Genomic DNA, 230686 nt, shown 5'->3' with positions numbered 1-230686 from the left:
GCGCAAGCCGCCGCCGCTGATTGAAAAAGATGACGCCCGTGTGCGCCACGAGTCGCTGCTTTCCGGGACCGTTGCCACCCTGATTTTCGTCATCTTCCAGATAAGCGACCTGAGCGACTCACTGTCCGCGCTGATGGCCGGGGTATTGATTCTGTTTCCCATGCACTATCGCGGCGCGGTGATGAGTTCCCTCTGGCGCGTGGTTGGCGTGGTGCTGGGCTGCCTCTACATTCTGGTCGTCCAGCTTATCCTTTACGATCACAGCAGCCATATGCTGCTGATGATGCCGCTTATTGGCCTTGGGCTGGCATTTGGCGCGCGGCTGCACGTGATGGAGAAGGTCGGTGCCGGGGTCGGGTTTTCCAGCATCACCACCATCGGCATTATGTTCGGGCAGAACATGCACCCGGACAGCGACCTGGTGTTCAGCGATCTCTATCGCATTACCTCGGTGACCTTTGCGCTGGTGGCGACCCTGACAATGGTCTTCCTGGTGCATTTGATCCTCAATCGCTTTGCCCCTACGCGCTATGTGATCGCGCCGCCTGAGGCGAATTAATGCGCGAGCACGGCAGGCAATTGCGAGAGTAAAAACAGGATCAGGCCAATGGTCCCGCCCACCAGCGTGCCGTTCACACGGATGAACTGCAGGTCTTTGCCGATGTTAAGCTCAATCTGGCGCGACATGTCTTTGGCATCCCAGCTCTTGACCGTGTCGCTGATATGCCGCGTGAGGAACGCGGCAAAATCCGGTGCTACGCGGTGCGCCGCCTGCTCCAGATGCTCGTTCAGCGATGCCTGCAGGCTGGCATCGTTCGACAGCGTTTCACCAAACCACAGTCCGGCGTTGGCGATGCGCTGCCTGACGCGCGAGTCCTCGCTTTGCATATCCGCTTTCAGCCACTGACGCAGGTCGGCCCACATCTCGCCCAGATAACGGTTAAACGCCTCGTCGTTCTTCAGATAGTGCTTGATGTTATCGGCTTTGGCGGCCATTTCCGGATCGTTTTTCAGGTTGTCGATAAACTTCAGCGTGGCGCGGTCAAACGCCTGGCGGATCTGGTGCGTGCGGTCGTGGCTGATATCATCCAGCAGCGTATTCACCGCATTCGACACCATCTCCGCACTCTGATCGCCGAGCCACTCGGTAGGCAGCACCATGGCCTTGCGCGGATGCTCGGTCTTCAGCCAGTGCACAATCTGGTCGGCGATAAAGTCCCGCGTGCTGTCACGCTGGATAAGCGCGATCAGGCGGTTGATGATGGCGTCCAGCAGCACCTGATGGCGATTGTTCCGGGTCATGCTCTCCAGCATCACCGCGCTGGTTTCGGTGAAGTCGACCTTGTCGATGGCCTTGTGCACCGCCCGTTTGAGCAGCCGCTGAATGCGTCCGTCGTCGGTCAGTTCAAGAAAACCGCTCATTACCTGAATCAGATGCAGCCCGACGCGCCGGGCGTTGTCGGGCTGGCTGAACCAGGTGCCAATCATCTGTGCCGGTTCATAGCGGCGGATCAATGCCACCAGCGACTGGGTATCGAGAAACTTTTCCTGCACGAACTGACCCAGATTGTCGCCAATGCGGTCTTTGTTGCGCGGAATGATCGCCGTATGGCGTGAGATAAACGGGATAGGCACCCGGCGAAACAGCGCGACGACGGCAAACCAGTCCGCCAGTGCGCCGACCATCGCCGCCTCGGCAATGGCCTTTACGCCGCGCACCCAGAAGGTTTGCGGCAGGAACAGGGTGGTGATAAACGCCGCGGCGGCAATCAGCAGCAGCGACAGCGCCAGCAGCTTGGCGCGTTTAAGTTCAGCTATTTTTTCCATGGCTTAAGAATAGAGGGAGGCGGGAAGAAAATGCAAAAAACGCCACACGACCCACCCACCAAACGCCATCAGCACCACGCCAGCGGTTCGCTCAATCAGCCAGAGTGCACGGCTGAGCGTCCGCTGAACCACGGGCAAGCCCATCAGCGACACCAGTGCTAAATCCCAGACCAGCACCACCATTACCATCCAGACACCGCAGGTTGACTGCTGAAGCAGCGTGACATCCGGCCCTAACAGCGCCGTCATGAGCGCCAGATAAAAAAGCGCATTCTTCGGGTTTAACAGTGCCGAACCGAGCCCCAGCAGGATTTGCTTACGCAATGAGGGGCACCGCTGATGAGTCTCATTGAGCGCAAGCGTCTGTGGGCGGCTGCGCGCCAGCCGCGATCCAATCCAGAGCAGGTAGAGCGCGCCGGATAATTCGATAAGGGTAAACAGCCACGAAAACGTGCGCAGGGCGCTCCAGCCGATAATCACCAGCACAATATAGAGCGCGTTACCCGCGGCGATACCGAGGCACAACCCGGCACTGCCGCGCAGCCGGTAGCGTGCGGCGTAACCGACCAGCAAAAAGAAATCCGGACCGGGGCTTAACAGGGCTACAAAATGCGCCAGCGCCAGGGCGAGAAAAGCGGAAGGGAAGAACAGTTCCATCGTGACCTCCAGAGCAAAAACGGAGATCACCTTACGGCGTTACGTATCCTGATTATTGTCTGATATTGATCGGCCCGTCGCGTACTGGCGAGGCGTGGCGGCCGTGTAGCTGACGAAGGTTTTATGGAAATGGCTCTGGTCGGCAAACCCGCTCTGGTAACCGACATCGGCGAGCTCATCCCCCGCACGCAGTCGCGCTTTGGCGTATTCCACGCGAGAGATGCTGAGAAAGCGTCCTGGCGTCAGGCCGGTGTCCTGTTTAAAGGTGCGGATTAACGTCTCTTTCCGCAGTGAAAATCGCCGGGCAAGGTCGTCAAGGGAAGGCGGAGCGGTGAGGTTCGACAGAAACGCCTCTTGCACCTGCTGACTCAATGAATGGGGCTTATCTGTACGGCCTGTAGAGGGAGGAAGGGCGCAAAGCAGTGCGTTCAGGGAGGCCGCGGTCATGTTCTCAACCACGTCAAGATAGTGATTAAACAGCGCTTGATCGCGAATGACCTGCAGTGCCAGCGAAAGGTCAGTGTCGATATACAGCATATGGTAGCTGCGTGGCTGCCCCGCCACCGGGTTGCAGCTGTGGGGCGCATGCGCCGGAATGACGATGATGTCGCCAGGGGTCAGGATATACTCCCTGTCATGGACTGTGCAGCACGTCTGGCCTTCCAGGATCGCGCCAATAGAGAGCTGTGGGTGACAATGACGTTTATACGCCTGGGTGCTCTGCCACGTGCTGCGCAGCTCGTGGCCGCAGGCGCGATGAAAGGTCTGGCGGATGTGTCGGGTCTCGGTCATGGGGAACTCCTGTCAGGAACGTTTTTTATACCATGCCCGCGCGACATGTTGCAGTACCACGCTAAGAACCTTCCGGATATACCCAACTTTACGTCCATCGCCAGTCATATTGTCTACCCTTAATACCCTAAGCGGTAAAACAAGGAGATTCGACATGGCTTACCAGACAGTAAATCCTGCCACAAACCAGCTCATCAAAGAATATCCCTCCCATACCGACGCGGATGTTGAAGCGGCGCTGAAGGCGGCCGATGCGCTTTACCATTCGGACTGGGCAAAAGGCGACATTAACCAGCGCCTGCCGGTACTGCGTAAACTTGCGGACCTCATCGACGAACGTACGGAGGATCTGGCCAAAATTGCCAGCAAGGAGATGGGGAAGCTCATTGAGCAGAGTCGCGGTGAAGTGAAACTGTGCGCGCAAATCGCCCGCTACTACGCGGATAATGCCCAACGGTTCCTCGCCCCGGTGAAGTACGACTCCGAACTCGGGGAAGCGTGGGTCGAGCACCACCCTATTGGCGTGCTGATGGCCGTTGAGCCGTGGAACTTCCCTTATTACCAGCTGATGCGTGTCCTCGCCCCGAACCTGGCGGCCGGTAACCCGGTGATCGCCAAACACGCCAGCATCGTGCCGCACTGTGCAGAGACGTTTGCACATCTGGTGCGTGAGGCCGGTGCACCGGAAGGGGCGTGGACCAACCTGTTTATTTCGTCGGATCAGGTGGCGAACATCATCGCCGACGATCGTGTACAGGGTGCCGCGCTGACCGGTTCCGAAAAAGCGGGTAGCGTGGTCGCGGCGCAGGCGGCGAAGCACATCAAAAAATCGACCCTGGAGCTGGGCGGTAACGACGTCTTTGTGGTGCTGGATGATGCCGATCTGGAGAAGGCCGTGAAGACGGGCGTGAATGCCCGACTCAATAACGCCGGCCAGGTCTGTACAGCGGCGAAGCGTTTCATCCTGCATGAGAAGATTGCGGATGCCTTCCTCGCGAAATTCACCGAGGCATTTAAGCAGGTGAAGATTGGCGATCCGCTGGACGAGAGCACCACCCTGGGGCCGCTGTCCTCTCAGGATGCGCTGGACACGTTGACCAGACAGGTCAACGAGGCGGTGAAAAACGGCGCGACGCTGCATTACGGTGGCAAACCGGTGCAGCGTGACGGGTGCTTCTTTGAGCCGACGATCCTGACGCATATCTCGCGCGACAACCCGGCCTACTTTGAGGAGTTCTTCGGCCCGGTGGCGCAGATCTATGTGGTGAAAAATGATGACGAAGCGGTCGCACTGGCGAACGATTCCCACTATGGTCTGGGCGGCGCGGTGTTCAGCAAGGATATCGAGCGGGCGAAGAAAATGGCGTCGCGTATTGAGACCGGCATGGTGTATATCAACTGGCTCACCGATACCGCGCCAGAGCTGCCGTTTGGCGGCGTGAAGCGATCCGGTTACGGACGCGAACTGTCGGACCTGGGGATCAAAGAGTTTGTGAACCAGAAGCTGGTGGTGGTGCGTAAGTAACTCCGCGAATAAAAAACCTGCCATTCGGCAGGTTTTTTTTGGGGTTATTGCACTTCAATCTTGTCCCAGCCGCTTTTGAACATGCAGCTGTCGACTAAGGTATCCCGGCGATATTCATTCGCGTCTTCAACCGTGTAGCTCGTGGAAATATCCTTTTTCTTTTTCGATTTGTCCATTTTTTCCGAGCTCGAACCGGTCACAACATTGTCCGGGGGCAGATCAATCAGGGCCTGTGCTTCGCATTCCGTGAGCTTTTTATTCATCTCAGCGTCACTGACTCCCGGTTTCACCCATTTATACTGGACGCAACCGGTGAGCAGAAGCGTGATGCTCAGAACGCAAAGCGCGGTAATGCGGTGTTTCATCAGAAGGTGACTCCACCGCCTACATATGCGCCGTCGATCAGCGTGTGGCCAGGACGACCGTCTTTGCCGTCAACGCTTACGTGACGATAACCCACTTTCAGCGTCACAGGCGTGATTGGCGTCCAGCTCACACCGCCGTTGGCTTCCACGTAGTTTTTCACGCTGTTGTTCAGACCTTCTGGTGCGGCATACCCTTCGCCAAACACGTGGATGCTGTCGGTCAGCGCAACGTTAATACCGCCACCGATGGGGAATGCCACGCCGTTATCGCCTTTTTTCGGGCCAAGGTAGATTGCTTTGGCACCGGCATTCAGCATCACCGGGCCCACTTCCAGGTTGTAACCGGCGCCAACGCCACCTGTTTGCGTGCCGTCGTCGGTGTTTTTGAGCCAGTTGCTTTCAAGGTACACACCGGATGAGGATTTACCCATTTCCAGATTAAGGTTAGTAAAGTTTTTACCTTGCTCAATCGTGCCGCCCATAGCCAGTGCAGAACCCGACAGGACGGTCAGAGCAGAAAGAAGAAGAACATTCAGTTTTTTCATGTTTTATGCCTCGTCATTAATTTCATCTGAGGCCACCTTAACAAGCGATGTTTATGACTGCAAATGTGATTAAGGTCGTGTTTTTATGCTGTTTTTGTTAATGGCTGGCTTTTGAAATGTTGCTTTCATGTTTAGTTATCGCCGGGTCAATATGTATTGCCTGGACGTTTAGGACAGGTTTAGTTTTTTGACTAAATAGACACTGAACGAGACAGAGGATAACCGTTTGACATGAATTAATTGGCTTTCTAATAATTTCCAGAAACATTTCAAATTTTACACTTTGTGGTTTAGTTTTACATTTCTGGCGGTTCATGCGCCTGCAATTGCCTGCCCGCGTATCTCTGCGGTGTCATTTTCCTGACACGTTTGTTCTTTACGTTGTTGGCTTCACTTTCTGGATACTAACAATATGAAAAGAAAAATTATTCCTGTGCTTATCGGTTGTGCGCTCTCTTTCTCTGGCCTGGCGGCGCAGCCCACGGCCGAGCACTATGTTGTCAGCTTCCCCGAAGGCACGCGCGTGAGCTACAGCGGCGCGTTTGCCGGTGCATTCCCGAAGGGACTCCCGGTCGGGATTGGCTCTGGCCTGCTGTTTACCGGTAAACAGGGCGATACCCTGACGTTTGCGACCGTGACCGATCGCGGTCCGAATGCGGATTCGCCGAAAGTGGGGAAAGACGAAGCCAAAATCTTTGTCACGCCCGATTTCGCTCCGCTGCTGATGACGATTCGCGTACAAAATGGCAAAGCGGAGGCCGTCGATGCACGCCCTCTGCATGACGATAAAGGCGAGATCAACGGTCTGCCGCTGCAAAGCGGCGTGATTGGCTCGACCAATGAAGTGGCGTTCAGTGACACGTTAAAGGTGCTGAAGGGCGACAATCGCGGGCTGGATACGGAAGGTATCACGCCGGACGGTAAAGGCGGTTACTGGCTGTGCGACGAGTACGGTCCGTTCCTGATTAACGTCGACAGCAAAGGCAAGATCCTGGCGATTCACGGTCCGCAGGCGGCGGAAGGCGAGAAATCCATCGCGGGCGGCTTGCCGAATATTATTAAATGGCGTCAACCAAACCGGGGCTTTGAAGGACTGACCCGTATGCCGGACGGGCGTATCATTGCCGCGGTGCAAAGCACGCTGGATATCGACGGCAAAAGCAAAAAACAGGCGCTGTTTACCCGCCTGGTGAGCTTCGACCCGGCGACCGGGAAAACCGCGATGTACGGTTATCCCATCGACAGCGCGGCCTACAGCAAAAACAGTGACGCCAAAATTGGCGATATTGTGGCGCTTGATAACCAGCACCTGCTGCTGATTGAGCAGGGCAGCGATAAAAACGATGGCATGCGCAACCTCATCTACAAGGTGGACCTCAGCAAGGCGAGCGATCTGACACGCTTCGATAAGCCGGGCGAATACCCGGAGTTTGATGACGAGAACACGCTGGCCCAGCGCGGTATTTCGCTGGCGGCTAAAACTCAGGTCGTGGATTTGCGCGCGCTTGGCTGGCAGCAGGAAAAGGCCGAAGGGTTAGCGCTGATTGACAACAAAACGCTGGCGGTCGCGAACGATAACGACTTTGGCGTGAAGGTGGCGATGGAAAATCCGGTCGAGGGCAAGAAGCTCAAGGATTATCGGGTGAATTCGCAAGGTGTGCTCACGATTGATGATAAACCGGTTGCGACCACCCTCGCCGTGAAGCCGCTGGCGAAGCCGGCGTCAGAAAGCGAACTGTGGATTGTGACGCTACCCGAGGCGCTGAAATAATCTCCCAGCCCTCTCCTCAACTGCGGAGAGGGCTGCGTTCGTACGGTTATTTGCGCAGGGCTGCAAACGCTGTCCGGATCTCGTCTTCCGGGAGCTGTAGCCCAATAAACACCATGACGCTTCGCGGCGTTTCATCTCCCCACGGTCTGTCCCAGTCCGCGCTGTACAGCCGCTGTACGCCCTGGAACAGCAGGCGGTTCGGTTCGCCATCAATCCACAGCATCCCTTTGTAGCGCAGCAGCCTGTCGGCAAAAGAGAGCAGCAGGTTTTCCATGACGCGGGAGACGTCGCTGATATCCACCGGGTAATCCAGCTCGACCACAATCGACGAGACGTCGTTTTGCTTATCTGCCATAAAGTGGAAGCGCGGCGTCGAGGTGACATGCTCTTCCAGCATAAAGCCGTTGGTGTTGAACAGCTGCGAGAGATCGATATCACCGTGCGTCGCGATGTAAATCGGCGCCCGCGAGTTGATACGCGTCAGGCGCTCGCGCAGTTTTTCGCTGTCGCCCGCCACGTCGGTTTTGGTCAGCAGGATGCGATCGGCGTAGCCCACCTGCGACTGGGCGAGGGTGAACTGGTTCATCTGTTCGTCGGCATGAACCGCGTCGACCAGCGCAATGACGCCGTCCAGCAGGTAGCGCTGGCAGAGGATCTCATGGGCGAAAAAGGTCTGAATAATCGGGCCGGGGTCGGCCATACCGGTGCATTCAATCACCAGGCGATCAAAATCGATTTCACCGCGATCGCGGCTGTCGAGCAGATCCAGCAGGGCATCTTCTAATTCATTCGAGCGGGTGCAGCAGATGCAGCCGTTAGTCAGGGTTTTGATCTGCGTGGCGCGATCGCCAATCAGCTGATCGTCGACCGAGACTTCGCCGAATTCGTTTTCGATCACGGCGATTTTGAAGCCGTGCTGCGCGTTCAGAATGTGGCGCAGCAGGGTGGTTTTACCGGCGCCAAGGAAACCGGTCAGCAGGGTGACGGCAATCGGGGTCATGGTCTCTCCTTTAGCAGCAGCGTACGCCGCCTTCTCCACTCCCGCCGTAGCGCGCTTCCTGACGCTCGCGGAAGAATTCGGTATAGGTCATGTACGGTTTATCCGGATGGTTGGTCTTCATATGCTCAACGTAGTTGTCATAGTCCGGAATGCCAATCAGCATTTTCGCCGCCTGACCGAGGTATTTTTTCGCTTCGCCTAAGTTACCAAACATTGTGCCTTCCAGATAGAAAAAGCCCGGCTGGGGCTGCCGGGCGTTGTTTCCCTTCACCCTAACCCTCTCCCGCAGGGAGAGGGATGCGAGGGCGGATTAGTGGTGTGAAGAGGTCTTCACGCCGCCTTCCGGTACCGGGACATACGGGGTTTCTTTATCCGTACGACCCTCGGCGTTACGCACGTTCAGCCAGGTTTTGATGCCGTAGAAGATGATGCTGTACACCACCACCAGGAACAGAATGCTCAGACCTGCGTTGGTGTAGTTGTTCACCACGATATGGTTCATGTTGGCAATCTGCTGGGCAGTGAGGTCCGCGCCGCCTGCGGCAATTTTCTCTTTGTACTGGTTAGCCATGAAGAAGAAGCCTTCCAGCTGCGGATTGGCGCTGAACAGTTTCAGACCAAGCGCCCAGGTGGTGCAGAGCAGCAGCCACAGCGCAGGGATCACGGTGACCCAGATGTATTTGGTGCGTTTCATCTTCACCAGTACAACGGTGCCAAGAACCAGGGCGACAGCGGCCAGCATCTGGTTAGAGATACCGAACAGCGGCCACAGGCTCTTCACGCCGCCCAGCGGGTCGACAACGCCCTGATACAGCAGGTAACCCCACAGACCCACGCAGCCTGCGGTTCCCAGAATACCCGCCACCAGAGAGTCGGTTTTTTTCAGGAACGGCACGAAGTTACCCAGCAGGTCCTGCAGCATAAAGCGTCCCGCACGGGTACCGGCGTCCAGCGCGGTGAGGATGAACAGCGCTTCAAAGAGAATACCGAAGTGGTACCAGAAGCCCATGTCCGCCCACGGCAGCACTTTGTGGAACACGTGTGCGATACCCACTGCCAGCGTCGGTGCGCCACCGGCGCGGTTCAGGACTGACGGTTCGCCAATGTCTTTCGCGGTCTGCATGATCTGCTCAGGCGAAATCACGAAGCCCCAGGAGCTGACGGTTGCGGCAGCATGTGCGCTCGCATCTTTCAGCTGCGCCATGATCAGCGCCGCGTTATCACCGCCCATCTCATGCAGGTTTGGCATGGTAATGCCCAGTCCTGCCGGAGGGGTGTTCATCGCGAAGTAGAGGCCCGGTTCGATGATGGACGCGGCAACCAGCGCCATGATCGCCACGAAAGACTCCATCAGCATTGCGCCGTAGCCAATCAGACGCGCGTCTTTTTCGTTAGCCAGCAGCTTCGGTGTGGTACCGGAAGCAATCAGGGCGTGGAAGCCAGAGACCGCACCGCAGGCAATGGTGATAAACAGGAACGGGAACAGCGCACCTTTCCACAGAGGACCGGTACCGTCGATGTACTGGGTCACTGCCGGCATTTTCAGATCCGGGTTAATTACCAGGATGCCGATCGCCAGACCGACGATAACGCCGATTTTCAGGAAGGTCGCCAGGTAGTCACGCGGTGCCAGGATCAGCCAGACCGGCAGCAGAGCGGAGACAAACGCATACCCAATCAGCGCGAAGGTGATGGTGGTGTCCTTGAAGGTCAGCGCCGGGCCCCAGTATGGGTCGTGCGCAATCACGCCACCGAAGTAGATGGATGCAACCAGCAGCACAATACCAATCACCGATACTTCACCCACGCGACCCGGGCGGATAAAGCGCATGTAGATACCCATGAACAGCGCAATCGGCACGGTAGAGCAGACGGTGAAGACCCCCCACGGACTTTCGGCCAGCGCTTTCACCACGATTAACGCCAGCACCGCGAGGATGATGATCATAATCAGGAAGCAGCCGAACAGCGCGATGGTCCCCGGCACGCGGCCCATCTCCTCTTTGACCATCTCACCCAGAGAGGCGCCGTTACGGCGAGAAGAGATAAACAGCACCATAAAGTCCTGCACCGCCCCGGCCAGCACTACGCCCGCGAGCAGCCACAGGGTACCAGGCAGGTAGCCCATCTGCGCGGCCAGAACCGGGCCGACCAGCGGACCCGCACCGGCGATAGCGGCAAAGTGGTGACCAAACAACACGTAGCGGTTGGTGGGCACGTAGTTGAGACCGTCATTATTAATGACCGCCGGAGTGGCACGCGTCGGGTCGAGTTTCATGACCTTCTGCGCGATGTATAAGCTGTAGTAGCGATAAGCAACAAGATAGACGGAGACAGACGCAACGACGATCCACAGGGCGCTTACGTGTTCGCCCCGGCGTAGTGCGACAACCGCCAGACAAAAAGCGCCGAGGATCCCGAGTAACGCCCAGGGCACGTGCTTCAGTAGTTTTTTCGTATCCATAGTAAGACCTGGTTTTTTATGTAATGAAAAAGGGTCAGGGTTCGTTATGAGGAGGTATTGATTAATGCTGGAGCGATCGTGCCAGAACCACGCGCGTGTAAAGACAGGTAAATGAATGAGCGGTTGAAAGGGCCAGGTGAGCGGTCAAAGAGGGCGGCGAGTGGTTCCGTCTCGCCGCCGCCGGGAGAAATTATGTGATTGAGATCACGTGGTTATCTGCTGTGCGCTCTACCGCCAGATAATTTTCCAGCGTTTTAAGCAGCTTCTCTTTTAGCCAGTTGGGCTCCAGGATTTGAATGTTCGGCAGCCAGTAGAACAGCAGCGGCAGGATCTGGTTCTCGTGTGCCGCCTGACAGCGCAGCGTGACGCCGTTGTGCTGCTCACCGACAAGCTCTTGTTCCGGCAGCAGGTCGCGGCGCATAAAGTAATGTGAAATAGTATCTTTAATGAATATTTTCACTTCGAAAGTGTCTTCCGACACCCACGGATCAAGGCTTTTTTCCAGCAGCCCGAGCGCATTTTCTTCCGGCGTGAAGGTTTTTTGTTGAATATCAAACCAGCTAATCTGACTCAACGAGAAGGATTTTAGCCGGCTATTCTCGGTGGCTTGTAAATACCATATATTTTTATTGTTAATGAGTTTATAGGGATTAATCAGGCGGGTTTTACCCTTATAAACGATCTGGCATACATTACGATTCTTAATCGATTTCTCGATTTTCGATAAATAGCGATGAATATCACGTTCTACCGTGTGCTCTGCTTCGTTGCCAAGAATAAGAATATGATTTTCGTCAACGCGTGTTTCAAGTTTCTGCCAGAATTCCGTATTTCTTTCCGGGAAAAAGCTATCGGCATTCAGGAAGTTAGCAATCGTGTGATGTAATCCTTGTCCACCGGGAGATTGTGCGGAATGGATCAGACGATACAGTCCGTTACCGGTATGTTCCACAATAGGTGAAAGCGCATTTAAATCCCGGTAGACGGTGCGCTCGGTAATTTTAAATTTTTCCATGAGCGCACTGCGGTTTACCACACCATTTAAATGTAACTCAACCAGAATATCGACCAGACGTTCAGCCGAGCGGCTCCGCGTCGATTTAGCCATAAGGTCTTCCTGTATATTAGGGTATGCGCTGAATGATGCGGGTCGCACTGACATGTATTGTCAGTATTCAGACACAGAAAATTTCTCTTATGGCTATATAACGGCGTGATTAAGCGGAAACCTTAGGAATTTTTGTGGAAATTGGCGCTGGCCGGGAAACGGCCAGCGCAGGAGGGGGTCACACTGCGGCTTCAGTCTCCATCATGACGGGGTGGAAACGGCGTTTAAAATAGATCAGGCCGTGTCCCGCTTCGCTCAGAATGATGTTTTTAATTTCAACGAGATAAACCAGATGGGTGCCGATGGTTTGCACCTGGCTAATCTCGCCTTCAAGGCTTGCCAGCGCGCCCTTCAGCACCGGTTGCCCCTGCGGACCTTTCTGCCAGCAGGAGAGGGCAAAGCGATCGTCCATTGCCATGCCGGTCATCCCGGCGAAGTGGCGGGCCATGATCTCCTGCTCATGGTTCAGCACGTTGACGCACAGCTTACCGTTACCCTGGAAAACCGGGTTCATGGCGCTGTTGGCATTGATGCAGACCATCAGCGATGGCGGGGTGTCCGTGACCGAACAGACGGCGGTGGCGGTAATGCCGCAGCGTCCTGCATCGCCCTCGGTGGTGACAACATTAACCGCCGCCGACAGGCTGGCCATCGCATCGCGAAAACGCAGGCGTTGTTCTGTATGCATTGAAACCTCCCGCTGCGTTATTTCAGCAGCTTATCCAGCATGTTGATATCGGAATTATTGTGCAGGTGCGGCACTGTCCAGCCATGCTGGTCGTACTCGGACATGCAGCGGTCGACCATTGCCATCATTTTGTCCATGTTGCCAGAGCTCTGTGCCTGACGCAGACACTGCAGACGGATTTCGTCCTGGCTGCCGGAGTAGTTGATCTCATACAGCTCGTGACGACCACCAAACTCGCTGCCGATGGCATCCCACATCAGTTTCAAAATCTTAATGCGTTCCACGTGATCCATGCCGTTGGAGCCGCGCACGTATTTCGCCAGATACTGGTCGATCTGCGGATTGTTCAGGTCTCGCGCGCTGGACGGCAGATAGATCAGGCCGCTGGTGACGTTACGCTCGATGATGTTCTTGATCTTCGCATAGGCCATCGGGGCCATGACGCGGTAGGTCTGCAGCGCCGCGTGATCCGGCAGATACGCACCATTCACCCACGGTGTGGCTTCAGAACACATGGAGTCGCTCAGCGCCCAGAACATGTTGCGCCAGGCCACCACTTCCCCGAGATCCGCCTGCACGCCGCGGAACTCCAGGGTGCCGGTACACTCCAGCGATTTCTTCAGCAGCGCGGTAATGAAATCGAGCTTCACCGCCAGACGTACGCAGGCCTGCAGCGGGTACATGCGGGCAAAACCGCCTTCCATGGTCCAGCGACGGCAGCGATCGAAATCGCGGTAGATCAGCACGTTTTCCCAGGGGATCAACACATGATCCATCACCAGGATCGCGTCGTTTTCGTCGAAACGGCTGGAGAGCGGGTAGTCGTACGGAGAGCCGGTCGCACCTGCCACCATTTCGTAAGAGGCGCGAGAGATCAGCTTCACGCCTTCGGCGTCCATTGGCGCAACGAACATCAGCGCGAAGTCCGGGTTTTCGCCCATCACCTGCGCGGAGCCAAAACCGATCATGTTGTAGTGAGTCAGCGCCGAGTTGGTTGCCACCACTTTTGCGCCGCTAACGATGATCCCGGCGTCGGTCTCTTTTTCCAGCTTGATGTAGACGTCTTTTACTTCGTCCGCCGGTTTGTGACGGTCGATGGGGGGGTTAACGATGGCGTGGTTGAAGTAAAGCCCGGTTTCCTGAATACGGGTGTACCAGTTGCGGGCGTTCTGTTCGAACTGGCCGTAGAACGCCGGATTGGCACCGAGCGCGCAGCCAAACGCCGCCTTGTAGTCCGGGGTGCGGCCCATCCAGCCGTAACTCAAGCGCGACCACTCGGCGATGGCGTCACGCTGCTGACGCAGGTCGTCGGCACTTTTTGCCACGCGGAAAAACTTATGGGTGTAGCCGCCGCTGCCGGTATCGGTGCCCCAGCACAGCGTGTCCTGCATGTCAGGCTTGTGCAGCGCATCGTACATCTGCGCGATGGAGGCTGCCGCATTGCGAAACGCCGGATGAGTGGTCACGTCTTTGACGCGCTCGCCGTAGATATAAATCTCGCGGCCATCCTGCAGGCTTTTTAAATACTCTTCACCGGTTAACGGACGTTTGGCATCAGCGCGGAAATCTTCAGGCTTCATAGGGACCTCGTATCGGAATAGTGATGTTAAATTTATGTTTTGTTTTTGTTGTTTAATTGAAGCCTGAGCGGGGGTGAACGTGAAGGGACGATTGGGACAACGGCTGGTACTTTTCGCATATGATCGCAGAGTGTGATTTCCCTCACCCTGAACCCGGGGGAGGGTCAGGGCTGGGGTGGGGTGACAGACGACACCGGTACTTTTTGTGCCCGATACGCGCTCGGCGAACACCCCACTAACCGATTAAAAAACCGGGCAAAATAGGCCGGGTCTTTAAACCCCAGCTGCCAGGCGATTTCGCTGACCGCGCTGTCGGAGAAGAGCAGCATCCGCCTCGCTTCACGCAGCTGACGGTCAAAAATCAGCCGCTTCGGCGGGCGGTTGGCGAAGCGCCGGCAGATATCGGTCAGACGCGATTCGGTCAGGTGCAGTTCGCTGGCATATTCCGGCACCGTCCAGTGCTCATGAAAATGGACGTCAATCAACTGGGTAAAGCGCTGGAACAGTTTCAGCTCGCCGCGCATGCCGCTGGCGGCGTGATCGTCGAGCTTCGCGTTGCGCAGCAGCAGGGTGAACACCGCCTGGGCTAACAGAACCAGCGTGTGTTCGCGCCCGGGCAGTTGTTCCGTAGATTCCCGGGCAATCAGCGGCCAGTAGTGCTTCAGTGCCGCCAGTTCGTCCGGCTTATCGGCCAGCGACAGGCAGATCCCCGGCAGGCCAAAGGCTTCCCGCGTGCCGGGGTAGAGCACTTCCAGCAGCGGCCAGATCAGATCCTCGCGCACCGTCAGAACGTGCCCGTCGCTGTCGGATTCGGTAATAAACGCGTGCGGTACCGACGGGGGGGTGAGCACAAACAGCGGAGCCTGCACCGAGTAGCGGTGATCGTCGAGCTGCAGTTCGATCTGTCCGGTATCCAGAAAGTGCATCTGAAAATACTGGTCGTGACGGTGAGCCTGCATGTCGCGGCCAAAAAAGGCCGCCATGCGGGCGAACGACTGATAGTGAACATCATCCGTTCCCAGACTTTCGTCGTACTCTTTGCTGATGTCGATATTCGCGATCGGGTTCTGGCACATAGCCGCTCCTTACGGGATTTTCTGCGCCGCCATACCCGGCTCGTGCTCAAGGCTTTCCCGCTGCGTCATCGGGATACGTGTCAGCACCAGCGCGCCGACCACCAGCAAGCCGGCAACAAACCACAACCCGGAGCTGAAGCTGCCGGTGCTGTCACGCAGAATACCGATCAACAGCGGGCTGACGGCGGATCCGACGTTACCGATGGCATTGATCACCGCCAGTGCGACCGCCCGCGACTGCAGGCTAATAACCCGATCCGGCGTGGTCCAGAAGATCGCCATGGCGGTAAACGATCCGGTTGAGGCCATGATGATGCCAAGCAGCTGGATCAGGCTGTGGTGGGTCGCCGAGGCCAGTAACCATCCTGCCGCCGCAAAGAGATACGGCAGAATGGTGTGCTTTTTTCGCTCTTTCAGCCTGTCGGAGCGGCGGCTCCACCAGATCATCCCGATGATGGTGCAAAACTGCGGGATCGCCGCCAGCAGGCCAATCACAATGTTGCTGCTGCCGGTGTTAAAGCTCTGCAGGATCTGCGGCGTCCAGATATTAATCGCGCTCAGGGTGTTCGTGAGGCAGAAATAGGCCAGGGTATAGAGCAGCACGGCCGGAGTAAACACTTCGCGCAGCGTCGAACGCGGCGTGACGGGGCGGGCGATGGCCGACTCCTGCTCGCGGGCGATCATTGTTTTAAGCGCCTGCTTTTCGTCGTCATCCAGCCAGCTGGCCTGATCCGGCGTGTCGTTCAGGTAGAACCACGTCACTACGCCGAGCACCACGGACGGTAGCCCCTCCAGCAGGAACAGCCATTGCCAGCCTTTCAGGTTCCACAGCCCGTCCATGGCCAGAATATAACCGGAGAGGATCGAGCCGAGCATCATGGTCACCGGCATGGCGATCATAAACAACGCATTGGCGCGGGCGCGGTGGTAGGCAGGGAACCACCAGGTGAGATAGACGAGGATCCCCGGCAGGAATCCGGCCTCGGCAATGCCCACCAGCATGCGCAGCACATAGAGCGTGTGCGGGCTGGTGGCGAACATGGTGCAGGTGGAAGCGATGCCCCACACCACCATGATCCCGGCGATCCAGCGCCGGGCGCCGACCTTCGCCAGCATGATGTTGCTGGGGATCCCACATATCACGTAGGTGACGTAAAACAGGGTGGCGGCCAGGCCAAACATGGTCGAGGTGAGGCCCAGATCTTTGCCCATCGTCAGCCCGGCAAAGCCGATGTTAATGCGGTCAAGAAACGAGAAGACAAACAGGATAAAGAGAAACACGATCAAACGACGAAACAGCTTCTGAATAACGCGGTGTTCTACAGCTTTATTATCATGGGTTTGCAGGGTAGAGGTCGTCATGTTGCGCTCCACATCGTACGTTTAGTAGACGGATTTATTGTTATTTACTGACGTAACCGGGATATCGATAAAACGTGCCGCCAGCGCCTCGGCGCTGCGTGCAAGCAGGGTGGTGTCGACCCCGACGGCGACAAACAGCGCGCCAAGCTCGAGGTAGCGTTTTGCCAGCGGCTCGTTAGCCATCAGGATGCCGGGCGCTTTGCCTGCCGCACGGATCTGCGCAATGGCCTTCTCGATGGCGGCCTGGACTTCCGGGTGCTGCGGATTTCCGGCAAAGCCCATGTCGGCGCTCAAATCCGCCGGGCCAATAAACACCCCGTCCACGCCTTCCACGTCGAGGATGTGCGGCAGATTTTTCAGCGCCTCGCGCGTTTCAATCTGCACCAGCACGCACATGGCATCGTTAGCGCGCTGCAGGTAATCAGGAGTGCGGTTCCAGCGCGAGGCGCGAGCCAGCGCGCTGCCCACGCCGCGGATCCCCGCCGGTGGATAACGCGTGGCGCGCACCGCCAGCCGGGCTTCATCGGCGTTTTGTACCATCGGCACCAGCAGGGTTTGCGCCCCGACGTCCAGCAGCTGTTTGATCTGGACCGGGTCGTTCCACGACGGGCGTACCACCGGCTGGCTGGCGTAAGGCGCGATCGCCTGCAGCTGGGTCAGGACGGTTTGCACGTTATTGGGCGCGTGCTCTGCGTCGATCAGCAGCCAGTCGAAACCCGCACCGGCCAGCAGCTCGGCGCTGTAACTGCTGGTCAGCCCCAGCCACAGGCCGATTTGCGGTTTTCCGGCGCTCAGCGCCGCTTTGAATCTGTTTTCCATGGTGGTCTCCTAAACAAAACGGCAGCTGATGGAGCCCATCTTGCCGTAGTCCACGTGGAAGGTATCGCCCTTGCTGGCCGGCACCGGGCGGGTAAATGAACCGCCGAGGATGATTTGGCCAGGCTCCAGCTGAACGTCGTACGGCGCGAGTTTATTGGCAAGCCATGCCACACCGTTGGCCGGGTGGTTGAGCACGCCCGCGGCGACCCCGGTCTCTTCAATGACGCCGTTGCGGTAGAGCAGGGCGGAGATCCAGCGCAGATCCAGCTCGTCGGGCTTAATCGGGCGACCGCCAAGGATCACACCTGCGTTGGCGGCGTTATCGGAGATGGTGTCGAACACCTTGCGTGGACGCTGGGTCTCGGGATCGATGTTGTGGCAGCGGGCGTCGATCAGCTCCAGCGCGGGGATGACGTAATCCGTGGCGTTGTAGACGTCGAACAGGGTGCAGTTTGGGCCGCGCAGGGGTTTTGCCAGCACGAAGGCCAGCTCCACTTCGATGCGCGGGACGATAAAGCGGTCGGCAGGGATATCACTGCCGTCGTGGAAGAACATGTCGTCGAGCAGAGCACCGTAGTCCGGCTCGCTAATCTGCGAGCTGGCCTGCATCGCTTTGGAGGTGAGGCCAATCTTGTGGCCTTTCAGCACGCGACCTTCGGCGATTTTCAGGCTCACCCATTCGCGCTGTACGGCGTAGGCGTCATCAAGGGTGATCGTCGGGTAGTCGAGCGAGATCTGGCGGATCTGCTCCCGGGACTGCTCCGCCTGATGCAGACGATGGGCGATCAGGGTATGGGTGTGTTTATCGAGCATGGCGATTTCCTGTTGTTGCCGGGTGGCGTGCTGCTCACCCGGCTTGCGTTCAAAGCCGTTGTCGGCCCGGTAAGGGCGCTACTTAAACAAAGCGTGCACGTTGTTTTGTTTGTAATTGAGCGTCGGGTGCAGCTCGTCTATTTCAAAAGAGAGCGCCAGATAGCGCGATGCCATCAGGTCGGCGAAGTGGGTTTTAATCAGCTCAAACAGTGCCTTTCCCACCGCTTCCCGGCTCTCCAGACTGCGCCCGGCGCCAATCTTCAGCGTCATATGCACAAAGGCGTAATCGTGCTTACCGTCGGCCATCTGCCAGGTGTCCAGCCAGTGCGCGCGGCTACGGATACCGCCGAGTGGGAAGATTCCCGTGGCGGCAAGCGCGTCGTTCACTTTGGCGAACAGTCCAGGCAGGTCAGCCTGCTCGCGGATGTTGTCAGTGCATTCAGCAATAAAGTGCGGCATGGTGGCTCCTTACGCGGACGCGGGCAGGGGGAAAACGGCGTTAACCTGGCCGGTGCCGGAGCTGGGGAACAGCTCGGTGAGGAACTCCACCTTGCCGTCGTATGTGTCCCAGCCGAGCATCCCCAGCAGCATCACCGTGTCGTGCATGTTGCCCTCGCCGTAGCAGTAGTGGGCATACTCCGGCAGCATGCTGCAGAACTCCCTGAACTTGCCTTCACGCCACAGCTTCACCACGCGTTCGTCCATCTGACGGTCGAACTCGCGGGTGTAGCTGTTCATTCCCTCTTCGGCGCGCTGGTCGTCGATAAAACGGTGCGACAGCGAACCGCTGGCGAGCACCGCCACGGTGCCGTCGTATTTCTGAATCGCGCTGACGATGGCCTCGCCCAGCCTGCGGCTGTCGGCGAAGTCATGGACGGTGCAGAACGCGGCGATAGAGATCACTTTGAAGTGCTTATCGCTGTTCATGTAGCGCATCGGTACCAGCGTGCCGTACTCCAGCTTGAGGCTCGGGATGTTGTGCGCTTTGGCACGTACACCGAGTTTCACCGCTTCGTCGGCGATAAGCTGGCCGAGTGCCGGGTTACCGTCGTAGTCGTAGGTCATGTCGCGGATAAAATGCGGCAGCTCGTTGCTGGTGTAGATGCCGGAGAAATGATCCGCGCAGTTGATGTGGTAGGCGCTGTTCACCAGCCAGTGGGTATCGAACACAATGATGGTATCGACGCCCAGCTCCCGACAGCGCTTGCTGATTTCTTTATGTCCGTCGATGGCGGACTGGCGGCAGCCGTGGTTTTTTCCCGGCAACTCAGAGAGGTACATTGAAGGAACGTGGGTAATTTTTGCCGCTAACGCTAACTTGCCCATACTCAGATCCCCCATTTTGGAATCGGATGGTCGCCCATGGAGATGCAGACGTTTTTCATTTCAGCGAACACCTCGAAGCTGTATTCGCCCCCTTCGCGCCCGGTACCGGAAGCCTTCACGCCGCCAAACGGCTGACGCAGATCGCGCACGTTCTGGGTGTTTACAAACACCATTCCGGCTTCGATATTGCGCGCCAGGCGCAGCACTTTGCTGACGTCCTGGGTCCAGATGTATGACGCCAGGCCGTACTCCACGTCGTTAGCCAGACGCAACCCTTCGGCTTCGTCCTTAAAAGGCAGCAGGCAGGCAACCGGCCCGAAGATCTCTTCCTGGGCCACGCGCATCCGGTTGTCGACGTCTGCCAGCACGGTCGGGCGCAGGAAGTTGCCGTTTTTCAGGTGAGCAGGGAGATCGGTGGGTTTGTCAGGGCCGCCCGCCAGCAGGGTCGCGCCTTCTTCAATGCCAAGACGGATATAGCCGGAGACTTTTTCCCAGTGCTGCTGGCTGATCAGCGCGCCAACCTGAGTGTTCGGATCGGTCGGGTCACCCACGCGCAGACGGTTCGCGCGCTCGGCAAAGCGTCTGACGAATTCCGGGTAGATGCTCTGCTGAATGAAAATGCGTGAGCCAGCAGTGCAACGCTCGCCGTTGATGGAGAAGATGGTGAACAGGGCGGCGTCCAGCGCGCGTTCGATATCCGCATCTTCAAAAATCAGCACCGGAGATTTCCCTCCCAGCTCCATGGAGTATTTCTTCAGTCCGGCGTTTTTCATGATGTTGCGTCCGGTGGCGGTGCCGCCGGTAAAGGAGACGGCGCGCACGTCGTGGTGACGTACCAGCGCATCGCCCGCCGTTGCGCCATAGCCCTGCACCACGTTCAGCACGCCCGCCGGAATACCGGCCTCCAGCGCCAGCTCGCCCAGACGGTCGGCGGTCAGCGGGGAGAGCTCAGACATCTTCAGCACCGCAGTGTTGCCCAGCGCCAGGCACGGCGCAACCTTCCAGGTGGCGGTCATAAACGGCACGTTCCACGGCGACACCAGCGCGCAGACCCCCACCGGCTGCACCAGGGTGTAGTTGAGCATCTTGTCGTCGACCGGGTAGGTTTTACCGTTCATCTGCTGGCACACTTCGGCGAAGAACGCGAAGTTGTGCGACGCGCGTGGAATAAGCACGTTTTTGGTCTGGTGGATCGGCAGGCCGGTGTCGGCGGTCTCGAGGGCCGCAATCTCCGGAACGTGTTGATCGATAAGATCTCCGAGGCGACGCATCAGGCGTGCGCGCTCTTTCATCGGCAGGTTAGCCCACGTCGGGAATGCCTCTTTGGCCGCCGCCACGGCCTGATGAATTTCAGCCTCACCGCCGGACGCGACCTCCGCCAGCACCTCTCCGGTGGCCGGGTTAGTGGTGTGGAAGTAATCACTTCCTGCGACGTTTTTACCGTTAATCCAATGGTTTATTTTTTTCATTTTGCAGTCTCCTCACTGACAATGCGGTTCACCAGGCGGCCCACGCCCTCCACTTCCACGACCACTTCGTCGCCTGGCTGTACGTCAGACAGACCCTTTGGCGTGCCGGTGGCAATCATGTCGCCGGGCTGCAGGGTCATAAACTCGCTGAGATAGGCAATCAGGAACGGGATGCTGAAGATCAGATCGGCAGTGGTCCCTTGCTGGCGCAATTCTCCGTTCACGAAGGTACGCAGGGTTAAGTTATGCGGGTCGGGAATGGCCTCTTTCGGCACGATATGCGGGCTGAGGGGGGTTAACCCGTCGCGGCTTTTCACCCGCAGGTTCGGGCGGTAGTAGTTTTCCAGGTAGTCACGGATGGCGTAATCGTTGCAGACGGTATAGCCCGCGACATAGTCCATCGCCTCGCGCTCACTGACCTTGTGCGCCGTTTTGCCGATGACCACCACCAGCTCCGCCTCGTAGTGCATGTACTCAATGTTGTTCGGGCGGACCGAGGTCTGGTTATCGCCGGTCACGGTGTTGGGGGCTTTGATAAACACCAGCGGTTCCGTTGGCGGCGTAAACGCCAGCTCACTGGCGTGATCGGCGTAGTTCAGACCAAGCGCGAACAGCGTGGCGTGCGGATGTGGGCCTTGCGCATGGGCGACCTCGCGTTCATCAACCACCGGGTTTTCCAGGGACGGGAAGCCTTTCGCCAGAATGCGTACGCGATCGCCCGGCTGCAGCGGGACGCGCGAGTGTGGGGTGCCGAGCAGAATGGCATCGCCCGGACTGAGGGTGGCGAACTCGCTCAGGGCGCTCAGCAGTTCGGCGGCATTGCGCTGCAGGTCAGCGGTGTTCCAGTGGTCCGCTTCCCGGCCGTTAATTTCGGTGACGATGGTCAGGTTATCAACGTGGTCGACGGCGACCAGCTCTCCCAGCGGACAAAAGCCGTCGCGGCATTTGGCCTTGATGGCAGGGCGATAAAAACTCTCTTCCGGCAGGCTCACCTCGTTGGCAAGCGCGTAACCGGCGATGTACTCCGCCGCCTCGTCCACGGGAACGTTACGCGCCGTTTTGCCCACAACCAGCGCAACCGTGGCACCGCTTAACACGGTTTCTCCCTGCGGGAAGGGAATGGGGTCGCCCGTGCGGATCACGGTGTTATGCGGTTTGATAAACCACACGGCGGTTTTTGGCGGCGTGTTGTAGGGGGCTTTTTCAAACGCGTCGCGCCAGGCATCGCGCTGGCTCTGGTGGTTCAGCGCTACGGCAAAAACAGTACCTTTCATTCACTTACTCCTCAGGCCGGACGTCCGGCCTGTGATTTCATTAATATGTTAATGATCTGGTTGTATGCCTTTGCTGTTTATTTCGCAACCAGAAGTGAATAATTTGTGATATGAATAACAATAAATTTACATAAAGAGATTAAAGGCTATATTTATCATTGCGTTAATAAATCAGGCTTGTTTCTGTTAGACTTTTTGTCGTAAAACGCGTTGTGTGTAAAACCAGCAGAACTGAATTGTTCATGTGTTAATGATTACCGGGAGAGGCTATGCATGATTCATTAACTATCGCCCTGTTACAGGCGCGGGAAGCGGCGATGTCTTACTTCCGCCCGATTGTGAACCGGCATAACCTGACCGAGCAGCAGTGGCGCATCGTGCGCGTGCTGGCCGAACATCCGTCGATGGATTTTCACGATCTGGCGTTTCGCACCTGTATCTTGCGTCCCAGCCTGACGGGCATTCTGACGCGCATGGAGCGTGACGGTCTGGTGCTGCGCCTTAAGCCCGTAAACGATCAGCGCAAGCTGTACGTATCGCTGACCAAAGAGGGGAACAGGCTATACGAGCGTGCCCAGGCGCAGGTGGAAGAGGCGTATCAGCAAATCGAGGCCGAATATACGCCGGCGAAGATGCAACAGCTGACAGCGCTGCTGGAAGAGTTTATTGAACTGGGGAACCGGCATATCACAGCGCGCGAAGAAGAGTAAAAACCACAAATTTAAGGATGATTTTCGTAAAGTTTTCCCTTTCCAGGCCGAAAATCCTGTTATCTGTCTGATGGAAAGCGAAAACATGTTAAACCGTATCAAGATTGTCACCAGCTTAATGCTGGTATTAGCGATATTTGGCCTTTTACAACTCACATCCGGTGGTCTTTTCTTCAATGCCCTCAAGCATGACAAAGAGAATTTCACCGTCCTGCAAACCATTCGCCAGCAACAGTCCACGCTGAACGCCAGCTGGGTTGCCCTGCTGCAAACCCGTAATACCCTGAACCGTGCGGGTATCCGCTACATGATGGATCAGAGCAATATCGGCAGCGGCGCGACCGTGAACGATCTGATGCAAATTGCGGCGGCTTCTCTGAAACAGGCAGAAAAAAACTGGGCTGAATACGAAGCCCTGCCACGCGATCCGCGTCAAAACGACGCCGACGCGACGGAGATCAAACGTAACTACGATATCTACCACGGTGCACTGGCGGAGCTGATCCAGCTGCTGGGCGCGGGCAAAATCAACGCCTTCTTCGATCAACCTACCCAGAGCTATCAGGATGGTTTTGAGAAGCAGTACGTGAACTATCTGCAGCAGAACGACAAGCTGTATCAGATGGCGGTGGAAAACAGCAATAGCTCCTACAGCCAGGCAATCTGGGTGCTGATTAGCGTACTGATTGCGGTGCTGGTGGTGATCGTGGCCGTGTGGCTGGGTATCAAGCAGGCGCTGATTTCGCCACTTACCCGTCTTATCGACAACATTCGTCATATCGCCAGCGGCGATCTGGTGAAGCGCATCGAGGTGCAGGGCGCTAACGAGATGGGTGAACTGGCCGACTCGCTGCGTCATATGCAGGGCGAGCTGGTCCGTACCGTTGGCGATGTGCGTAACGGTGCTAATGCCATCTACAGCGGCGCGAGCGAAATCGCGATGGGTAACAACGATCTCTCTTCCCGTACGGAACAGCAGGCCGCATCCCTCGAAGAGACCGCTGCCAGCATGGAGCAGCTGACGGCGACCGTTAAGCAGAACGCCGAGAACGCCCGTCAGGCGAGCAACCTGGCGCTGAGCGCGTCTGAAACCGCGCAGAAGGGCGGTAAAGTGGTGGATAACGTGGTGCAAACCATGCGTGACATCGCGGGCAGTTCGCAGAAAATTGCCGACATTATCAGCGTGATCGACGGCATCGCGTTCCAGACCAACATCCTGGCACTGAACGCCGCGGTAGAAGCGGCACGTGCGGGCGAGCAGGGCCGCGGATTTGCCGTTGTTGCGGGTGAAGTCCGTAACCTGGCACAGCGCAGCGCCCAGGCAGCACGTGAGATCAAGAGCCTGATTGAAGACTCTGTTGGCCGCGTGGAAGTCGGGTCTACCCTGGTAGAAAGCGCCGGCGAAACCATGGGCGAAATCGTTAATGCGGTAACCCGCGTGACGGACATCATGGGCGAAATCGCCTCTGCGTCTGATGAGCAGAGCCGCGGTATCGATCAGGTGGGTCTGGCGGTGGCTGAGATGGATCGCGTGACCCAGCAGAACGCCTCGCTGGTGGAAGAGTCTGCCGCGGCGGCAGCGGCACTGGAAGAGCAGGCGAGCCGTCTGACTCAGGCCGTGGCCGTGTTCCGCATTCAGCAGGAGCAGATGAAAGCCCGCGAGCAGGCTTCAGCGAAAACCGCTGCGGCCCCTATGATGGCGCGTAAAGCCGCGACCACCGATGCGGGCGAAAACTGGGAAACGTTTTAATCCTGCCACAGTGCCGGGGGGCGGCTACGCCTGACCCGGCCTTTAATGGGGCGTTTTGCAGGCCGATATCACAGAGGCAGGCGCATGGCACAGCGGGAGTCATACGCGAAACCGTGCGCCGCTTCTTCCTCTCTTTTCTGACGCAGTTCAGGCGTTAGCATCGTCACCGTTTCAAACCCGAGTCGCGCATAAAACGGCGCATTCCACGGCACCTCGCAAAAGGTGGTCAGCGTCAGCGATGTCAGCCCCAGCGTGCGGGCATGGTCTGCGGCGCAGGCGATAAGTCGCCGACCTATTCCTCTTCCCTGCCACTCCCGATGAACCGAGAGTTCGACAATAAACAGCGATGACGGATGGGCTTCTGCAAGGATAAACCCGACGGGCAGGTCGTTTGCCAGCGCCAGCCAGCTTAACCCGCGTTTCGCGTAATCAAGATGATGTTCCGCGCAAATGACGTCGCCGTCAGCAAGCCAGGCCAGTTCGGGGACGTCCCGAAAACGCTCGCCTGCCGCGCGCTCGATGGCGGGCAGGGCTGCAACATCTTTGGGCGTCGTCGGTCGAAAGAGAATGTTCATGGCGGAAAGTATACCCCGACCAGCCGCACCTATTCTGAACAAATCAGGACCGGCGCATAGAAATTGCTGATCACCAGCGCGTCTTCCGGCGTGCGTTCAATCTTCAGGAGTCTTTTGTTCCCCGGCGTCAGGCCGGCGACGTACTTTTCAAAGACCCCCGGTGGCAGGGTGTCATGGCTAAAGCGCGCCACGCTTTGTATGAATATTTCATAGAGTGAACCCTCAACGTGCCGCCACGTAAACATCTCCTGGCGGGAAACATCCCAGTGATGTGGCTCGTTAACCACGTCGCCGTTAAGCGTAAGGTACCCTGTGTTGTCGGGCTGAAAGCGCAGCGTAACCTCCCCTTCAAAGGAAAAATCATGATCGTCATGTCGGGCTGAAAATGTCAGGTTTCCTGCACAGGTTCCGGACAGCGGAGGCGTGTAGACGTACCACGCCAGCGTCACACCAATCAGCAACAGATTGAGCGCCAGAATAAGCCACACTTTTTTTTGTTTCATATCACCACTCGTAAAAGTAAAGCGTTCGGCAGGCGCTGGCTTTACCGTCCGTGAGAGAACACTGGGAAAGGACCAGCCGCCCTTCGTGGCCATAGAAAAGTGTTCTCTGGATGTGCATATAGAAAATAGAGTTTTTCAGGCAGGGCAGATTACCTTCGCGCTGAAGCGTCTGCGCCAGCGCCATGGCCTTAGTGTGAAACACATCTGCCAGCGGGGAGAAGGTGTAGACCGGACAGGTGCCAATGTGGGTGAGCAGATGAGTGTCACTGTACTGGTGCGCCTGTTTCGTCAAACAGGCGCCGATGCACAGCGCCACGACCATCAGCGTAAGTACACCGCAGAATAGCCATTCTGGCTGAATGCGTCGTGAGGCCGGGACCGCCTCCTCGACGGGAAAATCGTCCTCCAGGGGCGTTACCGCGATATCAGCACTGAGCATAAAGCCCGTTTTCGGCACGGTGACGATAAACAGGGTGTCGGGCAGCAGGCTCGACAGCATTTTGCGCACAATACTGATGTATTGATTTAACGAATTGTTGGACCCCTGGAGCCCACGTTGATCCCAGACATCACTCAGAAAGGTGTCACGTTCGACGACGTTGCCGTGATGCTGAACCAGCAGCTTCATGATGGCGTTGGCGGTACAGGTGAGGATTTGTCTGTCCAGATCGGGTGCATTGATAAGAGAAACAGAACCGTCTTCGTCGTTATAGACGATGGCGTCAGCAAGCAGGTATTTCATAAGTTATTGTAATACAGAAAAAATAACAAAAAAGAAGATAAGGCTGTGCCTTGTCGGACATAACACGCTGGCTATTTTAGCACCATTGTTACCGATAACATTGATCCAGACAAGATTTAAAGCAATTTACTCGTGTAGTCGGATTACCACGTCATCCCAACGTGGCGGGAAGGGCATAGCGAGACAGCAGCGCCAGCATCAACAGCCAGAGAATGAGACAGGGAAGATGACGCCGCATGATCTTATTTCCCGACGTGATTAGCCGTGCAGTGACAAACACGATGCCGGGTAGTCGAGCAGGAAGAGTTTGCGATGGAATTCCGCCAGGTTCTGGCAGTGAAATTTGTTCATCGCGTTACGCTTATGGGTGTAGATCGTTTTCGGGGATTTATTCAGGATCTGCGCGATGCGAACCGGGCTGAACCCGTTGCGGAACAGCATGCAAACCCGAAGCTCCTGGCAGGTGAGCGTGGCGTTTTTTACGCTTGCGAACGGGGTGTTCTGAAAACAGCGGCTGAGCTGCGCGAGTGACAGGTTTCCCGCCACCACGTGGACACGCTCACCCCCCAGAATGATTTTAATATCGTTGACGCGGGACGCATCGGTGAATACCAGCCACCCTTTTTTGACGCGGATATTCAACATCAGTTGCCGCAGGGGCAGGATGCCCTCAGGGCTCACGTCGTTAATCCAGAAAATTTCAGGACAGGGGTCCACACTCTGCGAGATGAACGTCTTCAGGCCCAGCCACAAGAAGGCATTGCCGCTTAAAACGATGACCTTATAGTCGGCATTCAGTGTCTGCGGCATCAGGGTTTTTTCCCCTGGTAGCGCTGGTCGTACTCCGCTGCGCTGTGCCAGGGTGGATTCGAACGTATTGCCGGTTAGCATGATAAAAAGTGGGTAACTCTCTCAGGGGGTAAGGAGTTACATATTCTGAGATATGATTTCTTTCTGGTGAATTTATAAATAGAAATGAGAGATATATGGTGTCTATATCTTATTTTTAATGGTTTTATAGGATTATATATTTACATAAAGCGCCCGACAGAACGCCGGGCGCAGAAGGGATCAGCTCTCTTTACTGACAATTTTAATCTCTACCATCCCGATGCCGAGCTCGCGCGGTGAATGGCCAAGAATATTTCCCTCATTCGTCGGCTGCGGGTCCGGCGGAACAATCACCAGCGTATTGCTGCGGGAAGGATTATCAAAATGCAGCGTGGTGGTGGTGACGTCATTTCCCAGCGTCAGCGTTTGCTCTTTATCGCCCACACGCACCGGGATGGGACGGTTCGCGTTTGGACCATAGGCCCGGGCGGTGATCACCAGGTCGAATTTTTCCGGCAGAGGATGCGCGTACTCAATCTTCACTTCACTGCCCAGCTGCGCATTAGACCAGCGCCCCCAGGATTCCGGACGCGAGATGCCGCTGAACTGTTTGACCTCTTCCGGTGCCCCGGCCACGTTGAAGATAAAGCTGTCTGCTTTATAGCGAATATCGTTATCCACGATTTTCAGCATGTCGACATTTCGCTGATAGCGCGCGGTATCGATGACCGTATCGTTGAATGCGGTTTTGCCTTTCCATTGCGCTTTATCGACATGCTGCACGGTTTGCTCCCCGCCAAGCTGTCCCTGAGATACGCACCAGTCGGTTGAGAGAGCCAGTGGCTGGGACCAGAGCTGGCCCATTTTGTAGCACCTGTCGACCCAGACAAAATTATCGCGAGGGGCGAAGTCGGCCAGCTGGAAACGCAGCGGCGCAGAGTATTCGCTTTCCGGCAGCGGTTCGACGCGCGTATCCGACACGCGCAGCAGCAGCGGCAGACGGAAATGGCTGCCGGAGAAGGCAATCGTGTTTTTATCCTGATCGATGGTGAAGTCTTTCATCTCTTTCGGGAAGTTCCACAGGCGGATGATGTCCGGCTTCCACGCGAGGATTTTCTCCTTCATGTTGAGGAACACTTCCGACAGTGACTGCCCCGAGAGCGTACTGCGGCCAAGGCCAATAAAGTTATCCCCGCCCAGAATGTCCAGCACGGTTGCGCCGTTATCCATGGAGTTGCGTTTGGTGGCGATCACATCCTGTTGCGGCTGGTCGCCGCGCAGAATGAAGAACAGATTGCTGCGATCCTGTTTGCTGAGCTGATCCCAGGCGCTGTTTTTCATCGCCAGATGGTCAGATGAGACGACGATGACCGTGTTTTTAAAATACGGCGAGGCTTTGATTTTCTCGACCAGAGCGGCGATATGCTCCTGGCTGCAGGTTACCGCGCTGAACGACGTGTTGTTTTTGCCGTCAATCTCATAGCGTTTGCGCTTACAGGTGCGCGAGACAAACCCGTCCGGATGGTGGGTATCTACCGTCAGGGCAAAGAGGGAGAAACGCTTGCCGGCGCGGGACAGTTCCTCGAACTTTTTCCAAGTTTCGTCCAGTACCGTGTCGTCGTAAAAGCCCCAGTCGTTGCGGTAATGCGGGTCGGCAACGGTCGTTTTTAACTCTTCTGAGCCATACAGATGGTCAAAACCGTGGGATTTCAGGAACACGTCTTTTCCGGCAAAGCGCAGGTTGGCCCCCTGTACGAAGTAGTTTTCGTAGCCGGAGTTTTTCAGGATATCGCCGAGGCAAACGTTCTGCGGGAAGAAGCTCGACATTGAGGCCGAGGCATTACCCTCAAAGGGGGCGAAGAGCGGGATACCGCACTGCGAGGCAACCATTCCGGCGATGGTGTAATCCGTACCGGGCAGCTGCGCGGTATGGCTGAAATCAAGGCTTTCGTTTTTCACCGCGCCCAGCTCCGGCGTCAGGTTCGGGAAAGCATTGTTATCAAACCAGGTGCGTTCCAGACTCTCGCCGTAGATATATACCAGGTTAAGCTTCGGGTTGGCTATTTTTTTGGACGGCTCTTTATACCAGGCCATGAAATCCGGGTCGCCGTCGCGCGACTGTGACTTTACCAGCTCGGTTATCTGATGAAATGCCGGGCTGGCATCCACGGACGCCAGCGCCAGACAGAGTGCCAGCAGGCTGTAGCCGCCATGATGCGGAAGATGTCGACGGCGGCGCAGCACCCAGGCCAGGGCACCAAAAATAATCACCAGCGCCGCAATCAGCCCAAGCCCGGGAAGAATGTATTTACCCACGCCCGCGCCCGTCAGGCTATTCGTCAGCGTGTAGAGCACCGCATCGTTAATGCCGTCACCGGTAAAGTAATCGCTGGCGTATAAGGTAATGTTTAAAATAATAAAAATGCCGAGCACCACCAGCGTGGCGATAAACCACCAGGTGTTACGGCCCGCTTTGCAGGCGTAAACGCCGACAGAGGCCAGAAAAAGGACAAGGGACATTAACTCTGACAACAGTCTATCCTCATGACGCCAGGCGCTTAGCTGGCTAACTGATTATTTTTTGGGTTATACAATGTAATTGCGTTGTCGTGTAGCTGCAATTTTAGTGTCACGAAAGTGTGCTGTTGTTAGGATTTGGTTTAGAAAATCGTTTTTTTGAAGGGGGTCGCATCCTGACATACGGACGCTCAGACGGTGGCAGGCAGGAAAAAGACGGCTTTAACGCCGCGTTAAAAGAGTAACGTCTTAAACGCGGCGTGTAATGGCAATACAGGCGGGGATCAGGAGATGAAATTAACGCCTTGTTTCAGCACCAAATCGCAGGCTTTGGTTTTCACCTGTTTCGCCAGCGAGGAGTTGCCGATGGTGCTCAGGTTGAGCTGTTGACCGTTTTGCGCATTCAGCAGGCCCTGAATACCATCCATATAGTTGGTGTCCTGTTTCTGCTCCTGTGTATCCAGACCGAGTTTGCCCAGCACCTGATTTTTCACGTTTTGCGCGTCGGTCACGGAGGCCAGTTTTTGCTTCGCGCAATATTCCAGAATCCCCGCGGCGTTGTTCATTGTGCCTGCGCTCAGGCTCTGGGCGCTGTTACCCAGCAGGCCGGTAAGGGAAGAGGCTGACAGCCCGCCCTGGGTGCTGCTGCTCTCTTTGGTCAGTTCGCTCGCTGCGCTGGACAGCGAATCCTGCCAGGATGCGGCCTGTGCCGCGCCGGTAACCAGCAGGGCGCCTAATACGGTGCTGAAAAGAAACTGTTTTTTCATAATGGCTTACTCAAAAAAGGTCCGTTTTGGGGCGAAAGTGGAGTCAGTATATACCTCCGGGCCACCGGTCTTTCCTGGAAATATCTTAATACTCTTTACCGGTGACACGGCTGCGGTAACTTTCCCAGTCGAAGATGACATACAGACTGTTCCCGAGCTTCATGCGATCCATGACGCGTTCGCCCAGCAAGCGGGTCATTTCGTCGATGTTGTGGTTAGTCAGCATGCCGGTGGGGCGTTTGGAGGAAGAGCGGCGATCGACAATCTGGTTAATGATCACTTTTTCATAGCGGGATTCGGTCTGGACGCCAATCTCATCAATAACCAGTAAATCGACATTACTCAGGTCGTTAAGCAGTTGCTCTTCGCTGGTTTCGCGGTTGCTGAAGGTGTCTTTCATGGCGGACATGATATCGGCCACGGTGATGATCAGCACCGATTTCCCGCGCAGCAGCAGCTCGTTACAGATAGCGGCCGCCAGGTGGTTTTTCCCCGTGCCAGGCTTGCCGCTAAAAATGAAGCTGGCGATATTACCGTCGAATTCATCCACGTACTGACGCGCGGCAGCGAGTGCATTCATCTGCCCGTTGGTCTCAATTTTATAGTTATCAAATGAGCAGTTCTGGTGCAGGGGGCGAATACCGGAACGGTTAAAGGTGCGCTGCATTTTCATCGCCCGGTTTTCGCGGGCCAGCGCGGCGGCGCGGATCTTACCCTGTTCTTTTTGCCACGCCAGGAGTTCTTCACCCGTCGTGAAGGCGGGCTTCACGTTGGCTGGCATCATCTTTTGCAGACGTTTCATCAGGTCGCCGACGTTCTTCATTTCGCACCTCGGAATCCATTAGGGATCTGTTTATCCGGTTCGGAAAACGCGTTGATATCACGTTTTGGCTGGCCGTTATTGCTGGCGCGATTAATTTGCAGATGACGCGCGAGCTTCTGTTGCCACTGAATATGAGTGAATACTTTGCCTTCCGCCTGCCACCAGGCGGTAAACGCGGCCAGTTCTTCGGGGGTAGCCGGTTGCGTTAACGCTATGCCCCACAATGCCGCCTGCCGTTGAAAATCAGCATCAGGTTGCCAGCCCGCATACAGGGCAAATTTTCCCATGGGAACGGCCATGGGGACGTTAACCGGCTCGTCAAAGAACTGGTTATCGAGGGTTACGTCGCTCGCCGGGCGGGACAACTGCGCTTCAATCTCCAGAAGCTGTGCCAGACGTTCCGGTGTGATGGCATAAAACGCCGGAGCGTTGTCAGCAAATACCGCAACCGTGCCGCCTTCGGCGTGGGTCAGCACACCGCGGGGATCGCGCATAAAGGCATCAATACCAGCAATGCTGGTGGTCAGAATTCTGGAGGACATAACGCTTACTCTACTGATAACTACGGGCGTGATATGGGCTTATGGTAGCACAGAGAGCGGGAAGGGAAGGAGGGGTTTTCCCCGGCGGCGCGATGCCTGCCGGGGCGACAACGGCTGGTCTGATAAGCGTAACGTCATCAGGCAGTTATCAGGCGATAATGTTCAGCGTTACGTCGATGTTACCGCGGGTCGCGTTAGAGTACGGACACACAATGTGTGCTGCATCGACCAGTTTTTTGGCTTCTGCAGGATCCATACCTTCAACGTGGATGTTCAGTTTTGCTTCGATACCAAAACCGGTTGGCAGCGGCCCAATCCCCACTTCGCCTTCTATAAAGGCCTCTTTCGGCAGGGTAAATTTGTCGCGAGCGGCTACAAACTTCATGGCACCCAGGAAGCAGGCAGAGTAGCCGGCAGCAAACAGCTGCTCAGGGTTGGTGACGTCACCGCCCATGCCGCCCATCTCTTTTGGCACGCCGAGTTTAACATCCAGTACGCCGTCGGAAGAGGTCGCACGGCCATCACGGCCTCCGGTTGCTTTTGCTTTGGCAGTGTAGACAACTTTTTCTAAAGACATGGCAGATTCCTCATCTTACATTAATGTGCGCTATTAAATAGCGTGCGATATATATGGGTAAATAAATACGCGTAAAGTATAGCCTTACGCGCGTTGGATCTGTTGTCGCAAACGTTCCAGCTGTTGTTTAAGTGACAGCATGGTCTCAGTATCACACTGGGCGGCGCATCCCACTGCATGGGGGATCCCGGAAGCCTGCTGCTGAAGATGACGTCCCGCATCGCTCAGGGTGACGGCGACCTGACGCTCGTCTTTACGTGAGCGGTGGCGGTTTATCAGCCCCGCGCTTTCCAGACGCTTCAACAGCGGCGTCAGCGTGGCAGAGTCAAGGAACAATCGTTCACCGATGTCCGACACCGTAATGTCATCCTGCTCCCACAGCACCAGCATCACCAGGTATTGCGGGTAAGTCAGGTTCAGCGGTGCCAGCAGTTGCCGGTACAGCTTGTTCAGCGACAGATTTGCTGAATAGAGAGCAAAGCAGAGCTGGTTATCCAGCAGGAGCGCAGCGGTCGTGTCGTTCGTTTTCGCGTTCATGAGATGAATATAGATAGTGTACGATTTAATTGCAAGCTATTTTATGGGCAAGTATAACGGAGCGCCACCTGAACGGCCATTTTACGGTAGTGCTGGCGCTGTGCCTGTTCGTCCGCACCCTCTTCAAACAGCAGGGTGAAGGTGTAGCTGTTGGCAACGTAGTGGAAGCTGAAACTGCTGATCAAACGATGCAGATCGCGGGCTTCAACCGTCTGATTGAATAACTGCTTTTCTTTCCCGCGACGGAGGATCGCTTCCAGCAGATCAAGCGCGCTGCGGTTGACCTGGCGGAGGTAGCTGGACTGCTGCATAAAACGGCCACGCTGCATGTTTTCCATGCAGATAATGCGGATGTAATCCGGGTGGTCGGCATGGTAGTCAAAGGTGGCTTCAACCAGATGAACCAGTGCTTCGACAGGGGGCATTCCCGCCAGGCTGAGCGCCTGTTCACTGGCGCGGATCTGGGTGTAAACATACTCCAGTACGAGAAGATACAGGTTCTCTTTGTTTTTGAAGTGGTAAACAACCATGCGTTTGGTGGTGCCGGCTTTCTCCGCAATTTGTTCCATGCGGGCACCGTTCAACCCGTATTCGGCAAACAGCGTGATAGCGCTCTGAAAGATTTTCTCTTTCAGGCTGGATTCTTCATTGTGCTCGGGGAGTTCGCTGCCTGGGTTAGCCACATCCTTTCCTTATCGTCACCAAACGGATTGGAGTGATTATCCTCACGGCAGCGTAATAACACAAATCTCAAACCCGTGGACGTTTGCGGTACAGCCACAGTCCGGGGATCGACAGTCCGATAGAGAGCGCACCGACAATGGACGAAGCCTTAAGAAAGTTGCTCAGAAGGAGGATCATTTGCGGTTCGGTGTAGCCGAAATGGCTGATTTTCACCGCGGAAATCATGGCCGTATAGGCAGATATGCCGGGGAACATCGGGATAACGGCGGCGACGGTGAACACCTTGGGATGCGCCAGATACCAGCGCGACCACTGAATTCCGATGCTACCGACCAGCATTGAGGCCATAAATGTTGACCATTCAATGTTGAATCCCGCCGTCATCATCACCATTCGCGAGCCATGACCAATAGCACCCAACAGCGCGCACCACGGTAGCGCGCGTTGCGGAACGTTAAAGACCATCGCAAAACCGACGGCAGGGATCGCGGCCAGCAGCATATCCTGCGCCAGCGCCAGCAGAAAATCGATCACGCCCATCCGCGTAACCCCCAGAGTGTCATGGCCATTACCACACCAATGCAGGTTGCAAGCGTCAGCAGGCTGGCAATCGCCCAGCGTGCCAGACCGGTATTGATGTGCCCCTTAAACATATCGGCTACGGCGTTAATCAACGGGAAGCCGGGCACCAGCAGAAGCACGCTGGCCGCCATGGCAATCGTCGGCGTGTTGGCAAACTGCGGCAGACGAAGCAGCAGGCCAGACACCGTGGTGGCGACAAAAGCGGTAATGCAGAAATTAATTTGCGGGTGGAGTTGGCGGTGCGTCAAGAGCTGGCGCACGTACATGGCGATACTGCTGGCGAAAAAGGTGATGACCGCGCCGTCCCAGCCGCCTTTGTTGAGCTTACAAAAACAGGCGCAGGACAGCCCGACCATTAACACCACCAGCCAGCGGGGATAACGTAAGGGCTTAATCTGGTTGAACCGTTTTTCAATGTCGTGCAGGTCGAGAAGCTTATGCTCAGCAAGAATGACAATATGCTGGACCTCGGTTACAACGTGCATATTGATGCCGCGGTCGTGGTTTTTGCGGGTGGAGGTCAGGCACTGACCGTCTTTTATGGTGGTCAACACGATAGCATTGGATGAAATGGCGCTCTCAACGCTATCCATACCCAGCGCCAGCCCCAACCGGGTGGAGAGTTCCTCGACCAGCGCGCTTTCCGCCCCGTGCTGGAGCAGAAAAAGACCGCACTGAATACAGAGCCGCGTGATGGCACGCTGCGTTGATCGATCTGCCTGCATGTCATGTCCTGAAGAGAAGGTGAATAGCTTGCCTGATGGCCCGTCATGCTTACTTTTAGCACAAACTGCAGTGCCTCTAGCTGTGGGTCAGATCAAGATTTATGCAAACAGTTGCGGGCTGTCTGGCGGCGGGATGCGGTTTTGGGTCATAAATATGATGAATTATTAATTGAGAAATATAAGATATTTATATTTAGTTTTACTAAGTTTATATTTTAATTATTTTAAGGCCTTTATAATTAAATTTATCTGTGCTTTGTGAGATATTACCGCTGTTTTAGGCATTTCTTAAATGAAGCACACATCTCATCTTCTGCTTGTATTAATCAGTTTTACACTCAGGGACGAATACACTTATACCTTGATGCGTTTTAACGTTACTCATCATATGAAAATGGACACGGAGGGTCTATGTCGTCATTGAATGGTAAACATGGCGTCGTCATTAGCAGAATACCCGTAATGCAAAACGGGTTGGGGGGCGTGATGACACGCCATTTTGCCGATTTTGATTTAACGTTTTGCCGTTCGCTGCAGGAATTAACCCTGCTGCAGTTACGGCGTGCAGACGTCATTATCGCTGATATTTCAGGTGAATACAGGAATCCTCGGGGCACGCTCGAAGAATATTACGGTTTATTAAATCAATATCGGGATATTCACTGGATTTTTTTAGTCTCCCGACCGCTTTACCCTATTGCCGTTGAGCTGCTTATGCGTCCGGAAAGCACGTTGCTTTCTGATATGGAGCCGATAGAAGGCGTAATTAACGCCATCCGTGCAGGCAGTGAACGGGCAGAGCGGATAAGCCAGACGTTATTAACGCCCGAGCCTGCCTGTAACGATGATGAAGACGACCGCGTCATTGCGCTCACTCACTCTGAACGCAAGGTATTGCGTCTGTTAGGCAAGGGCTGGGGGATTAACCAAATTGCCACTTTGCTCAAGAAGAGCAATAAAACGATCAGTGCACAGAAAAACAGTGCGATGCGACGGTTGTCATTACGGAGTAATGCCGATCTGTACGCCTGGATCAACAGTACTCAGGGATTGAGAGAGCTGAGTTTAATGTCAGCCTATGGAGAGTTCGAGGAATGGATAAAACCGGTTCAACAAGACATATTGCCGTCATCGAAAATTGCGCGATGAGTGCCGTCGGGCTGGAGCACCTGTTTGCACTGCCCACGCTCAGCCATTATCAACTGCACATGTTCAGTGAATTTGACAGCTTTAAGAAGGCGCTTCCTCATGTCTCTTTTTTCTCGCTGATCTATTCACTTTCTGATGCGCGAGAAGAGCGTCGAAACTGCCTGGCATCCCTGCGGGATCTCGCGTTTACGCATAATCATATTCAGCGCATCATCCTGGCGGCAGATGAAATGGAAGCGCGGTTAATCAGCCATCTTTCCCCTTCACGCCTTCACGGTGTCGTCAGTAAATCGGTGTCGCTCGACCGCCTGCAGGAGGAGTTGCTGGTGTTGCTGAGTGAAACGCTGCACATCAATGACAATATGCTCAACCACTGGTACAAGAGTCAAAACAGGATGTTAAGCCCAACGGAGCGGGCGATTTTGCGGTATATGTCCTGCGGGTTTTCTATTCCTGAAATCGCCGCGCAGCTTGAGCGCAATATTAAGACCATCCGGGCGCACAAGTTTAATGCGATGGTGAAGCTTGGGGTCAATTCCGACGTGGGACTGCTTGATGCGGCAGATATTCTGACTCATCTCCCGGCCCGGGATCCGCGAACATCAGTATTAAGCCAGCCGACATTTTTATAAGCTGATATCTGTGCGCCAGACAGGCTCTGGCGCCTCATTCAGATGCAAACATCCACCCATTTTGCGGACGTCAGTTCTGCCATTCTGTCTGGTGAAATACGCACGGCACTGTGAATTGCACCCGCGGCCGGCAGCACTTCAGCATACTGCTTCAGTGAAATATCGCAATAAACCGCGAGCGGATTTTCCAGCCCAAACGGGCACACGCCGCCAACAGGATGACCCGTGATGGTGACCACTTCATCACAACTGAGCATGCGTGCTTTTGCGCCAAACGTGTCTTTCAGTTTTTTATTATCCAGACGCGCATCCCCTTTCGCGACCACCAGAATGACGTCATTTTTAACCTTCAACGACAGCGTCTTGGCGATTTGTCCCGGCTCAACACGATGGGCGGCAGCAGCCAACGCAACGGTTGCGGTACTCTGGCTAAGTTCAATAACCTCTATATCCGGAGCGTTGTCGGCAAAAAACTGCTGTACAGACTGCAAACTCATTGTTTCCTCCTGACAAATATCCCGCGTAATCTGTCATAAGAATTTATGCTCTGTAAATATCTCTTCAGTAACAAATATCCCACACGGTCGATTTCTGGATCGCCTTCACATTCACGGAAACCGGTTACAGTAACCGGTTGCAGACCGTGAGTGAGAGATTAATACTGACTATGTAACGTCCCCTGTATCCAATAATAAGAGCTAAATATGAAACCATTCCGTCTGAGCAGTACCGCTGGTAAACGCGCCGGCAAGGTTGTGAAGGTGATGTATGGACCAACGTATGGCGTGAATGCGCCCGTCATAAACGTCTGAAAGGAGATCAGCTATGTCTGCCAACCATGCTGCGTTTAATCTGATATTTCGTTTTGTAGAAAATTACGTCAGCCCGATTGCCGGGCGGATCTCCTCCCAGCGTCATGTTATGGCTATTCGTGATGGCTTTATCTCCGCGATGCCGTTCATGATTGTGGGTTCATTTTTACTCGTCTTCGCGTATCCACCGTTTTCGCCTGATACCACCTGGGGTTTCGCGCGCGCCTGGCTGGACATGGCGAAGCAATTTGAAGGTCAGATCCTCACGCCGTTTGATATGACCATGGGCGTTATGTCCCTGTATATCTGCGCGGCCATTGCCTATAACCTTGGCAAACACTATGTCAAATCGCATCAGTTAGACCCGTTTATGTGCGCCATGCTGTCGCTGATGGCGTTTCTGCTGGTCGCGGCGCCGAAAACCAAAGGCACGCTTCCGGTCGACAGCCTCGGCGGGACTGGCATTTTTACCGCGATTCTGGTGGCTATCTACTGCGTTGAGATGATGCGTTTTCTCAAAGCGCATAACATCGGGATCCGTCTGCCGGACCAGGTTCCGCCGATGATCAAAAACTCCTTTGACCTGTTGATCCCGGTGCTGGTGGTGGTGTTGACGCTTTACCCGCTGAGTCTGGTGATTCAGTCTGAGTTTGGCATGCTGATCCCGCAGGCGATTATGTCTGTCTTCAAACCGCTGGTTTCCGCCGCAGACTCCCTGCCGGCAATCCTGCTGGCGGTGTTGATTGGGCATTTGCTGTGGTTCGCCGGGATCCACGGCGCCGCGATTGTCTCCGGGATGTTGCAGATGTTCTGGCTGACCAACCTGGGCGCTAACCAGACCGCGCTGGCCGCCAGCCAGCCGCTGCCGCATATTTTTATGGAAGCGTTCTGGACATTCTTTATCGTCATCGGGGGGTCAGGTGCCACGATGGGGCTGGTGTTCTGCTACCTGCGCAGCCGCTCCGCTCATCTGCGTTCTATCGGCCGCCTGAGCGTGGTGCCAAGCCTCTTTAACATCAACGAACCCGTTATTTTCGGTACGCCGATTGTCATGAACCCGGTGTTCTTTATTCCGTTCCTGCTGGCACCCATGGTTAACGCCGTGCTGGCCTGGTCGGCGATGAAGTTCGATCTGATTGGCCGCGTGATCTCCGTTGTGCCGTGGACGGCACCTGCACCGGTAGGTGCCGCATGGGCGCTGGGCTGGGATTTCCGTGCAGCCATTCTGGTGGTGGTCCTGGCGTGCGTATCGGCCATCATCTACTTCCCGTTCTTTAAAGTGTACGAGAAGCAACTGCTGGAGCAGGAAGCGGAAGAAGCGCAACGTAATGCGGAAGAGGAAAATCAGCAGGTAGCGTGAGAAACGGATGCCGGGTCAGCGTTAATGCGGCCCGGCAACACCTGACCTTACTTGAGCGTACAATCTCCACACTGCTGAACGTCCGGCAGGCGATAACGCTGGCAGCAGGTGCGACGAACCAGAAGCCCGTCACGAAGGACCACGGTGCGGAATAACGGGTTATCGCGGCCATCGGAAAGCTGTTTTGCAAAGAAACAGGACTGGCGCAGGGCCTCGACCTTCTCATCACCGAGCAGAGGTTTCATTTCCGTCAAATACCAGTGGATTAAATACCCGGTATTGCTCCAGATAAGCTTCCCGTTGATTTCCCCCGTCTCTTCCAGCGCATCCACTACCGGGATCAGGGCGCGAGTTATGAGCTGCTCCATACGTTCCTGAGCAGAGAGGTGCTCCGCGTTCTGGTCTTCGTGGAGATCAATCCAGAAACAGGCCGCACGGCCGGTCTCGTGGAACTCGACATGAAAATATTCCGGGGAGAGTTCCAGCATGCCCTTTTGAGTGAGCAGCGCCAGCATGAGTGGGGGCACCATCAGCCCGATATACCACTGCGCCCAGAGGGAGAGCAGGGGTTTGTTTTCCCGCGTAAGGGTCGGTTGATTGCGATAGATATGGTCGGAATAGGTTGCCAGCAACGACTGCAGTGTCGACGGCTGTCGCCACTCTTCCAGCGTCATGGCGTGGTGCGGGTGCGCTTCATCCAGCCTGATAAAGTCCAGCAGGTGGGCGCGGGTTTTAGCGATCTTATCCCTGATGGCATCCGCAAGCGAAACATTCCCGGTGGGGAGGCGGGCTCTCCAGAGAAGGGGTTCAACGATTTGTGCGGTATGAGTGGCCATAGTAGAGATACAAATCTAAATGATAATGATTGCCAATCCTAACTATTGCTCATACCGATGGCAAGACTTTTGTCCTCGTTATATGACGCCGCGCTTACGCGGTCTGAAGCTCTTCGCTCAGCAGGATGTTATTGCGCCCCATATGCTTTGCTTCGTAGAGGGCCTTGTCCGCTTTCTCCAGTGCGCCTTCGGCGTCTTCATCCTCAAAAATGGCAATCCCAATGCTGATGGTGACGTTTGTCGCCACGCTTTCATTGAACATATGCGGGATTTTTAAATCGTAGACTTTCTGGCGGATCCGCTCTGCCGTCTGGCGGGCATGCTCGAGAGAAATATTGGTCAGCAGAACCATAAATTCTTCCCCGCCGAAGCGCGCCACAATATCACGTGAACGCACGGCATCACGGATGGCAGCAGAGACCCGGATCAGCGCCTGGTCGCCCATCATATGGCCGTAGTGGTCGTTGTAGGCTTTAAAGTGGTCGATATCCATCAGCAGGACAAAGTGCTCGCCGTTCTCCACTGCCGGAAGATTCTCCAGCCGGCTTTGCAGTCCGCGACGGTTATAAAGGCCGGTAAGCGGGTCCATCATGCTCAGATCGGTGAGGGTCTCACGCTCCTCCAGCAAACGGGAGAGCAGTTCCTGCGCGAAGCGATCGTTACGTCTTTGCAAAATGTTATGAATCGCAATTGCTACCACAGGAAGTGCGAAAGAATAGGTCATTCTCAGCCATATATCATGATTACTTAACCACAGGCAGACAATAAAGGTGGGGAAGGAGTGCAGCGTAAATGCTTTGATATTACTGGCGAAGGCCAGCGTACCAATAAACAGTACCGTTAATAATGCCATGATCAAATAGGTCGCCTGATCGTGGGTAATTAACGAAAATTTCGAGGCCACCTGCCACGCCCATAAAATACCGAAGATCGCTGAAACGGCAGGAATATTTACCTTGCGGGTTCTCTTTTTCCAGTGCCAGACGAGCAGCCCGATGCTGATAACAAAAATAGAAATCAGAGGGACCGATAACAGGCGAATAGAATAGAGCGGGTTTGTTACCGAGAACACAGCAGAGGTCGCGTTCAGAAATAAAAATAAACGTAACGATAATTGATATTTACTGTGGACCAAAGACCGCCAGGATTGTGATGTCATAGTAGTGCGTTTTTATTAATATTTAATTAAAACAGGTAAATAGGTGTTGTTTCGCAATGAAAGATGCAAAAAACTCAAAGAGTAATTATCAGAAAAACTTTAGGTCTAGTTAACAGGTGAGCAATTTATCACCTTAGGCATTTCCTGTCATTACAGGAAAGGTAAAGGGGGAGAGTTTTTGATTAATCGTGCTGACAAATGATAATTGATATCATATGATATTGGTTATCATTATCAATGTGAAAGGTCGAACCATGTTGAACAGGGCGCTGGGAAGTGGTTGGGGAGTGTTACTGCCGGGGGCGATTCTTGGCGGTCTGATGTTTGCCGATCTCTCCATTGATGTCTGGAAAGCCCTCATTGTGTCAGGACTGTTAGTGACGTCAGGGATGATCTGGCATAAACAGCTGCGCCACTTTGTGTTACTGCCGTCATGCGTAGCACTGGTCAGTGGAATTCTGGTGATACTGATGAGTTTGAAATAAGCGGAAAGTGAGAAGAACGTCAGAAAGGATGTAAGATAATTGGTGCGAGGGGGGGGACTTGAACCCCCACGTCCGTAAGGACACTAACACCTGAAGCTAGCGCGTCTACCAATTCCGCCACCTTCGCACAGTCATCTTACTTTTTTGATATCGCCTCGTTGGTGCGAGGGGGGGGACTTGAACCCCCACGTCCGTAAGAACACTAACACCTGAAGCTAGCGCGTCTACCAATTCCGCCACCTTCGCCCAGTGCGAGCAATATCAACGTGATTTATGGTGCGAGGGGGGGGACTTGAACCCCCACGTCCGTAAGGACACTAACACCTGAAGCTAGCGCGTCTACCAATTCCGCCACCTTCGCATACCATCGACACTGTAAAAGTATCGTAACCACGGAGGCGCATTCTAGATGTTTTCAGCTTTACGTCAACAGAAAAATGCGCACGCTGTTTTGATTGCTGCAAAAATGGCCGATGGTAGCGCCAGGTTTTGCCGGATAGCGGTTACGCGTATCCGGCCTGCCAGATAAGGGGATTACTTCTTAGCCTGACGCGTCATCACGGTGCGGTAAACCTTAAAGCGACCCGTCTGGGCGATGACTTCATGGAAGCCAAAGGTTTCATCCAGCACTTTCGGGTACGGCAAGAAGGCGTTAGCCACGATACGCAGTTCACCCCCGCTGTTCAGATGACGTACTGCACCACGGATCAGCGTTTGCGCCGCTTCAAGGCTGGTTTCCATACCATCGTGGAACGGTGGGTTGGAGATGATCATGTCGAAACGGCCATTCACGTCAGAGAAGACGTTGCTGGCAAAGACGTCGCCTTCCAGGCCGTTTGCAGCAAGCGTTGCGCGGCTTGCTTCAACCGCCGGGGCGCTCACATCGCACAGGGTTAAGCGCACTTTTGGCGAATGGCTCGCCAGTACGGTAGCCAGTACACCCGCGCCACAGCCGACGTCCAGCACTTTGCCTTTCGTATGCGGCGTCAGGGTGGAGAGCAGCAGCTGACTGCCCACGTCCAGACCGTCGCGGCTGAAGACGCCTGGCAGAGTTTTAATGGTCAGACCGTCAAGCTGATACTCATCCCAGAATTTCTCAGCATCAAAGGTCGCCTGTTTTTCCAGACGGCCGTGATACAGGCCACAGCGACGGGCGCTGTCGATTTTATTCAGCTGCGCATAGCCTTCCAGCATCTGTTCTGCGCTACGAACGCCACTGCGGTTCTCACCGACCACGAAAATATCGCAGCCAACGGGCAGCAGAGAAAGCAGGTTCATCAGCTGGAACTGGGCTTCTGGCTTGTTCTTCGGCCAGTAGTAGATGAGCGTGTCGCAGTCGGCGATGTCGCTCTGTTCAGCGACCAGGCTAAAGCGCGCGCGGTCGTCCATCTGGCGGCTCAGTACCTGCCAGTGGTGGTAGTATTGGGTGTGGGCACGGCTTTCAGCACAGTCGAAACGTGCGGGCAGGTCATCCTGCATATCTCCGGCAAACAGAATACGGCTTTCTTCGAAATCATCACTGTGACGCAGCAAGACTTCACTTGCCGGGGTAAATGCAGACATGAATTGTTCCTCAATTAACTCAGGCGGGGATTATAGTAGGTAGATGGCGCAGTTTCGACACATTTGCTATATTTGCGCGCCTGAGAGACAGGAGTTTTCCCTATGACATCCCGACGAGACTGGCAGTTGCAGCAACTGGGCATCACCCAGTGGGCCTTGCGTCGCCCGACGGCGTTGCAGGGCGAAATCGCCATCTCCATCCCTGCGCACGTCCGGCTGGTGATGGTGGCGGAGGAACTGCCTGCCCTGAATGAACCCCTTATTGGTGATGTCCTTCGTAGCCTGAAGCTGACCACTGAACAGGTTTTACAGCTTACGCCAGACAGGGTCACCATGCTGCCATCCGACAGCCGCTGCAACAGCTGGCGTATGGGAGACATCGATGAGGTCTCCCTGGAAGGGAGCCAGATCTGCTCGCCAGCGCTGGACGAACTGAAAGCCAACCCAAAAGCGCGCAGCGCGCTATGGCAACAAATCTGCGAATATGAACACGATTTCTTCCCTCACGACGCCTGACCTGACCGCGGCGTACGCGATTGAAACGCGCGCCCATGCTTTTCCATGGAGCGAAAAAACCCTCGCCAGCAATCAGGGCGAGCGGTATCTGAATTACCGTCTGGACGTCGACGGCACGATGGCCGCTTTTGCCATCACGCAGGTCGTTCTGGACGAAGCGACGCTGTTTAATATCGCGGTTGATCCCGCGTATCAGCGCCGGGGGCTGGGAAGAGAACTGCTTGAGCATCTCATTCGCGAGCTCGAAACCCGTGACGTTTTCACCCTGTGGCTGGAGGTGCGCGCGTCGAATGTCGCCGCCATCGCACTCTATGAAAGCTTAGGCTTTAACGAGGCGACTATCCGCCGTAACTACTACCCCACCGCAGAGGGACGTGAAGACGCCATCATAATGGCTCTGCCGCTTGGATAACTAAAATAAGGTTGTAACGATGAAATGGGACTGGATTTTCTTTGATGCCGACGAAACGCTGTTTACGTTTGACTCGTTTGGCGGCCTACAGCGGATGTTTCTCGATTATAGCGTTACCTTCACCGCTGAAGACTTTCAGGACTATCAGGCGGTAAACAAACCGCTGTGGGTGGATTACCAGAACGGTGCCATCACCGCGTTACAGCTGCAGCACCAGCGCTTTGATGTCTGGGCCGAGCGGTTAAACGTTAGCCCGGGTGCGCTTAACGATGCCTTCCTTAATGCCATGGCGGATATCTGTGCGCCGTTGCCGGGCGCGGTTTCCCTGCTGGACGCCCTGAAGGGCAAGGCGAAGCTGGGCATTATTACCAACGGTTTTACCGCCCTGCAGCAGATCCGCCTTGAGCGTACGGGCCTGCGCGATCATTTTGACGCGCTGGTGATCTCTGAAGAGGTGGGCGTACCTAAGCCGCATCCGCGTATTTTTGATTATGCGCTGGAACAAGCGGGCAATCCCGATCGTGAACGTGTGCTGATGGTCGGGGACACCGCGGAGTCGGATATTCGTGGCGGGATGAACGCCGGCCTGTCGACCGTCTGGCTGAATGCACACGGTCGCACGTTGCCAGAAGGTATCCAGCCGACCTGGACCGTCACGTCATTGAACGAACTGGAGCAGCTCCTGTGTAAACAATGATTGCCTGCCCCCCATTGATGGGTAAAATAGCCGCATTTTTCGTATCCCATGATGCGCGGCCTGACGCCGCGCTTATATAGAAGATTTCATTATGACGTTGTCTCCTTATCTGCAAGAGGTGGCCAGGCGCCGTACTTTTGCCATTATCTCTCACCCGGATGCCGGTAAAACGACCATCACCGAGAAGGTGTTACTGTTCGGACAGGCGATTCAGACTGCGGGTACCGTAAAAGGCCGTGGTTCCAACCAGCATGCAAAATCTGACTGGATGGAGATGGAAAAGCAGCGTGGTATTTCCATTACCACCTCCGTGATGCAGTTCCCGTATCATGATTGCCTGGTCAACCTGCTGGATACCCCAGGGCACGAAGACTTCTCGGAAGATACCTACCGTACGCTGACGGCGGTGGACTGCTGTCTGATGGTCATCGACGCCGCGAAAGGGGTAGAAGATCGTACCCGTAAGCTGATGGAAGTTACCCGTCTGCGCGATACACCGATCCTCACCTTTATGAACAAACTCGACCGTGACATCCGCGACCCGATGGAGCTGATGGATGAAGTGGAAAACGAGCTGAAAATTGCCTGTGCGCCTATCACCTGGCCCATTGGCTGCGGCAAGCTGTTCAAGGGTGTCTATCACCTTTATAAAGACGAAACCTATCTTTACCAGACCGGCAAAGGCCATACCATTCAGGAAGTCCGTATCGTAAAAGGTCTGGATAACCCGGAGCTGGATGCGGCTGTGGGTGAAGAGCTGGCCGCGCAGCTGCGTGACGAGCTGGAGCTGGTTCAAGGCGCATCTCACGAATTCGACAGAGAGCTGTTCCTGAGCGGTGAAATCACCCCGGTCTTCTTTGGTACCGCGCTGGGTAACTTCGGCGTTGACCATATGCTTGATGGCCTGGTGGAGTGGGCGCCACAACCGATGTCACGTAAAACTGACACCCGTGAAGTGGAAGCGAAAGAAGAGAAGTTCACCGGTTTCGTCTTTAAAATTCAGGCCAACATGGACCCGAAACACCGTGACCGCGTCGCCTTTATGCGCGTGGTGTCCGGTAAGTATGAAAAGGGCATGAAGCTGCGTCAGGTACGTATCGGTAAAGATGTGGTGATCTCCGACGCCCTGACCTTTATGGCGGGCGACCGTTCGCACGTTGAAGAGGCCTATCCGGGCGACATCATCGGTCTGCACAACCACGGTACGATTCAGATCGGCGATACCTTCACCCAGGGTGAAATGATGAAGTTCACCGGTATTCCGAACTTCGCACCGGAACTGTTCCGTCGTATTCGCCTGCGCGATCCGCTGAAGCAGAAACAGCTGCTGAAAGGGCTGGTTCAGCTTTCCGAAGAGGGCGCTGTCCAGGTGTTCCGCCCAATCGCTAACAACGATCTGATCGTAGGCGCTGTCGGTGTGCTGCAGTTCGACGTGGTCGTTGCGCGTCTGAAGAGCGAGTACAACGTGGAAGCGATCTATGAATCGGTTAACGTGGCGACCGCGCGCTGGGTAGAGTGTTCTGACGTGAAGAAATTCGAAGAATTTAAACGTAAGAACGAAGTGCAGCTGGCGCTGGATGGCGGTGATAACCTGACGTATATCGCCCCAACCATGGTCAACCTGAACCTGACTCAGGAACGTTATCCTGATGTCCAGTTCCGCAAAACGCGCGAACACTGATCCCCTCTCAGAGCACGGCAATCGCCGTGCTCTTCTTTATTTCCTGTCTTATTAATCTCTTGCGGAATGTTCTTAATTCAACATTATTTCGCGTCTTTTGTTCGTTTTTTACCCAAATCTGAAAGCGGCACTGTGAGAGTGATCTATATTTAACTCAGTGTTTAACACCGGGCGTGGATGAATTAACTGTTCAATGCATGACTTTGGGTTCTCCATTTTGCCCGTGTGTTCATTCGCAATATATAAAACTAGCAATTAGGGAAGTATGTCGCCCGAATGACGGGTATACACAGGAATACATCGATGAATATGACAAGACTGAAGATTTCTAAAACTCTGCTGGCTGTGACACTGGGTAGCATCCTGGTAAGTGGTTCTGCTCTGGCTGAAACCAGCACTATGGATAAAGCGCAGTCCACCGCCGATACCGCAGGGCAAAAAATCGATAGCTCTATGAATAAAGTCGGTAATTTCATGGATGACAGCTCAATCACAGCAAAAGTGAAAGCCGCACTGGTGGATGATGAAGCTATCAAGAGCACCGATATTTCCGTTAAAACTGACAAGAAAGTTGTCACCCTGAGTGGTTTTGTAGAAAGCCAGGCCCAGGCCGAACAGGCGGTAAAAGTGGCGAAGGGTGTTGAAGGTGTAGCGTCCGTGAGCGACAAACTGCACGTTCGGGACAGCAAAAACGCGTCGGTGAAAGGGTATGCCGGAGATGCAGCCACCACCAGCGAAATCAAAGCTAAACTTTTAGCAGATGACATCGTGCCATCTCGTAAAGTGAAAGTGGAAACCACCGATGGCGTGGTTCAGCTTTCCGGTACGGTCGATTCTCAGGCGCAAAGTGAGCGCGCCGAGTCCATCGCGAAAGCGATCGATGGTGTTAAAAGCGTTAAAAACGATCTGAAAACGAAGTAAATCTGCACCATTCGCCCGTCTGGCTAACGTCAGCGGGCGAAATAAAAATGACTCTGGAAAATCGCCGGTGAGTGACCTGAGCGCGCTCACATTTAGCGGCCGACATTAACTATGGTAAAGGAGAAGCTTATGTTTCGTTGGGGCATTATATTTCTGGTTATCGCGTTAATTGCCGCCGCATTGGGCTTTGGTGGTCTGGCAGGTACAGCGGCATGGGCAGCAAAAATTGTCTTCGTCGTGGGTATTATTCTGTTCCTGGTCAGCCTGTTTACGGGTCGTCGACGTCCGTAGCAAACGCAATATTCCTTCAACAAAAAAAGCCAGTCCTCGTGACTGGCTTTTTCTTGTTTCAGTCGCTGGTCGGGTGCGCTACTGTGTCATAACAGAAAAATGAAAACAGGAAAGCAGAGGTGGGGCAACGAATTCCCGTTACGCTCGGCAATATTGCGCCGCTGGCGTTAAAGCCGTTTCGCGCAGGCCCGCTTGCGCTGGTGTGTGAAGGTGGCGGACAGCGCGGCATTTTTACGGCCGGTGTGCTGGACGAGTTTATGCGCGCGCAATTCAACCCGTTTGACCTGTACTTCGGGACCTCTGCCGGGGCGCAAAACCTCTCTGCTTATGTCTGTAACCAGCCCGGCTACGCGCGAAAAGTGATCATGCGCTACACCACGGCGAAAGAATTTTTCAACCCGGTGCGCTTTGTGCGCGGCGGGAACCTGATTGACCTCGACTGGCTACTGGATTCGACCTCAAGCCAGATGCCGCTGGCAATGGATACGGCGGCGCGCCTGTTCGACAGCGGAAAAGAGTTCTGGATGTGCGCCAGCCGTGGTGATGACTACACGCCGGGCTATTTCTCTCCTCAAAAAGAGAACTGGCTGGATATCATTCGCGCCTCCAGCGCCATTCCCGGTTTCTATCGTTCCGGCGCGCTGCTGGACGGCATCAGCTATCTGGACGGCGGCATCAGTGACGCGGTGCCGGTACAGGAAGCTGCGCGACGCGGGGCAAACACCATTGTGGTGATCCGCACCGTACCGTCGCAAATGTACTATACCCCGCAATGGTTTAAACGCATGGAGCGCTGGTTAGGCGACAGCAGCCTGCAACACCTGGTCAACATCGCGAAGCAGCATGAAACGACCTACGGCGCTATGCAGCGCTTTATTGAAAAACCGCCGGGTAAGCTGCGTATATTTGAAATTTACCCGCCTAAACCGCTGGTCAGCATGGCGCTGGGCAGCCGCGTTCCTGCGCTGCGTACCGATTATAAAACGGGGCGTCTGTGCGGGCGTTACTTCCTGGCGACAATAGGCAAACTGCTGGCTGAACAACCGCCTATACATCGTCATAAAGCCATTATTACCCCACCGGCGGTGGTGGCGAATGATGCGCTGGCGATGCCGCTGGTGGATGCTCCGCAGGCGAATGACGCATTGTTAGATAATGAGGATCTGGCGTGACGTACCGGTTTATCGATACCCACTGTCATTTTGATTTTCCACCGTTTACGGGGGATGAAGAGCAAAGCATCACGCGAGCTGCACAAGCCGGCGTAGAGGCGATAATTGTGCCGGCGGTTGAAGCGGCATACTTTGAGCGGGTACTGGATCTCTCAAGGCGGCACCAGGCGCTGTACGCCGCGCTCGGCCTGCATCCCATTGTGATTGAACACCATCTTGATGAGCATATCGACGCGCTGGACGCCATTGTGCAGACGGCTGGCGACAAACTTGTCGCCATCGGTGAGATCGGCCTCGATCTCTATCGCGACGATCCGCAGTTTGCGCGCCAGCAGACGATCCTTGATGCGCAGCTGCGGCTGGCGAAGCGCCACGATCTGCCGGTGATCCTTCACTCCCGCCGAACCCATGACAAACTGGCAATGCATCTGAAGCGTATCGATCTTCCGCGAAGGGGCGTTGTGCACGGCTTTTCAGGGAGCCTGCAGCAGGCGCAGCGCTTTATTGCGCTGGGCTATAAAATTGGCGTCGGGGGTACCATCACCTATCCACGCGCCAGTAAAACCCGCGATGTGATGGCGCAGCTGCCGCTCGAAGCATTATTACTGGAAACCGACGCGCCGGATATGCCGCTCAACGGTTTTCAGGGGCAGCCAAATCGCCCGGAGCAGGCCGCTCGGGTCTTTGACACGCTCTGTGAGCTGCGCGAGGAGCCGGAAGAAGTGATTGCGCATGCCCTGCTGGAGAATACCCGCGCGGTATTTGGTATTACGTTATAGATAAAGCGCCGGTCGGATCACCACGATTTGCTGTTGTTCCAGCGCCCGCGCCAGCGGCTCAATATCTTCGGGCGTGGCGCTGCGCCAGGACGCCGCTTCACCGTAAACGCCGTGAGCATGAAAGGCGTTAATGCGTACCGGGACATTGCCCAACGCGTGGATAAACGCCGTCAGTGCTTTGAGATGCTCCAGATAATCACACTGCTCCGGGATCACCAGTAATCGCAGTTCCGCCAGCCGCTGGTGGTGTGCCAGCCAGCGGATACTGTGCTTAATCTGCGGATTTTCGCGTCCGGTCAGGAAGCGATGGTGTTCGTTCCCCCAGGCCTTCAAATCCACCATTGCCCCGTCGAATACCGGCAGCAGTTTTTGCCAGCCGGTTTCCCCTAACAGACCGTTGCTGTCCACCAGGCACGTCAGGTGTTGCAGGGCGGGATCGGCTTTGATCGCCGTGAAGAGCGCCACCAGGAACGGTAGCTGCGTTGTCGCTTCACCGCCGCTCACGGTAATGCCTTCAATAAAGGGTGCGGATTTAGAGAGCTGAGTGAGGATCTCGTCGACGCTAAAACGGTGCGCCATTGGCGTTGCCTGCTGCTGGCACAACTGCAGGCAGGTATCACACTGCTGACACTGACTCTCCTGCCACCAGACCCGCCCGGCCTGTATATTCAGTGCATCGTGCGGACAGTGGGGTACGCAGTCGCCGCAGTCGTTGCATCGTCCGATGGTCCACGGATTGTGGCAGGTTTTGCAGCGCAGGTTGCAGCCCTGGAGAAACAGAGCCAGGCGGCTGCCCGGCCCGTCCACGCAGGAGAAGGGGATCACCTGACTAACTAAAGCGCATCTGCTGTTCATGGCTTATCACGCGTGGCTGGCGCTCCAGGATGCGGGTGTGTCGGGCGGCTTCTTCTCCAAGCCAGGTGGTGTTAGTGCGTGACCCTGTTTCACGGTATTTCTCCAGGTCGGACAACCGCACCATATATCCGGTCACGCGTACCAGATCGTTACCGGCCACGTTGGCGGTGAACTCCCGCATTCCCGCGTTGAACGCACCCAGACACAGTTGCACCACAGCCTGCGGGTTGCGTTTGACCGTCTCGTCCAGCGTCAGGATGTCGCTAATCCCGGCGTGATAGTGCTTGTGGTGTGGCGCCACGCTCAGCAGGTGGCTAATCGGGTCCGGCTCCTCCCCGTAAGGCAACCGCGCGCCCGGCGTCGTACCGATATCAGAGCTTATTCCGGACTGGGCATGCAGCATCGCACGCTGTTTCCAGCCGTATTTCACCGGTGTGCTTTCAACAAACGCCGCGAGCTGCTCGCTGATGCGATATCCCAGCGCGTTGGCCTGTTCGTCTTTACCGTAACGGCCCGGTGACCCCGCTTTCTCGCACAGCACGTTCACCGCTTCGGCCAGGCCGTACATGCCGAACATCGGCACAAAGCGGTCGGGATCAATCAGCCCCTCTTTGACGAGGAAGCTATTCTCAAAGAAGCCGGATTTTTGATACAGGAACTCGCAGCGGGCATTGATGACGGCCAGTTGCTGCTGGCAGTAGTGGGGCAACGTACGGGTAAAAAAGTCTTCGGGCGAGTCGCTATGTTCGGCAATGGCCTTCAGGTTCAGGCGCACCAGCGTGCTGCCGCCGCCTGCCAGCGGCAGGGAGTTGTAACAACTCACGATGCCATAACGGCCTTTTGTGAAAATTTTATCATTCACTGGGCCGTTAGAAATATGGGGTTTGCTGCATTCACAGAGATTTTCGGCCACCCTGAGCAGCAGCGAATCTGGCGTGATATCGGGATCATAAATAAAGGTCAGATTCGGTGCGACCTGCTTCAGCTCTGCATCAGCGCGTAAAATCGCGCGGGTAACGGGCGTGTCCGCCGGGCCAATATTGGCATGCATAAACGCATCCGGAAGCGTTCTGTCGAGATAGCGCCAGAAACGTTTTATTCGGCTATCGATTTCTTCTTGTGTTAGAATCCTAACATACGGTTGCAGTAATGCATCAAGAGGACCGAGGAAGACCGGCATCGATGTGACAGAAGGAACATGGTGGTACAGGATGGTCAGCAGTGAGAGCGCGTCATCCAGATCCTTTGCCCCTTCCAGTTCCAGCCATGCCGAGCCGTTGGCGAGGAATCTGGCGTAATCAGGCAGAACATAGCGCGGTTTATAAGGCGCATGGCCTTCGAACATGTCGCAGATAAATCCCTCTTCCAGCGCGGTGCGAGCGGCCTGAGGCAGCGCGGGGTAGGGAAGATTGTTCTCCGCCTCCAGCGCCAGAAAATGACGTTTTTGCTCGGGGGTCAATACCGGGCTTGTCACAATTTTCAGGCAACGTTGTTGCAGTGCGTGAGGGCTGGCGTGGGACATATTCGCTTCCTTTATGGTTCTGCGGATGATGACCGAATTGTAGGAAGTCATCCCGGAGGGACTTTTGATCCCACACCGGGTATCGCTGCTTTAATCAGCAGCGACAGCAGTAAAATTTGAAGTTCATCTCATTACAATAATGCAAATTTGTACGCAGTTTTCATTAACTGTGATGAATGTCGAAGTGTAAGTGCGGCTGGATGTTAGAATAGTCACAGACCGCAAGGTAAAATTTATACGGCGATGCCGTTGGAGAATGTTATGACCGATTTAACTGCAAGCAGCCTGCGCGCGTTGAAACTGATGGACCTGACCACTCTGAATGATGACGACACCAATGAGAAAGTCATCGCCCTGTGCCATCAGGCGAAAACGCCCGTCGGGAACACTGCAGCCGTCTGTATCTACCCGCGCTTTATCCCCATTGCCCGTAAGACGCTGAAAGAGCAGGGCACGCCGGATGTACGCATTGCAACCGTGACTAACTTCCCGCACGGCAATGACGACATCGAGATTGCGCTGGCTGAAACTCGCGCGGCCATCGCGTACGGTGCTGACGAAGTGGACGTGGTATTCCCGTACCGTGCGCTGATCGCCGGTAACGAGCAGGTTGGTTTTGACCTGGTGAAAGCGTGTAAAGACGCTTGTGCTGCGGCAAACGTGCTGCTGAAAGTGATCATCGAAACCGGTGAGCTGAAAGAAGAAGCGCTGATCCGTAAAGCGTCTGAAATCTCCATCAACGCGGGTGCGGATTTCATCAAAACCTCTACCGGTAAAGTGCCGGTGAACGCAACGCCGGAAAGCGCGCGCATCATGATGGAAGTGATCCGTGATATGGGCGTGGAAAAAACCGTAGGCTTCAAACCTGCGGGCGGCGTGCGCACGGCAGAAGATGCGCAGCAGTTCCTGGCGATTGCCGACGAACTGTTTGGCCCGGCGTGGGCGGATTCCCGTCACTATCGCTTTGGTGCATCCAGCCTGCTGGCGAGCCTGCTGAAAGCGCTGGGTCACGGCGACGGTAAGAGCGCAAGCAGCTACTGATTTTTATCCTGCGGCGGGCCATCCGCCGCATTTAACCTGTTTTCTCGGGGGTTACCGTGTTTCTCGCACAAGAAATTATTCGTAAAAAACGTGATGGTCATGCATTAAGCGACGAAGAGATCCGCTTCTTTATCAATGGCATTCGTGATAACACCATCTCTGAAGGGCAGATTGCTGCTCTGGCGATGACCATTTTCTTCCACGATATGTCGATGCCTGAGCGTGTATCGCTGACCATGGCGATGCGAGATTCAGGAACCGTTCTGGACTGGAAAAGCCTGAACCTCAACGGCCCGATTGTGGATAAACACTCAACCGGCGGTGTTGGTGACGTGACGTCATTGATGCTGGGCCCAATGGTGGCGGCCTGTGGTGGTTATATCCCCATGATCTCCGGGCGTGGCCTGGGACATACCGGCGGTACGCTCGACAAACTGGAAGCCATCCCGGGCTTCGATATCTTCCCGGATGACCATCGCTTCCGCGACATTATTAAAGACGTTGGTGTGGCGATTATCGGCCAGACCAGCTCTCTTGCTCCTGCCGACAAGCGCTTCTACGCGACCCGCGATATCACCGCGACCGTTGACTCTATTCCCCTGATTACCGCCTCTATCCTCGCCAAGAAACTGGCGGAAGGCCTGGATGCGCTGGTCATGGATGTGAAAGTGGGCAGCGGCGCCTTTATGCCGACCTATGAGCTTTCCGCGGCGCTGGCAGAAGCCATTGTGGGCGTCTCCAACGGTGCGGGCGTGCGTACTACCGCCCTGCTGACGGACATGAACCAGGTGCTGGCGTCCAGCGCAGGCAACGCCGTGGAAGTGCGTGAAGCCGTGCAGTTCCTCACCGGTGAATACCGGAACCCGCGTCTGCTCGATGTCACCATGGCCCTGTGCGTGGAGATGCTGATCTCCGGCAAGCTCGCCAGCGATGATGCCGACGCACGCGCCAAACTTCAGGCGGTGCTGGATAACGGCAAAGCGGCAGAGATCTTCGGCCGCATGGTAGCAGCGCAGAAAGGCCCGACCGACTTCGTGGAACACTACGCGAAATACCTGCCAACGGCGACGCTCAGCAAAGCGGTCTACGCCGATACCGAAGGCTTTGTCTCGGCGATGGATACGCGCGCGCTCGGCATGGCGGTCGTGTCGATGGGCGGCGGTCGTCGTCAGGCCTCGGACACCATTGATTACAGCGTCGGCTTTACCGATATGGCGCGTCTGGGTGACAGCGTCGATGGTCAACGTCCGCTGGCCGTGATCCACGCGAAAGATGAAGCCAGCTGGCAGGAAGCGGCGAAGGCGGTGAAAGCGGCCATTACGCTTGATGATAAAGCACCGCAAAGCACACCGACTGTCTATCGCCGTATCACCGAATAGCGGTATACTGATCTGATCAATAATTTTTGAAGCACTACGTACGGAGAACAATTATGAAACGTGCATTTATTATGGTGCTGGACTCATTCGGCATCGGCGCAACCGAAGATGCAGAACGTTTTGGTGACGTGGGTTCCGATACCATGGGTCACATCGCTGAAGCCTGTGCGAAAGGCGAAGCGGACAACGGTCGTAAAGGCCCTCTGACTCTGCCAAACCTGACCCGTCTGGGTCTGGTGAAAGCCCATGAAGGTTCTACCGGTAAAATTGCAGCCGGTATGGACGGCAATGCGGAAGTGGTAGGCGCGTACGCCTGGGCGCACGAGCTCTCTTCCGGTAAAGATACCCCGTCTGGCCACTGGGAAATCGCCGGCGTGCCGGTTCTCTTCGACTGGGGTTACTTCTCCGATCACGAGAACAGCTTCCCGCAGGAGCTGCTGGACAAGCTGGTCAAGCGTGCCAATCTGCCGGGCTACCTCGGTAACTGCCACTCTTCCGGTACCGTGATTCTGGACGAACTCGGTGAAGAGCACATGAAAACCGGCAAGCCGATTTTCTACACCTCTGCCGACTCCGTGTTCCAGATTGCCTGCCACGAAGAGACCTTTGGCCTGGATAAGCTTTACGAGCTGTGCGAAATCGCACGTGAAGAGCTGACCGAAGGCGGCTATAACATCGGTCGCGTGATTGCTCGTCCGTTTATCGGTGATAAAGCGGGTAACTTCCAGCGTACCGGTAACCGTCATGACCTGGCCGTTGAGCCACCGGCACCGACCGTACTGCAGAAGCTGGTTGACGAGAAAGACGGCCACGTGGTGTCCGTGGGGAAAATTGCAGACATCTATGCCAACTGCGGTATCACCAAAAAAGTGAAAGCCACCGGTCTGGATGCGCTGTTTGACGCCACCATCAAAGAGATGAAAGAAGCGGGTGACAAGACTATCGTCTTCACCAACTTCGTGGACTTCGACTCCTCCTGGGGCCACCGTCGTGACGTGGCCGGTTATGCCGCGGGACTGGAACTGTTTGACCGCCGTTTGCCGGAGCTGATGGAGCTGGTGGGTGAAGATGACATTCTGATCCTGACCGCCGACCACGGCTGCGACCCAACCTGGACCGGTACCGACCACACGCGCGAGCACATTCCTGTGCTGGTGTACGGCCCAAAAGTGAAACCTGGCTCACTGGGCCACCGTGAAACCTTCGCCGATATCGGTCAGACTATTGCGAAATACTTTGGTACGTCCGACATGGAATATGGCAAGGCCATGTTCTAAACACATCCGGGCGTATCCCCTCTCCCTCCGGGAGAGGGAGAACACCATGCAGGCCGGGCAGGCGCCGCCGCCACCCGGCAAAAACACGATAAAAGGAACTGAAGATGGCAACTCCTCACATTAATGCCGAAATGGGTGATTTCGCTGACGTCGTATTGATGCCGGGCGACCCGCTGCGCGCGAAGCACATTGCAGAAACTTTCCTCGAAGACGTGCGTGAAGTGAACAACGTTCGCGGCATGCTGGGCTTCACCGGTACGTACAAAGGCCGCAAAATCTCCGTGATGGGTCACGGTATGGGTATCCCATCCTGCTCCATCTACACCAAAGAGCTGATCACCGATTTCGGCGTGAAGAAAATCATTCGCGTAGGCTCCTGCGGTGCAGTACGTATGGACGTTAAGCTGCGTGATGTGGTTATCGGCATGGGCGCGTGCACGGACTCTAAAGTTAACCGTATGCGTTTCAAAGACCATGACTTTGCCGCCATCGCTGACTTCGGCATGGTGCGTAACGCGGTTGATGCCGCAAAAGCGCTGGGCGTAGACGCACGCGTGGGTAACCTGTTCTCTGCTGACCTGTTCTATGCACCAGACGGCGGCGAGATGTTCGACGTGATGGAAAAGTACGGCATCCTGGGTGTGGAAATGGAAGCGGCAGGGATCTACGGTGTCGCGGCTGAGTTTGGCGCGAAAGCACTGACCATCTGCACCGTGTCTGACCATATCCGTACGCACGAGCAGACGACCGCTGCTGAGCGTCAGACCACCTTCAACGACATGATCAAAATCGCGCTGGAATCCGTTCTGCTGGGCGACAAAGAGTAATGTTGTACTGCCGGGCGGCGTCCGCTGCCCGGCATGCTCTTCCCGGTTACAAATACACCACGCTGATGGTCGCCTGACCGTCAAACTCCGTATCTTCCGTTAAAGACAGATTCTTCAGATTCTCGACCGCCAGCGACACGTTCAGCGGGAAAGAGACGCTGGTGACCGCCATTGGGTCGTTTTTGCCCGCCGGTGCAACGCTCATCAGACCCAAATCTTTATTGACGATGGTACCACCGTTGGCTTTCTGCCAGCGGCTCACGCCCGCTCCCGCGGTCACGGCCGTACGGATAGGCTCAGCGTTATTGCCGTTCGCCGTCACATCGCCTGGCGTGGTGTAGATGGAGTACGCGCCGATGTTTTTACCATCGTGCGTTTTGCCCAGCCCAAAGGTGTTCATCGCACCGCGAAGCTCACCGCCGTTAGCATTGGCGTTTTTCACCTTCAGGTTACTGCTGCCCGTGCTGGCGTTGGAATCGGTACGGTTATCCGCAATGCTCCAGCCCACCTTTGTTGGCGTTGGGCAGTTGATCGTCAGCATCACCCCTTTTTCGCCCAGCTGCGTAGCCTGGGTTTGCGACAAATCGCCAATATGAATCCTGCCAAAATCGATCACGCCATTATTGCTCAGCTCCGGTACACACGAGGCACCGGCAAGCGAGGCTTTGACTTTCAGCACGGCGGTATCGCCCGCGTGTGCGGATGTGGCCGCCAGGGCCAGCGCGACAACGAGTAAACATTTTTTCATTGTTAATCCTTAACATAAATAAAAAGCATGACATTGCGGGGTATTAACCCCTCAGTATTGGTAACGGTAGTGCTTTTCTACGCTTCACGCAGGCAGGTACCTGACGCGTGAATGGGGTTATTCCTGTGTTAATAATTCCCAGGCCATATTGCTCTCAAGAAGGGTATTGTCAGCAACATGACGAAGCTGGCTGTTATTAATGACGGGAACAATCTTAAGGGTGAAGCTCATGTGTTTACCCCGCACCGGCACGGCATTTTGCCGGGCAACGAGACCTTCATTATTTTTGATAAACGCGCGTTGCGTCGGGCTGGAGGAGGGCGTAAAACCGATACGGTCCGTCGTTTTCGCCAGCGTGCAGGCATGCCCGTCAACCACCATATTGTCGGCAATAATGGCCAGTCGCCCGTCCTGACCAAAGAGAACCCCCCCGTTGACGCCGGCAGTGGACTGCAGAAACAAGGCCATCACTCTCGGCTCCGGGCAGAAGACGTTGGCCGTAATTTCTTTGGCCGGCATCCGGTTCCAGTTCTTCTGCGAGGCGGCGATATCCGACGGTTTGAGTTTTCCAAACGAGACAACAGGCTGCGAAAACGTAACCTGACACTCTTCACTGGACGCGCGTGCGGAGAAGAGCAAAATCATGCTGGCAAACGCCGCGAATAAAAGGGAATAACAGGTTTTCACTGGCACATTCCTTCTGCTTTTTCGTAATAGGACTCGGTATTTTTGTCTTCGCTGAGCGAATACGTGATGTGGCAAATTTTTGCCATGTTGTCGTCCACCACATACAGGGCGGGCGCATCCGTGGCGTCGGGAATAAACACGCTGCCGTTATCCATTACGCTCACGATATAACGGCTGTCTTTATCCACCACGCTAAGCCCTCTGGCGAGCCATGACCCGTCAGGGCGTTTCACGCTCAGCATTAGACGACGCGTGTTCAGCACGTGGAAATCCACCTGCGCGAATGAGCCGTAAGCTGCAGAAACGGTCTGTATCCCGTTCGATAAATCCATTCCCTGTGGCAGGGAGCTGGCATCAATGACAATCTGAGAGGTTTGCCACTCGCGCAGACCCGGCACCACGGCTTGTCCCCACGCATCGGTCCAGACGGTTCCATCGGGCGTGGTGATTTGAATACCGCTTTCCGGCTCGCTTAATCGCGCAATGCCAAAGGTGTCTTTAATCGGGTAGGGTGCAAACGTAATGCCATGACCATGCAGGGCGATGCCGCCGCTGAGGGAGGTGCTGTAATTATGCTGGTTCCCGTCATTCAGCCCTGCGGCCATGCCCAGCGGTGCGTAGTGCAGGTTGGTGCTGACATTGCCGTTAAACGACTGGGTCTTGTCCTGATTATCGCGATCGACCGAGAGGTTGTAATTGGTGTTCTGACCCCACGATCCGCTGTCCTGAATACCGAGGTTTTGTTTTTCACCCTGGCTGCGCATATAGGTACTGATGCGCTCAGTACCAAACGGAATGACCAGATTAAGATAGAGCAGGTCGCCATCACTTGTGCCGCCCTGCTCCGTCTCACTGCTGCTGAGGGCGTGCTGCCAGTTCACTGAGAGCGACGTGTGCCCCAGACTCTTGCCCCAGGAGACCATCAGGTAGCGGGAGCTACTGCTCTCTTCATCCCCGGCATTCTCGCTGTACTGGAATGAAAGCGAGCCAACCCACGCGTTGTTCCAGTTGAGGCTGGTATTCCAGGCGCTTTGATAGCGCTGGGATTCAGCGTCCATCGCCTCGTTTAACTCCCGGTAGCCGGTGCTGTAGGTTGATGCGCTGACCCCAAGCGTGAGTTGCTCGGGCAGGGAAAGGTGACTTTGCAATTCTATTTTGCGGCCATTTTGTTGACCGTAGAACTGCGCGCGGCTCATCTGAACGCTGGGAGAGAGCAGCCAGTACTCGGCTGGCGACCATTCCAGCATCGCCCCGAGGGCCTGATACTGCTCTGCCAGCACGCCCGCCGTGACGCCGGTGAGCTGGGGCGTAAACCGGGTTCCGTCAGAAAAATTAAATACCCAGGGCGACCCCTGTTCATCCCCGGTATCGCGAACTTTACCCAACGAGACGCTGAGCCCTTCGGTGCGCGTCATCCCGCTCACGTTCAGTGAGGAGGAAGGAACCGTAAACGTCGTGGTGGAACCGTCGGTTTCGACCACGCTGATGTCCAAATCCACGTTGCCACGCACCACCGGGACATCGGTCAGAGTAAACGGACCGGCATTCACCAGCGAAGAGTAGATAACCTGCCCGGACTGACGAACGTCAACGCGCGCCTGGTTGGTGCGGGCGATGCCGGAAATGGTCGTCGCCGGAATATTCGGTTGCAGGCCCGTTTCCGGCATGAACTGTACGCCATTAATTTGTGCGCCACTGAACAGCGCCGAGTTGACGTTAATCTGCCCCGCCTGAATGCGAAGTTTCCGTTCTTCGAAGACGTGTTCCGCGTAGGTATAGAGATTCTCTGTGCTGCGGGTTCCGTTATCGTCGGTCAGGATAAAGTTGCTGCGCAGCGTCCAGTTCGCCACGTTGAGACCGGCGCCAATATTGCCCTGGGAAAAGGTACTGTTTCCGCCGCTGCCGTACTCGTTGTAGTTGCTGAACGCACTGTAATTGATAAGACCCGCCGCACCGCCGTGCGCGTAGTATTTCGCGGCATAAAAACCATTGTCCATCGCCTCTGCGGGAACATAAATCTCAAGCGACTCCGCGTTGGGCAGCAGCGTGACGGTGGCCGTCGGGTAATCTTGCAGAAGATTATGGCAGGGCTCTTTTGCATCGATATTCAGCGGAAGAAGACCTGCCGCACGGGTAAAGTCATCATCCAGACACAGTTGCCCTTCCTCTCCCACGCGGATCGCAAGCGTGCCTTTATCGACGCCGTTAATTTTTACCTGCACGGCATGCGGCCCCGGCAGGTATCGCTGGGCCTGGGAGAAGTAGTGGGCGAGGTTGGTGCTGATACCGCGGGTCGCCAGAATATCGGTATTAAAATCCATACCGGCCGCCGATACCGACTGGGCGGGCAATGTCAAAGCCCCCAGTATGGCGGCGCGAAGCGTCTGATTACGCAAAGAGAACTCAATCACCAAAACATCCCTGTCTTACTGGCGCGTCAGGGAAGCGGTAAAGCTCTCAACTTCAATCCCGTAGCGGCTGGCCGGATTGAACTCAATGGCGTTATCGGTGCCGTTAACCGGGGTGTCGGTCTGCACCGTCATGGTCTCTCCCGGCAGGATAAACGTCTTGTTGACCAGACCTTCCGTATGCGAAGGCAGTAAGGTGACAGAGGTGGAGAAACGGACCACGTAGGCGGACGGATTCTGCACCTTGACCTCTTTCCCGGTGACTGACCAGGTCAGTAATTTCCAGGCGTCGGTGACCACCGGCAGATCTTTGGGATGGATCAGGACCGGTAAATCCTGACGCAGGTTGATCCCGACCTTCACGTTTTTATCCGTGCTCTTGGGCGGAATACCTTCGAACACCACGCGTTTGTACTGTTCAACGCTAAGCGGTTTGTCGGTTTCAAGAATAAAGCGAACCTGTTGCTCCTGGCCTGGCTCGAGGCGCACCACCGGCTGGGTGACGTTGAGTTTTACCCCCTGGTCGCCCCCGATATCCCGGATGGAGGTATAAAGCAGGGTGGGAATGCTGTCGGTGTTTTTCACGCTCATGACGCCGCCGTGGTTCGCTTCGTCAATCAGCAGCAGGGTGGTTTCAGGCACCATTCCGGCGGCAAAAAGCGAAGCCGGAAGGGCGAGGCACAGTGAGCAGATCAAACGTGTTGATGTGTGGATCGTAGACATAGTGGGTTTCATTCGCTGGTCAGGAAAAAAACTCCCCATGTAACTGGAGAGTTTTGCGTCAGGGGGCTGGATTAGAGGTAAACCAGGGTGATCGTTGACTGGCCTTCAAGCTCGGTTTTGTCGGTCAGGGTCAGCTTGTCGCTTGGGGCTACGGCCAGCGCAATCTTCAGCGGGAATGCCGCGCTCATGAAGGCTAAAGGTGCACGCTGGCCGCTTTTGGAAACGGTCATGACGTCGGTGCCATCGTTGGAGAGGATGCCGCTGGTCCACATGTTCATCCAGCTTCTGCTGCTGATCGTGCCGCCGGTATAGAGGGTAGCCGCGATAGGCTGTACCGCCGCGCCGTCTGCGGTAACGGAGGTCAGGTAGGTAGAAATGGCATACGCACCGATGTTCTCGCCGGCGCTGGTTTTACCTACGCCGTTCAGTTGGCTGGAGCCAGATGCCTGGCCACCGTTTGCGGTAGCGTTATCCACGTGGAACTGGTTGGCTGGCAGGCTGGCACCGGCGTTGGAGTCCGCGCGATCGTCGTGAAGCGTCCAGCCCACGCGTGTGGCGGACTGGCACTTGATGGTCAGGGTGACATCTTTATGACCTGCCTGATATGGCACGCTGGAGGAGAGGGAGTCCAGACCGATTTCACCGAAGTTGGCCAGACCCCCGTTGCTGATTTCCGGCACGCAGCCTGCGCTGGTCAGTGAGCCCTGTACTTTGAGCATGGCGGTCGGTTCTGCGCAAACGGCTGTTGCCGCCATGGATAGCACGGTGGCAAGAAGAAGCTTTTTCATTGTTATTCCTTAACCTGAAAGAGAGTGACTAAAAAAGATATTTTTAGTCCGCAAAGTGCTTGCATGAATACACGTGTTAAATAACAAGCGCCGCTGATTCTATTAATGATTCACAGAATGCAATAATTAGATTTTCTAACGAGCACATTGAGATTTTATTAAGTCATTACAATCAGATATGAATGGATTTATATTCTGCTTTAAAAGGGCGGAATATCTCCGCCGGAGAAAAGAAAACATGACCTTAACGTATCAGAGATAAACCAGCGTAATGGTGGTTTCGCCGCTCAGTTGAGCTTCATCAGTCGTGGTCAGGCGATCGGTATTCACAATGGCCATCGAGACTTTAAACGGGAAGACGACGTTGGTAATCGCCAGCGGAGAAGATTTGCCTGGGGTGGTCGCCGTCATAATTTCTGCGTTACCGTTGGCAATAATACCGGTACTCAGGTTACGCCACATGTATTCGCCATTGCTGTTGACGTACGCCGGGGCATAAATGGCCTGAGCCGGAAGACCATTGGCGGTAACTTCATTCACGCGCGTTGCGATGGCATACGCCCCAATCTTTTCGCCCGCCGCCGTGGTGCCAACGCCATAGGTGGTGCCAGCGCCCCAGGCATCACCTCCGTTATCCGTCGCATCGCGGATGTAGAACTGGCTGGACGTCAGGTCATTTGCCGCATTGGTATCTTCTTTATTGTCCGCGATGCTCCAGGCCACTTTGGTCGCTGAAGGGCAGGTAATGGTTAACGACATGTCCTTTTGACCCATCTGATTCGTCTGGGTAGGAGAAAGTTGATCCAGGGCGATGGTGCCAAAATCGATTGAACCGCCATTGCTTAATTCAGGCGTACAGGACGCATTATTCATTTTGCCTTTCACCTTCATCACAACGGTAGAGTCGGCGAGCGCAGCGTGAGAAGCCACGGCAATCAGAGTGGCGAGAAGAAGTTTTTTCACTGTTATTCCTTAACCAAAAAGTGGACATTTTCTTGTGTGCGTGTAATTAACGTATTGATTCACAAGCGCGGGAATTCTATTAATGGTCAGAGTTATTTGTGAAATGAGAAATTCTACTCTCGGTTGTGAGTTTAATTAAGGGCTGTAAATACAATCATGTATGTATTTACGTCTTGCGAATAATATGATGGATGCAGTATGAATAAAGGAATAAAAAACGGCGAATTAAATTCGCCGTCAGAGATACGTTATCGCCTGAGCGATAATTTAATTAGAGGTATTTCAGCGTAATGGTCGCCTGACCATCCAGTTCGGTATCTTCGGTAATGCTCAGTCTGTTGGTATTCCTGATTGCCATGGAGACTTTCATTGGGAATACGGCTTCGGTAAAGGCCATCGGCACGAGTTCACCCGGTTTGGCGACGGACATGGTTTCGTAGTCATCCAGAACAAGACGACCCGTCGTATTTTTATTCCATTTAGTCAGATTAGTGCCTCCCGCGGTAATCGCATCAGCAGGTGCGCCGTCTACCGTGACATATGGCAGGTTGGTATACACTGCCCATCCGCCAATCTTCTGGCCCTCTTTGGTAAAACCTAAACCGCTTGTGTACTGAGGGCTGAATGTCGAGCTGCCATCAACGGCAGAATCATCGACTTCAATATAATGGCCATCAGCCAGACTGTCTTTGCGGTTGTCGTACATTGTCCAGCCGACTTTGGTCGCAGAATTACAGGTAATTGTCATGGTGATATCACGCTGGCCGAGCTGGTTATCCTCAGTCGCGCTCAGTGAGCCCATTGATATTTTGCCATAATCTACTGCACCGCCGTTGCTCATTGTAGGAGTACATGACGCGTTGGTCAGTTTGCCTTGCACTTTCATGACGGCGGTGTTAGCCGCATGGGCTGCGGTCATGGACGTTGCCGCAGCGATGGCCGCGACAAGAAGAATTTTTTTCATTGTTGTTCCTTAACGAAGAGAAATTATAGAGCTGTCGACTAGTAATGTAATCAATAGGTTTTATATATGGGTGTAACCACGGGCAGTAGTATATTGTGGCTGCTCTAAATGGTGTATTTAGAATTTCTAAACGGGCAGTAATGAAAATATAAAAGCATAGATGGTGTGAATATTTTCACGCATTTTACGGGCATATTTCCGCTTTTATTGTTCAATTTATTATTGAAAGTTATTAGCGGTTTTCGTAAGGCCGGGAAGCATTCAATGCCCTTCCCGACGATAATATAATATTTTTTAATGAGATGGGGCAGGCTGGATCCCTGAAGCCTGCTTAAAAAATAAGAATAAGAGGTTATCGCGTAAACAGGTCACATTACTCGCCCGGCGAAGCACGCCGGGCAACATGGTTTAGCGTACGCCCTGCGAAAGCCAGGCAGAAAGCTCGCCCAGCTCGATTGCCTGATCGGGGAACTCGCCACGTAACGCCTCACATGCCAGCTGCACCGTGTCGGCCCGATACAGGCAGCCCTGTAAGCGGCTGGCCAGCGCCTCCAGCGGCGCAGGGTTCAGGCTGTCCGTAAAGACCTGCGCCCGGGTAATGTGGCCTTTTTCCACGTCAAAATGAAGCTCCACGCCGCCCCAGGTGAAGCGCTCGTCCAGCAGGTGCGAGAAGGCCGGCGCCTGACCGAAGTTCCACTCCCAGCTGCTCTGACGGGCAAAGGTTTCCGCAAAGTTTGGCAGATCAGGGGTGTTATCCGGGGAGATCACTTCGGCTTCGACCCGCTCGCCGTAGTGATCGAAAAACGCTTCGCGGATGGCATCGCAGATCTGTTCGTGGGTAATGCCCGGCAGTAATTCGATCAGGTTGGCGACGCGGCCACGCACGGAGGTGATACCTTTGGCCTGCAGTTTTTTCTTATCGGGATTAAGGTAATTCGCAAGACGGCTGAGGTCGGCATTCAGCAACAATGTACCGTGATGGAACCCCCGGTCCAGGGTTTCACGGTAGGCGGAGCCGGAGACTTTGCGATCCCCGTCGGGGGTTTTGACGACCAGATCGTTGCGGCCTGACGCTTCGGCAGTCACGCCCAGCGATGTCAGGGCGTTAAGCACAATCGCGGTGGAAATGGTTTTATCGTATTCAGGTTTGCCCGCCATAAAGGTAAAGCAGGTATTGCCGAGGTCGTGAAATACCGCGCCGCCGCCGCTGCTGCGTCGCGCCAGGCGGACGTTATCCTCTTCCATACGCCGGGTATTACACTCTTTCCAGGGATTCTGCGCACGGCCAATCACCACCGTATCGGCGTTGCGCCATAAAAATAACACCCGTTGAGTGGCTGGCATCTGACGGAAGATGCACTCTTCTACCGCGAGATTGAACCAGGGATCGTGAGAGTCAGAGATAAGCAGGCGTAACGTCGTCATGGCAAAGTTCCTTTTCCGAATCGTAAGCCTACTTTATCACTATTCTTTCTTATCGCCCTCGTCCTCTTCGGGCACCGATTTACTGGCGGTCAGGAGGAAAGGCGATTGCTGCCAGCGGGTGCGTTTACCCTGCAGCAGCGTGCGTGCCAGCACCACACCGATGGCCAACGAGAGCAGCAGCATCAGGCGCAAAATATTGGTGGTGTTGTCCACCTGTTTTGCTTCGGTGGGCAGGGTGTGGGTGTCGAGCGTCAGCCGCAAATACCCGAGCGGACCATTTTTCCCCTGCACGGGTTCGACGATCTGCTGATTGAAATAGCCGCCGGCTTTTTTGCCGTCCAGCGCCAGCCTGTCACGAACGTCAACGTGCTCACCGGCACGGGCGATCAAGTCGCCCTGTTCGTCGTAGACACCAGCATCAAGAATGCGGCTGTTTTCGGTTAACTGGCGTAATATCTGACCTATGCGCTTCTCGTCCGGCGTTTCGGTGCGCATCGCCGGGGCGATGTTGAGCGTGACCTGACGCGCCAGAGTACGCGCCAGTTCCTCAAACTGCGGGTTACGTTGCCGCTGGTGATTCTGGCTGAACCACGATGCTCCTTGCATCAGCGCGACCAAGAGTGCGAGACATATCAGGACAATCACGGCACGATGAAGTCGGAATTTCAGTTTTGCGCGAGCCATATTCCACCTGCTGAAAATTTACGGCTTAATGTTGCCAGAAGTGATGGTTACAAGGTAGCCTCATGCGTTATTTTCCCTCTGGAACCTTCCGGCGCGAACGAATTCACAGGAGCTTCAATGCCGAACATTACCTGGTGCGACCTGCCTACGGATGTCTCTTTATGGCCAGGATTGCCGCTCTCTTTAAGTGGTGATGAGGTGATGCCTCTGGATTACCACGCTGGCCGTAGCGGCTGGCTGCTGTACGGACGCGGCCTGGACAAACAACGCCTGACCCAATATCAAACCAAACTGGGTGCAGCGATGGTCATCGTGGCGGCCTGGTGCGTAGAGGATTATCAGGTCATCCGCCTGGCAGGTTCCCTGACGCAGCGCGCGACCCGTCTGGCGCATGATGCCGGCCTGGACGTGGCGCCTCTCGGCAAAATTCCACACCTGAAAACGCCGGGTCTGCTGGTGATGGACATGGATTCCACCGCCATCCAGATCGAGTGCATCGACGAGATCGCCAGGCTTGCCGGCAGCGGCGAGCTGGTGGCCGATGTGACCGAACGCGCGATGCGCGGCGAGCTGGATTTCACCGCCAGTCTGAGGCAGCGCGTGGCGACCCTGAAAGGGGCCGACGCGAACATTCTGCGCCAGGTGCGTGATGAGCTGCCGTTAATGCCGGGGCTGACGCAGCTGGTGCTGAAGTTAGAAACGCTGGGCTGGAAAGTGGCTATCGCCTCGGGCGGGTTCACCTTCTTCGCCGACTACCTTCGCGACACGTTGCGCCTCACCACCGTGGTGGCGAATGAGCTGGAAATCATGGACGGCAAGCTGACCGGCCAGGTGATCGGCGATATCGTGGATGCCCAGTACAAAGCCAATACCCTGACCCGTCTGGCGGAAAAATATGAAATTCCTGTCGTCCAGACCGTTGCCATCGGTGATGGCGCGAACGACCTGCCGATGATCAAAGCGGCAGGCCTTGGCATTGCCTACCATGCCAAGCCTAAAGTGAATGAAAAGACGGAAGTCACCATCCGTCATGCTGACCTGATGGGGGTGTTCTGCATTCTCTCCGGCAGCGTGAATCAGAAATAACGAGGTAAACCGTGGCGAAAGCTCCAAAACGCGCATTTGTCTGTAATGAATGTGGTGCGGATTATCCGCGCTGGCAGGGGCAATGTAGCGCCTGTCATGCCTGGAACACCATCACCGAAGTGCGTGGTGTGGCGGCTTCGCCGAGCGTGGCCCGCAATGAACGCCTGAGCGGTTATGCCGGCAACGCCGGTGTCGCGAAAGTGCAAAAGCTCTCGGATATCAGCCTCGAAGAGCTGCCGCGTTTCTCGACCGGCTTCAAAGAGTTTGACCGTGTGCTCGGCGGGGGAGTGGTGCCGGGCAGTGCGATCCTGATCGGCGGTAACCCGGGAGCGGGTAAATCAACACTGCTGTTGCAAACGCTCTGCAACCTCGCCGAACAGATGAAAACCCTGTACGTCACCGGTGAAGAGTCCCTGCAGCAGGTGGCGATGCGTGCGCACCGTCTTGGCCTGCCAACCGGCAACCTCAACATGCTTTCGGAAACCAGCATCGAGCAAATCTGCATGATTGCCGAAGAAGAGCAGCCGAAGCTGATGGTTATCGACTCCATTCAGGTGATGCACATGGCGGATATCCAGTCTTCACCGGGGAGCGTGGCGCAGGTGCGTGAAACCGCCGCCTATCTCACGCGCTTTGCCAAAACGCGCGGTGTGGCGATTGTGATGGTCGGCCACGTCACGAAAGATGGTTCGCTGGCGGGGCCGAAAGTGCTGGAGCACTGTATCGACTGCTCCGTCATGCTCGACGGCGATGCCGATTCCCGTTTCCGTACGTTGCGCAGCCACAAAAACCGTTTTGGTGCGGTGAACGAGTTGGGCGTGTTTGCCATGACCGAGCAGGGGCTGCGTGAAGTCAGCAACCCGTCTGCCATCTTCCTCAGCCGGGGCGATGAAGTGACCTCCGGTAGCTCGGTGATGGTGCTCTGGGAAGGGACGCGTCCGCTGCTCGTGGAAATTCAGGCGCTGGTGGATCACTCAATGATGGGTAACCCACGGCGTGTGGCCGTTGGCCTGGAACAAAACCGCCTGGCGATCCTGTTGGCCGTACTGCACCGCCACGGCGGCCTGCAGATGGCGGATCAGGACGTGTTCGTCAACGTGGTCGGCGGGGTCAAAGTCACTGAGACCAGTGCGGATCTGGCGCTGCTGCTGGCAATGGTCTCCAGCCTGCGTGACAGACCGCTGCCGCAGGACCTGGTGGTGTTTGGTGAAGTGGGTCTGGCCGGGGAGATACGCCCGGTGCCAAGCGGCCAGGAGCGCATCTCCGAGGCGGCGAAGCACGGCTTTCGCCGCGCCATTGTGCCCGCCGCCAACGTGCCGAAAAAAATCCCGGAAGGGATGCAGGTCTTTGGCGTGAAGAAACTCGCAGATGCGTTAAATGTCTTTGACGACTTATAATTACGTATTCGATTTTGCAGGAGGCACCGTAATTTATGTCATCATTTGACTACATCAAGACCGCAATCCGCCAGAAAGGCTGCACGCTGCAGCAGGTGGCGGATGCCAGCGGCATGACCAAAGGCTACCTGAGCCAACTGCTGAACGCCAAAATCAAAAGCCCCAGCGCACAAAAGCTGGAAGCGTTGCACCGCTTTCTGGGGCTTGAATTCCCGCGTATGCAAAAGAACGTCGGCGTGGTATTTGGCAAGTTTTACCCGCTGCATACCGGGCACATCTATCTTATCCAGCGTGCCTGTAGCCAGGTGGACGAGCTGCATATCATCATGGGTTACGATGAAACCCGCGACCGTCAGCTGTTCGAGGACAGCGCCATGTCGCAGCAGCCAACCGTGCCGGATCGCCTGCGCTGGCTGCTGCAGACCTTTAAGTACCAGAAAAACATTCGTATTCATGCTTTTAATGAAGAGGGCATGGAGCCGTATCCGCACGGCTGGGATGTGTGGAGCAATGGCGTCAAAGCGTTCATGGACGAAAAGGGGATCACCCCGAACTGGATCTACACCTCTGAAGAGTCCGATGCGCCGCAGTTCCGCGAGCATCTGGGCATTGAAACCGTGCTGATCGATCCAAAGCGTACCTTTATGAACATCAGCGGGGCGCTGATCCGCGAAAACCCGTTCCGCTACTGGGATTACATCCCAACCGAGGTAAAACCGTTCTTTGTGCGCACCGTTGCGATTCTGGGCGGCGAGTCGAGCGGGAAATCGACGCTGGTCAACAAGCTGGCCAACATCTTTAACACCACCAGTGCGTGGGAGTACGGGCGTGATTACGTCTTCTCACATCTGGGCGGTGACGAGATGGCGTTGCAGTACTCCGACTACGATAAAATCGCGCTCGGTCATGCGCAGTACATTGATTTCGCGGTGAAATACGCCAATAAAGTGGCCTTCATTGATACCGATTTCGTCACCACCCAGGCGTTTTGCAAAAAATACGAGGGACGCGAGCATCCGTTTGTGCAGGCGCTGATAGACGAATACCGCTTTGACCTGGTGATTTTGCTCGAAAACAACACCCCGTGGGTTGCCGACGGGATCCGCAGCCTCGGCAGTTCCGTCGACAGAAAAGAGTTCCAGAGCATGCTCATCGACATGCTGCACGAAAATAACGTGGAGTTTGTGCATGTGGAGGAGTCAGATTACGACAGCCGTTTCCTGCGCTGCGTAGAGCTGGTGAAAGAGATGATGGGGGAGCAGGGGTAATTCCCTCATCCTAACCCTCTCCTGAGGGAGAGGGCCGGTGTGAGGGGGAACACCCCCCTCAATACTCAACCACCACTTTGCCACGCATATGCCCGTCCAGCACTTTACGGTGCGCTTCGGTGATGCTTTCGACGCTCAGCCCGTGCAGCGTTTCGCTCAGTGAGCTTTCCACCACGCCGTTATCCACCAGCTTCGCAACCTCGTTTAAGATCTCGCCCTGACGCGCCATGTCGGCGGTCTGGTACATGCTGCGGGTGTACATAAACTCCCAGTGCAGCGCGGCGGATTTGGATTTCAGCTTATCCTGGTTCAGCGGATGTGCGTTCTCAACGATGGAGCAGATATGCCCCTGCGGTGCGATCAGTTCACTGACGGCATCCCAGTGGCCGTCGGTATCATTGAGAATGAAAATGTAATCCACAAACGTCAGGCCCTGTTTAGCCAGTTCACCTTTCAGGTCACGGTAATTCACCACGTGATCGGCACCGCGATCGCGACACCACTGAGCAGAATCTTCCCGCGAGGCGGTCGCGACGATCTTCACATTGCTGCGATGTTTCGCAAACGGGATCGCCAGCGATCCTACGCCGCCCGCGCCGCCAATAATGAGCAGCGTTTTGTCCGGGCCGGCATCCTGGATATTCAGCCGTTCAAACAATCCTTCCCAGGCGGTGAGGGCGGTTAACGGCAAGGCGGCTGCGGCAGCCCAGCCGAGGCTTACCGGCTTATGCCCGACAATGCGCGCATCGATCAGCTGATGGGTGGTATTGCTGCCCGGGCGGGTAATATCGCCCGCGTACCACACTTCATCCCCCGGTTTAAAACCGCTAACGCCTGCACCCACGGCTTTCACAATGCCGCTGGCGTCCCAGCCGAGAACGCGTGGTTCTGTCAGGCCGCTTCTGACGATGCCCGCGTGAACTTTGGTATCGACCGGGTTGATGGAAACGGCTTTTACCTCAACCAGCAGATCATGCTCGCCGGGTTGCGGCATCGGTTGGGTAATTTCAATGAAATCAGCAGGACTGTCTGGATTAACGGCAATGGCTTTAACTGACATGGTGAGCTCCTTTAGGGAAAGCGTGTTGTTGAGACTAGTCTATTAAGTGCTCAGTCGCGTGATAAGATGGACAATTAAGAACGAAGTGTTCGTACAGGATGAACAATCATGTTTAAACAACTTCAGGATATGGCGCTGTTTGCGCTGGTGGCAGAGTTGGGCAGCTTTACCGCGGCGGCGCAGAAAGCTGAGCTGCCGAAATCCAGCGTCAGCCAGCGAATCAGCCAGCTTGAACAGCAGGTGGGGATCCGCTTGCTCAATCGTACTACGCGCAGGCTGAACCTGACGTTCGCCGGCGAGCACTATCTGGTTCACTGCCGCGAGATGCTGGCGGCAAGTGAACGGGCGGAGTACGCCATTCAGCGGCTGCGTGAAAACCCCAGCGGTCGGCTGCGCATCACCTGCCCGGCCGGGATCGGCGCGACGCTGCTGGCGCATTTGAATGCGGAGTTCCAGCTCCGCTATCCGGACGTTTCGCTTGACGTATCCATTTCTGACGACGTGCTCGACCTGGTCGAGTCAGGTTTTGACGTGGCGCTGCGTACCGGTAAGCCGCAGGACTCCTCCCTGATTGGCCGTATGATCGGTCATTGCCCGCGTTATATGCTGGCCTCACCGACTTACCTGGCGCGCCGGGAGCCGCTGACGCATCCCCGGCAGCTGGTGGAACACCGCTGTATTACCCACAAGGCGTGGTCTGAGTGGCTGCTGCAAAGCGAAAGTGAGGATTACCGTTATCTGCCGGATAACGCCCATCTGACGGATAATCTGGTGTATGCGCGCGAATGTGCCATCGCCGGCGCCGGGATCACGCTGCTTCCCGCTTTTTTGCTTGAGGATAAGGTTGAAAAGGGCGCGCTGGTGAAGGTGCTGCCGGAGTGGAACGTCGAGGGGAACGATTTGTGGCTGGCTTACCCGAGCCGCAAGCTGAACTCGCCGGCGCTGATGCGGTATATCGACTTTGCGATGCAGTGTGATGAGGTGAAGCGGTTTTACGTGGGTGGGTGAACGGTGCGTCACTCACAGGGTGTAGGAACAAACAAAAAAAACGGCAACTGACGTTGCCGTTTTACATTTATTTCGCGATACGTTTGTACTTAATACGTTTCGGCTCCAGCGCATCTGCGCCCAGCGTACGTTTCTTGTACTCTTCGTATTCGGTGAAGTTACCTTCGAAGAACTCCACTTTCCCTTCGTCCTGGTAGTCCAGGATGTGGGTTGCGATACGGTCAAGGAACCAACGGTCGTGCGAGATAACCATTGCACAGCCCGGGAACTCCAGCAGGGCGTTTTCCAGTGCGCGCAGGGTTTCAATGTCCAGGTCGTTGGTCGGTTCATCGAGCAGCAGCACGTTACCGCCAACCTGCAGCAGTTTGGCCAGGTGCAGACGACCACGTTCACCACCGGAGAGCTCGCCCACGCGTTTACCCTGGTCGGTGCCTTTGAAGTTAAAGCGGCCAACGTAAGCGCGGCTTGGCATTTCGGTGTTACCGATACGCATGATATCCAGGCCGCCGGAGACTTCTTCCCACACGGTTTTGCTGTTATCCATGGCGTCACGGAACTGGTCAACGGAAGCCAGTTTCACGGTTTCACCCAGAGTGATTGAACCACTGTCTGGCTGTTCCTGACCGGACATCATGCGGAACAGGGTGGATTTACCCGCGCCGTTCGGACCGATGATCCCCACGATGGCACCTTTCGGTACGGAGAAGGTCAGGTCGTCAATCAGCAGGCGATCGCCATAAGACTTACGCAGATTGGTGACTTCAACCACTTTATCCCCCAGACGTGCGCCAGGCGGAATAAACAGTTCGTTGGTCTCGTTACGTTTCTGGTATTCGGTGTTGTTCAGCTCTTCAAAGCGTGCCAGACGGGCTTTACCCTTAGACTGACGGCCTTTAGCGCCCTGACGAACCCACTCCAGCTCTTTCTCGATAGACTTACGACGCGCGGCTTCCTGAGAGGCTTCCTGCGCCAGACGCTGGTCTTTCTGCTCCAGCCAGGAGGAGTAGTTGCCTTCCCATGGAATACCTTCACCGCGGTCAAGCTCCAGGATCCAGCCTGCAACGTTGTCGAGGAAGTAACGGTCGTGGGTGATCGCCACAACGGTACCTTCGAAGTCGTGCAGGAAACGCTCCAGCCATGCCACGGATTCCGCATCCAGGTGGTTGGTCGGTTCGTCGAGCAGCAGCATGTCTGGCTTTTCCAGCAGCAGACGGCACAGCGCCACGCGGCGGCGTTCACCCCCGGAGAGGTTCGCGATTTTCGCATCCCAGTCTGGCAGACGCAGGGCGTCAGCGGCGCGCTCGAGCTGCACGTTCAGGTTGTGGCCGTCATGCGCCTGGATAATCTCTTCAAACTTGCCTTGCTGAGCGGCCAGTTTATCGAAGTCCGCATCCGGTTCAGCGTATTTGGCATACACTTCATCCAGACCTTTCAGTGCGTTAACGACGTCAGAAACCGCCTCTTCAACGGATTCACGAACGGTGTGTTCCGGGTTGAGCTGAGGCTCCTGCGGCAGGTAGCCAATTTTGATGCCAGGCTGCGGACGGGCTTCACCTTCGATGTCTGTATCGATGCCGGCCATGATGCGCAGCAGGGTGGACTTACCGGCACCGTTGAGACCCAGAACACCGATTTTTGCGCCCGGGAAGAAGCTCAGCGAGATATTTTTAAGAATATGACGTTTCGGCGGGACAACTTTGCCGACACGATGCATGGTATAAACGAATTGAGCCACGTTGGACTTCGCCTCTTTTATCGTGATGAGAAAGAATATCAGCCTCGAAGTGTAGCCTTTTTCCCGTCCTAATCCCAGCCAGGAACGTCGGGAGTGTTAAAACGCGCAAGAAAGGTAAAAAAGTGTCCGCGACGTGGCGCGTTGCAGGATGCCTGGTTAGCATAAGTTAATTAGACTTTGACGTGGCAAGACGCTGCAATTGACGAAAAAACAATGAGGAAGAGCTTGTGGGAAAAGCCAAACAGGTGGTCTGGCGTCTGCTGGCTGCCAGCGTATGCGTGATGGCGGCAAGCCAGGCGGTGCATGCCGATTCACTGGATGAACAACGTAATCGCTACGCCCAGATTAAACAGGCGTGGGACAATAAGCAGATGGATACCGTGCAGGCGCTGATGCCGACCTTAAAAGCGTATCCTCTCTATCCGTATCTGGAGTATCGGCAGATCACTGACGATCTCATGAATCAACCCACGGTCACCGTGAATAACTTTATTCAGGCGAACCCGACGCTGCCGCCCGCGCGGACGCTGCAGTCTCGTTTTGTGAACGAGCTGGCACGTCGTGAAGACTGGCGTGGGCTGCTGGCGTTTAGCCCGGAAAAACCGAACACCACCGAAGCCCAGTGTAACTATTACTATGCGAAGTGGGTTACTGGACAGCAGGAAGAGGCCTGGGCGGGCGCGAAAGATCTGTGGTTGACCGGAAAAAGCCAGCCAAATGCCTGTGATTCCCTCTTTGGCGCATGGCGTGCGTCAGGTAAGCAGGATCCGCTGGCGTACCTTGAACGTATTCGCCTGGCGATGAAAGCCGGAAACACGCGGCTGGTTACCACGCTTGCGGGACAAATGCCGTCTGATTATCAGACGATCTCAACCGCCGTCATCGCCCTGGCGAACGATCCGAACAGCGTACTGACCTTTGCCCGCAACACCGGCGCGACCGACTTTACCCGCCAGATGGCCGCGGTGGCTTTTGCCAGCGTGGCGCGTGACGACGTGGAAAATGCGCGGCTGATGATCCCGCAGCTGGTGCAGGCGCAGCAGCTCAATGAAGATCAAACTCAGGAGCTGCGCGACATTGTGGCGTGGCGACTGATGAGCACCGATGTAACCGACGAGCAGGCGCGCTGGCGAGACGATGCGATTATGCGTTCGAACTCCACGTCGCTGGTGGAGCGCCGCGTGCGTATGGCGCTGGGGACGGGCGATCGCCGGGGGCTGAATACCTGGCTTGCGCGTCTGCCAATGGATGCCAAAGAGAAAGACGAATGGCGTTACTGGCAGGCGGATCTGCTGATGGAGCGCGGGCGTGACGATGAAGCCAAAGAGATCCTTCATGCGCTGATGCAGCAGCGTGGGTTCTATCCGATGGCGGCCGCGCAGCGTCTGGGTGAGGAGTACACGTTCCGCATTGATAAAGCCCCTGCTAACGCCAACCCGGCGTTGACTCAGGGACCAGAAATGGCGCGTGTTCGCGAGCTGATGTACTGGAACATGGACAATACCGCCCGTAGCGAATGGGCGAATCTGGTGACCAGCCGTACGACCGATGAGAAGGCACAGCTTGCCCGCTATGCCTTTGATAACCATTGGTGGGATCTGAGCGTGCAGGCAACGATCGCTGGCAAGCTGTGGGATCATCTCGAAGAGCGTTTCCCACTGGCCTATAAAGACCTGTTCGAGCGCTACACCAGCGGTAAAGACATTCCGCAAAGCTACGCCATGGCCATTGCCCGCCAGGAGAGTGCGTGGAACCCGAAAGTCCGTTCCCCGGTCGGGGCCAGCGGCCTGATGCAGGTGATGCCGGGAACCGCGACGCACACGGTGAAGATGTTTAACATCCCGGGATACAGCAGCCCGTCACAGCTGCTGGATCCGGAGACCAACATCAATATCGGTACCAGCTACCTGCAGTATGTTTATCAGCAGTTCGGCAATAACCGCATCTTCTCCTCGGCGGCGTATAACGCAGGCCCGGGCCGCGTGCGCACCTGGCTTGGCAACAGCGCCGGGCGCATTGACGCCGTCGCGTTTGTGGAAAGTATTCCGTTCTCGGAAACCCGCGGCTATGTGAAGAACGTATTGGCTTATGACGCCTACTATCGCTATTTCATGGGACAAAAAGATACCCTGATGAGCGATGCTGAGTGGCAGAGACGTTACTGATGGGGCGGGTTGTGTTATGCTGTACTCGTTAATGAGTACAACAGGCGGCATAACATGACCCAGCATTCCCCGTATTCCTCGGCAATGGCCGAACAACGTCATCAGGAGTGGCTTCGTTTTGTGGAGTTGCTCCGCCAGTCTTACGACCAGGATCTGCATTTGCCTTTATTGCAGCTGATGCTGACGCCGGATGAGCGTGAAGCTCTGGGCACACGCGTGCGGATCATCGAAGAGCTGTTGCGCGGTGAGATGAGCCAGCGTGAGCTTAAAAATGAGCTGGGCGCGGGTATCGCGACGATCACCCGCGGATCGAACAGCCTGAAATCCGCGCCGGTGGAACTGCGTCAGTGGCTGGAGTCTGTGCTGCTGGGCGCTCAGCGATAAATCGCGTTATGGAACGGACTCAGGGCCAGAATCACCGCCTGGTGGTAAACGCCTGAACGCGTCAGCGCGCCAGCGGTAAAGACGCCAATCGCGCCTTCTTTGCGGCCAATTTCATCGATGCCGGTGTACTGAGACATCACCGGCCCGAGCGCTTCACCCGCGGACACTTTTTCCAGAATGATTTTTGGCAGCGGCAGGGTTGCTGAACGCGCTTCTCCACGCTGTTCACGGTTCTCGATGACCACCCAGCTGAACGTCGCGCCTTCGTCGATACCCGCTTCAATTGCCACCCAGAAGTCAGCATCCGGTGCGGCAGCCCTGGCGTTTGCCACGCGATTTCGTGCGCCAGCGCGCGTTTCCTCGCTGCCAAACGGCTGTTCAGGCACGCCGCTCTCGACGCCGATGGCATCAATATGGCAGGATCCTTCGCCGAAAATCTCTTCGAATGCCCTTAGAATTGCCTGAATTTTGGCAGGATTGGTGGTAGCAGAGACAACATGGTGCATAATTAAGCTCGATTCAAAAAAAACTCATCGCAGTATAACGGAAAAAAAGCATGTTACAGGTATACCTTGTTCGCCACGGTGAGACGCAGTGGAACGCCGAGCGACGTATTCAAGGCCAGTCAGACAGTCCTCTTACTGAAAAGGGTGTGCAGCAGGCGTGGCAGGTGGCAGAACGCGCCAGAACGCTGGGCATTACGCATGTTATCACCAGCGACTTAGGTCGCACACAGCAGACGGCGCGCATCATTGCCGATGCCTGTGGTTGTGATGTCATGATCGAGCCGCGTCTGCGCGAGCTGGATATGGGCGTGCTGGAAAAACGGCATATCGATACGCTGACGGAAACGGAAGAGGGCTGGCGTCGCACGCTGGTCAACGGCACCGAAGATGGCCGTATTCCGGAAGGCGAATCCATGCAGGAGCTGAGCGTGCGCATGCATGCCGCGCTGGCGGAATGCCTGAAGCTTCCGGCCGGGAGCCGTCCGCTGCTGGTGAGTCACGGTATTGCGTTGGGCTGCCTGGTGAGCACGATTCTGGGGTTACCTGCGTATGCAGAACGCCGTTTGCGTCTGCGCAACTGCTCTATTTCCCGTATCGACTATCAGGAAAGCGCGTGGCTGGCGTCAGGTTGGGTCGTAGAGATGGCAGGGGACATTTCGCATCTTGATGCCCCTGCACTTGACGAACTTCAGCGTTAACGACGTATCGGAATTAAGAATTCCATACGCAGATTGATTGGGCCTTCTTCCGGTTTAGCATCGCTTGCCGGATAGTAGCGCTCAATATCCTGACCTTTACGGCGATTCAGGTTCAGCATTGGCATGCAGGTTCCGTAAACGGTCAGGATAAATTCCTGTACACCCGTTCCCAGCCCTTCATAAGCGAACATCACGTATTCGCCGCCTTCCAGCACCACGGGCTTTGAACCCTGAATATAGCCATTCGCCAGCTCTGGCGTTAACGCGGTGGTGTAGAACACCTCCTGCTCGTCGTCTTTTTCCTGGCTTGGGTGCGTTTCGTTGAGACCATACAGGATGGGCGGGATCGCCGGTGCATGGCTCAGGAAGTCGCGCCAGAACTGAACGCGCATCTGATGACGGAATTCGGAAATCTGCTCCAGCGAACAGGAGTAGCTTTGCGTCGTACCAATCAGGTGCGTTTCTGGCAGGGTGATAAATTCATATTTCGGCATTGCAAACTCGCCCAGACGCAGCGGCGGACGCATGCCAAACGAGCTCCAGTCAGGCGAGCGGCGATAGAGCGCTGGCGTTAACGAGAACTGTTTTTTAAAGGCGCGGGTAAAGGTTTGCTGCGAGTCGAAACGATATTGCAGTGCAATATCCAGAATCGGCCGCGCGGTCAGGCGTAATGCCACCGCTGATTTTGACAGACGACGTGCGCGGATATAGGCCCCGATAGCATGACCGGTGACATCCTTGAACATCCTTTGCAGATGCCACTTGGAATAGCCTGCTTTAGCCGCCACATTATCCAGTGACAAAGGCTGGTCGAGGTGACCTTCCAGCCAGGTGAGCAGGTCGCGAATAATTCCAGCCTGATCCATATACTATCCTCATCCTTAAAACAGCAGGTGCCTGATAACAGGTTAGCGGATAATAGCATTTTTTGATGTTTTAGCATTCAGTGTTTTTTTTGCTCATTAATGCCTTTTGTTCCTCGTTTTGGGTGAATATATTCTAATCCTGTGATCTTGCTACATTTTTGTCTACAGTGTTGAATAATCGCTCAGCGTAATTCTTAAAAATGGTAACAATATGAAATACAAGACTTTGATCTTCACTGCCCTGATGTTGACGGTGGGGCACGCCGCGCAGGCGGAACAGATTGGTTCTGTCGATACCGTTTTCAAAGTGTTCGGCCCGGACCACAAGATTGTGGTGGAGGCGTTTGACGATCCGGACGTGAAAAACGTCACCTGCTACGTTAGTCGGGCGAAAACCGGGGGCATTAAAGGCGGGCTTGGGCTGGCGGAAGATACCTCCGATGCGGCAATCTCCTGCCAGCAGGTCGGTCCTGTGGAGCTGAGTGACAAAATCAAAAACGGCAAAGCGCAGGGCGACGTTGTGTTCCAGAAACGGACCTCGCTGGTGTTTAAAAAGCTGCAGGTGGTGCGTTTTTATGACGCCAAACGCAACACGCTCGCCTATCTGGCCTATTCCGACAAAGTGGTTGAAGGCTCACCGAAAAACGCCATCAGCGCCGTGCCGATCATGCCATGGCACTAATTCAGGGATGAATCATGCAGCAACCTCTGGTCTGGCTGGTTGAGGACGAAATCAGTATCGCCGACACGCTTCTCTACATGCTTCAGCAGGAGGGGTTTGCGGTGAAGGCTTTCGGGCGTGGGTTACCGGTACTGGAAGAGGCGCGGCGGCAGGTCCCCGCGCTGGCGATTCTGGATGTCGGGTTGCCTGACATCAGCGGCTTTGAACTCTGCCGTCAGCTTCTGGCGCAGCATCCATCACTGCCGATCCTGTTCCTGACGGCGCGAAGTGACGAAGTGGATAAGCTGCTCGGGCTGGAGATGGGCGCGGATGATTATGTCGCTAAACCCTTCTCCCCGCGTGAAGTCTGTGCCCGGGTGAGGACTATTCTACGGCGGTTACAAAAATCCACCGCCCCTGCCGAGATCGTTCGTATCGGGCAGTTTGAACTGAACGAACCCGCCGCCAGAATCAGCTGGTATGGGGAGCCTTTACCGCTCACGCGCTACGAATTCCTGCTGCTCAAAACATTGCTGCAGGCGCCGGGCAGGGTCTTTTCTCGCCAGCAGCTTATGGACAAAGTGTGGGGCGAAGACGGCGATAGCTTCGATCGTACCGTGGATACGCATATCAAAACCTTGCGCGCCAAGCTGCGCGCGGTCAATGACGGGCTTTCGCCCATCAGTACCCATCGCGGGATGGGTTACAGTCTGGGGCTTTATTAATGCGTATTGGCATGCGTCTGCTGCTGGGCTATTTCCTGATTGTCGCAATCGCCGCGTGGTTTGTGCTGTCTATCTTCGTGCAGGAGGTCAAGCCCGGCGTGCGCAGAGCCACCGAAGGCACGCTGATTGACACCGCGACCCTGCTGGCGGAAGTGGGGCGAGACGACCTGCTCGCAGGCAATCCGCAGCAGGGCCAGCTGGCTCAGGCCTTTTCACGGCTCCATCAGCGGCCGTTTCGCGCCAACATTGGTGGCATTCATAAAGTCCGCAACGAGTACCACGTCTACATGACCGATGCCACGGGCAAGGTGGTGTTTGATTCGGCGGGCCTGGCGGTAGGAAAAGACTACTCCCGCTGGAATGACGTCTGGCTGACGCTTCGCGGGGAATATGGCGCGCGCAGCACCCAGAGCAACCCTGACGATCCGGAAAGTACGGTGATGTATGTTGCCGCACCGGTAATGGACAGGGGCAACATTATCGGCGTGCTGTCGGTCGGAAAACCTAACAGCGCCATGGCGCCGGTTATTCACCGTAGCGAGCGGCGGATCCTGTGGGCGGGTGGGGCGCTGCTCGGCATTGCCCTGCTGATTGGTCTGCTGGTGGCGGGATGGATCAATCGTTCCATTGGCAGATTGTCGCGCTACGCCGATGCGGTGACCACGGACACGCCTCTCCCGCTGCCTAACCCCGGCAGCAGTGAGCTACGAAAGCTGGCGCAGGCGCTGGAAAATATGCGCATTCGCCTCGAGGGTAAGAATTACATCGAGCATTATGTGCATGCGCTTACTCACGAACTCAAAAGCCCGCTGGCGGCAATCCGCGGCGCGGCAGAGATCCTTAATGAGCAGCCGCCGCCGGCGGTGGCCGCGCGGTTTATCGATAATATTCTGGTGCAAAACGCGCGTATGCAGTCGCTGGTGGAAAAACTGCTCTCTCAGGCGCGTCTTGAAAACCGGGTAGAGATAGAGCCGGTGAGCGTGAGTATCAGCACGCTGTTTTCACGGCTTGCGGATTCACGCTCCGCCGTTATCACGGCGAAAAATATCATCCTGACCTGCCAGCCCACTTCGCTGCAGGTGCAGGGCGACCCCGAGCTGCTTGAACAGGCGCTGGGCAATTTGCTGGATAACGCCATCGATTTTACCCCGCAGGGCGGGACGCTTCAGCTGGCTGCCGAGGAGACGCCAACCGAGATCCGGCTTACCGTAAGCGACAGCGGAAGCGGGATACCGGACTATGCCATGGCGCGTATTTTTGAACGTTTTTACTCGCTCCCCCGCGAGAACGGGTTGAAAAGCAGCGGGCTGGGTCTGGCATTCGTGCAGGAGGTGGCGCGTCTGCATCAGGGGGACATTGCTCTGCATAACCAACCAGAAGGCGGCGTGAAAGCCACGCTGACACTTCACCGTCACTTCACATAACTTCAAACTGGCCCCACATAGCCCCGGTACGCTCTCCACATCACAAAGGAGACGTAATGATGAAATCCCCCCTGTTCTGGAAAGTAAGCACCCTGCTGGGGTGCATTCTGCTGTTGTTAGTCCCGCTCTTTATGGTCAGTAACCTGATTTCGGAGCGTGAGAGCTACCGTAACGATGTTGAACACTCGCTTCGCCAAAGCACCAGCGGGCCGCAAAAGCTGGTAGGACCGCTGATTGCTATTCCTGTCACCGAGGTTTTTTACAAACTTGAGGATGAGAAAAAGGTCGAATACAAAAAAAGCTACCTGCACTTTATCCTGCCGGAATCTCTGCTCGTTGAGGGAAATCAGCACGTGGAGTCCAGAAGCATCGGTATTTATGACGGGCAAATCTGGAACACCGATCTCAAAATAAAAGCGCAGTTTTCGACGGAGAAAATGGCGCAGCTGAAGGGCGAAACCATGACGCTGGGGCAGCCATTCCTGGTGATTGGCGTGGGTGATGCCCGGGGCATTGGTACGGTGAAGGTCGCAAAAATCAACGGTGAGGCGCTCAGCGTAGAACCGGGAACCGGCGTGTATGGCACACTTGCCGGTATTCATATTCCGCTGAGTGATAAAGCCCTTGAGCCGAAAACGCTCGCCCTTGATATGTCGTTTAACCTGGCGGGGACGGGCAGTTTTGCGGTGGTGCCTGTCGGGCGTAACAGCGAAATGACGCTGAGCAGTAACTGGCCGCACCCGGGATTTATGGGATACTACTTGCCTGTTAAGCATCAGATTAGCGAGTCTGGTTTCCAGGCAAACTGGCAGAGCAGCTGGTTTGCTAACAACATGCAAAGCTGGTTCGCCGAGGGCGAGTCACCGGAGTGGAGTTCTATCCCGGCCTTTAGCGTGACGGTTGCCACGCCAGCGGATCAGTACCAGCTGACAGACCGCGCGATCAAGTACGCTATTCTACTGATTGCCCTGACGTTTATGGCCTTCTTCGTGTTCGAAACTCTCACCGGATTGCGTCTGCACCCAATGCAGTATCTGCTGGTGGGGTTGTCGCTGGTCCTGTTCTATCTCGTCTTACTTGCCCTGTCTGAGCATGTCGGGTTTACGCCGGCCTGGATTATTGCAAGCCTTGTCGGCGCGATGATGAATGGTGTGTACCTGCAGGCGGTACTGAAAAGCTGGAGGCGAAGCGGGGTGTTTATTCTGGCGCTGCTGGGGCTGGATGTCGTGATGTGGTTCCTGCTGCGTTCTGAGGACAGCGCGTTGCTGCTGGGAGCTGCCGTACTGGCGATGGCACTGTTTGCGGTCATGTACCTGACGCGTCACCTTGACTGGTATTCGCTCTCTCAGCCGAAGCGTCCCGTCCCCCCCGTTGAACCTGATGCGGATACGATGCGAGTCTGGAAATAAAAAACGGCGCGAAAGCGCCGTTTTTTTACTTCAGTTGCCGGATTACTCCTGCAGGTCGCCGCAGAAACGATAACCTTCACCGTGAATAGTGGCGATAATTTCCGGCGTATCAGGCGTAGATTCGAAATGTTTACGGATACGACGGATGGTCACGTCTACGGTACGGTCGTGCGGCTTCAGCTCACGGCCGGTCATTTTCTTCAGCAGTTCTGCACGGGACTGAATTTTGCCCGGATTTTCACAGAAGTGCAGCATCGCGCGGAATTCACTGCGCGGCAGTTTATACTGCTCACCGTTCGGGCTAATCAGTGAACGGCTATTGATATCAAGTTCCCAGCCGTTGAACTTGTAGCTGTCTACGCTACGACGCTCTTCGCTGACCGTGCCCAGGTTCATGGTGCGGGACAGCAGGTTGCGTGCACGAATGGTTAACTCGCGTGGATTAAACGGTTTAGTGATGTAGTCATCCGCACCGATTTCCAGGCCAAGGATTTTATCAACTTCGTTATCACGGCCTGTCAGGAACATTAACGCGACGTTCGCCTGTTCACGCAGTTCGCGCGCCAGAAGAAGGCCGTTTTTGCCCGGCAGGTTGATATCCATGATCACCAGGTTGATATCATTTTCAGAAAGGATCTGATGCATCTCTGCGCCATCGGTCGCTTCAAAGACATCGTAGCCTTCTGCTTCGAAAATGCTCTTTAACGTGTTGCGTGTTACCAATTCGTCTTCAACGATAAGAATGTGCGGGGTCTGCATGTTTGCTACCTAAATTGCCAACTAAATCGAAACAGGAAGTACAAAAGTCCCTGACCTGCCTGATGCATGTCGCAAATTAACATGACCGGCCTAACGTGACTAAAGTACGTAATTGCGTTCTTGATGCACTTTCCATCAACGTCAACAACATCATTAGCTTGGTCGTGGGTACTTTCCCTTTGGACCCGACAGTGTCAAAAACGGCTGTCATCCTAACCATTTTAACAGCAACATAACAGGCTAAGTGACACCAGACACCCGATAAAACTACGCTTCGTTGACATATATCAAGTTCAATTGTAGCACGTTAACAGTTTGATGAAATCATCGTAGCCGAATGCTAGCCTTTGTCACAATTTTTCAATAAACCAACTAGTTGCGTACCTTGATTTATAAACGATACGAATCCAATCAGAAAAGAGTATTCATGAGGTCATTACCATTATAAAACATAAGGATAATAGCCTTCTGTTAACATTCTAACTGATTGTTCAGCCACAAAATAGTTTAGCGTTTTTAATTTGTTCTGAAACGCTATTTCGGTGATTTGTGTTGCATTTTTGTAAATTCGCGCCGCGTAATATGTTGAAGTGCATCACATTTTTACCCGCTAACTGATTAAAAAGAGAGCATAAATGCATCTGTCGATTGTACTGGTCGCCCCAGCCAGAGCCGAAAATATAGGCGCTGCGGCGCGTGCCATGAAGACCATGGGGTTTACCGATCTTCGCATCGTGGACAGCCAGGCGCACCTCGAGCCCGCGGCCCGTTGGGTGGCGCACGGTTCAGGGGATATTCTCGATAATATAACCACTTACGACACGCTTGCCGCTGCGCTGCACGACATTTCTTTTACCGTGGCGACCACGGCACGCAGCCGGGCAAAGTTCCACTATTACGCCACGCCGGCGGAACTGGTGCCGATGTTAACGGAGAAAAGCCAGTGGCTGACGAAGGCCGCGCTGGTCTTTGGGCGGGAAGATTCCGGTCTGACGAATGAGGAGCTGGCGTTGGCGGACGTCCTGACCGGTGCGCCGATGGTGGCGGATTATCCGTCGCTGAATTTAGGCCAGGCGGTAATGGTGTATTGCTATCAATTAGCCTCCCTAATACAAATTCCTCAACCCCAGGCTGAAGGGGCAGATGAAAACCAGCTGGCCGCGCTGCGCGCTCGCGTTGACCATCTGTTATTACAACTCAGTGTCGCGGAAGATCAAAAAATGGCGGACTGGTTGCATCAGCGACTTGGGCGTCTTGAGCAGCGAGACACGGCAATGTTGCACCGTTTGCTGCATGATATTGAAAAAAAATTGGCCGAGTAAAATGCTGTCATAAGTTTTTACTATGGCGTATCCGTCTGTGCGGATGGGTTGCGTCTGGGAGAATCGGATGAAAATAAATCTGCAAGCAGCGGGACGTGAGAGCGTCCCGAATTGTGATCAAATTAAAAATTCATTGACTTAAGGTGCCCAATCCTTTAACCCTAAAAGAATACAGCACAGACAGATAATAATGACAGAGTACACAACATCCATGAAACGCATCAGCATCACCACCATTACAACAACCATCATCATTACCACAGGAAATGATGCGGGCTGACGCGTACAGGAAAAACAGAAAAAAGCCCGCACCCAAACAGTGCGGGCTTTTTTTTCGGCTAAAGGAAACGAGGTAGAACCATGCGAGTGTTGAAGTTCGGCGGTACATCAGTGGCAAATGCAGAACGTTTTCTGCGTGTTGCCGATATCCTGGAGAGCAACGCCAGGCAGGGGCAGGTCGCGACCGTGCTCTCTGCCCCGGCAAAAATCACCAACCACCTGGTGGCGATGATTGAAAAGACCATCGGTGGCCAGGATGCACTCCCGAACTTGAGCGACGCCGAGCGTATCTTCGCTGAGCTGCTGCAGGGACTGGCGGAGGCGCAGCCGGGTTTCCCGCTCGCACAGCTGAAATCCTTTGTTGAGCAAGAGTTCGCCCAAATCAAACACGTGCTGCACGGTATCAGCCTTTTAGGTCAGTGCCCGGACAGCATCAACGCGGCGTTAATCTGCCGTGGTGAAAAATTGTCGATTGCCATCATGGCGGGCCTGCTGGAAGCGCGTGGCCACAATGTGTCGGTTATCGATCCCATTGAAAAACTGCTGGCAGTGGGTCACTACCTCGAGTCTACCGTTGATATAGCCGAATCAACCCGTCGCATTGCCGCGAGCAAAATTCCGTCTGACCATATGATCCTGATGGCGGGCTTCACCGCCGGAAACGAGAAGGGTGAACTTGTCGTACTGGGCCGTAACGGCTCCGACTACTCTGCTGCCGTGCTGGCAGCCTGTTTGCGCGCCGACTGTTGTGAGATCTGGACTGACGTCGACGGTGTATACACCTGCGATCCGCGCCAGGTGCCGGACGCCAGGCTGCTGAAGTCGATGTCATACCAGGAAGCGATGGAGCTTTCCTACTTCGGCGCTAAAGTTCTTCACCCTCGCACCATCTCTCCCATTGCCCAGTTCCAGATCCCTTGCCTGATTAAAAACACCGGTAACCCGCAAGCGCCAGGCACGCTGATTGGCGCCAGTACCGATGAAGACGGCCTGCCGGTGAAAGGCATTTCTAACCTGAACAATATGGCCATGTTCAGCGTTTCCGGCCCGGGAATGAAAGGCATGGTCGGTATGGCGGCCCGCGTTTTCGCGGCCATGTCCCGCAACGGTATCTCGGTTGTACTGATCACTCAGTCCTCTTCTGAATACAGCATCAGCTTCTGCGTACCGCAGGGGGATTGTCTGCGCGCCCGTCGTGCGCTGGAAGAAGAGTTTTACCTTGAGCTGAAAGAAGAGCTGCTGGAGCCGCTTTCTATTCAGGAACGCCTGGCGGTCATCTCGGTGGTGGGTGACGGTATGCGTACGCTGCGCGGTATCTCGGCCAAATTCTTTGCCGCGCTGGCCAGGGCCAACATCAACATTGTGGCCATTGCCCAGGGGTCATCTGAGCGTTCAATCTCGGTGGTCGTTGACAACGACGATGCGACAACCGGCGTTCGCGTGGTTCATCAGATGCTGTTCAACACCGATCAGGTGATTGAGCTGTTCCTGATTGGCGTGGGCGGTGTGGGTGGCGCGCTGCTGGAGCAGGTGAAGCGTCAGCAGGAGTGGTTGAAGAAAAAGCACATTGATCTGCGCGTGTGCGGTATCGCGAACTCAAAAGCGCTGCTGACCAACGTTCATGGTCTGAACCTGGAAAACTGGCAGACTGAGCTGAATGATGCCAAAGAGCCCTTTAATCTGGGCCGGTTAATCCGTCTGGTGAAAGAGTATCACCTGCTTAACCCGGTCATTGTCGACTGTACCTCGAACCAGGCGGTGGCCGATCAGTACGCCGATTTCCTGCGCGAAGGTTTCCACGTGGTGACGCCAAACAAAAAGGCCAACACCTCGTCGATGGATTACTATCACCAGCTGCGTCTGGCGGCGAGCAAGTCACGGCGTAAGTTCCTCTACGACACCAACGTGGGCGCGGGCCTGCCGGTGATCGAGAACCTGCAAAACCTGCTGAACGCGGGGGATGAACTGCAGCGTTTCTCCGGCATTCTTTCCGGCTCGCTGTCGTTTATCTTCGGCAAGCTGGATGAGGGCATGAGCCTGTCGGAAGCGACCCGTGCCGCGCGTGAACTGGGGTACACCGAGCCGGATCCGCGAGACGATCTCTCCGGTATGGATGTGGCGCGTAAGTTGCTCATACTGGTGCGTGAAACGGGCCGTGAGCTGGAGCTTTCCGATATCGTGATTGAGCCTGTTCTGCCTGCCGGGTTTGACGACAGTGGTGACGTGAACACCTTTATGGCCAATTTAGCGCAGCTAGACGACGCCTTTGCCGCACGCGTTGCGAAAGCCCGTGATGAAGGTAAGGTATTGCGCTATGTTGGCAATATTGAAGACGATGGTATGTGCCGCGTGAAGATTGCTGAAGTCGATGGCAACGACCCGCTGTTCAAAGTAAAAAACGGCGAAAACGCCCTCGCGTTTTACAGCCACTATTATCAGCCACTGCCGCTGGTGCTTCGCGGCTATGGCGCAGGGAATGATGTTACCGCGGCGGGTGTATTTGCCGATTTGCTGCGTACCCTGTCATGGAAGTTAGGAGTTTAACATGGTGAAAGTTTATGCCCCGGCTTCCAGCGCCAATATGAGCGTCGGATTTGATGTGCTGGGTGCGGCGGTGACGCCGGTGGATGGTTCGCTGCTGGGCGATACGGTAACGGTTGAAGCGGCAGAGAGCTTTAGCCTGAATAACGTGGGCCGCTTCGCCAGCAAACTGCCGACAGACCCGCGCGAGAATATCGTTTATCAGTGCTGGGAGCGGTTCTGTCAGGAGATCGGCAAAAATGTGCCGGTCGCCATGACGCTGGAAAAAAGTATGCCGATTGGCTCTGGTCTGGGTTCCAGCGCCTGCTCCGTGGTCGCCGGACTGGTGGCCATGAATGAGCACTGCGGCAAGCCACTGAATAATAACCGTCTGCTCGGGTTAATGGGCGAGCTGGAAGGGCGCATCTCCGGCAGCATTCATTATGACAACGTCGCCCCCTGCTTCCTCGGCGGTATGCAGCTGATGATTGAAGAAAATGGCATCATCAGCCAGCAGGTGCCAGGGTTTGATGAGTGGCTGTGGGTGCTGGCCTATCCCGGCATTAAGGTATCCACCGCTGAAGCGCGTGCGATCCTGCCTGCGCAGTATCGTCGTCAGGACTGTATCGCTCACGGACGTCATCTGGCCGGCTTTATTCACGCCTGCTACACCCGTCAGCCGCAGCTGGCAGCAAAATTAATGAAAGACGTTATCGCCGAGCCGTACCGCACTAAGCTGTTGCCTGGCTTTAACGAGGCGCGACAGGCGTCAATGGATACCGGCGCACTGGCGTGCGGTATCTCCGGCTCCGGCCCGACGCTGTTCGCCCTGTGCGATAAGCCAGACACGGCGCAGCGCGTGGCGGACTGGCTCTCTAAACACTACCTGCAAAATCAGGAAGGCTTTGTTCATATTTGCCGTCTGGACACGGCTGGCGCACGAGTACTGGGATAACGAATGAAACTCTACAACCTTAAAGATCATAACGAGCAGGTCAGCTTCGCGCAGGCGGTGACTCAGGGACTGGGCAAAAATCAGGGGCTGTTCTTCCCCCATGACCTGCCGGAATTTCAGCTGACCGACATTGATGAACTGCTGAAGCAGGACTTTGTCACCCGCAGCACTAAAATTCTCTCTGCCTTTATCGGCGATGAAATCCCGCAGGAGCTGCTGGAAGAGCGCGTGCGTGCAGCGTTCGCTTTCCCGGCACCGGTTAAGCAGGTCGAGCCGGATGTCGGCTGCCTTGAGCTGTTCCACGGTCCAACCCTGGCGTTTAAAGACTTCGGTGGCCGCTTTATGGCGCAGATGCTGACCCACATCAGCGGCGACAAACCGGTAACGATTCTGACGGCGACCTCTGGCGATACCGGTGCGGCCGTTGCCCATGCGTTCTATGGTCTGAAGAACGTTCGCGTGGTGATCCTCTACCCGAAAGGCAAAATCAGTCCGCTGCAGGAAAAACTGTTCTGTACGCTCGGGGGCAACATTGAAACCGTGGCGATTGACGGCGATTTCGATGCCTGCCAGGCGCTGGTCAAGCAGGCCTTCGATGATGAAGAGCTGAAAGTGGCGCTGGGTCTGAACTCGGCGAACTCCATTAACATCAGCCGTCTGCTGGCGCAGATCTGCTACTACTTCGAAGCGGTTGCACAACTGCCACAGGAGGCGCGCAATCAGCTGGTCGTTTCTGTACCAAGCGGCAACTTTGGTGACCTGACGGCGGGCCTGCTGGCGAAATCGCTCGGCCTGCCGGTAAAACGCTTTATCGCCGCCACCAACGCCAACGACACCGTGCCGCGCTTCCTGAAAGACGGTAAATGGGCGCCGAACGCCACGCAGGCGACGCTTTCGAATGCGATGGACGTAAGCCAGCCGAACAACTGGCCGCGTGTGGAAGAGCTGTTCCGCCGTAAGGTCTGGCGTCTGGGCGATCTGGGTTATGCCGCGGTGACGGATGAGACCACCAAAGCCACCCTGCGTGAGCTGAAAGCGGTGGGGTACACCTCTGAACCGCATGCGGCGATCGCTTACCGTGCGCTGCGCGATCAGCTGAATCCGGGGGAGTATGGCCTGTTCCTGGGAACGGCTCATCCGGCGAAGTTCAAAGAGAGCGTGGAAGTGATTCTGGGTGAAACGCTGCCGCTGCCAAAAGAGCTGGCCGAGCGTGCGGATCTGCCGCTGCTTTCGCATGAACTGCCCGCTGATTTCGCCGCGCTGCGTAAGTTGATGATGACGCGCGGATAACGGTTCTGTCCTCCTATGCAGGCCGGGTAAGGTGAAACTTACCCGGCTTTTTTTATGGAGAAATTAAGGAGAAAAATAGCAGTAAAAAAGCAGAAATTCCCAATAAATGCGGTCACTTAGCGATTAGGATTGCAGATAATAACATCCCCCGTCCTCCTCACGTATTCTCCTTACATCGGCCCACATCGGGTAAATGAATAAGGAGTCACCTATGTCTAAACTGAAACCTGCTCTGCTGGTGCTTTCAATGATGCTGGTCGCTCCGATGGCGGTTCAGGCCTCTGAAATCACCCTCGTCCCTGCGGTAAAACTGCAGATTGGCGATCAGGATAATCGTGGTCACTACTGGGATGGTGGCCGCTGGCGCGACCATGACTGGTGGAAGGCTCACTATGACTGGCGCGATAATCACTGGCGCCCACATGACGAGCATCACGATCGTCATCATGATGACCACCATCACGATCGTCACGACGACCCGCGTCCTGGCCCGGACTGGAAACACCATTAATGCAAAACCCCGCCATCTGGCGGGGTTTGTTTTACTGCTCGTGGCGCTTAAACACCAGTTCGCCTTTTCCTGACGCTTCTTCATCGAAGAAGTAGCCTTCGCTGTTGAAGCCGGTCAGTTGCTCCGGCTTCGTCAGGCGGTTCTGAATGATGTAGCGGCTCATCAGCCCACGCGCTTTTTTGGCGTAGAAGCTGATGACCTTGAACTTGCCGTTTTTCTCATCGAGGAAAACGGGCTTGATAATTTCCGCATCCAGCTTTTTCGGCTTCACCGATTTGTAGTATTCATCGGAGGCCAGATTGATCACCACATTATCGCCCTGAGCACGCAGCGCAGCGTTCAGTTTGTCGGTGATGATATCGCCCCAGAAATGGTACAGATCTTTGCCTTTAGGGTTTTCCAGGCGGATACCCATCTCCAGACGATACGGCTGCATCAGGTCCAACGGGCGCAGCACTCCGTACAGACCTGACAACATGCGCAGATGCTGCTGGGCGAAGTCGAAATCTGCTTCGCTAAAATCTTCCGCCTGCAGGCCGGTATACACATCACCTTTAAACGCCAGAAGCGCCTGGCGGGCGTTGTTCGGCGTGAAGTCCGGGTGCCACTCGTGGAAACGGGTCGCGTTAAGATCCGCCAGTTTGTCGCTGATGCTCATCAGCGAGGCAATTTGTGGCGCAGAGAGCTTACGCGCGACGTGAATCAGCTGTTGCGAATAGTCCAGCAGTTCAGGCTGGGTATAGCGCTCGGTGGCGAGCGGGCTCTGGTAATCGAGCGTTTTAGCAGGTGAAATCAGAATCAGCATATCCAGTCCTTGCAGGAAATTTAGAGCGACTTTAGCAAAAAATCGCCCTCAATTGATCGATAGCTGTTATTGCCGTGGCAAATCATCCCAGGTGCCGGGCGCAATTTGCGCCTGGATGTCGGGATAACGCGAGGCATCAAAGACCGGCGGTACGCCCAGTTTGCGCTGACGAAGATAGTCCCGTGCGATAAGCGTAACCACGGGTGAGAGCAGCAGGATCGCCGTCAGGTTAGTGATGGCCATGAGCGCCATAAATACATCCGCCAGTTGCCAGACCAGCGGCATGCTGAGCAGCGAACCTGCTAACACCATCAGTATCACCCCGAGGCGCAGCAGCGTGATCATACGGCGGGAGTCCACTTTCAGGAAAATAAGGTTATTTTCGGCGTAGAGGTAATTCACAACAATCGAGCTGAAGGCGAATAACAGCAGGATGAGCGAGACAAACCCGGCTCCCCAGCCGCCCGTCAGATTCACGAGTGCCTGCTGAAGCAGTTGTATGCCGGCTGTTTCCGATGAGTGAGGTACCGGGCCGGCCAGCAGCAGGATCATGGCGCTGGCGGAACAGATAATAATGGTGTCCGTAAAAACGCCAATCATCTGAACAATGCCTTGTGCCGCCGGGTGAGGCGGCCAGGACGCGGCGGCGGCTGCGGCATTGGGGGTTGACCCCATACCGGCTTCATTGGAGAACATTCCGCGCTGAAAGCCCGACATCAGCGCCTGGCTGAACGTATAGCCCAGTGCGCCCGATGCCGCCTCGCGCCAGCCAAATGCGCTTTTGAAGATGGTTGCAATCACTTCCGGCACCTGCTCGATATGCCGTGCGGCGACGAACAGGCTGGCGGCAACCCACAGCAGCGCCATGACCGGCACCAGCCACTGCATCAGGCGGGCGACACCTTTTAGGCCGGTCGAAATGGTCAGCAGGATACAGAGGGCTAAAACAAGCCCGGTGATCCACTCCGGACACGCAAAGGCATAGCGCAAGGCATGGGCGACAGAATTCGCCTGAACGGTATTAAAAATCAGACCGTACGCGAGCAGTAAAAACAGCGAAAACAGCACGCCCATCCAGCGCATTCCTAAGCCACGCGCCATGTACCAGGCCGGGCCGCCGCGAAACTGTCCGTTTTTATCTTTTTCTTTGTAGAGTTGGGCGAGGGCGCTTTCGGCAAAGGAGGTGGCCATCCCGATAAGCGCCGTGACCCACATCCAGAAAACGGCGCCCGGGCCACCGGCGCTGATGGCCAGTGCCACCCCTGCCATATTACCGCTGCCGAGGCGTGCGGCAATGCTGGTGCAGAGGGCCTGGAAAGAGGTTAATCCGCCCGGCTGGGGAGTGACGCTGTTTTTCAGACTTCTGCCAAATTTGCGAATATAACGAAACTGGATAAACCCGCTGCGTAGCGTAAACCAAATACCTGCACCCAGTAGCAGGTATATCATTATCGAACCCCAAAGGACTTCATTAATAAAGAAAAGGAAATCAGGCATTAACGTCCCTCTTGTTGATGCCAAAATGAATATGTAAGCGCTACCACTGATTGGACATGCTGTTACTTAGCAGCCTGTTAATATTCTGAGTTTATCATACTCTGTCTAAGCGCACTGTCTGCGGTTGCGCTACCCCTCCGTCGTGTTATCATCAGGGCAGACCGGTTACATCCCCCTAACAAGTAAACCTGTCATTTTTCCGCTGCAGGCATGCTGTCGGTAGCGTGAATTATCCAGGGCACGTTAAAAGAGAAACACTATCATGACGGATAAATTGACCTCCCTTCGTCAGTTCACCACTGTCGTAGCTGACACCGGAGATATCGCGGCAATGAAGCTGTACCAGCCGCAGGATGCCACCACCAACCCTTCTCTGATCCTTAACGCCGCACAGATCCCTGAGTATCGCAAACTGATTGACGACGCAGTGACCTGGGCGAAAGCACAGAGCAACGACCGCGCGCAGCAGGTTGTTGATGCCACTGATAAACTGGCCGTGAACATTGGTCTGGAAATTCTGAAACTGGTTCCTGGCCGCATCTCTACCGAAGTTGACGCACGTCTCTCCTACGACACCGAAGCGTCTATCGCCAAAGCAAAACGTCTGATCAAAATGTACAACGATGCCGGCATCAGCAATGACCGCATCCTGATCAAACTGGCGTCAACCTGGCAGGGTATTCGTGCAGCTGAACAGCTGGAAAAAGACGGTATCAACTGTAACCTGACGCTGCTGTTCTCCTTCGCACAGGCGCGTGCATGTGCGGAAGCCGGCGTATACCTGATTTCTCCATTCGTTGGCCGTATTCTGGACTGGTACAAAGCCAACACGGATAAGAAAGAGTACGCGGCATCTGAAGATCCAGGCGTCGTTTCCGTGACCGAAATCTACGAATACTACAAACAGCACGGTTATGAGACTGTGGTGATGGGCGCAAGCTTCCGTAACGTAGGTGAAATCATCGAACTGGCTGGCTGTGACCGCCTGACCATCGCCCCGGCACTGCTGAAAGAGCTGGCTGAAAGCGAAGGTGCTATCGAGCGTAAACTGTCCTACACCGGTGAAGTGAAAGCGCGTCCGGAGCGCATCACTGAATCTGAGTTCCTGTGGCAGCATAACCAGGATCCAATGGCTGTAGATAAACTGGCGGACGGTATCCGTAAGTTTGCTATCGACCAGGAAAAACTGGAAAAAATGATCGGCGACCTGCTGTAATCATTCTGCGTGACCGGGTCCCCGGTCACGCTACTTCTTTCGTACTCTGTCTGAATTTCCCCTCTGCGTGTATCATTCCCTTTAATCAGTACTTTTTTGAATGGAATGGATATGAATACCTTACGCATCGGCTTAGTGTCGATTTCTGACCGCGCCTCCAGCGGTGTTTATCAGGATAAAGGCATCCCCGCGCTGGAAGAATGGCTGGGCAGTGCGTTGACAACCCCCTTTGAGATCCAGACCCGCCTGATCCCTGACGAGCAGCCAATTATCGAACAGACACTCTGTGAGCTGGTGGATGAGATGAGCTGCCACCTGGTATTGACCACGGGAGGCACCGGACCTGCGCGCCGGGACGTCACTCCGGATGCCACGCTGGCGGTTGCCGATCGTGAGATGCCTGGCTTCGGTGAGCAGATGCGCCAGATCAGTCTACACTTTGTCCCGACGGCGATCCTCTCCCGTCAGGTCGGGGTGATCCGCAAGCAGGCATTGATTCTGAATTTGCCGGGCCAGCCGAAGTCCATCAAAGAGACGCTTGAAGGACTGAAAGCGGAAGATGGCAGCGTGATCGTGCACGGGATTTTTGCAAGTGTACCGTATTGTATACAGTTACTTGACGGCCCGTATGTGGAGACCGATGAGAAAGTGGTAGCAGCTTTTCGTCCGAAAAACGCCCGTCGCGAGACAATCTCCTGAAATTAATCAATATGTGACATTAGCTGAAGCGACGGTAGCGTGGTAAGGGTTTTACGGTATAGTAATATTTTCTTTACGTTTGCTGTAAAAATAAATCCACAACACAAGCCAAATGGTTCGCTATGTCACATAACACCCGACCTCTGAATCGACAGGACTACAAAACCCTCACGCTCGCGGCCTTAGGCGGTGCGCTGGAGTTTTACGACTTTATCATCTTCGTCTTCTTCGCCGCCGTGGTGGGGGAGCTTTTCTTCCCGGCAGATATCCCGGAGTGGTTGCGCCAGGTGCAAACCTTCGGCATTTTTGCCGCCGGGTATCTGGCACGACCGCTGGGTGGCATTGTGATGGCCCACTTTGGTGACCTGGTCGGGCGTAAGAAGATGTTCACGCTCAGCATTTTACTGATGGCCGTGCCGACGCTGGCCATTGGTCTGCTGCCTACTTACGCCTCAATGGGCATTGTTGCTCCGCTGCTGCTGTTGCTGATGCGCATTCTTCAGGGGGCGGCAATTGGCGGCGAAGTGCCGGGGGCCTGGGTATTTGTGGCGGAGCATGTGCCGGCGCGCCGCATCGGCATCGCCTGTGGAACCTTAACGGCGGGGCTGACTGTCGGTATCCTCCTCGGTTCAGTGGTGGCCACTATCGTGAATACCAGCATGACGCAACAGGCGGTTCACGACTGGGGATGGCGCGTACCGTTCCTGCTCGGCGGGGCGTTTGGCCTGGTGGCGATGTATCTTCGCCGCTGGCTGCAGGAGACACCCATTTTCCTTGAGATGCAGCAGCGCAAGGCGCTGGCGCAGGAGTTGCCGGTAAAAGCCGTGGTGGTGCGCCACCGAAGCGCGGTTGTGGTGTCGATGCTGCTCACCTGGCTGCTGTCGGCGGGCATCGTGGTCGTTATCTTAATGTCTCCGGTATGGCTGCAAAAGCAGTACGGTTTTGCGCCGGCGGTAACGTTGCAGGCAAACAGTATCGCCACCATTATGCTCTGCTTTGGCTGTCTGGCCGCGGGGCTGGCCGTTGATCGTATCGGTGCCGGCCTGACTTTCATCATCGGCAGCCTGCTGCTGGCTGCGTCGAGCTGGGCGTTTTACCACCTGGCAGGCAGCCATCCTGAACAGCTGTTCCTGCTCTACGGTACGGTCGGGCTGTGCGTGGGGGTTGTCGGTGCAGTGCCGTATGTGATGGTGCGAGCTTTTCCGCCAGAGGTCCGCTTCACCGGGATCTCTTTTTCCTATAACGTCTCTTACGCCATCTTTGGCGGGCTGACGCCGATTGCGGTCACGGTGTTGATGGGAGTATCCCCGATGGCTCCCGCCTGGTATGTGCTCGCGCTGTCGGTGATGGGGCTGGTGTTAGGCATTTGGCTTCGGCAGAAACAGGGATGTCGTGCCCGCGAGGCGGACACGACAGATGGATCAGTGTTTTTCACCAATCGGTAGGATGGTGCGGTCAAACTGCTCGTTCAGCACTTCACCCATTGCCAGGTAGATAGCGCTTGCGCCGCACACCAGACCAATCCAGCCGGCAATATGCACGATGCTTTCGTTATCCACGAGGTGGCCGATCGCCAGCAGGGCGAACAGCACGGTCAGGCTCAGGAAAACAAACTGCAGTGCGCGGTTGCCTTTCAGGGTGCCGAAGAACATAAACAGCGTGAAGATGCCCCACAGACCAAGGTAAACGCCCAGGAAATGTGCGTTTGCCGCATCTGCCAGGCCCATTTTAGGCATCAGCAGGATCGCGACCAGGGTCAGCCAGAAAGAACCATAAGAGGTAAATGCGGTTAAGCCGAAGGTGTTGCCTTTCTTATATTCCAGCAGGCCCGCGAAGATTTGCGCGATACCGCCGTAAAAAATGCCCATCGCCAGGATAATGCCATCCATCGGGAACATCCCGATGTTGTGCAGGTTCAGCAGGATAGTGGTCATGCCAAAACCCATCAGGCCCAGCGGAGCCGGATTAGCCAACTTAGTGTTGCCCATAAGTCCTCAAAAAAAATCATCATTAATATGGTGAAATGGTTAAACCCGCGTCAGTTCTCCCTGACGGGGCGCGGCATCATAATGGGCGCAATCAATGCCGTCTATGATCTCATCAGGGTGAAATTAAAAATTTTTTTTACCGTTCCCCCTTGATGGACGCTGGCGCGACCCCATCTTGTAGTCAACCGCAGTGTGTGGACCTGAAAAAAATCAATTGTGGGCAGTTGAAAAAGCACGTTCTGCCCTTATTACAGGTACACAACCACATGTTGACTGAATTTTAAGTGGAGACGTTTAGATGGGTAAAATTATTGGTATCGACCTGGGTACTACCAACTCTTGTGTAGCGATTATGGATGGCACTACCGCACGCGTGCTGGAGAACGCCGAGGGCGATCGCACCACGCCTTCTATCATTGCTTATACCCAGGATGGTGAAACTCTGGTTGGTCAGCCGGCTAAACGTCAGGCAGTGACAAACCCGCAAAATACCCTGTTTGCGATTAAACGCCTGATTGGCCGCCGCTTCCAGGACGAAGAAGTTCAGCGTGACGTTTCTATCATGCCTTACAAAATCATCGCAGCAGATAACGGCGATGCATGGCTTGATGTGAAAGGCACCAAAACGGCACCACCGCAGATCTCTGCTGAAGTGCTGAAAAAAATGAAGAAAACCGCAGAAGATTACCTGGGTGAACCGGTAACTGAAGCTGTTATCACCGTTCCTGCTTACTTCAACGATGCTCAGCGTCAGGCAACGAAAGATGCTGGCCGTATCGCAGGTCTGGAAGTAAAACGTATCATCAACGAACCAACCGCAGCGGCACTGGCTTACGGTCTGGATAAAGAAGTTGGCAACCGTACTATCGCGGTTTACGACCTGGGTGGTGGTACTTTCGATATCTCTATTATCGAAATCGACGAAGTTGATGGCGAAAAAACCTTCGAAGTTCTGGCAACCAACGGTGATACCCACCTGGGTGGTGAAGACTTCGATACCCGTCTGATCAACTACCTCGTTGACGAGTTTAAGAAAGATCAGGGCATTGACCTGCGTAACGACCCGTTGGCAATGCAGCGCCTGAAAGAAGCCGCTGAGAAAGCGAAGATCGAACTGTCTTCCGCTCAGCAGACCGACGTGAACCTGCCGTATATCACTGCAGACGCGACCGGTCCTAAACACATGAACATTAAAGTGACCCGTGCGAAACTGGAAAGCCTGGTAGAAGACCTGGTGAACCGTTCCATCGAGCCACTGAAAGTCGCTCTGCAGGATGCTGGCCTGTCCGTGTCTGATATCAACGACGTTATCCTCGTCGGTGGCCAGACCCGTATGCCAATGGTTCAGAAGAAAGTGGCTGAATTCTTTGGTAAAGAGCCACGTAAAGACGTTAACCCGGACGAAGCAGTGGCTATCGGTGCTGCCGTTCAGGGTGGTGTGTTGACGGGTGATGTGAAAGACGTTCTGCTGCTGGACGTTACCCCGCTGTCTCTGGGTATCGAAACCATGGGCGGTGTGATGACGGCGCTTATCACCAAAAACACCACTATCCCTACTAAGCACAGCCAGGTGTTCTCTACTGCTGAAGACAACCAGTCTGCAGTAACCATCCATGTGCTGCAGGGTGAGCGTAAGCGTGCGGCGGATAACAAGTCACTGGGTCAGTTCAACCTGGATGGCATCAACCCGGCGCCACGCGGTATGCCGCAGATCGAAGTAACCTTCGATATCGATGCTGACGGTATCCTGCACGTTTCCGCGAAAGACAAAAACAGCGGTAAAGAGCAGAAGATCACCATTAAGGCCTCTTCCGGTCTGAACGAAGAAGAGATCCAGAAAATGGTTCGTGAAGCAGAAGCGAACGCGGAATCTGACCGTAAGTTCGAAGAGCTGGTTCAGACCCGCAACCAGGGCGACCATCTGCTGCACAGCACCCGTAAGCAGGTTGAAGAAGCCGGCGATAAACTGCCAGCTGAAGACAAAACGGCTATCGAAGCTGCACTGAGCGCGCTGGAAACGTCTCTGAAAGGCGAAGACAAAGCGGATATCGAAGCGAAGATGCAGGAGCTGGCACAGGCTTCTCAGAAGCTGATGGAAATCGCTCAGCAGCAGCACGCCCAACAGCAGGCTGGCGCTGATGCTTCTCAGAACAACGCGAAAGACGACGACGTTGTCGACGCTGAGTTCGAAGAAGTGAAAGACAAAAAATAATCGCCCTGATGCAGGGTAATTAATCGGCACGGGCGTAGGAGAACTCTCCACGCCCGTGCTCGCATGTTAAGGGGCTTAAAAAAACCAATGGCAAAGCAAGACTATTACGAGATTTTAGGCGTTCCGAAAACTGCGGAAGAGCGTGAAATCAAAAAGGCGTATAAGCGCCTGGCCATGAAATTCCACCCGGATCGCAACCAGGGTGACAAAGAGGCTGAAGCCAAATTTAAAGAGATCAAAGAAGCCTACGAAGTCCTGACCGATGCACAGAAACGTGCGGCCTATGACCAGTACGGCCACGCAGCCTTCGAACAAGGCGGCATGGGCGGCGGTGGATTCGGTGGCGGCGGCTTTGGCGGCGGCGCTGACTTCAGCGATATCTTTGGCGATGTTTTCGGCGACATTTTTGGCGGCGGTCGTGGCCGTCAGCGCGCGGCGCGCGGCGCCGACCTGCGCTACAACATGGATCTGACGCTGGAAGAGGCCGTACGCGGCGTCACCAAAGAGATCCGTATTCCGACGCTGGAAGAGTGTGACGTTTGCCACGGCAGCGGCGCGAAAGCAGGCACCCAGCCGCAAACCTGTCCAACCTGTCACGGTTCCGGTCAGGTGCAGATGCGTCAGGGCTTCTTCGCCGTGCAGCAGGCGTGTCCGCACTGTCATGGTCGCGGTACGCTGATTAAAGACCCCTGCACAAAATGCCACGGTCATGGTCGCGTTGAGAAAACCAAGACGCTGTCCGTTAAAATCCCGGCAGGCGTGGACACGGGCGACCGTATCCGTCTGGCAGGTGAAGGTGAGGCCGGCGAGCACGGCGCACCGGCAGGCGATTTGTACGTTCAGGTTCAGGTCAAGCAGCACGCCATCTTTGAGCGTGAAGGCAACAATCTGTACTGTGAAGTGCCCATCAACTTCGCCATGGCGGCACTCGGTGGCGAAATTGAAGTGCCAACGCTTGATGGTCGCGTCAATCTGAAGGTTCCAGGCGAAACCCAGACCGGCAAGCTGTTCCGCATGCGTGGTAAAGGTGTTAAATCCGTTCGCGGTGGTGCGCAGGGCGACCTGCTGTGCCGCGTGGTGGTTGAAACCCCGGTTGGCCTGAACGACAAGCAGAAACAGCTGCTGAAAGAGCTGCAGGAAAGTTTTGGCGGCCCGACGGGTGAGAAAAACAGCCCGCGCTCCAAAAGCTTCTTCGATGGCGTCAAAAAATTCTTCGACGATTTGACCCGCTGATCCGTTAGCTGGTGTTCATCTCAAAAGCCCGGAAGCGATTTCGGGCTTTTTCTTTTTGTAGCTGTCCTCATGGCTATCATTCGGTAAAACTGAATATATACTCAACATTAATCTGCTTTTGCCGAGCTGTTTGGCCTGGTATTATGGTTTTACCGAAGTATTGCTGTAAGAGAGAGCCTACGTGAAATTAATACACCGTTTTTTTAGCAGTGAAGCATCAGGCGGCATCATCCTGATTATTGCCGCTGCGGCCGCGATGGCGCTGGCCAATATGGGTTTCACACGCGACTTTTACCACGCGTTTCTGGAAACTCCCGTCGAGCTGAAAGTCGGGGCGCTGGAAATTAACAAGAACATGCTGCTGTGGATCAACGATGCACTGATGGCCGTGTTTTTCCTGCTGGTAGGGCTGGAGGTTAAGCGTGAGCTGGTCCTGGGCTCGCTTGCCAGCCGTCAGCGTGCCGCGTTCCCGGTGATTGCCGCATTCGGGGGGATGGTCATTCCGGCGTTGCTCTTCCTGGCGTTCACCTGGCAGGATCCGGTATCGCGTCATGGCTGGGCCATTCCGGCGGCAACGGATATCGCGTTTGCCCTGGGTGTGCTGGCCTTGCTGGGAAGCCGCGTGCCGGTGGCACTGAAAATCTTCCTGATGGCGCTGGCGATCATTGATGACCTGGGCGCGATTGTCATTATTGCGCTGTTCTACACCAGCGACCTGTCGATCCTGTCGTTGAGCGTTGCCGCAGGAGCGATTGCGGTACTGGCGCTGTTGAACATTTGCAACGTGCGCCGCATCGGGATCTACGTGCTGGTGGGGATGGTGCTGTGGACCGCGGTACTGAAATCAGGCGTGCACGCTACGCTCGCCGGGGTCATCGTCGGCTTCTTCGTTCCGCTTAAGCCGCAGGAGGGGAAATCGCCTGCCAAACAGCTGGAGCATGTACTGCACCCGTGGGTCGCCTTTATGATCCTGCCGCTGTTTGCTTTCGCTAATGCAGGCGTTTCGCTGGAAGGGGTAACCCTTGAGGGACTGACCTCAATGCTGCCGCTGGGCATTATTGCTGGACTGTTTATTGGTAAGCCGCTGGGTATTAGCCTGTTCTGCTGGCTGGCGCTGAAGCTGAAGCTGGCGTCACTGCCGCACGGTACCACGTTTAAGCAGATCATGGCGGTAGGCGTGCTGTGTGGCATTGGGTTTACCATGTCGATCTTTATCTCAACGCTGGCTTTTGGTGCCCATGCGCCTGAGCTCATCGTCTGGGCGAAGCTGGGTATCCTTATCGGATCGTTACTGGCCGCAGTCACTGGCTATACCTTATTGAAGGTCAAACTGTCCGGACCGGTCGTTCAGGCATAACAGGAAACCGGGAGAAGAACACCTTCTCCCGCTACACGATCAGGGAGCGAAGACACGATGTCTCATTTGAATTACAACCACCTTTACTACTTCTGGCACGTCTATAAGCAGGGCTCGGTCGTGGGGGCGGCAGAGGCGCTCTACCTGACGCCGCAGACCATCACCGGGCAAATCAAGGCGCTGGAAGAGCGGCTGCAGGGCAAGCTCTTTAAGCGCAAGGGCCGTGGGATTGAGCCAAGTGAGCTGGGCGAACTGGTTTTCCGCTACGCGGATAAGATGTTTACCTTAAGTCAGGAGATGCTGGATATCGTTAACTACCGCAAAGAGTCAAACCTGCTCTTTGACGTCGGCGTGGCGGATGCGTTGTCAAAACGGCTGGTCAGCGGCGTGCTGGATGCGGCGGTGGTCGAAGATGAGCAAATCCATCTGCGCTGTTTTGAGTCCACGCACGAGATGCTGCTGGAGCAGCTGAGCCAGCATAAGCTGGATATGATTATCTCGGACTGCCCGATCGACTCTACGCAGCAGGAAGGGCTGTTCTCGGTGAAGATTGGCGAATGCGGGGTCAGCTTCTGGTGCATTAACCCGCCGCCGGAAAAACCGTTTCCTGCCTGTCTGGAGGAGCGTCGTTTGCTGGTGCCAGGCCGGCGCTCCATGCTTGGGCGCAAACTGCTGAACTGGTTTAACTCTCAGGGACTGAAGGTGGAGATCCTCGGCGAGTTTGACGATGCTGCGCTAATGAAAGCCTTTGGTGAGGCGCATAACGCCATCTTCGTTGCACCGACGCTGTACGTTCACGATCTCTATTCAGATAACAAGATTACGGAGATTGGCCGGGTCGATAACGTGATGGAGGAGTATCACGCGATATTTGCAGAAAGGATGATTCAACACCCAGCGGTACAGCGCATCTGTAACCGCGACTACTCGGCGCTGTTTACGCCACCGGCAATCTGAAGATATAAAAAAACCCGCGTTAAGCGGGTTCTTTTAAAACAAGCAACAACAAGTGGCGATTAAGCCAGTTTGTTGATCTGCGCGGTCAGGTTTGCTTTATGACGCGCTGCTTTGTTTTTGTGGATCAGACCTTTAGCAGCCTGACGATCCACGATTGGTTGCATTTCATTAAATGCGTTCTGCGCAGCAGCTTTGTCGCCAGCTTCGATAGCTGCGTATACTTTCTTGATGAAAGTACGCATCATAGAGCGACGGCTTGCATTGTGCTTACGAGCCTTTTCAGACTGGATAGCACGTTTCTTAGCTGATTTGATATTAGCCAAGGTCCAACTCCCAAATATGATCTATGTGGACAATTCAAAGGCCGAGGAATATGCCCTCTATACCTTCTTTTGTCAATGGATTTGTGCAAATAAGCGCCGTTGATTGGCGACGCTACGTTACGTAGTGATGGCGCAGGATTCTACCAGCTTGTCGCTCGTGAATACAGCTTTTCGGCACAAAAAACGCAGTTCACGGGCAGATTTTTTTGCTGTGAAAGGTCAGCCTGATGAAATCATTACGGCTTTCTGTTTTGCGCGAACAATCGCCGGTTAACCTTAACCGCTGTACAAGGTATACTTTGGCGATTTTCACTGTTTTGAGCCAGACATGAAGCTGATACGCGGCATACATAATCTCAGCAGAGCACCGCACGGGTGCGTGCTGACCATTGGTAATTTCGACGGCGTGCATCGTGGTCATCAGGCGCTGCTGCAGGGATTGCGTAAAGAAGGGGAGGCGCGTGGCCTGCCCGTTGTAGTGATGATTTTTGAGCCGCAGCCGCTGGAGCTGTTTGCCGGCGATAAATCACCGGCTCGCCTCACTCGCCTGCGCGAGAAGTTGCGCTACCTGGCAGAGTCCGGGGTGGACTACGTATTGTGCGTGCGTTTCGATCGCCGCTTTGCCGCGCTCACAGCACAAAATTTCGTCAGTGACCTGCTGGTCAGGCGCCTTGGCGTGCAGTTTCTGGCCGTGGGTGATGATTTCCGCTTTGGCGCTGGTCGTCAGGGCGATTTCTTGCTATTACAGAAGGCTGGCCTCGAGTACGGCTTTGATGTCACCAGCGCAATGACCTTTTGCGAAGGCGGCGTCCGGGTTAGCAGCACTGCGGTGCGTCAGGCGCTGGCCAACGATGAACTGGATACGGCGGAAACGCTGCTGGGGCATCCGTTTAGCATTTCAGGCCGTGTGGTCCATGGCGATGCGCTGGGCCGCACCATAGGTTTCCCGACGGCGAATATACCGCTACGTCGTCAGGTCTCCCCGGTTAAAGGGGTATATGCGGTGGAAGTGGCTGGTCTGGGCGATAAACCGTATTTCGGTGTCGCCAATATTGGCACGCGTCCTACAGTCGCCGGTGTCCGTCAACAATTAGAAGTGCACCTGCTGGACGTTGTAATGGACCTTTATGGTCGCCATATAGATGTGATACTGCGTAAAAAAATACGCAATGAGCAGCGATTTGCTTCGCTGGATGAACTAAAGGCGCAAATCGCGCGAGATGAATTAACGGCCCGCGAGTTTTTTGGGCGAGTAAACCCGGCTTAAATGCCTACGTGAAAAATACGGAACCGAGAATCTGATGAGTGACTATAAATCAACCCTGAATTTGCCGGAAACAGGGTTCCCGATGCGCGGCGATCTCGCCAAGCGCGAACCGGGAATGCTGGCGCGTTGGACCGATGATGACCTGTACGGCATCATCCGTGCAGCCAAAAAAGGCAAAAAAACCTTCATTCTGCATGATGGCCCTCCATATGCGAATGGCAGCATTCATATTGGTCACTCTGTAAACAAGATTCTGAAAGACATTATCGTGAAGTCCAAAGGCCTCGCGGGATATGACTCGCCTTACGTTCCGGGCTGGGACTGCCATGGTCTGCCAATCGAACTGAAAGTTGAGCAAGAGTTTGGTAAGCCGGGTGAGAAGTTCACCGCGGCAGAATTCCGCGCAAAATGTCGCGAATACGCGGCCACGCAGGTTCACGGTCAGCGTCAGGACTTTATCCGCCTGGGCGTGCTGGGTGACTGGTCACGTCCGTACCTGACCATGGACTTCAAAACCGAAGCCAACATCATCCGTGCGCTGGGTAAAATCATCGGTAACGGCCATCTGCACAAAGGCGCGAAGCCGGTGCACTGGTGCGTGGACTGCCGTTCTGCGCTGGCAGAAGCGGAAGTGGAATATTACGACAAAACCTCTCCGTCTATCGACGTGGCCTTTCACGCGGTCGATCAGGAGGCGGTGAAAGCCAAATTTGGCGTGACCTCTGTCAACGGCCCCATCTCGCTGGTTATCTGGACCACCACCCCGTGGACGCTGCCAGCAAACCGCGCGATCTCCCTGTCCGGTGAGTTCGAGTACGCGCTGGTGCAGGTTGACGGTCAGGCGCTGATCCTGGCGAAAGATCTGGTCGAAAGCGTGCTGAAACGCGCGAACATCGCCGACTATACCGTGCTGGGCACCGTGAAAGGTGACGCGCTGGAGCTGATGCGCTTCAAACACCCGTTCCTGGACTTCGATGTGCCGGCGATTCTGGGCGATCACGTGACGCTGGATGCGGGTACCGGTGCGGTACATACCGCCGGTGGCCACGGTCCTGACGACTACAGCATCAGCCTGAAATACGGTCTTGAAATCGCGAACCCGGTTGGCCCTGACGGTTCTTACCTGCCAGGCACCTACCCGGCGCTGGACGGTATCAACGTCTTCAAAGCAAACGACATCATCGTTGACATGCTGCGCACCAGCGGCGCGCTGCTGCACGTTGAGAAAATGCAGCACAGCTATCCGTGCTGCTGGCGTCACAAATCTCCGATCATCTTCCGTGCGACCCCACAGTGGTTCATCAGCATGGATCAGAAAGGCCTGCGCGAGCAGTCCCTGAAAGAGATCAAAGGCGTGCAGTGGATCCCGGACTGGGGTCAGGCGCGTATCGAATCCATGGTCGCTAACCGTCCTGACTGGTGTATCTCCCGTCAGCGTACCTGGGGCGTGCCAATGTCTCTGTTCGTGCACAAAGAGACACAGGAACTGCACCCGAACACCCTGGCGCTGATGGAAGAAGTCGCGAAGCGTGTTGAAGTTGACGGCATTCAGGCATGGTGGGATCTCGATTCCCGCGACATCCTGGGCGCTGATGCAGACAACTACGAGAAAGTGCCTGATACCCTGGACGTGTGGTTTGACTCCGGTTCAACGCACGCGTCTGTTGTTGACGTGCGTCCGGAATTTGCCGGCCACGCGGCAGATATGTATCTGGAAGGTTCTGACCAACACCGCGGCTGGTTCATGTCATCGCTGATGATTTCCACCGCCATGAAAGGTAAAGCACCGTATCGCCAGGTGCTGACCCACGGTTTCACCGTGGATGGTCAGGGCCGTAAGATGTCTAAATCGATCGGTAACACCGTCTCTCCGCAGGACGTGATGAACAAACTGGGCGCGGACATTCTGCGTCTGTGGGTTGCTTCTACCGACTATACCGGCGAAATGGCGGTGTCGGACGAGATCCTGAAACGTGCTGCCGACAGCTATCGTCGTATCCGTAATACCGCGCGCTTCCTGCTGGCGAACCTGAACGGGTTCGATCCGGTAAAAGATATGGTGAAACCGGAAGAGATGGTGGTTCTGGATCGCTGGGCGGTAGGCTGCGCGAAAGCGGCACAGGAAGATATCCTGAAGGCTTACGAATCTTATGATTTCCACGAAGTGGTGCAGCGCCTGATGCGCTTCTGCTCCATCGAGATGGGCTCGTTCTACCTCGACATCATCAAAGACCGCCAGTACACCGCGAAAGCGGACAGCGTGGCGCGTCGTAGCTGCCAGACTGCGCTGTTCCACATCGCAGAAGCGCTGGTTCGCTGGATGGCACCGATCATGTCCTTCACCGCAGATGAAATCTGGGGTTACCTGCCAGGCGACCGTGAGAAGTATGTCTTCACCGGCGAGTGGTATGAAGGTCTGTTCGATCTCTCCAGCACCGAAGCGATGAACGATGCCTTCTGGGACGAGCTGCTGAAAGTGCGTGGCGAAGTGAACAAGGTTATCGAGCAGGCGCGTGCAGACAAGAAAGTCGGCGGCTCGCTGGAAGCGGCAGTTACCCTGTACGCCGAGCCAGAGCTGGCGGCGAAACTGACGGCGCTGGGCGATGAATTACGATTTGTCCTGTTGACCTCCGGTGCGAAAGTTGCGGATTATGCCCAGGCGTCTGCTGATGCACAGCAGAGCGAACTGCTCAAAGGACTGAAAGTCGCACTGAGCAAAGCCGAAGGTGATAAATGCCCGCGTTGCTGGCATTACACCACTGATGTCGGCCAGGTGGCGGAACACGCAGATATCTGCGGACGCTGTGTCAGCAACGTCGCCGGTGACGGCGAGAAACGTAAGTTTGCCTGATGAGTAAAACTCTCTGTTCAACAGGACTGCGCTGGCTGTGGCTGGTGGTGGTAGTGCTGATTATCGATCTGGGCAGCAAGTTCCTGATCCTCCAGAATTTTGCTCTGGGGGAGACGGTGTCGCTGTTCCCGTCGCTTAACCTGCATTACGCACGTAACTACGGTGCGGCGTTTAGTTTCCTTGCTGACAGCGGTGGCTGGCAGCGCTGGTTCTTTGCAGGTATCGCTATCGGTATCTGTGTGGTGCTATCGCTGCTGATGTACCGTTCGAAGGCAACACAAAAGCTAAATAACATCGCCTATGCGCTGATTATCGGTGGCGCGCTGGGCAACCTGTTTGATCGCCTGTGGCACGGCTTTGTGGTCGATATGATCGACTTCTATGTCGGCGACTGGCACTTCGCGACCTTTAACCTCGCCGACAGCGCAATTTGCATCGGCGCGGCGTTAATCGTGCTGGAAGGCTTCTTGCCGAACGCGGCCGCGAAGAAACAGGCTTAAATGTAAATGCCGGGTGGCGCATGCGCCCCCGGCCTACAGAATGTCTGGCCTCCCGTCTCTCACCGGTGGGTCAAAACAAGCGAGCAATTTGCATGTCTAAATCCGTACAGAGCAACAGCGCGGTTCTCGTTCATTTCACGCTGAAACTGGATGATGGCTCCACGGCTGAATCCACCCGCAATAACGGCAAACCCGCCCTGTTTCGTCTCGGCGACACCTCCCTGTCTGAAGGTCTTGAGCAACAGCTGCTTGGCCTGAAAGAAGGCGAGAAAAAGGCATTTTCGCTGGAGCCGGATGCCGCGTTTGGCGTGCCAAGCCCGGACCTTGTTCAGTACTTCTCGCGCCGCGAGTTTATGGATGCAGGTGAGCCGGAAATCGGGGCGATCATGCTCTTTACCGCTATGGATGGCAGCGAAATGCCTGGCGTGATCCGCGAAATCAATGGTGACTCCATCACCGTTGACTTCAACCATCCGCTTGCCGGGCGCACCGTCCATTTTGATATTGAAGTGCTGGAGATCGATCCGGTACTGGAGGCCTGAAATGCAGATCCTGTTGGCTAACCCGCGCGGCTTTTGCGCCGGTGTAGACCGCGCTATCAGCATTGTTGAAAACGCGCTCGAGATTTACGGCGCGCCGATTTATGTGCGTCACGAAGTGGTGCATAACCGTTATGTCGTCGACAGCCTGCGCGAGCGTGGCGCGATCTTCATTGAGCAGATCAGCGAAGTGCCTGACGGCGCGATCCTGATTTTCTCCGCGCACGGGGTTTCTCAGGCGGTGCGTAACGAAGCGAAAAGCCGCGATCTGACCGTGTTCGACGCCACCTGCCCATTAGTGACCAAAGTGCATATGGAAGTGGCGCGCGCCAGCCGTCGTGGTGAAGAGTCGATCCTGATTGGCCATGCCGGCCACCCGGAAGTCGAAGGTACCATGGGCCAGTACAGCAACCCGGAAGGGGGGATGTACCTGGTGGAGTCGCCGGAAGATGTGTTTACGCTGAACGTCAAAAATGAAACGCGTCTCTCGTTTATGACCCAGACGACGCTCTCCGTTGACGATACGTCGGACGTGATTGACGCCCTGCGCCAGCGCTTCCCGAAAATCGTCGGCCCGCGTAAGGACGACATTTGCTACGCCACCACCAATCGCCAGGAAGCGGTGCGTGCTCTGGCTGAACAGGCGGACGTGGTGCTGGTTGTCGGTTCGAAAAACTCTTCTAACTCCAACCGTCTGGCTGAACTTGCGCAGCGAATGGGGAAAGCGGCCTATCTGATTGATGATTCCAGCGATATCCAGGAAGCATGGGTGAAAAACGTGTCCTGTGTCGGGGTAACCGCCGGCGCCTCGGCTCCGGATATCCTGGTGCAGAACGTGATTTCCCGTCTGCAGGAACTGGGCGGCGGCGAAGCGGTCCCGCTGGAAGGACGCGAAGAGAATATTGTTTTCGAGGTCCCGAAAGAGCTGCGTATCGACGCACGCGAAGTCGAGTAAGTTTCCTCGCGCATGACCCGAATGCCGGCCACGTCAGTGGCCGGCATTTTTATTGCTGATTAACTGTGATTCACCTGACACATTGCGCCTTTGATGCGCAGGTTAATCGTTTAAATTGTTATGCTGGGCGGGTTGTTCTCCTCGGGCCGGAGAAGACGATGACTTCAGATATTATCCTGCCGCCTCTGGTGGCCTGGGCCAGTGGTACACTTGCCCGCGGCGCACTTATTCTTAAATCCACACGCCTTGCCGATCTCAATGGTTTGTTTGCCGATCGAGACGCCTGGGCACAATGCGATCCGCATCAGACGGTGTATGACGTCGAAATGCTGGAATCGCCTGCACAGGAAGGGGCCTTGTTTGTCGGCGTAACCCATTTACATGCAGGTAAAATTGGCCGGGAATTCTTTATGACCCGTGGCCATTTTCATCAACGTCGTGAACAGGGCGAAGTCTATTTTGGACTGCGGGGAAGTGGCCTGCTTTTACTCCAGACGACATCCGGCGAAACCCGTCTGGAGTGCGTGATGCCGGGATCCGTCCATATTATTGCGCCTTTTACCGCCCACCGTTTAATCAATACCGGTGAGACCACGCTCTCTTCACTCGCGGTCTGGCCCGCCGTCGCCGGACACGACTATGCCGCGTTACCCGATGGTTTTGCCGTGCGGGTATTGACCACTGACGGTGGCTGGGAGGTTCAGAATGGATAACTTTGGGCTGGACATGACCATCACCCGGCACCCGCTGGGGTTCAGCTACGGTGAGGACGTCACTGGCCCGATGCCAGAGATCCGTACGCTTGATGAGATCCGCGCGTCGTTACGGGATCCTGACTGCTCAGGGCCGGAAGACGTTTATGCTATCGCGATGGATGTCGCCCGTCTGGCAGACCGGCAGGAGCTGAAAAAACGCATGCTGCTGTTTGGGGTCGTGACCTACGCGACGGGAACGCTGGGTGAAGAGCCGATCCGCAGCCAGGGGCATGTACACCGTAAAAGCCGTCACAGCGGCTGGTCTCCGCCCGAGCTGTATGAAATCTGGCAGGGGCGCGCCATTATCTATATGCAGGAGTATGTTGCGGACGATCCCGGGCGCTGTTTCGCCGTACTGGCCGGGCCGGGCGAAAAGGTGCTGGTTCCGCCTGGCTGGGGGCATGCCACTATCTCTGCCTCGCCGGATGAACCGCTGACCTTCGGTGCGTGGTGCGACAGGGAATATGGTTTTGAATATGATGCCGTGCGGGCGCGTAAAGGACTGGCCTGGTATCCGCTGCTGCAGGGGAGCCATATCATCTGGCAGCACAACACGCATTATCTGCCGGGGCGGCTACAGATGATCACACCGCGTCGCTACAGCGAATTCGGCCTGACGGATGAGCCTGTCTATACGCAATTTATTGCCGATCCTGCTCGCTTTCAGTTTATCTCTCGCCCGGATAAAGTGGCCGAACTGTGGCATAACTTCCACCCATAAAAAAACCGGGGCATTGCCCCGGCTGTCTTATCCGGCAAACAGACCTGACGCGACGCCCAGCGCCGCCAGCGCAAGCAACACAATCATGGCCCTGACCGGGGAGACGCCACGTTTCGCCATCAGATACCAGGTGCCCAGCACCACCAGAAGCGGTAATAGCTGCGGGAAGATACCGTCAAGCATCTGCTGAACATGGATGTTAACCCCGTCACGGGTGATAAATTCCAGCCCGGTGCCCAGCTTAACGTAGCTTGCCGCCACGCCGCCCATCACAAATACACCCAGCAGAGACAAAGCTTCGCGCAGTCGCGTTGACTTGCTGCTCACCAGCATCTCGACCGATCCTGAGCCCATCTGGTAGCCTTTCAGAAACAGAAACCAGGATCCCGGGATAATGATGGCCAGCCAGGCGACGGTGTAGAACAACGGGCCAAGAACATTTCCTCCGGCGGCAAGTGCCATACCGATGCTCAGCAAAATGGGGATCAGCATGCCGGGGATCATTGAGTCACCAATCCCCGCGATTGGTCCCATCAGCCCCACCTTCAGGGTATTGATCGTTTCGCCATCAATGGGCTCGCCGTTGGCTTTTTTCTCTTCCAGCCCAAGCGCCATACCGTTTACGATGGCACCGATCTGCGGCTCCGTGTTGTAAAACGAGGCGTGGCGGCGCAGCATCTCGGTGCGCTGGGCGGCATCCGGGTAGAGTTTTTTGGCGACCGGTAACATGCTCAGACAGAAGCCGAACGATTCCAGACGCTCGAAGCTCATCGAAGAGAGGTTATGCATCATCCACGCTCGCCAGCAGCGGCGCAGATCTTTTCGGGTCAGTTTACGGTCTTCCATCAGAATTCATCCTCATCGTCGGCGGGCCTACCCGGCGTGACAGCCTGCGGCGCTTCCGGCTTGTAGTTGTAATGAATTAACGCCAGCAGGGCGCCCACAATCACCAGCGCCACCATGTTGAGCTTCAGGAACACAATGCATATGAAGCCCACCAGGAAGTAGATCAGCATGCTGTAGCTTTTGATGATCTGCTTAAGCAGGATGGCGATCCCAACGGCCGGTAAGATGCCCCCCAGCACGTTCATGGTCGAAAGCACGATGCCGGGCAGACTGTCCATAAACCCGCTGATGTACTGTGCGCCAAAATAGACGGCGATAAACGTCGGCACAAAGCGCAGAACAAAGTTCATCACCTGCGGCCAGACCGCGCTGTTAAGATAAATTCCGCGCTCATCCCCGCGCTCAAGCGCCACGTCGGCGCGGTGGTTCCAGAACGAGTTCAATACCATCATGGCGTTAAACAGTATCGTTCCGGCAATGCCAATGGTCGCCGCCAGCGCCACGGCCACCTCTGGCCCTTTGCCCGACAGAATCCCCAGCGCGATAGCAGGATAAGCGACAAAATTGAGATCGGCAGGCATTGAACCGCCGGGGGTGACCATCGCGATATAAACGGCCTGCACCGCCACACCAATCATGATCCCGGTTTTAACGTCGCCCAGAATCAGGCCCACCAGCATCCCCGAAACCAGCGGGCGGGAGATGAGATACCAGCCGCCCGTCAGGCCAAACAGCCAGGGACTACTGAGTGCACCGAGATAGCAAAGCAGACCGATGAGAGAAGCTTCGAAAATCATCATGCGCTCCTTATTTCAGTTTTTGCCGGGCGTCCTGCCAGCTGTAAAAACTGGCATCGGGCACCAGACGAAACTCGATGGCATGCCCCTGTTCAGTCAGCCAGTCAAAGGCTGCTGCCTCCTCTGGCGTTACGGACTGATTAGGGCCAATGGTGATGGTGTTGGCGCGGGCACTCATTGGCCCGACGTTAATTTTGCCATTGCCGCTCTTCAGGCTTATGCCTGCCTGTTCAAGACGTTGCAGGGTGACAGGCGATTTGCCAATCACGAAGTAGCGCTTATCGCTGGCAATCACTTTCGGCAGCTTTTCGATGGCGGTCAGGGTATCGAACAGCCACACTCTGGTATCTGACACCGCGCCTTTCATTACCGACGAGAGCAGCGGATCGGCCGCGACGGCATCGTCAATTGCCACGATGCCATCACAGGGCAGCTCTTTGGCCCAGCGCGTGACGAGCTGCCCGTGGATCACCCGGTCGTCAATACGTACAAACGAAATGCTCATATAAGCTCCTTAGAAATCGTCGTTCTGGGCGGATTCCACCCGTTTTGCCTGAACCAGGGTGGGCTGCGTTAATTCGATGAGCTGCGCGGCGGCGGCATGGACATCCCGGGCCATCAGAATGTCGTCGGTGAGCAAGAGCATGGGGAAGTTGACTCCTGCCACCACGGCGACCGGCGGATGCGTCTGGGGATTAAACGCGTATTCGCAGGCCACATTCCACGGTGTTCCACTCTGCATATCGCACAGGACGACGATGCCGTCTGCGCCCGCACCTGCGCGGTGGTATGCCGCAGCGAAGTCACGGCGAAACCCCGCTATGCCAGCCTGTGCGTTCAGACATACCGCCTGTCGATGAGGAAGATCGCCATACACCATTTTTCCGCTTTCCAGCAGGGCAGTGGCCAGCGGGCCGTGTGTCGCCACAATAATGTGAATCATGGTTAACCTCTTACCCAGGCTTTAATGGTGGCAATGGATTTACCGCAGCTCGGCCCTGACGGAGAAATACGGTATTCGCCTGCGTCAGCGGGGACGATAAACGTTTCTGCGTAGTGCACGACGAACGGGGCGAATGCGCCGCCGGGGCTGTCTACCGTCGCCTCTTCACCTTCAACAAGATTAAGGACATTCACACCTCCGTGGGGGGAGTGCGTTACCGGTTCACTGAACCAGTGGCGACGCGTTTCGATGAATTCACGTTCGTGAAGCCCGGTCCGCTCTTCGCGCCAGCCGGTGTCTTCGCCGAGGGGTTCACACTGATTTACAAGATGCTGTTCGACCCACTGCGTATCGCGTTGCCAGTCGATCACCTTTTCGCCATGCGCCAGATGAACCGGGCGGGGCTGCCCATCCATTCCCAGTCGTCCCCAGTCCCAGAGCTTGAAGGTGAAAATGTAAGGCGTGGCGCTGATCTCAAGTACCACGGTTCCTGCTCCAGAACAGTGAACCGTACCGGCGGGGATCAAAAAATGATCGTGCTTGTTCGCCGCAAGATGATTGACGAAGCGGGCATCGTCGAACGGCTTTTCACCGCGGCTGGCCCGTCTGAGGTCGTCCATCATCGCTTCGGGCCGGGTACCCGTTCGGGTACCCAGATACACCTGAGCCCCTGGTTCTGCCTCAAGGATGTAATAGCTCTCATCCTGGGTGTAATGCATACCAAAATGCTGCTGTATGTACTCCGTGGTCGGATGCACCTGAAAACTCAGGTTCTGCCCGCCGAGGGTATCTAGCAGGTCAAAGCGGATGGGAAATTCCGCGCCAAAACGGGCATGCACTTTTTCACCCAGCAGCGCCCGGGGGTGCAGCAGCACCAAATCCTGAGAGGGGATCTCGATCCGCACCGCGCCGTAACGAAGCAACAGGCTGTTTTCCTCGGGCACGCAGTCAAAACACCATGCGTAGTTAGGCGCAGAGGGATCGAGATCGAATTTCTGTTTCATCCATTGTCCGCCCCAGACGCCGGGGTCGAAAAAGGGCACTACACGAAAAGGACGTTGGGTGGTGTGTTGCAACCCGGCGCGCAGCGCATCGCCGCCGACCATCGCCGGATTATCCGCCTGGGTGGTATCCAGGAGATAATCAGTACGCCGTAGCAGCGGGGTTTTGTGACGATCGAATACGCGCCATTCAATGAAAAAGGCGCGTTTGTAGCGACGCAGAATATCCTCGTGTTGGTTCGCTGCGCCCCAGTTAGCCAGTTCACCGCTGCGCATGCGCTGCTGGATCTCCCAGCGCGGTAAATCGGCGTAGACCAGAATATCACCTGCATTAACCAGCGCGGCACCCGGCCCGTAAATAACGATTATCCCTTCGCGGCACCGTTCGACCTGCGCCTGCAACGCCTCGCGTTTCACCGGGTCAATGAATTCGTCGAGCTGGTGGCAGGAGAGCACGCCGAAGACGCGGTCGTCAGTGAGATGTCGGGCCAGCAACCGGCTTAAAGCGGATTCGTCGAGACGCATCTGTTCGGCATTGAGCGTCAGCGTGGCCCCCAATGCTGGCAGCAGTTTTGTCTCCAGTTCCTCCAGCCTGACGCCGGGGTAGCAGTCAATGACCAGCACGGTGCGTGTATATTGACCCGCTCTGTGGGTAAGCTCGCGCACAATCGCGTCCCAGCCCTGCCAGGCACAATCGTCATACCCCTCTACTGCGACTTCCGGGAATTTATCGTAAGTTGCCATCTTTTCTCTCCGTCTTCGTTGCTTAAGGTTATTCGATTAACCTTGTTTGGGAAGGGTGATTAACGCGATTAACCCGCCAGTTCTGGCGATAAGTGGCGAAAAGGCGGCCATTATGTGAAGAGGCTCACGCGCAAAAGTGCAAAATTAAGGTTATTCGATTAATCTGATGTGAACGACAAGGAGCGATCATGACGGGTATCACGCTGGCTGATGTGGCAAAACGCGCCGGGGTTTCAACCGCCACCGTATCAATGGTGCTGTGTAATAAAGGGCGGATCTCGCAACGGACCCGGGAGCGCGTACTTCAGGCGCTGGATGAATCGGGCTATGTTTACAATCAGACGGCAGCCAACCTGCGAAACCGCAGCAGTAATCAGGTGGGGCTCCTGTTGCATGACATCACGAACCCTTTTTATGGCGAAATGACGGCAGGTCTAAGCCATGAGATGGAACGCCACGACCTTCTGCTGTTTCTGGCAAACAGCGAAGAGTCGTCCGAGCGACAGCAAAAGTTTGTGGATTCGCTGATGCGTAACAACGTCTGTGGCATGGTGCTGTGTGCCGCGCGAGAAACCCCGCAGGCCTTTTTCGATGGTCTTAAGCGACGCAATATTCCGGCAATTATGGTCGTGCGACCGCTAAACGATCCGGACTTTGATTTTGTGGGAACCGATAACTTCCTTGGCACCCAAATGGCGACAGAGCATCTACTGAGGATGGGGCATCGTCAGATTGCCTTTATCGGCGGTAGCCTGAATTCGGGGTCTCGCGCTCAGCGTATCGGCGGATTTACCAGTAAATTACTGGAGTATGGTGTGACGCCGAATCCCGAATGGATCGTCACCTCACAGGCAAGCCAGAGTGATGGCGCACGCGTGGCGGAAGCGTTGTTGATGAACCATCCTCAGATTACCGCTGCAGTGTGTTACCAGGACATTGTTGCCCTTGGCGTTATGCAGTGTTTACGCAAAATGGGACGCGAGCCGGGACGCCATTTTGCCCTGGTGGGCTTTGACGATATTACCGAGGCCGGGCTGGTACAGCCTGCACTGACTACCGTCTCCGTTGCCGCGAAGGAGATAGGACGTAAGGCTGGCGAACTGCTTTTCAGCCGGATACAGGGGAACCGGGAGCCGGCGAAACGCATTATTTTACCGCCCGCGCTGGTGGTCCGCGAATCGTGCGGTTTTCGCTGAAGATTATGCCTTTTGCTGATATTTCTTCCTGTTTATCATTAAATTCTAATTATCGTCGTTTTCAGTTGGCAGCATCTGCAAAGGCTGGTTAATCTGAAAACGGTTTACATCATTTTAACGTAAGAGAATAACTATGCATGATGCACAGATCCGTGTCGCCATTGCGGGCGCGGGTGGACGTATGGGTCGCCAGCTGATTCAGGCGGCACTACAGATGGATGGCGTGGCACTGGGCGCGGCGCTGGAGCGTGACGGCTCATCGTTGCTTGGCGCTGACGCGGGTGAGCTGGTGGGCGCGGGTAAGACAGGCGTTACCGTGCAGAGCAGCCTGGAGGCGGTAAAAGATGACTTTGATGTGTTCATCGATTTTACCCGTCCGGAAGGCACGCTCACGCATCTGGCATTTTGCCGTCAGCACGGTAAAGGAATGGTGATCGGCACCACCGGTTTTGATGATGCCGGGAAGCAGGCCATTCAGGATGCCTCACACGAGATTGCGATTGTCTTCGCCGCAAACTTTAGCGTGGGGGTGAACGTCATGCTGAAGCTGCTGGAGAAGGCAGCGAAGGTCATGGGCAGTTATACCGACATTGAGATTGTTGAAGCGCACCATCGTTATAAAGTCGACGCGCCATCCGGTACGGCGCTGGCGATGGGGGAAGCGATTGCTCATGCACTGGATAAAGATTTGAAAGACTGCGCGGTCTACGCCCGCGAAGGGCACACCGGTGAACGTGTTCCCGGCACGATTGGTTTTGCTACCGTCCGTGCGGGCGATATCGTCGGCGAACATACGGCGATGTTCGCCGATATTGGGGAACGCGTCGAGATTACGCATAAGGCATCCAGCCGGATGACGTTTGCAAATGGCGCTGTACGCTCCGCCTTGTGGTTAAAAGGCAAGGGAAATGGTCTTTTTGATATGCGAGATGTGCTCGATCTCAACAATTTGTAACCGTTATTACCCATCGTGATGTGGTTATTGCAGTCGTAATGCTTTGATTGCATAGGGCAATATTTTATTGCCCTTTTATTTTATGTGTTTCATAGCAATTTTATTAATTTGCACACTAAAGTTCATCTCTTCTACGTGTTTTGTGTTATCTGAATGTAAATTTTGACCGTCTGGTCCACTTTTTGATGCCACGAAGCGGCCTTTCCCATTAAACTTGCCGCGCAAGCGTTTCCCGCAGTGATTTACCTGATCTTTTTGCCGCTTAAGCTCTCCTGGCTCTCTCAGGCTCGCAAAAGAATATGACAAATCTCCGTTTTAAGTTGACTTTTAGCCACCAAATCCCCAGAATGCCGCCGTTTGCCAAAAATCCGCTGGCAACACATTTGCATTGATTCATGACGCGGTTATGAATTAATATGCAAATAAAGTGAGTGAATATTCTCTGGAGGGTGTTTTGATTAAGTCAGCGCTATTGGTTCTGGAAGACGGAACCCAGTTTATCGGTCGGGCCATAGGGGCAACGGGTTCGGCGGTTGGGGAAGTCGTTTTCAATACTTCAATGACCGGTTATCAAGAAATCCTCACTGATCCTTCCTATTCTCGCCAAATCGTTACTCTTACTTATCCTCATATCGGCAATGTCGGCACCAATGCTGCTGACGAAGAATCCTCTCAGGTACATGCGCAAGGCCTGGTCATTCGCGACCTGCCGCTGATTGCCAGCAACTACCGCAACACCGAGGACCTCTCTTCCTACCTGAAGCGCCATAACATCGTGGCGATTGCTGATATCGATACCCGTAAGCTGACGCGTCTGCTGCGCGAGAAGGGTGCACAAAACGGTTGTATCATCGCAGGAGATAACCTCGATGCAGCCCTGGCGCTGGAAAAAGCGAAAGCTTTCCCGGGTCTGAACGGCATGGACCTGGCGAAAGAAGTGACCACAGCAGAAGCCTACAGCTGGACGCAGGGAAGCTGGACGCTGGCGGGAGACCTGCCGGAAGCGAAAAAAGAGAGCGACCTGCCATTCCACGTGGTGGCGTACGATTTTGGTGCCAAGCGCAACATCCTGCGTATGCTGGTCGACCGCGGCTGCCGCCTGACGGTTGTCCCGGCGAAAACCTCTGCTGAAGAGGTACTGAAGATGAATCCGGACGGTATCTTCCTGTCCAACGGTCCTGGCGACCCGGCACCGTGCGATTACGCTATCGACGCCATCAAATCCTTCCTGGAAACCGATATCCCGGTATTCGGCATCTGTCTGGGTCATCAGCTGCTGGCGCTGGCGAGCGGTGCTAACACCGTGAAGATGAAGTTCGGTCACCACGGTGGGAACCACCCGGTGAAAGATATCGATAACAACACGGTAATGATTACGGCACAGAACCATGGCTTCGCAGTGGATGAGGCATCAATGCCGGCTAACCTGCGCGTGACCCACAAGTCTCTGTTCGATGGCACCCTGCAGGGGATTCATCGTACCGATAAGCCAGCGTTCAGCTTCCAGGGTCACCCTGAAGCCAGCCCGGGCCCGCACGATGCCGCGCCGCTGTTCGATCACTTCATCGAACTTATTGAGCAATACCGTAAGACCGCTAAATAATCAGGAGCCGAGAAGACCATGCCAAAACGTACAGACATAAAAAGCATCCTGATCCTTGGCGCTGGCCCGATTGTGATCGGCCAGGCCTGCGAATTCGACTACTCCGGTGCCCAGGCGTGTAAAGCCCTGCGCGAAGAGGGTTACCGCGTTATCCTGGTGAACTCTAACCCGGCCACCATCATGACCGACCCGGAAATGGCTGATGCAACCTACATCGAGCCGATTCACTGGGAAGTGGTACGCAAAATCATCGAAAAAGAGCGTCCGGACGCGGTTCTGCCTACCATGGGCGGCCAGACGGCGCTGAACTGTGCGCTGGAGCTGGAGCGTCAGGGCGTGCTGGAAGAGTTCGGCGTGACCATGATTGGTGCGACAGCCGATGCCATTGATAAAGCTGAAGACCGTCGTCGCTTCGACGTGGCGATGAAGAAAATCGGCCTCGACACCGCGCGTTCCGGTATCGCACATACCATGGAAGAAGCGCTGGCCGTGGCGGCTGACGTTGGTTATCCGTGCATCATCCGTCCATCCTTCACCATGGGTGGCACCGGCGGCGGTATCGCCTACAACCGCGAAGAGTTCGAAGAGATTTGTGAACGCGGTCTGGATCTCTCCCCCACCAAAGAGCTGCTGATTGATGAATCGCTGATTGGCTGGAAAGAGTACGAGATGGAAGTGGTGCGTGATAAAAACGACAACTGCATCATCGTCTGCTCCATCGAAAACTTCGATGCGATGGGTATCCACACCGGCGACTCCATCACCGTAGCGCCAGCCCAGACGCTGACCGACAAAGAGTATCAAATCATGCGTAACGCCTCGATGGCGGTACTGCGTGAAATCGGCGTAGAAACGGGTGGTTCTAACGTTCAGTTTGCCGTGAACCCGAAAAACGGTCGCCTGATTGTTATCGAAATGAACCCGCGTGTTTCTCGCTCCTCCGCGCTGGCCTCGAAAGCCACCGGCTTCCCGATTGCGAAAGTGGCCGCGAAACTGGCGGTGGGATATACCCTCGATGAGCTGATGAACGACATCACCGGTGGCCGCACTCCAGCGTCCTTCGAGCCGTCCATCGACTACGTTGTGACCAAGATCCCTCGCTTTAACTTCGAGAAGTTCGCCGGCGCAAACGACCGTCTGACCACGCAGATGAAATCTGTTGGCGAAGTGATGGCGATTGGGCGTACTCAGCAGGAATCCCTGCAGAAAGCGCTGCGCGGCCTGGAAGTGGGGGCCACGGGTTTTGACCCGAAAGTGAGTCTGGAAGACCCTGAAGCGCTGACCAAAATTCGCCGCGAGCTGAAAGACGCAGGCGCAGAGCGTATCTGGTACATCGCCGATGCGTTCCGTGCGGGCCTCTCTGTTGATGGCGTGTTCAACCTGACCAACATCGACCGCTGGTTCCTGGTGCAGATTGAAGAGCTGGTACGTCTGGAAGAAAGAGTCGCGGACCTGGGCATCAATGGCCTGGACGCTGACTTCCTGCGCGTACTGAAGCGTAAAGGCTTCGCCGATGCGCGTCTGGCCAAACTGGCGGGCGTACGTGAAGCGGAAATCCGCAAGCTGCGTGACCAGTATGACCTGCACCCGGTCTACAAACGCGTGGATACCTGTGCAGCGGAGTTCGCGACCGACACGGCTTACATGTACTCCACGTATGAAGATGAGTGTGAAGCGAATCCGTCCGTCGACCGCGACAAGATTATGGTGCTGGGCGGCGGTCCTAACCGTATCGGCCAGGGCATCGAGTTTGACTACTGCTGCGTTCACGCCTCCCTGGCACTGCGCGAAGACGGTTACGAGACCATCATGGTCAACTGTAACCCGGAAACCGTGTCGACCGACTACGATACCTCCGACCGCCTCTACTTTGAGCCGGTAACGCTGGAAGATGTGCTGGAAATCGTGCGTATCGAGAAGCCTAAAGGCGTTATCGTGCAATACGGTGGCCAGACCCCACTGAAACTGGCGCGCGCGCTGGAAGCCGCTGGTGTGCCGGTTATCGGTACCAGCCCGGATGCAATCGACCGTGCAGAAGACCGTGAACGTTTCCAGCAGGCGGTTGACCGTCTGAAGCTGAAACAGCCGGCCAATGCCACCGTCACCGCTATCGAGATGGCTGTTGAGAAGGCGAAAGAGATTGGCTACCCGCTGGTGGTACGCCCTTCGTACGTGCTGGGTGGCCGCGCGATGGAAATCGTCTACGACGAAGCTGACCTGCGTCGCTACTTCCAGACGGCAGTGAGCGTGTCCAACGATGCGCCGGTTCTGCTTGACCGCTTCCTCGACGATGCCGTCGAAGTGGATGTGGATGCCATCTGTGACGGCGAAATGGTGCTGATTGGCGGTATCATGGAGCACATCGAACAGGCAGGCGTTCACTCCGGTGACTCCGCATGTTCCCTGCCAGCGTACACCCTGAGCCAGGAAATTCAGGACGTGATGCGCCAGCAGGTGCAGAAGCTGGCCTTCGAACTGCAGGTTCGCGGTCTGATGAACGTCCAGTTCGCTGTCAAAGACAACGAAGTCTACCTGATTGAAGTGAACCCGCGCGCAGCACGTACCGTACCGTTCGTCTCCAAAGCTACCGGTGTTCCGCTGGCGAAAGTGGCGGCGCGCGTGATGGCGGGCCAGACGCTGGCACAGCAGGGCGTGACGAAAGAAATTATCCCACCGTACTACTCGGTGAAAGAAGTGGTGCTACCGTTCAACAAATTCCCGGGCGTCGACCCGCTGTTAGGGCCAGAAATGCGTTCTACCGGGGAAGTGATGGGCGTGGGCCGCACCTTCGCAGAAGCGTTCGCGAAGGCGCAGTTAGGCAGTAACTCCACCATGAAAAAATCTGGCCGTGCGCTGCTCTCTGTTCGCGAAGGCGATAAAGAGCGCGTGGTTGACCTGGCGGCTAAGCTGCTGAAACAGGGCTTCGAGCTGGATGCAACCCACGGCACGGCCATTGTGCTGGGTGAAGCGGGCATTAATCCGCGTCTGGTGAACAAGGTGCATGAAGGTCGTCCGCACATTCAGGATCGCATCAAGAATGGCGAATACACCTACATCATTAACACCACCGCAGGTCGTCAGGCGATTGAAGACTCCAAGCTGATTCGCCGCAGCGCGCTGCAGTACAAAGTGCATTACGACACCACCCTGAACGGTGGTTTCGCCACCGCGATGGCACTTAACGCTGATGCCACCGAGAAGGTGATTTCCGTTCAGGAAATGCACGCCCAGATTAACAAGTAAGCCAACATACCCGGCAGTATTCGCTGCCGGGTATTATTCCCACCTTCAGAACCTTCTGGTTTTCCAACCGCATTCAGTCAGTTAGCCTAAAATGGTTAGGTCGATAACGAAATTCAACTGAGAGCAGGGGAAAACACCATGCAAAATAAACTTCTGATCGCGTCCGTTCTGGCTGCCACCGCCATGTTTACCGTTGCGGGCTGTTCATCTAATCAGGCAGTAAAAACCACGGATGGCCGTACGATAGTGACTGACGGTAAGCCGCAGGTCGATGATGACACCGGTCTGGTTTCCTATAAAAACGCCGAAACGGGTCAAACTGAACAGATCAACCGTGACCAGGTGAAATCCATGGGCGAACTGGATAACTAGTTCAGATTTCTGACGTTAGCCCGTCAATAATATTCACTATTAGCCTGTTGAATTACTGACTACACTCTTTTGGTAAAAGAAGGCAGTAAAACAACAGGCTAATTAATGATTCTGATAATTTACGCACATCCGTATCCGCATCACTCGCATGCAAATAAACGGATGCTTGAGCAGGTAAGGACGCTTGATAACGTAGAGATACGTTCCCTCTATCAACTTTATCCCGATTTTAATATCGATATCGCCGCCGAACAGGAGGCGCTCTCTCGTGCCGATTTAATTATCTGGCAGCATCCGATGCAATGGTACAGCACCCCTCCGCTCCTCAAACTGTGGATCGATAAAGTCTTTTCCCACGGCTGGGCGTATGGCCACAACGGTCACGCGCTTAAAGGCAAAAGCCTGATGTGGGCCGTGACCACCGGCGGGGGAGAAAGCCACTTCGATATTGGTGCTTTCCCGGGCTTTGAGGTGCTGTCACAGCCGCTGCAGGCGACGGCGCTCTATTGTGGGCTGAACTGGCTCCCTCCTTTTGCGATGCACTGTACGTTCGTTTGCGATGATGAGACGTTGCAGGCGCAGGCACGCCATTATAAACAACGGTTACTTGAGTGGCAGGAGGCGAACAATGGATAGCCATACGCTGATACAGGCGCTGATTTACCTCGGCGCGGCTGCGCTGATTGTGCCCGTGGCGGTACGTCTGGGGCTGGGTTCGGTGCTGGGTTACCTGATTGCCGGCTGTGTCATTGGACCGTGGGGCTTCCGTCTGGTGACCGATGCCGAGGCGATTCTCCATTTTGCTGAGATCGGCGTCGTGCTGATGCTGTTTGTAATTGGCCTGGAGCTGGATCCCCGGCGGTTATGGAAACTGCGCGCTTCGGTATTTGGTGGGGGAGCGTTGCAGATGGTGGCCTGTGGTCTGCTGCTGGGTGGGTTCTGTATCCTGCTGGGCATGGACTGGAAAGTTGCGACACTCATCGGCCTGACGCTGGCACTCTCCTCAACGGCCATTGCCATGCAGGCAATGAACGAGCGTAACCTGACGGTCTCTCAGATGGGGCGCAGCGCGTTTTCGGTGCTGCTGTTCCAGGATATTGCCGCCATCCCGCTGGTGGCGATGATCCCGCTGCTGGCCGCAAGCGGTGCTTCAACGACCATGGGGGCTTTTGCGCTTTCTGCGCTGAAAGTGGTTGGTGCCCTGGCGCTGGTTATTCTGCTTGGCCGCTACGTGACCCGACCACTGCTGCGCTTTGTCGCTCGCTCCGGCCTGCGTGAAGTTTTCAGTGCCGTTGCGCTGTTCCTGGTGTTTGGCTTTGGTTTGCTGCTCGAGGAAGCCGGCCTATCGATGGCTATGGGGGCGTTCCTGGCAGGGGTGCTGCTGGCCAGCTCTGAATATCGCCATGCGCTGGAAAGTGATATCGAGCCGTTTAAGGGATTATTGCTGGGGCTGTTTTTCATCGGCGTTGGGATGTCTATCGACTTTGGCACGCTGGTAACGCATCCGCTGCGGATCCTCATCCTGCTGGTCGGTTTCCTGGTCATTAAGATGGGCATGCTGTGGCTGATAGCGCGTCCATTAACGGTGCCCAACAAGCAGCGTCGTTGGTTTGCCGTACTGCTGGGGCAGGGGAGTGAGTTTGCATTCGTGGTCTTTGGCGCGGCGCAGATGGCCAACGTACTGGATGCTGAGTGGGCGAAAGCGCTGACGCTTGCCGTCGCACTGTCGATGGCCGCAACGCCTGTTCTGCTGGTGGTGCTGGCGCGTCTGGAAAAAACGGGGAGCGAGCAAGAACGCGAAGCCGACGAGATCGACGAGGAGCAGCCACGGGTGATCATCGCCGGGTTTGGTCGCTTCGGGCAGATCGTGGGCCGTTTGCTGTTGTCGAGCGGGGTCAAAATGGTGATCCTCGACCACGATCCCGACCATATTGAGACCCTGCGGAAATTCGACATGAAAGTGTTTTACGGGGATGCAACGCGTGTCGATCTTCTGGAGTCCGCCGGGGCGGCGAAAGCCGAAGTGTTGATTAACGCAATCGACGATCCGGAGACCAGCATGCAGATGGTGGAGCTGGTCAAGGAACACTTCCCCGAGCTGACCATTATCTCTCGCGCCCGCGATGTGGATCACTACATCCGGCTGCGTCAGGCAGGGGTGGAGGCGCCAGAGCGTGAAACGTTCGAAGGTGCGCTCAAGTCTGGCCGGATGGCGCTGGAAAATCTGGGGCTAGGGGCCTATGAAGCACGTGAACGTGCGGACCTGTTCCGCCGCTTTAACACCGAGATGGTGGAAGAGATGGTGGCGATGGCGGGCAGCACAGCCACCGAGCGTGCAGCGGTGTTTAAACGCACCAGCGCGATGCTGACGGAAATCATTAACGAGGACCGCAATCACCTGTCGCTTATCCAGCGTCACGGCTGGCAGGGCACGGAAGAGGGCAAGCATACCGGCGATCCGGCGGACGAACCGGAGAGTAAACCTTCCGCGTGAAGTGGAGTTGCCAGCAATATTAAAAAATTTCTCTATCTTTACTCAGCCGCCAGTCGACGAAAGATTAAGCTTTCCGTATAGTGGCGGCAATTTTTTGCATCCGGGAAATTTTCAATGATCAGTCTGATTGCAGCGCTGGCGGTGGACCGTGTTATCGGTATGGAAAATGCCATGCCGTGGAACCTGCCTGCCGATCTCGCATGGTTTAAACGTACTACGTTAAACAAGCCGGTAGTGATGGGCCGCCTGACCTGGGAGTCGATTGGTCGTCCATTACCGGGCCGTAAAAATATCGTTATCAGTAGCCAGCCTGGCACTGACGATCGCGTCGAATGGGTGAAGTCCGTAGACGAGGCCATTGCCGCATGCGGTAATGCCGAGGAGATCATGGTGATTGGCGGTGGGCGTGTGTACGAACAGTTCCTGCCTAAAGCACAGAAGCTGTATCTGACCCACATTGATGCTGAAGTGGAAGGGGATACGCATTTCCCGGACTACGATCCTGATGAGTGGGAATCTGTCTTCAGTGAATTCCACGACGCGGATGCGCAGAACTCCCACAGCTACTGCTTCGAAATTCTGGAACGTCGCTAAGTGAATGTCCCTCTCCCGTCTGGGGGAGGGAAATCCTCATCAGGAGGCAACGGCCTCGTCTTCCCCTAAGTCCAGCTGTCGGTTGGATGGCTGAACAAAGTACGTTTTATCTTCCCAGCGCAAGCAGGTTAACTCTCCACCCCAGCAGCAGCCGGTATCGAGACCGTAGATCCCCTCCGGTGTGCCTTTTCCTTCAAGCGACGCCCAGTGGCCAAACACCACGTTATAGGCGTTGGTCACCGGACCGGGAATGGCAAACCACGGTTTAAGAGGCGCAGGGGCGCTTTCCGGTGTCTCTTTGCAATACATATCTAGCTGCCCGTTCGGGAAGCAAAAACGCATGCGGGTGAAAGCGTTCGTAATAAAGCGCAGGCGGGCCAGACCGCTAAGATCTTCGCTCCAGTGATTCGGCATATCGCCGTACATCGCGTCGAGGAAGAAAGGATACGAGTCGCTTGCCAGCACCGCTTCAACGTCACGCGCACAGGTTTTCGCCGTCTCAAGATCCCACTGAGGGGTGATCCCGGCATGCGCCATGACCAGTTTTTTCTCTTCATCGATCTGCAGCAGCGGCTGGCGGCGTAGCCAGTTGATGAGAACATCCGCGTCCGGGGCATCCAGCAAAGGCGAGAGACGATCTTTGGGTTTGTTGCGACTGATCCCGGCAAAGACGGCCAGCAAATGCAGATCGTGGTTGCCCAGTACCATGCGCACGCTGTCGCCCAGTGATTTGACGAAGCGTAGAACGTCCAGCGAGCCAGGGCCACGCGCCACTAAATCGCCCGTCAGCCAGAGCGTATCTTGTCCAGGCGTAAAGTCGACCTGTTTTAACAATGCGATCAGTTCATCGTAGCAACCGTGAACGTCGCCAATCAGATATGTAGACATTAGATTAATGAATGAGTGTTGTAACGGCGAGACGGAACACAGGAATAGCAACGCGGAACACATTGCCATCGACGTCGACCATTTCGTAATGGCCCTGCATGGTGCCCAGCGGCGTTTCGATCACGGCACCGCTGGTATATTGATACTCTTCGCCAGGGTCGATGTGGGGCTGTTCACCAACCACACCTTCACCCTGAACTTCGATTTCGCGACCGTTGCCATTGGTGATAAGCCAGTAGCGCCCAAGCAGTTGCACAGGCATCCGCCCCAGATTGCGAATGGTCACGGTGTAAGCGAAGACAAAACGTTCTTCATCCGGTGAGGACTGGGATTCAACATAAACGCTTTGTACATGGACACATACGCGGGGCGAATCAATCATGGCTTAACTCTCCTTCGGCGGCGCATTTTCGCTGATGTAATTAGCCAGCTTGCAGTACTGTTCTACGGAAATATTTTCTGCACGCATTGCCGGGTCAATACCCAACTCAGTCAGCACTTCAACGGTAAACAGATTGCCCAGGCTGTTACGGATCGTTTTACGGCGCTGGTTAAAGGCTTCCGTAGTAATGCGGCTTAGCACGCGCAGGTCTTTCACCGGGTACGGCATTATTTTATGCGGTACAAGACGCACTACCGCAGAGTCCACTTTTGGTGGCGGCGTAAAGGCGGTTGGCGGTACTTCGAGCACCGGGATCACGTTGCAGAAATATTGCGCCATCACGCTCAAACGACCATACGCTTTACTGTTCGGCCCTGCAACCAGACGGTTAACCACCTCTTTTTGCAACATGAAGTGCATGTCGGCAATGGCATCAGTATAGCTAAACAGGTGGAACATTAGCGGTGTGGAAATGTTGTACGGCAGGTTACCGAACACGCGCAGCGGTTGGCCCATTTTTTCCGACAGCTCACCAAAGTTCATGGTCATGGCATCCTGCTGATAAATCGTCAGCTTTGGCCCCAGGAACGGATGAGTTTGCAGGCGTGCGGCGAGATCGCGATCGAGTTCGATAACGGTCAGTTCGTCCAGGCGTTCGCCTACGGGTTCAGTCAGAGCGGCAAGACCCGGGCCGATTTCGACCATAGCCTGACCTTTCTGCGGATTAATGGCAGACACGATACTGTCGATCACGAACTGATCGTTGAGGAAGTTTTGCCCGAAGCGTTTTCGGGCTAAGTGGCCCTGATGGACTCGATTAGTCATTGAGTATTAACAATCATTTTGATGGCGAGATTAAGCGCCGTAATAAAACTGCCGACATCCGCTTTCCCCTGGCCTGCCAGATCCAGCGCAGTACCGTGGTCAACGGACGTTCGAATAAAAGGTAAACCGAGGGTGATATTCACCCCGCGGCCAAAGCCCTGGTATTTTAGCACGGGCAGGCCTTGATCGTGGTACATCGCGAGCACGGCGTCCGCATTATCCAGGTATTTTGGCTGGAAAAGGGTATCGGCAGGCAACGGCCCGCTTAAGTTCATCCCTTTTGCCCGCATTTCTTCAAGCACCGGAATAATGGTGTCAATCTCTTCGGTACCCATATGTCCGCCTTCACCGGCGTGCGGGTTCAGCCCGCAGACCAGCACATGCGGCTGTTTGATGCCGAATTTGGTTTGCAGGTCGTGATGCAGGATCCCGATGATCTCCCGTAAAAGAGACGGAGTAATGGCATCCGGAATGGCCCTGATGGGCAAATGGGTCGTCACGAGGGCAACGCGCATTGCTTCTGTCGCCAGCATCATAACCACTTTCGGGCTGTGCGAGCGCTCTTCAAAGAACTCCGTGTGCCCGGTAAACGGTATCCCCGCCTCGTTGATAACGCCTTTGTGCACGGGACCGGTGATCAGGGCGGCAAATTCGCCCTTCAGGCAACCGTCGCAGGCACGCGCCAGCGTCTCTACAACATAGTGGCCGTTTTCGGTACTGATCTGACCCGGGATGACGGGAGTACGAAGTGGAACAGGAAGAAGCGTAAGCGTGCCGGCTTGCTGTGGTGCAGGCTGCTGGCCTTCAACGTAGGGGATGAGCGTTAAAGGCAGACCGAGCAGCGTTGCCCGGTCTTGTAACAGTGTTGCATCAGCGCAGACAACCAGTTCCACCGGCCAGCTGCGCTGGGCGAGCTGGACAACGAGGTCAGGCCCAATCCCGGCAGGTTCGCCGGGAGTGATCACAACACGATGCTGTTTCATTAGTTGCTCAGTACTTTCACATAAGCGCTGGCGCGTTGTTCCTGCATCCAGGTTGCTGCTTCTTCAGAGAACTTACGGTTAAACAGCATGCGGTAGGCTCTGTCTTTCTGCGCCGCGTCCGTTTTATCAACATTGCGGGTATCCAACAGTTCGATCAGATGCCAGCCGAAGGAGGAGTGCACCGGGGCGCTCATCTGGCCTTTGTTCAGCTTCATCAGTGCGTCACGGAACGCAGGATCGTAGATATCTGCGGCCGCCCAGCCCAGATCGCCGCCCTGATTAGCAGAGCCGGGATCCTGAGAGAACTCTTTCGCGGCATTCGCAAACGAGGTTTTTCCGCTCTTGATGTCTGCAGCAATCTGTTGCAGTTTCACGCGCGCCTGATCGTCAGTCATGATAGGTGACGGCTTGAGGAGAATATGGCGAGCGTGAACTTCGGTAACCGAAATGTTCTGACTCTGACCGCGCAGATCGTTCACTTTCAGGATGTGGAAGCCCACGCCTGAACGGATGGGACCCACGATGTCACCTTTCTTCGCCGTGCTCAGCGCCTGGGCAAAGATGGAAGGCAGCTCCTGGATACGTCCCCAGCCCATCTGGCCGCCTTTCAGCGCCTGTTGGTCAGCGGAGTAGGTGATGGCCAGTTTGCCAAAGTCACCGCCGTTACGTGCCTGCTCGACAATCGAACGCGCCTGGCTTTCAGCTTCCGCAGCCTGGTCGGAGGTTGGGTTCTCTGGCAGCGGGATCAGAATGTGGCTCAGGTTCAGTTCGGTGCTGGCGTCGTTCTGGTTACCCACCTGTTTTGCCAGCGCGTCCACTTCCTGAGGCAGGATCGTGACGCGACGACGGACTTCATTGTTGCGCACTTCCGAAATCAGCATCTCTTTACGGATCTGATTACGGTACGTTGCATAGCTGATGCCATCATAGGCCAGACGGCTGCGCATCTGGTCCAGGCTCATGTTGTTCTGCTTCGCGATGTTAGCAATGGCCTGATCGAGCTGCTCGTCAGTGACCTTCACACCCATTTTCTGACCCATTTGCAGGACAATCTGATCCATGATCAGACGTTCCAGGATCTGATGGCGCAGGGTAGCGTCATCCGGGAGTTGCTGACCTGCTTCACCCGAATTGAGCTTCACAGATTTCATCAAACCGTCAACGTCGCTTTCGAGCACGACGCCGTTGTTAACCACAGCGGCGACCTTATCAACAACCTGGGGGGCCGCGAAGCTGGTATTCGCAACCATAGCGACACCGAGCAGCAGCGTTTTCCAGTTCTTCATACTTTTTCCATTTCAATTAACCGCAAAGCGGATTACGTTGCAAATTAAGCACATTACAAGGAACTGCGGTACGGCAGAATGTTCGAGCGCAGCATCTGCTGCGTGCCCAGGCCGTAGTTGGAGCTCAGGCCGCGCAGTTCGACATTAAAGCCAATCACGTTATCGTATTTGCCCTGTTCATTCTTGGTATCCCAGCCGTTAAGCTTACGTTCGTAACCGACACGCAGCGCGTAGCAGCAGGAGTTATATTGCAGACCAACCATCTGGTCAGCAGGTTTACTGGTGTTGGTGTCAAAGTAGTAAGCACCGACGATTGACCAGCGATCGGCGATTGGCCAGCTCGCTGCGCCACCCACCTGCGAGATGCCGTCTTTGTACTGATCCGTATTCGCATAGTTTGGCAACGTGGCCTGAATATATTCCGGGCTGGCGTAACGATAGGTCAACTGCAGCATACGGTCTTCATCACGACGGTATTCAATCGCCGCACTGCTTGTCGCAACGTTGTTGAGACGCGTATCGTACTGCACACCCCCGCGTAAACCCCAGCGATCGGTCATACGCCAGTAGGTATCACCCGCCCACACCAGAGAACCCGTTTTGTTGTCTTTTTCCCAGTTAATGTCGTCATCACCGGTCCGGGACTCGGTGAAATAGTAGATTTGACCAACAGAAACGTTAAAACGTTCAACGGCGGCATCATCATAAACGCGCGTTGTGACGCCGGTCGTTAACTGGTTTGCTGACGCAATACGGTCGAGGCCACCGTAGGTACGGTCGCGGAACAGACCGCTGTAGTCAGACTGCAGGAATGAGGAGTCATAGTTCTGAATGTTGCTCTGATCGCGATACGGGACGTACAGATACTGCATACGTGGCTCAAGCGTCTGGGTATAACCCTCCGCCAGAAGACCCATATCGCGTTCGAAGATCAGTTTGCCGTCCATTTTGAACTGCGGCAGGACGCGGTTCACGGATTCTTCGAGATCGGTGCCGTAACGGTTGTTATACCAGTCGAGATTCTTCTGCTGGTAATGGGTGGCCATCAGTTTGGCCTCGGTATTCAGGCTCGACCAGTCATTTGACACCGGCAAATTGATGGTTGGCTCGAGGTGAACACGCGTGGATTCCGGCATATCCGAGTTGGTGTTAACGAAGTGCACGGCCTGGGCGTACACGTGGGTGTCAAACGGGCCAACATCGTTCTGGTACCAGTTAACGTCCAGCTGCGGTTCTGCACCATAAGTGCTTCTCGTCTGGGTATCAAAGACCTGGAATTGCTTGGTAGAGACCGTGGCGTTGAAGTTCTCAATAGCGTATCCCACGCTGAATTTCTGCGTGGCGTAGCCATCGGTACTGGACCCGTATTTGGAGTCAAAGTCGTTGAAATAGTAAGGGTCGCTGACTTTGGTGTAGTCGACGTTAAACCGCCAGACCTGGTCCATCACCCCGGCATGTTTCCAGTAGAACAACCAGCGGTGTTTATCACCTTCTGTTGGATGCTCATCCTGGAAGACTTTATCCGACGGCAGATAATCCAGTTCCATCAGGCCAGTACCCGCCTGCGTCAGGTAGCGGAACTCGTTTTCCCACATAACGTTGCCGCGCTTATGGATATAGTGCGGCGTGATCGTGGCGTCCATGTTGGGCGCGATGTTCCAGTAATACGGCAGATAGAACTCAAAGTAGTTCGTGGTGCTGTATTTGGCATTCGGGATCAGGAAACCTGAGCGGCGTTTGTCACCCACAGGAAGCTGCAGGTAAGGGCTGTAGAAAACGGGTACCGGACCGAGCTTGAAGCGGGCGTTCCAGATCTCGGCAACCTGCTCTTCACGGTCATGGATGACTTCACTTCCGACCACGCTCCAGGTATTAGACCCGGGCAGACAGGACGTGAAGGAGCCGTTTTCCAGAATCGTATAGCGGTTTTCACCGCGCTGTTTCATCAGGTCCGCATCACCGCGCCCCTGGCGACCTACCATCTGGTAATCACCTTCCCAGACGTTAGTGTCTTTGGTATTCAGGTTTGACCAGGCTTTCGGACCTTTCAGGATGACCTGATTGTCGTCATAGTGCACATTACCCAGCGCATCCACCGTTCGTACCGGCTCGGCCGCACCTTCCGGCTGCTTCTGGTGTAATTGCACTTCATCTGCCTGCAGACGGCTGTTGCCCTGGTTAATATCCACATTGCCAGTAAATGTCGCATTGTCAGGATATGTGCCTTTAGAGCTATCGGCAGTAATGGTTACCGGCAAGCTATTCGTATCGCCCTTTACCAGTGGACGATTATAACTTGGGACGCCAAGCATACACTGCGAGGCGAGATCGGCCGCCAGTCCCTGTTGGCTGTACAGGGCGGTGCCAATCATTGTGGCCAGGAGGGTGGGGATACGTTTTTTCATACGTTGTATTTTATTGTTCCGTCATCAGTGGCTACGGCTTACAAACGCTCAGAGACTATCTTACTCATCAGCGCAGTACCAGCGTTAATCCTGCCCGTTTGCGCGCCAGAGTGTTAGGCTCGCTATCGAATGACGAGTATGATAAAGCAAATTATAGGCGATGTCCTTCAATTGACCGTGGCTTGAACACTGTGATGATGACGTTGCGTCGGCCAGGAACATGACTAACCGGGGAGTATATGCAGTATTGGGGTAAAATAATCGGCGTTGCGTTCGCCATCATCATGGGTGCCGGGTTCTGGGGGATCGTACTGGGGCTTATTATCGGCCATATGTTTGATAAGGCTCGCAGCCGCAAAATGGCCTGGTTTGCCAATCAGCGTGAGCGTCAGTCCCTCTTTTTCTCCACCACGTTTGAGGTAATGGGGCACTTAACCAAATCAAAAGGGCGTGTGACGGAAGCCGATATTCAGATAGCCAGCGTCTTTATGGACCGCATGAATCTGCATGGTGACTCCCGTCTCGCGGCACAAAATGCGTTTCGCATCGGCAAAGCGGATAACTATCCGCTGCGCGATAAAATGCGTCAGTTCCGCAGCATCTGCTTCGGCCGTTTTGATTTAATTCGGATGTTTCTGGAGATCCAAATCCAGGCAGCGTTTGCCGATGGTTCACTTCATCCTAATGAACGCGATGTTTTATATGTTATTGCGGAAGAACTGGGCATCTCCCGTATGCAGTTCGACCAGTTCCTGCGCATGATGCAGGGCGGTGCGCAGTTTGGCGGCGGCTATCACCAGCAGTCCTCTGGCGGTGCCTGGCAGCAGGCGCAGCGGGGTCCGACGCTTGAGGATGCCTGTAACGTGCTGGGGGTGAAGCCATCGGACGATGTGACCACTATCAAGCGTGCCTATCGTAAGCTGATGAGTGAGCACCACCCGGACAAACTGGTCGCGAAAGGTTTACCGCCGGAGATGATGGAGATGGCGAAGCAAAAAGCGCAGGAAATTCAGAAAGCGTACGAGTTGATTAAAGAGAAGAAAAGTTTCAAATAAAAAAGGCCCGACACTGTCGGGCCTTTTTTTCAGAAGTCGACCGGGGCTTTAAACGTCATTGCATTGCCAAAAACCGGATGGGTGATGGTGAGCGTCTGCGCATGCAGCTGCAGGCGTGGCGCCAGTGCCAGTGCATCGGGCGGCGCGTAAAATCTGTCCCCCAGAATCGGGTGCCCCAGCGCAAGCATATGGACGCGCAGCTGGTGCGAGCGCCCGGTAATCGGTTTAAGCAGCACGCGCGCAGTGTTATCTGGCGCGTACTCCAGCACTTCATACTCGGTTTGCGCTGCTTTGCCGGTTTCGTAACAGACCTTTTGTTTTGGTCGGTTCGGCCAGTCGCAGATCAGCGGTAAATCCACCAGCCCTTCCGCCGGCTGAGGATGCCCCCAGACACGTGCGACATACTGCTTTTTCGGCTCGCGATCGCGGAACTGGCGTTTCAGCTCGCGTTCCGCCGCTTTATTCAGCGCCACTACAATCACACCGCTGGTGGCCATGTCCAGACGATGGACGGACTCCGCCTGAGGATAATCGCGCTGAATACGCGTCATCACACTGTCTTTGTGCTCATCCAGACGCCCTGGCACGGACAACAAGCCGCTGGGCTTGTTGACCACCATAATGTGCTCATCCTGATAAAGCACCACCAGCCAGGGATCCTGAGGTGGATTGTAAGGCTCCATCACCATCTTGCGCTCCGTTTACTGATGCGTCACAACGATAAGACGCAGGGCATCCAGACGCCAGCCAGCCTGATTAAGGCTTTCCAGCACCTGCTGACGGTTGCTCTCGATCGCTGCCAGCTCGTCATCGCGGATGTTTGGGTTTACCGCTTTCAACGCTTCCAGACGGGAGAGTTCCGCGGACAGTTTGTCGTCGGCTTCTTGACGTGCGGCATCAATCAGCGCCCGGGCCGCTTTTTCGATCTGCGTTTCACCCAGCTGCAGAATAGCGTGCACATCCTGCTGTACCGCGTTGACCAGCTTACTGCCGGTATGGCGGTTCACGGCGCTCAGCTGGCGGTTAAAGCTCTCGAATTCAACCTGAGCGGCGAGGTTCGTGCCGTTTTTGTCCAGCAGCAGACGCACAGGCGTTGACGGCAGGAAGCGGTTGAGCTGCAGCTGTTTCGGCGCCTGCGCTTCGACAACGTAAATCAGTTCCAGCAACAGAGTACCCACTGGCAGCGCTTTGTTTTTCAACAACGAGATGGTACTGCTGCCGGTATCGCCTGAGAGGATCAAATCCAGACCGTTGCGGATCAGCGGGTGCTCCCAGGTGATGAACTGCGCATCTTCGCGCGACAGCGCCACATCACGTTCAAAGGTGATGGTGCATCCATCTTCCGGCAGGCCAGGGAAATCCGGGACCAGCATATGGTCGGACGGGGTCAGGACAATCAAATTCTCGCCACGATCGTCCTGGTTTATGCCAACGATGTCGAACAGGTTCATGGAGAAGCTGATCAGGCTGGTGTCATCATCCTGCTCTTCAATGCTTTCAGCGAGCGCCTGGGCTTTTTCACCGCCGTTGGAGTGGATCTCCAGCAGGCGGTCACGACCCTGTTCCAGCTGAGATTTCAGCGCTTCATGCTTATCACGGCAGGCTTTGATCAGTTCATCAAACCCGTCGGTGTTCTCTGGCGCGGCCAGATAGCCGATCAGATCGGCATGCACCTGATCGTAAATCGGGCGGCCGGTCGGGCAGGTATGCTCAAACGCATCCAGACCTTCGTGGAACCAACGCACCAGAACGGACTGGGCGGTTTTTTCCAGGTAAGGAACGTGGATCTGAATATCATGCGCCTGGCCAATACGATCCAGACGGCCGATACGCTGTTCCAGCAGATCCGGGTTGAACGGCAAATCGAACATCACCAGGTTGCTGGCAAACTGGAAGTTACGGCCTTCAGACCCGATTTCAGAGCACAGCAGAACCTGGGCACCGCTGTCCTCTTCTGCAAACCATGCCGCGGCACGGTCACGCTCGACGATGGACATCCCTTCGTGGAACACGGCGGCGCGAATACCTTCGCGTTCGCGCAGGACCTGCTCCAGCTGCAGTGCGGTGGCTGCTTTGGCGCAGATCACCAGCACTTTCTGAGAACGGTGCGCGGTCAAATAGCCCATCAGCCACTCAACACGCGGGTCGAAGTTCCACCAGGTGCCGGTATCGCCTTCAAATTCCTGGTAAATCTGTTCCGGGTAGAGCATGTCGCGTGCACGCTCTTCTGCAGTTTTGCGCGCGCCCATAATGCCGGAAACTTTAATGGCTGTCTGGTACTGCGTCGGCAGTGGCAATTTGATGGTATGCAGTTCGCGTTTCGGGAAACCTTTCACCCCGTTACGGGTGTTACGGAACAGGACGCGGCTGGTGCCGTGGCGATCCATCAGCATATCGATCAGTTCTTTACGCGCGGAATCCGCGTTGTCACTGTCGCTGTTGGCCGCCTGCAGCAGAGGCTCAATATCCTGCTCGCCAATCAGATCGCTCAGGGTGTTGAGCTCGTCATTCGAGAGATGTTTACCCGCCAGCAGCAGGGCAACGGCATCGGCGACCGGACGGTAGTTATTCTGCTCTTCAACGAACTGCTCAAAGTCATGGAAGCGGTTTGGATCGAGCAGGCGCAAACGGGCGAAGTGGCTCTCCAGACCTAACTGCTCCGGCGTTGCGGTCAGCAGCAGGACGCCTGGTACGCGCTCGGCAAGCTGTTCGATAGCCATGTATTCCCGGCTTGGTGCATCTTCGCTCCAGACCAGATGGTGCGCTTCATCGACCACCATCAGGTCCCATTCGGCGTCGCACAGATGCTCAAGACGTTGCTTGCTGCGGCGTACGAAATCCAGAGAGCAGATCACCAGCTGTTCCGTTTCAAACGGGTTGTCCGCATCGTGCTGGGCTTCTGCATAGCGCTCGTCATCAAACAGAGCGAAACGCAGGTTAAAGCGGCGCAGCATCTCGACCAGCCATTGATGCTGCAGGGTTTCCGGTACCACAATCAGCACGCGCTCGGCTGCGCCGGAAAGCAGCTGTTGATGCAGGATCATGCCCGCTTCAATGGTTTTCCCCAGGCCCACTTCATCTGCCAGCAGAACGCGAGGTGCGTGACGGCGGCCCACGTCATGGGCGATGTTCAGCTGGTGGGGAATAAGGCTGGTACGCTGACCGCGCAGGCCGCTCCACGGCATACGGTACTGTTCACTCTGGAACTTGCGCGCACGATAGCGCAGGGAGAAGCGATCCATACGGTCGATTTGCCCGGCAAACAGGCGATCCTGCGGCTTACTGAATACCAGTTTGCTGTCGAGCAGCACCTCACGCAGGATGACATTGGCCTCGTCGGTGTCCAGGCGAGTCCCGATGTAGGCGAGCAGTCCATTCTCTTCTTTTACGTCTTCGACCTTTAGCTGCCAGCCGTCGTGGCTGGTCACGGTGTCACCCGGGTTGAACATCACGCGGGTCACAGGGGAATCATTGCGGGCGTACAGGCGGTTTTCACCGGTAGCAGGGAAAAGGAGGGTAACCATTCGTGCATCCACGGCAACCACGGTTCCTAATCCAAGTTCGCTTTCTGTATCGCTGATCCAGCGTTGACCAAGTGTAAAAGGCATATTTGTTCGGCTCTAATCGTAAATTGCAGGCAATAGTTCAACCACCGTCAAAAAAGACAGTCATTGAAAAATGGGTCCGGGAATGGAAAGGGCGCTATGGTACTGGATGGCAGCCATTTCGTCACGTGTCAAAATAGGCCAAGTTGCCCTGTCACTAGTGTAGCAAAGTCGTCGTCGATGAAGGGCAAAATTCCGTCCGCGACCGGCTGAAGCTGACGCGTAAGATAGTGCTCGTAATCCAGAGGCGAGTGCTGGTAATCCACGGGTTCCGGGCCGCTGGTGGTCCAGAGGTATTTGATGGTTCCCCGGTTCTGATACTGCGGGGCACGCCCCCGGCGCACGTTCTCCTCATCTGCCAGGCGCGCAGCGCGGACGTGCGGCGGAACGTTGCGCTGGTATTCCGCCAGTGGGCGGCGCAGGCGCTTGCGGTACACCAACTGGGCGTCGAGTTCACCGGCCATCAGGCTGGCAATTGTTTCACGCACGTAGTCCTGATAAGGCTCGTTGCGAAAGATACGCAGATAAAGCGTTTGCTGAAACTGCTGTGCCAGCGGCGTCCAGTCGGTGCGTACGGTTTCCAGCCCTTTAAAGACCATTCGCTGCTTGTCACCTTCCTGAATAAGACCGGCGTAGCGCTTCTTACTGCCCTGGTCGGTACCGCGAATGGTGGGCATTAAAAAGCGGCTGAAATGGGTTTCAAACTCCAGTTCTAACGCGCTGCTTAACCGCTCTTTTTGCAAACTTTCCTGCCACCAGGCGTTCACAAAAGCCACCAGTGATTTGCCGATTCGCGCGGCATCCTCTTCTGAATGTGCGCCCTTAAGCCAGACAAAGGTGGAATCCGTATCGCCATAAATAACGTCATAACCCTGGGATTCAATCAACGCTTTGGTCTGGCGCATGATGTCGTGCCCGCGCATGGTGATAGATGACGCCAGTCGTGGGTCGAAGAAGCGGCAGGCGCTGGTCCCCAGAACCCCGTAAAACGCGTTCATGATAATTTTCAGCGCCTGAGAAAGGGGCTTGTTGCCATGACGCTTAGCCTCGTCGCGACCGTGCCAGATGTTTCCCACGATTTCCGGCAGACAGTGCTTTTCCCGTGAGAAGCGGGCCCCGAGAAAACCTTCTGTGCTGTGCAAATCGTCAGGCTGCGCCATCCCTTCCACCAGCCCGACGGGATCGATCAGGAAGGTGCGAATAATGGACGGATAGAGGCTTTTGTAGTCCAGCACCAGCACGGAGTCATACAACCCGGGCCGGGAATCCATCACGTAACCGCCCGGGCTTGCCTGCGGCGGCACATCACCGAGGTTGGGGGCGACATAGCCCGCCCGGTGCATACGCGGGAAATAGAGGTGGCTAAAGGCGGCCACGGAGCCACCGTGCCGGTCAGCGGCGAGGCCGTTCACCGTCGCGCGCTCGAGCAGGAAGGGCATGATCTCCGTTTTGTGGAAAATCTGCGTCACCAGTTCACAATCTTTCAGGTTGTAGGTGGCGAGCGCCGGTTTGTCTTCGTTAAAGCGCCGGTCGATTTCATCCATTCTGTCCCACGGGTTGTCGATGGATTTCCCTTCGCCGAGCAGCTCCTGCGCCACCGCTTCCAGAGAGAAAGAGGAAAAATTCCAGAAGGCAGATTTGAGCGCCTCAATGCCGTCAATAATCAGGCGGCCATTGGCCTGCGCGAAAAACACACCGTTTTTAAAACCGTGCTCGCGCCATTCCAGCTCGCTGTTTCCGCGCCCCAGCATCAGGGGGATGCGGTAACGTTCAGCATGTTTTTGCAGCACGCGCAGATCGAACTGCACCACGTTCCAGCCGATCAACACATCGGGATCGCGATCGGCAAACCACTGGTTAAGCTTTTCCAGAAGCTGTGGCCGGCTGTTGACATACTCCAGCCGGAAATCCAGCGCGGACGCCTTGCCATTCGGGGGGCCAAGCATATAAACAACCCGATCCCCGCAGCCTTCCAGGCCGATACAGTACAGCTCACCGTGGCGAGTGGTTTCGATATCCAGCGAGACCCATTTCAACGGCGGCCGGTAGGTAGGGTTGGGTTTGAGACGGGCGTTAATAAGGCTGCCGTTTTGCGCGGTGCCGTCGACCCAGACGGGGGCAGTAATAAACCGCTCCATCAAAAAACGTTCTGGCGGGCGGATATCGGCTTCGTACAGCGTCACGCCAGCGTCGCGCAGCAGTTTTTCATAACGCATCAGCTGGCGATGGGCGCGGCAGTAAAGGCCATGTACGGGCTGACGGTGGAAATCTTTCAGTTCAAGCGGCGTCAGGCGCCAGCCGTTTTCACCGCGCAGCAGTTGCTTTACTTTCTCAACGTGATCGTTCGGGATAAAAGCCACGGACTCCTGCGGCGGCAGGGCCACGTGCAGCGGGCCGTTGTCCGTCGCCAGCCAGAATGCCACCTCGGTGCCCTGAGGAGTATCCCGCCAGTGTCGGGTAAGTAAAAAACCTTCTTGCGCCTGCGCCACGCCGCTATCCCATAAAACAAAACCAGGCTTGATTATAGCCTGGTTGAATATTTTATGCTGGGTATATATACAGTTTACTGCCCGTAATAGGCTTTTGCGCCATGTTTACGCAGGTAGTGTTTATCCAGCAGGGTTGGCTGCATATCCGGAAGCTGCGGAGCCAGCTGGCGGCAGAAGATGCCCATATACGCGACCTCTTCCAGCACAATCGCGTTATGTACCGCATCTTCGGCGTTTTTACCCCAGGCAAAAGGTCCATGGGAGTGCACCAGCACGCCGGGCATTTGCGCAGCGTCGATACCCTGTTTTTCAAACGTTTCGACGATAACGTTGCCGGTTTCCCACTCATACTCGCCGTTGATCTCTTCATCAGTCATCAAACGGGTGCAGGGAATGGTGCCGTAAAAGTAGTCTGCGTGCGTGGTTCCGGTCGCCGGAATGGACTGGCCGGCCTGCGCCCAGATGGTCGCATGACGCGAATGGGTATGCACAATACCGCCAATGGTCGGGAAGGCCTGGTAGAGCAGGCGATGCGTTGGCGTGTCGGAGGAGGGTTTTTTCTTTCCTTCCACCACTTCGCCCGTGGCGATGCTGACGACAACCATATCTTCTGCGGTCATTACCGTGTAATCCACTCCTGACGGCTTTATCACGAAGACGCCGTGCTCGCGGTCAACGGCGCTGACGTTGCCCCAGGTCAGCGTCACCAGATTGTGTTTGGGCAGCGCCAGGTTGGCTTCCAGTACCTGACGTTTGAGATCTTCTAACATGCAATCCTCCAGGAAAAGAGGCCCGCCCTGCGGCAGGCCAAAGGTTCCCCTGTTAACGTTTTGAACCGTAATAGACTTCATTCCAGCGCAGCGCGTCTTTGAACGCGGGCAGGCGGGTATCGTTATCAATGACGGTCAGTTCGATGTCGTGCAGTTCGGCGAACTGACGCATGTCATTCAGATCCAGCGCATGGCTGAAGACGGTGTGGTGCGCGCCACCGGCCAGGATCCAGGCTTCCGAGGCGGTTGGCAGGTCAGGCTGCGCTTTCCACAGGGCGTTGGCGACCGGCAGTTTTGGCAGAGAATGCGGGGTTTCAACCGCATCCACACAGTTCACCAGCAGGCGGAAACGGTCGCCCAGGTCAATCAGGCTGGCGTTGATGGCAGGACCGGTACGGGTGTTGAAGATCAGACGTGCCGGGTCGGCTTTTCCGCCAATGCCAAGGTACTGCACGTCGAGGATCGGTTTCTCTTCAACGGCAATGGAAGGACACACTTCCAGCATATGCGAGCCCAGTACCAGGTCGTTGCCGTTTTCGAAGTGGTAGGTGTAGTCCTCCATAAAGGAGGTGCCGCCCTGCAGACCGGTTGACATCACTTTCATAATGCGAAGCAGAGCGGCAGTTTTCCAGTCGCCTTCGCCGGCAAAGCCGTAGCCCTGCTGCATCAGACGTTGTACCGCCAGGCCGGGCAGTTGTTTCAGACCGTGGAGGTCTTCAAAGGTGGTGGTAAAGGCATGGAAGCCACCCTGTTCCAGGAAGCGTTTCATGCCCAGTTCGATACGTGCTGCATCCAGCACGTTCTGGCGTTTGTCACCGTGAATTTGTGCCGCAGGGGTCAGACGGTAGCTGCTTTCGTATTCGTCGACCAGCGCGCTTACATCGCCATCGCTGATTTCATTCACCACCTGCACCAGGTCGCCCACGGCCCAGGTATTCACCGAGAATCCAAATTTAATCTGTGCGGCAACTTTATCGCCGTCGGTGACCGCCACTTCACGCATGTTGTCGCCGAAACGCACTACTTTCAGGTGACGAGTATCTTGTCGGGACACCGCCTGGCGCATCCAGGAGCCGATACGTTTTTGCGCATGCTGATCCTGCCAGTGGCCGGTGACGACCGCATGCTGCTGGCGCATACGTGCGCCGATAAAGCCGAACTCGCGGCCGCCGTGCGCGGTCTGGTTCAGGTTCATAAAGTCCATATCAATGCTGTCCCACGGCAGGGACGCGTTGAACTGGGTATGGAACTGCATCAGTGGTTTATTGAGGATGGCCAGACCGTTGATCCACATTTTGGCCGGTGAGAAGGTGTGCAGCCACACTACCATGCCGGCGCATTTATCGTCGTAGTTCGCGTCGCGGCAGATGTTCGTGATCTCATCCGGGGTCGTGCCGAGCGGTTTGAGCACCAGTTTGCACGGCAGTTTAGCCTCTGCATTGAGCGCGTTGACCACGTGCTCAGCATGTTTCGTCACCTGTTGCAGCGCTTCCGGCCCGTACAGATGTTGGCTGCCAATGACAAACCACACTTCATAATTATTAAAAATGGTCATTATTGTGTCCTTAATGTGTCAGGGTTGCCGTAGTGTCCGCGGTGTGTTTGGCCGGGGCGGCGACAGGGAGATAGTGAAGTTCGGCGCTTTTTGCCCATTGCTGATAGCGCTGATAAAGCTGTTCAAAACGCTGCGCCTGCTGAGCACGCGGCTGGAGGGTATTTTCGACAGCGCTCGCCATGTGCTGCTGCGCGGTCGGGATATCGGCATGAACGCCTGCCGCAACGGCCGCGAAGATCGCTGCACCGAGGGCACAACACTGATCGGAGGCGACAATCTGCAGCGGACGGTTCAGCACGTCACAACAGGCCTGCATGATTACCGGGTTTTTACGGGCGATGCCGCCCAGTGCCATCACGTTGTTGACGTCGATGCCCTGCTCGGTGAAGCACTCCATAATGGCGCGCGCCCCAAAGGCAGTTGCGGCAATCAGGCCGCCAAACAGCGCTGGTGCGTCGGTGGCGAGGTTAAGATCGGTGATCACCCCTTTCAGGCGCTGGTTGGCAAATGGCGTACGGCGACCGTTGAACCAGTCGAGCACCACCGGCAGGTGATCGAGAGAAGGATTCTTTGCCCACGCGGCGGTGAGCTGCGGCAAAAGCTGCTTTTTACTTTCGGCAATCTGGGTCTTCAGCTCAGGATGTGCCGCCGCCAGCTGATCCAGCGGCCAGCCCAGCACGCGGCCAAACCAGGCGTAGATATCGCCAAAGGCGGACTGACCCGCTTCCAGACCGATAAACTCCGGTACGACGCTGCCGTCAACCTGGCCGCAGATGCCTTTTACCGCCCGATCGCCTACGCTGGCTTTATCCGCGGTGAGAATGTCGCAGGTGGAGGTGCCGATAACCTTCACCAGCGTGTTTGGCTGGGCACCGGCGCCCACCGCGCCCATGTGGCAGTCAAACGCCCCGCCGGAGATGGCCACGTTTTGCGGCAGACCCAGGCGCGTCGCCCACTCTTCACAAAGCGTACCCACCGGAATATCGGCGGTGAAGGTGTCGGTGAACAGCGGGTATTGCAGACTCGTGTTGATGACGGGATCGAGTTCATCGAAGAATGCCGCCGGTGGCAGGCCACCCCAGCTTTCATGCCACAGGGACTTGTGTCCGGCGCTGCAGCGTCCGCGGCGGATATCCTGCGGACGCGTGGTACCGGAGAGCAGGGCTGGTACCCAGTCGCACAGTTCAATCCAGGATACCGCGGCCTGCGCAACGGATGCGTCCGCGCGGGTTACGTGAAGGATCTTTGCCCAGAACCATTCACTGGAGTAAATACCGCCGATGTAGCGCGAGTAGTCCGTTTTACCGGGCTGGTGACACAAGCGGGTAATGGCCTCGGCCTCTTCAACGGCGGTGTGATCTTTCCACAGCACGAACATGGCGTTCGGGTTATCAGCAAACTCCGGACGCAGCGCCAGAACATGGCCTTCGGCATCCACAGGGGCAGGCGTTGAGCCGGTACTGTCGACGCCAATCCCGACGATCTCTGCCCGCTGGGCGTCGGTCAGTTCAGTCAGTACGGTTTTGATTGCCGCTTCCATCGACTCAATGTAGTCACGTGGATGGTGACGGAACTGGTTATTTGGCGCATCGCAGTAGCGCCCCTCTTGCCAGCGCGGGTACCACTCAACGCTGGTTGCTATTTCCTGGCCGCTTGTACAGTCCACTGCCAGAGCGCGAACCGAGTCGCTGCCAAAATCGAGGCCAATCGCAATTGCCATGGTGTTGCTCCATCAAAAAACAGGTATGAGAGAACATTAGAGACTGGAGGCGAAAATCGTCAGGCAGGATCCGCTAATCTTATGGACTAAATTGCTGTTGCAATAGAAAGTGTGACGCCGTGCAAATAATCAATGTGGACATTTCTGCCGCACTTATAGACACTTTTGTTACTGCTGATCTGCCCCCGTGGGCGGATAAATCAGGGGGAAAGGCTGAAACATGGCGGACGTAAAAGAGGCGTGATGCTTTTTGGATCTTTTCGCGGGCCATTTTTATACTGCTTTTATCGATATGGACAATTGGTTTCCTTCAGGACCCTTGGGAGAACTGAATCTATGGCCGAAACGCAAAACGATCCCTTATTACCGGGCTACTCGTTTAATGCTCACCTGGTGGCGGGGCTGACCCCTATCGAGGCTGAGGGATATCTCGATTTTTACGTCGACCGACCGCTCGGGATGAAAGGGTATATTCTGAACCTGACGGTGCGTGGGGAAGGGATTATCAAAAATAACGATCAGCAGTTTGTCTGCCGTCCGGGCGATATGCTGCTGTTTCCGCCGGGAGAGATCCACCACTACGGTCGTCACCCGGAGGCCAAAGAGTGGTATCACCAGTGGGTCTACTTCCGTCCGCGCGCCTACTGGCAGGAGTGGCTCTCGTGGCCGGCTATTTTTGCGCACACCGGTTTTTATCGCCCGGACGAGGTTCATCTGGCTCAGTTCCGCGAACTCTTTGCCCAAATTATTGAAGCGGGGCAGGCGGGTGGCCGGTATGCCGAACTGCTGGCGATTAACCTGCTTGAACAGGTGCTGTTGCGCCGGATGGAGGCGATAAACGCGTCACTTAATCCTCCGCTGGACAACCGCGTGCGCGACGCCTGCCAGTACATCAGCGACCATCTGGCCGACAGTCAGTTCGATATCGCCAGCGTCGCCCAGCATGTGTGTCTCTCACCGTCGCGGCTGTCACATCTGTTCCGTCAGCAGCTGGGCGTTAGCGTTCTGAGCTGGCGTGAGGACCAGCGTATCAGCCAGGCGAAGCTCCTGCTCAGCACCACCCGCATGCCCATTGCCACCGTGGGGCGCAATGTGGGCTTTGAAGATCAGCTCTATTTCTCCCGGGTATTTAAAAAATGCACCGGTGCCAGCCCCAGTGAATTCCGGGCAGGATGTGAATAAACGGTAAAAAAAGATAAACAAGCAGGTGAACTGTGGAAGCAACCTGTAAACTATTCAGACAATTGTTGTCTTGACGCGGTGCAGGGCGCTAAGCAGAATCCCTGATTCGTTTTCTGACCGGAATAGTTATGCAGGCATTGCTGGAACATTTTATCACCCAGTCCGTTATGTATTCGCTTATCGCCGTTGCGCTGGTGGCGTTTCTGGAATCGCTTGCACTTGTTGGGTTGATCCTCCCCGGCACGGTGATGATGGCGGGGCTGGGCGCGTTGATTGGCAGCGGTGAAGTGAATTTCTGGCAGGCGTGGATGGCGGGGATTATTGGCTGTTTACTTGGCGACTGGATCTCCTTCTGGCTGGGCTGGCGCTTTAAGAAACCGCTGCACCGCTGGTCGTTCATGAAAAAGAACAAAGCCTTGCTGGATAAAACCGAACACGCGCTGCATCAGCACAGCATGTTCACGATCCTCGTGGGTCGCTTTGTTGGACCAACGCGTCCGCTGGTGCCGATGGTCGCGGGGATGCTGGATCTGCCTGTTGCGAAATTCGTGGTGCCGAACATCATCGGCTGTGTTTTCTGGCCGCCGTTCTACTTTCTGCCGGGGATCCTGGCAGGGGCCACCGTTGATATTCCTGACGGAATGCAAAGTGGCGAGTTTAAGTGGTTGTTGCTGGCTACGGCCCTGCTGTTGTGGATCGCTGCCTGGCTGTGCTGGCGACTGTGGCGCAGCGCGAAAGCGAATGTTGATCGCCTGACGCGTTATCTGCCACGCTCGCGCCTGTTGTGGCTCGCGCCGTTAATGCTGGGGGTTGCCGTGGTGGCGCTGGTCGCCCTGATTCGCCACCCGCTGATGCCGGTGTACGGTGAAATCCTCTTGAAGGTGGTGAGCCGTTAATCTGTTTCCCTCTCCCGTGGGAGAGGGTCAGCCCGCACTGATGCCCAACAATGAAGACGCCCCTGCGTGACCACTGAGCAGTTCCTCTGTACCGCCATCCCAGGCAATTCGCCCTTCTGCAATGACCACCGATCGTGGCGCAATCCGCGCGGCATCCTCGATGCTGTGCGAAACCATCAGCATTGTCAGTTGCTGACGCTGGCACACGTCCTGCACCAGGGTAAGCATCTCCTGGCGCAAGGCAGGATCGAGTGCAGAGAAGGGCTCATCCAGAAGCAGTATGGGCTGCTCGCGCACCAGGCAGCGCGCCAGCGCCACCCGCTGACGCTGCCCGCCGGAGAGGGCTTCGGGGAGGCGGTCAATAAACGCGGTAATGCCCATCTGAGCGGCAATCAGCTCCAGCTTCTGGCGCTGACCGTCGTTGAGTTTCAGGCCAGGATCCATACCCAGGGCGATGTTTTGCCGCACCGTCAGATGCATGAACAGATTGTTTTCCTGGAACAGCATCGACACCGGACGTCGGGCGGGTGGCGTGCGCGTATGGTCGCGGTTTTCAATCACTATCGACCCGCTCGCCGGTTGCAGAAAACCGGCAATCAGATTGAGCAAAGTACTCTTTCCGGCCCCGCTCGGACCCAGAACCGCAATCATCTCTCCCTGACGAACCGAAAGGGAGAAGCGCATTGGCAGATGCTGGTAGAGCCAGGTTACATCAGTCAGTTTTAACATTACGCCCCGGAAGTTTTTCGATAACGGTAAATAAGGCAAAGCAGAGCACCAGTAACAGCAGCGCCGTGACGGCTCCCTCCTGGCTACGATAGGAGCCAATTTGCTGGTACAGCCAGTACGGCAGGGTGCGGAAATCTTCATTACCGAAGAGCGCCACGACACCAAAATCACCAATTGAGAGCACACAGGCGAAGGCCAGAGCCTGGGCCAGCGGGCGTTTCAGCGCACGCAGTTCGATAATCTTTAGCCGCTGCCAGCCCTGCAGACCGAGCGAATGGCACAGCAGCGCGTAGCGGCTGTTGATGTCTCGCATCGGATTTTCCAGCACCTTCAGCGCGTAGGGGATCGCCATCAGGGCATTGGTGAAAATCACGATGCCGTCGGCGTTTTCCGGCAGGCCAATAGTGCTGTTGAACAGTAAAAAGAACCCCGTCGCCAGTACAATGCCGGGCATCGCCAGGATCAGCATGCCTGTCAGCTCCAGGGCGTGCCCGGCTTTACGGGCCTGACGCGCGTAAAGCTCGCGGCTGCTCCATAAAAGCATCATGGTCAGCATGACACACAGCAGCCCGGCGGCGAGCGCGATCCGTAACGAGGTCCACGTTGCCTGCCAGAGAACGGGCTGCTGCATCACGGTAACGAGATTCAGGTTCAGGCCATCGACGATGACGGCCATCAGCGGCGGAAGCAGAAGCAGCAGCGCCAGCGTGATAAGCAGCAGATCAGCGATCCGGCTATGCATGCTGTCCTGCGGGTCGCGCCAGCCGGTTATCTGATTACTGCCCGGCGGGATGGCTTTGCTCAGACGCTGGCTCAGCAGCACAAGGCACAGGCAGCAAACCATCTGCACCATCGCCAGCAGCGCAGCGCGGCCGGGGTCATAGTCGTAACTGAGCGCCTGGTAAATTGCCAGTTCGATGGTGGTGGCCTGCGGGCCGCCGCCGAGTGAAAGCACGGTGGCAAAACTGGCGAAACAGAGCATAAAGATCAGAGCCGCAACCGGCGGGATCTGACGACGCAGCCACGGCCATTCGACCAGGCGGAAGAAGGACATACCGCGCATGCCCAACTGGGCGGCAAGCTGGCGCTGTTCACCGGGGATGTTTTCCAGTGCCTGTAAAAAGAGTCTGGTCGCCATCGGCATATTGAAAAAGATGTGCGCCAGCAGAATGCCCTTCAGTCCGTAGGGCGAGAAGCGCCACTCCAGACCCATCAGGCTGAAAAGTGAAGCCAGCCACCCCTGACGGCCATAGACGCTCAGGATGCCAAACACGGCCACCAGGACCGGCAGGATCAGCGTCATGGCGCACAGGCGCAGCAGGGCCTGCCTGCCGGGAAAACGGCGGCGATAAAGCGCGCGTGCCAGGAAAATGGCGGGGATAACCGACAGCAGCGCAGAGAGAAAGGCCTGCCAGAAAGAGAAACGGATAACGTGCCAGAGATAACTGTCGTGCCAGAGCGCGAACAGGTCGCTCTCTGGCGCGTTAAACCACAAGGCAAGGAATGCGCCCAGACTGACCGCCACCATCAATACGGCGGCGAGCAGCCCAGGAATTAACCAGCCGGGAATTAACGGCTGACGGCGCGTTGCCATTCACTTACCCATGCTGCTCGCTGCGCGGCAACCTGCTGAGGCGTAAACTCCAGCGAGGTTTGCGGTTTGGTCAGTTTCTCAAAGCCCGCTGGCAACGTCACGCTGGTCACGGGGTACATCCAGTTACCCGCTGGAATGGCGTTCTGGAATGCCGGGGAGACCATAAATTTCAGGAACTTCTCGGCCAGTTCGGGCTGTTTGCTGGATGCCGTGCGGGCTGCCACTTCGACCTGCAGATAGTGCCCTTCAGCAAAACTGGCGGCGGCGTAATTGTCTTTCTTCTCGGCGATGATGTGGTAAGCCGGGGAGGTGGTGTAGCTCAGAACCAGATCACTTTCCCCTTTCAGGAACAGACCGTAGGCTTCGCTCCAGCCTTTTGTCACGGTGACGGTTTTGGCGGCCAGCTTCTGCCACGCTTGCGGAGCGTCATCGCCGTAGACTTTCTGCATCCACAGCAGCAGCCCCAGGCCTGGCGTACTGGTGCGAGGATCTTCATAAATAACGCGCCATTTCTGCTCGCTTTCGACCAGTTCCTTCAGGCTTTTCGGCGGGTTTTTAAGCTTGTTTTTGTCGTAAACAAACGCGAAGTAACCGTAATCGAACGGCACAAAGGTGTCGTTCTGCCAGCCGCCCGGGACGCTGACGGCATCGGTGGCGACGCCGCTTTTGGCAAACAGTTTGGTTTTCGAGGCGGCCTCCAGCAGGTTGTTATCCAGCCCAAGCACCACATCGGCTTTACTGTTTTTGCCTTCCATGCGCAGGCGGTTAAGCAGAGAGACGCCATCTTCTAGCGCCACGAACTTCAGTTCGCACTGACAGTCAGCTTCAAAGGCTTTTTTCACCACCGGACCCGGACCCCAGTCGGCTGAGAAGGAGTCGTAGGTGTAGACCGTCAGGACGGGCTTCGCGACGGCAGGCAGCGCAAACAGCGCCAGAAGGGGGAGAACTTTTTTTAACACTTTGCACCTCAAGGTTGAGTGGCAAAGGATTTTGAGTGACAGCCTCAAATCCCTTCGCCGGCGTTATCCGGATCAGGTTCGACGGGTATTATCTCAGCGCACATCAGTGATGCAGCACCCCGTTGAGAACGGCGCTATTGTAATGATTTGGCAAATATTACGAAAGTGTTATGGCTCCGGCGGGGAAAACCAGGCGGATTTAAAATCAAACCAGCCCAGCGTATTCATTCTGACACCGCGCATACTACGCTGCCCCTGGATCATCAGCCAGTGATGGATCAACGGCACGATCGCTTGTTCAGCCAGCAACTGCTGGCACCATGAGGCCAGATTCATGTCGCCGGCGCGCCAGAGGGCCGCGTCCTGCTGCCAGTCCCGGTCTATGCAGTGCTGGATAAGCGGGACCTCATACAGGTGAGAGAAGAGCGAGAAATCAAGCGGCAGGGTAAAGTTGGCGCTGTTGAGCCAGATGTCGCTGACGATCTCCCCCTGATGCCATTCATCGTAATCCACCTCTTTGACATCCAGTCTCACCCCAACGGCGGCCAGCAGTCGGGTCATGATTCTGGCGATAAAGCGGTGTTCAACGTGCTCGCGATAGTAGGTCAGGGTGATGGACTCCAGCCCGGCGGGCTTGTCGCAGTATGTCGGACGGGCGTGATGCCAGCGAGGAAGCAGACCATACGCCGGGAACCAGTAGGTTTGGTACTGCTCCTCCGCATGATAAATCAGGCTGGAGGGCGACAACACGTGGCTTATCCATTTGCGCACCTCATGGTTTGCCCCGCGATGGGTACGGCTGTCGAACAGCAGGTAGTAGCACCCTTCTTCGAGCCGGCTCTCCACGGCCTTTTCGCCCGTGGTGGGCCCTTCCAGCGTCAGCCCGGCGCTCAGCTCTTCATTGAGATCCGGTAATACCCACACGTTCACTTCATCGATCAGCGCCCGGTAGCCAAAATAGTCATCAAAAGCGCGGATTTTCAGCTGGTTGTTGTTATTGCGCGATACAGAGTAGGGGCCGGTGCCAATCGGCAGGCTGGCAAAATTATTCATCGATTCCCATTCACCGGGCAAAATCATCGACGGTACATAGCCCAGCAGCCACGGAAGCCATTTGTCCGGCTGAGACAGTTCAACATCCAGTGTCCATGCCGTAGGGGAGTGAACGCGTGAAATATGGGAATAGAGCGGGAGCGTGCAGGCGCGCTCTAAAGAGGCAATCACATCGACCATCTCCAGCTCGCGGCCGTGGTGGAAATGAATACCAGGACGTAGAAAGAAGCGCCAGTGAAGAGGAGAAAGTTGCTGCCAGTGGTGCGCAATATCCGCTTCCAGTTCCCCATTTTCCTCATTTATGCGCGTCAGGCCGCTGAATATTTGTCGGGCCATATGGGTTTCAGAGCGGCGTAACGCCGTGCCGGGTAACAGGTTTTTCATTGGTCGATAGTAGAGCACCCGCAGAATGTGGCGACCCTGACGAAAGCTGCGCCCGAGATGCGACACCAGCATCTGGCGTACTGCCGCTTTGTCCCCCACCAGCTGCACCAGCTGGTCGATGCGGTCCTGTTCCAGCAGGTCTTCCGCCCGCTGCTGCTGCAACGCCAGCCCGGTATACAGGAAGGTCAGGCGCGAGCGTTTTCCGCGACCCGCCTCGGCCTCCCAGTTGAGCCAGCCCTGCTGCTGCATGGTATTAAGCAGCGTGCGCATGTGCCGGCGCGAACAGCTGAGCAGGTCCGCCAGCTCGTTCAGCGTGGTCTCCTGCGATCGCCCCTCGCAGCATTGCCAGAGGCGGATAAATTGTTGTTGCAGACGACCAGAGGGCATAAAAGGGGAACTCCTGACAAAAAATCAGCAATTTATTAATCCCTATATTAGGCCAATAATTCTTCCCGATGAAGTGAGGAGGTAAATTATGAAGAGGTCTACCGCACGTCAGTTTTATCAGCGTTATTTTTCAGCGACGCAGGGAGCGTCCTGGCTGGCCCGCCAGTGTGCAGAGCAACGGTTGAAAATCCTGGAAGATCTGATGCAGTGGGACGTTACGAAACCGACCTCTTCTTGCTAACTCGCCTCGATCATGTGTGACTGAGTATTGGTGCTTCTCACCCGCCAGCAAAATGTTTTTGCTGGCTTTTTTCGTTTACTATTCACCCACTTTCGATTCGCTTTCACAAGGACTTGCGCATGCTCTGGTTGATGACGATGGGGCGACGCCTGAACGGCGTGTATGCCGCTTTTATGCTGGTGGCCTTTATGATGGGCGTGGCGGGGGCATTGCAGGCTCCGACGCTGAGTCTGTTTCTCAGCCGTGAGGTGGGGGCGCAGCCGTTTTGGGTGGGGCTGTTTTATACCGTGAACGCCATCGCCGGGATCCTGGTCAGTCTGGCACTGGCAAAACGATCGGACAATCGGGGCGATCGTCGCAAACTGATCCTCTTTTGCTGCGCCATGGCCGTGGGTAACGCGCTGCTGTTTGCCTTCAATCGCCATTACCTGACGCTGATTACCTGCGGCGTGCTTCTGGCCTCGCTCGCCAATACCGCCATGCCGCAGCTGTTCGCGCTGGCCCGTGAATACGCGGATAACTCGGCGCGGGAAGTGGTGATGTTCAGCTCGGTCATGCGTGCGCAGCTCTCTCTGGCCTGGGTGATCGGCCCGCCGCTGGCGTTTATGCTGGCGCTGAACTATGGCTTTACCACCATGTTTTCCATCGCTGCCGGCATTTTTGTCATCAGCCTGATACTGATTGCCTTTGCGCTACCCTCAGTGGCGCGAGTGGAGCTGACGACGGATAAACCCATCACCCAGGTGAGCGGCTGGCAGGATAAAAACGTCCGCATGCTGTTTATCGCGTCCATGCTGATGTGGACCTGCAACACCATGTACATCATTGATATGCCGCTGTGGATCAGCAGCGATCTGGGGTTGCCGGACAAGCTTGCGGGGATCCTGATGGGGACGGCTGCCGGCCTGGAAATTCCGGCGATGATCCTGGCGGGTTATTACGTTAAGCGTTTTGGAAAGCGCCGCATGATGATCGTCGCCGTGGCGGCAGGAGTGCTTTTTTATCTGGGGCTGATCGTCTTCCATTCGCGCGAAGCACTGCTTGCGCTGCAGCTGTTTAATGCCGTGTTTATTGGCATCGTGGCCGGGATTGGGATGCTCTGGTTCCAGGACTTAATGCCGGGACGGGCAGGCTCTGCCACTACGCTCTTTACCAACAGCATTTCAACGGGCGTTATTCTGGCAGGGGTGATTCAGGGGGCGTTGTCGCAAACCTACGGCCACGCGTCAGTGTACTGGATGATTGCGGCCATTTCCGTGGTGACGCTGGTGCTAACCTGCCGGGTAAAAGATGTGTGATTCTGAAAGGCGGCTTCACGCAATAAAACGATTTTCTGACAGGGTCTGAGAAGGCGCATAGCGCGCGTGGCGTCAGCCGAGGCTGTTTGCCTCAGGCTGACGCAAGAGGCAAACAGTGATGAGGCCCACATCAATTAACACTGATGGTGTACTGCACCATTTTGTTGGACGATGTTGATCTTCACCGGGATGGTACGCAGCCTACCCCATAAACGCAGGCTGTTTTTGCTCATAGGCGGAGATGGCATCTTCGTGCTGCAGCGTCAGGCCAATACTGTCCAGGCCATTCAGCATGCAGTGACGACGAAAGGCGTCAATGCTGAAGCTGTATGATTTATCACCCGCTTTCACCACTTCCGCTTCCAGATCCACTTCAAACGAAATCCCAGGATTTGCCTTCACCAGGGCGAACAATTCGTCCACCTGCGCATCACTCAGCGTCACCGGCAGCAGCTGGTTATTGAAGCTGTTGCCGTAGAAGATATCGGCAAAGCTTGGGGCGATAACCACTTTAAACCCGTAGTCGGTGAGCGCCCAGGGTGCATGTTCACGGGAAGAGCCGCAGCCAAAGTTTTCACGCGCCAGCAGAATCGATGCGCCTTTAAATTCCGGGAAGTTCAGCACGAACTCGGGATTGGGCACTTCGCCTTTGTCGTCCAGGAAGCGCCAGTCGTTAAACAGATGCGCGCCAAACCCGGTACGGGTCACCTTCTGCAAAAACTGCTTTGGAATGATGGCGTCAGTGTCGACGTTAGCGGCGTCCAGTGGGACAACCCGGCCCGTATGTTGGGTAAATTTCTCTGCCATGATTGTCTCCTTATTTCAGGCTGCGAATATCGGCGAAATGACCGGTCACTGCCGCAGCGGCGGCCATTGCCGGGCTGACCAGGTGAGTACGCCCACCGCGGCCCTGACGGCCTTCAAAGTTACGGTTACTGGTGGAGGCACAACGCTCGCCAGGATTCAGGCGGTCATTGTTCATGGCCAGGCACATGGAGCAGCCAGGCAGGCGCCATTCGAAGCCCGCTTCGATAAAGATCTTATCCAGGCCTTCAGCTTCCGCCTGGGCTTTCACCGGGCCGGAACCCGGCACGACCAGCGCCTGAACGCCCGGTGCCACTTTACGGCCTTTGGCAATCTCGGCCGCCGCGCGCAAATCTTCGATACGGGAGTTGGTGCAGGAGCCGATAAACACTTTATCAATGGTCACGTCAGTCAATGGAATGCCTGGCTTCAGACCCATATAGGCCAGCGCTTTTTCCGCACTGGCGCGCTCGACCGGATCGCTGAAAGAGGCCGGGTCAGGAATGTTATCGTTAACGGAAATCACCTGGCCCGGGTTGGTTCCCCAGGTCACCTGTGGCGCAATGTCTTCCGCCTGCAGCGTAACCACGGTATCAAACGTCGCACCATCGTCGGTTTTCAGGGTTTTCCAGTACGCGACTGCTTCAATAAAATCCTGGTCTTTCGGCGCGTGCAGACGGCCCTTCACATAGCTGAAGGTTGTTTCGTCTGGTGCAACCAGGCCCGCTTTTGCCCCCATCTCAATGGCCATGTTGCAGAGCGTCATTCGGCCCTCCATGCTCAGTGCCTGGATGGCTTCACCGCAGAATTCAACCACGTGACCGGTGCCGCCTGCGCTGCCGGTTTTACCGATGATGGCCAGCACGATGTCTTTGGCGGTAATGCCCGGGGCCGCTTTGCCTTTCACTTCAATCTTCATGGTTTTGGCGCGGCCCTGTTTCAGGGTCTGCGTCGCCAGAACATGTTCAACTTCAGAGGTACCAATACCGAACGCCAGGGCCCCAAACGCGCCGTGGGTGGCCGTGTGGGAGTCACCGCAGACAATGGTCATGCCTGGCAGGGTGATGCCCTGTTCTGGCCCCATCACATGGACGATACCCTGATACGGGTGGTTCAGATCGTAGAGCTCGACGCCAAATTCGTTGCAGTTTTTGATCAGCTCCTGCATCTGGATACGCGCCATTTCACCCGACGCATTGATATCTTTGGTTTGCGTGGAGACGTTGTGATCCATTGTCGCGAAGGTTTTACCTGGCTGGCGCACCGGGCGCTTATGCGCACGCAGTCCGTCGAATGCCTGAGGGGAGGTAACCTCGTGCACCAGATGGCGATCGATATACAACAGTGGGGTTTCGTTTGGTGCCTCGTAGACTACGTGCGCATCAAACAATTTTTCATATAACGTTTTCGCCATGATTACACCCCTTCAGCGACATAGCGGGCAATAATGTCGCCCATTTCATCGGTACTGACTGCCGCCGTGCCGCGTGCTAAATCACCGGTACGGACACCTTCTTCTAACGCACGGTTAATGGCGTTTTCAATTGCGGTTGCTGCATCACCGGCATCAAGGCTGTAGCGCAACAGCAAGGCCAGGGAGAGGATCTGCGCAATCGGGTTGGCAATGTTTTTGCCGGCGATATCGGGCGCGGAGCCGCCTGCAGGTTCGTACAGGCCAAATCCCTCTTCATTGAGGCTGGCTGATGGCAACATCCCCATAGAGCCTGTGATCATTGCGCACTCGTCCGAGAGAATATCGCCGAACAGGTTGGAACACAGCAGAACGTCAAACTGCGACGGATCTTTAATCAGCTGCATGGTCGCGTTGTCGATGTACATATGGGACAGTTCGACATCCGGATACTGTTTCGCGACTTCACTGACGATTTCACGCCACAAAATAGAAGACTGCAGAACATTCGCTTTATCGATAGACGTCACTTTATGACGACGTTTGCGCGCCGACTCAAAGGCGATATGGGCGATACGTTCAATTTCAAAACGGTGATAGACCTCAGTATCAAAGGCTTTTTCATGCTGACCGCTGCCTTCGCGCCCTTTAGGCTGCCCGAAGTAGATCCCGCCGGTCAGTTCACGCACGCACAGGATGTCAAAGCCGTTAGCCGCGATATCTGCACGCAGCGGACAGAACGTTTCCAGCCCCTGGTACAGCTTCGCCGGACGCAGGTTGCTGAACAATTTAAAATGTTTACGCAGTGGCAGCAGCGCGCCGCGCTCAGGCTGCTCGGCGGGTGGCAGGTGTTCCCATTTAGGGCCACCCACGGAGCCAAACAGCACTGCATCCGCATTTTCACACCCTTCAACGGTCGCTTCTGGCAGCGGAGTACCGTGATTATCGATGGCGATACCGCCCACATCATAGTGGCTGGTGGAGATTTTCATCGCAAAACGCGAACGAACGGCTTCCAGTACTTTCAGCGCCTGTGCCATCACTTCCGGGCCAATACCGTCACCCGGTAACACAGCAATATGGTAATTCTTCGACATTACACGGTTTCCTTGTTGTTCTCTTTATTCTGAGCTTTGCGTTGCAACTCTTTTTCAACTTCAGCGGCGCGCCAGATGTTGTTCAGCACGTGGACCATCGCCTTCGCGGAGGATTCAACAATATCCGTCGCCAGGCCCACACCGTGGAAACGACGGCCATTGTGGGTGACCACGATATCAACCTGACCCAGGGCATTCTCACCGTGGCCCTTGGCCGTCAGGTCATATTTCACCAGCTCTACGTCGTACTCGGTGACGCGGTTAATTGCGCGGTAAATGGCATCAACCGGGCCATTGCCGTTTGCCGCTTCGGCCTTAATGTCTTCGCCACAGGCCAGTTTGACCGAGGCAGTCGCAATGTCGCTGGAGCCTGACTGCACGCTGAAGTAATCGAGGCGGAAGTGCTCAGGCTCTTCCTGCTGTTTATTGATGAAGGCCAGCGCTTCCAGGTCATAGTCGAATACCTGACCTTTTTTATCGGCCAGCTTCAGGAAGGCGTCGTACAGCTGATCCATGTTGTAATCGCTGTCCTTATAACCCATCTCTTCCATACGGTGTTTCACCGCCGCACGACCGGAACGGGAGGTCAGGTTCAACTGAACCTGGTTCAGGCCGATGGATTCCGGGGTCATGATTTCGTAGTTTTCACGGTTTTTCAGCACGCCATCCTGATGAATACCGGAGGAGTGCGCAAAGGCGCCGGTACCCACAATCGCCTTGTTAGCCGGGATGGGCATGTTGCAGATCTGGCTGACGGTCTGGCTGGTACGCCAGATTTCGTTGTGATTGATGCGGGTATGCACATTCATGATGTCTTTGCGCACTTTGATCGCCATGATCACTTCTTCCAGTGAACAGTTACCTGCACGTTCACCGATGCCGTTCATCGCGCCTTCTACCTGACGTGCACCGGCGTGCACCGCAGCGATGGCGTTGCCAACGGCCAGCCCCAGGTCATCGTGGGTATGTACGGAGATAATCGCTTGATCAATGTTTGGTACGCGTTCATACAGACCGGTAATGATGTTGGAGAACTCAAACGGCATGGTGTAGCCGACAGTGTCCGGGATGTTGATGGTTTTAGCGCCCGCATTGATGGCAGCTTCCACCACGCGCGCCAAATCTTCAATCGGCGTACGGCCAGCATCTTCACAGGAGAATTCAACGTCATCCGTGTAGTTACGGGCACGTTTGACCATGTAGACCGCGCGCTCAATGACCTCATCCAGCGTGCTGCGCAGCTTGGTGGCAATGTGCATAGGAGAGGTAGCAATAAAGGTATGAATACGGAATGCTTCGGCAACCTTCAACGACTCGGCTGCAACATCGATATCTTTTTCCACACAGCGTGCCAGGCCACAGACGCGGCTGTTCTTAATGGTACGCGCAATGGTCTGCACGGATTCGAAGTCACCCGGAGAAGAGACAGGGAAACCGACCTCCATCACGTCGACACCCATACGTTCGAGAGCCAGCGCGATCTGCAGTTTCTCTTTCACACTCAGGCTTGCCTGTAATGCCTGTTCACCGTCACGTAAAGTTGTATCGAAAATAATGACTTGCTGGCTCATGGGTTAGGTCCTTGTCAGTCTTAGGGCGCCTTGCTACGAGCATAAAAAAACCCGCGCAGTGGCGCGGGTTTTTAGTCTTACTGGTGACGATTCAACGCTGAATTTCGCCCGCCAGTCTACCGCGCACAGTGGATGCGTTTAGTAGTAGTAGACCGGTGAAACGAATGGTGCGAATCATGAATCGTGCTCCGTTAAATTCAATATGCTTTTAGTGGTACTGGATACGACTGTGCATGTCAACCCCTGCAGGCAAAAACGCACCCGGCTGGCCAGGTTGACAGGATATGTGCTTTAGCTAATTGTGCTGGGTTTTGCTTTTTCGACCCTACAAATTGTCTAATTTTGGACTGAGAAAAAGGTTGCAGAAATAATTGAATATAATTGTGATGAATAACTTAAAAGTTCGCTACTCAATTGTGTGGGGCGCAAATGGGTTTGATATCATTAAGTTATAAATGCGGTGAATGTTTTTTATCACTTCGGATGTCTTATGGTTATTACAGATTGTTAACTTATTTAATCGGGGTTGCAATAACAGTTTAATAATACTTAAGACATCATTAACCCGCTGACGATTGTATATTGGTCTAGTTTATGGTTTCATTCAAATCCTAAAGTGAATCATATCATTTGCAGTGGTGTTTATTTTATCGTTTGTCAGTGGCGAAAAGTCATTTTCGCTAAACTGTTCTTTATATTTTCCGAATTTAAAATAATTCTCTTTCGCTGATCGTATATGCATGGTAAATCATATTCTTCGGAATTATTACAGTACGTTGGCAAAGGGAGTGTAGCGTGACAGTGGAGTCAGAAGTGCCAGAAATTAATATTAAACAACCTCAAACTACTGATGGGATTAAACCGCAGTTACGTACAGTGGACCTTAATCTGCTCACGGTATTTGATGCTGTCATGCAGGAGCAGAATATCACCCGGGTGGCCCATACGTTGGGGATGTCTCAGCCCGCGGTCAGTAATGCTGTCGCCAGACTTAAGGTTATGTTTAACGACGAGTTATTCGTTCGTTACGGGAGAGGAATACAGCCTACCGCACGGGCATTCCAGTTATTCGGCTCTATCCGTCAGGCGTTGCAGCTGGTTCAGAACGAGCTGCCAGGGTCAGGCTTTGAACCTTTAAGCAGTGAGCGTGTATTCAATCTTTGTGTTTGCAGTCCGTTAGATAATTATTTGACGTCGATTATTTATAATAAAGTTGAAGAGATCGCTCCCAATATCCATCTGGTTTTTAAATCATCCTTAAATCAAAACACAGAGCATCAGTTACGCTACCAGGAGACCGAGTTCGTTCTGGGATATGAAGAATTTCGACGTCCTGAATTTTCTTGCGTTCCGCTGTTTAAAGATGAAATGGTGTTGGTCGCCAGTAAAAAACACCCCCGACTCAATTCTCCGCTTCGGGAAAGTGACGTTTATAGCGAGCAGCATGCTGTTGTTGCGCTCGACAGATATGCTTCCTTTAGCCTGCCGTGGTATGACACGGCGGATAAACAGGCAAGCGTTGCTTATCAGGGAATGGCAATGGTCAGCGTATTGAACGTGGTCTCGCAGACACATCTGGTGGCTATTGCACCACGCTGGCTGGCTGAGGAGTTTTCCGGTCAACTACAACTGCAAATGTTGCCGTTGCCGCTCAAGCTGAATAGCCGTACCTGCTATCTCTCCTGGCATGAAGCCGCCGGTCGGGATAAAGGGCACCAGTGGATGGAAGAGTTGCTGATCAGTATTTGCCGTCGATAAGCGCATCAGGATAAATTGCATTTTCGCGTGTGATTTATCCTGGTTTTTTCTCTGTTATTGTTATTTTATTCTGTTGTGAATTTTTTCTTACTGCTCTCTGGCTCGCAAAAATAGATGATTTCCTGAATCGACGCGCTTTTCAGCGATGATTAATCATCTCATCCTCTAATACCAGATGAATTGACCATATCCTTCCTTAATACCTGTTTTTTCTGCTTTGCGAACCGTTTAGCTCACCCGGTCTGCTAATTGCCTGCCTCATAACGAGCGGTTAAGGTAACGATCACTCTGCAAAATATAAGATTGGTTTAACCCAGTCGTAAGACGGTGCGGAAATGAATTCTGCAGCTCGTCTATAACAAAATGCCTGGAGGCAAAGCATGGAGATGTTGTCTGGCGCGGAAATGGTCGTCCGATCGTTAATCGATCAGGGCGTGAAGCAAGTGTTCGGTTATCCCGGAGGCGCAGTCCTGGATATTTATGATGCGCTTCATACGGTAGGCGGCATTGACCATGTTTTAGTACGCCACGAGCAGGCGGCGGTACATATGGCTGACGGGCTGGCCCGCGCGACAGGTGAAGTAGGCGTGGTATTAGTGACGTCCGGTCCCGGCGCGACAAACGCCATCACCGGCATTGCCACGGCGTATATGGACTCTATCCCGCTGGTTATTCTTTCCGGCCAGGTGGCGACGTCACTGATCGGCTACGACGCGTTCCAGGAGTGCGACATGGTGGGGATTTCGCGTCCCGTTGTGAAGCACAGCTTCCTGGTTAAGCAAACTGAAGACATCCCGGGGATATTGAAAAAAGCCTTCTGGCTGGCAGCAAGCGGGCGTCCCGGCCCGGTGGTGGTCGATCTGCCGAAAGATATCTTGAACCCGGCGAACAAGCTTCCTTATGTCTGGCCGGAGTCGGTGAGCATGCGCTCATACAACCCAACGACGCAGGGCCACAAGGGGCAGATCAAACGTGCCTTGCAAACGCTGCTGGCCGCCAAAAAACCGGTAGTCTATGTTGGTGGCGGGGCAATCAATTCTGCCTGTGAAGGGCAGCTTCGGGAGCTTATCGAGAAACTCAATCTTCCCGTTGCGTCGTCGCTGATGGGGCTGGGCGCTTTCCCGGCAACTCACCGTCAGGCTCTGGGGATGCTGGGTATGCACGGTACCTATGAAGCCAACATGACGATGCACCATTCCGATGTGATCTTTGCCGTCGGCGTGCGCTTTGACGATCGCACCACCAACAATCTGGCGAAATACTGCCCGAACGCCACCGTGCTTCATATTGATATCGATCCCACCTCTATTTCGAAAACGGTGTCTGCGGATGTGCCGATCGTCGGTGATGCCCGCCAGATGCTGGAGCAAATGCTGGATCTGCTGGCACAGGAGCCGCCTTCCCAGCCGCTGGATGAGATCCGTGACTGGTGGCAGCAGATCGAACAATGGCGTGCGCGTCAGTGCCTGAAGTATGACACGCAAAGCGACAGCATTAAGCCGCAGGCGGTGATCGAAACTATCTGGCGGCTGACGAAAGGCGAGGCATACGTGACGTCTGACGTGGGTCAGCATCAGATGTTTGCCGCCCTTTATTATCCGTTTGATAAACCGCGCCACTGGATTAACTCCGGAGGGTTAGGAACGATGGGCTTTGGCTTGCCTGCCGCACTGGGCGTCAAGCTGGCTCTGCCTGACGAAACCGTCGTCTGCGTGACGGGAGACGGCAGTATTCAGATGAACATCCAGGAGCTGTCGACGGCCCTTCAGTATGAGCTGCCGGTACTGGTGCTGAACCTGAATAACGGTTATCTCGGGATGGTGAAGCAGTGGCAGGACATGATCTACTCTGGTCGTCACTCTCAGTCCTACATGACGTCACTGCCTGACTTTGTTCGTCTGGCTGAAGCCTACGGCCATATTGGGATGCGAGTGACCGATCCGGCAGAGCTCGAAACGAAGCTCGGTGAAGCGCTTGAGCACGTTAAAAATAACCGCCTCGTTTTTATGGATGTCATTGTTGATGGCACTGAGCACGTATACCCGATGCATATTCGCGGTGGTGGTATGGATGAAATGTGGTTAAGCAAAACGGAGAGAACCTGATATGCGCCGGATATTATCTGTTTTACTGGAAAACGAGTCTGGCGCACTGTCGCGCGTCATTGGCCTTTTTGCACAGCGCGGCTATAACATTGAAAGCCTCACCGTTGCGCCGACTGACGATCCGACGCTGTCGCGCATGACCATCCAGACCGTCGGCGATGCCAAAGTGCTTGAGCAGATCGAGAAACAGCTGCATAAGCTGGTCGATGTTCTGCGTGTCAGCGAGCTGGGGCAGGGTGCCTACGTTGAGCGAGAGGTCATGCTGGTGAAAATCCAGGCCAGCGGTTACGGGCGCGAGGAAGTGAAACGTAACACGGATATCTTCCGTGGGCAGATTATAGACGTCACGCCTTCTATATATACGGTTCAGCTGGCCGGAACGAGTGACAAGCTGGATGCCTTCCTGGCATCTGTGCGGGATGTGGCAAAAATTGTTGAGGTTGCGAGATCGGGCGTTGTTGGCCTGTCACGCGGCGATAAGATCATGCGTTAGTTGTCTAAAAGGTTCGCCTCTTTCTGCCCGGTCACCAAAGCCGGGCTTTTTTTTGTGTAATCAGCCGACAACAGAGATAAAAGCGGTTGCCGCGAAGGCTATTCTGCGTTTAGATGTTAAAAGATTTAACCATAACCTTGCCAAGGCCATGGACTCTTTTCATTTTTTAAGGGGCAATTGTGAAACTGGATGAAATCGCCCGGCTAGCCGGCGTGTCACGAACAACGGCCAGCTATGTGATTAACGGTAAAGCAAAGCAGTACCGTGTCAGCGATAAGACCGTTGAAAAAGTTATGGCGGTGGTTCGTGAACATAACTACCATCCGAATGCTGTCGCAGCTGGCCTGCGTGCCGGACGCACCCGCTCTATTGGCCTGGTGATCCCGGATCTGGAAAACACCAGCTATACCCGTATCGCCAACTATCTTGAACGTCAGGCGCGCCAGCGTGGCTATCAGTTGCTGATTGCCTGCTCGGAAGACCAGCCCGACAACGAGATGCGCTGTATTGAGCATCTGCTCCAGCGTCAGGTCGATGCCATCATCGTCTCCACCTCTTTACCGCCTGAACACCCGTTTTATCAGCGCTGGGCGAACGACCCATTCCCGATTGTGGCGCTGGATCGTGCGCTCGACAGGGAGCATTTCACGAGCGTCGTCGGTGCCGATCAGGATGATGCCGAGATGCTGGCGGCAGAGCTGAGAACCTTCCCGGCTGAAACGGTGCTGTATCTGGGGGCGCTGCCTGAACTGTCAGTCAGCTTCCTGCGTGAACAGGGGTTCAGAACCGCCTGGAAAGACGATCCCCGTGAGGTGCACTACCTCTATGCCAACAGCTATGAACGTGAAGCGGCCGCACAGCTTTTCGAGAAATGGCTGGAAACGCACCCGATGCCGCAGGCGCTATTCACCACCTCATTTGCTCTGCTGCAGGGGGTGATGGATGTGACCTTACGCCGTGAGGGTAAACTGCCTTCCGACCTGGCCATCGCGACCTTCGGTGATAACGAGCTGCTCGACTTCCTCCAGTGCCCGGTTCTGGCGGTGGCTCAACGCCATCGTGATGTGGCTGAACGCGTGCTGGAAATTGTGCTGGCAAGTCTGGACGAGCCGCGTAAACCGAAGCCGGGTCTGACGCGTATTAAACGTAATCTTTACCATCGCGGAATTTTGAGCCGCCATAAATGAAATGACGGGGCGGAGAAATCTGCCCCCTTTTGACGAAATAATTCGCCGGGATAATTCCCGTAGAGAAATTAGGATAATTCTTGCGAATTTACCTTCTGCTATTTTTCTTAATTCATTTTGGCGTTTAATGGTTCCTTTAAAGGACGTTTAAACGATTTTAAATGCCTGTCTTTGTATTATTTTGTTACAAACCCTCTTCCGGCGATGAATATTCAGACGTTTTTCCTTCTCCTGTGCCAGCTTGCACGGCAACCGCCGCGTTTCGCGAGCCCTGGGGTGAATCTGGCGCTGTTATCCCCTGAGAATCTGTCATAAAATGCTGCCCGCGTCGCAAACTGACACTTTATATTTATCTGCGATGATATTGAGTGAGCCTTAACGCTAGTGTGCATATTCGGTTTTTTTCTTACAAATATTCATAACGTTAATTTTGCCTCGCCAGTTGTGCAGTTATTAACCAGGACTGTTTATCTCTGTAAATAGAGGCCTTTCGGGCCTGTATAGGGAGAGTCCTGGCTTGACAAGCTTTTCCCTCGCTCCGTAAACTCCTTTAGGTGGGAATTTGTGGGTTAAAGTGGTGAGGAGGGGTGAGACTGGCATGTTCCGTGGAGCTACGTTAGTCAATCTCGACAGCAAAGGGCGTTTATCGGTACCAACCCGATACCGCGACCAGCTGATTGAGAACGCTACGGGTCAAATGGTTTGCACCATTGACATCAACTCCCCCTGCCTGCTGCTTTACCCCTTACCTGAATGGGAAATTATTGAGCAAAAGCTGTCGCGACTGTCGAGCATGAACCCGCAGGAACGCCGCGTGCAGCGGTTGTTATTGGGACATGCCAGTGAATGTCAGATGGATAGCGCAGGCCGGTTACTGATTGCCCCTGTGTTACGGCAACATGCCGGTCTGACCAAAGAAGTGATGCTGGTCGGGCAGTTCAACAAGTTTGAACTGTGGGATGAAACGACCTGGTATCAACAGGTCAAGGAAGATATCGACGCTGAGCAGTCTGATTCCGCGACATTATCGGAACGGCTGCAGGACTTGTCTCTATAAATATGATGGAAAATTACAAACATAAAACGGTGCTGCTGGATGAGGCCGTTAACGGCCTGAATATTCGTCCGGACGGCATCTACATTGATGGCACTTTTGGTCGCGGTGGCCACTCGCGCTTAATCCTCTCCCAGCTTGGAGCGGAAGGGCGTCTGCTGGCAATCGATCGCGATCCGCAGGCGATTGCCGTTGCGCAAACCATCGATGACCCACGCTTTTCCATCGTGCATGGACCTTTCTCTGCGCTCGCTGATTATGTTGCCGAGCGCGGCCTGACGGGCAAGATCGACGGAATCCTTCTCGATCTTGGCGTCTCTTCACCCCAGCTTGATGATGCTGAACGCGGCTTCTCCTTTATGCGCGATGGTCCACTGGACATGCGCATGGATCCTACTCGCGGTCAGTCTGCCGCCGAGTGGTTACAGACCGCGGACGAAGCGGATATTGCCTGGGTGATCAAAACCTTCGGCGAGGAGCGTTTTGGCAAGCGTATCGCGCGCGCCATCGTTGAGCGTAATCGCATTGAGCCGATGACCCGCACGAAAGAGCTGGCCGAGGTGATCGCGGCGGCGACGCCGGTGAAGGATAAGCACAAACATCCCGCGACCCGTACCTTCCAGGCGGTTCGCATCTGGGTAAACAGTGAACTGGAGGAAATAGAGCTGGCGCTAAAAAGCTCGCTCGACGTGCTGGCCCCGGGTGGGCGGTTATCCATCATCAGCTTCCATTCGCTGGAAGACCGCATTGTGAAGCGCTTTATGCGTGAACAAAGCCGCGGTCCACAGGTTCCAGCGGGGCTGCCGATGACGGAAGAACAACTCAGGAAGCTGGGTGGCCGTCAGTTGCGAGCATTAGGCAAGTTGATGCCGGGCGAAGAAGAAGTGGCACAGAATCCACGCGCCCGTAGTTCAGTGCTGCGTGTTGCAGAGAGGACGAACGCATGATCGGCAGAGTGACAGAGACCCTAAGCAAAGTTAAGGATTCGTTAGGAAGCAACGAGCGCCATGCCTTGCCTGGCGTGATCGGCGACGATCTTTTGCGGTTTGGGAAACTGCCACTCTGTCTGTTCATTTGCATCATTGTCACGGCCGTCACGGTGGTCACGACTGCCCACCACACACGCTTATTAACTGCGCAACGCGAGCAGATGGTACTGGAACGCGATGCGCTGGATATTGAATGGCGAAACCTGATCCTTGAAGAAAATGCGCTCGGCGATCACAGCCGGGTTGAACGGATCGCAACGGAAAAGCTGCAATTGCAGCATGTTGATCCTTCTCAGGAAAATATTGTAGTACAAAAATAAGGGAAAACGCGACGCATGAGAGCAGCGGCAAAAACGCTTAAACCAAAACGTCAGGAAGAACAGGCCAACTTTATCAGTTGGCGTTTTGCGTTGCTTTGCGGCTGCATTTTACTGGCGCTGGGTTTCCTGCTGGGACGCGTGGCGTGGTTGCAAATCATCGCCCCTGACATGCTGGTTCGACAGGGCGACATGCGTTCCCTTCGCGTTCAGGAAGTGTCGACGTCCCGCGGGATGATCACCGACCGCTCAGGCCGTCCACTGGCCGTGAGCGTACCGGTTAAAGCCATCTGGGCCGATCCGAAAGAGCTGCACGATGCGGGTGGCATTACGCTTGATAACCGCTGGAAGGCGCTCTCGGATGCCCTGAAAATGCCGCTGGATCAGCTCGCTTCCCGCGTCAACGCCAATCCAAAAGGGCGTTTTATCTATCTGGCGCGTCAGGTCAATCCTGACATGGCGGACTACATTCGTAAGCTGAAGCTGCCGGGTATTCACCTTCGTGAAGAATCCCGCCGCTACTATCCTTCCGGCGAAGTAACCGCTCACCTCATTGGCTTTACCAACGTTGATAGCCAGGGGATTGAGGGCGTTGAAAAAAGCTTCGATAAATGGCTCACCGGCCAGCCTGGCGAGCGAATTGTTCGTAAAGACCGCTACGGCCGCGTTATCGAAGATATCTCTTCCACGGACAGTCAGGCGGCACACAACCTGGCGCTGAGTATTGATGAGCGTCTGCAGGCATTGGTCTACCGCGAGCTGAACAACGCCGTCGCCTTCAACAAGGCGGAATCCGGCAGCGCCGTGCTGGTGGACGTCAGTACGGGCGAAGTGCTGGCGATGGCCAACAGCCCGTCCTATAACCCGAACAACTTTACCGGCACCGCAAAAGATGCGATGCGTAACCGGGCGATTACCGACGTGTTCGAACCGGGCTCCACGGTGAAACCGATGGTGGTCATGACGGCGCTCCAGCGTGGCATCGTCAATGAAAACACGGTTCTGAACACGATCCCTTACCGTATTAACGGCCACGAGATTAAAGACGTGGCGCGCTACAGCGAATTGACCCTGACCGGGGTTTTACAGAAGTCGAGTAACGTTGGCGTTTCAAAGCTGGCGTTAGCGATGCCGTCCTCAGCGTTAGTAGAGACTTACTCACGTTTTGGGCTTGGAAAGGCGACCAATTTGGGGTTGGTCGGAGAACGCAGTGGCTTATATCCTCAAAAACAACGGTGGTCTGACATAGAGAGGGCCACCTTCTCTTTCGGCTACGGGCTAATGGTAACGCCGTTACAGTTAGCGCGAGTCTACGCAACGATTGGCAGCTATGGCGTCTATCGTCCGCTGTCCATTACCAAAGTTGATCCACCGGTTCCAGGTGAGCGTATCTTCCCGGAATCCATCGTTCGTACCGTCGTTCATATGATGGAAAGCGTGGCGCTGCCTGGCGGCGGCGGCGTGAAGGCGGCGATCAAAGGCTATCGCATCGCCATCAAAACCGGTACCGCGAAAAAAGTGGGGCCAGACGGCCGTTACATCAACAAATACATTGCCTATACCGCAGGCGTTGCGCCTGCCAGTAATCCGCGTTTTGCGCTGGTGGTCGTCATTAACGATCCACAGGCGGGTAAATACTACGGCGGTGCCGTTTCCGCGCCTGTGTTCGGGGCCATCATGGGCGGCGTGTTGCGCACCATGAACATCGAACCGGATGCGCTGGCAACGGGCGAGAAAAGTGAATTTGTAATTAATCAAGGCGAGGGTACAGGTGGCAGATCGTAATTTGCGCGACCTTCTCGCTCCGTGGGTGCCTAATGCACCGGAGCGAGCACTGCGAGAGATGGTACTGGACAGCCGTGCGGCTGCTTCTGGCGATCTTTTTGTGGCGGTGGTCGGTCATCAGGCGGACGGGCGTCGTTATATCCCGCAGGCGATTGCGCAAGGTGTTGCTGCCATTATTGCTGAGGCCAAAGATGAGGCAACCGACGGTGAAATCCGTGAAATGCACGGGGTGCCGGTCATCTATCTCAGCCAGTTAAACGAGCGTCTTTCTGCGCTGGCCGGACGTTTCTATCACGAACCGTCCGATCGGCTGCGTCTGGTGGGCGTGACAGGTACAAACGGCAAAACCACAACCACGCAGCTCATGGCGCAGTGGGCGCAGTTGCTGGGTGAAACCGGTGCGGTCATGGGAACTGTCGGTAACGGTCTGTTGGGCAAAGTGAGCCCGACCGAAAACACCACCGGCTCCGCAGTCGACGTACAGCATGTGCTGGCCGGCCTGGCAGGGCAGGGGGCAACCTTTGCCGCGATGGAAGTCTCTTCCCACGGTCTGGTGCAGCACCGCGTGGCGGCGCTGAAGTTTGCCGCCTCAGTATTCACTAACCTGAGCCGCGATCACCTTGATTATCATGGTGATATGGAGCATTACGAAGCGGCGAAATGGCTGCTCTACTCCACCCACCATAGCGGACAGGCCATCATCAACGCTGACGACGAAGTCGGTCGCCGCTGGCTGGCGAAGCTGCCGGATGCGGTTGCGGTGTCGATGGAAGACCATATCAACCCGAACTGCCACGGCCGCTGGCTGAAGGCGGTTGCGGTGGATTATCACGACAGTGGCGCCACCATTCGTTTTACCTCCTCATGGGGTGACGGTGAAATTGAAAGCCGTCTGATGGGCGCGTTTAACGTCAGCAACCTGCTGCTGGCGCTGGCGACGCTGCTGGCGCTGGGTTATCCGATGAACGCGCTGCTGGAAACGGCTGAGCGTTTGCAGCCGGTATGTGGCCGTATGGAAGTGTTCAGCGCACCGGGCAAACCGACCGTGGTGGTCGATTATGCCCACACGCCGGACGCACTGGAAAAAGCGCTGGAAGCGGCGCGTCTGCACTGTACCGGTAAGCTCTGGTGTGTGTTTGGCTGCGGTGGCGACCGTGATAAGGGCAAACGTCCACTGATGGGTGCCATTGCTGAACAGTTCGCGGATATTCCGGTCGTAACCAATGACAACCCGCGTACTGAAGAGCCGCGCGCCATTATTAACGACATTCTGTCGGGCATGCTGGATGCAGGCCGCGCCCGCGTGGTGGAAGGCCGTGCGGAAGCCGTGACCAACGCCATCATGCAGGCTCAGGAAAACGACGTTGTGCTGCTGGCCGGGAAAGGCCATGAGGATTATCAGATTGTTGGCAACCGTCGTCTCGATTATTCGGACCGCGTCACGGCCGCGCGTCTGCTGGGGGTCGTGGCATGATTAGCCTCACCTTAAGTCAGGCCGCTGCGGTACTGCAGGGCGAGCTGCTGGGTCACGATCTGACCATCGAGGCCGTGACGACCGATACCCGCAAAGTGACCCCGGGTTGTCTGTTTGTGGCGCTGAAGGGCGAACGTTTTGACGCGCATGATTTTGCACAACAGGCCAGGGAGAATGGTGCAGGGGCGCTGCTGGTCAGCCGTAAACTTGCGGTCGATCTGCCGCAGATCGTGGTGAAAGATACCCGTCTGGCATTCGGCGAGCTGGCGGCCTGGGTTCGTCAGCAGGTACCGACGCGCGTCGTCGCGCTGACCGGTTCATCAGGCAAAACCTCTGTGAAAGAGATGACTGCAGCCATTCTGAGCCAGTGCGGAAATACGCTTTATACGGCAGGCAACCTTAACAATGATATCGGCGTGCCGATGACATTACTTCGCCTGACCAAAGAGCATGAATTTGCCGTGATCGAGTTAGGGGCAAACCACCAGGGCGAAATCGCCTGGACCGTGAGCCTGACGCGCCCGGAAGCAGCGCTGGTGAATAACCTGGCCGCTGCACATCTGGAAGGTTTTGGTTCGCTGGAAGGCGTGGCGAAAGCTAAAGGCGAGATCTATACCGGCCTGCCGGAAGACGGTATCGCCATTATGAATGCCGACAACAATGACTGGCTGAACTGGCAACAGATCATTGGTACCCGCAAGACCTGGCGCTTCTCGCCGAACGCGGCCAACAGTGATTTTACCGCGACCAATATTCATGTGACTTCGCATGGCACGGAATTCACCCTTAATACCCCAACCGGGAGCATTGAGGTGCTTCTGCCATTGCCGGGTCGTCATAATATCGCCAATGCGCTCGCGGCAGCGGCGCTGTCGATGGCGGTTGGTGCGTCGCATCAGGCGATTAAAACCGGTCTGGCAAATTTAAAAGCCGTGCCGGGGCGTCTGTTCCCGATCCAGCTTGCGGAAAACAAACTGCTTCTGGATGACTCCTATAACGCGAACGTCGGCTCAATGACCGCGGCGGTGCAGGTGTTGTCTGAGATGCCAGGTTATCGCGTGCTGGTGGTGGGCGATATGGCTGAGCTGGGTGATGAAAGCGAAGCCTGCCATGTCCAGGTGGGGGACGCGGCGAAAGCGGCAGGTATTGATTGCGTGCTGAGCGCCGGAAAACTGAGCCAGGCGATTAGCCATGCCAGCGGTGTTGGCGAGCACTTTGCCGATAAAGCCGCGCTGATTGAACGCCTTAAGGCATTGATGACAGAAAAACAAATTGTGACTGTGTTAGTGAAAGGTTCACGTAGTGCCGCCATGGAAGAGGTTGTGCACGCATTACAGGAGAACGGGACATGTTAGTTTGGCTGGCCGAACATTTGGTCAAATATTATTCAGGCTTTAACGTCTTTTCCTATCTGACGTTTCGCGCCATTGTCAGCCTGCTGACTGCGCTGTTCATCTCTTTGTGGATGGGCCCGCGCATGATTGCCCGTCTGCAAAAACTCTCCTTCGGTCAGGTTGTGCGTAACGACGGTCCGGAGTCGCACTTCAGCAAGCGAGGTACGCCGACCATGGGCGGGATCATGATCCTGACCGCGATCGTTGTTTCCGTACTGCTGTGGGCTTATCCCTCTAACCCGTACGTCTGGTGCGTACTTACCGTGCTGGTGGGCTACGGCATCATTGGGTTTGTTGATGATTACCGCAAGGTCGTGCGTAAAGACACCAAGGGCCTGATCGCCCGCTGGAAATACTTCTGGATGTCGGTGATTGCGCTGGGCGTGGCCTTCGCGCTGTATCTGGCAGGAAAAGACACCCCCGCCACCGAGCTGGTGGTGCCGTTCTTTAAAGATGTGATGCCGCAACTGGGGCTGTTCTACATTCTGCTGGCCTACTTCGTCATCGTGGGCACCGGTAACGCCGTAAACCTGACCGACGGTCTGGATGGCCTGGCGATTATGCCAACCGTCTTCGTCGCCGCCGGTTTTGCGCTGGTGGCGTGGGCCACCGGTAATATGAACTTTGCTAACTATCTGCACATTCCATACCTGCGACACGCAGGCGAACTGGTTATCGTCTGTACGGCGATTGTCGGGGCGGGACTGGGCTTCCTGTGGTTCAACACCTACCCGGCGCAGGTCTTTATGGGGGACGTCGGTTCACTGGCTCTGGGCGGCGCGCTGGGCATTATTGCCGTACTGCTGCGCCAGGAGTTCCTGCTGGTGATTATGGGTGGGGTATTTGTGGTTGAAACCCTTTCAGTGATTTTGCAGGTCGGGTCCTTCAAGCTGCGCGGTCAGCGCATCTTCCGTATGGCACCGATTCACCATCACTATGAACTGAAAGGCTGGCCGGAACCGCGCGTGATTGTGCGCTTCTGGATTATTTCGCTGATGCTGGTGCTGATTGGCCTGGCAACGCTGAAGGTACGTTAATCATGGCAGATTACCAGGGCAAAAAAGTCGTTATCATCGGGTTGGGGCTGACAGGCCTCTCCTGCGTGGACTTTTTCCTCGCGCGCGGCGTGACGCCTCGCGTAATGGATACGCGTGTTTCTCCGCCGGGTCTGGATAAACTGCCGGAACAGGTTGAACGCCACCTTGGTGGTCTGAATGATGACTGGCTGCTGGCAGCCGATCTGATTGTCGCCAGCCCCGGTATGGCGCTGGCACATCCTTCACTCAGCGCCGCGGCCGATGCGGGCGTTGAGATTGTCGGTGATATTGAGTTGTTCTGCCGTGAAGCGCAGGCACCCGTTATCGCGATTACCGGCTCTAACGGTAAAAGCACCGTCACCACCCTTGTGGGTGAGATGGCGAAAGCGGCGGGCATGAACGTGGGCGTGGGAGGCAATATTGGCCTGCCAGCGCTAATGCTGCTGGATAAAGGCTGTGAATTGTACGTCCTCGAGCTTTCCAGCTTCCAGCTGGAAACGACCTCCAGCCTTCGTGCGGCCGCGGCGACGATCCTTAACGTTACTGAAGATCATATGGATCGCTATCCGTTTGGTCTGCAGCAGTACCGCGCCGCCAAACTGCGCATTTATGAAAATGCGAAGGTCTGCGTCGTCAACGCGGATGATGCCCTGACCATGCCGGTGCGCGGGGCGGACGATCGCTGCATTAGCTTTGGCATCACCATGGGTGACTATCATCTTAACCGTCAGTTGGGCGAAACCTGGCTGCGCGTGAAGGGTGAGAAAGTGCTGAACGTGAAAGAGATGAAGCTTACCGGCCAGCATAACTACACCAATGCTCTGGCGGCGCTGGCGCTGGCGGATGCCGTAGGGCTGCCGCGTTCGTCCAGCCTGCAAGCATTGACCACCTTTACCGGCCTGGCGCACCGTTTCCAGCTGGCGCTGGAGCACAACGGTGTGCGCTGGATTAACGACTCAAAAGCCACCAACGTCGGCAGTACCGAGGCCGCCCTGAACGGCCTGCACGTTGAAGGGACCCTGCATTTACTGCTGGGCGGCGACGGTAAATCGGCGGATTTCTCCACGCTGAAACCGTATCTCGCCGGGAATAATATCCGCTTGTACTGCTTTGGTCGCGACGGCAGTGAGCTGGCTGAGCTGCGTCCTGACATTGCCGAGCAAACCGAGACCATGGAGCAGGCGATGCGGCTGATTGCCCCTCGCGTGAAGCCGGGTGATATGGTGCTGCTCTCTCCGGCCTGCGCCAGCCTCGATCAATTCAAGAATTTCGAACAGCGTGGCGATCTCTTTACCCGTCTGGCGAAGGAGTTAGGCTGATGCGTTTATCTCTCCCTCGCCTGAAAATGCCGCGCCTGCCAGGATTTGGCGTTCTGGCGTGGGTGTTTGCGGCACTCAAAGGCTGGGTGATGGGCTCTCGTCAAAAAGATAACGACAGCCTGGTCATGTACGACCGTACGCTCTTCTGGCTCACGCTGGGGCTGGCGGCGGTTGGTTTTATCATGGTGACCTCGGCGTCCATGCCTGTCGGGCAGCGACTGGCGAACGATCCGTTCCTGTTTGCGAAACGTGATGGCCTGTACATCATCCTGGCATTCTGTCTGGCGCTGGTGACATTACGTCTGCCGATGGAGTTCTGGCAGCGGCACAGTACCGCGATGCTGATCGCCTCCATCATTATGCTGCTGATCGTACTGGTGGTGGGGAGCTCCGTAAACGGGGCATCGCGCTGGATTGCCTTTGGCCCACTGCGTATTCAGCCCGCGGAATTTACCAAGCTCTCCCTGTTCTGCTACCTGGCTAACTACCTGGTACGTAAAGTGGATGAAGTGCGTAATAACCTGCGCGGCTTCTTAAAACCCATGGGCGTTATTCTGGTGCTGGCGGTCTTACTGCTGGCGCAGCCTGACCTTGGTACCGTGGTCGTGCTGTTTGTCACCACGCTGGCAATGCTGTTCCTGGCCGGGGCGAAGCTGTGGCAGTTCATCGCCATCATCGGAATGGGTATCTCAGCGGTTGTGCTGCTGATCCTCGCCGAGCCTTACCGTATCCGCCGTGTGACCTCATTCTGGAACCCGTGGGAAGACCCGTTTGGCAGCGGTTATCAGCTGACGCAGTCGCTGATGGCTTTTGGTCGCGGTGAAGTCTGGGGTCAGGGCCTGGGCAACTCGGTACAGAAACTGGAGTATTTACCCGAAGCGCACACTGACTTCATCTTCTCCATTATTGGGGAAGAACTGGGTTATATCGGTGTGGTATTAGCGCTATTAATGGTATTCTTCGTCGCTTTCCGCGCCATGTCGATTGGGCGGAAAGCGCTGGAGATCGATCACCGCTTTTCAGGTTTCTTAGCCTGCTCAATAGGTATCTGGTTTAGTTTCCAGGCATTGGTTAACGTCGGGGCCGCAGCGGGTATGCTGCCGACCAAAGGCCTGACGTTGCCGTTGATCAGTTATGGTGGTTCCAGTCTGCTGATTATGTCGACGGCCATCATGATGTTGTTACGCATAGATTATGAAACGCGTCTGGAAAAAGCCCAGGCGTTTACACGAGGTTCACGATGAATCAACCGAAGCGGTTAATGGTGATGGCAGGCGGTACCGGTGGACATGTGTTCCCGGGGCTCGCAGTTGCGCACCATTTAATGGAACAGGGCTGGCAGGTACGCTGGCTGGGAACCGCGGACCGCATGGAAGCCGACCTGGTACCGAAGCATGGTATCGAGATCGACTTTATTCGCATTTCCGGCTTACGCGGAAAAGGCCTTACGGCCCAGCTTCTGGCACCGGTGCGTATTTTCAACGCCTGGCGTCAGGCGCGCGCCATCATGAAGCGTTTTAAGCCTGATGTGGTGCTGGGGATGGGCGGCTATGTTTCTGGCCCGGGTGGGCTGGCGGCCTGGTCATTGGGCATCCCCGTGGTGCTGCATGAGCAGAACGGCATTGCCGGTCTGACCAATAAATGGCTGGCGAAAATTGCCACCAAAGTGATGCAGGCTTTCCCGGGAGCCTTCCCGAAGGCGGACGTGGTGGGTAACCCGGTGCGCGTAGACGTGCTGGCGCTGCCATTACCGGATGCGCGCCTGCCTGGTCGTGAAGGGCCGGTCCGTGTGCTGGTCGTTGGCGGTTCTCAGGGCGCACGCATTTTAAACCAGACGATGCCGCAGGTTGCAGCAAAGCTGGGTGATGCGGTGACAATCTGGCACCAAAGCGGAAAAGGTGCTCAGCAGATGGTTGAGCAGGCTTACGCCGATGAAGGCCAGCCGCAGCATAAAGTGACGGAATTTATCGACGACATGGCCGCAGCGTATGCCTGGGCCGATGTCGTGGTCTGCCGCTCTGGCGCATTGACGGTGAGCGAAATTGCCGCCGCCGGGTTGCCGGCTCTGTTTGTGCCGTTCCAGCACAAAGACAGACAGCAGTACTGGAATGCGCTGCCGCTTGAGAAAGCCGGCGCCGCGAAAATATTTGAACAGCCACAATTTACCGCCGATGCGGTCGCCACCACCCTGGCGGGCTGGAACAGAGAGGCATTACTGGAGATGGCGCAACGCGCACGCGCGACCGCTATTCCTGATGCAACGGAACGGGTGGCAAAAGAAGTGAGCCTGGCAGCCCAGGCTTAACCCTCGCAGCGCGTGTTGCGCTGCACGAATTTTTTAAGTAGTCGATGGCGTTTAGAGAATGAATACACAACAACTGGCAAAACTGCGTTCTATCGTGCCCGAGATGCGTCGCGTCCGGCACATTCACTTTGTTGGCATCGGTGGTGCTGGCATGGGCGGTATTGCCGAAGTGTTAGCTAACGAAGGCTATCAGATCAGCGGGTCTGACCTGGCGCCAAACCCTGTTACGCAGCAGCTGGCGTCGCTTGGGGCGACTATCTATTTCAATCATCGCCCGGAAAACGTGCGCGATGCGAGCGTGGTGGTCGTGTCGAGCGCCATCTCCTCTGATAACCCGGAAATCGTGGCCGCGCACGAAGCACGTATTCCGGTGATCCGCCGTGCGGAAATGCTGGCGGAGTTGATGCGTTTTCGACATGGCATTGCGATTGCCGGAACCCACGGCAAAACCACCACCACGGCGATGGTCTCCAGCATTTATGCGGAAGCGGGCCTCGACCCGACGTTCGTCAATGGTGGTCTGGTAAAAGCGGCAGGCGTACATGCGCGTCTCGGACACAGCCGTTATTTAATTGCCGAAGCGGATGAGAGCGATGCGTCGTTCCTGCATCTGCAGCCGATGGTCGCCATCGTCACCAATATCGAAGCCGACCATATGGATACTTACCAGGGCGACTTCGAGAACTTAAAGCAGACCTTTATTAATTTCCTGCACAACCTGCCGTTCTATGGACGCGCGGTAATGTGTGTAGACGATCCGGTGATTCGCGAGCTGTTGCCGCGCGTCGGACGTCAAATCACGACTTACGGCTTCAGCGAAGACGCTGATGTCCGCGTGGAAGATTACAAACAGCTGGGTGCGCAGGGGCATTTCACCCTGGCGCGTCAGGACAAAGAACTGCTGCATGTCACCCTGAATGCACCAGGGCGTCACAACGCCCTGAATGCCGCAGCGGCAGTGGCCGTGGCGACAGAAGAAGGCATTGATGACGAAGCCATTCTTCGTGCACTGGAAAGCTTCCAGGGAACCGGGCGTCGCTTCGACTTCCTCGGTGAATACCCGCTGGAGGCGGTGAACGGTAAACCCGGTACTGCCATGCTGGTTGATGACTACGGTCACCACCCGACGGAAGTGGACGCGACGATCAAAGCTGCGCGTGCGGGCTGGCCAGAAAAAAATCTGGTCATGATCTTCCAGCCGCACCGTTTCACGCGTACCCGTGACCTGTATGACGATTTCGCCAGCGTCCTGTCACAGGTGGATACGCTCCTGATGCTGGATGTTTATGCAGCGGGCGAAACTCCTATTCCTGGTGCAGACAGCCGTTCTTTATGTCGTACCATCCGCGGACGCGGTAAAGTAGACCCTATTTTGGTTTCCGATCCTGCCCAGGTGGCTGAAATTCTGGCCCCGGTGCTGACCGGCAACGATTTAATACTGATTCAGGGCGCGGGAAATATCGGCAAAATCGCCCGTACCTTAGCTGAAATCAAACTGAAGCCGCAAACTCAGGAGGATGAGCATCATGGCTGATAAGATTGCTGTCCTGTCTGGCGGCACATCCGCCGAGCGCGAGGTTTCCCTGAATTCAGGTGCCGCTGTACTGGCGGGCCTGCGTGAAGGTGGTGTGGATGCGCACCTGGTCGATCCGAAAGAGACTGACGTAACCCAGTTAAAGGCGATGGGCTTCGATAAAGTCTTTATCGCGTTACATGGCCGTGGTGGCGAAGACGGCACCCTTCAGGGGCTGCTGGAACTCACCGGCATGCCGTACACCGGCAGCGGTGTGATGGCCTCCGCCATTTCTATGGATAAACTGCGCAGCAAACTGCTGTGGCAGGGCGCGGGTTTACCCGTTGCCCCCTGGGTTGCCCTGACGCGTCGCGAATTTGAAATGGGCCTCTCCGATAGCGTTAATGCACGCATTGCTGAGCTGGGCTTACCGGTTATTGTAAAGCCCAGCCGCGAAGGGTCGAGCGTTGGCATGTCCAAAGTTGAGAAAGCTGAGGATTTATCTTCCGCTTTAGCCCTGGCATTTCAACATGATGAAGAAGTTCTGATTGAAAAATGGCTCAGCGGGCCGGAATTTACCGTCGCGATGCTTGGCGAAGAAATTTTACCGTCAATTCGTATCCAACCGGCCGGAACCTTCTATGATTATGAGGCGAAGTATCTCTCTGATGAGACGCAATATTTCTGCCCAAGTGGTCTTGAAGCTGAGCGTGAAACCGATTTACAGTCCCTGGTGGTTAAAGCCTGGCATGTTCTGGGTTGCCGTGGATGGGGCCGCATCGACGTGATGCTCGACAGTGATGGACAATTTTATCTGCTGGAAGCAAATACTTCTCCGGGAATGACCAGCCACAGCCTTGTGCCGATGGCAGCGCGTCAGGCGGGGATGAGCTTCTCGCAATTAGTCGTACGTATTCTGGACCAGGCGGGCTGATATGTCTCAGGCTGCATTGAACACGCGCAACCGCGATGACGAAGAAGAATACTCTTCTTCACGCCGGAGTAATGGAACGCGTCTTGCAGGTATTATTTTCCTGCTCGGGGTGCTGTGCACCGTGTTTATCAGCGGCTGGATGGTTCTGGGCTGGATGGAAGATGCGCAACGGTTGCCGCTTTCGAAGCTGGTGGTCACCGGTGAGCGTCATTACACCCGTAACGATGACATTCGCCAGACAATTCTGGCGCTGGGATCGCCTGGCACCTTTATGACGCAGGACGTCAATATTATCCAGAGTCAGATTGAACGTCTGCCATGGATAAAACAGGCGAGTGTCAGAAAGCAATGGCCTGATGAATTGAAGATTCATCTGGTTGAATATGTGCCCATTGCACGTTGGAATGATCAGCACATGGTTGACGTAGACGGAAATTCCTTCAGCGTCCCGGCCGATCGTGTCAACAAGCAAAATTTACCGATGTTGTATGGCCCGGAAGGTAGCGAAAATGAAGTGTTACAAGGTTTTCGTGAAATGGGGCAGGTGCTGGCGAAGGACAGGTTTACGCTAAAAGATGCTGCAATGACGGCGCGCCGCTCCTGGCAACTGACGTTAACGAATGGCATTAAGCTCAACCTGGGTCGCGGGGACACAATGAAACGTCTGGCGCGATTTGTAGAACTTTACCCGGTTTTACAGCAGCAGGCACAGACTGACGGCAAACGGATAAGCTACGTTGATTTGCGCTATGACTCAGGTGCAGCAGTCGGTTGGGAACCGGCTCCGGTCGAGGAACCTAATCAGCAACAGAATCAGGCACAGGTACAGGCAGAACAACAATGATCAAGGCGACGGACAGAAAACTGGTAGTTGGACTGGAGATTGGCACCGCGAAGGTTGCCGCTTTAGTAGGGGAAGTTCTGCCCGACGGTATGGTCAATATCATTGGCGTGGGCAGTTGCCCGTCCCGTGGTATGGATAAAGGTGGGGTTAACGATCTTGAGTCGGTGGTGAAGTGCGTACAGCGCGCCATCGATCAGGCTGAATTGATGGCAGATTGCCAGATTTCCTCTGTTTATCTGGCGCTTTCGGGTAAGCACATTAGCTGCCAGAACGAAATCGGCATGGTGCCGATTTCCGAAGAAGAAGTGACGCAGGAAGACGTTGAAAACGTTGTGCATACGGCGAAATCCGTGCGCGTTCGCGATGAGCATCGCGTGCTGCACGTGATCCCGCAGGAGTATGCGATTGACTACCAGGAAGGGATCAAAAACCCGGTCGGTCTTTCCGGCGTACGTATGCAGGCAAAAGTGCACTTGATCACATGTCACAACGATATGGCGAAGAACATTGTAAAAGCCGTTGAACGTTGTGGCCTGAAAGTTGACCAACTCATTTTCGCCGGTCTTGCAGCGAGCTATTCCGTGCTGACCGAAGATGAACGTGAACTGGGTGTCTGTGTGGTCGATATTGGTGGTGGTACAATGGACATGGCCGTGTATACCGGCGGTGCGCTGCGCCACACCAAAGTGATCCCCTATGCCGGGAACGTTGTGACCAGCGATATTGCTTACGCTTTTGGTACGCCACCGAGTGATGCAGAAGCGATTAAAGTACGCCACGGCTGTGCGCTGGGGTCTATCGTTGGCAAAGATGAGAGCGTTGAAGTGCCGAGCGTGGGCGGACGTCCACCGCGCAGCCTGCAGCGCCAGACGTTGGCAGAGGTCATTGAGCCGCGTTATACCGAGCTGCTTAACCTGGTCAACGAAGAGATTTTGCAGTTACAGGAACAGCTTCGCCAGCAGGGCGTGAAACATCATCTTGCAGCGGGGATTGTATTAACCGGCGGGGCAGCGCAAATTGAAGGTCTTGCGGCCTGCGCTCAGCGCGTGTTCCATACGCAAGTGCGTATCGGTGCTCCGCTGAATATCACCGGTTTAACGGATTATGCTCAGGAGCCGTACTATTCAACGGCCGTGGGCCTGCTCCACTACGGGAAAGAATCTCATCTCAGTGGTGAAGCAGAAGTGGAAAAACGCGTCTCAGTTGGGTCGTGGGTCAAACGACTGAACAACTGGTTGCGAAAAGAGTTTTAATTTTTTTAAGAGACCGGAGAGAATTAGCGGTCTCGGGCGACAGGCACAACGGAGAGAGAAATTATGTTTGAACCTATGGAACTGACCAACGACGCGGTGATTAAAGTCATCGGCGTCGGTGGCGGCGGCGGTAACGCCGTAGAGCATATGGTGCGTGAACGCATTGAAGGTGTTGAGTTCTTTGCAGTTAACACCGATGCACAGGCACTGCGTAAGACGGCTGTAGGCCAGACTATCCAGATCGGCGGTGGCATCACCAAAGGGCTGGGCGCTGGGGCTAACCCGGAAGTCGGTCGTAATGCGGCTGAAGAAGATCGTGAGGCCCTGCGCGCTGCACTGGAAGGTGCGGACATGGTCTTTATCGCAGCGGGTATGGGTGGCGGTACGGGTACCGGCGCAGCACCTGTTGTGGCTGAAGTAGCGAAAGATTTAGGTATCCTGACCGTTGCTGTTGTGACCAAGCCTTTCAACTTTGAAGGCAAGAAGCGTATGGCTTTCGCGGAGCAGGGTATCACTGAACTGTCCAAGCACGTGGACTCGTTGATTACCATCCCGAACGACAAACTGTTGAAAGTTCTGGGTCGCGGTATCTCTCTGCTGGACGCTTTTGGCGCAGCCAACGACGTGCTGAAAGGCGCGGTGCAGGGTATCGCTGAACTGATTACCCGTCCGGGTCTGATGAACGTTGACTTTGCAGACGTTCGTACCGTGATGTCCGAAATGGGCTACGCGATGATGGGCTCTGGCGTGGCAAGCGGTGAAGACCGTGCAGAAGAAGCGGCTGAAATGGCTATCTCTTCTCCACTGCTGGAAGATATCGACCTGTCTGGTGCGCGCGGCGTGCTGGTCAACATTACCGCTGGCTTCGACCTGCGTCTGGATGAGTTTGAAACCGTGGGTAACACTATCCGTGCGTTCGCCTCTGACAACGCTACCGTGGTAATCGGTACTTCCCTTGACCCGGAAATGAACGACGAGCTGCGTGTTACTGTTGTTGCTACCGGTATCGGTATGGACAAGCGTCCTGAGATCACCCTGGTGACCAACAAACAGACTCAGCAGCCGGTTATGGATCGTTACCAGCAGCACGGTATGTCTCCTCTGACTCAGGAGCAGAAACCGGCCGCGAAAGTGGTTAACGACCCCACTCCGCAAACGGCGAAAGAGCCAGATTATCTGGATATCCCGGCGTTCCTGCGCAAGCAAGCTGACTAAGAATTGGCTGGAATTTGGGGATTTTCGCTCTTTGTGCTAAACTGGCCCACCGTCAGTGATATACACTTTCGGTTGGATAGTTAATTTGGCGAGATTATACGATGATCAAACAAAGGACACTTAAACGTATCGTTCAGGCGACTGGTGTCGGTTTACATACCGGCAAGAAAGTCACACTGACGTTACGCCCTGCGCCGGCCAATACCGGGGTCATCTATCGTCGCACCGACTTGAATCCACCGGTAGACTTTCCGGCCGATGCCAAATCTGTGCGTGATACTATGCTCTGTACTTGTCTGGTGAACGAGCATGACGTGCGGATTTCTACCGTAGAGCACCTGAACGCCGCCCTGGCGGGTCTGGGTATCGACAACATTATGGTTGAAGTCGATGCGCCAGAAATCCCGATCATGGATGGTAGTGCTGCTCCGTTCGTCTATCTGTTGCTGGATGCCGGCATCGAAGAACTGAACTGCGCGAAAAAATTTGTTCGTATCAAAGAGACCGTTCGCGTCGAAGATGGCGACAAATGGGCTGAATTCAAACCGTACAATGGTTTCTCGTTGGACTTTACCATCGATTTTAACCATCCGGCGATTGATGCCAGCACCCAACGCTATGCGATGAACTTCTCTGCTGATGCGTTTATGCGCCAGATCAGCCGTGCCCGTACGTTTGGCTTCATGCGTGATATCGAATATCTGCAGTCCCGCGGCCTGTGCCTGGGCGGCAGCTTCGATTGTGCCATCGTTGTTGACGATTATCGCGTACTGAACGAAGACGGTCTGCGTTTTGAAGATGAATTCGTTCGTCACAAAATGCTGGATGCTATCGGCGACCTGTTTATGTGTGGTCACAACATCATTGGTGCATTTACCGCGTTTAAATCCGGTCATGCACTGAACAACAAACTGTTGCAGGCAGTCCTGGCAAAACAGGAAGCCTGGGAATATGTGACCTTTGAAGACGAAGCTGAGCTGCCGCTGGCCTTCAAAGCACCAAACACGGTACTGGCGTAACGGTTAAAGCCGTTTCGTAAAAAATCGACTGGTTAACCTGGTACTCTCTCCGACCAGGGAGACCAGTCGTTTTTATTTTTACCCCTCTTCATTTATTTGCCCCAGCGTCACTTCTCGTTTGCCCGGTGCAGAAAATCTGTGCGTTAGCTGCATTCTTGACCGTTTTTCCCCGCAGCAATACGTCATTCCTGCTGCTGTGTATTGGCTTTAGTGGTAATATCTGGGCGCTTAAAAGAATAATTGAATTCAGCCTGTTGAAGGCTGGCTTAATGTGGTGGAGCAAGTGAGCGGAATACTGACGCGCTGGCGACAATTTGGCAGACGTTACTTCTGGCCGCATCTCTTATTAGGGATGGTCGCGGCGAGTTTCGGCTTGCCTGCGCTCAGCAACAGTGCGGAAGCGGCGACGCCGACGAAGACCTCCACAACCAAACACGATCTCAACACGCGGGTTAATTTTACTAACCTGGCATGGCTTGAAGCCAATCGCCGCCCGAATTTCTCGGTGGATTACTGGCACCAGCATGCGATCCGTACCGTTATTCGCCATCTGTCATTTGCGATGGCTCCGCAGGCACTGCCTGTTGCTGAAGAGACGCTGCCGGTACAGGCGCAGCATCTTGCTCTGCTGGACACGCTTAACGCGCTGCTTACGCAGGACAGTCAGCCACCCGTCATGGTGCGTCAGACCACACAAATCGCGCACGTTCCTCCTGCGAGCTTCTCCGTTTCGACATGGATTAGCCAGGTTCACGGCATCCGCGCCGGGCCTCAACGCCTCAGCTAAATTAACCTTTTTTCAATACCTTAATTTATCTGCCCAACCTGGGGCGTTTGAGAATTTATTATGCTAATCAAATTGTTAACAAAAGTTTTTGGTAGTCGTAACGATCGTACCCTGCGCCGTATGCGCAAAGCTGTTACCGTCATCAATGGCATGGAGCCGGCGATGGAGAAGCTCTCTGATGACGAGCTGAAAGCGAAAACCGTAGAATTCCGCGCGCGTCTTGAAAAAGGCGAAACGCTGGAAAGCCTGATCCCTGAAGCCTTCGCCGTTGTGCGTGAGGCCAGTAAACGTGTGTTTGGCATGCGTCACTTCGACGTTCAGCTGCTGGGTGGTATGGTGCTTAACGAGCGCTGCATCGCGGAAATGCGTACCGGTGAAGGTAAAACCCTGACCGCAACGCTGCCCGCCTACCTGAACGCACTGACCGGTAAAGGCGTTCACGTCGTTACCGTCAACGACTATCTGGCACAGCGTGATGCCGAAAACAACCGTCCCCTGTTCGAATTCCTGGGCATGACCGTTGGCATCAACATGTCCGGTCTGCCGGCACCCGCCAAACGTGAAGCCTATAACGCGGATATCACCTACGGTACCAACAACGAATACGGCTTCGACTACCTGCGTGACAACATGGCGTTTAGCCCTGAAGAGCGCGTGCAGCGTAAACTGCACTATGCGCTGGTGGATGAGGTGGACTCCATCCTGATCGATGAAGCGCGTACCCCGCTGATCATCTCCGGCCCGGCCGAAGACAGCTCCGAGATGTACCGTAAAGTCGATAAAATCATTCCGCACCTGCTGCGTCAGGAGAAAGAAGATTCCGACACCTTCCAGGGTGAAGGTCACTTCTCTGTCGATGAAAAAGCGCGGCAGGTGAACCTGACCGAACGCGGTCTGGTGAAAATTGAAGAGCTGCTGGTGGCTGAAGGCATCATGGAAGAGGGCGAGTCTCTGTACTCTCCGACGAACATTATGCTGATGCACCACGTCACTGCCGCGCTGCGTGCCCACGCGCTGTTCACCCGCGATGTCGACTACATCGTGAAAGACGGTGAAGTTATCATCGTTGATGAGCACACTGGCCGTACCATGCAGGGACGTCGCTGGTCTGACGGTCTGCACCAGGCCGTTGAGGCCAAAGAAGGCGTTGATATTCAAAATGAAAACCAGACGCTGGCCTCTATTACCTTCCAGAACTACTTCCGTTTGTACGAGAAGCTGGCGGGGATGACCGGTACTGCAGATACCGAAGCATTTGAATTCAGCTCCATCTACAAACTGGATACCGTGGTCGTACCCACCAACCGTCCAATGATCCGTAAGGATATGCCGGACCTGGTGTACATGACCGAAGCGGAAAAAATTCAGGCGATCATTGAAGATATTCGCGATCGTACCGCTAATGGCCAGCCGGTGCTGGTGGGGACAATCTCCATCGAGAAATCCGAAGTGGTTTCCAATGAGTTGACCAAAGCGGGCATCAAACACAACGTTCTGAACGCCAAATTCCACGCCAAAGAGGCGGATATCGTTGCGCAGGCGGGTTACCCGGCAGCGGTAACAATCGCCACCAACATGGCGGGTCGTGGTACCGACATTATGCTGGGTGGTAGCTGGCAGGCAGAGATTGCCGAGCTGGAAAACCCAACGCCGGAGCAGATTGCTCAGATTAAAGCGGACTGGCAGGTACGCCATGACGCGGTGCTGGCATCCGGTGGTTTGCATATCATTGGTACCGAACGTCACGAATCTCGTCGTATCGATAACCAGCTGCGCGGCCGTGCGGGTCGTCAGGGCGATGCCGGTTCTTCCCGCTTCTACCTGTCTATGGAAGATGCGCTGATGCGTATTTTCGCCTCCGACCGTGTTTCCGGCATGATGCGTAAACTGGGTATGAAACCTGGCGAAGCCATTGAACACCCGTGGGTCACCAAAGCGATTGCTAACGCCCAGCGTAAAGTGGAAAGCCGCAACTTCGATATTCGTAAGCAGCTGCTGGAATATGATGATGTGGCCAACGACCAGCGTCGTGCCATCTATACCCAGCGTAACGAACTGCTGGACGTGTCCGACGTGAGCGACACCATCAACAGCATTCGCGAAGACGTATTCAAAGCGACTATCGACGCGCATATTCCACCGCAGTCTCTGGAAGAAATGTGGGATATCGAAGGTCTGCAGGAACGCCTGAAAAACGACTTCGACCTCGAACTGCCAATCAAAGAGTGGCTGGACAAAGAGCCTGAGCTGCACGAAGAGACCCTGCGTGAACGTATTTTCGAAACCGCGCTGGACGTATACAAGCGTAAGGAAGAAGTCGTTGGCGCTGAGATGATGCGTCACTTCGAAAAAGGCGTGATGCTGCAAACGCTGGACTCCCTGTGGAAAGAGCACCTGGCGGCGATGGACTACCTGCGTCAGGGTATCCACCTGCGTGGTTACGCGCAGAAAGATCCGAAGCAGGAGTACAAGCGTGAATCCTTCGCCATGTTTGCGTCCATGCTGGAGTCACTGAAGTATGAAGTGATCAGCACCCTGAGCAAAGTTCAGGTACGCATGCCGGAAGAAGTGGAAGCAATGGAGCAACAGCGCCGTGAAGAAGCTGAGCGTCTGGCACAGATGCAACAGCTGAGCCACCAGACTGACGAGAGCGAAGCTGCGGCAGCGATCGCGGCCCAGACTGGCGATCGTAAAGTTGGCCGCAACGATCCGTGCCCGTGTGGTTCCGGTAAAAAATACAAGGCGTGCCACGGTCGTCTGAGCTAAATTCATAACAAAACAAAAAGGCGCAGAAATCTGCGCCTTTTTTATGGAAGTGACAATATGAAAATACTGCAAATTGCCGTCGGGATTATTCGCAACCCGCAAAACCAGTTCTTTATCACCCAGCGCGCCGCCGACGCCCATATGGCGAACAAATGGGAGTTTCCGGGCGGGAAAATCGAGTCAGGCGAAACGCCGGAACAGGCGCTGATCCGTGAGCTTCAGGAAGAAGTGGGGATCACCCCGCTTGGCGCAACGCTGTTTGACAAGCTCGAATACCAGTTTCCCGATCGTCACATTACGCTTTGGTTCTGGCTGGTGGAAAACTGGGAGGGGGATCCCTGGGGCAAAGAGGGGCAACCGGGTAACTGGGTTGAACTGCAGGCAAGCGATGCCGACAAATTCCCGCCGGCAAATGAGCCTGTGATTACCCGGTTAGTGCAGGGCGTTTAATTTACTGCTGTTCTTCACTCCAGTCATCGCTGTCCGAAAGAGTGCCTTCACTCGGAATGCGTTTCTCTTCCGCCGCCCATTCGCCCAGGTCAATTAACTGACAGCGTTTACAGCAGAATGGGCGGTATGGGCTCACTTCGCCCCAGACAACACTTTTGCCACAGGTTGGGCAGTTTACGATGGTTACGTCAGACATTGGCACTCCTTAACAACAGGCCAGTTCAAAATCGAGGCGTTCCGGCACGGTGCCATTTTCACTGTCCAGCGGCATAAAGCGAATCGCAAAACGGCTCTTATGCCCGGAAATTTGCGGGTAAAGCTGCACGTCGAGCGAAAGGTTCAGTCGCAGCAGATCGGCATCGTCCCCGTTATCCTGGTAAAAACCGTTCAGGCTGGTCTGCTTGCGGAACGGCGCAGAGTTACGGATAAGATCGAGGATCAGCGATAACGTCCGGTGCATCGGTTCCAGGCTTTCCAGCCAGATATTCACCTGCGCATCACGCTGCGTTTGCGGCATGTGCAGCCACATATGAAGCGTCGGCAGGTCAAAGCTGCAGCATCCACCGGGAATACTCAGGCGCTGGCGTACCAGGGCAATCAAGCGATCTTCACGCAAAAACTGGCCAACGCGAGGGGCAGCCATTAACGTGCTGCTACTGCTTTTTAACTGCTGACGCAGGGAATCGATACGGCTTTGATCAACACCCGGGACTTCCGCCCATGCCTGCAGTTTACGCTGCTGACGCTCAAGTTCTTTCAGTAATTCGGTGCGAACATCTCCACGCTCAATCACATCCAGCAGGTCGCCCACATTACGGAAGAAGTGCAACGCAGTGGCGTGATCGTTGACAGGCAGATGTTGCGAGAGTTGTTGAATAAGAAATTCGATACGCAGCCAGGTACGCATTTTTTCGTTAAGCGGATGCTCAAAAAGGATGTGAGTCGACATTATGGTTTTTCCTGTGCAACGGCCTGCGCGGCGAAGGTCAAATACTGCGCGTGCAGACGGGCAACATCCGATGCAATGGCATCTGGTGCGCCGTTATTATCAATAACATCATCCGCAACGGCCAGGCGCTGATCGCGCGTGGCCTGAGCGGCAAGAATTTGTTCGGCATGTTCGCGCGAGACGCGATCGCGCGTCATGGTTCGCTGGATTTGCGTTTCGGGAAGGACATCAATGACCAGAACCCGATCGGCTTTCTTCTGCAGCTGATTTTCTACCAGCAACGGAACTACCCACAGCACATACGGTGAGCGGGCGGCGGCAATCTGACGCTGAGTTTCCTGGTGGATAATGGGGTGGAGCAGAGCATTAAGCCAGACCTTTTCCGCAGAATCGGAAAAAATGCATTCGCGAAGCTGCCGGCGATTTAGCGTGCCGTCTGCATTGATGATGGCCGGACCAAAATGTTCTTCAATGGCCTTTAACGCGGGTGTATTCGGTTCTACCACCTGACGGGCAATGATATCGGCATCGATAATCGCGATACCCAGGCGAGCGAAAGCGTCCGCAACGGTACTTTTGCCACTACCGATGCCGCCGGTTAATGCGACGGTATACCCCATTAAATCAAATCCTGGGAATTATTCATTATTAAAATCAGGTGGTTGAAATTCAAACGTGTGCCAGCCAATGTTTAGCTCTCTTTACCGGCTTTTTACCAGGTAAATTTATAGGATTGTAGCGTAAAAAAAGAGAATTTCGCAGTCTTGCGGAGCAGGTATTAGTGCGTATGATAACGTCACTGGAGTTGTGCTTTTAACATATTTGCCTCTAACCCCAGGAATCCGCACATGCGTATCGAAGAAGATCTGAAGTTAGGTTTCAAAGACGTTCTTATCCGCCCTAAACGCTCTACACTGAAAAGTCGCTCAGACGTTGAACTCGAACGTCAATTCACCTTTAAACATTCCGGTCAGACCTGGTCTGGCGTGCCGATCATCGCTGCCAATATGGATACCGTGGGAACCTTCGAGATGGCAACCGCGCTGGCACAGTTCGACATCCTCACGGCAGTGCATAAACACTACAGCCCTGAAGAGTGGAACGCCTTTGTGGCATCCGCTTCTGCTGAGGTCGTGAAGCATGTGATGGTCTCTACCGGAACCTCAGATGCCGATTTCGAAAAGACCAAACAAATCCTCAAGAGTAACCCCGCGCTGAACTTCGTCTGTATTGATGTAGCGAATGGTTATTCCGAACACTTCGTGCAGTTCGTGAGCAAGGCGCGTGAAGCCTGGCCGAACAAAACCATCATTGCGGGTAACGTAGTGACCGGCGAGATGTGTGAGGAGCTGATCCTCTCTGGCGCAGATATCGTCAAAGTGGGCATTGGCCCGGGTTCCGTGTGCACCACGCGTGTGAAAACCGGTGTCGGTTATCCGCAGCTTTCGGCGGTTATTGAATGTGCCGATGCTGCGCACGGCCTGGGCGGCCAGATCATCAGTGACGGTGGTTGTACTACCCCGGGTGATGTCGCGAAAGCTTTCGGCGGCGGCGCAGACTTCGTGATGCTTGGCGGTATGCTGGCAGGTCATGAAGAGAGTGGCGGTACCGTGGTGGAAGAGAACGGCGAGAAATTTATGCTGTTCTACGGTATGAGCTCTGAATCGGCGATGACCCGTCACGTGGGTGGCGTTGCAAAATACCGTGCGGCAGAAGGCAAAACCGTGAAGCTGCCGCTGCGCGGCCCGGTTGAGAATACCGCACGTGACATTCTTGGTGGCCTGCGTTCGGCCTGCACCTATGTGGGGGCATCCCGCCTGAAAGAGTTGACGAAACGCACGACCTTTATCCGCGTTCAGGAACAGGAAAACCGCGTTTTCAATAGCCTGTAATCGCGTAAGCTGGCGCGCATCCGTGTGCCAGCGTTATCCCGCACTCATCGCATCCCCGAGATGGAAGATAGGCAGATACATTGCCACCACCAGCGTGCCGATAATCACACCCGTCACGATCAGCAGCACAGGCTCCAGCACGGCAGCCAGGTTATCTGCTGACTGAAAGGTTTGCTCCGTGTGGTGACGCGCCAGGTTTACCAGCATGATATCGAGCGCACCTGACGTTTCGCCGGTTCGCAATAGCTGAATACACAGTGGAGTAAAAACCGCCGCCTTTTGAAAGGATGCCCAAAGGGGGTAACCCTTTTCAATGTCTTCCCGGATGGCGCGGAGTATCCCCTGCCAGTACCTGCTCTCAACCGTCTCTTCTGCACTCTCCAGACCCTTTAAAAAAGCGATGCCCGCCTGCTGCGTGAGCGACAGCACGGTAAAAATTTGCCCCAGCTTTTGTCCTTTAGCCAGCGCGCCCATGACGGGGATATGCAGCAGTACGTGTTGCCAGCGCGGATCCTGCCGCAAACCCCAGGCGATGATCATGGGAAGGAGTAGCCCCGCGAACAGCGCGAGGGCATAGGACTGTATAAACGTTGCCATTCCCATGACTATTTGTGTCAGCATCGGGAGCGGGGTATTAAACGTTTTGTAGATGGCGGCGAATTCGGGCAAGACCAGAGTGACCATGGCCAGCACCACGAGTACCGCCAGAGCCAGGATTACCATCGGGTAACGCAGTGCCTTTTTCACTTTCGCACTGAGTTGCTGCTGTGATTCTTGTTGCTGGGCAAGCTCACGGCAGCACGTCTCCAGCTTCCCGGTTAGTTCACCGGTCTTCACCATCGACACATACAGTGGGCTAAATACCGCGGGCCAGCGCTTCAGCGCCTCAGAAAAAGGGCATCCTTCACTCAGCTCATCGGCAAGGCTTTGCAGGAGTGCCTGCCAGGGCGTTATCGGATGCTGGTCCGCCAGCATCTGCAGGCTGTCAGACAGTGTCAGGCCCGCCTGCAAAAGCGTGGCGAGCTGGCGAAATACCTCGTAGCGGTGATGTGGTCGCCAGCGATACCTCTGCGTGCAGCGGGTGATTGTCAGAGGATGCAGCGCTTTGCGCATCAGCCTGTCGAAAGCCGCATTGCGGTCAGTTGCCCACAGAGCCCCGCTTCGGGGCTCTCCTTCAACGGATAGCGCACGCCAGCGCCAGAGGTGATTAGCAGCCATCGGGCATTCCCAGGATACGCAGCAACTCTTCGAGCGTGGTCAGTCCCTGTTCAACAGCCATACAGCCATGTTCGAAAAGGGATGTCATTCCTGCCTGACGGGCGCTGGCCTCTATCACCTCTGACCCCGCTCCGCTGGCAATGGCCTGCCGGAGTGTCTGGTCAATGACGAGCACTTCAAAAATGGCGACGCGACCGTAAAAACCATGATAACAGCGCTCACAGCCGGTGGGTTGCCAGCGCGGTAGCGGCCGGGGCCAAACGGAGCGAGGCAGTTCTGCCCGCTTGTCGGTTTCCTGGCGGCAATGGGGGCATAAACGGCGCACCAGCCGCTGGGCGATGACCAGCGAGAGGGCGGAAGAGATCATCCATCGCGCCACCCCCATCTGCTGCAGGCGGATCAGGGTTTCCGCCGTCGAGTTGGTGTGTAGCGTTGACAACACCAGATGCCCCGTTTGTGCGGCATTAATGGCAATCTCTGCCGTTTCGCCATCACGAATTTCGCCGACCATAATGATGTCAGGATCCTGACGTAGCAGCGCTCTCAGCACCGTCTGGAAGGTGAGGCCCGCACGCGGGTTTATCTGCGTCTGGTTTAATCCTGCAAGCGGGATCTCTATCGGGTCTTCCACGCTGCAGATGTTCACATCCGGCGTGTTTCGAGCCTGCAGCGCGCTGTACAGCGTCACGGTTTTACCGCTGCCGGTGGGGCCGGTAACCAGAATCAGCCCCTGCGGCTGGTGGAGCACTTCGCTAAAGCCGGCCAGCTGTTTAGCATTCATCCCCAACGTTTCTGGCTCAAGAGATTGCTGAACCTGATGCAGCAGGCGCAGTACAATTTTTTCACCCCCGCTGCAGGGAAGTGTGGCGATGCGAAATGAGACCGGCTCGTTTGCCAGCTCAATCGTAAACTGACCGTCCTGCGGTAAGCGGCGCTCCGCAATATCGAGGTTACCCAGCACTTTTAACCGGGCGCTGAGCATGGTGGCCAGCGCGGCTGAAAGTGGGGGCTGCGGGCAAAGCACGCCGTCGATGCGCAGGCGAATCTGGCAAGTCAGCTCCATCGGTTCAATATGAATATCAGAAGCGCGTTGGTTTATCGCCTGCTGAAGCGTGTGGTTGAGAATATCCACCGCTGAGTGTGTCGGCGTAACGACGGGCAGATGCGTTTGTGTGGTTAACTGCCGGTGCTTTTCCATGCGCTCGGCGCTCCAGCACTCGATATCAATCCGTTTCTGGGTAGCGAAACGCAGGGCTTCCATCAGTTCAGGGCCGGGGTTTCCCACGACGGCAATGCTAATCATGTCGCTATCGCTGCTCAGCAGAAGGGCATGATGACGCAGACAAAGTGCGACAAGCTGATCGGTATTCATCATCCGCTCCTCAGTGGGTGTCGAAGCGGAAAACGTCTTCACAGGCCTGCTTGAGCGCGCTGTCGGTACCGATGTTGCAGTCACGCGTCCACCCCGTCATGCCGTTGCCATCATTCCATTGTGGCGTCATGACCACCTCCAGCCCGTTAAGGCTCTCCTGGCCGGTTAAGGTCACGACGCCTTTCGCCACGTTCATGCCTGAAACGTAGCGGGTAGTGGTGGGGGACGGGATACCATTACTGCCTCCGTCACAGCTCTCCACGCCGCCGTGATCCAGGGCGCAAAGCTCAATGGCGGTGCGGTAGGGAATGAAGGTTTGCAGCATATCGGTCAACGCTGCTTTTCGCAGGTAGTTCTGGTACGCGGGAACGCCGATGGCGCTCAGAATGGCAATAATGCCGATCACCACCATCAGCTCAATGAGTGTGAATCCTTGTTGTCTGTCCATGTCTGCTCCTTACGTTAAGTAGGGCTACTCTGGCAGTGAGACAGCGCAGAAACGAGGGGCAAAAAAAGGAACGTGAAGGGGCTTTCAGGGAATTCGTGACGTGTTGCAGGGTAGGGCAATGGTTTTGCGAGCGGGAGTGAATTTCCCCTCTCCGCAACGAGAGGGGAGGGTCATTATTTGAAGCGCATCGAGAGGTCGAGGGCGCGAACGTGCTTGGTCAGCGCCCCAACGGAGATAAAATCAACGCCGGTCTCGGCGAATTCACGGATCGTATCAAACGTCACGTTGCCGGATACTTCAAGCTGGGCCTTGCCGTTAGTCAGTTTTACCGCCTCGCGCATCTGCTCGGTTTCGAAGTTATCAAGCATGATGATATCGGCGCCGGCCTTGATAGCCTGCTCCAGCTCCTCCAGGTTTTCGACTTCCACTTCGACGGGCACATCCGGATGCAGCCAGAAGGCTTTTTCGACCGCCTGACGCACGGATCCCGAGGCAATGATATGGTTCTCTTTAATCAGGAACGCGTCAGACAACCCCAGACGATGGTTTGCACCGCCGCCACAGAGCACAGCGTATTTCAACGCAGTGCGCAGACCCGGTAGCGTTTTGCGGGTATCCAGCAACTGCGTGCGGGTACCCGCCAGCAGGTCAACGTAGCGACGCACTTCGCTTGCCACGCCGGACAACGTTTGCACAAAGTTCAGCGCGGTTCGTTCGCCGGTCAGCAGTACGCGGGAAGGTCCATCAAGTTCGAACAGCGGCTGATTTGCCGTAATCGCATCACCGTCGTCGACATGCCAGGTGATCTGCACCTCATCGCCTGCCAGTTGGGTAAAGACCTCTTCAACCCAACGCTTACCGCAAAAAATACCCTCTTCGCGCGTAATAATGACCGCATGTGAGCGAGTCTCTTTTGGCAATAATTGTGCGGTAATATCCCTGTCGGCGCTGACGTCACCGCCCAGATCTTCTTTCAGGGCATGGGCAACACTTGCCGGAATATCCATACTAATACGTTCCAGAAGCGCTTCACGTCGGTTGTCGGGGTTGTAACGGCGAGGCGGCATGATAAAACTCCAAATTGGTAACGAATCATAATATTGAAACATGCTACTCTGAACCGAGTAACAGCACCATACATAAGGAGTTCCAGCATGTTGTTAGAAAACGGATGGCTGGTGGATGCGCGGCATGTGCCCTCGCCGCACCACGACTGCCGCCCGGAGGATGAAAAGCCCACACTGCTGGTTGTTCATAATATCAGTCTCCCGCCGGGTGAGTTTGGCGGCCCGTGGATCGACGCGTTATTCACGGGGACCCTGGATCCTGATGCCCATCCTTTCTTTGCTGAGATTGCGCATCTGCGCGTGTCGGCTCACTGTCTGATCCGTCGCGACGGCGAAGTGGTTCAGTACGTCCCTTTTGATAAGCGCGCCTGGCATGCCGGCGTGTCGATGTACCAGGGACGCGAACGCTGCAATGATTTTTCCATCGGGATTGAGCTGGAAGGCACTGACACCACCCCCTACACCGATTCACAGTATCAACAGTTGGTGGCTGTAACCCAAACGCTGATCGAGCTCTATCCCGCGATAGCCGGGAATATTACGGGACACAGCGATATTGCCCCGGCGAGAAAAACCGATCCCGGCCCGGCTTTTGACTGGCCCCGGTTTCGCGCCATGCTTACCGCGTCGTCAGAATAAGGAGATAACATGACGTTGTTTACCATGCTGCTGGTTATCATCGCTGAACGCCTGTTCAAACTCGGTGAGCACTGGCATCTGGATCACCGGCTGGAGGTGCTTTTCCGCCGGATTAAACATTTTTCCATGCTGCGCACGCTGCTGATGACCGCTGGCGTGATGGTTATAACGTTTTTACTGCTGCGTTCGCTTTACGGCCTCTTTTTCAACGTGCCGCTGCTGGTGGTGTGGATCCTGCTTGGCGTGCTCTGTATTGGCGCGGGCAAGGTGCGTATGCACTACCACGCCTATCTGAAAGCCGCATCCCGTGACGATGCCCATGCGCGGGGCGCCATGGCGAGTGAGCTGACGATGATCCACGGCGTGCCGCCGGATTGCGATGAGCGTGAATTTTTGCGCGAACTGCAAAATGCGCTGCTGTGGATCAACTTCCGTTACTACCTGGCACCGCTGTTCTGGTTTGTAGTGGGCGGTCCGTGGGGGCCGGTACTGCTGATGGGCTATGCGTTTCTGCGCGCCTGGCAGACCTGGCTTGCCCGTTACCTTACCCCGCATGAACGTTTATTGTCGGGAATCGATGCCATTCTGCATGTGCTGGACTGGCTCCCGGTACGTCTGGTGGGCGTCGTTTATGCGTTAATTGGCCACGGTGAAAAAGCGCTGCCGGCATGGTTTGCTTCGCTTGCCGACCGCCACACGTCTCAGTATCAGGTGTTAACACGTCTGGCGCAGTTCTCGCTGGCGCGTGAGCCGCATACCGACAAGATTGAAACGCCGAAAGCGGCCGTCTCCATGGCGAAGAAAACGTCATTTGTGGTGGTCGTGGTCGTGGCGTTGCTGACCATTTACGGCACGCTGGTCTAAGCCAGCGCGCCGTACCGGTCAGAGCGTATCAGCAGGCGGGATGCCAAAGTCAGGCATCCCGTTTTCGTCCCAGCGCACGTGTTTCAGACGCGTGTGACGATTCGGGTCATAGAGCGGGTCGCCTTCAATCTCGGTGTAGTTTCGCGCGTGGTAGACCAGCACGTCCTCTCCCTCCGGCGTTTGCGTAAAGCTGTTATGCCCGGGCCCAAACTGACGATTCTCGACGCTGGTTCGGAAAACCGGACGCGACGCTTTATGCCAGTTCGCCGGATTTTGCGGATCGGCGTTCATGTCTATCCACAGTAACCCCATGCAATAGTTCTCATCCGTAGCGCTGGCGGAGTAGCTGATAAACAACTTATCTTCGTGAAACAGCACTGCCGGACCTTCGTTGACCCAAAATCCGCGGCACTCCCAGTCATACTCCGGTTTACTGAGCATCACCGGCTCGCCTTTGAGCGTCCACGGATTCGCCATTTCGCACAGATAGAGGTTGGAGTTTCCGGCGATATCCGGGGCTTTTTGTGCCCACAAATACCAGCGTTTTCCCTGATGAACGAACGTGGTGGCGTCCAGTGCGAAGGTGTCGAACGGGGTGGTAATCTGGCCTTTCTCGATCCACGTCCCGGTGAGGGGATCGTGGTCCGCACACTCCAGCGCAAACATACGGTGCTGGAACATACCGAGGCTATCCAGCGACTGGGTATGGGTGGCGGCAAAATAGATATACCACTTACCGTCAATGTGGTGCAGTTCCGGTGCCCAGATCAGCTGGCTCATCGGCCCGGTCTCCGGTTTACGCCAGACCACGACCTCTTCGGCATCGCGTAGTCCTTCCAGCGAGTCGGCGCGACGGATCTCGAGCCTGTCGTACTGCGGCACGGAGGCGATAAAGTAGTACAGCCCCTCGTGGTGCAGAATATAGGGGTCGGCACGTTGTTCAATAAACGGGTTTGGCCAGGTGTGCATTCGGCTTTCCTTATTTCGTCTCAGCGGCTTTGAGTTCCTGATAATTATTCAGCTCGCGATAATTGTTGCGACGCTTCTCGAGGTCTTCCTGGATCTGCTTCATCGTTTCGCGGTCAACCTTCAGCAGACGTACCACGCCTGCGGTAATGAGATACCCGACGCCCGGAATCACGGTAAACAGCAATACAATGCCGTTGATGGCATCCGGACTTTGCGCTTTCGCCCCCGCGTCATAACCGTACCAGGAGAGCAGGAAACCAACCATCGCACCGGCAATCGCCAGCCCCAGTTTGAGGAAGAAGATGTTACCGGAGAAGCTGATCCCGGTGATGCGCTTACCGGTTTTCCACTCACCGTAGTCATCGACGTCGGCCATCAGCGACCAGTGCAGCGGAGACGGGATCTGGTGCAGGATGTTCAGCAGGAAGTAGAGCACCACAATGGTGACCGTGGCTTTCGGATCGAAGAAATAGAAGGCGCAGGAGAAAATCGCCAGCACGATGTTGGTCCAGAAGAACACTTTCAACTTACACCAGCGGTCGGTGAGGACTTTCGCCAGCATACTGCCGAGCATCATGCCAACCACGCCCAGGCTGATAAACAGCGTGGCGAAATGGGTACTCTGGCCCATAACCCAGGTCACGTAGTACATCGTGGCCGCCATGCGGATAAAGCCCGGGCACACGTTGCACAGGGTCAGCAGCAGAATGCGCACCCACTGGTCGTTCTTCCACACGTCTTTCAGGTCGTTTTTCAGCTCGTCATGAGTCTGTACCGCCGGGCGTACACGCTCGCGAACGGTATAGAAACAGAACAGAAACATACCGGTACCAATCAGCGCCAGCACGGTCATTGCCATCTGGTAGCCTTTGGCTTTGTTGTCACCACCAAACCAGTCGGCCATCGGTAACAGCGTCAGCGACAGCAGCAGCGTGGCGATACCTACCAGCACAAAGCGATAGGACTGGCAGGCAACACGTTCCTGCGGATCGTTGGTAATCACGCCGCCTAACGAGCAGTAAGGAATGTTGATTGCCGTATAGGTTAAAGAGAGCAGGAAATAGGTGACGAAGGCATAGATAACTTTGCTGTTGTAGCTCCACTCTGGTGTGGTGAACATCAGGATGCTGAACAGCGCATAGGGAAAGGCAATCCACAGCAGCCATGGACGAAACCGGCCATATTTACTGCGGGTACGGTCGGCGATGGCCCCCATAATCGGATCCGTTACGGCATCAATTACGCGGACAGACAGCAGCAGTACGCCAACCAGTGCAGGCGCCAGGCCAAAAATATCGGTATAAAAATAATTAACAAACAACATGATGGCGCCAAAGATGATGTTGCAACCTGCATCGCCCATCCCATAGCCGATCTTTTCTTTTACTGACAGTTTAGCGTTATCCATAGACTGCTCTCCGGGTTACGGTATGGAGAGAATTATTTGCTGGCAAACGAATATATGCGTTGCAGTATCAGGGCGGTGGTATGGATAAATGCGCTGTTGGCGTGAAACTGTGAGGGAGGTAACAACACGCGGTACCTGCAAAACGCAGATACCGCGGGGGAGACTTAGTGAGCTTTCAGGGCGTTGCGGCTTTTCTGGCTAAACAGATAGCCGATACCAAGAACGGCAACCCAGACTGGGATCAGGTACACCGAGATTGCCATACCCGGGGTCAGCAGCATGATGACCAGCACTCCCGCCATAAACAGCAGACAGATCCAGTTGCCCAGCGGATAGAGCAGGGCAGGGAAGCGAGTCTTCACACCCTGCTGATGCTTGGCACGGCGGAACTTGATGTGTGCCAGGCTGATCATCGCCCAGTTGATAACCAGGGCAGAGACCACCAGCGCCATTAGCAGGCCAAACGCCGATTCCGGTGCCAGATAGTTAATCAGGACACACAGCGCCGTTACGATCGCCGAAACGATGATGGTGTTCACCGGAACGCCACGCTTATCGACGTTGAGCAGCATCTTCGGCGCGTTACCCTGCTGGGCCAGGCCGAACAGCATACGGCTGTTGCAGTATACGCAGCTGTTATAGACCGACAGCGCCGCTGTCAGCACCACGATGTTGAGCGCATTCGCCACGACGGTATCGCCCAGCTCGTGGAAAATCAGGACAAACGGGCTGGTGTCTGCAGTAACGCGCGTCCACGGCAGCAGAGAGAGCAGAACGGCCAGTGAGCCCACATAGAAAATCAGAATACGGTAGATAACCTGGTTGGTCGCTTTCGGGATGCTCTGTTCCGGGTTGTCGGCTTCAGCTGCGGTGATGCCGACCAGCTCCAGACCACCAAAGGAGAACATAATGATTGCCATCATCATCACGAGGCCCGTCATGCCGTGAGGCAGGAAGCCGCCCTGTTCCCAGAGGTTGCGTACCGTGGCCTGCGGGCCACCGTTGCCGCTAAACAGCAGCCAGCCGCCAAAGATGATCATCGCCACGACGGCAACCACTTTGATGATGGCAAACCAGAACTCCATCTCACCGAAGACTTTAACGTTGGTGAGGTTGATGGCGTTAATGATGACGAAGAAGGCCGCAGCAGAAGCCCAGGTGGGGATCTCCGGGTACCAGAACTGAATGTATTTCCCGACGGCGGTCAGTTCAGCCATGGCAACCAGAACGTACAACACCCAGTAGTTCCAGCCTGACGCGAAACCGGCGAAACTGCCCCAGTACTTATAGGCAAAGTGGCTGAAAGAGCCCGCAACCGGCTCTTCAACGACCATTTCACCTAACTGGCGCATAATCAGAAAAGCGATAAAACCGGCAATGGCGTAACCCAAAATAATGCCGGGACCGGCAGACTGGATAACGGATGCACTTCCCAGAAACAGTCCAGTGCCAATAGCACCGCCCAGTGCGATTAGCTGTATATGGCGGTTCTTCAGACCGCGCTTTAGCTGATCGCCGTGCTGTTGAGCTTCCATTTGAAACCTCGTGTGTGGTTGTTATGTTCACGCGACGCGTGTGTAATTATGAATATCCGTTTTCTGTATTTATTTCTTTACAGTCAATGAGACCGAAAAAAGCGGAGATGTCTTCCGTAAGCGCCAGAATAGTGGTAAGCGCCAGCGATTGCACCTGCTTTATGACGGGGCGATGACGAGTTGAATAAAAAGAAAGCATTTGTAAATCACCCCGCTAACCCTTCATACCCCAACCTATAGAATAGAAATGCTCCGTAAGTGGGCAAAATTTCATATTTTGCGTTGTTGAATCGCTTCAGATTGCAAAAACCCTCGGTTCATTAAGGTTAAAACTCCCACTAAGGGAGTAACTAACTCATTTGTGCGAAGTTACATTTCTGAAACGTTATTTCTGTAAGGTTGTTAAAATGTGCAGGGTTTACTGATTTCAATCAAAACCAATATGGACAGAAGGTGAATACTTTGTTACTTTAGCGATACGAACTTGAAATTGGTAAGACCAATTGACTCCGGGCAAAAAGGCGTAAGACAGGGAATATGGCCTACAGCAAAATTCGCCAACCAAAACTATCTGATGTGATTGAGCAGCAGCTGGAGTTTTTAATCCTCGAAGGGACACTGCGCCCGGGTGAGAAACTTCCGCCAGAACGCGAGCTGGCAAAACAGTTCGACGTTTCACGTCCCTCTCTGCGTGAGGCGATTCAACGTCTCGAAGCAAAGGGCTTGCTGCTTCGTCGCCAGGGCGGCGGAACCTTTGTGCAAAACAGCCTGTGGCAGAGCTTCAGCGATCCGCTGGTAGAACTTCTCTCTGACCACCCAGAATCCCAGTTTGATCTGCTTGAGACCCGTCACGCGCTAGAAGGTATCGCGGCCTATTACGCCGCACTTCGTAGCACTGATGAAGATCGCGTGCGTATCCGCGAACTTCATCAGGCCATTGAACGGGCACAGCAATCCGGCGATTTAGACGCCGAGTCCAATGCCGTTGTCCAGTATCAAATCGCCGTCACCGAAGCTGCACACAATGTTGTGCTCCTCCATCTGCTACGCTGCATGGAGCCGATGCTGGCCCAGAACGTTCGTCAGAATTTTGAATTGTTGTATGCCCGTCGGGACATGCTCCCATTGGTAAGCAACCATCGCACCCGAGTATTCGAGGCGATAATGGCCGGGGAACCGGAGCAGGCGCGCGAAGCGTCGCACCGACATCTGGCTTTCATTGAGGAAATCTTGCTGGACCGCAGCCGTGAACAATCGCGTCGCGAACGTTCATTACGCCGCATACAGCAACGAAAGGATTAAGCGCCAGGGTTTTTTAGAGCGCGGCAACTAAACGCAGAACCTGTCTTATTGTGTTCTTGCCCAAGAGCACAATGGGACAGGTTCCAGACAAATCAACGTATTAGATAGATAAGGAATACCCCCATGTCAGAACGTCTCCAAAATGACGTGGATCCGATCGAAACTCGCGACTGGCTACAGGCGATCGAATCGGTCATCCGTGAAGAAGGTGTTGAGCGTGCTCAGTATCTGATTGATCAGCTGCTTTCTGAAGCCCGCAAAGGCGGTGTGAAGGTTGCTTCAGGTGCAGGGGCTAGCAACTACGTAAACACGATTGCCGTTGAAGACGAACCGGAATACCCGGGCAATCTGGATCTGGAACGCCGTATCCGTTCTGCAATCCGCTGGAACGCCATCATGACCGTTCTGCGCGCGTCCAAGAAAGACCTGGAGCTGGGTGGCCACATGGCGTCCTTCCAGTCTTCTGCGACCGTTTACGAAGTGTGTTTCAACCACTTCTTCCGTGCAGCTAACGAGAAAGACGGCGGCGATCTGGTGTACTTCCAGGGCCACATCTCTCCGGGCATCTATGCACGTGCATTCCTGGAAGGTCGTCTGACTGAAGAGCAGATGAACAACTTCCGTCAGGAAGTTCACGGTAAAGGTCTGTCTTCTTACCCACACCCTAAACTGATGCCAGAATTCTGGCAGTTCCCGACAGTATCCATGGGTCTGGGCCCAATCGGTGCTATCTATCAGGCTAAATTCCTGAAATATCTGGAACACCGTGGTCTGAAAGACACCTCTGAACAGACCGTCTACGCCTTCCTGGGCGATGGCGAGATGGATGAGCCAGAATCGAAAGGCGCAATCACCATTGCGACCCGTGAGAAACTGGACAACCTGTGCTTCATCATCAACTGTAACCTGCAGCGTCTGGATGGTCCGGTAACCGGTAACGGCAAGATCATCAACGAACTGGAAGGCATCTTCGCCGGTGCTGGCTGGAACGTGATCAAAGTGATGTGGGGTTCCCGTTGGGACGAACTGCTGCGTAAAGACACCAGCGGTAAACTGATCCAGCTGATGAACGAAACCGTTGACGGTGACTACCAGACCTTCAAATCCAAAGACGGTGCCTACGTTCGTGAGCACTTCTTCGGTAAATATCCTGAAACCGCAGCACTGGTTGCAGACTGGACTGACGAACAGATCTGGGCTCTGAACCGTGGCGGCCACGATCCGAAGAAAATTTACGCTGCACTGAAAAAAGCGCGTGAAACCAAAGGTAAAGCGACTGTAATCCTGGCCCATACCATCAAAGGTTACGGCATGGGTGATACCGCAGAAGGTAAAAACATCGCTCACCAGGTTAAGAAAATGAACATGGACGGCGTGCGTTATATCCGCGACCGTTTCAACGTTCCAGTGACCGATGAGCAGGTAGAAAACCTGTCTTACATCACCTTCCCTGAAGGTTCTGAAGAGCATAAGTACCTGCACGAACGTCGTCAGGCGCTGAAAGGCTACCTGCCAGCTCGTCAGCCTAACTTCACCGAGAAGCTGGAACTGCCAGCGCTGGAAGATTTCTCTCAGTTGCTGGAAGAGCAGAACAAAGAGATCTCTACCACTATCGCTTTCGTTCGTGCCCTGAACGTGATGCTGAAGAACAAGTCGATCAAAGATCGTCTGGTTCCAATCATTGCCGACGAAGCGCGTACTTTCGGTATGGAAGGTCTGTTCCGTCAGATCGGTATTTACAGCCCGAACGGCCAGCAGTACACCCCGCAGGACCGTGAACAGGTTGCTTACTACAAAGAAGACGAGAAAGGTCAGATCCTGCAGGAAGGTATCAACGAGCTGGGCGCAGGCGCATCCTGGCTGGCTGCTGCGACCTCTTACAGCACCAACAACCTGCCGATGATCCCGTTCTACATTTACTACTCCATGTTCGGGTTCCAGCGTATCGGTGACCTGTGCTGGCAGGCAGGCGACCAGCAGGCTCGCGGCTTCCTGATCGGTGGTACTTCTGGTCGTACGACCCTGAATGGTGAAGGTCTGCAGCACGAAGATGGTCACAGCCATATTCAGTCTCTGACTATCCCTAACTGTATTTCTTACGACCCGTCTTACGCGTACGAAGTGGCAGTCATCATGCATGACGGTCTGCAGCGCATGTACGGTGAAGCGCAAGAGAACATTTACTACTACATCACCACGCTGAACGAAAACTACCACATGCCGGCCATGCCAGCAGGTGCCGAGGAAGGTATCCGTAAAGGTATCTACAAACTCGAAACCGTTGCAGGTAGTAAAGGTAAAGTTCAGCTGCTGGGCTCCGGTTCTATCCTGCGTCACGTACGTGAAGCGGCACAGATCCTGGCGAACGACTACGGCGTTGGCTCTGACGTGTACAGCGTAACGTCCTTCACTGAACTGGCGCGTGATGGCCAGGATTGTGAGCGCTGGAACATGCTGCACCCAATGGAAACGCCACGCGTTCCATACATCGCTCAGGTGATGAACGACGCGCCTGCGGTTGCGTCTACTGACTATATGAAACTGTTCGCTGAGCAGGTTCGTACTTACGTACCGGCTGATGATTACCGCGTACTGGGTACTGACGGCTTCGGTCGTTCTGACAGCCGCGAAAACCTGCGTCACCACTTCGAAGTGGATGCATCTTACGTGGTTGTAGCAGCACTGGGCGAACTGGCTAAACGTGGCGAAATCGATAAGAAAGTGGTTGCGGACGCAATCACCAAATTCAACATCGATGCAGATAAAGTTAACCCGCGTCTGGCGTAAGAGGTAAAAGAAGAATGGCTATCGAAATCAAAGTACCGGACATCGGGGCTGATGAAGTTGAAATCACCGAGATCCTGGTCAAAGTGGGCGACAAAGTTGAAGCTGAACAGTCGCTGATCACTGTAGAAGGCGATAAAGCCTCTATGGAAGTTCCGTCTCCTCAGGCTGGCATCGTTAAAGAGATCAAAGTCTCTGTTGGCGATAAAACCGAGACTGGCAAACTGATCATGATTTTCGATTCCGCCGACGGTGCAGCTGCTGCTGCACCTGCGCAGGAAGAGAAGAAAGAAGCTGCTCCTGCGGCTGCTGCACCAGCAGCTGCTGCGGCAAAAGAAGTCAACGTGCCTGACATCGGCGGTGACGAAGTTGAAGTCACTGAAATCCTGGTGAAAGTGGGCGATAGCGTTACGGCTGAGCAGTCCCTGATCACCGTAGAAGGCGACAAAGCCTCTATGGAAGTGCCGGCGCCATTCGCGGGTACGGTTAAAGAGATCAAGATCAACACCGGTGACAAAGTTTCTACCGGCTCTCTGATCATGATCTTCGAAGTGGCAGGTGCTGCACCTGCTGCCGCGCCTGCTCAGGCTGCTGCGCCAGCGCCGGCCGCTGCACCTGCTGCTGGCGGTGCGAAAGATGTCAACGTACCTGACATCGGCGGTGACGAAGTTGAAGTCACCGAAGTGATGGTGAAAGTGGGCGACAAAGTTGCTGCTGAACAGTCACTGATCACCGTTGAAGGCGACAAAGCGTCTATGGAAGTACCCGCGCCATTCGCGGGTACCGTTAAAGAGATCAAAATCAGCACCGGCGACAAAGTGTCTACGGGCTCTCTGATCATGGTCTTCGAAGTGGAAGGCGCTGCGCCAGCTGCTGCTCCGGCTGCCGCTGCTGCACCAGCACCTGCCGCTGCACCGGCTCAGGCGGCTAAACCTGCTGCTGCCCCTGCTGCAAAAGCAGAAGGTAAATCTGAGTTCGCTGAGAACGACGCTTACGTTCACGCTACGCCACTGATTCGTCGCCTGGCGCGCGAATTCGGTGTAAACCTGGCGAAAGTGAAAGGGACTGGCCGTAAAGGTCGGATCCTGCGCGAAGACGTTCAGGCCTATGTGAAAGACGCGGTGAAACGCGCTGAAGCTGCCCCTGCTGCTGCCGCTGGCGGCGGTATCCCGGGCATGCTGCCATGGCCGAAAGTGGACTTCAGCAAGTTCGGTGAAATCGAAGAAGTGGAACTGGGTCGTATCCAGAAAATCTCGGGTGCCAACCTGAGCCGTAACTGGGTGATGATCCCGCACGTTACGCACTTCGACAAAACGGATATCACCGATCTGGAAGCGTTCCGTAAACAGCAGAATGCCGAAGCTGAGAAGCGTAAACTGGACGTGAAATTCACCCCAGTCGTCTTCATCATGAAAGCCGTTGCTGCGGCGCTTGAGCAGATGCCACGCTTCAACAGCTCCCTGTCCGAAGATGGCCAGAAGCTGACGCTGAAGAAATACATCAATATCGGTGTTGCGGTTGATACGCCAAATGGTCTGGTTGTTCCGGTCTTTAAAGACGTGAACAAGAAGAGCATCACTGAGCTGTCCCGTGAACTGACCACCATCTCCAAAAAAGCGCGTGATGGTAAGCTGACTGCCGGCGAAATGCAGGGCGGCTGCTTTACTATCTCCAGCATCGGCGGCCTGGGTACTACCCACTTCGCACCGATTGTTAACGCGCCGGAAGTGGCTATCCTCGGTGTGTCCAAGTCCGCGATGGAACCGGTATGGAATGGCAAAGAGTTCGTGCCGCGTCTGATGATGCCAATCTCTCTGTCCTTCGACCACCGCGTGATCGACGGTGCTGATGGTGCGCGTTTCATCACCATCATCAACAACACCCTGAGCGACATTCGCCGCCTGGTGATGTAATCGAAAAGCCGGCCAGTCGGCCGGCTTTTTTCTGTTAATCTCATGTGGTCTGTGAGGTTATTGGCGAAAAGCGACAATTCGTGAGCCGTTTGTTGTTTCAAAATTGTTAACAATTTTGTAAACTGCGGGCGGATAGAACGTCCCGGTGGATGAAGGGCGACAAGTACCTGGACCGCCGGAAATCAATAAGAGGTCATGATGAGTACTGAAATCAAAACTCAGGTCGTGGTACTTGGGGCAGGCCCGGCGGGTTACTCTGCTGCCTTCCGTTGCGCTGATTTAGGTCTGGAAACCGTAATCGTAGAACGCTACAACACCCTCGGTGGTGTTTGCCTGAACGTAGGCTGTATCCCTTCTAAAGCTCTGCTGCACGTTGCGAAAGTTATCGAAGAAGCCAAAGCACTGGCTGAACACGGTATCGTCTTCGGCGAGCCGAAAACCGATATCGACAAGATTCGTACCTGGAAAGAGAAAGTTATCACTCAGCTGACCGGTGGTCTGGCAGGTATGGCCAAAGGCCGTAAAGTGAAAGTGGTAAACGGTCTGGGTAAATTCACCGGCGCGAACACCCTGGAAGTGGAAGGCGAAAACGGCAAAACCGTTATCAACTTCGACAATGCGATCATCGCTGCGGGTTCCCGTCCAATTCAGCTGCCATTCATTCCACATGAAGATCCACGCGTGTGGGATTCCACCGATGCGCTGGAGCTGAAATCCGTACCTAAGCGTATGCTGGTTATGGGTGGCGGTATCATCGGTCTGGAAATGGGTACCGTGTACCATGCGCTGGGTTCAGAGATCGACGTGGTTGAAATGTTCGACCAGGTAATCCCGGCGGCCGATAAAGACATCGTTAAAGTCTTCACCAAACGTATCAGCAAGAAATTCAACCTGATGCTGGAAACTAAAGTGACTGCCGTTGAAGCAAAAGAAGACGGTATTTACGTTTCCATGGAAGGCAAAAAAGCCCCTGCCGAACCACAGCGTTACGACGCCGTGCTGGTGGCTATCGGCCGTGTGCCGAACGGTAAAAACCTCGACGCGGGCAAAGCTGGCGTGGAAGTGGACGACCGTGGCTTCATCCGCGTTGACAAACAGCTGCGCACCAACGTGCCGCACATCTTTGCTATCGGCGATATCGTCGGTCAGCCAATGCTGGCGCACAAAGGTGTTCACGAAGGTCACGTTGCCGCTGAAGTTATCGCCGGCATGAAACACTACTTCGATCCGAAAGTGATCCCATCTATCGCTTACACCGAGCCAGAAGTGGCATGGGTGGGTCTGACTGAGAAAGAAGCGAAAGAGAAAGGCATCAGCTACGAAACCGCCACCTTCCCGTGGGCTGCTTCTGGCCGTGCTATCGCTTCCGACTGCGCAGACGGTATGACCAAACTGATCTTCGACAAAGAGACTCACCGTGTGATCGGTGGTGCGATTGTCGGTACCAACGGCGGCGAGCTGCTGGGTGAAATCGGTCTGGCTATCGAAATGGGTTGTGACGCTGAAGACATCGCGCTGACTATCCACGCTCACCCGACTCTGCACGAGTCTGTTGGCCTGGCGGCAGAAGTGTTCGAAGGTAGCATCACCGACCTGCCTAACGCGAAAGCGAAGAAGAAATAAGTTTCTTCATGATTGCGAAACGCCTCCTCCGGAGGCGTTTTTTTTTGCCTGCGTTATGGGGCGACTGGTTGCCAGGTGTGATCCAGGTGGTAAGCAGGTAACGCCTGCGCTTTCTTCTCTGACTCGCTGCCGAGGTCCGACTGGTACACCTTGTCGGTCTGGTTTATTACAAAGCTCATCACGCCCGTCTGACCGTAGCTGACTGGCCAGGCCACCATGGCAAAACCGTTTTTATCCGGCAGGATGCGAAAACGGTAGCCGTGATAGCCAGTGCCGGGTTCTTTCGGGCTGAAGGCCGGACCGAGTGGGCTGGGGGCTTCGCCGGGCGAAGCCGGCCAGTATAAGCCGTCTTTTTTGCCGGCTGAGCTGACAATATTCTGCGCATATTTCTGGTTCAGCGCAAAATAGCTTTGCTGTGCATCCACATACGCGTGCAGCGCCTCGATGGCGGCGAGTTCGTTGCGGCCAATCTCGCGGGTCAGGATCTCTTCAGCCCCTTCTTTGATATCAAATTGCCAGCCAGAGGCGGTTTTGATCACCGGAATCGGTAGCTGCCAGTCGCTGTCACCGACCACAAGATGTGCCTTATCCCCGTCAACGACCGTATTGTGCCGAACTTTCCAGTCGCGCAGGAAGCGATCCACGGCATCTGGATCCACCCCTTCCGGCGGCAGGAAATCACGCCAGTTCTCACCGAGCAGGGTGTTCATCGCACTTTCATTTTGCTCACTGATGGCGCTGGCCAGCGCATCGGTTGCCTGGTCTGGCGTGCTGAAAGATTGCTGCGCCATTGCGGCGGCCGACAGCATGAATAACGCGATCCCACTGAGTAATTTGCTTTTCATGTCGGCTTCCTTAACGGTGACGGAATTCACGGTGTTCAGCACGCCCGGTAGACGTCTGGCGCGGTTGCTGATGGCGGGCAGCCTGTTGCCGGCTCTGGGCACCTCGCTGCTGCTGGGCTTGCCAGTTGGCGGAACGACTGTCGTTACCGCTGAGCGCATTGGCGCGCGGCTGGCTACTCCGCGCAGGCTGCGAAACCCGTTTCTCTTGCCTTTGGGGGGTGGTCGGGCGGCTGTCTCGCGTCTTAGCGGCTGTCCGCTGTGCCGTTTGCGGTTTGGTGTCGTAGCCCCGGTAGTTGTTGCGCTGGGAAATTTGCTTCAGCTGGGCGGTTGACGCCTGACGCTGTGCATCTTTGGTGCCCGGACGCGCGGTCTGCGGGAAGGTTTTTCCCGTTGATTTCTCCATCTGGCTCAGCGCAGCCTGCCGTTGGCTGTCCCGGTTGACCGGTTTTTGCTGCGTCGCGCTTAGCCCCGTTGCCGTGTTCGTTGAGTGGAAGCGATTGTTGAGCGTGTTGGTGGGATAGGGCACTCCTTCACGATAGGCCGGGTTATGCTGCCAGGTGCGGTTGGCGTCTGTCAGGCGCTGGCCACTGATTTTATTAAAGTTCTCAACGTTGATATTGATGTTGTTATCACCGTTGCGGTTATAGCCGCCGTGGTGATCCCAGTCGTCATCATGGTGGTGATCCCAGTCATCGTCATCATCCCAGTCGATGTTGCTGAAAATAGCGTAGGTGGTCGCCACGCCCAGGCTGAACCCTAAGCCTTTGACCAGGCTGTCCGTAAACTGCTCTCCCGGGGAGGGCGGTAAATAGACGGGCGGATAAGCGGTGTTCGGCCAGGTGCCATACACGGTATTCGGGTTGTAGGTGGGAACGTAAACCACCTGCGGGTCGGCGGACTCAATTTTAATGACCGTCGGGGCTGACGTCGTGGCGGTGCTTGTTGTCTGGCCGGTGGCCGTTTTCGCCGGGGCCGGTTTTGTCTCGGTGGTGACCGTCTGCTGCGGTGTTGATTGCAATGCACCGGTTTGCTGCGCCAGCAAACGCAGACGTTGCACGGAATCCATCACATCTTTTGGCTGCGCGAGAAACGCGTCGCCCAGGCTCTGCACCCAGGGTGGATTTTCGCCCATCAGGGACATCAACTGAGGAAACGCCACCAGTGATTTCACGCTCGGATCCCAGGGTTGATTCGCCACGGCCTGAATGGCGGCATCGCCCTGCAGTTTAGGGTTGTCTTTTGACCACTGTGCTGCCTGGATGACGTTGGCCGGGTAAGTCGAAGCCATCAAAATTTGCGATAGCAGGGCATCCGGGTAGAGCGCGATGGGGGCGACCCACTGATCAATTTGCGCGGCCGTGTAGGCTGGCGCGACGACCGGTGCTGGCTGAGCGGCAGGGGCGGCAGGCGGCGCAGCCGGTTGTTGTGCGACGGGGGCAGGAGCCACAGGCTCCGTTGCGCGGCTTTTAACGAACATGACGCCTGAGGCGGCAAACAGCCCGGCACTGCACAGAAGGACAAGCAGTTGTGGCTTAAAGGGCAACTTCATAAAATGACTCCAACGAGACAAGCGCTGTGCCGTGAGGCGTTACGGTTGGCGTGAGTATCAATCACCCGTCTTTTACTGTTTTGACTTTTGTGGGGAATCATCCGGTACGTCCGGATAAAGAGTGTGAGTATTTATTACACAATTATATCGGATGGCTGAAATGCCGCCGGAATATTCAGAAGGTGGCACTCACGGTTTTTGCAGTCAGAATTCGTTGCACCTGCCCGCTACACCATGCTTAACGATTCAGCAAATTTTTTAATGTTGCTTTTTTGTAAACGGATTAACACTGTGCAGAAATCCTGCTATGCTGCCCGACGCGGTATCGGGCATTTACCCTACAAACTGCTGTCTCACAGGAGCGTGAAGAGAACGCCCGCCGCATATGACAATGAGAGCGAGGAGAACCGTCGTGCTAGAAGAATACCGTAAGCACGTAGCAGAACGTGCCGCCGAGGGAATTGTACCCAAACCTTTAGATGCAACCCAAATGGCCGCGCTCGTCGAGCTGCTGAAGAACCCGCCTAAGGGCGAAGAAGAATTCCTGTTAGATCTGTTGATCAACCGTGTACCGCCTGGCGTAGATGAAGCTGCCTACGTAAAAGCCGGATTCCTTGCCGCCGTCGCCAAAGGCGAAGCAACCTCCCCACTGGTTACTCCTGAAAAAGCTATTGAACTGCTCGGTACCATGCAGGGTGGCTACAACATTCATCCGCTGATTGACGCACTGGATAACGACACGCTGGCACCGATTGCCGCCAAAGCGCTCTCCTCAACGCTGTTGATGTTCGATAACTTCTACGATGTGGAAGAAAAAGCCAAAGCCGGCAACGCCTACGCGAAACAGGTTATGCAATCCTGGGCCGATGCCGAATGGTTCCTGAACCGTCCTGCACTGGCTGAAAAAATCACCGTTACCGTCTTCAAAGTGACCGGTGAAACTAACACCGATGACCTCTCTCCGGCACCGGATGCGTGGTCTCGTCCTGATATTCCTCTGCACGCACTGGCGATGCTGAAAAACGCCCGTGAAGGTATTGAGCCGGATCAGCCGGGCAGCGTTGGCCCGATCAAACAGATCGAAGCCCTGCAGGAAAAAGGTTTCCCGCTGGCATACGTCGGTGACGTAGTGGGTACCGGTTCGTCCCGTAAGTCCGCGACCAACTCCGTACTGTGGTTCATGGGCGATGACATTCCTCATGTGCCTAACAAACGTGGCGGCGGCCTGGTGCTGGGCGGCAAAATTGCGCCAATCTTCTTCAACACCATGGAAGATGCGGGCGCACTGCCGATCGAAGTGGATGTCTCTAACCTGAATATGGGCGACGTGATTGACGTTTACCCGTTCAAAGGTGAAGTGCGCAACCACGAAACCAACGAACTGCTGGCGAGTTTTGAGCTGAAAACCGACGTGCTGATTGACGAAGTGCGTGCCGGTGGCCGTATTCCGCTGATCATCGGTCGTGGCCTGACGACCAAAGCGCGTGAAGCGCTGGGTCTGCCGCACAGCGACGTGTTCCGTCATGCGAAAGATGTGGCGGAAAGCAATCGTGGTTACTCCCTGGCGCAGAAAATGGTGGGTCGCGCCTGCGGCGTCGCCGGTGTCCGTCCTGGCGCGTACTGCGAACCGAAGATGACCTCCGTGGGGTCTCAGGACACCACTGGCCCAATGACCCGTGATGAACTGAAAGACCTGGCGTGCCTGGGCTTCTCTTCTGACCTGGTGATGCAGAGCTTCTGTCACACTGCCGCGTATCCGAAGCCGGTTGACGTGACCACGCACCACACGCTGCCTGACTTCATCATGAACCGTGGCGGTGTGTCGCTGCGTCCGGGTGACGGTGTTATTCACTCCTGGCTGAACCGTATGCTGCTGCCTGATACCGTCGGTACCGGTGGTGATTCCCATACCCGTTTCCCAATCGGTATCTCCTTCCCGGCGGGCTCGGGGCTGGTGGCGTTTGCTGCTGCGACCGGCGTGATGCCGCTGGATATGCCAGAATCGGTTCTGGTGCGCTTCAAGGGCAAAATGCAGCCGGGTATCACCCTGCGTGACCTCGTGCATGCTATCCCTCTGTATGCCATCAAACAGGGTCTGCTGACCGTTGAGAAGAAAGGGAAGAAAAACATCTTCTCTGGCCGTATTCTGGAAATTGAAGGTCTGCCGGATCTGAAAGTCGAGCAGGCGTTCGAACTGACCGATGCGTCCGCGGAGCGTTCTGCTGCTGGCTGTACCATCAAGCTGAACAAAGAGCCGATTATTGAGTATCTGACCTCTAACATCGTGCTGCTGAAGTGGATGATTGCAGAAGGCTACGGCGACCGTCGTACGCTGGAGCGCCGTATCCAGGGCATGGAAAAATGGCTGGCGGATCCACAGCTGCTGGAAGCCGATGCTGACGCAGAATACGCGGCAGTGATCGACATCGATCTGGCGGATATCAAAGAGCCAATCCTGTGTGCACCGAACGATCCGGACGACGCGCGTCTGCTTTCCGACGTTCAGGGCGACAAGATCGACGAAGTGTTCATCGGATCCTGTATGACCAACATCGGCCACTTCCGTGCTGCCGGTAAGCTGCTGGATACCCACAAAGGCCAGCTGCCAACGCGTTTGTGGGTGGCTCCGCCAACCCGTATGGATGCGGCTCAGCTGACCGAAGAGGGCTACTACAGCGTGTTCGGTAAGAGCGGTGCGCGTATCGAAATTCCTGGCTGTTCCCTGTGTATGGGTAACCAGGCGCGCGTGGCTGACGGTGCGACGGTGGTTTCCACCTCTACCCGTAACTTCCCGAACCGTTTAGGTACCGGTGCTAACGTCTACCTGGCCTCTGCGGAGCTGGCGGCGGTTGCGGCACTGATTGGTAAACTGCCAACGCCGGAAGAGTACCAGACCTTTGTGGCTCAGGTGGATAAGACGGCGGTAGATACCTATCGCTATCTGAACTTCGACCAGCTCTCTCAGTACACCGAGAAGGCTGACGGGGTTATCTTCCAGACGGCAGTATAAACAGCTAAACCGTCTTCACGGAGGCGGTTTTGTGTTTGCACCCTCTCCCCTGGAGAGGGACAGGGTGAGGGCATCAGACCGCAAGGTCTTGCTCTCACCTTTTTATTTTCATTCCTCCTGCCTCCCACGCTTTTTTTCTTCCTCTCTGCTGCGATAATTAGCGTAATGGCTTTGCAGAGGAAAATACTATGGATTACGAATTTCTGCGCGACATCACCGGAGTGGTGAAAGTGCGTATGTCGATGGGCCACGAAGCTGTTGGACACTGGTTCAACGAAGAGGTGAAAGAGAATCTCGCCCTTCTGGACGAAGTTGAACAGGCGGCAAATACGGTGAAAGGCAGTGAACGCTCCTGGCAACGTGCCGGGCACGAATACACGCTGTGGATGGATGGCGAAGAGGTGATGGTGCGTGCCAACCAGCTTGAATTCTCCGGTGATGAGATGGAAGAGGGGATGAGCTACTACGATGAAGAGAGTCTGTCGCTGTGCGGCGTAGAAGACTTTTTACAAGTCGTAACGGCGTACCGGGCGTTCATGAAACAGAAATAGCACACCGGAGCGTCCTTGCTCCCAGCGCGGTTTACACGGTCGGAATATTGCGGCCGTAGTAGATTTCGCGCATCTCTTTCCAGAGCAGGTCAGTAATGGCCTTGCGCTCTTCTTCGCTTAAATCTTCTGGTCGGGTATGGAACATGTAGTGCTTAAGGTCGAACTCCTTAAGTAACATCTTGGTATGGAAGATATTTTCCTGATACACGTTCACATCCATCATGTCATACAGCGACTTCATGTCGTCGGACATAAAGTTCTGAATGGAATTGATCTCGTGATCGATAAAGTGCTTCATGCCGTTAATGTCACGGGTAAAGCCTCGCACGCGATAATCAATCGTCACGATATCGGATTCCAGCTGGTGGATTAAATAGTTCAGCGCGTTCAGCGGGGAGATCACGCCGCAGGTCGACACTTCGATATCGGCACGGAAGGTACACAGACCGCCTTCAGGATGGCTTTCCGGGTAGGTGTGCACGCAAATGTGGCTTTTATCGAGATGGGCGACGACCACTTCCGGCAGCGGGCCCGGATGTTCTGTTTTATCGATAAGTTGAGGGTCGACCGGCTCTTCGCTGACCAGAATCGTGACGCTGGCACCCTGAGGTTCATAATCCTGACGGGCGATATTCAGGATATTCGCGCCGATAATCGAACAGGTTTCTGACAGGATCTCGGTCAGACGGTTGGCATTGTAGAGTTCATCGATATAGGCGATGTAACCATCGCGTTCTTCCGCTGTTTTGGCATAGCAGATATCGTAAATACAAAAACTCAGGCTTTTGGTCAGGTTGTTAAAGCCATGCAGTTTAAGCTTTTTCAATTAGCTCACCCCCTTAGTGGATAATGCGTCTTGCAGGTACTGCGGTAAGGCAAACGCTGCGGTATGAACTGCCGGATTGTAGTAACGGCACGTAAGACCGGCCTGGTGGAAGCGGGCCTGAATAATTTCGGTGGAAAGATGGCGCAGTACGTCGTTATCTGTCGCCCAGGCAAAGGTCATGATCCCGCCGTAGTACGTCGGAATAGCGGCCTGATAGAAGCTGACATCGCCAAAATAGGTGCTCAGCTTGCGATGGCTGTCGAGGGCTTCATCCTGCTGCAGGAAGCAGACGCCGTTTTGTGCCACGAAAATCCCGCCCGGCTTCAGGCAGCGCTTGCAGCCTTCGTAGAAATCGGAGGTAAACAGCGACGCGCCGGGACCGATCGGGTCGGTACAGTCGGAGATAATAACGTCGAAGGTCTGGGTCGTCTGATTAACGAAGTTAACCCCATCATCAATGACCAGACTGAAGCGCGGATCGTCATAGCTACCGGCGTTATGGTTCGGCAGGTACTGACGACAGAAAGAGACCACGCCGGCATCAATTTCCACCATCGTAATGGTTTCGATGGATTGATGGCGGGAGACTTCACGCAGCATTGCGCCATCACCACCACCGATAATCAGAACATGCTTCGCATGCCCGTGTGCCAGCAGCGGAACGTGGGTCATCATCTCATGATAGATAAACTCGTCACGCTCGGTCGTTTGCACGACACCGTCCAGCGCCATCACGCGGCCAAAGGCGGCATTCTCGAAGATGATCAGATCCTGGTGATCGGTTTTCTCATGATAGAGCACGTTATCAACGGCAAAGTACTGACCAAACTGGTCATGCAGTGTTTCATGCCACAACGTGTGGTCGGCCATACGCGGACTCCTCCTTTGTTAACATCCGTTACGCTCACAAAAAATGAGCGAAACATGATAGCTAACTATAACCGTGGTTGCACGGCTATAGGCTCAACAAGGGGGCGTCGGGAAGGTTATTTCACGTAGGCGAGCAGGCTGAGTGAATCGCGAGCCAGCGCTTTGCATTTTTTGGCGGTAGGGATACCAATACCGCTTAAATCGCGGTAGCTGTCTTCGCCGAGCGCCTTCATGTCGAAGCTATCGTAGTTGCTGAGATCCCATTGGTTTTGCTGGGCAAAAAAGACCAGTGCGCGACGAATCTGCCCGTTGGGCAAATTCTGGTAACCACAATCGTTTTTCAGAAAGACAAAAACTGCCGTCAGATCGGCCATATCTTCCGCTTCATTTTCACTCAGCGCGTAACTGTTCGCACACATCGCCATCAGGCTACCGAACAAAATTGTTCTGAAAAACGTCTTCATTGCTTCTACCACTGCATCACGGAAAATTAACGTTAGCATACTTGATGCCAGGCCGACGATCTTTATTATTGCCGCTTTACTTGACCTTCCGGTAAGGGGAGGGTTTATGCTCAAAAGATCGCCTGCTGGAAATAAGGAAATGAACATGCAACGCCGTGATTTTTTAAAATATTCCGTTGCGCTTGGCGTAGCCAGCGCTTTACCGCTGTGGAGCCGCGCGGCTTTTGCGGCCGACAGACCTGCCTTACCGATCCCTGATTTACTCACCGCGGATGCCCGTAGCCGCATCCAGCTTGTTGTCCAGTCCGGTAAAACGTCCTTTGGCGCACACAGTGCGACAACGTGGGGTTATAACGGCAATCTTCTCGGCCCGGCACTTCAGTTACGTAAAGGGAAAGCGGTAACGGTGGATATCCATAACACGCTGGCAGAGGAGACCACGTTGCACTGGCACGGACTGGAAGTGCCGGGCGAGGTGGATGGGGGGCCGCAGGGCATCATAAAACCGGGCGGTAAGCGAAGCGTGACCTTTACCCCGGACCAGCGCGCCGCGACCTGCTGGTTCCACCCCCATCAGCATGGCAAAACGGGCCATCAGGTGGCGATGGGGCTGGCGGGGCTGGTGCTGATCGAAGATGACGAAAGCCGTTTGCTGCGCCTGCCCAAACAGTGGGGCATCGACGATGTGCCGGTCATTGTGCAGGACAAAAAATTCACCGCTGACGGGCAAATTGATTACCAGCTGGACGTCATGAGCGCGGCGGTAGGCTGGTTTGGCGACACCCTGCTGACCAACGGTGCCATTTACCCGCAGCATGCGGCACCGAAAGGCTGGCTGCGCTTACGCCTGCTCAACGGCTGTAACGCCCGCTCACTGAATTTCGCCACCAGCGATAAACGCCCTCTGTACGTGGTCGCAAGCGACGGGGGGCTGCTGCCTGAACCGGTGAAGGTGGATACGCTACCGATGCTGATGGGGGAGCGTTTTGAGGTGCTGGTGGATATCAGCGACGGCAAACCGTTTGACCTGGTCACGCTTCCGGTCAGTCAGATGGGAATGGCGGTTGCACCCTTTGACAAGCCACACCCGGTGCTGCAGATCCAGCCGCTGCAGGTCACGGCCTCGGGCATGTTGCCGGATACCCTGACCACGTTCCCGGCGCTACCTTCTCTCGAGGGCCTGACCCAACGCAAGCTGCAACTGTCCATGAACCCGATGCTCGACATGATGGGCATGCAGGCACTGATGGCGAAATATGGCAATCAGGCGATGGCGGGTATGCACCACGGAGAGATGATGGGCCATATGAATATGGACCACGATAAAATGGGCGGCATGGGGCACGGTGGCCATGATTTCGATTTCCATAATGCCAACATGATCAATGGCAAAGCGTTCGACATGAACACGCCAATGTTTGCTGCCACAAAAGGGCAGTTTGAACGCTGGGTGATTTCAGGCGAAGGCGACATGATGCTGCACCCATTCCATATTCACGGCACCCAGTTCCGCATCCTTTCTGAAAACGGTAACGCGCCACAGGCGCATCGCGCGGGATGGAAAGACACCGTCAGGGTTGAAGGTGGCGTCAGTGAGGTGCTGGTGAAATTTGACCACGAGGCACCGAAGGCGTTTGCCTATATGGCGCACTGCCATCTGCTGGAGCATGAAGATACGGGCATGATGCTGGGGTTCACGGTTTAATATCGTGTGGCCTGATGCCCAGACCCCGGTCCACAGGGGATAAGCAATAAAAACGGCAACCGAAGTTGCCGTTTTTTTTACCGTTGGCGGTGTTAATTATTTAGCGTCGTCGGGTAAAGCATAAGCCACAATGTAGTCGCCCATCTTCGTACCAAACGAACCATGACCACCCGCAGAGATGACAACGTACTGCTTGCCATTCACTTCATAGGTCATCGGCGTTGCCTGTCCACCTGCTGGCAGACGGCCTTGCCACAGTTTTTCACCGTTGGTCATGTTGTACGCGCGCAGGTAGTTATCGGCGGTTGCCGCGATGAACAGCACGTTACCGGCGGTAGAAATTGGACCACCCAGCATTGGCATACCCATATTGAACGGGACAGGAACCGGCATCGGGAACGGCATGCTGTCCTGAGGCGTACCAATACGTTTTTTCCAGACGATCTGGTTAGTTTTCAGATCCAGGCCGGAGATATAACCCCAGGCAGGCTGTTTACACGGCAGACCAAACGGCGACAGGAACGGGTTCAGCGTGACGCCGTATGGCACGCCATACTGCGGCTGAATACCCGCTTCAGTACCGCTGCCTTTAGCATCTTTAGGCTGCTCCATTGGGTTGCCTGGACCGCGTGGAATAAGCTTAGAAACAAACGGCAGGGCCATCGGGTTGGCAATCGCCACCTGACGGTTCGGGTCAACGGAGATCCCACCCCATTCGAACATGCCCAGGTTACCCGGGAAGACCAGCGTGCCCTGCTCAGAAGGTGGCGTGAAGATACCTTCATAGCGCAGCTGATGGAACATCACGCGGCACACCAGCTGGTCAAACATTGTGGCACCCCACATGTCTGCACCGCTGAGATCTTTCTTCGGACGGAAGCTCAGGTCAGAGAACGGCTGTGTTTTGGTGACATAGTCGCCTTTGGCAGCGCCCTGCGGAACGGGTTTTTCGGGTGCCGGGACAACCAGCTTACCGTTGCTGCGATCCAGCACAAAGATGTTGCCCGTTTTCGCCGGTGCATAAATCACCGGAACGGTTTTGCCGTTAACGGTAATGTCCGCCAGCGTCGGCTGGGACGGCATGTCCATATCCCACAGATCGTGGTGAACAGTCTGGTAGCTCCAGGCCAGTTTACCGGTGGTCGCGTTCAGCGCCACGATAGAGCTGGCATAACGCTCTTGCTCAGGCGTACGGTTACCCCCCCAGATATCTGGCGTGGTGACGCCCATCGGCAGGTAGACCAGGTCCAGCTTCGCGTCATACGCCGCCGGTGCCCAGGAGTTAGGTGAGTTAAAGGTAAAGGTGTGTTCGTCCGATGGGATCGCATTTGGATCTTTCGCGCCCGGGTCGAAGGCCCACAGCAGTTTACCGGTGTTCACGTCAAAACCACGGATAACGCCAGAGGTTTCGCGGGTGGAGAAGTTATCGGTTACCGAGCCGGCAATCACGATAGTTTTATCGGTGATGATCGGCGGTGAGGTTGGCTCATACAGACCCGGCGTGGTGTCCGGCATGTTGGTCTGCAGATTCAGGATACCTTTGTTGGCAAAGGTCTCACACAGCTTACCGGTTTCGGCATTGATCGCGAACAGGCGGCCATCGTTTACCGGCAGCATGATGCGGCGAGGACAGTCGGCAATGACTTCAGGGCTCGCATTATCAGCACGCGCTTCGTGGTAAGAGACGCCACGGCAGGTGATGTGCTGGAACGACGGGTTGGAGTTCAGCTGTGGATCGAAGTGCCATTTCTCTTTACCGGTGGCCGCGTCAAGCGCGAACAGACGCTGGTGAGCGGTGCACAGATAAAGCATGTTACCGACTTTAATCGGCGTCACTTCGTTGGTCAGTTCACCCGGATCGTTTGGCATCTTCAGGTCGCCGGTACGGAATACCCAGGCTTCCTTCAGGTTCTTAACGTTGTCCGCGTTGATCTGCTTGAGCGGGGAGTAGCGCTGACCTTCCTGATTACGGCCATAAGCTGGCCAGTCGCCATCCGCGACCTGCGAGATAGCCGCAGCTGGGGTGGATTCGGCATTCAGCGTACCGTTAATCTCCTGCGGATCGTTAAAACCGGCCCAGGTGAGAATGCCGCCGCTGATCAGCAGGGCAACCACCAGCGCCGCAACGGCACCGCTTGAAGGAACAATCAGGCGACGCCACACGAACGGCAGGATCAGCCAGATACCAAAGAAGACCAGGATGTCACTGCGCGGCGTCAGTGCCCAGAAGTCGAAACCGACTTCCCAGACGCCCCAGATCATGGTTGCGAGGAGTAAAGCAGCATAAAGCCATAGCGCGGATTGTTTTCTACGCCACAACAGGACGGTTACGCCAAGCATAACCAGACCCGCAATAGGGTAGTACCAGGAGCCGCCAATTGCGGCCAGCCAGACGCCACCGATTAACAGATACAGGCCGCAGAAGGCGGCGAATAGCGCTGTTAATGTCACCAGTAGACGTGGCTGTTGAGTTTTTATTTCAGCCATAGAAAGTGTACTCGTCAGTTTTGTTAATTATTTGCTAGCAACTAATTATAGGTATTAACAAGTGTGATCGGAATCACAATATTTGCTTTTTATAACTCATGCGCCAGGTGTATCCATTTACTGATATAATGGCTGGCTTGCGTATCGATGCCGGAGTAACATTCATCCGCATTGAGAGATTTTCATTAAAATCATATGGTTAGTAATATGAAACATACTGTTGAAGTGATGATCCCGGAAGCCGAGATCAAAGCGCGTATCGCCGAACTGGGTCGTCAAATCACCGAACATTACAAGGACAGCGGCAGCGAAATGGTGCTGGTCGGTCTTTTACGTGGCTCTTTCATGTTCATGGCAGACCTGTGCCGTGAAGTGCAGGTGTCCCATGAGGTCGATTTTATGACCGCCTCCAGCTACGGCAGCGGCATGTCCACAACCCGTGATGTGAAAATCCTGAAAGATCTGGATGAAGATATTCGTGGCAAAGATGTGTTGATCGTTGAGGACATCATCGACTCCGGCAACACGCTCTCTAAAGTGCGCGAGATCCTGAGCCTGCGTGAGCCAAAATCCCTGGCGATCTGCACCCTGCTGGATAAACCCAGCCGCCGTGAAGTGCAGGTGCCGGTAGAGTTTGTCGGCTTCTCTATCCCTGACGAGTTCGTCGTGGGCTATGGCATTGACTACGCGCAGCGTTACCGTCATCTGCCGTATGTGGGTAAAGTGATCCTGCTCGACGAGTAAGGTTTGTGACGTGCGGTCTGTTGCCCTCTGACGAGGGGATACACAGTAAAAACGGCAACCCGGGTTGCCGTTTTGTTTTTATCTGAACCGCTTACAGGCTGCTATTTATGGTTGACGTGCTTAAGCTTCAGGTTAGCTATCCCGGAACGATAACGCTGCTCCAGCGTTTCACGGTTGGTGGCGGTCACTTCCAGGTTACGAAGCAGACCATCGTGAATACCGTAGGCCCAGCCGTGGATCGAGACTTTTTGCCCGCGTTTCCACGCCGATTGCATGATGGTGGAATGGCCAAGGTTATAAACCTGCTCCATCACGTTCAGCTCGCAAAGGGTATCGAGACGACGCTCCTGCGGCATTTCACCCAACAGTGAGCTATGTTTGAACCAGATATCGCGGATATGCAGCAGCCAGTTATCGATTAACCCGAGTTCGGTATTTTCAATCGCGGCCTGCACACCGCCGCAGCCATAGTGGCCACAAATAATGATGTGCTCGACCTCCAGAACGTCAACGGCGTACTGAACAACCGAAAGGCAGTTGAGGTCGGTATGGATCACCAGGTTGGCAACATTACGGTGCACAAACAGTTCGCCAGGCTCGAGACCTGTCAGGCGCTCTGCCGGAACGCGGCTGTCGGAACATCCAATCCAGAGAAAGCGTGGGTTTTGCGCCTGCGCGAGCTTTCCAAAAAATCCGGGGTCTTCCTCCACCAGCATTTTTGACCATAGTGCATTGTTGCTGATGAGTGTATCTATGTCGTTCATGGAGGTTAGCGACCTGTAACCGAGTGATTGCGTTGCGCTAATATAGGGTAACTCGACTTTTAATGAAACCACACAACGTGTGTCAGAACCTAAGGTAAGTTTAATTCATGGCGATTGCACTGGAGCTTGAGCAGCTCAAAAAAACCTATCCAGGCGGCGTTCAGGCGCTGCGTGGGATAGATCTCAAAGTGGAAGCGGGGGATTTCTACGCGCTTCTGGGGCCGAATGGGGCGGGGAAATCCACCACCATTGGCATTATCAGTTCGCTGGTCAACAAAACGTCCGGCCGGGTTAGCGTGTTTGGTTACGACCTGCAAAAAGATGTGGTGAATGCCAAGCGCCAGCTCGGACTGGTACCGCAGGAGTTCAACTTCAACCCGTTCGAGACAGTGCAGCAAATCGTGGTTAATCAGGCGGGTTACTACGGTGTTGAGCGCAAAGAAGCGGTTGAGCGCAGCGAAAAGTACCTCAAACAGCTCGATCTGTGGGAAAAACGCAATGAACGTGCGCGCATGTTGTCTGGCGGAATGAAGCGCCGTCTGATGATTGCCCGTGCGCTGATGCATGAGCCAAAGCTGCTGATCCTTGATGAGCCCACCGCGGGCGTGGATATCGAACTGCGTCGTTCAATGTGGGGCTTCCTGAAGGACCTCAACGACAAAGGCACGACCATTATTTTGACCACGCACTACCTTGAAGAGGCGGAGATGCTGTGTCGCAATATCGGCATCATTCAGAACGGTGAGCTGGTGGAAAACACCTCAATGAAGAGCCTGCTCGCCAAGCTGAAATCCGAAACCTTCATTCTCGACCTGGCGGCGAAAAGCCCGCTGCCGACGCTGGAAGGCTATAACTATCGTCTGGTGGATACCTCAACGCTGGAAGTGGAAGTGCTGCGCGAGCAGGGCATCAACAGCGTGTTCTCACAGCTGAGCGCGCAGGGTGTTCAGGTATTAAGTATGCGTAACAAAGCGAACCGACTGGAAGAGCTGTTTGTCTCTCTGGTGCAGGATAAACAAGGAGACAAGGCATGACGCATCTTTACTGGGTCGCGCTGAAAAGCATCTGGGCGAAAGAGATTAACCGCTTTATGCGTATCTGGGTGCAAACCCTGGTACCGCCGGTGATCACCATGACGCTCTACTTCATCATCTTCGGTAACCTCATCGGTTCCCGCATTGGTGAAATGCACGGCTTTACCTATATGCAGTTTATTGTGCCGGGCCTGATCATGATGGCGGTGATCACCAACGCCTATGCTAACGTGGCATCATCATTCTTTAGCGCCAAGTTCCAGCGTAACATTGAAGAGTTGCTGGTCGCGCCGGTACCAACGCATGTGATCATTGCGGGTTATGTGGGCGGCGGCGTGGCGCGCGGTCTCTGCGTGGGGATTCTGGTGACGGCGATCTCCCTGTTCTTTGTGCCGTTCCAGGTGCATTCATGGCTGTTCGTGGCGCTCACGTTACTGTTGACGGCCATCTTGTTCTCGCTGGCCGGTCTGCTGAACGCGGTGTTTGCTAAAACGTTCGATGATATCAGCCTGATCCCAACCTTTGTGCTGACGCCACTGACCTATCTTGGCGGGGTGTTCTACTCCCTGACGCTGCTGCCACCGTTCTGGCAGGCGCTGTCACACCTGAACCCGATTGTTTATATGATCAGCGGCTTCCGCTTTGGTTTCCTCGGCATTACGGATGTGCCACTGATTACCACGGTTGCGGTGCTGGTGGTGTTTATTATCGCCTTCTACCTGCTGTGCTGGTCTCTGATTCAGCGTGGACGCGGTCTGCGCAGCTAATCTCCCGCCCGGCGACATTCTGTTTGCCGGGCGCTTTTCTTTGATTGTTATCACCGTACGCTAACCTTCACTCCGCTAAACTACTTGCCTGCTAAGGAGAGAGTGATGCTGGGATGGGTGATCGCCTGCCATGATGAACAGGCGCAGGATATGCTGGATAAACTGGAGGCCAGATTTGGTCCGCTGGCGCAATGCCGTGCGGTTAACTACTGGCGTGGATTGAGCACCAACATGCTCAGCCGCATGATGTGCGATGCCCTGCATGAAACCGACACCGGTGACGGCGTCATCTTCCTGACCGATAAATCCGGCGCGGCACCTTATCGCTCTGCGGCATTGTTGAGCCACAAGCACGACAACTGTGAAGTGATATCAGGCATTAACTCTTTGCTGCTGGAATCCATGTATCCCTTCCGGGAAACCTTAAGCAGCGCTGAATTCCGTCATGCGATCGTCGACAAAAAAGTGGCCGGCGTCAGCAGCCTGTGGCATCAGCAGCAAAAAAATCCTCCCTTTGTCTTGCTCCATGATTTGTATAAGAATTAAACATTGGTATTGATGCTGCTTTTGTTACAATGGTGGCTGATTTTTCGTGTCGATTAATATTCCATGTTCATGCGCGTTGTGTTCCTTCTGTTGCTGCTGGTTTCCGGCGGCGCATCTGCCAGCCTGATCGCTCAGCAAGGGCTTCCCGCCCGATATATGCAAACCACCGAAGATGCGGCTATCTGGGCGCAAGTAGGTAACAATGTGGTCAATGTCGGCAATATCCGTGCCGGGCAGATCCTGGCCGTCGTCCCCACATCCGCTGATTACTACGAGTTTCGTTTTGGCTTCGGCACGGGCTTTATTGATAAAGAGCACCTGGAAGACGTGCAGGGCAAACAGCGCGTGGAAGACAGTCTTGGCGATTTGAATAAACCGCTGAGTAACCAGAACCTGATAACCTGGAAAGACACGCCTGTCTTTAACGCCCCCAGCAGCGGAAGCGCCCCTTTCGGCACGATGAGCGCTAACCTTCGCTACCCGATTCTGAATAAACTTAAAGACCGTCTGAACCAGACCTGGTATCAGATCCGCATCGGCAATCGTCTGGCGTGGATCAGCAGCCTGGATGCGCAGGAAGATAACGGCATCCCGGTCCTGACCTATCACCATATCCTGCGTGATGAAGAGAACACCCGTTTCCGACATACCTCCACGACCACCAGCGTGCGTGCGTTCAGCAACCAGATGACCTGGCTTCGCGATCAGGGCTATACCACGCTGACGATGGCTCAGCTTGAAGGGTATGTGCGTAACAAAATGAACCTGCCGGCGAAGTCTGTGGTGATCACCTTTGATGACGGCCTGAAGTCGGTGAGCCGCTATGCGTATCCCGTCCTCAAAGCGTATGGATTCAAGGCGACGGCGTTTATCATCTCGTCGCGTATAAAACGTCATCCGCAGAAGTGGGCGCCGAAATACCTGCAGTTTATGAGTGTCTCTGAGCTTGAGCAGATCCAGGATGTGTTTGATATCCAGTCCCATACTCACTTCTTGCATCGGGTGGACGGCAATAAACACCCGATCTTACTGAGCCGTAGCCATCACGTGATTTTGTTCGATTTCGCGCGTTCACGCCGGGCGCTGGCGCAATTTAACCCGCACGTGCTCTATCTCTCTTATCCGTTTGGCGCCTATGACGACAAAGCGGTAAAAGCGGCGAATGACGCAGGGTTCCACCTGGCGGTGACAACGGTAAAAGGCAAAGTGAAACCCGGGGACAATCCGTTCCTGCTTAAGCGACTGTATATTCTAAGGACGGATTCGCTGGAGACGATGTCGCGGCTTATCAGTAATCAGCCGCAGGGATGAGATGAGAGAAGGCTGTGAACGGTTCACAGCCTTCAGGATATCAGGCAACCTGGACCGGAATGGCTTTCGCGGTGCGTTTCATTTCGTTGTCGCCTTCGAAGTACGCCACTTTTGGCTGCCAGCGACGGGCTTCTTCGTCAGACATCATCACGAAGCTGGCGATGATAACGATATCACCGACGTCGGCACAGTGAGCGGCAGCGCCATTCACGGAGATAATTCTGGAGCCGCGTTCCGCCGCGATCGCATAGGTAGAGAAGCGCTTACCGTTATTCACGTTCCAGATATCAATGGCTTCGTTTTCAAGGATGCCCGCTGCATCAAGAAAATCCTGATCAATGGCGCAGGAGCCTTCATAGTGCAGGTCGGCCTGAGTGACTTTCACACGGTGAAGCTTACCTTGCAGCATTTTGCGAATCATTACGTTTACCTTTAATCATCATGCGTTAACCCCCCGCGAACGAGGGGAGGTAGAGAGTTATGCCAGCTCAACCACTTTATTGTCGATAAGGCGTGCCTGACCGAGCCATGCAGCCACCAGAAGCACCGCGCGCTTGCTGGTATCGGTCAGCTCAAGCAGCGTATCGGCATCACGGATTTGGATATCGTCAGCGCGGAAGCCTTTGTCGTTCAGCGCCTGTTCGGCGAGGGCAACGATCTCTTCTGCGCTCAGCTCTTTAGCCACAAGCTGTTCCGCCATGGTATTCATGACCTTGCTCAATCCCGGCGCGATTTTACGCTCATCCGCGGTAAGGTACCCGTTACGGGAACTGAGCGCCAGACCGTCTTTGGCGCGCACAATCGGCACGCCCACGATCTCGATATCATAACCCATGTCGGCGACCATCTTACGGATCAACGCCAGCTGCTGGAAGTCCTTCTCACCGAAGCAGGCAACGTCGGGCTGCACCAGGTTAAACAGCTTGCTGACGATGGTTGAAACGCCGCGGAAGTGGCCCGGACGGCTGGCGCCTTCCAGCATGGTTGAAATGCCCGGCACGTCCACGTAGGTCGCGTCCTCGGTCCCCTGCGGGTAGACGTCTGCAGGTGCCGGAGAGAAGACAATGTCGGCGTGGCGTTTTTTGAGTTTTTCGCAATCTTCCTGCAGAGTACGCGGATAGCGCGCCAGGTCGTCGGCACGGTCAAACTGCATGGGGTTCACGAAGATACTGACCACCACGATATCTGCACGCGCTCTGGCTTCATCAACAAGCTTCATATGGCCGTCATGCAGGTTACCCATCGTGGGAACCAGTGCGATACGTTTACCTTCCTGACGTGCACGACGGATATGCTGGCGAAGCAGCGGCAGGGTTTCAATGATTAGCACAACAAGACTCCTTAATGGAAACTGTGTTCTTCACCCGGGTAAACACCGGATTCAACGTCGGCAATATACTGCCGCACAGCAGCACGCATGTCGCCTGCTTCTGCCAGGAAATTTTTGGCGAATTTAGGGATATGGCCGCCGGTAATACCAAAAGCGTCGTGCATCACTAAAATCTGACCGTCGGTAACGTTGCCTGCGCCAATGCCAATCACTGGAATCGACAGCGCCTCGGTGATGCGTTTTGCCAGTTCAACCGGCACACACTCCAGCACCAGCAGCTGTGCGCCAGCGGCTTCCAGCGCCAGGGCATCCTCAAACAGTGTCTGTGCTGCATCACCGCGGCCCTGCACCTTATAGCCGCCAAAAATATTGACGGATTGCGGCGTCAGACCCAGGTGGCCGCAGACCGGCACGGCACGTTCGGTGAGCATTTTCACGGTCTCTGCAAGCCAGGCTCCGCCTTCGATTTTGACCATATTGGCCCCGGCACGCATGACGGTTGCCGCATTCTCGAACGCTTGCTCTGGGGTCGCGTAGGCCATAAAAGGCAGATCGGAAAGCAGCAGACAGGCAGGTGCTCCGCGGCGCACGGCACGGGTATGGTAGGCAATATCTTCGACCGTCACCGGCAGGGTGGAATCATGGCCTTGTACCGTCATCCCTAACGAATCTCCGACCAGCATGACAGTGATACCCTCTTCGGCAAAAAGCTTAGCGAAGCTGTAGTCATACGCAGTAATGGTGGCGAAGCGTCTCTTTTCCTGTTTGCATTTCTGCAGTAAGGAGATGGTGGTTGGTTTCATACTGTTTCCTGATAGCCCAAAAGCGAATCTTTGCGCATTCTAACAGTAACATTTGAGGGAACAATGATTTTAGGCAACCGATTAACCACAGTTCCGTGAGGGTTAACCGGTAAAAACGCGGATCACCAGCGGGCTGGTTTTTCTGCGTCGAGGCTATCCAGCACTGCCTTCAGCGAGAGGCCGTCAGGGAAGGTGAGGTCAGGGGCAACGTCGAACAGCGGCCAGAGCATAAAGCCGCGATTTTTCATATCGTAGTGCGGAACGGTGAGACGGGGGGTGTTAATCACCTCATGGCCAAACAGCATAATGTCGAGATCGAGGGTGCGCGGCCCCCAGCGTTCGGCTTTGCGTACGCGGCCCTGCTGCAGTTCGATTCGCTGAGTATTATCCAGCAGCGTGTCGGCATCCAGCGCAGTGTCCAGCACCACCGCGGCATTCAGGTAATCAGGCTGATCCTGTGGCCCCAGCGGCGGTGTCCGGTAGAAAGAAGAGACCGCCACAATACGGCTTTGTGGGATTTCACCCAGCGCCTGAACGGCAGCATTAACCTGCTCCAGCGGAGAGGCCAGATTGCTGCCGATGGCAATGTACGCCAGGGTCATGCCGTACCTTCACGGCGCGGCGCACGTTTGCGCGGACGACGGTGGCGACGACGCGGCGTCGGTTCGTCATCGAGGTCGACGAGCATATCTTTCTGCTCTGGCGGTGCTGAAACCTGGAATTCGCCCCACCACTGCGCCAGACGCTGCAGTTCCTGGTTCCGTTCAATTTCAGCACGCAGCGACAGTAAATCGAACGCAGCGCGGAATTTAGGATGCTCCATCAGCTTCCAGGCGCGTTTACCCTGACGACGAGACATGCGCAGCTGAAGCTGCCAGATATCACGCACCAGCGTCGTAATACGTTTTGGAATGGCGAGCGTGCGGCAGGCTTCATCCAGCACGTCATTTGCGGCCAGCGCAAACGCATCGTAGTAGGCCAGACCGCTTTCCTGCGCAATTCTCTGCGCCGCTTCCAGCAGCGGATACCAGAACATCGCAGCAAACAGGAACGCCGGGTTCACACGCATATCGTTGTGAATGCGGGTATCGGTATTCTTCAGCACCTGCGCAATCATGCGTTCCATTGGGCTGTCACCGTTTTCGGTAAAGCAGCGCGTAATGGTCGGGAACAGGGGCTGGAAAAGGCTGTATTCGCGTAGCAGCTTGTAGGTTTCGTAGCCGTAACCGGCCTGCAGCAGCTTCAGCGCCTCTTCAAACAGACGGGCTGGCGGCACGTCGTTAATCAGCGTCGCCAGACGCGGTATCGGCTCTGCGGTTTCCGGGCTGATGCGCATTGAGAGTTTGGCGGCGAAACGTACGGCGCGCAGCATACGCACCGGGTCTTCACGATAACGCGTTTCCGGCGTGCCGATCAGGCGAATCAGACCGTCTTTCAGGTCCTGCATGCCGCCGACGTAATCACGGACGGTGAAATCTGCCACGCTGTAGTAAAGGCTGTTGATCGTGAAATCGCGACGCTGGGCATCTTCTTCGATAGAGCCGAAGATATTGTCCCGCAGCAGCATGCCGTTCTGGCCGCGCTGGGAGGTGGTGCGATCGGATTCGCCCGCTTCGTGGTGACCGCGGAAGGTCGCCACTTCAATAATTTCCGGCCCAAACATGACGTGAGCAAGACGAAAACGACGGCCAACAAGGCGACAGTTACGGAATAATTTGCGCACCTGCTCTGGCGTGGCGCTGGTCGTCACGTCGAAATCTTTTGGTTTTTTGCCCAGCAGTAAATCACGCACCCCACCGCCAACGAGATAGGCCTCGTAGCCTGCTTTATTCAGACGATAGAGCACCTTGAGGGCATTTTCACTGATATCTTTGCGGGAAATATTGTGCTGCTCACGTGGAATAACCGACATGCGGTTTTGCGCAATAGCGTCGTTCGCCATGCTCTCTTCGCGGCTTAGCACTTTACGGCAAAAATTAGCGACTCGGGTAAAAATAGTACACCTCGTAGTGTGTTTTGTTATGAAAAAAGCGGCTAATCATAGCTCAGCGCAACGCATTTGAGAATGCTGGATTTTTGGCACGGTCGTCAGCGTCCAGTTGGCGATCGCCATTTTCAGCAGTTCGTCAATTCGCAAATCCTGCCATTCGTTGGTTACATTCTGGTTGAGAAATCGCAGCGCGTCGATCAAAACAGGGCGCGGATCGCCGTCTGGCAGGGCGGGCGCATGATTTTGTTTTGACAGTTTAAAGCCCTGTTCATTGACCGCCAGCGGCAGATGAATGTAATCCGGCGCGTTCCAGCCAAACTGGTGATAGAGCGATATTTGTCGCACGGTAGGTTCCACCAGGTCAGCCCCGCGCACAATTTCCGTCACGCCCTGGAAATGGTCATCAACCACAACCGCCAGGTTATAGGCGAACAGGCCGTCACGGCGGTGGATAATAAAATCTTCGCGTGCAAGACGTTCATCCGCATGGATCTCGCCGGAGAGTAAATCAGTAAAGTGCGTCACCGGGGCATGCTGCTTTATGCGCACGGCGGCCAGTTCTGGGCCGTTATTGCGCGTGCGGCAGTGGCCGTCATAGACGCCACCCACGCTCTGAATACGCGCGCGGGTGCAGGTGCAGTAGTAGGAGAGCCCTTGTGCGTGGAGCCACGCCAGGCGTTCCCGGTAGGCATCATGTCGCCTTGACTGCCAGAGGACGTCGCCGTCCCAGTGAAGACCGTAATGTTCCAGCTGACGCAGAATGGTATCTGCTGCACCGGGAACTTCACGCGGAGGATCAATATCTTCAATGCGGACCAGCCATTTACCGTGACGGGCGCGAGCCTGCAGGTAGCTGCCGAGGGCGGCAATTAATGAGCCGAAGTGTAATTCACCAGAAGGGGATGGCGCGAAGCGCCCAATATAGTGTGATTCAGACATATCAACAGTAACAAGGCGGGAGAAACTCCCGCCTTTAGAGTGTGTAAACAGCGCTGGTATTAACCGGCCATCTGTTTTTCGCGGATTTCTGCCAGCGTTTTACAGTCGATGCACAGATCGGCGGTTGGACGCGCTTCCAGGCGACGAATTCCGATTTCAACACCGCAGGATTCGCAGTAGCCAAAATCTTCGTCTTCGACTTTTTTCAGCGTTTTTTCGATCTTTTTGATCAGTTTGCGTTCGCGGTCACGGTTACGCAGTTCGAGGCTGAACTCTTCTTCCTGAGCGGCACGGTCTACCGGGTCCGGGAAGTTAGCAGCTTCATCCTGCATATGAGTAACGGTGCGATCGACTTCATCCCTGAGTTGATTACGCCATGCTTCAAGAATACGCTTGAAGTGCGACAGCTGGGCTTCGTTCATATACTCTTCGCCCGGCTTCTCTTGATACGGCTCCACCCCAGCGATGGCGAGAATACTCAGGGACGATGTTTTACGGTTTTGCCCTTCTTGCATGTTGCTTCTCCTTAACACGCACTATCGATCCCCGTGTTGGGGGAAAAATCAGGTCGCTATAAATAGCAGATGCTTTTCCGTATGGCAATTATCTAAACGTAACACTTGACAAGCCTGTGAGGAAAAGCGTATTTGCGCACGCGGCCAGAACACTTAATAGTCAATCGTCTAATCCCTTATAAGACAATGGGAAGAGAGGATCTCAGAGTCATATTATCGGCAGAAAGTTCCGCTTTATAAGCCAAAACCTCCACCCCCTGCTTTTGTGCCTCATTCAACAATTGCGCGTATTTGAGATCAATATGGCGGGCTGGAGAAAATCGTTCAATGGCTGAATGTAAAACCGCAAACAGCAATACGGCGCGTTTGCCCGCCGCCGCAACACTCATCAGCTCTCGCAGATGCTTCTGCCCCCGTAGCGTGACCGCATCCGGGAAGTAGCCGTTTTCCTGTTCCGCTAACGTCACTGATTTTACTTCAATATAGCACTCGGGCCGGTCTTCCGCCTGTAACATGAAGTCAATTCTGCTGCTTTCATCGCCATATTTAACTTCACTTTTATGCGTGCCATATCCCACCAGTTCGGGCAGGGTGCCAAGGGTCAATGCTTCCTTAACTAATTGATTGGCGCGCAGGGTATTCACGCAAATAAATGCCCCGTTTTGCGTCTCGGTCATTTCCCAGGTATGGGCGTATTTGCGTTTAGTATTTTCTGAAGTGGAATACCAGACCGTGTCACCCGGCGTTGCACAGCCGGTCATGGCACCGGTGTTCGGGCAGTGCAGCGTGAGCTGTTCACCTTCGGGGGTGATCACATCAGCGAGAAAGCGTTTGTAGCGTTGAACCAGCGTGGCGTGCTGCAGGGCAGGACTAAACTTCATCAGAATTCCTTAGGGTATCGCCCAGCGACCAGCGCTGTAGCGGCGTATAACGGGTGCGTCCTTGGGTAAAGACCGATTCGTAAAGCGCGAAGGTATTGACCTCAACGTCCCAGTGAAAGCCGGGTGGCGGAATGGCAACGGCCTGACCGGCATCGCGCAGCAGGGTGATATGCGGATGAAACGGCTGCGGACTCTGGTAACATCCGCTGCGAGCCGCCTGGGCGCGCAACATGCTGGCAAGCTGTAAAAGCCCGCGGGGCGGCTGGCGCGTACCCAGCCAGACCACGCGTGAGCGCAGCCACTGGCCCGCGTCGTCGAGGTGCAGCGTAAACGCCGGCTGAGAAATGCGGCCAGCCATTGCTGCCAGCGCGCGCTGTTTTTCGGCGCTGACATCGCCCAGAAAGGCCAGCGTCAGGTGCAGGTTTGCCGCCGCGATCGGACGGCCTGCGTCCTGGGGAAAATGGCTGGCTCGCCAGCGAACGATTTTTCGCTGCAGCGTGGAGGGCAATTCTATGGCAAAAAACAGCCGTTTCGACTCAGACATACAGGGGACTCGGTAATGGTATGCGCCGATGCTACAATGTACGCCGACTAATGTTAACCCTCTGGAGCTGTTAGTGTCCTCATTGCCGGTCGCCGTCGTCCTTCCTGAGCTTCTTGCTGCCTTACACCATGCCCCGCAGGTTTTACTTAACGCCCCGACGGGCGCAGGTAAATCCACCTGGCTGCCGCTGCAGATCCTCAAAGAGGGCACTGTCCGCGGGAAAATTATCCTGCTGGAGCCGCGCAGGCTGGCCGCACGGAACGTGGCGCAGCGCCTGGCGGAACTGCTTGGTGAAAAGCCGGGCGAGACGGTGGGTTACCGTATGCGCGCCGAAACCTGCGTTGGCCCGTCCACGCGCCTTGAGGTGGTGACCGAAGGGATCCTGACCCGCATGCTACAAAACGATCCGGAGTTAAACGGCGTCGGACTGGTGATTCTGGATGAATTCCACGAGCGTAGCCTGCAGGCAGATCTGGCACTGGCGCTGTTACTTGATGTTCAGCAAGGGCTACGCGACGACCTCCGGTTGCTTATCATGTCCGCTACGCTGGATAACGAGCGACTGCAGCAGACGTTGCCCGACGCGCCGGTTATCGCCTCCGAAGGCAGAGCATTTCCCGTTGAGCGTCGCTATCAACCATTGCCTGCCCATCAGCGTTTTGACGACGCGGTAGCCATCGCAACCGCCGAATTGCTCCGCCAGGAATCGGGATCGCTATTGCTGTTTTTGCCAGGCGTAGGCGAGATCCAGCGCGTGCAGGACCAACTGGCTTCCCGGGTGGGAAGTGAGGTGCTGCTTTGCCCGCTCTACGGCGCGCTGTCGCTGGCGGATCAGCGTAAAGCAATCCTGCCCGCTCCCGCGGGGCAGCGTAAAGTGGTGCTGGCAACCAATATTGCCGAAACCAGTTTAACCATAGAAGGCATTCGCCTGGTGGTGGACAGTGCGCAGGAGAGGGTGGCGAGCTTTGACGCGCGCACCGGGCTGACTAAACTGCTGACGCAGCGCATAAGCCAGGCGTCGATGGTTCAGCGAGCAGGCCGTGCGGGACGTCTTGAGCCCGGTATCTGCCTGCATTTGACCAGCGCGGAGCAGGCTGAACGCGCTGCACAGCAAAGCACGCCGGAAATTTTACACAGCGATCTGGCGGGGCTGGTGATGGATCTTCTGCAGTGGGGATGCCCGGATCCGGCACAGCTGACCTGGCTTAATCCTCCACCCGCCGCGAACCTTGCTGCTGCCCGGACCTTACTGAACCGCCTGGGGGCGCTTGATGGTGAGCGATTGTCATCCCGCGGGCAAAAAATGGCCGCGCTGGGCAATGACCCTCGCCTGGCGGCGATGCTGGTGGCCGCGCAGGGGGAGGATGAAATTGCTACGGCGGCGAAACTGGCGGCTATTCTTGAGGAGCCACCGCGCGGTGGCAGCAGCGATCTGGCGCAGGCCTTTTCCCGCAATCAGGGGAACTGGCAGCAGCGGGCGCAGCAGCTTTGCCGGCGACTTAACGGCAAAGCCGGGTCGCCAGACAGCGCGGCTATCGCGCCTCTGTTAGCGCAGGCGTTTCCCGACAGGATCGCACGTCGTCGCGGTCTGGACGGGCGATATCAACTGGCCAATGGCATGGGTGCGATGCTGGACAGCGATGACGCCATGACGCGTCACGAATGGCTGATTGCGCCGTTACTGTTACAGGGTAGCCACTCCCCGGACGCGCGTATTTTACAGGCTATCGCGGTGGATATTGACGCCCTGACGCGTGCCTGTCCGCAGTTGGTCCAGCAATCCGATACCGTGGAATGGGATGAGGCTCAGGGCACGCTGAAGGCGTTTCGTCGCAGCCAGACAGGTAAACTGATCCTCGGCACCACGCCGCTGGCAAAACCGTCGGAA

213 protein-coding genes, 3 tRNA genes, 1 pseudogene, 1 riboswitch and 1 other annotated feature (2 of these 219 only partly in view) are annotated in these 230686 nt (G+C 55.3%); of the genes and pseudogenes, 106 read left to right on the top strand and 111 right to left on the bottom strand.

The features are described 5' to 3' along the window. Positions 1-559: the 3' portion of a DUF2955 domain-containing protein gene (locus QMG44_RS13470; protein WP_014168468.1), read on the top strand. 518 nt of this gene lie to the left of the window's left edge; only the last 559 of its 1077 coding nucleotides appear in the window; the start codon falls outside the window, past its left edge; its stop codon occupies positions 557-559. Here the strand turns inward: QMG44_RS13470 and QMG44_RS13465 are convergent. From QMG44_RS13465 to QMG44_RS13455, 3 genes are read right to left on the bottom strand one after another with little or no spacing between them, the layout of a single operon-like run. After that, on the bottom strand, positions 556-1827 hold the full coding sequence (locus QMG44_RS13465) for a DUF445 domain-containing protein (protein ID WP_014168469.1): 1272 nt from the start codon (positions 1825-1827) through the stop codon (positions 556-558). The two genes, QMG44_RS13470 and QMG44_RS13465, sit on opposite strands and share 4 nt — an antisense overlap. A gap of 3 nt (positions 1828-1830) precedes the next feature. Further along, positions 1831-2484 carry a LysE family translocator gene (locus QMG44_RS13460; protein ID WP_086533214.1) on the bottom strand — a complete coding sequence of 218 codons (654 nt, stop codon included), beginning with the start codon at positions 2482-2484 and terminating at the stop codon, positions 1831-1833. Between the two features lie 39 nt (positions 2485-2523). Continuing rightward, complete coding sequence (locus QMG44_RS13455; protein WP_232937786.1) at positions 2524-3276, bottom strand: AraC family transcriptional regulator; 753 nt, start codon at positions 3274-3276, stop codon at positions 2524-2526. A 154-nt stretch (positions 3277-3430) separates the two neighbouring features. On the opposite strand from QMG44_RS13455, the gene QMG44_RS13450 reads away from it, so the two are divergent. Beyond that, positions 3431-4801 carry an NAD-dependent succinate-semialdehyde dehydrogenase gene (locus QMG44_RS13450; protein ID WP_025205640.1) on the top strand — a complete coding sequence of 457 codons (1371 nt, stop codon included), beginning with the start codon at positions 3431-3433 and terminating at the stop codon, positions 4799-4801. A gap of 44 nt (positions 4802-4845) precedes the next feature. Here QMG44_RS13450 and QMG44_RS13445 read toward each other — a convergent pair whose 3' ends face one another. Then, a complete protein-coding gene (locus tag QMG44_RS13445; protein WP_020885318.1) occupies positions 4846-5166 on the bottom strand; it encodes a hypothetical protein in 321 nt (106 codons plus the stop codon). Beyond that, on the bottom strand, positions 5166-5711 hold the full coding sequence (locus QMG44_RS13440; protein ID WP_014168475.1) for a YfaZ family outer membrane protein: 546 nt from the start codon (positions 5709-5711) through the stop codon (positions 5166-5168). The genes QMG44_RS13445 and QMG44_RS13440 overlap by 1 nt, the downstream gene beginning before the upstream one ends. A gap of 412 nt (positions 5712-6123) precedes the next feature. Here QMG44_RS13440 and QMG44_RS13435 point away from each other — a divergent pair, with 412 nt between their 5' ends. Then, entirely contained in the window at positions 6124-7482 is a 1359-nt protein-coding gene (locus tag QMG44_RS13435) for an esterase-like activity of phytase family protein (RefSeq protein WP_123266859.1), read from the top strand. Between the two features lie 46 nt (positions 7483-7528). Here the strand turns inward: QMG44_RS13435 and yjiA are convergent, their stop codons facing one another. From yjiA to hpaG, 14 genes are all read right to left on the bottom strand, one after another. Beyond that, positions 7529-8482, bottom strand: a complete 954-nt coding sequence (gene yjiA, locus QMG44_RS13430) for a GTPase (protein WP_020885316.1) — start codon at positions 8480-8482, stop codon at positions 7529-7531. 10 nt (positions 8483-8492) lie between these two features. After that, entirely contained in the window at positions 8493-8696 is a 204-nt protein-coding gene (locus QMG44_RS13425) for a YbdD/YjiX family protein (protein ID WP_003856610.1), read from the bottom strand. A gap of 96 nt (positions 8697-8792) precedes the next feature. Continuing rightward, positions 8793-10946 (bottom strand): carbon starvation CstA family protein, encoded by a 2154-nt coding sequence (locus QMG44_RS13420; RefSeq protein WP_020885314.1) that lies wholly within the window; start codon positions 10944-10946, stop codon positions 8793-8795. A 190-nt stretch (positions 10947-11136) separates the two neighbouring features. Continuing rightward, complete coding sequence (locus QMG44_RS13415) at positions 11137-12054, bottom strand: YafY family protein (RefSeq protein ID WP_086533217.1); 918 nt, start codon at positions 12052-12054, stop codon at positions 11137-11139. Positions 12055-12232: 178 nt separating this feature from the next. Beyond that, positions 12233-12742, bottom strand: coding sequence for a 4-hydroxyphenylacetate 3-monooxygenase reductase subunit (locus QMG44_RS13410; protein ID WP_014168481.1), 510 nt, complete (start codon positions 12740-12742; stop codon positions 12233-12235). 17 nt (positions 12743-12759) lie between these two features. Then, a complete protein-coding gene (gene hpaB / locus QMG44_RS13405) occupies positions 12760-14322 on the bottom strand; it encodes a 4-hydroxyphenylacetate 3-monooxygenase, oxygenase component (protein ID WP_014168483.1) in 1563 nt (520 codons plus the stop codon). A 164-nt stretch (positions 14323-14486) separates the two neighbouring features. Then, entirely contained in the window at positions 14487-15398 is a 912-nt protein-coding gene (hpaA, locus tag QMG44_RS13400; protein ID WP_014168485.1) for a 4-hydroxyphenylacetate catabolism regulatory protein HpaA, read from the bottom strand. A gap of 9 nt (positions 15399-15407) precedes the next feature. Further along, the gene (gene hpaX / locus QMG44_RS13395; protein WP_047356938.1) at positions 15408-16760 is read right to left on the bottom strand and encodes a 4-hydroxyphenylacetate permease; all 1353 of its coding nucleotides are present in this window, start codon (positions 16758-16760) and stop codon (positions 15408-15410) included. Between the two features lie 21 nt (positions 16761-16781). Beyond that, the gene (gene hpaI / locus QMG44_RS13390) at positions 16782-17579 is read right to left on the bottom strand and encodes a 4-hydroxy-2-oxoheptanedioate aldolase (protein ID WP_032681713.1); all 798 of its coding nucleotides are present in this window, start codon (positions 17577-17579) and stop codon (positions 16782-16784) included. Positions 17580-17588: 9 nt separating this feature from the next. Beyond that, positions 17589-18392, bottom strand: a complete 804-nt coding sequence (hpaH, locus tag QMG44_RS13385; protein WP_014168488.1) for a 2-oxo-hept-4-ene-1,7-dioate hydratase — start codon at positions 18390-18392, stop codon at positions 17589-17591. A 78-nt stretch (positions 18393-18470) separates the two neighbouring features. Then, positions 18471-18851 (bottom strand): 5-carboxymethyl-2-hydroxymuconate Delta-isomerase, encoded by a 381-nt coding sequence (locus QMG44_RS13380; protein ID WP_059306539.1) that lies wholly within the window; start codon positions 18849-18851, stop codon positions 18471-18473. Between the two features lie 9 nt (positions 18852-18860). After that, positions 18861-19718 (bottom strand): 3,4-dihydroxyphenylacetate 2,3-dioxygenase, encoded by an 858-nt coding sequence (hpaD, locus tag QMG44_RS13375; protein ID WP_020885307.1) that lies wholly within the window; start codon positions 19716-19718, stop codon positions 18861-18863. A 2-nt stretch (positions 19719-19720) separates the two neighbouring features. After that, positions 19721-21187 (bottom strand): 5-carboxymethyl-2-hydroxymuconate semialdehyde dehydrogenase, encoded by a 1467-nt coding sequence (gene hpaE / locus QMG44_RS13370; protein WP_014168491.1) that lies wholly within the window; start codon positions 21185-21187, stop codon positions 19721-19723. Continuing rightward, positions 21184-22461: a 4-hydroxyphenylacetate degradation bifunctional isomerase/decarboxylase gene (gene hpaG / locus QMG44_RS13365; RefSeq protein ID WP_020885306.1), complete on the bottom strand. Its 1278-nt coding sequence runs from the start codon at positions 22459-22461 to the stop codon at positions 21184-21186. The genes hpaE and hpaG overlap by 4 nt, the downstream gene beginning before the upstream one ends. 269 nt (positions 22462-22730) lie before the next feature. Here hpaG and hpaR point away from each other — a divergent pair, with 269 nt between their 5' ends. Together hpaR and tsr are read left to right on the top strand one after the other, a co-directional pair. Then, entirely contained in the window at positions 22731-23171 is a 441-nt protein-coding gene (hpaR, locus tag QMG44_RS13360; protein WP_281853102.1) for a homoprotocatechuate degradation operon regulator HpaR, read from the top strand. 85 nt (positions 23172-23256) lie between these two features. Further along, complete coding sequence (tsr, locus tag QMG44_RS13355; protein ID WP_032682055.1) at positions 23257-24921, top strand: methyl-accepting chemotaxis protein; 1665 nt, start codon at positions 23257-23259, stop codon at positions 24919-24921. A 68-nt stretch (positions 24922-24989) separates the two neighbouring features. Here tsr and QMG44_RS13350 read toward each other — a convergent pair whose 3' ends face one another. From QMG44_RS13350 to QMG44_RS13290, 13 genes are all read right to left on the bottom strand, one after another. Next, the gene (locus QMG44_RS13350; RefSeq protein WP_025205617.1) at positions 24990-25496 is read right to left on the bottom strand and encodes a GNAT family N-acetyltransferase; all 507 of its coding nucleotides are present in this window, start codon (positions 25494-25496) and stop codon (positions 24990-24992) included. A gap of 29 nt (positions 25497-25525) precedes the next feature. Further along, positions 25526-25999 (bottom strand): hypothetical protein, encoded by a 474-nt coding sequence (locus QMG44_RS13345; RefSeq protein ID WP_020885303.1) that lies wholly within the window; start codon positions 25997-25999, stop codon positions 25526-25528. Between the two features lies 1 nt (position 26000). Further along, a complete protein-coding gene (locus tag QMG44_RS13340) occupies positions 26001-26741 on the bottom strand; it encodes a winged helix-turn-helix domain-containing protein (RefSeq protein ID WP_079231434.1) in 741 nt (246 codons plus the stop codon). Positions 26742-26999: 258 nt separating this feature from the next. Continuing rightward, on the bottom strand, positions 27000-27551 hold the full coding sequence (locus QMG44_RS13335; RefSeq protein ID WP_025205614.1) for a helix-turn-helix transcriptional regulator: 552 nt from the start codon (positions 27549-27551) through the stop codon (positions 27000-27002). A 261-nt stretch (positions 27552-27812) separates the two neighbouring features. Beyond that, positions 27813-30104, bottom strand: a complete 2292-nt coding sequence (opgB, locus tag QMG44_RS13330) for a phosphatidylglycerol--membrane-oligosaccharide glycerophosphotransferase (protein WP_032679575.1) — start codon at positions 30102-30104, stop codon at positions 27813-27815. Between the two features lie 269 nt (positions 30105-30373). After that, positions 30374-30856, bottom strand: a complete 483-nt coding sequence (locus QMG44_RS13325) for a DUF2501 domain-containing protein (RefSeq protein ID WP_086533218.1) — start codon at positions 30854-30856, stop codon at positions 30374-30376. A gap of 85 nt (positions 30857-30941) precedes the next feature. Beyond that, positions 30942-31679, bottom strand: a complete 738-nt coding sequence (gene dnaC / locus QMG44_RS13320; protein ID WP_014168503.1) for a DNA replication protein DnaC — start codon at positions 31677-31679, stop codon at positions 30942-30944. Further along, complete coding sequence (gene dnaT, locus QMG44_RS13315; protein WP_025205613.1) at positions 31676-32221, bottom strand: primosomal protein DnaT; 546 nt, start codon at positions 32219-32221, stop codon at positions 31676-31678. Before dnaT ends, dnaC begins: the two co-directional genes overlap by 4 nt. A gap of 148 nt (positions 32222-32369) precedes the next feature. After that, positions 32370-32798, bottom strand: coding sequence for an organic hydroperoxide resistance protein (locus QMG44_RS13310; protein ID WP_006174091.1), 429 nt, complete (start codon positions 32796-32798; stop codon positions 32370-32372). Between the two features lie 84 nt (positions 32799-32882). After that, positions 32883-33335 (bottom strand): MarR family winged helix-turn-helix transcriptional regulator, encoded by a 453-nt coding sequence (locus tag QMG44_RS13305; protein ID WP_086533219.1) that lies wholly within the window; start codon positions 33333-33335, stop codon positions 32883-32885. A gap of 41 nt (positions 33336-33376) precedes the next feature. Beyond that, positions 33377-34018 carry a TetR family transcriptional regulator gene (locus QMG44_RS13300; protein ID WP_020885296.1) on the bottom strand — a complete coding sequence of 214 codons (642 nt, stop codon included), beginning with the start codon at positions 34016-34018 and terminating at the stop codon, positions 33377-33379. Between the two features lie 67 nt (positions 34019-34085). Continuing rightward, positions 34086-34559, bottom strand: coding sequence for a threonine/serine exporter (locus tag QMG44_RS13295; RefSeq protein WP_020885295.1), 474 nt, complete (start codon positions 34557-34559; stop codon positions 34086-34088). After that, entirely contained in the window at positions 34550-35326 is a 777-nt protein-coding gene (locus QMG44_RS13290; protein WP_014168508.1) for a threonine/serine exporter ThrE family protein, read from the bottom strand. Before QMG44_RS13290 ends, QMG44_RS13295 begins: the two co-directional genes overlap by 10 nt. Before the next feature lie 411 nt (positions 35327-35737). Between QMG44_RS13290 and QMG44_RS13285 the strand changes: the two genes are divergently transcribed. Both QMG44_RS13285 and bglJ read left to right on the top strand, forming a co-directional pair. Next, positions 35738-36475 carry a LuxR C-terminal-related transcriptional regulator gene (locus QMG44_RS13285; RefSeq protein ID WP_014168509.1) on the top strand — a complete coding sequence of 246 codons (738 nt, stop codon included), beginning with the start codon at positions 35738-35740 and terminating at the stop codon, positions 36473-36475. Then, a complete protein-coding gene (gene bglJ, locus QMG44_RS13280) occupies positions 36472-37107 on the top strand; it encodes a DNA-binding transcriptional activator BglJ (protein ID WP_032681707.1) in 636 nt (211 codons plus the stop codon). Before QMG44_RS13285 ends, bglJ begins: the two co-directional genes overlap by 4 nt. Positions 37108-37145: 38 nt before the next feature. Here bglJ and QMG44_RS13275 read toward each other — a convergent pair whose 3' ends face one another. Beyond that, the gene (locus QMG44_RS13275; protein WP_014168511.1) at positions 37146-37604 is read right to left on the bottom strand and encodes a YbaK/EbsC family protein; all 459 of its coding nucleotides are present in this window, start codon (positions 37602-37604) and stop codon (positions 37146-37148) included. Between the two features lie 328 nt (positions 37605-37932). Here QMG44_RS13275 and QMG44_RS13270 point away from each other — a divergent pair, with 328 nt between their 5' ends. Then, positions 37933-39279, top strand: coding sequence for a PTS sugar transporter subunit IIC (locus tag QMG44_RS13270; RefSeq protein WP_025205610.1), 1347 nt, complete (start codon positions 37933-37935; stop codon positions 39277-39279). Positions 39280-39326: 47 nt separating this feature from the next. Here the strand turns inward: QMG44_RS13270 and fhuF are convergent, their stop codons facing one another. Both fhuF and QMG44_RS13260 read right to left on the bottom strand, forming a co-directional pair. Further along, entirely contained in the window at positions 39327-40115 is a 789-nt protein-coding gene (gene fhuF / locus QMG44_RS13265) for a siderophore-iron reductase FhuF (protein WP_020885292.1), read from the bottom strand. A gap of 94 nt (positions 40116-40209) precedes the next feature. Then, positions 40210-41274, bottom strand: coding sequence for a GGDEF domain-containing protein (locus QMG44_RS13260; RefSeq protein WP_020885291.1), 1065 nt, complete (start codon positions 41272-41274; stop codon positions 40210-40212). 215 nt (positions 41275-41489) lie between these two features. Between QMG44_RS13260 and QMG44_RS13255 the strand changes: the two genes are divergently transcribed. Continuing rightward, a complete protein-coding gene (locus QMG44_RS13255; RefSeq protein WP_059306528.1) occupies positions 41490-41759 on the top strand; it encodes a DUF1435 domain-containing protein in 270 nt (89 codons plus the stop codon). 40 nt (positions 41760-41799) lie between these two features. On the opposite strand, the gene QMG44_RS13250 is transcribed toward QMG44_RS13255, so the two are convergent. From QMG44_RS13250 to rsmC, 4 genes are all read right to left on the bottom strand, one after another. Then, positions 41800-41886, bottom strand: a tRNA-Leu gene (locus tag QMG44_RS13250). A gap of 32 nt (positions 41887-41918) precedes the next feature. Beyond that, a tRNA-Leu gene (locus tag QMG44_RS13245) sits at positions 41919-42005 on the bottom strand. A gap of 28 nt (positions 42006-42033) precedes the next feature. Beyond that, positions 42034-42120 (bottom strand) — tRNA-Leu (locus QMG44_RS13240). Positions 42121-42293: 173 nt separating this feature from the next. Then, complete coding sequence (rsmC, locus tag QMG44_RS13235; RefSeq protein WP_014168516.1) at positions 42294-43322, bottom strand: 16S rRNA (guanine(1207)-N(2))-methyltransferase RsmC; 1029 nt, start codon at positions 43320-43322, stop codon at positions 42294-42296. A gap of 102 nt (positions 43323-43424) precedes the next feature. On the opposite strand from rsmC, the gene QMG44_RS13230 reads away from it, so the two are divergent. The 8 genes from QMG44_RS13230 (at position 43425) to QMG44_RS13195 (ending at position 49791) form a co-directional block, all read left to right on the top strand. Continuing rightward, positions 43425-43838, top strand: coding sequence for a DNA polymerase III subunit psi (locus QMG44_RS13230; RefSeq protein ID WP_014168517.1), 414 nt, complete (start codon positions 43425-43427; stop codon positions 43836-43838). After that, a complete protein-coding gene (gene rimI, locus QMG44_RS13225; RefSeq protein ID WP_020885288.1) occupies positions 43807-44250 on the top strand; it encodes a ribosomal protein S18-alanine N-acetyltransferase in 444 nt (147 codons plus the stop codon). The genes QMG44_RS13230 and rimI overlap by 32 nt, the downstream gene beginning before the upstream one ends. Before the next feature lie 19 nt (positions 44251-44269). After that, complete coding sequence (yjjG, locus tag QMG44_RS13220) at positions 44270-44947, top strand: pyrimidine 5'-nucleotidase (protein ID WP_086533221.1); 678 nt, start codon at positions 44270-44272, stop codon at positions 44945-44947. Between the two features lie 91 nt (positions 44948-45038). Continuing rightward, positions 45039-46628, top strand: a complete 1590-nt coding sequence (gene prfC, locus QMG44_RS13215) for a peptide chain release factor 3 (protein ID WP_014168520.1) — start codon at positions 45039-45041, stop codon at positions 46626-46628. A gap of 303 nt (positions 46629-46931) precedes the next feature. Further along, positions 46932-47549: a molecular chaperone OsmY gene (osmY, locus tag QMG44_RS13210; RefSeq protein ID WP_020885287.1), complete on the top strand. Its 618-nt coding sequence runs from the start codon at positions 46932-46934 to the stop codon at positions 47547-47549. 129 nt (positions 47550-47678) lie between these two features. Then, entirely contained in the window at positions 47679-47840 is a 162-nt protein-coding gene (locus tag QMG44_RS13205) for a DUF1328 domain-containing protein (RefSeq protein ID WP_003856556.1), read from the top strand. Positions 47841-47959: 119 nt separating this feature from the next. Further along, complete coding sequence (locus QMG44_RS13200) at positions 47960-49012, top strand: patatin family protein (protein WP_020885286.1); 1053 nt, start codon at positions 47960-47962, stop codon at positions 49010-49012. After that, positions 49009-49791 carry a TatD family hydrolase gene (locus tag QMG44_RS13195; protein WP_047356946.1) on the top strand — a complete coding sequence of 261 codons (783 nt, stop codon included), beginning with the start codon at positions 49009-49011 and terminating at the stop codon, positions 49789-49791. The genes QMG44_RS13200 and QMG44_RS13195 overlap by 4 nt, the downstream gene beginning before the upstream one ends. Here QMG44_RS13195 and QMG44_RS13190 read toward each other — a convergent pair. Both QMG44_RS13190 and QMG44_RS13185 read right to left on the bottom strand, forming a co-directional pair. Beyond that, positions 49786-50646 carry a YjjW family glycine radical enzyme activase gene (locus QMG44_RS13190; protein ID WP_020885284.1) on the bottom strand — a complete coding sequence of 287 codons (861 nt, stop codon included), beginning with the start codon at positions 50644-50646 and terminating at the stop codon, positions 49786-49788. The genes QMG44_RS13195 and QMG44_RS13190 overlap by 6 nt on opposite strands. Next, complete coding sequence (locus QMG44_RS13185; protein ID WP_086533222.1) at positions 50621-52168, bottom strand: YjjI family glycine radical enzyme; 1548 nt, start codon at positions 52166-52168, stop codon at positions 50621-50623. The genes QMG44_RS13190 and QMG44_RS13185 overlap by 26 nt, the downstream gene beginning before the upstream one ends. A gap of 261 nt (positions 52169-52429) precedes the next feature. Between QMG44_RS13185 and deoC the strand changes: the two genes are divergently transcribed. From deoC to deoD, 4 genes are all read left to right on the top strand, one after another. Further along, positions 52430-53209: a deoxyribose-phosphate aldolase gene (deoC, locus tag QMG44_RS13180; RefSeq protein WP_020885282.1), complete on the top strand. Its 780-nt coding sequence runs from the start codon at positions 52430-52432 to the stop codon at positions 53207-53209. Between the two features lie 56 nt (positions 53210-53265). Beyond that, a complete protein-coding gene (gene deoA / locus QMG44_RS13175) occupies positions 53266-54588 on the top strand; it encodes a thymidine phosphorylase (RefSeq protein ID WP_014168528.1) in 1323 nt (440 codons plus the stop codon). A 53-nt stretch (positions 54589-54641) separates the two neighbouring features. Next, the gene (gene deoB / locus QMG44_RS13170) at positions 54642-55865 is read left to right on the top strand and encodes a phosphopentomutase (RefSeq protein ID WP_020885280.1); all 1224 of its coding nucleotides are present in this window, start codon (positions 54642-54644) and stop codon (positions 55863-55865) included. A gap of 104 nt (positions 55866-55969) precedes the next feature. After that, the gene (gene deoD, locus QMG44_RS13165; RefSeq protein ID WP_013095492.1) at positions 55970-56692 is read left to right on the top strand and encodes a purine-nucleoside phosphorylase; all 723 of its coding nucleotides are present in this window, start codon (positions 55970-55972) and stop codon (positions 56690-56692) included. Between the two features lie 46 nt (positions 56693-56738). Here deoD and QMG44_RS13160 read toward each other — a convergent pair whose 3' ends face one another. From QMG44_RS13160 to QMG44_RS13120, 9 genes are all read right to left on the bottom strand, one after another. Beyond that, positions 56739-57440 carry a DUF1120 domain-containing protein gene (locus QMG44_RS13160; RefSeq protein ID WP_086533223.1) on the bottom strand — a complete coding sequence of 234 codons (702 nt, stop codon included), beginning with the start codon at positions 57438-57440 and terminating at the stop codon, positions 56739-56741. A 117-nt stretch (positions 57441-57557) separates the two neighbouring features. Then, positions 57558-58127, bottom strand: coding sequence for a hypothetical protein (locus tag QMG44_RS13155; protein WP_223398459.1), 570 nt, complete (start codon positions 58125-58127; stop codon positions 57558-57560). Then, on the bottom strand, positions 58124-60538 hold the full coding sequence (locus QMG44_RS13150) for a fimbrial biogenesis usher protein (protein ID WP_281853100.1): 2415 nt from the start codon (positions 60536-60538) through the stop codon (positions 58124-58126). The genes QMG44_RS13155 and QMG44_RS13150 overlap by 4 nt, the downstream gene beginning before the upstream one ends. A gap of 15 nt (positions 60539-60553) precedes the next feature. After that, the gene (locus QMG44_RS13145; RefSeq protein ID WP_044867940.1) at positions 60554-61258 is read right to left on the bottom strand and encodes a fimbria/pilus chaperone family protein; all 705 of its coding nucleotides are present in this window, start codon (positions 61256-61258) and stop codon (positions 60554-60556) included. 71 nt (positions 61259-61329) lie between these two features. Further along, entirely contained in the window at positions 61330-62046 is a 717-nt protein-coding gene (locus QMG44_RS13140) for a DUF1120 domain-containing protein (protein WP_014168534.1), read from the bottom strand. Positions 62047-62298: 252 nt separating this feature from the next. After that, positions 62299-63009 (bottom strand): DUF1120 domain-containing protein, encoded by a 711-nt coding sequence (locus tag QMG44_RS13135; protein WP_086533226.1) that lies wholly within the window; start codon positions 63007-63009, stop codon positions 62299-62301. Between the two features lie 271 nt (positions 63010-63280). Then, entirely contained in the window at positions 63281-63973 is a 693-nt protein-coding gene (locus QMG44_RS13130; protein ID WP_020885274.1) for a DUF1120 domain-containing protein, read from the bottom strand. Positions 63974-64381: 408 nt separating this feature from the next. Then, entirely contained in the window at positions 64382-65398 is a 1017-nt protein-coding gene (gene lplA / locus QMG44_RS13125; RefSeq protein WP_086533227.1) for a lipoate--protein ligase LplA, read from the bottom strand. Positions 65399-65437: 39 nt separating this feature from the next. Continuing rightward, on the bottom strand, positions 65438-66082 hold the full coding sequence (locus QMG44_RS13120; RefSeq protein WP_020885273.1) for a YtjB family periplasmic protein: 645 nt from the start codon (positions 66080-66082) through the stop codon (positions 65438-65440). A gap of 117 nt (positions 66083-66199) precedes the next feature. On the opposite strand from QMG44_RS13120, the gene serB reads away from it, so the two are divergent. Genes serB through nadR form a run of 3 tightly spaced genes read left to right on the top strand, consistent with a single transcriptional unit; the run spans position 66200 to position 69833 of the window. Next, positions 66200-67168, top strand: coding sequence for a phosphoserine phosphatase (gene serB / locus QMG44_RS13115; protein ID WP_020885272.1), 969 nt, complete (start codon positions 66200-66202; stop codon positions 67166-67168). 11 nt (positions 67169-67179) lie between these two features. Then, entirely contained in the window at positions 67180-68565 is a 1386-nt protein-coding gene (gene radA / locus QMG44_RS13110; RefSeq protein ID WP_086533228.1) for a DNA repair protein RadA, read from the top strand. A 35-nt stretch (positions 68566-68600) separates the two neighbouring features. Continuing rightward, complete coding sequence (gene nadR / locus QMG44_RS13105) at positions 68601-69833, top strand: multifunctional transcriptional regulator/nicotinamide-nucleotide adenylyltransferase/ribosylnicotinamide kinase NadR (protein WP_014168543.1); 1233 nt, start codon at positions 68601-68603, stop codon at positions 69831-69833. Positions 69834-69891: 58 nt separating this feature from the next. Here nadR and QMG44_RS13100 read toward each other — a convergent pair whose 3' ends face one another. Beyond that, entirely contained in the window at positions 69892-70893 is a 1002-nt protein-coding gene (locus QMG44_RS13100; protein WP_020885270.1) for a zinc-binding alcohol dehydrogenase family protein, read from the bottom strand. 108 nt (positions 70894-71001) lie between these two features. Here QMG44_RS13100 and QMG44_RS13095 point away from each other — a divergent pair, with 108 nt between their 5' ends. Continuing rightward, complete coding sequence (locus QMG44_RS13095; protein WP_014168545.1) at positions 71002-71901, top strand: LysR family transcriptional regulator; 900 nt, start codon at positions 71002-71004, stop codon at positions 71899-71901. Between the two features lie 67 nt (positions 71902-71968). Here the strand turns inward: QMG44_RS13095 and ettA are convergent, their stop codons facing one another. Continuing rightward, positions 71969-73636, bottom strand: a complete 1668-nt coding sequence (gene ettA, locus QMG44_RS13090) for an energy-dependent translational throttle protein EttA (protein WP_014168546.1) — start codon at positions 73634-73636, stop codon at positions 71969-71971. 227 nt (positions 73637-73863) lie between these two features. Here ettA and sltY point away from each other — a divergent pair, with 227 nt between their 5' ends. Both sltY and trpR read left to right on the top strand, forming a co-directional pair. Continuing rightward, positions 73864-75801: a murein transglycosylase gene (gene sltY / locus QMG44_RS13085; RefSeq protein WP_047356956.1), complete on the top strand. Its 1938-nt coding sequence runs from the start codon at positions 73864-73866 to the stop codon at positions 75799-75801. A gap of 54 nt (positions 75802-75855) precedes the next feature. Next, positions 75856-76185, top strand: a complete 330-nt coding sequence (gene trpR, locus QMG44_RS13080; RefSeq protein WP_020885267.1) for a trp operon repressor — start codon at positions 75856-75858, stop codon at positions 76183-76185. Here trpR and yjjX read toward each other — a convergent pair. Next, positions 76176-76691 (bottom strand): inosine/xanthosine triphosphatase, encoded by a 516-nt coding sequence (yjjX, locus tag QMG44_RS13075; RefSeq protein WP_014168549.1) that lies wholly within the window; start codon positions 76689-76691, stop codon positions 76176-76178. The genes trpR and yjjX overlap by 10 nt on opposite strands. Before the next feature lie 50 nt (positions 76692-76741). Here yjjX and gpmB point away from each other — a divergent pair, with 50 nt between their 5' ends. After that, entirely contained in the window at positions 76742-77389 is a 648-nt protein-coding gene (gpmB, locus tag QMG44_RS13070; protein WP_014168550.1) for a 2,3-diphosphoglycerate-dependent phosphoglycerate mutase GpmB, read from the top strand. Here gpmB and robA read toward each other — a convergent pair. Then, positions 77386-78255: an MDR efflux pump AcrAB transcriptional activator RobA gene (gene robA / locus QMG44_RS13065; RefSeq protein WP_014168551.1), complete on the bottom strand. Its 870-nt coding sequence runs from the start codon at positions 78253-78255 to the stop codon at positions 77386-77388. The two genes, gpmB and robA, sit on opposite strands and share 4 nt — an antisense overlap. 211 nt (positions 78256-78466) lie before the next feature. Between robA and creA the strand changes: the two genes are divergently transcribed. From creA to creD, 4 genes are read left to right on the top strand one after another with little or no spacing between them, the layout of a single operon-like run. After that, positions 78467-78937 carry a protein CreA gene (creA, locus tag QMG44_RS13060; RefSeq protein WP_014168552.1) on the top strand — a complete coding sequence of 157 codons (471 nt, stop codon included), beginning with the start codon at positions 78467-78469 and terminating at the stop codon, positions 78935-78937. Between the two features lie 14 nt (positions 78938-78951). After that, entirely contained in the window at positions 78952-79641 is a 690-nt protein-coding gene (gene creB, locus QMG44_RS13055; RefSeq protein ID WP_014168553.1) for a two-component system response regulator CreB, read from the top strand. Beyond that, complete coding sequence (gene creC, locus QMG44_RS13050; RefSeq protein ID WP_014168554.1) at positions 79641-81065, top strand: two-component system sensor histidine kinase CreC; 1425 nt, start codon at positions 79641-79643, stop codon at positions 81063-81065. The genes creB and creC overlap by 1 nt, the downstream gene beginning before the upstream one ends. A gap of 56 nt (positions 81066-81121) precedes the next feature. Further along, entirely contained in the window at positions 81122-82474 is a 1353-nt protein-coding gene (creD, locus tag QMG44_RS13045; protein ID WP_086533229.1) for a cell envelope integrity protein CreD, read from the top strand. 42 nt (positions 82475-82516) lie between these two features. Here the strand turns inward: creD and arcA are convergent, their stop codons facing one another. Continuing rightward, complete coding sequence (arcA, locus tag QMG44_RS13040; RefSeq protein ID WP_003856501.1) at positions 82517-83233, bottom strand: two-component system response regulator ArcA; 717 nt, start codon at positions 83231-83233, stop codon at positions 82517-82519. A gap of 95 nt (positions 83234-83328) precedes the next feature. On the opposite strand from arcA, the gene yjjY reads away from it, so the two are divergent. From yjjY to QMG44_RS13005, 7 genes are all read left to right on the top strand, one after another. Beyond that, a complete protein-coding gene (yjjY, locus tag QMG44_RS13035; protein ID WP_001541509.1) occupies positions 83329-83469 on the top strand; it encodes a protein YjjY in 141 nt (46 codons plus the stop codon). 399 nt (positions 83470-83868) lie between these two features. Next, the gene (locus QMG44_RS13030) at positions 83869-84555 is read left to right on the top strand and encodes a tRNA/rRNA methyltransferase (protein ID WP_086533230.1); all 687 of its coding nucleotides are present in this window, start codon (positions 83869-83871) and stop codon (positions 84553-84555) included. A 211-nt stretch (positions 84556-84766) separates the two neighbouring features. Continuing rightward, positions 84767-84835 carry a thr operon leader peptide gene (thrL, locus tag QMG44_RS13025; protein WP_015572623.1) on the top strand — a complete coding sequence of 23 codons (69 nt, stop codon included), beginning with the start codon at positions 84767-84769 and terminating at the stop codon, positions 84833-84835. After that, positions 84774-84891, top strand: a sequence feature (Thr leader region). (Overlaps the previous gene by 62 nt.) Before the next feature lie 24 nt (positions 84892-84915). Next, on the top strand, positions 84916-87378 hold the full coding sequence (thrA, locus tag QMG44_RS13020; protein ID WP_086533231.1) for a bifunctional aspartate kinase/homoserine dehydrogenase I: 2463 nt from the start codon (positions 84916-84918) through the stop codon (positions 87376-87378). Position 87379: 1 nt separating this feature from the next. After that, positions 87380-88309 (top strand): homoserine kinase, encoded by a 930-nt coding sequence (gene thrB / locus QMG44_RS13015; RefSeq protein ID WP_014168558.1) that lies wholly within the window; start codon positions 87380-87382, stop codon positions 88307-88309. 3 nt (positions 88310-88312) lie between these two features. Continuing rightward, positions 88313-89599, top strand: coding sequence for a threonine synthase (thrC, locus tag QMG44_RS13010; protein ID WP_020882536.1), 1287 nt, complete (start codon positions 88313-88315; stop codon positions 89597-89599). A gap of 211 nt (positions 89600-89810) precedes the next feature. After that, positions 89811-90110, top strand: a complete 300-nt coding sequence (locus QMG44_RS13005) for a DUF2502 domain-containing protein (RefSeq protein ID WP_020882537.1) — start codon at positions 89811-89813, stop codon at positions 90108-90110. A gap of 31 nt (positions 90111-90141) precedes the next feature. On the opposite strand, the gene yaaA is transcribed toward QMG44_RS13005, so the two are convergent. Further along, positions 90142-90915 (bottom strand): peroxide stress protein YaaA, encoded by a 774-nt coding sequence (yaaA, locus tag QMG44_RS13000; protein ID WP_025205476.1) that lies wholly within the window; start codon positions 90913-90915, stop codon positions 90142-90144. 66 nt (positions 90916-90981) lie between these two features. Further along, on the bottom strand, positions 90982-92412 hold the full coding sequence (locus QMG44_RS12995; RefSeq protein WP_032681687.1) for a sodium:alanine symporter family protein: 1431 nt from the start codon (positions 92410-92412) through the stop codon (positions 90982-90984). A gap of 262 nt (positions 92413-92674) precedes the next feature. Here QMG44_RS12995 and tal point away from each other — a divergent pair, with 262 nt between their 5' ends. From tal to QMG44_RS12980, 3 genes are all read left to right on the top strand, one after another. Beyond that, positions 92675-93628: a transaldolase gene (gene tal, locus QMG44_RS12990; RefSeq protein ID WP_014168563.1), complete on the top strand. Its 954-nt coding sequence runs from the start codon at positions 92675-92677 to the stop codon at positions 93626-93628. 111 nt (positions 93629-93739) lie between these two features. Next, positions 93740-94327 (top strand): molybdopterin adenylyltransferase, encoded by a 588-nt coding sequence (gene mog / locus QMG44_RS12985; RefSeq protein WP_020882540.1) that lies wholly within the window; start codon positions 93740-93742, stop codon positions 94325-94327. 122 nt (positions 94328-94449) lie between these two features. After that, positions 94450-95772, top strand: a complete 1323-nt coding sequence (locus QMG44_RS12980; protein WP_032681686.1) for an MFS transporter — start codon at positions 94450-94452, stop codon at positions 95770-95772. On the opposite strand, the gene satP is transcribed toward QMG44_RS12980, so the two are convergent. Then, entirely contained in the window at positions 95749-96315 is a 567-nt protein-coding gene (gene satP / locus QMG44_RS12975) for an acetate uptake transporter (protein WP_049023055.1), read from the bottom strand. The genes QMG44_RS12980 and satP overlap by 24 nt on opposite strands. A 298-nt stretch (positions 96316-96613) precedes the next feature. Between satP and dnaK the strand changes: the two genes are divergently transcribed. The 4 genes from dnaK (at position 96614) to nhaR (ending at position 102074) form a co-directional block, all read left to right on the top strand. Next, the gene (dnaK, locus tag QMG44_RS12970; protein WP_014168568.1) at positions 96614-98527 is read left to right on the top strand and encodes a molecular chaperone DnaK; all 1914 of its coding nucleotides are present in this window, start codon (positions 96614-96616) and stop codon (positions 98525-98527) included. Between the two features lie 87 nt (positions 98528-98614). After that, entirely contained in the window at positions 98615-99760 is a 1146-nt protein-coding gene (gene dnaJ, locus QMG44_RS12965) for a molecular chaperone DnaJ (RefSeq protein ID WP_020882543.1), read from the top strand. Positions 99761-99941: 181 nt separating this feature from the next. Further along, on the top strand, positions 99942-101117 hold the full coding sequence (gene nhaA / locus QMG44_RS12960; protein WP_014168571.1) for a Na+/H+ antiporter NhaA: 1176 nt from the start codon (positions 99942-99944) through the stop codon (positions 101115-101117). 57 nt (positions 101118-101174) lie between these two features. Beyond that, positions 101175-102074, top strand: coding sequence for a transcriptional activator NhaR (gene nhaR, locus QMG44_RS12955; protein WP_014168572.1), 900 nt, complete (start codon positions 101175-101177; stop codon positions 102072-102074). 59 nt (positions 102075-102133) lie between these two features. Here nhaR and rpsT read toward each other — a convergent pair whose 3' ends face one another. Continuing rightward, positions 102134-102397, bottom strand: a complete 264-nt coding sequence (gene rpsT / locus QMG44_RS12950; RefSeq protein WP_008502037.1) for a 30S ribosomal protein S20 — start codon at positions 102395-102397, stop codon at positions 102134-102136. A gap of 102 nt (positions 102398-102499) precedes the next feature. Between rpsT and QMG44_RS12945 the strand changes: the two are divergent. The 8 genes and pseudogenes from QMG44_RS12945 (at position 102500) to QMG44_RS12910 (ending at position 109985) form a co-directional block, all read left to right on the top strand. Beyond that, positions 102500-102718 (top strand): annotated as a pseudogene (locus QMG44_RS12945) (DUF2575 domain-containing protein). A gap of 7 nt (positions 102719-102725) precedes the next feature. Next, a complete protein-coding gene (ribF, locus tag QMG44_RS12940; RefSeq protein WP_014168574.1) occupies positions 102726-103664 on the top strand; it encodes a bifunctional riboflavin kinase/FAD synthetase in 939 nt (312 codons plus the stop codon). Between the two features lie 34 nt (positions 103665-103698). Beyond that, positions 103699-106515: an isoleucine--tRNA ligase gene (gene ileS, locus QMG44_RS12935; RefSeq protein ID WP_086533233.1), complete on the top strand. Its 2817-nt coding sequence runs from the start codon at positions 103699-103701 to the stop codon at positions 106513-106515. Then, positions 106515-107015, top strand: coding sequence for a signal peptidase II (gene lspA, locus QMG44_RS12930; RefSeq protein ID WP_020882545.1), 501 nt, complete (start codon positions 106515-106517; stop codon positions 107013-107015). Before ileS ends, lspA begins: the two co-directional genes overlap by 1 nt. Before the next feature lie 92 nt (positions 107016-107107). Beyond that, positions 107108-107557 (top strand): FKBP-type peptidyl-prolyl cis-trans isomerase, encoded by a 450-nt coding sequence (gene fkpB / locus QMG44_RS12925; protein WP_020882546.1) that lies wholly within the window; start codon positions 107108-107110, stop codon positions 107555-107557. A 1-nt stretch (position 107558) separates the two neighbouring features. Next, the gene (gene ispH / locus QMG44_RS12920) at positions 107559-108509 is read left to right on the top strand and encodes a 4-hydroxy-3-methylbut-2-enyl diphosphate reductase (RefSeq protein ID WP_079231421.1); all 951 of its coding nucleotides are present in this window, start codon (positions 107559-107561) and stop codon (positions 108507-108509) included. A 158-nt stretch (positions 108510-108667) separates the two neighbouring features. Then, the gene (locus QMG44_RS12915) at positions 108668-109222 is read left to right on the top strand and encodes a glucose-6-phosphate isomerase family protein (RefSeq protein ID WP_020882548.1); all 555 of its coding nucleotides are present in this window, start codon (positions 108668-108670) and stop codon (positions 109220-109222) included. Next, positions 109215-109985, top strand: a complete 771-nt coding sequence (locus QMG44_RS12910; protein WP_047743382.1) for a glucose-6-phosphate isomerase family protein — start codon at positions 109215-109217, stop codon at positions 109983-109985. The genes QMG44_RS12915 and QMG44_RS12910 overlap by 8 nt, the downstream gene beginning before the upstream one ends. 27 nt (positions 109986-110012) lie before the next feature. Here QMG44_RS12910 and QMG44_RS12905 read toward each other — a convergent pair whose 3' ends face one another. The 5 genes from QMG44_RS12905 to QMG44_RS12885 are packed head-to-tail and all read right to left on the bottom strand — an operon-like array spanning position 110013 to position 114316. Then, a complete protein-coding gene (locus tag QMG44_RS12905) occupies positions 110013-110831 on the bottom strand; it encodes a PTS system mannose/fructose/sorbose family transporter subunit IID (protein ID WP_040018597.1) in 819 nt (272 codons plus the stop codon). Further along, entirely contained in the window at positions 110831-111628 is a 798-nt protein-coding gene (locus tag QMG44_RS12900) for a PTS sugar transporter subunit IIC (protein ID WP_086533234.1), read from the bottom strand. The genes QMG44_RS12905 and QMG44_RS12900 overlap by 1 nt, the downstream gene beginning before the upstream one ends. Before the next feature lie 10 nt (positions 111629-111638). Beyond that, positions 111639-112133, bottom strand: a complete 495-nt coding sequence (locus QMG44_RS12895; RefSeq protein WP_047955032.1) for a PTS sugar transporter subunit IIB — start codon at positions 112131-112133, stop codon at positions 111639-111641. 9 nt (positions 112134-112142) lie between these two features. Further along, the gene (locus tag QMG44_RS12890; RefSeq protein WP_025205457.1) at positions 112143-112571 is read right to left on the bottom strand and encodes a PTS sugar transporter subunit IIA; all 429 of its coding nucleotides are present in this window, start codon (positions 112569-112571) and stop codon (positions 112143-112145) included. Positions 112572-112573: 2 nt separating this feature from the next. Beyond that, complete coding sequence (locus QMG44_RS12885) at positions 112574-114316, bottom strand: class I mannose-6-phosphate isomerase (RefSeq protein ID WP_281853099.1); 1743 nt, start codon at positions 114314-114316, stop codon at positions 112574-112576. 188 nt (positions 114317-114504) lie between these two features. On the opposite strand from QMG44_RS12885, the gene QMG44_RS12880 reads away from it, so the two are divergent. The 8 genes from QMG44_RS12880 to folA all read left to right on the top strand — a co-directional run bounded on the left by QMG44_RS12880 (position 114505) and on the right by folA (position 124773). Next, positions 114505-115512, top strand: coding sequence for a LacI family DNA-binding transcriptional regulator (locus tag QMG44_RS12880; protein WP_020882554.1), 1008 nt, complete (start codon positions 114505-114507; stop codon positions 115510-115512). A 133-nt stretch (positions 115513-115645) separates the two neighbouring features. Continuing rightward, complete coding sequence (gene dapB, locus QMG44_RS12875) at positions 115646-116467, top strand: 4-hydroxy-tetrahydrodipicolinate reductase (protein ID WP_079231417.1); 822 nt, start codon at positions 115646-115648, stop codon at positions 116465-116467. Between the two features lie 454 nt (positions 116468-116921). After that, on the top strand, positions 116922-118070 hold the full coding sequence (gene carA, locus QMG44_RS12870; protein ID WP_020882556.1) for a glutamine-hydrolyzing carbamoyl-phosphate synthase small subunit: 1149 nt from the start codon (positions 116922-116924) through the stop codon (positions 118068-118070). An 18-nt stretch (positions 118071-118088) separates the two neighbouring features. Continuing rightward, positions 118089-121313, top strand: a complete 3225-nt coding sequence (carB, locus tag QMG44_RS12865; protein ID WP_014168589.1) for a carbamoyl-phosphate synthase large subunit — start codon at positions 118089-118091, stop codon at positions 121311-121313. 138 nt (positions 121314-121451) lie between these two features. Beyond that, complete coding sequence (locus QMG44_RS12860; protein WP_010427047.1) at positions 121452-121685, top strand: YgdI/YgdR family lipoprotein; 234 nt, start codon at positions 121452-121454, stop codon at positions 121683-121685. A gap of 105 nt (positions 121686-121790) precedes the next feature. Further along, a complete protein-coding gene (kefF, locus tag QMG44_RS12855) occupies positions 121791-122321 on the top strand; it encodes a glutathione-regulated potassium-efflux system oxidoreductase KefF (protein ID WP_020882557.1) in 531 nt (176 codons plus the stop codon). Continuing rightward, positions 122314-124179 (top strand): glutathione-regulated potassium-efflux system protein KefC, encoded by a 1866-nt coding sequence (gene kefC, locus QMG44_RS12850; RefSeq protein WP_232937778.1) that lies wholly within the window; start codon positions 122314-122316, stop codon positions 124177-124179. Before kefF ends, kefC begins: the two co-directional genes overlap by 8 nt. Positions 124180-124293: 114 nt before the next feature. Further along, entirely contained in the window at positions 124294-124773 is a 480-nt protein-coding gene (folA, locus tag QMG44_RS12845; RefSeq protein WP_008502023.1) for a type 3 dihydrofolate reductase, read from the top strand. A 39-nt stretch (positions 124774-124812) separates the two neighbouring features. On the opposite strand, the gene apaH is transcribed toward folA, so the two are convergent. From apaH to lptD, 6 genes are read right to left on the bottom strand one after another with little or no spacing between them, the layout of a single operon-like run. Beyond that, the gene (gene apaH / locus QMG44_RS12840; protein WP_014168593.1) at positions 124813-125661 is read right to left on the bottom strand and encodes a bis(5'-nucleosyl)-tetraphosphatase (symmetrical) ApaH; all 849 of its coding nucleotides are present in this window, start codon (positions 125659-125661) and stop codon (positions 124813-124815) included. Between the two features lie 4 nt (positions 125662-125665). Then, on the bottom strand, positions 125666-126043 hold the full coding sequence (gene apaG, locus QMG44_RS12835) for a Co2+/Mg2+ efflux protein ApaG (RefSeq protein ID WP_014168594.1): 378 nt from the start codon (positions 126041-126043) through the stop codon (positions 125666-125668). Between the two features lie 3 nt (positions 126044-126046). Continuing rightward, positions 126047-126868 carry a 16S rRNA (adenine(1518)-N(6)/adenine(1519)-N(6))-dimethyltransferase RsmA gene (rsmA, locus tag QMG44_RS12830; protein WP_014168595.1) on the bottom strand — a complete coding sequence of 274 codons (822 nt, stop codon included), beginning with the start codon at positions 126866-126868 and terminating at the stop codon, positions 126047-126049. Then, on the bottom strand, positions 126865-127851 hold the full coding sequence (gene pdxA / locus QMG44_RS12825; RefSeq protein ID WP_047356970.1) for a 4-hydroxythreonine-4-phosphate dehydrogenase PdxA: 987 nt from the start codon (positions 127849-127851) through the stop codon (positions 126865-126867). The genes rsmA and pdxA overlap by 4 nt, the downstream gene beginning before the upstream one ends. Further along, positions 127851-129137 carry a peptidylprolyl isomerase SurA gene (surA, locus tag QMG44_RS12820; protein WP_014168597.1) on the bottom strand — a complete coding sequence of 429 codons (1287 nt, stop codon included), beginning with the start codon at positions 129135-129137 and terminating at the stop codon, positions 127851-127853. Before surA ends, pdxA begins: the two co-directional genes overlap by 1 nt. A gap of 53 nt (positions 129138-129190) precedes the next feature. Then, on the bottom strand, positions 129191-131542 hold the full coding sequence (lptD, locus tag QMG44_RS12815) for an LPS assembly protein LptD (protein ID WP_014168598.1): 2352 nt from the start codon (positions 131540-131542) through the stop codon (positions 129191-129193). A gap of 239 nt (positions 131543-131781) precedes the next feature. On the opposite strand from lptD, the gene djlA reads away from it, so the two are divergent. Continuing rightward, a complete protein-coding gene (djlA, locus tag QMG44_RS12810) occupies positions 131782-132597 on the top strand; it encodes a co-chaperone DjlA (RefSeq protein ID WP_014168599.1) in 816 nt (271 codons plus the stop codon). A gap of 29 nt (positions 132598-132626) precedes the next feature. On the opposite strand, the gene rluA is transcribed toward djlA, so the two are convergent. From rluA to araB, 6 genes are all read right to left on the bottom strand, one after another. Next, on the bottom strand, positions 132627-133286 hold the full coding sequence (rluA, locus tag QMG44_RS12805; protein ID WP_014168600.1) for a bifunctional tRNA pseudouridine(32) synthase/23S rRNA pseudouridine(746) synthase RluA: 660 nt from the start codon (positions 133284-133286) through the stop codon (positions 132627-132629). A 12-nt stretch (positions 133287-133298) separates the two neighbouring features. Beyond that, positions 133299-136205: an RNA polymerase-associated protein RapA gene (gene rapA, locus QMG44_RS12800; protein ID WP_040018606.1), complete on the bottom strand. Its 2907-nt coding sequence runs from the start codon at positions 136203-136205 to the stop codon at positions 133299-133301. Positions 136206-136333: 128 nt separating this feature from the next. Next, the gene (gene polB, locus QMG44_RS12795) at positions 136334-138691 is read right to left on the bottom strand and encodes a DNA polymerase II (protein WP_086533237.1); all 2358 of its coding nucleotides are present in this window, start codon (positions 138689-138691) and stop codon (positions 136334-136336) included. Between the two features lie 74 nt (positions 138692-138765). Further along, positions 138766-139461, bottom strand: a complete 696-nt coding sequence (gene araD, locus QMG44_RS12790; protein ID WP_032679615.1) for an L-ribulose-5-phosphate 4-epimerase — start codon at positions 139459-139461, stop codon at positions 138766-138768. A 52-nt stretch (positions 139462-139513) separates the two neighbouring features. Further along, the gene (araA, locus tag QMG44_RS12785) at positions 139514-141016 is read right to left on the bottom strand and encodes an L-arabinose isomerase (protein ID WP_014168604.1); all 1503 of its coding nucleotides are present in this window, start codon (positions 141014-141016) and stop codon (positions 139514-139516) included. A 10-nt stretch (positions 141017-141026) separates the two neighbouring features. After that, positions 141027-142736: a ribulokinase gene (araB, locus tag QMG44_RS12780; RefSeq protein ID WP_025205438.1), complete on the bottom strand. Its 1710-nt coding sequence runs from the start codon at positions 142734-142736 to the stop codon at positions 141027-141029. A gap of 336 nt (positions 142737-143072) precedes the next feature. Between araB and araC the strand changes: the two genes are divergently transcribed. Together araC and QMG44_RS12770 are read left to right on the top strand one after the other, a co-directional pair. After that, positions 143073-143918 carry an arabinose operon transcriptional regulator AraC gene (araC, locus tag QMG44_RS12775; protein WP_025205437.1) on the top strand — a complete coding sequence of 282 codons (846 nt, stop codon included), beginning with the start codon at positions 143073-143075 and terminating at the stop codon, positions 143916-143918. A 128-nt stretch (positions 143919-144046) separates the two neighbouring features. After that, positions 144047-144814 (top strand): DedA family protein, encoded by a 768-nt coding sequence (locus QMG44_RS12770; RefSeq protein ID WP_014168607.1) that lies wholly within the window; start codon positions 144047-144049, stop codon positions 144812-144814. Between the two features lie 27 nt (positions 144815-144841). Here QMG44_RS12770 and thiQ read toward each other — a convergent pair whose 3' ends face one another. The 4 genes from thiQ to sgrR all read right to left on the bottom strand — a co-directional run bounded on the left by thiQ (position 144842) and on the right by sgrR (position 149920). Next, on the bottom strand, positions 144842-145543 hold the full coding sequence (thiQ, locus tag QMG44_RS12765) for a thiamine ABC transporter ATP-binding protein ThiQ (protein WP_020882567.1): 702 nt from the start codon (positions 145541-145543) through the stop codon (positions 144842-144844). Next, entirely contained in the window at positions 145527-147137 is a 1611-nt protein-coding gene (gene thiP, locus QMG44_RS12760; RefSeq protein WP_047743401.1) for a thiamine/thiamine pyrophosphate ABC transporter permease ThiP, read from the bottom strand. The genes thiQ and thiP overlap by 17 nt, the downstream gene beginning before the upstream one ends. After that, a complete protein-coding gene (gene thiB / locus QMG44_RS12755; RefSeq protein ID WP_047743403.1) occupies positions 147113-148096 on the bottom strand; it encodes a thiamine ABC transporter substrate binding subunit in 984 nt (327 codons plus the stop codon). The genes thiP and thiB overlap by 25 nt, the downstream gene beginning before the upstream one ends. 31 nt (positions 148097-148127) lie before the next feature. Beyond that, a riboswitch (TPP riboswitch) is annotated at positions 148128-148228 on the bottom strand. Positions 148229-148264: 36 nt separating this feature from the next. Beyond that, positions 148265-149920, bottom strand: coding sequence for an HTH-type transcriptional regulator SgrR (gene sgrR, locus QMG44_RS12750; protein WP_047743405.1), 1656 nt, complete (start codon positions 149918-149920; stop codon positions 148265-148267). 88 nt (positions 149921-150008) lie between these two features. Between sgrR and sgrT the strand changes: the two genes are divergently transcribed. Together sgrT and QMG44_RS12740 are read left to right on the top strand one after the other, a co-directional pair. Next, on the top strand, positions 150009-150161 hold the full coding sequence (gene sgrT, locus QMG44_RS12745) for a glucose uptake inhibitor SgrT (protein ID WP_014168612.1): 153 nt from the start codon (positions 150009-150011) through the stop codon (positions 150159-150161). A gap of 119 nt (positions 150162-150280) precedes the next feature. Beyond that, positions 150281-151459: a sugar efflux transporter gene (locus QMG44_RS12740; protein ID WP_032679619.1), complete on the top strand. Its 1179-nt coding sequence runs from the start codon at positions 150281-150283 to the stop codon at positions 151457-151459. 201 nt (positions 151460-151660) lie between these two features. Here the strand turns inward: QMG44_RS12740 and leuD are convergent, their stop codons facing one another. The 5 genes from leuD to leuL form a co-directional block, all read right to left on the bottom strand. Continuing rightward, positions 151661-152266: a 3-isopropylmalate dehydratase small subunit gene (gene leuD, locus QMG44_RS12735; protein ID WP_014168614.1), complete on the bottom strand. Its 606-nt coding sequence runs from the start codon at positions 152264-152266 to the stop codon at positions 151661-151663. A 10-nt stretch (positions 152267-152276) separates the two neighbouring features. Beyond that, on the bottom strand, positions 152277-153677 hold the full coding sequence (gene leuC, locus QMG44_RS12730; protein WP_020882571.1) for a 3-isopropylmalate dehydratase large subunit: 1401 nt from the start codon (positions 153675-153677) through the stop codon (positions 152277-152279). A gap of 2 nt (positions 153678-153679) precedes the next feature. Then, positions 153680-154771, bottom strand: a complete 1092-nt coding sequence (leuB, locus tag QMG44_RS12725; RefSeq protein ID WP_086533238.1) for a 3-isopropylmalate dehydrogenase — start codon at positions 154769-154771, stop codon at positions 153680-153682. After that, on the bottom strand, positions 154771-156342 hold the full coding sequence (gene leuA, locus QMG44_RS12720; RefSeq protein ID WP_014168617.1) for a 2-isopropylmalate synthase: 1572 nt from the start codon (positions 156340-156342) through the stop codon (positions 154771-154773). Before leuA ends, leuB begins: the two co-directional genes overlap by 1 nt. A gap of 91 nt (positions 156343-156433) precedes the next feature. Beyond that, positions 156434-156520 (bottom strand): leu operon leader peptide, encoded by an 87-nt coding sequence (gene leuL / locus QMG44_RS24320; protein ID WP_071530973.1) that lies wholly within the window; start codon positions 156518-156520, stop codon positions 156434-156436. Between the two features lie 635 nt (positions 156521-157155). On the opposite strand from leuL, the gene leuO reads away from it, so the two are divergent. From leuO to mutT, 23 genes are all read left to right on the top strand, one after another. Further along, the gene (leuO, locus tag QMG44_RS12715) at positions 157156-158100 is read left to right on the top strand and encodes a transcriptional regulator LeuO (RefSeq protein WP_281853152.1); all 945 of its coding nucleotides are present in this window, start codon (positions 157156-157158) and stop codon (positions 158098-158100) included. 380 nt (positions 158101-158480) lie between these two features. Then, positions 158481-160205 carry an acetolactate synthase 3 large subunit gene (gene ilvI, locus QMG44_RS12710; RefSeq protein WP_281853098.1) on the top strand — a complete coding sequence of 575 codons (1725 nt, stop codon included), beginning with the start codon at positions 158481-158483 and terminating at the stop codon, positions 160203-160205. A 1-nt stretch (position 160206) separates the two neighbouring features. Further along, entirely contained in the window at positions 160207-160698 is a 492-nt protein-coding gene (gene ilvN, locus QMG44_RS12705; protein WP_003856371.1) for an acetolactate synthase small subunit, read from the top strand. Positions 160699-160877: 179 nt separating this feature from the next. Further along, the gene (gene cra, locus QMG44_RS12700) at positions 160878-161885 is read left to right on the top strand and encodes a catabolite repressor/activator (protein WP_014168621.1); all 1008 of its coding nucleotides are present in this window, start codon (positions 160878-160880) and stop codon (positions 161883-161885) included. A 598-nt stretch (positions 161886-162483) separates the two neighbouring features. Beyond that, entirely contained in the window at positions 162484-162942 is a 459-nt protein-coding gene (gene mraZ, locus QMG44_RS12695) for a division/cell wall cluster transcriptional repressor MraZ (RefSeq protein ID WP_025205427.1), read from the top strand. 2 nt (positions 162943-162944) lie between these two features. Beyond that, the gene (gene rsmH, locus QMG44_RS12690; RefSeq protein WP_014168623.1) at positions 162945-163886 is read left to right on the top strand and encodes a 16S rRNA (cytosine(1402)-N(4))-methyltransferase RsmH; all 942 of its coding nucleotides are present in this window, start codon (positions 162945-162947) and stop codon (positions 163884-163886) included. Then, positions 163883-164248, top strand: a complete 366-nt coding sequence (ftsL, locus tag QMG44_RS12685; protein ID WP_008501989.1) for a cell division protein FtsL — start codon at positions 163883-163885, stop codon at positions 164246-164248. The genes rsmH and ftsL overlap by 4 nt, the downstream gene beginning before the upstream one ends. A gap of 15 nt (positions 164249-164263) precedes the next feature. Continuing rightward, entirely contained in the window at positions 164264-166030 is a 1767-nt protein-coding gene (locus tag QMG44_RS12680) for a peptidoglycan glycosyltransferase FtsI (protein ID WP_014168624.1), read from the top strand. After that, on the top strand, positions 166017-167504 hold the full coding sequence (gene murE, locus QMG44_RS12675) for a UDP-N-acetylmuramoyl-L-alanyl-D-glutamate--2,6-diaminopimelate ligase (RefSeq protein ID WP_281853097.1): 1488 nt from the start codon (positions 166017-166019) through the stop codon (positions 167502-167504). Before QMG44_RS12680 ends, murE begins: the two co-directional genes overlap by 14 nt. Then, entirely contained in the window at positions 167501-168859 is a 1359-nt protein-coding gene (murF, locus tag QMG44_RS12670) for a UDP-N-acetylmuramoyl-tripeptide--D-alanyl-D-alanine ligase (RefSeq protein WP_086533239.1), read from the top strand. The genes murE and murF overlap by 4 nt, the downstream gene beginning before the upstream one ends. Continuing rightward, positions 168853-169935 carry a phospho-N-acetylmuramoyl-pentapeptide-transferase gene (mraY, locus tag QMG44_RS12665; RefSeq protein ID WP_008501985.1) on the top strand — a complete coding sequence of 361 codons (1083 nt, stop codon included), beginning with the start codon at positions 168853-168855 and terminating at the stop codon, positions 169933-169935. Before murF ends, mraY begins: the two co-directional genes overlap by 7 nt. Positions 169936-169937: 2 nt before the next feature. Continuing rightward, positions 169938-171254 (top strand): UDP-N-acetylmuramoyl-L-alanine--D-glutamate ligase, encoded by a 1317-nt coding sequence (gene murD, locus QMG44_RS12660; RefSeq protein WP_025205419.1) that lies wholly within the window; start codon positions 169938-169940, stop codon positions 171252-171254. Further along, on the top strand, positions 171254-172498 hold the full coding sequence (ftsW, locus tag QMG44_RS12655; RefSeq protein ID WP_014168628.1) for a cell division protein FtsW: 1245 nt from the start codon (positions 171254-171256) through the stop codon (positions 172496-172498). Before murD ends, ftsW begins: the two co-directional genes overlap by 1 nt. Beyond that, complete coding sequence (murG, locus tag QMG44_RS12650; protein WP_032681667.1) at positions 172495-173559, top strand: undecaprenyldiphospho-muramoylpentapeptide beta-N-acetylglucosaminyltransferase; 1065 nt, start codon at positions 172495-172497, stop codon at positions 173557-173559. Before ftsW ends, murG begins: the two co-directional genes overlap by 4 nt. A gap of 58 nt (positions 173560-173617) precedes the next feature. Further along, positions 173618-175093, top strand: coding sequence for a UDP-N-acetylmuramate--L-alanine ligase (murC, locus tag QMG44_RS12645; protein ID WP_014168630.1), 1476 nt, complete (start codon positions 173618-173620; stop codon positions 175091-175093). After that, positions 175086-176006 carry a D-alanine--D-alanine ligase gene (locus QMG44_RS12640; RefSeq protein WP_020882578.1) on the top strand — a complete coding sequence of 307 codons (921 nt, stop codon included), beginning with the start codon at positions 175086-175088 and terminating at the stop codon, positions 176004-176006. Before murC ends, QMG44_RS12640 begins: the two co-directional genes overlap by 8 nt. Before the next feature lies 1 nt (position 176007). Continuing rightward, on the top strand, positions 176008-176850 hold the full coding sequence (gene ftsQ / locus QMG44_RS12635) for a cell division protein FtsQ (protein WP_014168632.1): 843 nt from the start codon (positions 176008-176010) through the stop codon (positions 176848-176850). Next, positions 176847-178103 (top strand): cell division protein FtsA, encoded by a 1257-nt coding sequence (gene ftsA / locus QMG44_RS12630; protein WP_006173845.1) that lies wholly within the window; start codon positions 176847-176849, stop codon positions 178101-178103. Before ftsQ ends, ftsA begins: the two co-directional genes overlap by 4 nt. A gap of 63 nt (positions 178104-178166) precedes the next feature. Next, positions 178167-179318, top strand: coding sequence for a cell division protein FtsZ (ftsZ, locus tag QMG44_RS12625; RefSeq protein WP_008501978.1), 1152 nt, complete (start codon positions 178167-178169; stop codon positions 179316-179318). Between the two features lie 101 nt (positions 179319-179419). Then, complete coding sequence (gene lpxC / locus QMG44_RS12620; protein ID WP_014168633.1) at positions 179420-180337, top strand: UDP-3-O-acyl-N-acetylglucosamine deacetylase; 918 nt, start codon at positions 179420-179422, stop codon at positions 180335-180337. Between the two features lie 283 nt (positions 180338-180620). Then, positions 180621-181124: a secA translation cis-regulator SecM gene (gene secM / locus QMG44_RS12615; RefSeq protein ID WP_165764070.1), complete on the top strand. Its 504-nt coding sequence runs from the start codon at positions 180621-180623 to the stop codon at positions 181122-181124. A gap of 60 nt (positions 181125-181184) precedes the next feature. After that, positions 181185-183890, top strand: coding sequence for a preprotein translocase subunit SecA (secA, locus tag QMG44_RS12610; RefSeq protein ID WP_014168636.1), 2706 nt, complete (start codon positions 181185-181187; stop codon positions 183888-183890). A gap of 57 nt (positions 183891-183947) precedes the next feature. Next, positions 183948-184340, top strand: a complete 393-nt coding sequence (gene mutT / locus QMG44_RS12605) for an 8-oxo-dGTP diphosphatase MutT (RefSeq protein WP_014168637.1) — start codon at positions 183948-183950, stop codon at positions 184338-184340. Between the two features lies 1 nt (position 184341). On the opposite strand, the gene yacG is transcribed toward mutT, so the two are convergent. The 3 genes from yacG to coaE are packed head-to-tail and all read right to left on the bottom strand — an operon-like array spanning position 184342 to position 185909. Further along, positions 184342-184536, bottom strand: coding sequence for a DNA gyrase inhibitor YacG (gene yacG / locus QMG44_RS12600; RefSeq protein WP_020882580.1), 195 nt, complete (start codon positions 184534-184536; stop codon positions 184342-184344). 9 nt (positions 184537-184545) lie between these two features. Continuing rightward, the gene (zapD, locus tag QMG44_RS12595) at positions 184546-185289 is read right to left on the bottom strand and encodes a cell division protein ZapD (RefSeq protein ID WP_014168639.1); all 744 of its coding nucleotides are present in this window, start codon (positions 185287-185289) and stop codon (positions 184546-184548) included. After that, positions 185289-185909: a dephospho-CoA kinase gene (gene coaE / locus QMG44_RS12590; RefSeq protein WP_014168640.1), complete on the bottom strand. Its 621-nt coding sequence runs from the start codon at positions 185907-185909 to the stop codon at positions 185289-185291. The genes zapD and coaE overlap by 1 nt, the downstream gene beginning before the upstream one ends. A gap of 228 nt (positions 185910-186137) precedes the next feature. Between coaE and QMG44_RS12585 the strand changes: the two genes are divergently transcribed. Continuing rightward, on the top strand, positions 186138-187181 hold the full coding sequence (locus tag QMG44_RS12585) for a GMP reductase (RefSeq protein ID WP_014168641.1): 1044 nt from the start codon (positions 186138-186140) through the stop codon (positions 187179-187181). A gap of 33 nt (positions 187182-187214) precedes the next feature. On the opposite strand, the gene hofC is transcribed toward QMG44_RS12585, so the two are convergent. The 4 genes from hofC to nadC form a co-directional block, all read right to left on the bottom strand. Continuing rightward, positions 187215-188399, bottom strand: a complete 1185-nt coding sequence (gene hofC / locus QMG44_RS12580; RefSeq protein WP_047743414.1) for a protein transport protein HofC — start codon at positions 188397-188399, stop codon at positions 187215-187217. Beyond that, positions 188389-189771, bottom strand: coding sequence for a type II secretion system protein GspE (gspE, locus tag QMG44_RS12575; protein WP_040018631.1), 1383 nt, complete (start codon positions 189769-189771; stop codon positions 188389-188391). Before gspE ends, hofC begins: the two co-directional genes overlap by 11 nt. A 10-nt stretch (positions 189772-189781) precedes the next feature. Next, positions 189782-190219: a prepilin peptidase-dependent pilin gene (ppdD, locus tag QMG44_RS12570; protein ID WP_047743422.1), complete on the bottom strand. Its 438-nt coding sequence runs from the start codon at positions 190217-190219 to the stop codon at positions 189782-189784. Between the two features lie 173 nt (positions 190220-190392). Continuing rightward, on the bottom strand, positions 190393-191286 hold the full coding sequence (gene nadC, locus QMG44_RS12565) for a carboxylating nicotinate-nucleotide diphosphorylase (protein ID WP_047743424.1): 894 nt from the start codon (positions 191284-191286) through the stop codon (positions 190393-190395). Between the two features lie 87 nt (positions 191287-191373). Here nadC and ampD point away from each other — a divergent pair, with 87 nt between their 5' ends. Both ampD and ampE read left to right on the top strand, forming a co-directional pair. Further along, a complete protein-coding gene (gene ampD, locus QMG44_RS12560; RefSeq protein WP_047356983.1) occupies positions 191374-191925 on the top strand; it encodes a 1,6-anhydro-N-acetylmuramyl-L-alanine amidase AmpD in 552 nt (183 codons plus the stop codon). 9 nt (positions 191926-191934) lie between these two features. Next, on the top strand, positions 191935-192789 hold the full coding sequence (ampE, locus tag QMG44_RS12555; protein WP_025205391.1) for a beta-lactamase regulator AmpE: 855 nt from the start codon (positions 191935-191937) through the stop codon (positions 192787-192789). 18 nt (positions 192790-192807) lie between these two features. Here the strand turns inward: ampE and QMG44_RS12550 are convergent, their stop codons facing one another. The 3 genes from QMG44_RS12550 to aroP all read right to left on the bottom strand — a co-directional run bounded on the left by QMG44_RS12550 (position 192808) and on the right by aroP (position 196701). After that, positions 192808-193758: a family 43 glycosylhydrolase gene (locus QMG44_RS12550; protein WP_086463028.1), complete on the bottom strand. Its 951-nt coding sequence runs from the start codon at positions 193756-193758 to the stop codon at positions 192808-192810. Positions 193759-193768: 10 nt separating this feature from the next. Next, positions 193769-195166, bottom strand: a complete 1398-nt coding sequence (locus QMG44_RS12545; protein ID WP_014168649.1) for a glycoside-pentoside-hexuronide (GPH):cation symporter — start codon at positions 195164-195166, stop codon at positions 193769-193771. A gap of 164 nt (positions 195167-195330) precedes the next feature. After that, entirely contained in the window at positions 195331-196701 is a 1371-nt protein-coding gene (gene aroP, locus QMG44_RS12540; protein WP_014168651.1) for an aromatic amino acid transporter AroP, read from the bottom strand. Between the two features lie 537 nt (positions 196702-197238). Here aroP and pdhR point away from each other — a divergent pair. The 4 genes from pdhR to lpdA all read left to right on the top strand — a co-directional run bounded on the left by pdhR (position 197239) and on the right by lpdA (position 204323). Next, positions 197239-198003, top strand: a complete 765-nt coding sequence (gene pdhR, locus QMG44_RS12535; RefSeq protein ID WP_013095596.1) for a pyruvate dehydrogenase complex transcriptional repressor PdhR — start codon at positions 197239-197241, stop codon at positions 198001-198003. Between the two features lie 123 nt (positions 198004-198126). Further along, positions 198127-200790 carry a pyruvate dehydrogenase (acetyl-transferring), homodimeric type gene (aceE, locus tag QMG44_RS12530; RefSeq protein WP_014168653.1) on the top strand — a complete coding sequence of 888 codons (2664 nt, stop codon included), beginning with the start codon at positions 198127-198129 and terminating at the stop codon, positions 200788-200790. A gap of 14 nt (positions 200791-200804) precedes the next feature. Continuing rightward, positions 200805-202700: a pyruvate dehydrogenase complex dihydrolipoyllysine-residue acetyltransferase gene (gene aceF, locus QMG44_RS12525; RefSeq protein WP_014168654.1), complete on the top strand. Its 1896-nt coding sequence runs from the start codon at positions 200805-200807 to the stop codon at positions 202698-202700. Positions 202701-202898: 198 nt separating this feature from the next. After that, positions 202899-204323: a dihydrolipoyl dehydrogenase gene (gene lpdA, locus QMG44_RS12520; protein WP_020882589.1), complete on the top strand. Its 1425-nt coding sequence runs from the start codon at positions 202899-202901 to the stop codon at positions 204321-204323. Between the two features lie 53 nt (positions 204324-204376). Here the strand turns inward: lpdA and QMG44_RS12515 are convergent, their stop codons facing one another. Together QMG44_RS12515 and QMG44_RS12510 are read right to left on the bottom strand one after the other, a co-directional pair. After that, on the bottom strand, positions 204377-205168 hold the full coding sequence (locus tag QMG44_RS12515; RefSeq protein ID WP_086533241.1) for a DUF2950 family protein: 792 nt from the start codon (positions 205166-205168) through the stop codon (positions 204377-204379). Between the two features lie 10 nt (positions 205169-205178). Continuing rightward, a complete protein-coding gene (locus QMG44_RS12510) occupies positions 205179-206717 on the bottom strand; it encodes a DUF3300 domain-containing protein (RefSeq protein ID WP_086533242.1) in 1539 nt (512 codons plus the stop codon). Between the two features lie 412 nt (positions 206718-207129). Here QMG44_RS12510 and acnB point away from each other — a divergent pair, with 412 nt between their 5' ends. Both acnB and yacL read left to right on the top strand, forming a co-directional pair. Next, positions 207130-209727, top strand: a complete 2598-nt coding sequence (acnB, locus tag QMG44_RS12505; RefSeq protein WP_020882592.1) for a bifunctional aconitate hydratase 2/2-methylisocitrate dehydratase — start codon at positions 207130-207132, stop codon at positions 209725-209727. A gap of 188 nt (positions 209728-209915) precedes the next feature. Further along, positions 209916-210278: a protein YacL gene (gene yacL / locus QMG44_RS12500; protein WP_014168659.1), complete on the top strand. Its 363-nt coding sequence runs from the start codon at positions 209916-209918 to the stop codon at positions 210276-210278. 31 nt (positions 210279-210309) lie between these two features. On the opposite strand, the gene speD is transcribed toward yacL, so the two are convergent. The 3 genes from speD to QMG44_RS12485 form a co-directional block, all read right to left on the bottom strand. After that, positions 210310-211104, bottom strand: coding sequence for an adenosylmethionine decarboxylase (speD, locus tag QMG44_RS12495; protein ID WP_014168660.1), 795 nt, complete (start codon positions 211102-211104; stop codon positions 210310-210312). Then, on the bottom strand, positions 211105-211974 hold the full coding sequence (gene speE / locus QMG44_RS12490; protein ID WP_014168661.1) for a polyamine aminopropyltransferase: 870 nt from the start codon (positions 211972-211974) through the stop codon (positions 211105-211107). It abuts the gene before it with no gap. A gap of 116 nt (positions 211975-212090) precedes the next feature. Then, the gene (locus tag QMG44_RS12485) at positions 212091-212438 is read right to left on the bottom strand and encodes a YacC family pilotin-like protein (protein WP_014882582.1); all 348 of its coding nucleotides are present in this window, start codon (positions 212436-212438) and stop codon (positions 212091-212093) included. 145 nt (positions 212439-212583) lie between these two features. On the opposite strand from QMG44_RS12485, the gene cueO reads away from it, so the two are divergent. Then, positions 212584-214143, top strand: a complete 1560-nt coding sequence (gene cueO, locus QMG44_RS12480) for a multicopper oxidase CueO (protein ID WP_086533243.1) — start codon at positions 212584-212586, stop codon at positions 214141-214143. 96 nt (positions 214144-214239) lie between these two features. On the opposite strand, the gene QMG44_RS12475 is transcribed toward cueO, so the two are convergent. Next, positions 214240-216630, bottom strand: coding sequence for a glucose/quinate/shikimate family membrane-bound PQQ-dependent dehydrogenase (locus QMG44_RS12475; protein WP_020882595.1), 2391 nt, complete (start codon positions 216628-216630; stop codon positions 214240-214242). Between the two features lie 207 nt (positions 216631-216837). Between QMG44_RS12475 and hpt the strand changes: the two genes are divergently transcribed. Further along, a complete protein-coding gene (gene hpt / locus QMG44_RS12470; RefSeq protein WP_025205381.1) occupies positions 216838-217374 on the top strand; it encodes a hypoxanthine phosphoribosyltransferase in 537 nt (178 codons plus the stop codon). A gap of 101 nt (positions 217375-217475) precedes the next feature. Here hpt and can read toward each other — a convergent pair whose 3' ends face one another. Next, positions 217476-218138: a carbonate dehydratase gene (gene can, locus QMG44_RS12465; RefSeq protein WP_020882596.1), complete on the bottom strand. Its 663-nt coding sequence runs from the start codon at positions 218136-218138 to the stop codon at positions 217476-217478. 107 nt (positions 218139-218245) lie between these two features. On the opposite strand from can, the gene QMG44_RS12460 reads away from it, so the two are divergent. The 4 genes from QMG44_RS12460 (at position 218246) to QMG44_RS12445 (ending at position 221796) form a co-directional block, all read left to right on the top strand. Then, complete coding sequence (locus tag QMG44_RS12460; protein ID WP_014168668.1) at positions 218246-219172, top strand: ABC transporter ATP-binding protein; 927 nt, start codon at positions 218246-218248, stop codon at positions 219170-219172. Then, positions 219169-219939: an ABC transporter permease gene (locus tag QMG44_RS12455; RefSeq protein ID WP_014168669.1), complete on the top strand. Its 771-nt coding sequence runs from the start codon at positions 219169-219171 to the stop codon at positions 219937-219939. The genes QMG44_RS12460 and QMG44_RS12455 overlap by 4 nt, the downstream gene beginning before the upstream one ends. Positions 219940-220044: 105 nt before the next feature. Then, entirely contained in the window at positions 220045-220485 is a 441-nt protein-coding gene (locus QMG44_RS12450) for a PTS sugar transporter subunit IIA (RefSeq protein ID WP_020882597.1), read from the top strand. Positions 220486-220548: 63 nt separating this feature from the next. Further along, the gene (locus QMG44_RS12445; protein WP_014168671.1) at positions 220549-221796 is read left to right on the top strand and encodes a polysaccharide deacetylase family protein; all 1248 of its coding nucleotides are present in this window, start codon (positions 220549-220551) and stop codon (positions 221794-221796) included. Positions 221797-221836: 40 nt separating this feature from the next. On the opposite strand, the gene panD is transcribed toward QMG44_RS12445, so the two are convergent. The 9 genes from panD to thpR form a co-directional block, all read right to left on the bottom strand. Further along, a complete protein-coding gene (panD, locus tag QMG44_RS12440) occupies positions 221837-222217 on the bottom strand; it encodes an aspartate 1-decarboxylase (protein ID WP_014168672.1) in 381 nt (126 codons plus the stop codon). A 57-nt stretch (positions 222218-222274) separates the two neighbouring features. Continuing rightward, on the bottom strand, positions 222275-223126 hold the full coding sequence (gene panC, locus QMG44_RS12435; RefSeq protein WP_025205376.1) for a pantoate--beta-alanine ligase: 852 nt from the start codon (positions 223124-223126) through the stop codon (positions 222275-222277). An 11-nt stretch (positions 223127-223137) separates the two neighbouring features. Then, positions 223138-223929 (bottom strand): 3-methyl-2-oxobutanoate hydroxymethyltransferase, encoded by a 792-nt coding sequence (gene panB / locus QMG44_RS12430; protein ID WP_014168674.1) that lies wholly within the window; start codon positions 223927-223929, stop codon positions 223138-223140. A 122-nt stretch (positions 223930-224051) separates the two neighbouring features. Next, positions 224052-224531 (bottom strand): 2-amino-4-hydroxy-6-hydroxymethyldihydropteridine diphosphokinase, encoded by a 480-nt coding sequence (gene folK / locus QMG44_RS12425; RefSeq protein WP_032679634.1) that lies wholly within the window; start codon positions 224529-224531, stop codon positions 224052-224054. Beyond that, on the bottom strand, positions 224528-225925 hold the full coding sequence (pcnB, locus tag QMG44_RS12420; protein ID WP_071605427.1) for a polynucleotide adenylyltransferase PcnB: 1398 nt from the start codon (positions 225923-225925) through the stop codon (positions 224528-224530). Before pcnB ends, folK begins: the two co-directional genes overlap by 4 nt. Before the next feature lie 42 nt (positions 225926-225967). After that, on the bottom strand, positions 225968-226858 hold the full coding sequence (gluQRS, locus tag QMG44_RS12415; RefSeq protein ID WP_014168677.1) for a tRNA glutamyl-Q(34) synthetase GluQRS: 891 nt from the start codon (positions 226856-226858) through the stop codon (positions 225968-225970). A gap of 59 nt (positions 226859-226917) precedes the next feature. Then, positions 226918-227373, bottom strand: coding sequence for an RNA polymerase-binding protein DksA (gene dksA, locus QMG44_RS12410; protein ID WP_001155232.1), 456 nt, complete (start codon positions 227371-227373; stop codon positions 226918-226920). Between the two features lie 176 nt (positions 227374-227549). Beyond that, on the bottom strand, positions 227550-228254 hold the full coding sequence (gene sfsA / locus QMG44_RS12405) for a DNA/RNA nuclease SfsA (RefSeq protein ID WP_014168679.1): 705 nt from the start codon (positions 228252-228254) through the stop codon (positions 227550-227552). Next, positions 228244-228798 (bottom strand): RNA 2',3'-cyclic phosphodiesterase, encoded by a 555-nt coding sequence (thpR, locus tag QMG44_RS12400; protein WP_014168680.1) that lies wholly within the window; start codon positions 228796-228798, stop codon positions 228244-228246. Before thpR ends, sfsA begins: the two co-directional genes overlap by 11 nt. Before the next feature lie 73 nt (positions 228799-228871). On the opposite strand from thpR, the gene hrpB reads away from it, so the two are divergent. Further along, positions 228872-230686 carry the 5' portion of an ATP-dependent helicase HrpB gene (gene hrpB / locus QMG44_RS12395; protein WP_086533244.1) on the top strand. 615 nt of this gene lie beyond the right edge of the window, so only the first 1815 of its 2430 coding nucleotides appear in the window; the start codon lies at positions 228872-228874; its stop codon lies beyond the right edge, outside the window.

Origin of the sequence: Enterobacter sp. 200527-13 (assembly GCF_027924865.1) — a bacterium.
Taxonomy (GTDB): Bacteria; Pseudomonadota; Gammaproteobacteria; order Enterobacterales; family Enterobacteriaceae; genus Enterobacter; species Enterobacter ludwigii.
This window is presented reverse-complemented; position numbering and strand designations above follow the sequence as displayed.

Excerpts from the sequence above, each read along its gene's own strand:
- ftsA (WP_006173845.1), top strand. The coding sequence starts at position 176,847 with ATGATCAAGGCGACGGACAGAAAACTGGTAGTTGGACTGGAGATTGGC.
- panB (WP_014168674.1), bottom strand. The coding sequence starts at position 223,929 with ATGAAACCAACCACCATCTCCTTACTGCAGAAATGCAAACAGGAAAAG.
- QMG44_RS13030 (WP_086533230.1), top strand. The coding sequence starts at position 83,869 with ATGCATCTGTCGATTGTACTGGTCGCCCCAGCCAGAGCCGAAAATATA.
- ilvN (WP_003856371.1), top strand. The coding sequence starts at position 160,207 with ATGCGCCGGATATTATCTGTTTTACTGGAAAACGAGTCTGGCGCACTG.
- tsr (WP_032682055.1), top strand. The coding sequence starts at position 23,257 with ATGTTAAACCGTATCAAGATTGTCACCAGCTTAATGCTGGTATTAGCG.
- QMG44_RS13255 (WP_059306528.1), top strand. The coding sequence starts at position 41,490 with ATGATATTGGTTATCATTATCAATGTGAAAGGTCGAACCATGTTGAAC.
- ftsZ (WP_008501978.1), top strand. The coding sequence starts at position 178,167 with ATGTTTGAACCTATGGAACTGACCAACGACGCGGTGATTAAAGTCATC.
- fhuF (WP_020885292.1), bottom strand. The coding sequence starts at position 40,115 with ATGGCCACTCATACCGCACAAATCGTTGAACCCCTTCTCTGGAGAGCC.
- QMG44_RS12455 (WP_014168669.1), top strand. The coding sequence starts at position 219,169 with ATGACGCATCTTTACTGGGTCGCGCTGAAAAGCATCTGGGCGAAAGAG.
- yjjG (WP_086533221.1), top strand. The coding sequence starts at position 44,270 with ATGAAATGGGACTGGATTTTCTTTGATGCCGACGAAACGCTGTTTACG.
- hpaE (WP_014168491.1), bottom strand. The coding sequence starts at position 21,187 with ATGAAAAAAATAAACCATTGGATTAACGGTAAAAACGTCGCAGGAAGT.
- QMG44_RS12460 (WP_014168668.1), top strand. The coding sequence starts at position 218,246 with ATGGCGATTGCACTGGAGCTTGAGCAGCTCAAAAAAACCTATCCAGGC.
- yjjX (WP_014168549.1), bottom strand. The coding sequence starts at position 76,691 with ATGCACCATGTTGTCTCTGCTACCACCAATCCTGCCAAAATTCAGGCA.
- nhaR (WP_014168572.1), top strand. The coding sequence starts at position 101,175 with ATGTCTCATTTGAATTACAACCACCTTTACTACTTCTGGCACGTCTAT.
- QMG44_RS13310 (WP_006174091.1), bottom strand. The coding sequence starts at position 32,798 with ATGTCTTTAGAAAAAGTTGTCTACACTGCCAAAGCAAAAGCAACCGGA.
- sgrT (WP_014168612.1), top strand. The coding sequence starts at position 150,009 with ATGAAGAGGTCTACCGCACGTCAGTTTTATCAGCGTTATTTTTCAGCG.
- QMG44_RS12450 (WP_020882597.1), top strand. The coding sequence starts at position 220,045 with ATGCTGGGATGGGTGATCGCCTGCCATGATGAACAGGCGCAGGATATG.
- sgrR (WP_047743405.1), bottom strand. The coding sequence starts at position 149,920 with ATGCCCTCTGGTCGTCTGCAACAACAATTTATCCGCCTCTGGCAATGC.
- secA (WP_014168636.1), top strand. The coding sequence starts at position 181,185 with ATGCTAATCAAATTGTTAACAAAAGTTTTTGGTAGTCGTAACGATCGT.
- gluQRS (WP_014168677.1), bottom strand. The coding sequence starts at position 226,858 with ATGTCTGAATCACACTATATTGGGCGCTTCGCGCCATCCCCTTCTGGT.
- QMG44_RS12890 (WP_025205457.1), bottom strand. The coding sequence starts at position 112,571 with ATGATTCACATTATTGTGGCGACACACGGCCCGCTGGCCACTGCCCTG.
- prfC (WP_014168520.1), top strand. The coding sequence starts at position 45,039 with ATGACGTTGTCTCCTTATCTGCAAGAGGTGGCCAGGCGCCGTACTTTT.
- sfsA (WP_014168679.1), bottom strand. The coding sequence starts at position 228,254 with ATGAAGTTTAGTCCTGCCCTGCAGCACGCCACGCTGGTTCAACGCTAC.
- QMG44_RS13420 (WP_020885314.1), bottom strand. The coding sequence starts at position 10,946 with ATGGATACGAAAAAACTACTGAAGCACGTGCCCTGGGCGTTACTCGGG.
- surA (WP_014168597.1), bottom strand. The coding sequence starts at position 129,137 with ATGAAGAACTGGAAAACGCTGCTGCTCGGTGTCGCTATGGTTGCGAAT.
- cueO (WP_086533243.1), top strand. The coding sequence starts at position 212,584 with ATGCAACGCCGTGATTTTTTAAAATATTCCGTTGCGCTTGGCGTAGCC.
- QMG44_RS12445 (WP_014168671.1), top strand. The coding sequence starts at position 220,549 with ATGTTCATGCGCGTTGTGTTCCTTCTGTTGCTGCTGGTTTCCGGCGGC.
- QMG44_RS13455 (WP_232937786.1), bottom strand. The coding sequence starts at position 3,276 with ATGACCGAGACCCGACACATCCGCCAGACCTTTCATCGCGCCTGCGGC.
- QMG44_RS13305 (WP_086533219.1), bottom strand. The coding sequence starts at position 33,335 with ATGAACGCGAAAACGAACGACACGACCGCTGCGCTCCTGCTGGATAAC.
- coaE (WP_014168640.1), bottom strand. The coding sequence starts at position 185,909 with ATGGGGTATACCGTCGCATTAACCGGCGGCATCGGTAGTGGCAAAAGT.
- hpaA (WP_014168485.1), bottom strand. The coding sequence starts at position 15,398 with ATGTGCCAGAACCCGATCGCGAATATCGACATCAGCAAAGAGTACGAC.
- ispH (WP_079231421.1), top strand. The coding sequence starts at position 107,559 with ATGCAGATCCTGTTGGCTAACCCGCGCGGCTTTTGCGCCGGTGTAGAC.
- leuC (WP_020882571.1), bottom strand. The coding sequence starts at position 153,677 with ATGGCGAAAACGTTATATGAAAAATTGTTTGATGCGCACGTAGTCTAC.
- robA (WP_014168551.1), bottom strand. The coding sequence starts at position 78,255 with ATGGATCAGGCTGGAATTATTCGCGACCTGCTCACCTGGCTGGAAGGT.
- carB (WP_014168589.1), top strand. The coding sequence starts at position 118,089 with ATGCCAAAACGTACAGACATAAAAAGCATCCTGATCCTTGGCGCTGGC.
- QMG44_RS12485 (WP_014882582.1), bottom strand. The coding sequence starts at position 212,438 with ATGAAGACGTTTTTCAGAACAATTTTGTTCGGTAGCCTGATGGCGATG.
- dnaJ (WP_020882543.1), top strand. The coding sequence starts at position 98,615 with ATGGCAAAGCAAGACTATTACGAGATTTTAGGCGTTCCGAAAACTGCG.
- QMG44_RS13380 (WP_059306539.1), bottom strand. The coding sequence starts at position 18,851 with ATGCCGCACTTTATTGCTGAATGCACTGACAACATCCGCGAGCAGGCT.
- QMG44_RS13295 (WP_020885295.1), bottom strand. The coding sequence starts at position 34,559 with ATGGGCGTGATCGATTTTCTGCTGGCGCTGGCGCAGGATATGCTGCTG.
- nadC (WP_047743424.1), bottom strand. The coding sequence starts at position 191,286 with ATGCCGCCTCGCCGTTACAACCCCGACAACCGACGTGAAGCGCTTCTG.
- pdhR (WP_013095596.1), top strand. The coding sequence starts at position 197,239 with ATGGCCTACAGCAAAATTCGCCAACCAAAACTATCTGATGTGATTGAG.
- ftsQ (WP_014168632.1), top strand. The coding sequence starts at position 176,008 with ATGTCTCAGGCTGCATTGAACACGCGCAACCGCGATGACGAAGAAGAA.
- leuL (WP_071530973.1), bottom strand. The coding sequence starts at position 156,520 with ATGATTCGCACCATTCGTTTCACCGGTCTACTACTACTAAACGCATCC.
- hpaD (WP_020885307.1), bottom strand. The coding sequence starts at position 19,718 with ATGGGCAAGTTAGCGTTAGCGGCAAAAATTACCCACGTTCCTTCAATG.
- QMG44_RS12895 (WP_047955032.1), bottom strand. The coding sequence starts at position 112,133 with ATGAGCATTTCGTTTGTACGTATTGACGACCGGGTGATCCACGGGCAG.
- QMG44_RS13425 (WP_003856610.1), bottom strand. The coding sequence starts at position 8,696 with ATGTTTGGTAACTTAGGCGAAGCGAAAAAATACCTCGGTCAGGCGGCG.
- QMG44_RS12910 (WP_047743382.1), top strand. The coding sequence starts at position 109,215 with ATGGATAACTTTGGGCTGGACATGACCATCACCCGGCACCCGCTGGGG.
- gpmB (WP_014168550.1), top strand. The coding sequence starts at position 76,742 with ATGTTACAGGTATACCTTGTTCGCCACGGTGAGACGCAGTGGAACGCC.
- apaG (WP_014168594.1), bottom strand. The coding sequence starts at position 126,043 with ATGATTGATTCGCCCCGCGTATGTGTCCATGTACAAAGCGTTTATGTT.
- rsmC (WP_014168516.1), bottom strand. The coding sequence starts at position 43,322 with ATGTCTGCATTTACCCCGGCAAGTGAAGTCTTGCTGCGTCACAGTGAT.
- hpaG (WP_020885306.1), bottom strand. The coding sequence starts at position 22,461 with ATGAAAGGTACTGTTTTTGCCGTAGCGCTGAACCACCAGAGCCAGCGC.
- trpR (WP_020885267.1), top strand. The coding sequence starts at position 75,856 with ATGACCCAGCATTCCCCGTATTCCTCGGCAATGGCCGAACAACGTCAT.
- bglJ (WP_032681707.1), top strand. The coding sequence starts at position 36,472 with ATGAGTGCCGTCGGGCTGGAGCACCTGTTTGCACTGCCCACGCTCAGC.
- rimI (WP_020885288.1), top strand. The coding sequence starts at position 43,807 with ATGAACACGATTTCTTCCCTCACGACGCCTGACCTGACCGCGGCGTAC.
- kefF (WP_020882557.1), top strand. The coding sequence starts at position 121,791 with ATGATTCTGATAATTTACGCACATCCGTATCCGCATCACTCGCATGCA.
- rsmH (WP_014168623.1), top strand. The coding sequence starts at position 162,945 with ATGATGGAAAATTACAAACATAAAACGGTGCTGCTGGATGAGGCCGTT.
- dapB (WP_079231417.1), top strand. The coding sequence starts at position 115,646 with ATGCATGATGCACAGATCCGTGTCGCCATTGCGGGCGCGGGTGGACGT.
- pdxA (WP_047356970.1), bottom strand. The coding sequence starts at position 127,851 with ATGAAACAGCATCGTGTTGTGATCACTCCCGGCGAACCTGCCGGGATT.
- rapA (WP_040018606.1), bottom strand. The coding sequence starts at position 136,205 with ATGCCTTTTACACTTGGTCAACGCTGGATCAGCGATACAGAAAGCGAA.
- deoB (WP_020885280.1), top strand. The coding sequence starts at position 54,642 with ATGAAACGTGCATTTATTATGGTGCTGGACTCATTCGGCATCGGCGCA.
- QMG44_RS13270 (WP_025205610.1), top strand. The coding sequence starts at position 37,933 with ATGTCTGCCAACCATGCTGCGTTTAATCTGATATTTCGTTTTGTAGAA.
- thrB (WP_014168558.1), top strand. The coding sequence starts at position 87,380 with ATGGTGAAAGTTTATGCCCCGGCTTCCAGCGCCAATATGAGCGTCGGA.
- tal (WP_014168563.1), top strand. The coding sequence starts at position 92,675 with ATGACGGATAAATTGACCTCCCTTCGTCAGTTCACCACTGTCGTAGCT.
- speE (WP_014168661.1), bottom strand. The coding sequence starts at position 211,974 with ATGGCCGACCACACGTTGTGGCATGAAACACTGCATGACCAGTTTGGT.
- aceF (WP_014168654.1), top strand. The coding sequence starts at position 200,805 with ATGGCTATCGAAATCAAAGTACCGGACATCGGGGCTGATGAAGTTGAA.
- leuB (WP_086533238.1), bottom strand. The coding sequence starts at position 154,771 with ATGTCGAAGAATTACCATATTGCTGTGTTACCGGGTGACGGTATTGGC.
- QMG44_RS12585 (WP_014168641.1), top strand. The coding sequence starts at position 186,138 with ATGCGTATCGAAGAAGATCTGAAGTTAGGTTTCAAAGACGTTCTTATC.
- hpaX (WP_047356938.1), bottom strand. The coding sequence starts at position 16,760 with ATGACGACCTCTACCCTGCAAACCCATGATAATAAAGCTGTAGAACAC.
- QMG44_RS13335 (WP_025205614.1), bottom strand. The coding sequence starts at position 27,551 with ATGCCGCAGACACTGAATGCCGACTATAAGGTCATCGTTTTAAGCGGC.
- QMG44_RS13130 (WP_020885274.1), bottom strand. The coding sequence starts at position 63,973 with ATGAAAAAAATTCTTCTTGTCGCGGCCATCGCTGCGGCAACGTCCATG.
- thiP (WP_047743401.1), bottom strand. The coding sequence starts at position 147,137 with ATGGCAACGCGCCGTCAGCCGTTAATTCCCGGCTGGTTAATTCCTGGG.
- QMG44_RS13460 (WP_086533214.1), bottom strand. The coding sequence starts at position 2,484 with ATGGAACTGTTCTTCCCTTCCGCTTTTCTCGCCCTGGCGCTGGCGCAT.
- QMG44_RS12550 (WP_086463028.1), bottom strand. The coding sequence starts at position 193,758 with ATGCACACCTGGCCAAACCCGTTTATTGAACAACGTGCCGACCCCTAT.
- QMG44_RS13120 (WP_020885273.1), bottom strand. The coding sequence starts at position 66,082 with ATGGCTCGCGCAAAACTGAAATTCCGACTTCATCGTGCCGTGATTGTC.
- ribF (WP_014168574.1), top strand. The coding sequence starts at position 102,726 with ATGAAGCTGATACGCGGCATACATAATCTCAGCAGAGCACCGCACGGG.
- folK (WP_032679634.1), bottom strand. The coding sequence starts at position 224,531 with ATGACCCTGGCGTACATTGCCATCGGCAGCAATCTGGCCTCTCCGCTG.
- QMG44_RS13230 (WP_014168517.1), top strand. The coding sequence starts at position 43,425 with ATGACATCCCGACGAGACTGGCAGTTGCAGCAACTGGGCATCACCCAG.
- ftsL (WP_008501989.1), top strand. The coding sequence starts at position 163,883 with ATGATCGGCAGAGTGACAGAGACCCTAAGCAAAGTTAAGGATTCGTTA.
- can (WP_020882596.1), bottom strand. The coding sequence starts at position 218,138 with ATGAACGACATAGATACACTCATCAGCAACAATGCACTATGGTCAAAA.
- mraZ (WP_025205427.1), top strand. The coding sequence starts at position 162,484 with ATGTTCCGTGGAGCTACGTTAGTCAATCTCGACAGCAAAGGGCGTTTA.
- QMG44_RS12915 (WP_020882548.1), top strand. The coding sequence starts at position 108,668 with ATGACTTCAGATATTATCCTGCCGCCTCTGGTGGCCTGGGCCAGTGGT.
- thrC (WP_020882536.1), top strand. The coding sequence starts at position 88,313 with ATGAAACTCTACAACCTTAAAGATCATAACGAGCAGGTCAGCTTCGCG.
- QMG44_RS13260 (WP_020885291.1), bottom strand. The coding sequence starts at position 41,274 with ATGACATCACAATCCTGGCGGTCTTTGGTCCACAGTAAATATCAATTA.
- aceE (WP_014168653.1), top strand. The coding sequence starts at position 198,127 with ATGTCAGAACGTCTCCAAAATGACGTGGATCCGATCGAAACTCGCGAC.
- creD (WP_086533229.1), top strand. The coding sequence starts at position 81,122 with ATGATGAAATCCCCCCTGTTCTGGAAAGTAAGCACCCTGCTGGGGTGC.
- lpxC (WP_014168633.1), top strand. The coding sequence starts at position 179,420 with ATGATCAAACAAAGGACACTTAAACGTATCGTTCAGGCGACTGGTGTC.
- zapD (WP_014168639.1), bottom strand. The coding sequence starts at position 185,289 with ATGTCGACTCACATCCTTTTTGAGCATCCGCTTAACGAAAAAATGCGT.
- QMG44_RS13325 (WP_086533218.1), bottom strand. The coding sequence starts at position 30,856 with ATGAAAAAACAGTTTCTTTTCAGCACCGTATTAGGCGCCCTGCTGGTT.
- creC (WP_014168554.1), top strand. The coding sequence starts at position 79,641 with ATGCGTATTGGCATGCGTCTGCTGCTGGGCTATTTCCTGATTGTCGCA.
- QMG44_RS12510 (WP_086533242.1), bottom strand. The coding sequence starts at position 206,717 with ATGAAGTTGCCCTTTAAGCCACAACTGCTTGTCCTTCTGTGCAGTGCC.
- lplA (WP_086533227.1), bottom strand. The coding sequence starts at position 65,398 with ATGACGACGTTACGCCTGCTTATCTCTGACTCTCACGATCCCTGGTTC.
- hpaI (WP_032681713.1), bottom strand. The coding sequence starts at position 17,579 with ATGGAAAACAGATTCAAAGCGGCGCTGAGCGCCGGAAAACCGCAAATC.
- lpdA (WP_020882589.1), top strand. The coding sequence starts at position 202,899 with ATGAGTACTGAAATCAAAACTCAGGTCGTGGTACTTGGGGCAGGCCCG.
- araA (WP_014168604.1), bottom strand. The coding sequence starts at position 141,016 with ATGACCATTTTTAATAATTATGAAGTGTGGTTTGTCATTGGCAGCCAA.
- folA (WP_008502023.1), top strand. The coding sequence starts at position 124,294 with ATGATCAGTCTGATTGCAGCGCTGGCGGTGGACCGTGTTATCGGTATG.
- hpaH (WP_014168488.1), bottom strand. The coding sequence starts at position 18,392 with ATGCTCGATAAACACACCCATACCCTGATCGCCCATCGTCTGCATCAG.
- QMG44_RS13350 (WP_025205617.1), bottom strand. The coding sequence starts at position 25,496 with ATGAACATTCTCTTTCGACCGACGACGCCCAAAGATGTTGCAGCCCTG.
- QMG44_RS12475 (WP_020882595.1), bottom strand. The coding sequence starts at position 216,630 with ATGGCTGAAATAAAAACTCAACAGCCACGTCTACTGGTGACATTAACA.
- panD (WP_014168672.1), bottom strand. The coding sequence starts at position 222,217 with ATGATTCGCAAAATGCTGCAAGGTAAGCTTCACCGTGTGAAAGTCACT.
- QMG44_RS13445 (WP_020885318.1), bottom strand. The coding sequence starts at position 5,166 with ATGAAACACCGCATTACCGCGCTTTGCGTTCTGAGCATCACGCTTCTG.
- hpaB (WP_014168483.1), bottom strand. The coding sequence starts at position 14,322 with ATGAAGCCTGAAGATTTCCGCGCTGATGCCAAACGTCCGTTAACCGGT.
- osmY (WP_020885287.1), top strand. The coding sequence starts at position 46,932 with ATGAATATGACAAGACTGAAGATTTCTAAAACTCTGCTGGCTGTGACA.
- QMG44_RS13005 (WP_020882537.1), top strand. The coding sequence starts at position 89,811 with ATGTCTAAACTGAAACCTGCTCTGCTGGTGCTTTCAATGATGCTGGTC.
- aroP (WP_014168651.1), bottom strand. The coding sequence starts at position 196,701 with ATGGAAGCTCAACAGCACGGCGATCAGCTAAAGCGCGGTCTGAAGAAC.
- murD (WP_025205419.1), top strand. The coding sequence starts at position 169,938 with ATGGCAGATTACCAGGGCAAAAAAGTCGTTATCATCGGGTTGGGGCTG.
- QMG44_RS12770 (WP_014168607.1), top strand. The coding sequence starts at position 144,047 with ATGCAGGCATTGCTGGAACATTTTATCACCCAGTCCGTTATGTATTCG.
- thpR (WP_014168680.1), bottom strand. The coding sequence starts at position 228,798 with ATGTCTGAGTCGAAACGGCTGTTTTTTGCCATAGAATTGCCCTCCACG.
- QMG44_RS13145 (WP_044867940.1), bottom strand. The coding sequence starts at position 61,258 with ATGTCTACGATCCACACATCAACACGTTTGATCTGCTCACTGTGCCTC.
- QMG44_RS13285 (WP_014168509.1), top strand. The coding sequence starts at position 35,738 with ATGTCGTCATTGAATGGTAAACATGGCGTCGTCATTAGCAGAATACCC.
- yjiA (WP_020885316.1), bottom strand. The coding sequence starts at position 8,482 with ATGACCCCGATTGCCGTCACCCTGCTGACCGGTTTCCTTGGCGCCGGT.
- serB (WP_020885272.1), top strand. The coding sequence starts at position 66,200 with ATGCCGAACATTACCTGGTGCGACCTGCCTACGGATGTCTCTTTATGG.
- QMG44_RS13440 (WP_014168475.1), bottom strand. The coding sequence starts at position 5,711 with ATGAAAAAACTGAATGTTCTTCTTCTTTCTGCTCTGACCGTCCTGTCG.
- leuA (WP_014168617.1), bottom strand. The coding sequence starts at position 156,342 with ATGAGCCAGCAAGTCATTATTTTCGATACAACTTTACGTGACGGTGAA.
- gspE (WP_040018631.1), bottom strand. The coding sequence starts at position 189,771 with ATGAATACCGATCAGCTTGTCGCACTTTGTCTGCGTCATCATGCCCTT.
- QMG44_RS12515 (WP_086533241.1), bottom strand. The coding sequence starts at position 205,168 with ATGAAAAGCAAATTACTCAGTGGGATCGCGTTATTCATGCTGTCGGCC.
- QMG44_RS13275 (WP_014168511.1), bottom strand. The coding sequence starts at position 37,604 with ATGAGTTTGCAGTCTGTACAGCAGTTTTTTGCCGACAACGCTCCGGAT.
- QMG44_RS12900 (WP_086533234.1), bottom strand. The coding sequence starts at position 111,628 with ATGATTTTCGAAGCTTCTCTCATCGGTCTGCTTTGCTATCTCGGTGCA.
- araB (WP_025205438.1), bottom strand. The coding sequence starts at position 142,736 with ATGGCAATTGCGATTGGCCTCGATTTTGGCAGCGACTCGGTTCGCGCT.
- QMG44_RS12980 (WP_032681686.1), top strand. The coding sequence starts at position 94,450 with ATGTCACATAACACCCGACCTCTGAATCGACAGGACTACAAAACCCTC.
- ampD (WP_047356983.1), top strand. The coding sequence starts at position 191,374 with ATGTTGTTAGAAAACGGATGGCTGGTGGATGCGCGGCATGTGCCCTCG.
- fkpB (WP_020882546.1), top strand. The coding sequence starts at position 107,108 with ATGTCTAAATCCGTACAGAGCAACAGCGCGGTTCTCGTTCATTTCACG.
- QMG44_RS13095 (WP_014168545.1), top strand. The coding sequence starts at position 71,002 with ATGTTTAAACAACTTCAGGATATGGCGCTGTTTGCGCTGGTGGCAGAG.
- murF (WP_086533239.1), top strand. The coding sequence starts at position 167,501 with ATGATTAGCCTCACCTTAAGTCAGGCCGCTGCGGTACTGCAGGGCGAG.
- QMG44_RS12885 (WP_281853099.1), bottom strand. The coding sequence starts at position 114,316 with ATGGCAACTTACGATAAATTCCCGGAAGTCGCAGTAGAGGGGTATGAC.
- satP (WP_049023055.1), bottom strand. The coding sequence starts at position 96,315 with ATGGGCAACACTAAGTTGGCTAATCCGGCTCCGCTGGGCCTGATGGGT.
- dnaC (WP_014168503.1), bottom strand. The coding sequence starts at position 31,679 with ATGAAGAACGTCGGCGACCTGATGAAACGTCTGCAAAAGATGATGCCA.
- nadR (WP_014168543.1), top strand. The coding sequence starts at position 68,601 with ATGTCATCATTTGACTACATCAAGACCGCAATCCGCCAGAAAGGCTGC.
- QMG44_RS12880 (WP_020882554.1), top strand. The coding sequence starts at position 114,505 with ATGACGGGTATCACGCTGGCTGATGTGGCAAAACGCGCCGGGGTTTCA.
- ppdD (WP_047743422.1), bottom strand. The coding sequence starts at position 190,219 with ATGGACAGACAACAAGGATTCACACTCATTGAGCTGATGGTGGTGATC.
- QMG44_RS13190 (WP_020885284.1), bottom strand. The coding sequence starts at position 50,646 with ATGAACAGCAGATGCGCTTTAGTTAGTCAGGTGATCCCCTTCTCCTGC.
- mraY (WP_008501985.1), top strand. The coding sequence starts at position 168,853 with ATGTTAGTTTGGCTGGCCGAACATTTGGTCAAATATTATTCAGGCTTT.
- apaH (WP_014168593.1), bottom strand. The coding sequence starts at position 125,661 with ATGTCTACATATCTGATTGGCGACGTTCACGGTTGCTACGATGAACTG.
- QMG44_RS13450 (WP_025205640.1), top strand. The coding sequence starts at position 3,431 with ATGGCTTACCAGACAGTAAATCCTGCCACAAACCAGCTCATCAAAGAA.
- dksA (WP_001155232.1), bottom strand. The coding sequence starts at position 227,373 with ATGCAAGAAGGGCAAAACCGTAAAACATCGTCCCTGAGTATTCTCGCC.
- QMG44_RS13100 (WP_020885270.1), bottom strand. The coding sequence starts at position 70,893 with ATGTCAGTTAAAGCCATTGCCGTTAATCCAGACAGTCCTGCTGATTTC.
- deoD (WP_013095492.1), top strand. The coding sequence starts at position 55,970 with ATGGCAACTCCTCACATTAATGCCGAAATGGGTGATTTCGCTGACGTC.
- QMG44_RS13410 (WP_014168481.1), bottom strand. The coding sequence starts at position 12,742 with ATGCATACAGAACAACGCCTGCGTTTTCGCGATGCGATGGCCAGCCTG.
- QMG44_RS13345 (WP_020885303.1), bottom strand. The coding sequence starts at position 25,999 with ATGAAACAAAAAAAAGTGTGGCTTATTCTGGCGCTCAATCTGTTGCTG.
- araD (WP_032679615.1), bottom strand. The coding sequence starts at position 139,461 with ATGTTAGAAGATCTCAAACGTCAGGTACTGGAAGCCAACCTGGCGCTG.
- araC (WP_025205437.1), top strand. The coding sequence starts at position 143,073 with ATGGCCGAAACGCAAAACGATCCCTTATTACCGGGCTACTCGTTTAAT.
- hpt (WP_025205381.1), top strand. The coding sequence starts at position 216,838 with ATGAAACATACTGTTGAAGTGATGATCCCGGAAGCCGAGATCAAAGCG.
- creB (WP_014168553.1), top strand. The coding sequence starts at position 78,952 with ATGCAGCAACCTCTGGTCTGGCTGGTTGAGGACGAAATCAGTATCGCC.
- ftsW (WP_014168628.1), top strand. The coding sequence starts at position 171,254 with ATGCGTTTATCTCTCCCTCGCCTGAAAATGCCGCGCCTGCCAGGATTT.
- murG (WP_032681667.1), top strand. The coding sequence starts at position 172,495 with ATGAATCAACCGAAGCGGTTAATGGTGATGGCAGGCGGTACCGGTGGA.
- hofC (WP_047743414.1), bottom strand. The coding sequence starts at position 188,399 with ATGGCTGCTAATCACCTCTGGCGCTGGCGTGCGCTATCCGTTGAAGGA.
- mutT (WP_014168637.1), top strand. The coding sequence starts at position 183,948 with ATGAAAATACTGCAAATTGCCGTCGGGATTATTCGCAACCCGCAAAAC.
- yacG (WP_020882580.1), bottom strand. The coding sequence starts at position 184,536 with ATGTCTGACGTAACCATCGTAAACTGCCCAACCTGTGGCAAAAGTGTT.
- QMG44_RS12995 (WP_032681687.1), bottom strand. The coding sequence starts at position 92,412 with ATGCCTGATTTCCTTTTCTTTATTAATGAAGTCCTTTGGGGTTCGATA.
- QMG44_RS13465 (WP_014168469.1), bottom strand. The coding sequence starts at position 1,827 with ATGGAAAAAATAGCTGAACTTAAACGCGCCAAGCTGCTGGCGCTGTCG.
- QMG44_RS12905 (WP_040018597.1), bottom strand. The coding sequence starts at position 110,831 with ATGGAAGACCGTAAACTGACCCGAAAAGATCTGCGCCGCTGCTGGCGA.
- QMG44_RS12545 (WP_014168649.1), bottom strand. The coding sequence starts at position 195,166 with ATGGATAACGCTAAACTGTCAGTAAAAGAAAAGATCGGCTATGGGATG.
- ileS (WP_086533233.1), top strand. The coding sequence starts at position 103,699 with ATGAGTGACTATAAATCAACCCTGAATTTGCCGGAAACAGGGTTCCCG.
- QMG44_RS13435 (WP_123266859.1), top strand. The coding sequence starts at position 6,124 with ATGAAAAGAAAAATTATTCCTGTGCTTATCGGTTGTGCGCTCTCTTTC.
- creA (WP_014168552.1), top strand. The coding sequence starts at position 78,467 with ATGAAATACAAGACTTTGATCTTCACTGCCCTGATGTTGACGGTGGGG.
- QMG44_RS13185 (WP_086533222.1), bottom strand. The coding sequence starts at position 52,168 with ATGTCCCACGCCAGCCCTCACGCACTGCAACAACGTTGCCTGAAAATT.
- QMG44_RS13205 (WP_003856556.1), top strand. The coding sequence starts at position 47,679 with ATGTTTCGTTGGGGCATTATATTTCTGGTTATCGCGTTAATTGCCGCC.
- dnaT (WP_025205613.1), bottom strand. The coding sequence starts at position 32,221 with ATGTCCTCCAGAATTCTGACCACCAGCATTGCTGGTATTGATGCCTTT.
- thrA (WP_086533231.1), top strand. The coding sequence starts at position 84,916 with ATGCGAGTGTTGAAGTTCGGCGGTACATCAGTGGCAAATGCAGAACGT.
- mog (WP_020882540.1), top strand. The coding sequence starts at position 93,740 with ATGAATACCTTACGCATCGGCTTAGTGTCGATTTCTGACCGCGCCTCC.
- QMG44_RS12860 (WP_010427047.1), top strand. The coding sequence starts at position 121,452 with ATGCAAAATAAACTTCTGATCGCGTCCGTTCTGGCTGCCACCGCCATG.
- djlA (WP_014168599.1), top strand. The coding sequence starts at position 131,782 with ATGCAGTATTGGGGTAAAATAATCGGCGTTGCGTTCGCCATCATCATG.
- deoC (WP_020885282.1), top strand. The coding sequence starts at position 52,430 with ATGACCGATTTAACTGCAAGCAGCCTGCGCGCGTTGAAACTGATGGAC.
- rluA (WP_014168600.1), bottom strand. The coding sequence starts at position 133,286 with ATGGTGATGGAGCCTTACAATCCACCTCAGGATCCCTGGCTGGTGGTG.
- rsmA (WP_014168595.1), bottom strand. The coding sequence starts at position 126,868 with ATGACTAATCGAGTCCATCAGGGCCACTTAGCCCGAAAACGCTTCGGG.
- QMG44_RS13290 (WP_014168508.1), bottom strand. The coding sequence starts at position 35,326 with ATGCAGGCAGATCGATCAACGCAGCGTGCCATCACGCGGCTCTGTATT.
- QMG44_RS13160 (WP_086533223.1), bottom strand. The coding sequence starts at position 57,440 with ATGAAAAAATGTTTACTCGTTGTCGCGCTGGCCCTGGCGGCCACATCC.
- murC (WP_014168630.1), top strand. The coding sequence starts at position 173,618 with ATGAATACACAACAACTGGCAAAACTGCGTTCTATCGTGCCCGAGATG.
- QMG44_RS13340 (WP_079231434.1), bottom strand. The coding sequence starts at position 26,741 with ATGAAATACCTGCTTGCTGACGCCATCGTCTATAACGACGAAGACGGT.
- QMG44_RS12680 (WP_014168624.1), top strand. The coding sequence starts at position 164,264 with ATGAGAGCAGCGGCAAAAACGCTTAAACCAAAACGTCAGGAAGAACAG.
- yacL (WP_014168659.1), top strand. The coding sequence starts at position 209,916 with ATGGATTACGAATTTCTGCGCGACATCACCGGAGTGGTGAAAGTGCGT.
- dnaK (WP_014168568.1), top strand. The coding sequence starts at position 96,614 with ATGGGTAAAATTATTGGTATCGACCTGGGTACTACCAACTCTTGTGTA.
- QMG44_RS12640 (WP_020882578.1), top strand. The coding sequence starts at position 175,086 with ATGGCTGATAAGATTGCTGTCCTGTCTGGCGGCACATCCGCCGAGCGC.
- kefC (WP_232937778.1), top strand. The coding sequence starts at position 122,314 with ATGGATAGCCATACGCTGATACAGGCGCTGATTTACCTCGGCGCGGCT.
- hpaR (WP_281853102.1), top strand. The coding sequence starts at position 22,731 with ATGCATGATTCATTAACTATCGCCCTGTTACAGGCGCGGGAAGCGGCG.
- lptD (WP_014168598.1), bottom strand. The coding sequence starts at position 131,542 with ATGAAAAAACGTATCCCCACCCTCCTGGCCACAATGATTGGCACCGCC.
- ilvI (WP_281853098.1), top strand. The coding sequence starts at position 158,481 with ATGGAGATGTTGTCTGGCGCGGAAATGGTCGTCCGATCGTTAATCGAT.
- lspA (WP_020882545.1), top strand. The coding sequence starts at position 106,515 with ATGAGTAAAACTCTCTGTTCAACAGGACTGCGCTGGCTGTGGCTGGTG.
- QMG44_RS13140 (WP_014168534.1), bottom strand. The coding sequence starts at position 62,046 with ATGAAAAAGCTTCTTCTTGCCACCGTGCTATCCATGGCGGCAACAGCC.
- thiQ (WP_020882567.1), bottom strand. The coding sequence starts at position 145,543 with ATGTTAAAACTGACTGATGTAACCTGGCTCTACCAGCATCTGCCAATG.
- QMG44_RS13415 (WP_086533217.1), bottom strand. The coding sequence starts at position 12,054 with ATGGCTAAATCGACGCGGAGCCGCTCGGCTGAACGTCTGGTCGATATT.
- leuD (WP_014168614.1), bottom strand. The coding sequence starts at position 152,266 with ATGGCAGAGAAATTTACCCAACATACGGGCCGGGTTGTCCCACTGGAC.
- QMG44_RS12740 (WP_032679619.1), top strand. The coding sequence starts at position 150,281 with ATGCTCTGGTTGATGACGATGGGGCGACGCCTGAACGGCGTGTATGCC.
- arcA (WP_003856501.1), bottom strand. The coding sequence starts at position 83,233 with ATGCAGACCCCGCACATTCTTATCGTTGAAGACGAATTGGTAACACGC.
- yaaA (WP_025205476.1), bottom strand. The coding sequence starts at position 90,915 with ATGCTGATTCTGATTTCACCTGCTAAAACGCTCGATTACCAGAGCCCG.
- ampE (WP_025205391.1), top strand. The coding sequence starts at position 191,935 with ATGACGTTGTTTACCATGCTGCTGGTTATCATCGCTGAACGCCTGTTC.